Here is a 227410-nt window from a genome sequence, read left to right as displayed (position 1 = left end):
CGGTCATTCTCGTGACTCTCCTGTCCCAGCTTGCATTCGGGCGGGGACGCTGGGTGGTCGACAATCTCAAGGCGAAGGGGCAGCGTATCAATCCCCTGTCCGGCCTGAAACGCATGTTCGGCCCGCAAGGTCTCATCGAAATGGGCAAGGGCCTGCTCAAGATCGCTCTTCTTGGGAGCATCGCCGCCTGGTGGTGGTGGACCAGCATGGAGACGGTCGTCGGTCTGGGGCGAGGCAACTTATCCGCGCAATTGTCCGCGGCCTGGCATGCCATCATCTCGCTGATCTTCGCGCTGGCTGCCGGGCTCGTGGTAATCGCGTTCGTCGATCTTCCGATCCAGTGGATGCGCCAGCAAAAGCGCCTCAAGATGAGCCATCAGGAAATGCGGGACGAAAACAAGGAATCCGAAGGCTCGCCCGAAATGAAGGCCGCCCGGCGCCAGCGTCAGCGTGACATCGCGACCGGCTCCGTAGCTGGCGCGATGCGAGAAGCGCAGTTCGTCATCACCAATCCGACCCATTTCGCCGTTGCCATGACATACGATCCGCTAAAGGCATCCGCACCGATCGTTCTGGCCAAGGGGCGCGGCGACAAGGCGATGGCGATGAAAGAACTGGCTCGCGAGCTTGATCTCCCGACACTCGAGATCCCGCAGCTTGCGCGTTCGGTCTATTATACGACCCGCGAACGGCAGATCATTTGCGAAGATCTGTACGGCGCGGTCGCATCGGTCCTTGCATATGTGTTCTCTTTGAAACGCGGCGAAACGCCGCCGCTGCCTGCCGTCGACGTGCCTGCAGCCTTGTGTTTTGACGCGGATGGTCGTTTGACGGTTAATCCGCAAGCCGAAGCGTCGTTATCATAGCGATGAGTATCTCAGCTTCCTCTATCGCCTCCTCTCTCGGGATCGGCAGCGGCGTCGACATGACCGGCCTGGCGGTGCAGCTGGCTGAAGCGCAGTTCGCAGGTCGCAACCAGCGGCTGACAACCCAGTCCGAGACGCTCGAACGGCGCATCTCGCTCGCCGGTTCCATCCGCAGCAGTTTCTCGACCTTCGCTACGGCATTGGGAGAGCGTTTGCGCACTGGCGACCTTGCACCTTTGCCGACCATCTCGAACCCCGCCGTTGCAGCAGTGTCGAGCCCGCTGGGCTCGATCGGGAAGGGTAGCTATTCGCTTGAAGTCACGAAACTTGCCAGTGGGCAGGTTCTGACCGGAGGCTCGTACGCGAGCGCGCAGGATACTGTCGGTGCCGGTACGCTGACGATCCGTTTCGGCGAAACGAACTCCGCCTCGTTCGCCGAGAATGCCGGCAAAGCTCCGCTTACGCTGGACATCGCTGCCGGTGCGACTTTGGCCGATGTCGCGCAATCCATAAACGGCAAGAATGCCGGTCTCAGCGCCTATGTCGCCCAGACAGCTACGGGTGCGCAACTTGTCATAAAGGGTGCTGACGGGGCGAAGAACGGTTTCGTCATCGAAGCGACGGAGGATGCTGCCAGCCCCGGCTTATCGGCAATGGCATGGCAGCCTGGGAGCGATCCTGCACGATTGGTAAAGACTTCGGCCGATGCCGAGTTCACACTCGATGGGATCGCGCGCACGAGCTCGTCCAATAAGATAGACGGTATTGCGCCCGGTTTGTCGCTGGCGCTGACAGGTACCAATGTTGGTGCGCCAGCGGTCATCAACTTCAACAACCCCTCCAGCGCGCTGTCGTCTGTGATGCAAGACATCACCGGTGCTCTCAACGAAATTTCCGGTGAACTTCGCAGCGCCACCGATCCGAAGACGGGCGAACTTGCGCGGGATACCGGCGCGCGAGCGCTGAGGACCCAGCTGGCCGCGCTCGGGTCCACGGTGATCATGCCCAACGCCCCCGAAGGATCGCCACGGACCCTAGCCGAGCTTGGCCTTGCAATTCAGCGAGACGGTAGCTTCACATTCGACAGTTCCAAACTGACTGCTGCCATGGCCCGCGACCCCGCAGGCGTGGCCGCGATGTTCACCACTGGCCTAAATGGCGTTTATTCGACCATCGATCGGATGGCCCGGTCAAACAGCGTTTCCAGCAACCCGGGGACACTGGCGGGATCCGTCGCGCGCTATCAATCGCAGTCGCAACAGATCAACCGTGATCTGGAAAAGCTCGCCGACCAGCAGGAAGCCTTACGAGCCAACATGGTCGCGCGCTTCGCAAAGGCGGACAGCCGCATCGCCGCATCGAATTCGACGCTTACCTTCCTTCAGTCGCAAATCGACGTATGGAACTCTCAGCGGGATTGAGATGCTTAGCCGGTCCAAACCCAATGAAGCCTATCGTCAGGCGAGTTTCGATGCCCGTCTTCTTGGCAGCTCGAAAGAGGATCTCGTCATCTTCTGCCTCGAAGATTTCATCGAGAACCTCGGGCGGCTCGAAATGGCGGATAGCCGCTTCGATGCAGCCGGGCGAAGCCAGGCCATTACCCGCTGTGTCACTGCTTTGACCGCTCTGGAACTCGGCATCGACCGAACGGCCGAACTGGGAGCCAGCCTCGCGCATCTTTACGGATCTGCCAAAGGCGTCTTGCTCAATTCGATCCGGCAGACCGATGTCCCTGCCATCACGGCCATCAAGGACGATTTCAACGAAATCGCTGCTGCGTTTCGCGGCGCAATGCACAGATAGACTGACCTGGGCATAGGTATTTTCACCTATCCGCTTGGCAATCGGGTATGAACCATAATCCAGCAAAAGTACCCCTACACCAATCGGGGGCTGTTATGGATATCGCTGACTTTACCTTTTACGTCATCGACCAAAACCTGCAGAGGCGAAATGCTCTGGCGCGCCTGTTGAGCAAATATGCGCGCGCTGTTCCGCTGGACAATGTCTCGGAAGTTGGTTCTGTGAGCGCCGGTAAACCCTGCTTTCTCGTTTATGACGAGGAAAGGCAGCTGCAGGCGTGTCTGAGCGAAAAGAACGTCCAGGAGGCACTGGCTGCGGTTCTGGCCTATTCCGAAAAGCCCGAGCTCGAGAGAGTATTCGAAATACTTGATCAGGGCGCGGGCGGATATTTCGATTACGATGGCGGGGAGGCAGATCCCACCCAATCGATCACGCGTCTGCTGCGTCGGAACGCAAAGTTCGAAGGTATGCGACGCCGCCGCCAGGCCGCAGCTCAGAGGCTGCAGGCCCTGAGCCAACGTGAACAGGAAGTGCTTCGTGCCGTTTCCGAAGGTCAGTCGAACAAGGCTATCGCACGGCACCTGTCGGTCAGCCCCAGAACGATCGAAGTTCACCGGCGCAATATGATTGCCAAGCTCGACGTACCATGTTCGATTTCGGCGGTCCGGCTCGCTCTCGAAGCCGAACTCTGACCTAATCCGGCCTCGTCATTCAGGCCGGATATTCTCGATCGACGCGCCTCCCAGAAGGAGAAGTGCGCGCGCACAAGCTGCGACGAGCGCGATTGCCGGATCGTCTCCGAAGAAGTTGCCTTCTTCTATTTCTCCGGAAAAAGAAACCAGCGCCGAAGATGGGCCACTGGCCGCACGGGTAACAAGAATTCCGCAATATGGTCCCACGAGTTCCATCGCCGCGCAAACAAACGCGCGCGCATTGCACAGTTCTGCCAGACGTTCTTCAGTGACGGGTTGATCGAATAGCGCCGCGTATTTCGCCGGCGCTATTAAACGCAATTCAGCGAAAGCTTTAAGCGCAGCATGGGGATCATGCAAACGGCCTTCAACGCAATCATCGACAAATTGCTGAACACTAATTTCCCACGGCGACATTCGCCCATAGCTCCACTTTGTCTGGGGGATCATTGAAAATTTCAATAGATCAAATTGAGTGCGCCAACATACGTCAATGCACTTAAGTTCCCCAAGCTTTGGAGCCGGTGTCTACTTATGGCACGGAAATAAAGCTTCTAAATGGATTCGCGCGCCGTCAAACCGATGCGCAGTTTTTCAAGCGCATTTGCCTTGAGTTGATGGACCCGCGGAACACTCACATCGAGGATTGCTGCGATCTCGGTCAGATTGAGTTCTTCGAGGAAGTGCAATTGAATAACCAATTGCAGACGCTCGGGAAGAGCCGCAATCGCGTGGGCCAAAGCGGCCTTGTCGGCAGCTTCCAACAGCACCGCTTCGGCGGTGGGTTCTTCACTGGTGAAGGCAGGATTGCTATCGGAATAACTGCTCTCCAGATCGACTACGCGAGTGGCAATCTGGTTTCGGGCCTTGTGGTACTCCTCGAGTGAAATTCCCATGGCATGAGCCATTTCATCGGCGCTCGGATCGCGGCCAAGCGTACGCCGCAAATCGTCGGCGGTGCCGTCCATTTTGCGCCTGGTGGCCGCCGCGCCGCGCACGTGATGGGATTGCGACCGCAGGAGATCGATCATGGCGCCGCGAACCCGCATTTTAGCGTAGGCCGCAAATCCGTCCTCGCTCGGCCGTTCGTGTCGCTGCGCGCATTCGGTCAGCGCGATCATCCCGGCCTGCAGCAGGTCGTCCACGTCCAGCGACCCGCCGCAGCTGCCTTCGTAGAACCATGCCAGTCTGTGAACCATCGGCAGGAATTTCTCGATCCGTTCGTTTATCTCGCTCGCATAGGCGCGCTGCGCATTGAAATTGGCGTGGTCGTATTTCATGCTGCGAGGGCCTCCATTTCATGGCCAAGTTGTGCAGGTTGGGCCGGTGCTTCATCGCCAATCACGGCGATCACTTCGATCGGCTGCGCGGCGGGGAGTTCGTTGATAGATAGAACGATGCATTGCGGCGCGCGCAGCCGTAGTAGGGCCGAAAGCGCACGGCGCGCACGAGGTTGGACGATCAGTGCGGGACGCGTAGCCGCAGGATCGCGTTGCGAAAGGATCGCCGCAATCCGTTCGCCGATCGACCGGGCAAGATCCGGTTCGATCACGATTTCGCCCGATGCCGGATCCTGCAGTCCGCTTACCACCATATCCTCAAGCGCTGCCGCCAGCGTGAGCACCGGCAGCTTTGCGTCGGGAGGGCAGATTTCGGCTACGATCATGGCGCCCAGATCTGCGCGAACGATATCGATCAAGCGATCATGATCGGCTGTTTGCTGGGCGGCGAGCGAGATGCTGGAGAAAACACGCAGGCCGTGACGCAGCGAGATGCCGTCTGCCAGCAGCGCTTTCAGCAGGCGCGTCACGGCGGCGAGCGACAGTGGCTGCGGCGTAATGGTCTCGATCAGTTGTCCATGCCGCGCACGCAGATGATCGATAAGGTCGCGTACCTGGTCCGGCCCGAGAAGATCCTGCGCGCGTGCGGCAAGCAATTGGTGGATCTGCGTGGCGATCACGCTTTCCGGATCGACCGCGAGGTATCCTTCGGCAACAGCCAGGTCCCGCGCACCAGGGTCGATCCACAGGGCAGGGCAACCGAAACTCGGATCGATTGTGGATTCACCCGAAACGGCCTGCGAATGCATGACTTCTCCCGTGTCGATGGCCAGCATGTGGCCGGGCTTGATCTTGCCACCGCCGATGGTCGCGCCGCCCAGAGTGATGCGATAGCTGTCGGGCTCGACCTCGAAGCTGTCCTCGATCCGGAACTGGGGAACGATGAAGCCGAAATTCTGGCACATCTGCTTGCGCAGGCCTGTGAGCCGCGCGACCAGTGTGGCGCCGCGCTTCTGATCCGTCATGCTGATAAGCCCGTAACCCAGCTGGATGGTGACCAGCGTCTGGTCGGTCACGTCCTCGATCCCGATATGTCCCGGATCGGGCGTGGCGACCGGTTCCGGAATGTTCTGTGCGGCATGCTGGCGCTTGCGCAGAGTATGCCATAAGCCGAACGTGCCAGCAGAAAGTGGCAGTATGATCGATTGCGGCATGGCCGGAATACAGCCGATTGCGAGCAGAATGCAGGCAACCGGTAGCCATATTCTTGGGTCAGCCAACTGGCCGCCGATCTGTCCGGTCAAATCGCGAGCATCTGAAACGCGCGTGACGATAACCGCCGCGGCAATGGAAAGCAGGAGCGCGGGCACCGAAGCTACCAGAGCGTCGCCAACGGCCAGCGTGACATAGAACTCGGCCGCTTCACCAGCCGAGAGCCCATGCGTCGAAATACCCAGCACGAGACCGGCGATGACGTTGATCAGCAGGATCAGCAATGCGGCAACCGCATCGCCCTTCACGAATTTGCTGGCACCGTCCATTGACCCGTAGAAATCGGCTTCGGTGGCGATTTCGCGGCGGCGAGCCTTGGCTTCGTCGGCGGTGAGCAGACCTGCAGCCAGATCGGCGTCGATCGCCATCTGTTTGCCGGGTAGCGCATCGAGGGTGAAGCGTGCCGAAACTTCCGATACGCGGCCCGCGCCCTTGGTGACGACCATCAGGTTGATGATCATCAGGATCAGGAACACGAAGATGCCGACGGCGAAGTTGCCGCCGATAAGGAACGCCCCAAACGCTTCGATTACCTTGCCCGCTGCTGCGCCACCTTCGTGGCCATTCAGCAGCACGATACGGGTAGACGCCACGTTGAGTGCCAGCCGTAGAAGCGTGGCAAACAGCAGGACCGAAGGGAAAGACGAGAAATCGAGCGGCTTTTGCGCGTTCATCGCCGCCATGAGGACCGAAACCGAGAGCGCGATGTTCATGACGAAGAACACGTCGAGGAGCATCGCCGGGATCGGCATGACCATCAGCAGAATGATCGTGAGGATCCCGACGGGCAGAGCCAGGCCGGGATTAAGGAACTGACGCGCGCTCACAGGCCGAATGCCCTGAATTTGCTATATGCGGCTGCTACCTGCTCGGTAGCCCGTCCGCCTCCCGAACTTACATCACCGAATGTCGCGCGGAGGGTATCCGCCATCGATGCTCGCCGCCCGCCGTCGGGAAGGGAGGGGACGGCAAAACCGCTTCGCGATGCACCAGGCTGGCGCATCGGTGACTGGGCGGCAAACCGTGCAAAATCGTAACCGGCCGGCTCTCCGTTGCGGGGAATGGATGTATCGCCATAGGCGCCGGCAACCTTTTCCTGCATGACCGCCATGACCTCTCCTACCGAGCGGGGCGTACCGCCGGAAAAGAAGATCGATTTATTGGCGTGCGCAGCCTGTGGCAGCAGAGCAACCGCCGATTGAGAAGGGTTGCTTCCTAGGGCACCGAGGAACTGTTGCGCGCCGCCAAGGCCCAGAAAGTGAGCAAGATAGAGTTCGGCCGGTTGAGGTTCGCGCCCCAGCGTGGTGCGTAAACCTTCTGCATTTTCGCGCGTGAGCTCGGCCGCCATGAGCGAGGAAGTGTCGGCATCGTAGCGAAGCGAGAGGAGATGATTGCGAGTTGCCGCATCGGTCACACGTCCGCCCGGCCCGATGGCCGCATCCGCCCAGTCCATTCCGTGTTTGGCACCGTGCCGGTCAAGCGTCCGCAGCCAGGTTGAATCGATGAACTGGTACAGACCGGTCGCACTCGAAGTCTGTGCCTTGGCGCTAGGGTCCAGCCCAGATTCAAGCCTCGCCTGCGCCAGGAGGTAATCGAAATCGACCCCCGTACGCGTCGCAGCGCGGGCGATAGCGCCCTGCACTTCGGCGGTCTGGACTGGATTAATGGTAGGCACGCTTCCTCCGGGAACTGGTTCCCCGGAAGTTCAGCAAGATGCGTGCCAAAAAGTCCTGCGTCTGGCTAATGCCCTATCAGGCGAGCGCCATGCTCGTGCCCTTGCGCGGTAAGGCTGCATAGGGAGCATTGTTGCCGGTCAACGCGCCCAGACGGTTCTGCACATTGCTGGCAATGAGGTTACGCAAGCGCCGATTGATCTCGTTCAGGCGCCGAACCGCGTCGAGTACGCCGAGGCATTCTTCGTCCAGGCTGGCCTTCTCGACGGCTTCCAATTTTACGCACAGGTCCATCTTGCCGCTTGTGCATGTAACAATGCGATCGAGGTCGAGAGCGGCAAGAGCCTGCCGCTCACCCTGCAAAAGTGCGAGCATCTGTTGCAGGGTTGCGAGCGTTTCCTGTTTGGCGGTCATTTCCCAATCTTTCCGTACATGCCCGCGGCGATGATTGCGTCGGCGATCTTGGTGGGGATCAGTGGGTAGGTGCCAGTTTCGAGTGCCTTGCGGATCTCTGAAACGCGATCGCTATCGATCGGAGCTTCACCACTTGTGGAGAGGCGCGATGTGGCAACGGCTGCTTCTGCTTCGCGCGAAGAGCCAGCCGTTTTCTGCACGGCGGAGACCTTCGCGGTTGGCTCCACGGCCTTGCTTGGCCGCACCAACGCTCCTGAGAATTCCGGCAATCCGACAATACGCATCGTTTCGCTCCATAAGCTGGTTACCCAACAGAACGGCTCTTGATGCGATGGTTTAACTCCCCGGCAATGAATTTTGCCGATTACGGCAAATCAATGCCGACCTGGCCTGGGCGAAGGACGAGGGCGCGCAGCGTTTCCGTCCGCTGGTCGGAAGCGCGGACCTTGATCCACTGGCCTTCTGCACCGTCCTCAACGGCGGCACCCTGGCGAGTCAGCGTAAAGCCCTTTCCGCGGACCAGAATGCTCACGTTTTCACCGCGTTTGATGATCGCTTCGCCAAATTGCTGCGGCATCCGGTTGGCATTGGAAAAGCCCGCATCCACGGCAACATAGATACGCCATCCCGCACCCGGACACACGACCTGAACAGATCGCTGATCGCGTCCGAACCACTGCATATCAAGGGGGGAGTCGCAGTTCGCCAGCCTGAGGCGCCGGTCCACTGGCAATTTGGCACCGCCCGGTTGACCGACTTCGGCGCCGGTAAAGTCCGCGACGGCACGATCGATGATCGTCAGGTCCATCGGCGATGCTGCTGCTGCGCTTGTCGCCAAAAGCGCGGTCAGGGCGGCTGCGAAGAAGGGTTTACGCATGGTTGTTACTCACTCCGGTTCACGGGGCCGCACGGTTATCGGGCCGTATCACCCTTGGGCGGAGCAAGGTTCGTGCCATTCCTTCATTGTTGTCGGAGATAATCGACTGTAATCACGACATCGTCTGTCGCGTTCGGCGTGGCTATCAAACGTGCAGGAACGCCCGCGCTGTCGGCCTCGGCCAGCAGCCGTTCCGCCTCGGACAAGGCTTCGGCCCGTTTTTCCTGAGTATATCCCACAGAGATCGTCGCCATCTGCCTCTGGTCCGTGGTCGAAGCGATGAGCCATTCTCGAACGGACTCGCCCTGTTCCGGCCGATGCACTGCCAATGCAGACGAGGATGCAGGAGGCTGCCTTTCTTCCTTCGCCTGGCTTTGCGTTGCGGGTTTCTTGCCAACGGCCTGCGCGGTAATCAGAAAGAGGATTAGCGCGAGGTCTGCTATGACGGTTTGCCAACCGGATGCGGCGCGCGCAATCATGCCAATGCCTTGGCATGCTCGGCGAAAGTCACTGCCACCCCGCTTTTACGAATGCCGTGTTCCAGCCACTCCAGAACTTCGTCGCGGTCCAGTTCTTCACGTCGCGATTTGCGTGCAATGGCGTTGCCCAGTGGCGAGAAAAGGAAATTGGCCGCTATCAGCCCATACAGCGTGGTCACTACGGCCATTGAAATTGCGCCGACGATACCGGTCTGTTCTGACGCGAATCCCTGTGCATGGCCTAAAGCGATCAATGTGCCGGCGAGTCCAAGAATAGGGGCCAGTTCCGCCGCGTTGTCGAAGACGCGTATTGCAGTCTGAGCGGTGGCCACCCGTATTTCCTTGAATTTGTGATGTTCGCCATGCAGCGACTGGATCGATCGCTGGCTGATTATAAGATCCGACAGGCTGTCGAATTCGTTGTCTCCGAAATGCTGCGGCTCGGCGCGCAGAAAGCCATCGTCGGCAATTTCGCGTATCTGGACGGAGAGCGCTGCCTTGGCCTGAGTTGCGTTGAACGGCGTTTCGAACAGTCCGCGCAGAGCGCCGATAGCTACACGGCTATCTGCCACCCCGCACCGAAGCAGGGTCGCAATGATCGTGCCGACGAGAACTATGGCGATAGAGGCCGGGTCGAGCCAGGTTTCCAGCATGGGGTAGCTACTCCTTGCAGACAAGAACGGCCTTATTTCGCGCAGATTTACGGGGAGGACGAACTTTGCCGCTCCCCGGCAAAAGCTTGCCGCAATCTGCCGATATGGCCCTGTGTTGCCTCAATTTTGGATTTTGGCACGCCCCTTGCTGAACACCGTCCGTAATCTTTTGCGGAGGCTCGTATGAGCGAAGGACTGTTTGGCATTCATGGAGCGGCGCTGGAAATCCGGTCGCAGCGCATGGGTGTGCTCGGCTCGAATATCGCGAACGCAGCGACGCCCGGCTACAAAGCGCGCGACGTCGATTTCGCTTCTGCGCTTCAGGCGCGCCTCGGCGGTGCCGAAGCTGAGCAGGCGACGGGTCGCTCGATCCAGTATCGCGTCCCGACCATGGCAACGCTCGACGGTAACACGGTCGAAATGGCCACCGAACAGGCCGCGTTTGCTGAAAACGCCGTTGCCTACTCGGCAACCCTCAACTTTCTGCGTGGTCGGGTGGAAACCGTGACCCGCGCTATCAGAGGCGAATAACGATGGCCGGACCGACATCCTTCTTCGAGGTGGGCCACCGTGCCATGTCGGCGCAGCTCGTGCGCATGAACACAGCTGCTTCCAACCTTGCCAATGCCGGCTCGGTCGCAGGTAGCGAAGCAGAAGCGTACCGCCCGATGCGTACCGTGTTCGAACAGGAACTCGATCGCGCAAGCGGCCTGTCCTCTGTCCGTGTGGGCGGAGTGGTGCGCGAAGATGTCGCACCTATTCGTCGCCACGACCCGGGTCACCCGCTGGCCGACGAGAATGGCGATGTCTGGGAAACTCCGGTCGATGAAAACGCCGAAATGGTCGAGATGCTCGAAGCGTCCCGTCAGTACCGCAACATGGTCGAAGCTCTGTCGACCGCCAAGCAGCTCATGCTGGAAACGATGAGGATGAAATGATCAATTCCGTCACCAACACCACGCCCGGGACAAGTTCCGTCGGCCAGGTTCAGGGCCGCGGCATGGACTCGCTCGGGCAGGGGGATTTCCTCAAGCTGCTGACAGTCCAGATGCAGCAGCAGGATCCGTTCGATCCGGTCGATAACAAGGAAATGCTGGCACAGATGGCGCAGTTCTCTTCGCTTGCCGGTGTCGCTGAAACCAATGCCTCTCTCGAGCGGATCGCGGACAAGCTCGACCTGCTCATCAAGTCCAACCAGTCGCCGTCCGACGCCTGATCCAGGAGATAATCCATGTCCTTCTATACTTCGCTCAACGGCATGAAAAATGCGCAGACCTCGCTCGGGGTCATCGCGCACAATATTTCGAACTCGGAAACCTATGGTTTCAAACGTAGCCGTACGGAATTCTCCGAAATCGTCGCTGGTTCGGCGCTGACCAATCCGCGCATGATCCAGGGTATCGGCGCGTCGGTGAAATCGATCACGCAGAACTTCGCGCTTGGTCCGGTGGAACAGACCGGCTCGGCTCTCGATCTCGCGATCACGGGCGACGGCTTCTTCACGACCCGTTCGGCTACCGAAGGATCGACGCTGTACACGCGAGCCGGATCGTTCACGCTCAATGGAAACGGCAACATCGTGAGCAACAGCGGCAACCGCCTCCAGCTGTTCCCGGTCGATGCCAACGGCCAGGTCACTGGCAATACGCTGGCCGATGCCAATCTCCCCCCACAGAACGCCGCCGGTTCGGAATTCGTCGGGGTTACGATCGACGATGTCGGCGTGGTGTCGGCATCTTATGCTGACGGTTCGGTCGAACCAGTCGGTGCCGTCGCACTTGCCACTTTTATCGCTCCCACTGGACTGAAAAAGGTCGGTGACGCGAACTGGGAAGGCACAGGCCTTTCCGGTCAGGCTGCCTACGGGTCGCCGGGAACCGGAGCGTATGGCTCGCTCTTGTCGGGCGCTCTTGAACGCTCGAACGTCGATATCGCGGAAGAACTTGTCGGGCTGATTACCGCCCAGCGCAATTTCCAGGCGAACGCCAAGGCAATCGATACTGCCACCCAGATCTCGCAGACCGTCATCAACCTGCGGACCTGATCGCCATGGACCGCCTTATCCACACCGCGCTTTCGGGCATGCGGGCATCGATGGACAGCCAGCGCGTCATCGCGAGCAACATGGCCAATGCCAATACGCTCGGTTTCCGTGCGGAACTGCTCGATCAGCGCGCCGTCACGATCGAAGGCCAGCCCCTCGAAGCCCGCGCGATGCAGGTCGCACGGGTGCGCGGTGCGGATATGGTCGCTGGCGAAATCATCGAAACTGGCCGCGATCTCGATATTGCGATGGCGACCGATGCCCTCATGGCAGTGCAGGCTGAGGATGGCACCGAAGCCTACACCCGCCGCGGTGACATGTCGATTTCGGCCACCGGCCTACTGGTCAATGGCGAAGGCCGTCCGGTGCTTGGCGATAACGGGCCGATCACCATTCCGCCGGTCGGAATTCCGGGCATTGCACCGGATGGTACGGTAACCATCGCGGATCCGGCAACGCCCGATCAGCCGCCGGCCGAAGTCGGCCGGATCAAGCTGGCAGCGTGGCAAGGCTCGCCGATCAGCAAGGGGCTCGACGGGCTTTTTCGTGTCGAAGGCGGCGGAATACTGCCGACCGACGAAGCGGCGACCGTTCAGGTCGGGGCGCTCGAACAATCCAACGTTAAAACCACCGAAGTGCTGGTGGAAATGATCGATGCGCAACGGCTTTTCGCCATGCGCAGCAAGGTCATCGCGACGGCACGTGAAATCGACGAAAGCGGCGCGCAGCTCATGCGCCTCGGCTAACCAGACAAGAGGATAGTCAATCATGCCCACTTCAGCTCTGCAGGTCGCCCGCACCGGGCTCGAGGCTCAGGATGCGCGCATGCGCGTCATTTCGAACAACCTCGCCAACGTCGGGACCACCGGCTTTAAGCGCGACCGTGCCAACTTTGCTACCCTCGCCTATCAGGATGCCCGCGTTGCCGGCCAGCGTTCGTCGGGCGAAACGGCTTATGCAACCGGACTCAACCTCGGTACCGGCGTGGCGGTCCAGTCCACCAGCCAGATCATGACGCAGGGTGCCCTTAATACGACAGGCAATGCTTTCGACCTTGCTCTCGATGGCGATGGTTATTTCCAGATCGAAATGCCCGGCGGCCGCATCAGCTATACCCGAGCCGGGAATTTCACGCTTTCCGCCGAAGGGCAGCTGGTGACCCAGCAGGGGTATGCGGTCCAGCCAGCCATTACGGTGCCCGAGGGCGCTACTGCGATCGCAGTTTCACCTGACGGTATCGTCTCCGCGACGTTGCCGGGAGAAGCCGAGCCGGCCGAACTGGGCCAGATCCAGGTTGCCCGCTTCACCAATCCTTCGGGCCTTCAGGCCATCGGCGACAACTTCCTGGTCGAAACCGCAGCCAGCGGAGCCGCCGAACTGGCGCCGGGCGGTGAGAACGGCCGCGGCAACGTCCGACAGGGCATGCTGGAATCTTCGAATGTCAACATCGTCGAGGAACTCGTCGAGATGATCGAATGTCAGCGTGCCTACGAGATCAGCTCGAAAATGGTGTCCGCCGTGGACGAAATGCTCCGCAACGCCAATCAGACCCTTTGAGTATCTTCACCATGAAATCCGCACTCTGTCTCGTTCCACTCACTCTCGCCCTTGCTGGTTGCGGTGGCGGTTCTGCCCGGCCCGAAGGCTTTGCAGTCGCACTGCCGCCAGCGCCGCAGGTCGAGCATGATCGCCACCGGGATGGCGCCATTTATCAAGCCAGTCATGGCTATGCGCCTCTGTACTATGGCAATCGCGCGGCGCGGGTGGGCGACATCGTCACCATTGCATTGGTCGAACGGACGCAGACGTCGAAATCCACCAGCGGGTCGACCAAGCGCGACGGCAGCCTCGGACTTTCGCTCCCCAGCTGGACCGGAATCGATAGCAGCGACCTTAATGCTTCGGGTGGCGGGTCGTTCAAAGGGGCAGGCGATGCTTCTCAGGCGAGTTCGATCCGGGCCGATCTTACCGTTTCGATCGTGGAAGTACGCCCGAACGGGACGGCACTGGTACGTGGGGAAAAGGTCATGCAACTCAGCCAGGGCGAAGAGTGGGTCCAGCTTTCGGGCATCATCCGGCTGGCTGATATCGATCAGGATAACCGCATTCCATCGATCCGCGTGGCAGATGCCCGCATTTCCTATTCGGGTGCCGGATCCGTGCAGCGCGCTAGCCGCGAAGGCTGGCTGTCGCGGTTCTTCGGCGTGATCTCGCCCTTCTGAGGATGTCGAACATGATCCGCCCCCTTATCCTTCTGTTCGCGGCTCTGGTTTCCGCGCTCCCGGTTCCGGCTATGGCCGAACGCGTGCGCGACCTTGGGCAATTCCAGTCGGTGCGCTCCAACCAACTGACCGGTTACGGCATAGTTGTTGGCCTGGACGGTTCGGGCGATGACAATTTCGCCTACGCGACGCAGGCCATGCGCGGCGTGTCGGGTCGTCTCGGGCTGCAATTGCCGCCCGGCGTCAATCCAGCTCTCAAAAATGCGGCCGCCGTCATCATAACCGCTGATCTGCCTGCGTTTGCAAAACCTGGTCAGCGCATCGACGTCACCGTTTCGACCATGGGTAGGGCCAAGTCTCTGCGCGGTGGTGCGCTGGTGATGACGCCGCTTTATGGTGCGGATGGCCAGATATATGCTATGGCACAGGGCAATCTTGCCGTTGGCGGCCTGGGCGTTTCCGGCAAGGACGGCTCGAAGCTGACCGTCAACGTACCCACTGTCGGCCGCATTGCCGACGGCGCGACTGTCGAACAGGCAGTGGCCAGCAACTTCGACTTTTCCGAAGTGCTGCGCTGGAACCTCTACAATGCCGACTTCCTGACCATCTCGCGCGTTCGCGATGCGATCAACGGCGCTTACCCCGGCATGGCGCAGGTCGAAGACGGCGTGACGCTGGCTCTGATGTTGCCGCCGGGCGCAAATACTCGTGCGGAAATCATGGCGCAGATCGAAATGCTCGATGTGGACCCGGCCGAACGCGCTGCGAAAGTCGTAATCAACAGTCGCACTGGCACGATCGTGATCTCCAGCGCCGTACGGTTGGCCCCGGCCGCGATCAGCCACGGAAGCCTGGTGGTCCGGATCGACGAGGATCCTGTGGTGGTCCAGCCCGCACCGTTCTCGCGCGGTCAGACCGCCCTTGAACCCAGCAGCACCATCACGGCGAGCCAGAAAGAGAGCGTCGTCTCGCGCGTCGGCCCGGGTGCATCACTGGCCGAGGTCGTGGATGCACTCAACGCTTTGGGTGCGAGCCCCGCCGATCTGGTCGCGATCCTGGAAGGTCTCAAGCAGGCGGGTTCGCTGACAGCAGAACTGGTGATCATATGACGAGCTTTCCGATAAATGTGGCCGGCGCCAGACCGCTTTCCGAGCGCGAGGCGGCCCCGCTGAACAAGGAGTTGCGGGACGCTGCACAGCAGTTCGAGGCAATCCTGCTTCGCCAGATGCTTTCGAGCGCGCGCAGCACCGATTTCGGGGGCAACGATCTGTTCGGCGGCGAGGGCGAAGGCACATTCCGTGAAATGCGCGATGCGCGCTTTGCCGAGCTGACCGCGCAGACCGGCCAGCTTGGCTTTGCCAGTGCCATCGAGAAGCAGCTTGCCCGCTTTCTTCCGAAAGGTGAAAACTGATGGCTTCTGACCTTCTTTCGATCGCCGTCAGCGGTGCCCGTGCAGCGCGCGGCGCACTCGACGTCACTGCGCAGAACATCGCCAATGCTTCGAGCGATGGCTATGTTCGCCGCAGTTTGCGGATTGAGGAGGTCTCTGCATCCGGTGGAGCAGGCCGGATTGGCGACATTTCGCTGTCAGGTTCGCGCATTGCGGAAATTCGCCGCAATGCGGATTCCTTTTTGCAGGGCGAAGTTCGCCGCACATCCGGTGATCTGCAACGCGCGAACACCGAACTGAAGGGTTTGCGCAATATGGAAAGCGCGCTCGAACAGTCGGGCGTCTTTTCCTCCATCGTAGAATTCGAAGCAGCGTTGCAGCAGCTTGCAGGCGATCCGGTCGACCCATCGCGGCGAGCTGCGGTCATCGGCGAAGCGACGACGCTCGCAAGCAAGTTCAACATCACGGCGTCCAGTTTCGACGCAGTGGGCGAGGGCCTGCGGTTCGAAGCCGACGCGCAGGTATCCGAAGCCAACGTCATCGGCGGCGAACTGGCTCGCGTGAACCTGCGCCTGACGCGCGCGGGTGCGGGCAGCAGCGATCGGGCAGCCTTGCTCGACCAGCGCGATCAGTTGCTGGAACGGCTGTCGGGCTTCACTTCCATTACCACGAACTTCGAAAGCGACGGGACAGTTGCCGTCGCGCTCGGAGCCAATCCGACCCAAAGCTTTGTCCAAGGAGGCACGTCGCAGACCCTGTCGTCTGCAGTGGCTGCCGATGGAACGCTCAGCTTCGCTGTCAACGGCCAGCCGGTCAGTCCGGGGTCGGGAAGTCTTGCTGGCGCCTCGCTCGCGCTGACCGAACTGGCATCGGTCCGCGGCCGTCTCGACACGATCGCGGCCAGCCTCGCGGATACGGTGAACAATGCCCAGGCGGCTGGTGTGGCGCTCGACGGTACGCAAGGTCAGCCAATCTTCTCCGGCACGACGGCAGGCACGCTGACGGTCGTCATGACGCAAGGTCAGGGCCTCGCGACCGCACCGACCGGTGCTGGCGCGGGAAGCCGCGACGATTCCAATCTCAATGCCCTTCGCCAATCGCTGGCAAGCCTGAACCCTGCACAGCAACTCAACGGGCTCCTTTTCGATGTGTCCAGCAAGGTGGCTGGTCGCACGGTCACGCAGGGCGCGCTGGATACAATTGCGTCCTCTGCGCGCATCTCGCTCGAGCAGCAATCAGGTGTGGACCTCGATACCGAGGCCGCCAATCTGATCCGTTTCCAGCAGGCATTCCAGGCTTCGGGACGCGCGATGCAGGCGGCGAGCGACATATTCGACACTCTACTGGGGATCGGCCGATGATCAATCTCAGCACCGGCGCGTTTTACGAACGTAGTAGTCGTCAGATCGGCGGCTTGCGGGCTCGCGCGGAAACGCTTCAGCAGCAGATCGGTACGGGGGAGCGGCTCGAACGCTCGTCGGACGATCCCGTGGCTGCAGCGCGGCTGCGCATGCTGAGCCGTACGGAGCGCATCGCCAATGTCGATACGCGCAACTCGCAGCTCGCCGAAGCAGACCTCTCGCTTGCGGATCAAACGCTTGATTCGGTCGTCGATATAGTTGTTCGGGTCCGCGAACTGGCCGTTCGGGCCAATTCCAGCACGCTGAACGACGAGCAACGCTCGGCGATCTCCACCGAAGTTGCCAGCCTGCGCGAAAATCTCGTCGTGCTCGCCAACAGCCGGAATATTTCCGGCCATGCCCTCTTCGGCGGCCAGACTGCCGGTAACGCCTATGTCGATAACGGCACCGGCGTCCAGTTTGTTGGTACGCCCGACATTACCCCGCTCGAGATCGGCGAGGGGCAGTCGGTCGAACCCGGCCTTGCCGGACCTGAAATATTCGAGTTCACGACGGCGAATGGCCCGACCGATCTGTTTGCGGTGCTGGGCAATCTGGCCGCGGCTCTCGCGACCGGCGGGCAGACGGCCATGGATGCCAGCTCTGCGGCGCTGGAAGAATTGGACATCGGGCTTGAAAAGGTAACGACCGCGCAGACCGTCGTCGGCTCACGGCTCAACTGGATCGACCTGATGTCGGATCGGCGCGAAAACAACGCAGAGCGTATTGCCGAAGAACGCGCGGACGTGGGCGGCGCGGATATCGCGGTAACCATGACGCGGCTCCAGGAAACCCTGACCATTCTGGAAGCGAGCCAGGCGAGTTTCGTTCGCCTCGCCAACCTATCCCTATTCTCGATGCTGCGCTGATCGCGGCCCTATCTGACAGGAATTCAAAGTGTTTGCGGCAATCGGCATAGTCATCCTGCTGGTCATGGTCTTCGGCGGCTTCGCGCTGACGGGCGGTGCGCTGGGTCCCGTCATGGAAGCCGTGCCTCACGAAATGCTGATCATCGGCGGCGCCGCGATCGGCGCGCTGGTCGCCGGCAATTCCATGGACGGGCTGAAGGCCATCGGCAGGTCCATGAAGGTCATCTTCAAGGGGCCGCAGCATACCAAGCAGGACCATATCGATGCCATCGCGCTGACCGCGCAGTGCATGAAGCTGCTCAAGAACGAAGGCCCCGTGGCGCTGGAAAGCCATGTCGAAAACCCGCAAGATTCGACGATCTTCAGCGCCTATCCGAACCTGCTCAAGAACGAGCCGCTGATCGGACTGATCTGCGACACGCTCACCCTGCTGGTCGTATCGTCCGGCACGCTGGAAACCCATGCGGTGGAAGAAGTCATGGACAATGCCATGAAGACGCATTTCCACGAGCTTCACGAACCCCAGCACACGCTGCAGTCGCTGGCCGACGCACTTCCTGCACTCGGGATCGTTGCCGCCGTCCTGGGCGTGGTGAAAACCATGGGTTCGATCGACAAGCCACCGGAAATCCTGGGCGGCATGATCGGATCGGCTCTCGTGGGTACGTTCCTCGGGGTTCTCCTGGCCTATGGCATCGTCGGCCCACTCGCTGGACGCCTGAAGCAGGTGCTGGAGCAGGACGAACAGATTTTCCACGCGGTCAAGCAGGTGATCATCGCCTCGCTCTACGGCCATCCGCAGCCGCTGGTGGTGGAAAGCGCCCGTTCGGGCCTGGGCCATACGGTCCGGCCGGGGCTGACCGAACTGCTCGACGCGCTGCGGGGCCGGTAAGATGGCCAGCACCCCGGCGGGTCGCAACGACCCGGTCCCCATTATCGTCAAGAAGGTAACCGTGGTCGCCGCCGGCCATCACGGCGGCGCCTGGAAAGTCGCCTATGCCGACTTCGTTACCGCGATGATGGCCTTCTTCCTGCTGCTTTGGCTGTTGGGTGCAACGACAGAGGATCAGCGCAAGGGACTGGCAGATTATTTCACGCCCACTCTCGTCAAGACCAAGGAACAGAGCGCAGGCGCCGATGGCGTGCTGGGCGGATCGTCGCTGGTCGATGTGGATAACTATCCGCATGCTGCGGGTCAGACCGGCACCAAGACGCTCACCGTCCCGCGCGATGCGACGGGCGGCCCGAAAGAAGGCGCTGCGACGATCAAGCGCATTCGCGAACGGGTTTCGGAAGCGATCGCCGAGGAAGAGCGGCTGAAAAGACTGATGCGGCAGGTACGCATGATCGATACCACAACCGGGATCAGGATCGATTTGGTCGACGACGCCAATTTCTCGATGTTTTCGCTCGGCACGACTGTCCTGACCTCAGATGCGCGCGCTTTGCTGGATGTGGTGGCCGAGGCAATCTCGCCCGAAGGTGGCAAGATAACCGTGCGCGGCCATACCGACGCACTGCGCTATCGCGACCCGAGCCGGGTGAACAACTGGTCGCTGTCCGCCGGACGGGCCGAAGCCACGCGGCAGACGCTGATCCGCGAAGGAATAGCGTTCAACAGGTTCCGCCGGATCGAAGGCGTCGCCGATACCGAACCGCTGATCGCAGACGACCCCGCGGATCCAAGAAATCGCCGGATCTCGATCTCTCTCGAGAGGTGAGATCCGGCAGAGGGACTGGCTTTATCGGCAATCGGCGGGTTGTCGCAAAACTTGCCCCCCGTCCCGTTCAGACTTCCGACCAGTCCGGTGTTTCATCCTCGCGCTTCCATTCGAAAGACGCGTCGATCCCCGCCTCGAAAGTTTTTTCCGTGACAGTGGAGACCGTTCGATAGTCCACTCGCGCCGAACCCGGACGCAGGGTGAGCAAGGTATATCCCTTTGCATCCTGATTGCAGTAGATCGTGTCCGGATTAGCCTGCTCGATATACCGCCCGATGCCCGGCAAGATGGATCCGTAAGAGGGACTGGTGATCGCGGTGCAGCCGGTTTCCAGGCCAACTATCTCACCGTCAGCGCCGCGCAGGCGGTTCGCCCAACCCGCGTGGCTGTCGCCTGCGAGGACAATCGGCCTGGAGCCTGCATCCCGAAACGTCGCATAGAGCCGCTCGCGTGCGGCAGGGTAGCCATCCCAGCTGTCGAGATTGAACGGCACGCCCTTGCGATAGCCCACCTGCGCCGCCGCGATGCGATCGTTAAGTCCGCTCGGCAGGCTGGCAATCAGGTCGGCATATTGATCGGGGCCCATTTCTGCCTCCAGATCGGGACCGGCGACGCGGCCCATCACCACCTGGTTTCCGACCACCTGCCATGGCTTGCCTGCCGCGACCGAAGTGGACAGAATATTCCGTAGCCAGTCGCGCTGCTCGTCCCCGATCAGTTGACGCGTCTCGTCCGCCAGCGTCTCGGCGAAGGCGGCATAAGCGTTTGCATCATCCGGATCGCCTGCGAATTCGAGTTGCTCGCTGCGAACCAGCAGGCGTGTTTCCAGCATGGCGAGCGTTGCCAGATCGCCGAATTCGAAGCTGCGATAGATCGCTTCCTTCGCCCGCGCTGCCGAAGGATCGCGGATCGGCATCCATTCGAAATAGGCCTGCATCGCTACCGCCTTGCGGCCAGCCCAGTCGCCTTCGGTTTCAGGCTGGTGGTTCTGCGCGCCGTGCAACCAGCCATCATTGGTGATTTCGTGATCGTCCCAAACACAGATGAAAGCCGCACGCGCGTGCGCGGCCTGCATGTCCGGGTCGGACTTCGCCTGCGCATGGCGCAAGCGATAGTCTGCCAGCGTCACGATTTCATGCGGCGGATCGGGAAGCCGATTTAGGCGTCGGCCAATATCGGCGCCGTAACCGGCATCGCCATATTCGTATATATAGTCGCCAAGATGAATGACCGCGTCGAGCCGCTCGGCACGAGCCATGTCGGCAAAGGCGTTGAAATAGCCGCCGGGGTACAACTGGCAGGAAGCGACCGCAAAGACGAGTTGGTCCACCGGACCCACAGGCAGGGTGCGGAAGCGACCGGAGGGTGACTGCGCGCCGTCGGCGGCATGGAAGGCATACCGGTATTCCCGGCCCGGTTCGAGACCGTCGACCTCCACCTTGGCCGTACGATCGGCAACCAAGCGTGCAATCGTCTCGCCTTCGCGGACGACCGGCCCGCCTTCGGTTTCACGGACTTTCCAGCGCAAGGGAACATCGCCTGGGCCATCGACACTGGCGCGGGTCCAGATCACTGCCCCGTCCGCAGCGGGGTCGCCGCTGGCGACCCCGTGATCGAAACGAACAGGCCCGGTTGCCTGAGCCGATACGCCGACGGGTAGCGCGGCGGCTCCCGACGCGCCGAGCAGACCGAGAACCGTGCGCCGGTCGAGCCCCCCGCTCACCGCCCGATCCGCGCAGTCAGCTGAACACCGTAGAAGCGCGGCTCGGCAGGAATGAAGGTCGGCCGCCCGAAGGCCCCGCCGGTATTGCCGGCATCGAGCAGATAGCGCTCGTTCGTGGCATTGCGGATGAAGCCAGCGACTTCGAACCTATCATCGGCAAAGGAGACACCGGCGCGCGCATTCAGGAGAGTGACGGCTTCCTGCGAGATACGCAGGCTGTTCGGCACTTCGAAGAAAATGCGGCTACGGTGCGTAACCGACGGCGTTGCGAAGATCCGTACACCGGGCGCGACGGGGTAATCGACGGTGAAACCGCCGGCAGCCTGCCATTCGGGCTGGAGGCGGAAACGATCGCCCGCGACCGTTCCGTTGATCGGATCGTCGTCGATCCCGCCATCGATGTAGCCGACATTGGCGAAGACGCTCAGCCAGCTGGTGGGCCGTATGTTGATCTCCGCCTCGACACCAAGGTTGCTGGCCGAGCCGACGCTTTCCGTGACCGTGGTGCCGAGCGGCAGGCCAGAAGGATCGTTCGGGTCCGAGATCGTGCGCGTGGTCTGGAAATTGCTGTAATCCTGATAATAAACACCCAGCGAGCCAGAGACGGCGCGCGAACCGAACTTGATCCCACCTTCGTAGTTCCACACCACTTCCTGCGGGATGACATTGATGTTGGGCAGAACTTCGGTCCCGGCACGGCGTGCGCCAAGCGATACGACCGGGGAGCGGCGGCCCTTCGAAACCGTTGCGAAGACATTGAGGTCGGGCGTTATCCGGTAGAGCGCATTGAACCGCGGCAGCACGGTGGAAAAACTGTCTTCGGCTTCGAACGTGCGGCCACCGGTATCGATCTGGCCAGGGATGAGCGGCGCGCCCGTCAGTACCGAATTGGGCACGGACGTAACGAAGCCCGAACGGCGCTGCTCGATCAGCAGGCGGGCGCCTGCGGTCAGTTCGAGCGAGGTGGTGGGAATGAAGGTCGCATCGGCGAAGAGTGAATAGCTCTGATTGTTGCCCTGGTTTTCGAACACGGAACTGTAGGGGATTGCGGTGGCGGCACCGCCGGTAGCGAGCTGGGTAACCTGTGCGGCGGCCACACTGCCGTCGGCGGCGACGCAGGGGATACCCGGAATGACCGGAGCCAGTCCCAGCGACGTGGTGAGGCACTGCAGGAAAGTGCCCTCCTCGGTCGAGAATGGCACGCGCTGGAGATTGTCCTCGGTGAAGAAATTCCAGCCGAAGGCTGCGCGCCATCGCGGATCGACATAGGTGAAGCGGCCTTCATGGCTGACCTGATGCCCCTTTGCGATCTCCGCAAATTCCAGGAACGGTGCCGGGCCGCCATCGGCGTCGAACACCTCATGGCTGTCGAATTCGCGATAGCCGTTGACGGTGGTGAAGGTCAGGCTGTCACCGATGAGGTATTCCGCCGTCAGATTCGCATCGTAGACTTCACGGTCGAGGCCGAGCTGGCTGTCACCCAGGGCGGCTTCCGAATAGGGGGACCCGCCCAGGAAGGCGCGACCGAACGGATCCGCGGGCCCGTCGGGAGTGGCAAAAGTATCCGAGATAAACGGCGTGCCTCCGTGCCTTTGCCGGTCGAATGTGCCGATGAGGTCGACCGTCAAACGGTCGTTGGGCGTGAAGCGGAGCGAACCGCGCGCACCGAACTGGTCTTGCGCGTAAAGATCCTCTTCCTGCGAGCGGGCCAGGATTTCGACATAGCCATCGCGGGTGCGCCATTCGAAGGCGATGCGGCCTGCGACGACATCGGATCCGGCATTTACGAAGCCCGAAACCAGCGTCTGGTCGAAATTGCCGTAACCGCCGGTCAGTTCGGCCGAGTAGCCGGCGCGAGGCCGTGCGGAAACGAGGCTGATCGCGCCCACGGCAGATGCGGTGCCGAACAGCGTCGCCTGCGGGCCCTTGATCACTTCTACACGATCGAGATCGTAGATCGCCTGATAGGAACCACGCGAGCGCGAGATATCGACCCCGTTGTAATATAGCGTGACGCGGGGTCCCTGCTGGGCGGATCCGCTGTCGGATGTGATCCCGCGGATCACGATGCCCGGATTATTGGCGCTCTGTTCCTGAATGTTGAGCCCGGGAATATAGTTCGACAGTTCGTCGAGATCGGTGACGCCGAGTTGCGCGATCGCATCGCCGGTGAGCGCGGAAATGGTAATCGGCACGTCGAGTGCGCGCTGTTCGATAAGCTGTGCCGTAACGATGATCTGGTTATCGGCGGGCGCGACATCCTCGTCGTCCGGTTGCGCCGGTGCCTGGGCCTGAAGGGCCTGAAAGGGAATGGCCGATGCTGCGCAAAACAGTGCGGCGTGGGAAAGCGATTTGATGTTCATGTAGCCCCTCGTTCTCGGTGTGAGGGGCCTTTCCCAGAGCTAGGTGAAAAGCTCGCGACGGTTTTCTTTCAAACCGGAGACTGCGACGCGATTGGGGCGAAATACCTGCTTTTGTGGAGGGTGGGCACGGGTGGGGGCTGGCCCGATCCGATTGCGCAGGAACATGCATCGGCGAATTTCCGCCACGAACCGATGCGTCGGCAACGGTTCGGAAATTACCGCCCGGGAATTCTCCGCATAGAAAGGGCCGGGATAGGCAATGACGCTTTTCCCGGCCCTTTTTGAGGCGACTTCATTGCTGTCGCATGCCCTGGCTGTGTTGAGCTCAGGTCATCAAACGTCCAGATTTGCCACGTTGAGGGCATTGTTCTGGATGAATTCGCGGCGCGGTTCGACGACGTCGCCCATCAGGCGGGTGAAGATTTCATCGGTTACGTCGGCATCCTCGACCTTCACCTGCAGTAGCGCACGGTTGTCGGGGTCGAGGGTGGTTTCCCACAATTGCTCGGCATTCATCTCGCCAAGACCCTTGTAGCGCTGGATCTTCTGCCCCTTGCGCCCGGCGACCATCACCGCGTCGAGCAGCTGGGTCGGCAGGGTGATCGCGTCGTCGGTCAGGATCGGCGCATCGTCATCCGCCTCGTTCGCTTCGCCATCGTCGGGCTCTGTTTCCGCGCTGCTGCGCACGAGACGCAAGGGCGACGCGTAAACATCGGCGAAATCCTGCGCGATCTTGTGCAGTTTGCGTGCCTCGGCACTTTCGAGAAATGCCGGGTCGATTTCGTGCACGTCCGTCACACCGCGCCAGACGCGGCTGAGGCGGACCTTGCCGTCTTCGCCCGTCTCGGCCTTCCAGCGAGCATCGGGATCGCCCATCTGGAGGTGGGCGGCAGCATGATCGAGAGCAGCAGATCGATCTCCGGTAGGGTCGAGCGCGCCGGCCAGAGCCATCGCCTCGATCAGCTCCGAATTGTATTTGCGAGGCACGAAACCGAGCATGTTGCGCATGCGCAGACCGTGGTCGACCAGCGCCTGCAATTCGCCGCCGCCGCGAACCGGCCCGCCCTGCGCTTCAAGCACCCGCCCGTCGAGCCCCTGTGCGATCAGGTAACGGTCGTAGGCCGGCTGATCCTTCAGATAGACTTCGCTCTTGCCTCGCGACACCTTGTACAGCGGAGGCTGAGCGATGAAGAGGTGCCCGGCCTTGACGATCTCGGGCATCTGGCGATGGAAGAAGGTCAGCAGGAGCGTGCGGATATGGGCGCCGTCGACGTCGGCGTCGGTCATGATCACGATCTTGTGATAGCGCAGCTTTTCGAGATTGAATTCGTCGCGCAGGCCGGTGCCCATCGCCTGGATCAGCGTGCCGACTTCCTTGGACGAGATGATCCGGTCGAAGCGGGCACGTTCCACATTGAGGATCTTGCCCTTGAGCGGAAGGATGGCCTGCGTCTTGCGGTCGCGACCCTGCTTGGCCGACCCGCCTGCCGAATCGCCCTCGACCAGAAAGAGTTCGCAGTTTTCGGGATTGCGGTCCTGACAATCGGCGAGTTTGCCGGGCAGCGAAGCGATGCTCATGGCGCCCTTGCGGCTCATCTCGCGTGCCCTGCGGGCAGCTTCACGCGCAGCGGCCGCGTCGATGACCTTCTGGATGATCTGCTTGGCGTCGTTCGGGTTCTCTTCGAGCCACTCCGTCATCTTTTCGCCCATGAGCGATTCGAGTGGCTGGCGAACTTCCGAAGACACCAGCTTGTCCTTGGTCTGGGACCCGAACTTGGGGTCCGGCAGCTTGACCGATACGATTGCGGTCAGCCCTTCGCGCATGTCTTCGCCGGACAGGCTGACCTTTTCCTTCTTCATCAACCCGCTGGCGGTGGCGTAATTGTTGAGCGTGCGCGTCAGCGCGGTGCGGAAGGCCGCAAGGTGGGTCCCCCCGTCACGTTGCGGAATGTTATTGGTGAAGCACAGGACGTTTTCGTAATAGCTGTCGTTCCATTCCAGCGCGACATCGATGCCGATACCGTCTTTCTCAGCGCTTACCGAAATGGGTTCGGCGACCAGCGCCTGCTTGTTGCGGTCGAGATATTTGACGAATGCCGCAATGCCGCCTTCGTAGAACAGATTGTGTTCGAGCGGTTCTTCGTGCCGCTTGTCGCGCAGGAGAATTCGCACGCCCGAATTGAGAAAGGCGAGCTCGCGATAGCGGTGCTCCAGCTTTTCGAAATCGAATTCGATGACGTTCTTGAAGGTGTCTTCCGACGCCTTGAAGGTTACGCGGGTGCCCTTCTTGAAGCCGTCTTCGTCGGGATTCTGTTCGACCTTGGGAGCATCGCCCACGACACGCAGGCTTTCGACCGCGTCACCATGTTCGAAACGCATCCAGTGTTCCTTGCCGTCGCGCCAGATGGTGAGTTCGAGCCATTCGGACAGCGCATTGACGACCGACACGCCGACACCGTGAAGCCCGCCCGAAACCTTGTAGGCGTTGTCGTCACTGGTGTTTTCGAACTTTCCGCCGGCATGCAGCTGAGTCATGATGACCTCTGCCGCTGACACGCCTTCTTCCTTGTGCATGTCCACCGGAATGCCGCGACCGTTATCTTCTACCGACACGCTGCCATCGGCGTTGAGTTCGATCAGGACGAGGTCGCAATGCCCGGCAAGCGCCTCGTCGATCGCATTGTCCGACACTTCGAACACCATGTGGTGGAGGCCCGACCCATCGTCGGTGTCGCCGATGTACATGCCAGGCCGTTTGCGCACTGCATCGAGGCCTTTGAGGACCTTGATCGAATCTGCGCCGTAACCGTTTTTCTTCGGCGCTTCGGCGCCCGTGTATTCAGGGGTATCGTCCATATCGATCATATAGGCTTTCGAGGCCGAAATTCCAAAGTTTCAGCGTCGATTTTACCCACAGATTGCCGTCTGTCCGGCAGGAGCGGCAACTGGTTGATTTCAGGCGGTCGAAGGCGCATCTCGCCAGCCATGCTTTCAGTGCTCGATATCTTCCGAATTGGGATTGGTCCTTCGTCCTCGCATACGGTGGGTCCGATGCGGATCGCCCGCACCTTCGCGAGGGCGCTGGCAAAATCGGACAAGCTCCAGCGGACGGCCCGTGTCACGATCGAACTGCAGGGTTCTCTGGCGCTTACGGGCGTTGGGCACGGGACGGTCGATGCCAGCATTCTGGGTCTGATGGGGTTCGCACCCGACAAGACATGTCCTGACGAGGCGGCTGCGGCGCTTGCAAAGGTTCGCGCCAGCAAACGGCTCGATCTCGGCGGGGGGCGTGAAATCGCCTTCGACCCCGCGGGGGACATCGATCTGGCCGGGCACATCATTCCCGACCTGCACCCCAACGGAATGAAGCTTACCGCCTTCGATGCCGATGGCGGGAAGCTGTCCGAGCGGACATATTACTCGACCGGCGGAGGTTTCGTCGCATCCGAAGCTCAGCTAAAGCGCAAGCCCAAGGGCGACCGCATCAATACCGGCACCCAGGTTCCGCACGATTTCGGTTCGGCAGCAGAGCTTCTGGCGGCGTGCGACACGGCGGACGTCTCGATCGCGGATCTGATCCTCACCAACGAAGACGCTTTCCGACCGCGTGATAAAACGCTCGAGGGTATCGACCGGATTGCAAAGGCCATGGATCAGTGCATCGACCGTGGCCTCACCCAGCGCGGGATCTTGCCGGGTGGCCTGAAGGTCGAACGGCGTGCGCCGGACCTGTGGGACAAGCTTTCCGCGAACCCCCAGTCGAACGAGCGTGAACAATTGTTCGACTGGCTCAATTGTTATGCCATGGCCGTAAACGAGGAAAACGCCGCGGGCGGGCGCGTGGTCACCGCGCCGACCAATGGCGCGGCGGGCATCATTCCTGCTGTGATCCGGTTCTATTGCGTCGCAAACGACGAACAGCCGTGCACGGATAGTCGGCGCATTTTCCTCCTTACGGCAGGGGCAATCGGCCTGCTTTACAAGCAGCGCGCGAGTATTTCCGGTGCCGAGATGGGCTGTCAGGGCGAAGTTGGCGTCGCCTGTTCCATGGCGGCGGGCGGACTCGCGGCCCTGTGGGGCGCATCGCCGGTGCAGGTGGCCTCGGCAGCAGAGATCGGCATGGAGCATAACCTCGGCCTGACCTGCGACCCTGTCGGCGGGCTGGTGCAGGTGCCGTGTATCGAGCGTAATGCCATTGGCGCAGTGAAGGCGGTCAACGCCGCGCGACTGGCCCTTCATCGAACGGGGGCGGAAAGCCTCGTGTCGCTGGATCAGGTAATTGAAACCATGAGGCAGACCGGGCTCGACATGAGTAATAAATACAAGGAGACGAGCCAGGGCGGGCTTGCGGTCAACGTGATCGAATGCTGATGCTTTTTGCCGTGGTGCTGGTGGTGTCGGGCGCTCTTGTCGTCGGCGCTGCATGGGGCATCTACGGCAAGCTGCCCGAACGCCTCGAAGGCTTTCTCGTGGCGCTGGCCGGGGGCGCGCTGCTGCTTTCGGTGACGACCGAACTCATCCAGCCCTCGATCGAGAAGTCCAGCGTATTTCACGCCATGCTCGGCGTTGGCGCCGGCGCAGTCGTCTTCGCCATCTGCGATTATCTGATCGACGAAAAATGGGGTTCCAACGGAGGAGGAGGGTTGCTGGCGGCCATTACCCTCGACGGTATTCCGGAAAACCTTGCCTTGGGCGTCGCGCTCATCGGTGCGGGGGGACTGGAGATTGCCGCCCTGGCCGGATCGATCCTGCTGTCGAACTTGCCCGAGGCGGCAGGCGGCGCACGCTCGATGGCGCAGGACGGGCGGTCGAAGGGTAAGATCATGTTGCTGTGGGCAGGCACTGCCGTCCTGCTGTCTCTTGCCGCGATAGTCGGCAATCTGGCGCTGACCGGCGTGGGAGAAGGTGCACTGGCGCTTATACGCTGCTTTGCTGCCGGTGCAGTGGTCGCCAGCCTTGCCACCGAAGTTTTCCCGCAGGCCTTTCGGGAGGACCGGCACTGGGCCGGCATCGCTACTGCACTGGGGGTGATCCTGGCATTTTCGCTCGGCAGTCTATCGGGCGGCTAGACAGACGCGCGGTCAGCGATAAGGGTGCGGGTATGGGAGATACACAGATCGCCGCCAAGCTTGCCGAACCATTTGGCAGCTATTCGCAAATCATCGCCGACAATGCTGCTGAGTTGGGCGAAAAAATCGCCATTCGGGACGATGATGCCGAGATCACCTGGGCGCAGCTCGGCGAGAAGGTAGAGCGGATCGCTGCACGGCTGTTGGAAGAAGGGCTGGAGCGCGGGCAATCGGTAGCGATCCTTGGGTATTCGTCCATACCCTACGCGCTCGTATTTTTTGCGGCTGTGCGGGCGGGCGGAGTGGCGGCTCCACTGACTACCAGCGCCAGTCCCGATCAGCTGGCCGGAATGGCGAAGGATTCCGGCGCTACCCATATCTTCATGGATCGCGCGAAGCTGAACGAGTTGGGCGACGGCTGCTTTGCGGACATGACGCGTATCGTGCTGGACGAGGACCTCGACACGTGGATGGCACCCGAAGGCGCCAAGGCCGCTTCGTTCGATCCTGAACCTGCCGATGCCTTCAACATTATCTATTCGAGCGGGACCACCGGCGTTCCCAAGGGTATCGTCCATTCTCACCAGATGCGGTGGCGCCAATTCGCTTCAACGGCATCGAGCTGGCTGGAAAACGGAATGCGGGTGTGCACCTTCGCATCCACGCCGCTCTATTCGAACACTACGATGGTTGCGTTTCTGCCACCCCTGCTCGCTGGCGGCACCGTACGGGTAACGCGCAAGTTCGACGCGCTGCGATGGCTTCAGCTCGCAGAGCAAGACGGCACGACTGCCACCATGCTGGTGCCGGTACAGTACCGCCGCCTGATGCAGGAGCCACGCTTCGACGAATTCGACCTCTCTTCGCTACAGCTCAAATACTGCACCTCTGCGCCGTTCCCGGCCGAACTGAAGCGGGAAGTGCTCGATCGGATGCCGGGAGCGTTGGTGGAAATCTATTCTATGACCGAAGGCGGCGTCGTGTGTCTTCTGGAAGCCCACAAATTTCCCGACAAGCTTCATACTGTCGGTCGCCCCGCTCCGGGCAGCGAACTCAAGGTGCTCGACGATGAGGATAAGCCCGTAGCACCTGGCGAGGCGGGAAATCTCATCGGCAGAAGCCAGACGATGATGACGGGATACAAAAACCAGCCCGCGAAAACACAGGAAGGGTACTGGACCGACCCTGAGACTGGCGAACTGTGGCAGCGCATGGGCGATATCGGGCGGATGGATGCCGAAGGTTTTGTTGAATTGGTGGGCCGCGCAAAGGACATGATCATTTCCGGCGGGTTCAATATCTTTCCCGTCGACCTGGAGGATGAACTGGCCAAGGAGGCCGATGTCGTCGAAGCGGCCGTCATCGGCGTACCCAGCGAACGCTGGGGCGAGACGCCGGTTGGCTTCATCACGCTGAAGGAAAGCGCCCGCGACTGCGACACGATTCGCGATGCGGTCAATTCCCGGTTGGGAAAAACGCAGCGGCTGGCTCAGCTCCATGTTATCGATGAAATGCCGCGCAGCCACATCGGGAAACTTCTCAAGACGGAACTTCGTGAGGAAGCAGTGCGGCGCGGTTTGCCCGCGTGACGCTCGCGGTGGCTGCGGCTTTCGAGACGCGGCGCCAACTTCTTGGGGGGAGGGAGAGGAATGTCGGCGGCCGCGTCTCTACTCGCTGCCATATCGCCTCGCAGACCCGGCAGGCATGGTGCCGACCGCTCTTGGCGAGGAAGGCCAGAAACGCGGCTGCTTGGACTGCCGTCGTATCTGTAATTCGTCCGAAACGGCTCCTCATGGGTCACCGTCTGGCTGTGAGGGTTGTAATAATCTTTCACGTCTTTGAACTAAAGTGTGAAAACTTGGATTGGTGTTGCGTTTTGCGCAACCCATCTCGGCCACGTCCCATGATTATTTCTGGGGGCGCCGAAGACGTGAGAAACCAATAAGTTGCATGGAAGTGCACATTTGCCGGGGGATCGCCGCAGCAGGGTGATCAACGGCGTCTGTCCCCGACCAGCCTCTTGTTGGCCATGGGGACAATTTCCCGAGCGTAAGAGCCAATGCTGGACAGCGGGCGTGCCCTGCCTTTAACGGACCGCATGCAGCCAGAGCACCTCCCCGATTCCATACTCATTGTCGATTTCGGCAGCCAGGTCACCCAGCTTATCGCACGCCGCGTGCGCGAGGCGGGGGTCTATTCCGAGATCGCGCCGTTCACGCAGGCCGAGGAAGCCTTTCATCGCCTGCAACCCAAGGGGATCATCCTTTCCGGTTCGCCTGCGAGCGTGTGCGACGAAGACAGCCCGCGCGCACCGCAGATCCTGTTCGATAGCGGACTGCCGATTCTTGGCATCTGCTACGGCCAGCAGGTGATGAGCCAGCAACTTGGCGGCGAAGTGCGTCCCGGCCACGAAACCGGCGATGGTGGCGAGTTCGGCCGAGCCTATCTGACCGTTACCGAGGAGTGCGCGCTTTTCGACGGGCTATGGAAGAACGGCGAACGTCATCAGGTCTGGATGAGCCATGGTGACAAGGTCACGCGTTTTGCACCCGGTTTCAAAATCGTCGCGACAAGCGATGGGGCACCGTTTGCGGTCATCGCCGACGAAGAGCGCAAATATTACGGCACGCAGTTCCACCCCGAGGTGGTGCATACCCCTGACGGCGGGAAGCTATTGGCCAATTTCGTGCGCCATGTCTGCGGCCTCGCCGGCGACTGGACGATGGCCGAATTCCGCAAGACCAAGATCGAAGAAATTCGCGCGCAGGTTGGTGATGGCAAGGTTATCTGCGGCTTGTCTGGCGGCGTCGATTCCGCGGTTGCCGCAGTGCTCATTCATGAGGCGATTGGCGATCAACTGACCTGCGTCTTCGTCGACCACGGGCTGATGCGCATGAACGAGGCCGAGCAGGTCGTGACCCTGTTCCGCGACCATTACAATATCCCGCTCGTCCATGTGAATGCCGAAGAGATGTTCCTGGGTGGGCTGGAAGGCCAGACCGACCCGGAAAAGAAGCGCAAGTTCATCGGCGGGGCCTTCATCGATCTGTTCGAAGCCGAAGCGAAGAAGATCGGCGGAGCGGATTTCCTTGCGCAGGGAACGCTCTATCCAGACGTGATCGAAAGCGTCAGCTTCACCGGCGGGCCGAGTGTCACGATCAAAAGCCATCACAATGTCGGCGGCTTGCCCGAACGCATGAACATGAAGCTGGTCGAACCCTTGCGCGAACTGTTCAAGGACGAAGTGCGGGAACTGGGCCGCGAGCTGGGGCTGCCGGAGATTTTCGTCGGCCGCCATCCGTTCCCCGGGCCCGGCCTCGCCATCCGCATTCCCGGTGAAGTCACCAAGGAACGCTGCGACATTCTACGCAAAGCGGATGCGATCTACCTTGAAGAAATCCGCAACGCCGGGCTTTACGACGCGATCTGGCAAGCCTTTGCGGTGCTGCTGCCCGTCAAGACCGTAGGCGTAATGGGGGACGGCCGCACCTATGACAGTGTGTGCGGCTTGCGCGCCGTAACCAGCACCGACGGGATGACGGCCGACATCTATCCCTTCGATGCCAGCTTCCTCAGCCGCGTTGCAACGCGCATCATCAACGAGGTGCAGGGCATCAACCGAGTGGTCTACGACTATACCAGCAAGCCGCCGGGTACGATCGAATGGGAGTGAATTGGAACTCCCGCTAGGGTCCGATCCCCGCACGGACGTCATACGGCGGCTTCAGGCGCTGCTTGTCCAACGGTTCGGACGTATCGAACGCGCGGCCGCCGCGTGGCGGCAACCGGAATGGGTACTGGTCCAGGGTGTGATCGGTGCGCAGACGAAATCGGAGATTTCGAACGCTGCCACTGATCGCCTGTTAAAGCGGTTCAAGAGCTGGGAAAAGGTTGCGACCGCTGCGCTGGACGAGTTGCAAGCCGAACTCACGAAGCAGACTTATCCCGGCGTCGCAGCCGAACGGCTGAAGGCCAGCCTGTCGGCGATTGTAGCCTCGCGCGGCAAGGTCGATCTTTCGCATCTTGGTGAAATGAAAACTCACGAAGCCATGAACTGGCTGGAGCAGCTACCCGGTGTGGGGCGCAAGATCGCTGCCGGGGTCATGAATGCATCCACACTTGACCGGCGCGCCATCGTTCTCGACGGTCATCACAAGCGTATCCTTCAGCGAATGGGCCTTGTCCCGCCGAAAGCAAACACGGAACGCGCCTTCGACGCGATCATGCCTGTAATGCCGGAAGAATGGTCCGGCGCTGACTATGATGAACACCACTTGCTGATGAAGAAGCTGGGCCAGTCATGGTGCCGACCGTCGATGCCGGATTGCGCCACCTGTCCGGCTCTGGCCCTGTGCAAGACCGGCCTGGCAAACACATGATTGCTGCATTGTCCCGCTTGCTGCAGAAAGGCAGTCGATGAAGCGCCTGGCCTCGATCCTGTTATGGTCCGCGATTGCGGCAGCGTTCATCGGACCGGGCACGGTCACGGCTGCCGCCAGCGCCGGTGCCGATGCCGGTACGGCGCTGCTATGGGCAGTGGTGTTCTCCGGCATTGCCACATTTACTCTTCAGGAATTCGCTGGCCGGCTGAGCGTAGCTACGGGCGATGATCTGGCGACTATCCTGCGGCGTCGGTACCCCACCGGTTTTGCACGCATCGCCACCCTTATCCTGATTGGTGGTGCAATCCTGCTGGGGTGCGCTGCCTATGAAGCTGGCAATATACTGGGCGGGGCAGCGGGCGCGATGCTGGCGTTACCTTGGTCCAAGGAAGCTGTTACGCTCATCCTGGCCGCGATCGCTGCGGCCCTCCTGCTTTCGGGATCGCCGCAAGGCGTGGCCCGGACGATGGCGATTTTCGTCGCGCTCATGGGCGCGGGATTTCTCGCCGTGGCGATCTCGCTGGCTCCCCCGCTTGCGTCGCTCTTTGTCGGACTTGTGCCCACACCGGGCTTCGGCGACGACAGTGTCGCATTGCTTGGGGTACTTGCCTTGGTCGGCACCACGGTGGTGCCGTACAATCTCTTTCTCGGCGCTGCTTTGGCCCGGGGGCAGGGGTTGAACGAAATGCGCTTCGGACTGGGCGTGGCCGTCGGCCTCGGCCTGCTGATTACCGCTGGCATTCTCGTGGTGGGGACGTCGCTCACCGGCGAATTTTCTTTCGATGCACTGGGCGACGTTCTGGCAGTTGAACTTGGCGGTTGGGCGCGGACCGGTTTCGGGATCGGCCTGCTCGCTGCTGGCGTCTCGTCGGCAGTGACTGCACCGCTGGCCGCCGCGCTGACGGCGCGGGGCCTGTTCGGCGCGCCAGACGACGCCCGGTGGCAGGCATCCGGATGGCGTTTTCGTTCAGTGTGGCTGGTCATCCTGATCATCGGCGTGGGGTTCGGGCTGGCCGACATCCGGCCGACACCCGCAATCCTAGCCGCGCAGGCGTTCAACGGCGTGTTGCTACCGCTGGTCGCTCTATTCCTGCTTGCAGCGATGAACGATGGGGCTTTGTTAGGCGAGAACGCCAACGGACCTGTGGCCAATGCGTTCGGCCTGCTTGTCGTCGGGGTTGCCACTATGCTGGGACTGACCGCGCTTGTGCGCGCAGCCGGTACCGCCTTCGGCTTCGAATTGCCCGAGCCGGGCCTGATGCTCCCGGCCTTTGCTGTGGTCGGCGTATTCGTAGCGAGGGCGGTTATCCGGGCGGCGGGCCAAAAAGCGTTACGCGAGGCCTGACCGGGCGATCAACCTTCGGTGTCGACCTTTTTGTAAGGGACGAACTCGTCGAGCAGCAGGATTCCTGACAGAAAGCCATTGACCCGATCGACCAGCTTCACCTGATCGGTACGGCACAGGCTCGATCCGCTGAACCGGTCGATGACCATGATGTCGCGATCATCGATACTGTCGGGATTGCGCGTATAATTGACCCATACGGTGTCGCCATCGCGATAGGTCAGGGCCGTGCCGTCGATCTGGCTGAGATTGCGACTGCCCAAGGTGCGGATACAGCTTTGCGGCTCGCCTGCAACGCGACCGTCAAGCAGCTTGGCCAGCTTCTCTTCGCCGCGTGTCATCTGGGCGTTTTCATCCGCCAGAACGGGCGAGGAGAGCATTCCGAAAGCGGCAGTGGCTAAGGCGATGTGCTTGAACATGTCGAATCTCCTGAAGGATGTTCGGATACTAGACCCTCGTGACTGAACCTTCGATGAGTCGAACGCCTGGCGGGGTCAGGCCGTTCCGCCCACGGTAATGCCATCGATAAGCAGGGTGGGTTGCCCAACGCCGGCGGGCACGCTCTGGCCTCCCTTGCCGCAGACGCCGATGCCTTCATCGAGAGCCATATCGTTGCCGATACCGCGCACCTTGGTCAGCACAGTCGGCCCGTCACCGATCAGGGTGGCACCCTTTATCGGGGCAATCACTTTGCCCTTTTCGACCTTATAGGCTTCCGTACAGGCGAAGACGAACTTGCCGGATACAATATCGACCTGTCCGCCGCCGAAGCTGGTTGCGTAAATTCCGTCGTCCATACGGCTCAGAAGTTCTTCTGGATTGTCCGTTCCGCTTTGCATGAAGGTATTGGTCATACGCGGCATGGGCGCGTGTTCGTAGGACTGGCGGCGCCCATTACCGGTCGCCTCCACGCCCATCAGCCGTGCGTTGAGCCGGTCCTGCATGTAGCCTTTGAGAATGCCATCCTCGATCAGGACGGTTTCGCGTGTGGGGGTTCCTTCATCATCGATGCTGAGTGAACCCCGGCGGTTTGCGATGCTGCCATCGTCGATGACGGTGACGCCGGGCGCCGCCACGCGTTCGCCGATGCGGCCGGAAAAGGCGCTCGTGCCCTTGCGGTTGAAATCTCCTTCGAGGCCATGTCCAACAGCTTCATGCAGCAGCACACCCGGCCAGCCGGGGCCGAGCAATACAGTCTTCTCGCCCGCAGGGGCCTCGATGCTCTCCAGATTTACCAGCGCTTGGCGCACAGCTTCATCGACCGCGTTCATCCACCGGCCTTCATCGAACAGCGTATCGTAGAGATAACGTCCGCCGAAGCCGAAACTGCCGGTTTCGCGGCGCCCGTTCGCTTCGGCAACGATGCTGACGTTTAGTCGCACGAGGGGGCGAATATCGCGCGCCGTGAAACCATCGGCGCGGATGATGTCGATCGCGCTCCAGCTGGCCGACATGCCCGCAGTAACTTGCGCTACGCGCGGATCCTCAGCCCGTGCAACAGCGTCGATCTTCTCGAGCAAGGCCACCTTCTCGGCGAACGGCACCAGATCCAGCGGGCTGGCATCGGTGTAAAGATGGCGATTGGTTCGTTCCGGCGGGGCGGAATGCGGAGATTTGGTCGCGTCCAGCAATTGCAGCGTCTCGCCTGCGCGGGCGATCGCTGCGGCGCTGATTTCGTTCGCATGGGCAAAGCCGGTTGTCTCGCCGGAAACGCCGCGCAGGCCGAACCCCGAATCTCGACTGTAATCAGCGGTCTTCAGCCGACCATCGTCGAAGGCGAAGCTCTCGGTCGCCATGAACTGGAGATAAAGCTCACCATCGTCGCAAGGCGCCAGCAGCCGTGCTGTCAGTGCCTTGGCTTCCTCGGGGTCGAGCTGGTTGTAAAGAAGGGCGTGGGGATCGTTCGCTGGCGTCATACCATCCTATGTAGGGATGGCTGCAGCCAAAGGCGAGGGGCCACTGCCAGCCTCACGGGTGCCCGGGATCGGCGCCTTCGGATATGTCCATCAACTGCGACTGATCGACGCCGTCTGCTGGTCCGCCGATCAGCACGAAGCGCCGGTCGCAATAGCCGCAATCGACATAACCATGCTCGTCGATCTCGAGATAGACTTTCGGGTGACCGAGTGCGGCGGGCTTGTAATTCACGCCGGTACGGATGTCGGTTGCGCCATCGCACCACACGCGCCGCGTGGTGACCTTGGACAATTCGGGAGGAGGCAGGCTCATGAACAATGCCGATAATATGTGCATCGCGCCTACGCAAGCATTCGCCGCTTGTCGCATTGGCGCGCTGCACCTAGGTCGGCTGCATGACTACTCCCCCAGCGATACGCATCGACGACCTCGTCAAGGAATATGCACCTGCCGGCCCGGGCGAAAAGCCCAAACTTGCGCTGAAGGGGGTAAGCTTCGATGTCCCGCAAGGCGGCATTTTCGGATTGCTGGGTCCTAATGGCGCAGGCAAATCCACCCTTATCAATATTCTCGCAGGTTTGGTCAGGAAGACCCGCGGCAGCGCCGAAATCTGGGGCTTCGATATCGGCGATAACCCGCGCAATGCGAAGCGATCCATCGGGATCGTTCCGCAGGAGATCGTCTTCGATCCCTTTTTCACGCCTTTCGAAGTGCTGGAAAACCAGGGGGGCTTTTACGGTATTCCCAAATCGGAGCGGCGCAGCGAGGAACTGCTGAAAGCGGTGCATCTTTGGGACAAGCGCGATGCCTATGCACGCACGCTATCTGGCGGGATGAAGCGCAGGCTTCTGATCGCAAAGGCGATGGTTCATTCGCCTCCGATCCTCGTGCTCGACGAACCGACTGCGGGAGTCGACGTCGAATTGCGCCGCCAGCTCTGGGAATTGGTGACCGATCTCAACCGGCAAGGTGTGACGGTCGTTCTGACTACGCACTATCTCGAAGAAGCTGAGCAGCTTTGCGATCGCATCGCGATCATCAACCATGGTGAACTGATCGCCGAAAAACCGACGAGAGAACTGGTGGGAATGGCGCGGGAAAAAGTCGTGTCAATCACGGTGGACAAGGATTTGGGCGGTCCGATCATGGAAGAGGCTTTCACCAAAGCCGAAGTAATCGAACCGCGCAGGCTGGAAATCACTTACGATCGCGACAAGGCGAGCGCTGGGCAGGTGCTGGCCCTGGTCCAGTCGCATGGCTACGCAATCGAAGATGTCACCACGCGCGAGGCAGATCTGGAAGACGTCTTTGTCCAGTTGACCGGCGCGGGGTGATAACAACCGCTACATAAAGGCGCGGGGCCCCAGGCCAGCATCCTTTACCCGCTGAAGTTCCCAGTGATGTGGCTCGATCTCTTCCATCGGTGCCTTGCAATTACGGCAGCGCCCTACCTGCTGGCCTGCTGCGCGCTTTACATTCGTGCGATCTACGCTGTGCTTTCCGACAGCGCAGGCAATACGTCCCAGTCCCATTTGCGACCCTCTGCGTCCCTTGTGATATTCCCCTATCGATTCGTGCCTTAAGGCGGCCGTGACGCTGCGTTAACCGTGCTGCGCCGAATCGTGGCTGGCATGCTGCGAGTTTGAAATATCCGCGGCGAATTGAGCAGTTTCACTGTATTTCGCCGAAGTCTGTTTTTCTTGCCGCCCGCATTCTGGCCAGCCATGACGTTGTGATGACAGCAATTCCTCATGACGTCCTGGTGATCGGTTCAGGCGCTGCCGGCCTGACTGCGGCACTGGCCCTGGCCGAAACGAAAAAGGTGCTCGTTCTGGCGAAGGGGCGGCTCGACAGCGGTTCGACTGCTTGGGCGCAAGGGGGGATCGCCGCCGTTCTCGATGCGGGCGATACGTTCGAAAACCACGTTCGCGATACTATGATCGCTGGCGCGGGCCTCAATAATCGCGAAACGGTGGAATTTGTGATCGAGCGGGCACCCGCCTCGATCGACCGGTTGAGCGAACTGGGTGTTCCTTTCAATCGCGAAGCGGGCGATCTTCATCTTACTCGGGAAGGCGGGCACTCGCATCGCCGCATCGTCCACGTAAACGACGCGACGGGGTGGGCCGTGCAGGCGGCATTGCTCAAGGCGGCGGAGGAAAATCCGAACATTACCCTGCTGCCCGGCCAAAGCTGCGTGGACCTGATTACAGGACGCAATCAGGTCGACTATTCCGGTTCGGGTCGGGTGTGGGGTGCCTATGCGCTCGATGAGGAAACCGGCGAGGTCGTGTCACATGTCGCCCGCGCAACGGTGCTGGCGGCAGGCGGCGCAGGGCGCGTCTATCTGTTCAGTACGGCTCCACGGGGCGCGACTGGCGATGGTATCGCCATGGCCTGGCGGGCAGGCGCGCGCGTTTCCAACATGGAGATGATGCAGTTCCACCCGACGTGCCTCTACAATCTCGACGTCAAGAATTTCCTGATTACCGAAGCCGTGCGCGGTGAAGGCGGGCGCTTGCTGAACCCGATCACGGGCGAGCGGTACATGAAGAAATATGACCCTGAGCGGATGGAGCTTGCCCCGCGCGATATCGTGGCGCGGGCCAACGACGATCAGATCAAACGTCACGGCCTCGATTACGTCCATCTCGACATCAGCCACGAGCCGCCCGAGTTCGTGATGGAGCATTTCCCCACCATCCACGAAAAGCTGCTCGGGCTGGGGATCGACATGACCAAGGGACCGATCCCCGTCGTCCCGGCTCAGCATTATACCTGCGGCGGCGTTAAGATCGGGCTCGATGCCAAGACCGATCTGCCGGGTTTGTGGGCGGCTGGCGAATGCACGGAAAGCGGGCTGCACGGCGCCAATCGGCTTGCGTCGAATTCGCTGCTCGAATGTTTCGTGTTCGGCGAGGCGGCGGCCAAGGACATTCTCGAATGCTGGGACAAGCTCGACGACCCGCCGGAAATCCTCTCCTGGGATGAAAGCCGGGTAACCGATTCCGACGAGGAAGTGGTGATCAAGCAGAACTGGACGGAAATTCGCCGGTTCATGTGGAACTACGTCGGCATCGTACGTACCACCAAGCGGCTCGAGCGCGCCGCGCACCGCATTCGCCTCCTGCGCGACGAGGTCGAAGATTATTACGGACATTTCCGTGTGACGACCGATCTCATCGAACTGAGAAATCTGCTCGAATGCGCGGACCTCATCGTGAGCAGCGCATTGAAGCGGCACGAAAGCCGCGGGCTTCACTTTATTCTCGATTATCCCGAAACCAACCCGATCGGGCGCGACACGGTACTGGTCCCATAGGGCGATGCCCTAGTCGGCAAGGCCCCGGTCTGGGCGCATGGGAGGAAACCCCCGTCCGAATTGGTCGACGGGTATCTCGTCCCGCGCATGCTGCAACGTGCCGAGCATGAAATATTTTACCGTGGCCTCGCCGATCGGGCGGGCAAACCCGATCCCGATTTCTTCGCCTTCCGCCCACCTGACTTCGCCTTCAACCGCCACCCCTTCGAGCAGGGTAACCGTCACGGCTTCGCCGACCTCCGCATTGACGCGGGTTCCGGTGATCTTGCAGCCTTCGCGTGAAAGGTTGAGCATTCTGCCGCGCGCAGCAACGCCGTTGATGGAAACCATCACGTCGTCGTCGGTCTTGGAGCGATTGCCCCTACGCTTTTCCATCCCGGTGCCCCCGCGGATTGAGATCCCGCATTAGCAGAGCCAGACAGTTCGCGCCTTGTATTGTAGGAAGGCGACATAAGCGAAATAAAGGTGTCATTCTACCGTGACCCAAGCGCCGTATCATGCGGCTTATGGCATGCGCTCATTATTCTTATGTCGCACACTTCCGATGGACAACGCGTTGCTTTTCAGTTGAACCTGCGATTCTGTGAACCACGGGAGAGGCGCGTGCCAAAGGCGACAGCGAACGGGATCGAAATTCACTACGAGGAAACCGGCAATCCGGCCGATCCAGCGATGCTGCTGATCATGGGGTTCGGCGCGCAGCTCACCCTGTGGCCCGACGAACTGGTGGAAAGACTCGCCAGTCACGGCTTCCGGGTAATCCGATATGACAATCGCGACATCGGCCTCAGCCAGAAATTCGATGGGGTAAAGGCACCCGGCCTGATCAAGCTGACCTTGATGTCCAAGATCGGCCTCACGCCCAAGGTTCCCTATACCCTGGCAGACATGGCTGACGATGGCGCCGGTCTGCTGGACGCGCTCGGAATCGACAAGGCGCATATCGTCGGTGCGAGCATGGGCGGAATGATCGCGCAGCATCTTGTGCATCGCCATGCGGACAGGTGTCTTTCACTGACATCCGTTTTTTCGACCAGCGGCAATCCCAAACTGCCGCCCGCCAGGCCGGAGGCGATGAAGGCGCTGGTGACCCGTCCCGACAGCACGGACGAAGACGTGCTTGTCGATCACGGGGTGATGCTGGCGCGAACCATCGGATCGCCCGGCTACCCGACGGCGGAAGACCGCCTGCGCGATCGCACGCGCGCCAGCATTCGCCGCAGCTTCTACCCTGAAGGGCCTATGCGCCATCTCTCGGCCATCGTGGCGGATGGGGACCGGCGGCCTATGCTGAGGGATATCGCCGTGCCCACCCTCGTGCTACATGGCGAAGACGATCCGCTTGTGCCGTGCGAAGGCGGCAGGGACACCGCAGCCTGCATTCCGGGCGCGAAGCTGAAGACCATTCGCGGATGGGGCCATGACCTGCCTCTGGAACTGGTCGATGAGGTGGCCGATGCCATCGCCGGCCACGCCAAATCTGCGACAGGCTGACACACTTCCTCGCAAGCAAGCGCAGGTGATGGTCCTAAGGAACCTCACAGCGAGCGGGACAGCGTTGGGTTGAAAAATTGCGCGCCGGGATTCGAATGATTCTCAACCCGGCACGATGATTTTTGCCCGCAAAATTTTTTTCCCGGATTCATTTTCGGGCTTGCGTGCTCGCCAAGTCCAGCTTGATCCACGCGTCGCGGCGTTGCACCTGGATAAAGCACTTCGCCAACAGGCCGCCGACCTTCTTAAAAGTTCATTTACGGTCTTGCACACGAGTCCCGTCTGATTCAGTATCTAGTAGTCGGGATACCGGGGGTACCCACAAGACCTAGCTATCGGCGGTTTGCTCCCCATATAGGGAGAAGCCGCTTTCAAGCCGGGGCTGTGGGGAAAAGCGGGATAAGTTTTTACCCTCGAACCGCACAAAATTGCTAGGTGGGAAGACAGTCCCGCCGACTCGAACACAAGCGGAACATGCGCAGCCCGGTCATGGGCGGGCGGTACACTCAAACGGCGGGGCAGACGATGGATTTCAAGAGCGGGAACGACACGGCGATGGCACTGGATCTGGATACGCACGACACTGTCGACGAGCCCACCACCAAGAAGAAGGCGGTCGCCATGGACAAGTCCGACAACGGTAGCGAGCAGCTGGTTCAGGAAGCCGCGGGCGAAGCTCTTGCCGGCGCGGTTGCGGCCGTTGCTGCGCAGGCGACCAAGGAAGACAGCAAGAAGGTTCTCGATCGCCGTTTCGACGTGCAGATCGATGAAAGCCGCGATGCGCTGCTGACCGAATTCGGCAAGGAAACCCTGACCGACCGCTATCTGCTTCCGGGTGAGAAATATCAGGATCTGTTCGCCCGTGTCGCGGACTATTTCGCCGACGATGGCGATCATGCGCAGCGGCTCTACAACTACATTTCGAACCTGTGGTTCATGCCCGCAACGCCCGTGCTGTCGAATGGCGGCACCACGCGCGGCCTGCCGATCAGCTGCTACCTCAATTCGGTGTCAGACAGCCTCGACGGTATCGTCAACACATGGAACGAAAACGTCTGGCTCGCCTCTAAAGGCGGCGGCATCGGCACTTACTGGGGGAATGTTCGCGGTATCGGCGAACCTGTCGGCCTCAACGGCAAGACCAGCGGCATCATTCCCTTCGTGCGTGTAATGGATTCGCTGACTCTCGCGATCAGCCAGGGTAGCCTGCGCCGCGGTTCGGCCGCTTGCTACATCGATGTCACTCACCCCGAGATCGAGGAATTCCTCGAAATCCGCAAACCCAGCGGGGACTTCAACCGCAAGGCGCTGAACCTGCATCACGGTGTGCTCGTAACCGATGCCTTCATGGAAGCGGTGCGCAATGGTGAGGAATTCGACCTCGTATCTCCGCGCGACGGATCGGTCCGCAAGACCGTGGATGCCCGCAGCCTGTTCCAGAAGCTGGTCGAAACCCGTCTCGCCACGGGCGAACCCTATATCGTCTTCTCCGACACGGTGAACCGGATGATGCCCAAGCATCACCGCGAACTGGGCCTCAAGGTTTCGACGTCGAACCTGTGTGCCGAAATCACCCTGCCGACCGGCATCGACCATCTCGGCAATGATCGTACTGCGGTGTGCTGCCTGTCCTCGCTCAACCTCGAAAAGTGGGACGAGTGGAACGGTGACAAGCAGTTCATCGAAGACGTCATGCGTTTCCTCGACAACGTCCTGCAGGACTATATCGATCGCGCACCGGACGAGATGGCCCGCGCCAAATATTCCGCCATGCGCGAACGCAGCGTCGGCATGGGCGTGATGGGCTTCCACTCTTTCCTGCAGAGCAAGGGCATCGGTTTCGAAAGCCCGATGGCGAAGGTCTGGAACCTCAAGATGTTCAAACACATCAGCGCCAAGGCGGAAGAAGCCTCGCTGGTGCTCGCCCAGGAACGCGGACCGTGCCCGGATGCGGCCGAAACCGGTGCGATGGAACGCTTCAGCTGCAAGATGGCGATTGCGCCGACCGCGTCGATTTCCATCATTTGCGGCGGCACCAGCGCCTGCATCGAACCGATCCCGGCCAACATCTACACGCACAAGACGCTGTCCGGCTCTTTCATCGTCAAGAATCCCTATCTGGAAAAGATTCTCGACAAGAAGAGCAAGAACTCGACCAATATCTGGAACTCGATCCTGGAACGTGGCGGCAGTGTCCAGCACCTCGATTTCCTGACGGCGGAGGAAAAGGCCGCGTTCAAGACCAGCTTCGAAATCGATCAGCGCTGGCTGCTCGAATTCGCGGCCGATCGCGCACCCTATATCGATCAGGCGCAATCGCTGAACCTGTTCATCCCCGCCGATGTCGACAAGTGGGACCTGATGATGCTGCACTTCCAGGCATGGGAAAAGGGCATCAAATCGCTCTATTACCTGCGGTCTAAGAGCGTGCAGCGCGCCGGCTTTGCTGGCGGCGTGGAAGCCGACAACACGGCCGATGCCGCCAAGTACGAACTGGCTGCCGGCGGCGAACAGACCGATTACGAGGAATGCCTCGCCTGCCAGTAAGGTGATGGACTGACCAGATCTGCGGCCCTGCGAGTGTTCGGCACTTGCGGGGCCGTTTCTTCTTCGGAACCTATTCGCGCGCTCAAGCGCTCCTTTCAGGGTTCGAGGAGATTTCGATGGCAGCGCGCGCATATTGGCAGGGACAGATCAGGCTGGCGCTGGTTTCGATACCGGTCGAAATCTATTCCGCCACCAAGTCGGGTGCGCGCATCAGCTTCAATCAGATCCACGAGCCCAGCGGCAAACGTATTTCCTATGAGAAGGTGGTGCCCGGCATCGGCCCGGTCGATCGCGATGAAATCATCAAGGGCTACGAAGTTTCCAAGGGTAATTACGTCCTCTTGGACGATGAAGAGATCGAAGCGGTCAAGATAGAAAGCAAGCGCACGCTTGAACTCGTCCAGTTCGTCGATGCGTGCGAGATCGACCCGCTCTATTTCGAGAAACCTTATTATGTCGTCCCGAATGATGAACTCGCCGAAGAAGCCTTCATCGTCCTGCGCGAAGCCTTGCGAAAATCGAAGAAGGTGGCACTGGGTCAGCTATCCGTGCGCGGCAGCGAAAAACTGGTCGCTATCAAGCCATGCGGCAAGGGTCTGCTTCTCGAAACGCTCCGCTATGCCAACGAAGTCCGGCAGGGACAGTCCTTCTTCGATGACATCGGCAATGCGAAGCCGAAGAAGGAACTGCTCGACCTCGCCAATACGCTGATCGAACAGAAAAGCGCGCCTTTCGATGCAGGCGAATTCGAAGATCACTACGTCGAGGCGCTCCGCAAGCTGATCGACAAGAAGGCAAAATCGAAAAGCAAAAAGGCCATCATCGAAGATGTCGACGAGCCCGAAGCCGCCGATGGCTCCAATGTGATCGACCTGATGGCGGCACTCAAGAAGTCTGTCGGGAAGGAACAGCCCAAGAAGACGACGCGCCGCAAGAAGTCGGCCTGATCGATGGCCGCGCGCACGAATCCGCTGGCGGAATATAATGCCAGGCGCGATTTCAAGGCGACGCCCGAACCGGCCGGCCAGCGGAAGGGCGGAAAAGGGGGCAACCTCTTCATCGTTCAAAAGCACGACGCGACACGGCTTCACTGGGATTTTCGGCTCGAAGTCGATGGAGTCCTGAAAAGCTGGGCAGTTACCAAGGGGCCATCGCCAGACCCCGATGTCAAACGGCTGGCCGTCAGGACCGAAGATCATCCCATGTCCTACGCCGAGTTTGAAGGCGTGATCCCCAAAGGCGAATATGGCGGCGGAACCGTCATGCTGTGGGATCGGGGTCAATGGCAGCCTGTCGAGGGCAAGACTGCTAAGGATCTCGACAAGGGGCACCTTCACTTCACCCTCGACGGCGAGCGTATGAAGGGCGAATGGCTGTTGATTAGGCTGAAGAAAAAGCCCGGCGAGAAGCGCGAGAACTGGTTATTGCGCAAATTGCAGGACGATCAAACCGAAGATGGTGACGCGCTCGTCCAGCGCGAACTGACCAGCGTTCTGACCGGGCGTGCAATGGCGGAAATTGCGGCAGACAAGAACGGCGAATATCCGCTGGCGGGCAAGAAGGACGATGCCTTCCTGGCGCAGATGGAAAAAGCGTCTTCGCATAATGCGCGAAAGGCCAATCCGAAGAAGGGCAAGTCGGCGCCGATACCGAAATATCGCAAGCCACAGCTTGCAACGCTCGTCGATGATGTCCCGGCCGGAAATGGCTGGATGCACGAAATCAAGTTCGACGGCTATCGCGCGTTGATTGCTGCAAAGGGCAAGACTGTTCGCGTTTACACGCGCAACGGGAAGGACTGGACCGACAAGTTCGGCCCTCTGGTTGACACTATCGCCGCACTCGATTTGCCGGCCTGCCTTATCGACGGCGAAATCGTCGCCCATGATGCCAAGGGCAATCCCGATTTTTCCAGCCTGCAGAAAGTGCTGAAGCGCGGCAAGGGAGCGCAGACCGCAGCGGACAGTCTCGCTCTCTATGCCTTCGATCTGCTTTCTCTGGACGGCGAGGATCTGACCGGCCTGCCCAACATAGAGCGCAAGGAACGGCTCGAAGCGCTGCTCGATACGGCGGAACCGCCGATCCATGTCGCGCAGCATGTCCTGGGGGCAGGTGAAAAGCTCTACCGGACCATGTGCAATGCCGGGCAGGAAGGCATCATTTCAAAGACCGTCGAAGGCTCCTATTCCGGGCGTCGCAGCAAGTCCTGGGTCAAAGTGAAATGCACGCGGCGGCAGGAATTCGTCGTGGTCGGGTGGAAGAAGTCTTCGGCCAAGGGGCGCCCCTTCGCCTCGCTGCTGCTCGCTCAGAGCGAGGGTGGCGAACTCGTTTACAAGGGAAATGTCGGTACGGGCTTTTCCGCAGACGATCTCGATGATCTGGCCGCGAAACTGAAACGGATCGAACGCAAGACCAGCCCCGTCGAAACAGACAAGGCGAGCGCGCGCGGCGTTACCTGGGTCACGCCCAAGCTGGTCGCCGAGATCGCCTTTGCCGAATTCACTGCGGACGGGAATGTCCGGCACGGCAGCTTTCTTGGCCTGCGCAGCGACAAGAATGCCGCCAGCGTCGAACCCGAACAGGCGAAAGCCTCTCCCGCGCCTGCCGCGAAGGTGGAAATTTCCAGCCGCGATCGGGTCGTCTTTCCGGATAGCGGCCAGACCAAGGGGCAATTGGCCGATTACTATGCGACAGTTGCATCGATCATGCTGCCCTTCGCTGCCAATCGGCCCATCAGCCTCGTGCGATGTCCGCAGGGCCGCGCCAAGAAATGCTTCTTCCAGAAACACGATAGCGGCAGTTTCGGCGATGGAGTGCATCACGTTGCCATCCGCGAAAAGGACGGCGGCCACGAAGACTATCTCTACATCGACGATCCCCAGGGGCTGCTCCAGTGCGTGCAGATGGGGACCATCGAATTCCACGGCTGGGCCGCACGGTCGGGCGATGTGGAGGCTCCAGACCGGATGATCTTCGACCTCGATCCGGACGAGGGTCTCGGTTTCGACGAGGTCAAGCAGGCCGCACGCGACATTCGCGACCGGCTGGCCGATCTGGGGCTAACCAGTTTCGCCATGCTGTCGGGCGGGAAAGGCGTGCATGTGGTGGTTCCGCTGACCACCGGGCACGACTGGGATCAGCACAAGGATTTCGCGCGCCGCTTTGCAGAAGCGCTCAGCCTTGCAGAGCCCGATCGCTTCATCGCCACGATGAGCAAGGCGAAGCGCAAGGGGAAGATATTCATCGACTGGCTGCGCAACCAGCGCGGATCGACCGCGATCCTGCCCTATTCCGCCCGCGCCCGGTCCGGTGCACCGGTGGCCATCCCGCTCGCTTGGAACGAGCTCAAGGGGATGAAGGACGCCCACCCCTATTCCATCGACGATGCGAAGAAACTGCTCGATCGTGCCCAGTCGAAATCGCTGCATGGCTGGGGCTTTGCCGACCAGCGCCTGCCGGACGTCTGACCCTGCAGCGAACGCCTATGTTTCGACCATCGTGCGGTTCCGCCCGTCCGCCTTGGCGCGGTAGAGAGCTGCATCCGCCGCGGACAGCATGCGGGCCAGATTGGGCGCCTCGGGCCCCTGATGCAGCGCGATCCCGATGCTGGAAGTGCAGGTGGCGGTCGACGTTGCGCCATGGTCTTCGATCTCGATCCGTTCGATCGCGACGCGCAGTTCTTCGGCAATGGCCTGGGCCCGGCCCGCGTCGTCGGCGCGCAGCAGGAAGATGAATTCTTCCCCGCCGAAGCGCGCGGCGAGCCCGCCGTGGCGGCTGGCGGCGTGGCGCAGCACTTCTGCCACCGCCCGCAGGCACGCATCCCCGGCCTGATGGCCCCACCGGTCGTTGAACGCCTTGAAATGATCGAGGTCGAGCATGAATAGCGCCGGGCCCGCCTGTCCCGCCGTGGCGGGCATGGAGTAATGTTCGGCAAAGGCCTGCTCCGCCCGGCGGCGATTGGCGAGGCCGGTCAGCGGGTCTTCCATCGACAGTTCGGTCAGCCGGGCGTTGCTCCCTTCCAGCGTCGCCGCGCGGCTGCCCGCCTCCAGCGTCAGCAGCAGATTGCGCCGCTCGAGCCAGTGGACGCGGTGGGCGATGATCGTCGCGGTTGCGGCGGTGACGATGGTGATCGCCGCGAAGGCGCTCGTCTTCACGATGTCGTGCTGGCTCATGTAGAGAAAGCCGCCGACCGCCAGCACGTAAAGCAGGATGAAGGCGACCAGCGCCGGCCCGCGGAACGGCAGCACCGGCAGCGCCAGCGCGAGCAGGGTCACCACACCCAGCGCCAGCAGCGCATCGCCGGGCGAGGGGACGAACAGGCTGGCGAACGCCATGCTCAGCCCGAATGCGATCAGCGCCAGCGCGATCATCACCTTCTGCAGCCCCACCAGCCGCCGCGGCAGAAGCAGGGCGATCCCGCTCAAGGGAAGGACCAGGCCGAGCCGCACGGCCGCCACCTGTCCCAGGTTCTGCGGCGCCACCAGCAGGTCCGTCGCCAGCGACAGCACGGCCACCACCATGATCACCACCAGCAGGAACCGCCCTTCGCGGTAATGCGTGTCGGCCAGGGCGTCCTTCAACGCGGCGCGCAGGCGATCGTCCCACGCAGACGGTGGGTTGTCGCCGGCAAGCGCGGCATGCGCTGCCTTGCCAAGGTTGAAATCGTGCGCCCGGTTCATTGTTGATTACGTACTTACCCGAATACCGCCTGCGCGCAATGATTTGGCTCGATTTTGGACCCGTCCCATAAGAAAGCCCCGCTCCGGCAAAAACCGGGCGGGGCTTCATCCGATCCGCTGACGGGATCGCTATGTCGCGGGATCAGGCGCGTTCTGCGGCCTTGGTCCCCAGACCTGCGGGAATGCGTGCGCTTTCCTTCAGGTAGATGCGGTTGTCGTCGATCTTCTCGACATCGTCCATCGACAGGAAGTGGTGGATGTCATCGCTGCTGTCCGACTTGGTCAGCTTGATGGCATCGCCTTCGACTTCATCGACCGTGCCGACATGGATGCCCTTACAATCGGCGACCTCCATGTGTTCCTTGATGCGTAGCTTCTCAAACATTGAAAACCCTTTTATTTTGTGTGACTTACACTAAACCAACGGGTGGCAGCGCATAAAAGGTCCACGGTCCGTCCGGCGTGAGGCACGCTCTGTTGGATCGCCTGTCCAGACCGCCCGTTTCTGAACGATCGGCGCCGCGATGCATTGGGAAGGGGAAGCATCAAGGAGACATTTCGATGAACGACGACCGGCTATGGGAATTCGAACGCACGCTATGGACCGGCGGGGCCGACGCTTATGAAACGCAGGTGGCAGAGGATGTGGTGATGTCGCTCCCGGCTGCCCCTTTCCTTTACGATCGCCGCGCCGCGGTGGAGGCGGTGAAGAACACTCCGCGCTGGGACGAGGTCGAATTTGCCGACACTCGGGTGGAACGCCATCAGGAAGGGCTGATCGTGATCGCCTATCGCGCCAGGGCGAAGGGCGGCGAACGCACTTACGATGCGCTATGCACCAGCACTTTGCTGCGCCTCGATCATGAAGAATGGGTGGTCATCCAGCACCAGCAGACCCCGCTGGGCGTCGAAGTGGCCGATCCCAACGGCTGAGCCCGCACCGCGCTGTCCGCAGTCCCTGAATACCCCCCAAAAAATTGGCGCCCCACCCCTCGCAGGAAGGGCAGGGCGCCGGGGGCTGCGGACATCGCCCGCAAAAGGGGAAAACCGAACGATGTCGCTATCCCCGTGATTGTCCTGCCGACCGGTGGCTCCGGAGACAGGACCGTCTGATTATCTAACCGGCCTCAAGCCCGCAGGTTCCTGCGATTCGTCACACCTGCAAGAGAATTCATGGCCAGCTTATCCCCGCCGAATCGACAAGGCTTGCCTTCGAATCCGCTCTCTGATTCACTATATGAGTCGTTCACGCGAATACGGAGACCCACAAGATGTCGTTGCTCGAAGCCCGCAAGACCTACAAGCCCTTCGAGTACCCCTGGGCCTACGAGTTCTGGAAACGCCAGCAGCAGGTGCACTGGCTGCCCGAAGAAGTGCCCCTGGGCGAGGATTGCCGCGACTGGGCGCAGAAGCTTTCCGATCACGAACGCAACCTGCTCACGCAGATTTTCCGCTTCTTCACGCAGGCCGATGTCGAAGTGCAGGATTGCTATCACGACAAATACGGTCGCGTGTTCAAGCCCACCGAAATCAAGATGATGCTGACCGCCTTCTCCAACATGGAAACGGTCCACATCGCCGCCTATTCGCACCTGCTCGACACCATCGGCATGCCTGAAAGCGAATACGGCATGTTCCTCGAATACGAGGAAATGAAGGACAAGCACGACTACCTTCAGGAATTCGGCGTCGACACGGATGAAGATATCGCCCGCACGCTCGCCATGTTCGGCGGCTTTACCGAAGGGCTGCAGCTCTTCGCCAGCTTCGCGATGCTGATGAACTTCCCGCGCTTCAACAAGATGAAGGGCATGGGCCAGATCGTCAGCTGGTCGGTCCGCGATGAAAGCCTGCACTGCGAAGGCATCACCCGCCTGTTCCACGAATTCGTGCGCGAGCGGGACTGCCTGACCAAGGCGGTCAAGGAAGACATCATGGACATGTGCCAGAAGACGGTGCGCCTGGAGGACAACTTCATCGATCTCGCCTTTGAAGACGGCCCCGTGCCCGGCATGACGGCGAAGGAAATCAAACGCTACATCCGCTACATTGCGGACTGGCGCCTCAGCCAGCTCAACCTCCAGCCGATCTACATGATCGAAGATCACCCGCTGCCCTGGCTCGCCCCGCTGCTGAACGGCGTGGAACACGCCAACTTCTTCGAAACCCGCGCAACGGAATATTCGAAGGGCGCGACCAAGGGCGATTGGAACACGGTGTGGTCCAGCTTCGACAAGCGCAAGAAAGCCAAGGCTGCGAACGAACAGGAAGCCGAAGCCGACGACGGCCCGGGCCTGTTCGGCGAAGACGCCGGGGTGCAGGCAGCGGAGTGATGTAAGTTGGATGACGTAGAACCGGGGGCGTTTGATCCAAACAAATTCGCGGCAGAAGTCGTGATCCAAGCTGTTGATGCGGCGGTGGGGAAGGTCGGTGGCTCTTCCGCCGTCAAAAAGCTGCGGCGGTTGTATCAGCAGGTTTCGGATGCATACGCGCCGTATTTGGAGAAAACATATCGGCGAGTAAGCACGATCAGGACTTTCCTGAAGCCTTCAGAGTCAATCGATCTCTTAAGCGCCTATGTTCCCGTAGATCTCGAATGCGATCCAGAGCAAGTAGCTGCTTCAGAACTTTTGGACCGTGTCCATCACGGAAAGTCTTTCGTTATCAATGGATTGGCTGGTCGAGGCAAAAGCGTCCTAATGCGCTTTCTCGCGGTATCCATGTATCATTCGCCCCGCGGTAAACTGCCACTATTCCTCGAACTCCGGAACCTAAACAGCCTTACTACAAAAGACCTGCTCCAATACATTCATGCGCAGTACAAAAGCGATAGCGACCTTCGTTTTGATGACTTCGTTCACGCTCTCCATCAAGGTTACTTCGTCTTGCTTCTCGACGGATTCGACGAGATTTCACCAAATGATCGTGATTCAATTGAGCGCCAAATTCTGGAATTGGTCGACGAACACCCGGAATGCTCCATCGTAGTTTCAGGAAGATATGACGATCGCTTTTATTCATGGGAGAGATTTTCTTCTTTCAAATTGTTACCGATGACACGCCAACAGACACGGGATCTGATCGAAAAGGCTGAATACGACGAACGCGTAAAGCGAAATTTCTTAAAGCGGTTGACTGAGGAGTTTTTCGAGAAGCACGAAAGCTTTCTAAACACTCCTCTTCTTGCAATAATGCTTATGCGCACTTTCGAAGAATATGCAGAGATCCCGCATAGTCTTCACGAATTTTACCGAAACGCTTTTGACACTTTAGTACGTCGGCATGATGCGATGAAAAGTCAGTTTCTCAGAAAAACTCATTCTGGCTGTACCGCTGAAGAATTTAAGCGCATTTTTTCAAGCTTCTGCGTATTAACTTACTCAAAATCCGCGTTTTCGTTCTATCGCGGGGATGCGATTGAATATTTGAGTTCGGCGATAAGGCAACAAGAAATAAATGCTGAGCCTGAGAAGGTTCTCGACGACCTTATTGAGTCGGTGTGCTTATTGCACGAAGAGGGCTTTGAGATATCTTTTGTTCACCGGTCATTTCAAGAATATTTCTGTGCTTTATTTGTTGCCTCGGCGCCAAGCGGTTTCGTTGAGAGATACTTAGAAACCGCGAATGTCAGAGTTCACGACGACGTTCTTCCAATGCTGATTGGGATTAATCAGGATCGAGTAGAGGATGAATGGGCGAATGAATTTGTTTCCGATGTGTTGAGGAAATATCCGAAACGGGACGTGAGCAGGCACTGCAGATTCGTTGCAGATCGACTGCCGAAATGGGGCGTGGAGATCATGGGAAACTCTACCTTCGTAACGATCTTAGAGCATTCCAAACTTGATCGTTGTGCGCTCATAATAAGGCAATTCTATCCCGCTGTTTTTTCTAAACATCAAAATGTTCGTGCACGTACGAGGCAAGATTTTGATGATCTTGAAAAGGCTTACCTAAAAGAGCTCGTTCGATTAGAAGAAAGCGGAGTTGAGGCCTTAAAAGGACTTAGTGTTGTACTTGCGGATCACAACACCAAAGAAGGGCCGGAGCTTTTCGCTTTTGAAGTTGATGATCGATTCTGCGACTTTTTTGACATAGTCTATGATGGCAATCTGGAAAGCTGGCTCAGAAGCTTTGAGGCTATCCAAAAAAACCAGGCAAGCCGGAAGCGTAGCGGAGAAGCGTTCATAGACGATTTGTTCGCGTAATTTGCCACGCCTGAGGTGCCGCTCGATTACGTGCGGCTCGCTCGACAGGAAGGCAGGAGGTGGCAGCACGCTGGGCAGGGCAAAGATATAGGCGGAGGTCGCCAGCGCGATCGGCAGGATCAGCGGGCCCATCGAAAACCACGTTGCATGTCAGCCCGGTCGCCGTTTGCCAAACCGCGCTGGGCGAACGGCGGGCCTGCGCCGCGTGCGGTCGAAGCGGACGTTCCGGGACATGCCGTTTGGTAGCCCAGCCCCGGATATTGGCGCCAGCACGCAGATTTCCCAAGGCCTGGCCGAAATGTCCTAGTAAAACGGTAATTTGGCTCAATCCGGCCCCCTACTGTCGCAAGCGCTGAAACCGCACTCCCGCCCATTGCTTGATTGGGTGCAGCTCGGATTTACCGCGCTGCATTTTCCAAAGGAATTTTCCATGGACAATAACGAAAAGAAACCCGGCCAACCCCAGCAGGGCGGCAAGGGTTCGAACGACGACAGCAAGCAGCCGCAGCAGCAGGGCGACAAGTCCAGGCAGGCCGGCGGCGACAAGTCGGACGATAAGTCGCGCCAGAACAAATAGGCGCACTCACAGCGCTACTGACCCGGCGCAATGCAGCGGCCGCTCCTCACGGGGCGGCCGCTGTCGTTTGGGGTGGGCCCAACCAGTCCCCCTCCCGCTCGCGGGGAGCCTGAGGCGTTCCCCAGGAACAGCGGTTGGGAGTGGGCACGCAGCCACGACAACCCAAGCCCCCCACACATCCATTTTCCTACACGCGCGAAATCTGCTCCATCACGCCGGATGAAAACATATCCTCCCAAGCAGCCCCGCGCCCTTCCGCCCCGGCGGCGGCGCATTCCCGCCTTTCATCCGGTGCCGCTCAGCCCGCGCAGCGATGGCTGGACGCATGAACGCCAGGCGCAGTTCATCGGCGTCCTGGCCGAAACCCGCTCCGTCCTTGCCGCCTGTCGCCGTATCTGCATGGGCCGCGAAAGCGCCTATCGCCTGCGCAAGCGGCCCGGCGCGGCGGGCTTTGCCGCGGCGTGGGATGCGGCGCTGGGCAAGCCGCACGAGCCCGTGGATCTCTCGTCTGCCAAGTCCACAGGGCTCGATGCGGGAACGCGTTTTCAGTCGGGCCGCCTGCAGGTGGTCATGGACGCCGGCAAATTCGTGGGAATCCGCCGCAAACCGGACCATTCGGCCCATCTCCAGCATCTCGCACGGCTCGACCGCGCCTGTGCCCACATCGACTGGAAGTGAGGAAAGTCACACTTTCTAAAACCCAAATGGGCGGTCCACGAAAGGCCACACTCGCGCGGCCCGCCGCCGGTTTGCCCGGCTATCTACCAGCCCCAGGCAGGCGGGGGCGGGCTTACCGGATCGCTGGCGTCGAATTCCACGCGGAACAGGCGGGTCGGGTCGTTGGCGCGGGTGAGCTGATAGGCGAAAGCCGCATCGCTCGCGCTCGCCGGGTCCACCTCGACGCGCCAGACATTGGTCAGCGACACGTCCAGCCCCTCGCGGGTGAACAGCGCGATGCTTTCGGCGTCCACGGGGAAGTCCTGCGCCCCCGCGCTGCCCGCCGCGTCGCTGGCGCCGCCATAGAACGTCACCGCATCCGCCGCGCCATCGGCATGGCGGTGAGCGTGCTTGAGGGTGAAGCGCGTGTCGGCGCCCGAGCCTGTGCGGGTGAGGATCCAGGTGCGGCTGCGGTTCCATCCGCCGTGGGCATCCTCGTCCGCCACGTGGAAGGCGATGGCGATCCTCTCGTCGCTGCAGTCGGCCCAATGCGCGATCATGGGCTTGCCCGCCCAGTCGGCATCGCGCGCATCCTGTGTGGCGAGGCTGCCCGCATAGGCCTTGCCGCAATGGCTCGACAGGGCATTCCAATAGGCCTCCTGCGGGCTGGCGGGCGCATCGGGCACGCTCGCACAGGCGGCGAGCAGGGAGGGAAGGGCGAGCGCGGCTGTCGCGGACAAGGGGATCTGCATGGCCGCGACCCTAGCCGCGGATGGCGCGCATGCAAAAGGGGCGGCGGGATAATCCCACCGCCCCCGTGCGGCCGGCTCTCGGAACTAGGAGGGGTTTGTCCGATGCGGCCTGAAAGGTTGCGAAGCTTAGGCTTCCGGTTCGTCCACCTCGGCATCGGCCGCAACGTCGGCTTCGGTGTCGGTCACCGGCGTATCGGCTTCGACGCTGGCGTCCGCATCGACATCGGCTTCGGTGTCGAGAGTGTCATCGACCGTGTCGGTGGTCGTGTCGACGGTATCGGTGGTCGTGTCCATGGTGTGGTCCATCGTATGGTCCATGGTGTCCGTGGTCGAATCGACCGTGCTGTCCATGCTGTCGATGGCTTCTTCGGTGGTCTGGACCGGCGGCGTCGTCTGGACGGTGGCGCTGGTGGTCGCATCGACATCGCCCGTTGCGGGCGAAACGATCTGGGCGCTGGCGGCGGTGGCGCCGGTCGTGGCGAGAAGGGCGGCTGCAAGAACTGTAAGCTTGGTCATAAATCTGGTCCCGTGGATTAGGATAGGAACCTCAATTACGGTTGCCGCAGACCCCGGCTCCCGCGGTTGCGCCGAAATGTGGCGGAATCTTGGCAGGGCGAGCCGGTTCATCTGCCGTTTAGCCCGCGTTCCCCTTTCGCCCCCGTTTTACAGGGCCGCTATTCCTTTGCCTCCGCCGCCTCGCGCCGCTAATCGCCACGCGATGACCCAGACACCCGACATCCACGCCAAGGCCGAAACCCTGATCGAGGCGCTGCCTTATTTCCAGCGCTATGCGGGCCGCAGCTTCGTCGTGAAATATGGCGGCAATGCCATGGGCGACGAACGCGCCGCGCGCGAATTCGCCGAAGACGTGGTGCTGCTCAAGGCAGTCGGTATCAATCCCGTCGTCGTCCACGGCGGCGGACCGCAGATCGGTGCCATGCTGGAAAAGCTGGGCGTGGAAACACGCTTCGTGGATGGACTGCGCGTCACCGACAAGCAGACCGCGGACGTTGCCGAAATGGTTCTGTCCGGCGCGATCAACAAGGCCATCGTGGGCTCCATCGCCCGCGCCGGCGGCAAGGCGATCGGCATTTCGGGCAAGGATGGCGGCCTCGTCACTGCCACCAAGCTGCAACGGACACACCGCGATCCTGACAGCAATATCGAAAAAGTGCTCGACCTCGGCTTCGTCGGCGAACCGTCGCGGGTCGATACCACGATCATCGAAACCGCAAACGGGGCGGGCATGATCCCGGTCGTCGCGCCGATCGGTGTCGGCGAAGATGGGCATACCTACAACATCAATGCCGATACCATGGCGGGCGCACTGGCTGCTGCCCTCGGCGCGGCAAGGCTGCTGTTGCTGACCGATGTTTCCGGGGTTCTCGACAAGCAGGGCAATCTGCTCACCGATCTTACCCCCGCCGACATCGCGGATCTGCGCGCCGACGGGACCATATCGGGTGGCATGATCCCGAAGCTGGAGACCTGCGTCCAGGCCGTCGAATCCGGCTGCGAGGCGGCAGTTGTGCTGGATGGCCGCGTGCCGCACGCCATGCTGCTCGAATTCTTCACCGCCCGCGGCGCCGGTACACTGGTCGCGAAAGGTCGGTAACCCGCTCGTCGGGGGTGGCGCGCTCCGTATTGCTCTTGTAGGACGCGCAACACGGCACAATTCCACGGGAACGCTCGACGAAATGCAGGCACTCAGCACCGTTTACCAGATCATCGCGATGCTCACCAACATCCTGGTGATGCTGATCATCATCCAGTTCATCATCGGGCTCTTGTTCGCCTTCAACGTGGTGAACCGATCGAACGATTTCCTCGCCAGCTTCTACATGGCGATCAACCGGTTCCTCGAACCGGTCTTGCGGCCGATCCGGAACATTCTTCCCAATACCGGCGCGATCGACTTCTCGCCGCTCGTCCTGATCATCCTGCTGAACGTCGTCCTGATCGTTCTCGGAAATGTGATCCACGGCTGATGACTGCAGAGGTTATCGACGGGAAAGCCTTCGCCGCGCAATTGCGCGAACGTGTCGGCGTCCAGGCTGCTAAGTTCGAAGAGCAGGCGGGCCGCAAGGCGGGGCTCGCCGTGGTGTTGGTGGGGGAAGACCCGGCAAGCCAGGTCTATGTGCGCAGCAAGCACAAGGCGACCGTTGCGGCCAACATGGAAAGCTTCGAACATCGTCTGCCCGCGGACACATCCGACGCCGACCTGCTCGCACTGGTCGAGCGGCTGAATACCGATCCAGCGGTCGACGGGATACTCGTCCAACTGCCCTTGCCCGGCCATCTCGATGAACAGGCAGTCATTGCCGCTATCAGCCCGGACAAGGACGTCGACGGGTTTCATGTCATCAATGCCGGCCGGCTGGCTGTTGGGCAGACCGGGTTCGTGCCCTGTACACCACTGGGCTGCATGATGCTGCTTGCCGATCGGCTGGGCGACCTGTCCGGCCTCGAAGCAGTGGTGATCGGGCGCTCGAACATCGTCGGCAAGCCCATGGCGCAATTGCTGCTCGATGCGAATGCTACCGTGACCATCGCCCATAGCCGGACCAAGGATCTGCCCGGCGTGGTTCGCCGCGCGGACATCGTTGTCGCTGCCGTCGGTAGACCCGAGATGGTCAAGGGCGACTGGCTCAAGGACGGGGCGACAATTATCGATGTCGGCATCAATCGACTTCCGCCAGAGCCCGGATCTGATAAAGGCCGGCTGGTGGGCGATGTCGATTATGCGGCGGCACGGAATGTCGCATCCGCAATTACCCCCGTCCCGGGAGGAGTGGGGCCGATGACCATTGCAGTGCTGCTGCGCAACACGCTGGTTGCCGCTCATCGCAATGAAGGGCTGGACCTCCCGGAAGGCGCATTGTGAGAATTGCCGCGGTCCTGCTTGCTCTGGGTGTTGCCGGCTGCGCCGGAGGTTCCGGAGATTACTATTCGCGGTTGTTGAAGCCGGTCGCCAATCCCTCAAGGGTTGTCGCCGCCGAACTCGCTTTTGCAAGAGCGGCGCAGGACAAGGGGCAGTGGACCGCGTTTCGCGATTATGCACATGACGAAGCCGTCATGTTCGTGCCGGAACCCGTTATTGCTCGTGACTGGCTTAAGGGGCGTGATAACCCCGCACAGGCGGTGAAGTGGCAGCCTCACCACGTATGGTCGAGTTGTGATGGATCACTGGCAGTGACACGCGGCGCGTGGCAACGCGCCGATGGTACCACCGGCTATTTCACGACTGTCTGGCAACGCCGTGCCGACGGTGAATATCGCTGGAAACTGGATCAGGGCGATACGCTCGAAACGCCGCTGGAAGCGCCCGAATTCGTGCGCACGGATATCGCCGATTGTCCCGACAGGGGCATGGCGGCGGAACTGCGCAATCAGGCCGAGCAGTCACGCCCGGCAGGAGGCGGCACCTATTTCGATCAGGTAAGTGGCGACAGCAGCCTGTTTCTTACCTTCGTCGTATCGCCCGATCTGTCACGCCACTGGAAGCTGATGTTGTACAAGGACGGTTCGATGATCGATGCCATGGCCGGTAGCGTCAGCGCGCCGCGGGACGAATGACATGACAGCATTGTTCTTCTCTGCCTTCATCACGCTCTTCGTCGTGATCGATCCTCCGGGCTGCGCCCCGATCTATGCCGGATTGACCAAGGGCGCGACCGCTGCCGAGCGCCGGAATATGGCCATCCGCGCGAGTGGTATCGCCTTGGTGATTCTGCTGGTCTTTGCGCTCTTCGGCGAAGATCTCCTCGGGGCTCTGCATATCGAGCTCGACAGCTTTCGTATTGCAGGTGGACTGATGCTGTTCTGGATCGCCTTCGAGATGGTCTTTGAAAAACGCACGCAGCGGCGCGAGGATCGGGCTCAGAAAGTTGCCGCGACGCCCGAAGTAGAAGACGTTTCGGTCTTTCCCATGGCGATACCCATGCTGGCCGGACCAGGCGCCATTGCCGCCATCATGCTGTTGATGAACGAAGCGCGCGGCTTGCAGCAGGATCTGGTCGTACTGGCTGCGCTTGCCGCAGTTCTGGCCATTACCATGATCGCGCTGATGGCCGCCGGACCGATCATGCGGTTGTTCGGTGACAAGGTGGAGGCGGCGATTACCCGCGTGCTGGGCGTGCTGCTATCGGCCCTGGCAGCGCAATATGTCATTGACGGCTTGCGCAACAGCTTCAGCATCTGAAGCGCTATTGCAAGGTGACGATTTCGTCTCCGTCATCGCGCAGGGCGAAGAACTGCATGAGCTGGATCATCAACTCGCAGCGCTGAGCGAGGTTGGGAGCTTCGAGAAGCGCCTGTTTGCTGGCCGCGTCGAACGGTGCGATCTGGGCTACGCCGTTGATCAATGTTTCGTCGTCGAGCCGCTCGACCGAATCCCAGTCCACCGAATAACCCTGCATGTCCGCAAAACGCCGAGCTTCGAATTCGAAACCGGCCCGTTCGACGCTGGACAGGACTTCGTCCTCGGCATCGTCGATTATTTCCGCCTCGATCTGACGGAAGCTGGTCCGAACATCCAGTTCGCGCACAAGGCGAAACCGCGTCTCACCATCGAGAACGATGTTATAACGACCGTCCTCCAGCGCTTCGACATCGCCGATCCGCCCCAGACAGCCGATATCGTAAAGCGGGGCGCCATCTTTCGACTGCTGCGGCTGGATCATCCCGATCAGGCGATCTTTAGCAAGCGCACTCCCGACAAGATCGCGATAGCGCGGCTCGAAGATGTGAAGCGGCAATTGCAGGCCGGGAAACAGGATAGCGCCTGGCAGCGGAAAAATGGGGATGCGGATGATCGACCCCCTATCCAAAAAGGATCTTGGAAAGGCGGCGCCGGGTGGCGACTACCCAGGGATCCTCCAGCCCGACCGCTTCAAAAATCTGCAGCAGCTTTGTTCTGGAAGCGCCATCGTTCCATTCCCGGTCGGCTTCGAACATGGCAAGCAGCTCATCAGCCGCCGCATCGCGATGGCCTGCTGCAAAGGCTGCCTCTGCGTAATCAAAGCGGGCTTGCATGTCCCCGCCTGCCGCGGCTTCCTTCAGGGCTGTAAGTTCACCTTCGTCAACTCTGTTGCCCGCCAGTTCCAGCGCGCTCCTGGCCTGCTCGATCTGCGGATCGGTAGCGATCGCAGGATTGGTCTCGGCCGCCGATAACGCCGCCTGAGCCTGTTCCACATGTCCTGCCTGGACCAGCGAACGAACGAGGCCCGCATGGGCTGCCGCATTGTCGGGAGCCATCTGCAGAACCTGGTCGAAAATACCGGCTGCCCGCTCGGCATCTCCATCGGCCAGGATCTGTTCGGCCATCGTGACGAATTGGGAAACGTCCTGCTCCGGCTTGGCGTCCTGCGCGGCACCCGCTTCTATCGGCAATTGCGACAGGATCTGATCCAGCGTCTGCTTCATCTGCGTTTCGCTACGTGCATTGGTCAGGTCGGCGACCGGCTGCCCCTGAAACAGCGCGTACACGGTCGGTATGGACTGCACCTGGAACTGGGCGGCGATGAACTTTTCTTCATCGACATCGATTTTCTTCAGCACCACGCCCTTGTCGGCATACTCACCGGCAACCTTTTCGAGCATCGGAGCCAAGGCCTTGCATGGCCCACACCATTCAGCGTGAAAATCGAGGATCACGAGCTTGGTCATCGACGGTTCGACGACTTCGGTCTTGAAGCGTTCGACCGCCTTCTGCTCATCCATGCTCAGGCCCATGCTCGCCACGTAAGTCCACCTTTCAACTGAAAACCTATCCGCCCCATGTGGGCATTGCGGAGCAAATGTGAAGAAGGAGATGCCACCCTGCAAGCTGCGTAAAAAATCTGCAAATTTCGGCTTGCGGGACTCGTGGACCGCTGCTAGTTGGCCGCCTCCCCACCGGGCCATACGGTTTCGGTAGCGCCAGTGAGCGGGCGTAGCTCAGGGGTAGAGCACAACCTTGCCAAGGTTGGGGTCGGGCGTTCGAATCGCCTCGCCCGCTCCATTTTCTCCGGATATTCGAGACATAACTCATGCGCGTGCGCGTTTGATGCAGTGCTATGCCGGCGGTGGTGAGCCGCCGACGTTACGTTCGCGCACTTCAATCTGGATCAGGCTGGACGTGTGGGACGATCATCGTGGACTACGGTGGTCGTAGCCTCGGCCTTTCCTTCTGCTCGCGCCGCTTTGATTTCGGCATCATGAGCACGGTCCCGTTCTCGCCATACGCCGACCTGGCCACGAACCTGACCATAAGCAAAAACCATGAGCAACCCGCCGATCACGGCCAGGTTCTTAAGTGCCATTGCCGCCTGTGCCTGATCGGTTACCCGTTCGTGGAAGAACAAAGTGGCCAGTGCCGTGAAAACAATCAATGCGACGCTGGCGATACGGGTCATGAAGCCGCTTGCCAGAACCAGGCCGGCAACGATCTCGAACACGCCGACGGCGAGCGCCAAGCTGCCGGGGAAGGGCGATTCCGCTTCCATGTAGGCTGCCGTGCCTGCCGGATCCATAACCTTGCCGAGCCCGGCGAAGACGAACAGTGCGCCGAGCAGTATGCGCCCGATGAGCGCCGCGATGGTAGCCATTGATGCTTCTCCCCTTGGATATGGTTTGAAAGCACCTGAGGGTATGTGGTTCCCTACTCTTCTACCGCAAAGGTTAGTGCGGCGTGCTCCCGCAGGCGTTCGACCAGTGCTTCGCCCAGGAATGCCCCCGGCGTGCCCACACCCCCTTTGGCGTCGCTCGTAAGCAGTGCGATCCCGGTTTCGGCGAGCATGCGGCTGGTTGAACCATAGCCGGGATCGTATCGGCCTTTCACGCCATAGTGCAGGCGCTGGCCATCCGGCCATTCGCCGATGAACACGATGTCGTAATGACCGTTTTCGCGTTCTTCCTTGCTCGGTCCCTCACCGGGTTTGGGTGGCTTGGCGCCGAACGGGTTCTTGAGCATGTCTACCACAGCATTGGCAGCGGCCTTGCCCGCTTCGCCAGGACTGGTGAGCATCATTTCGTCGTAACGAAAATCTTTGCCATAGGGGTGGCCGAGTAGGAAGTTGGTGCGGTGGACGTTCTTGGTATTGATCGTCGCCATGATGAAGGGAGCGGCCCATTTGCCCAGATCGTCTTCGTAATGAGGGATCATTCCGCCGGGCTGGTCAGGGCCATCGAAGTCCGGCGTCAGGCCGAAGGGATTATTGAGTACCTTGATGATGCCCGGGTTTCTTGCGGCGGCCTTCATTGTCGCAGTCAGGCTGGCTGCGGTTCCGCCGGAAAAGGTGCCTTGCATGCTGCGTACGCGGCCGCGAACGCGCGGCGCAGGCGAGCCATGGCGGGAGATACCTTCCTTTTGTAGCATGAGAACACCCAGGTCGAAGGGTATGGAATCGAAGCCGGACGAGAAGGTAATCCTCGAACCGGATTTCCCGGCCGCTACATGATGAAGGTCGATCTGCTCCCGCATCCAGGCCGGTTCGCCGCAGAGATCGGCGTAATCCGTGCCCGTTGCCACACAGGCTGCCACCAGTGCGTCGCCATATAACTGATAAGGGCCAACGGTCGTCAGGATGACCTTGGCCCTTTTGCACATCGCTTCGAGACTGGTTCTGTCATCGGCGTCGGCAACGACCAGCGGGATGGTTTCAGGTGCCCCGATCTCGTCGCGGACAGCCTCCAGCTTGCTCAAGCTGCGGCCGGCCATCGCCCATTTGGGGCCATCGACGGTCGAGCCGTATTCGCGCAAGAAATGCTCTGCAACCAGGCGTCCCGTATAGCCCGTGGCGCCATAGACGATGATGTCGAATTCACGATCTGCCATAACACTTCTCTCCTCGGCCGGCATGATTGCGCGTGCCCGAAGGGAGAGTCAAAGACGCAGCGTCAGGGCCGCTTTGCCTAAAGCCGAGGCAGCGTCACCCCGCGCTGGCCCATGTATTTGCCGGCACGATCCTTATAGCTCGTTTCGCAGCGTTCATTCCCTTTAAGGAACAGGAATTGGCACGCCCCTTCGTTCGCGTAGATTTTTGCTGGCAGGGGCGTGGTGTTCGAGAACTCCAGGGTCACATGGCCTTCCCAGCCCGGTTCCAGCGGTGTCACGTTCACGATGATCCCGCACCGGGCATAGGTGCTCTTGCCGAGACAGATGACGAGAACATCCTCCGGTACGCGGAAATATTCGACCGTCCGGGCGAGCGCGAAACTGTTGGGCGGGATCACGCAGATGTCGGTTTCGCGATCGACGAAGCTGTTGCTCGCGAAATCCTTGGGATCGACCACCGCAGAATCGACGTTGGTGAAAATCTTGAATTCGGGAGCAACGCGCGCATCGTAGCCGTAGCTCGAGAGGCCGTAACTGATCACGCCTTCGCGACGCTGCGCTTCGACGAAAGGCTCGATCATGCCTTCGTTCTGCGCTTTGTCTCGGATCCACTTATCGGAAAGAATCGCCATACGGGGACGATTCCCCAGCCGCCGCCATTGGGCAAGCGGCCGGGGCGATTTATCCGCCTTTAGCTGGCAAGAAGGGTAGCGTTTCCGCCCGCCGCCGTCGTGTCAACGCACACCACGCGTTCCGTCGCGAAGCGCTGGACGTAATGCGGGCCACCGGCCTTCGGACCCGTACCGGACAGTCCTTCGCCGCCGAAGGGCTGACTTTCGACGACCGCGCCGATCTGGTTGCGGTTCACATAGAAATTGCCGACCTTGACCCGCGCTTCGACAAAGGCACGGGTCTCGTCGTTGCGGCTGTGAAGACCCATAGTTAGGCCGAAACCGGTGGAATTGATGTCTTCGATCACCCGCTCGAGATCGGCCGCACGGTATCGAACGACGTGGAGAATCGGACCGAAATTTTCTCGCTTGAGGTCGAGGATCGAATCCATCTCGATGATCGTGGGGGCCACGAAGCAGCCGGCGTTGGCACCGCGATGCAGGCGGCGACGCCACACCGGGCGGCCACCCTTCTTGCGGCGAGCGATATGACGTTCGAGCGAAGACTTCGCATCCGGATCGATTACTGGGCCGACATCGGTCGCCAGATGTTCCGGATTGCCGATCGTCAGAGCTTCGAAACCGCCGCGGATCATACGCAGCATTTCGTCGTACACATCGTCTTGAATGTACAGAACACGCAGTGCCGAACAGCGCTGTCCAGCGCTTTGGAAGGCCGATGCGACGACATCGCGCGTGACCTGTTCGGGCAAGGCCGTGGAATCGACGATCATGGCATTCTGACCGCCAGTTTCGGCAATCAACGTCGCGATAGGCCCATCACGCGACGCGAGGCTGCGATTGATGGCCTGTGCCGTCTGGGTCGAGCCGGTAAAGGCAACGCCCGCAATGCGTGCATCCGACGTTATCATCTCGCCGACCTCGCCCGCTCCGGGGAGCAGCTGGAACGCTTCCTCAGGGATGCCGGCCTCGTGACAAAGGCGCACGGCCAGTGCGGCAATCAAGGGGGTCTGTTCGGCAGGCTTGGCGACGACAGTGTTGCCTGCTGCCAGCGCAGCCGCAGGTGTGCCGATGAAGATGGCGAGCGGGAAGTTCCATGGACTGATGCAGGAAAAAACGCCGCGACCATGCAGGCTCAGCCGGTTTTCTTCGCCGGTGGGTCCGGGAAGAATAATGGGGCGAGTGAACTGACGCCGCGCTTCGTTGGCGTAAAACCGCAGGAAGTCGACTGCTTCGCGCAGTTCCAGAACGGCATCCATCAGTGTCTTGCCGGCTTCACGCTGACACAGGCTGAGGAAATCGTCGGTGTGCTCTTCGAACAGGTCTGCTGCAGCTTCGAGCAGGACGGCGCGCTTTTCGCCGCCGAGCCGGTCCCACCCCGGCTGGATCGCCTGGGCACGCGTGATTGCCTCTTCCACTTCGAAGTCGAGCGTGTCGCGCCGTGTGCCGACTTCCGCAGTCAGATCGTGCGGCTTGTTGATAGGCGCGATTTCCGCTTCGGAACCCGACTTGAACGTGGGCTCGGCAACCCAGTGCTTGTTTTCGAGTTCGGCCAACCGTTCCTGCAAAGGCTCGAGTACGAGAGGATCGGACAGGTCGATCCCTGCCGAATTGCGACGGTCCGCGAAGATGTCGGCTGGCAGGGGGATGGTCGGATTACGGTATGGTTCGAGTGCCGCCATGTCGGCTACGGGATCGGTGGCCAAGTCGCTTGCCGGCACTTCTGCATCCGCCATACGGTTGACGAACGAGCTGTTGGCGCCGTTTTCGAGCAATCGCCGTACGAGATAGGCGAGCAGGTCCTTGTGCGTGCCGGTAGGCGCGTAAATACGTACGCTCGTGCGCTTGTTGCCTTCCATCTGCGCCAATGCACCGTACACATCCTCGCCCATGCCATGCAGGCGCTGGAATTCGAGGGGCTTTTCGCCTGCAAGCGCCTTGATTGCGCCGATGGTGTAGGCGTTATGCGTTGCAAACGCCGGATACATTGCATCGTCGGCCGCGAGCATTTTTTCCGCACAGGCAAGGTAGCTGACATCCGTGCCCAGTTTGCGGGTAAACACCGGAAAATCCTTGAAGCCGCCAACATGGCTAAGCTTGATCTCAGTGTCCCAATAAGCCCCCTTCACGAGCCGGACGAAGAACTTGCGGTCATGCTTTCGAGCGAGGCGGGCAACCCAGTCGACCATCGGAACGCCGCGTTTCTGATAGGCTTGAATGGCGAGGCCGAAACCTTCCCAACGGCTGCCGTCCGGCCGGGTGAAGAGACTGTCATCACGTGCCAAGGCTTCGATGAGATCCATCGAAAGTTCGAGCCGGTCGGCTTCTTCTGCGTCGATCGTGAAATGGATGTTCGCATCGCGTGCGGCCGTGGCGAGATCGCGTACGATCGGCAGCAAATCGGCAATCGCGAGATCTGCGTGGAGGAAGGTGTACTTCGGGTGCAGTGCCGAAAGCTTGACCGATATACCAGGCGAAGTGCGGACATCTCCTGTCGCTTCGCGGACCAGCCGGTCGATCGCCTTGTGGTAATTGACGCGATAGCGTTCGGCATCGTCGTAGGTCATCGCCGCTTCACCAAGCATGTCGAAGCTGTGCGTCAGGCCCTTTGCACGTTCTGGCTTGGCACGCTTGAGCGCTTCGTCGATCGTGCGACCATAGACAAACTGCCCGCCCAGAATGCGCATGGCTTGCAAGGTGGCCGTGCGGATCACGGGTTCGCCAAGCCGATTGACCGCACGCTTGAGCGTCTTGCCCATCCCCTTCTGCGCTTCTTCGGGGCGCTCGAGAACCTCTCCCGTCAGCATCAGCGAGAATGTAGCTGCGTTAACGAAGGTGGACGAACTTTCGCCCATATGCTCCGCCCAATCGATGTGACCTATCTTGTCCCGGATCAATGCATCGGCCGTCGCCGCATCCGGCACACGCAGCAGAGCTTCGGCGAGGCACATCAGCGCTACGCCTTCTTCCGTCGCCAGACCATATTGCTGCAGGAATGCATCGATCCCACTGGCTTTGCGCTTGCGCGCGTCCTCGATCAGCCGGATGGCTATCTGCGCTGCTTCCGCGTGTTTGGCGCTTGCGCCGGATGCCTGTGCCATGCGTTCCGCGACACAGGTATTTTCTTCCGCTCGGTAAGCTTCGCGAACGGACTGGCGGGAGATGGGGGACAGGCGGACAGGATCGTGCAGGGCCATACGACTCCGAAAGGAAAGGAGGATTAAAGCAAGCCCCTTGGACCTGCCGTGTTTCCCTTACAAGCTTTGTGAAACGTCCTTGTTCCGTAGCGGCTTATGAGGTTTGGGCCGCAAACCAGTCTGCAACCGCCTGCTGGGCGGCAACGGGCAGATGGAGACCGAGTTTGCTGCGTCTCCACAATACGTCTTGCGCCGTACGAGCGTATTCGGCGTCCACAAGGTATTGCAATTCGGCCTCATAGAGATTTCCGCCCATGTGCGCTCCAAGCTCCCCAAGTGAGCCGGCCGAGCCGATGACGGCTTCAATCCGCGTACCGTAGGCGCGTGCAAGGCGAAGGAGCATTTCCGGCGGTAGCCATTCATAGCGTTCGCTAATGCGCCACAGGAAGGCTGCAAAATCGCCATCCGGCATGTCTCCGCCTGGTAGCGGGGCGTCAGCGGTCCAGGCTTTTCCGGGCAGGGCCAGCACTCTCCCAAGCTTTTCCAGCGCATGTTCTGCAAGCTTGCGGTACGTTGTGATCTTGCCGCCGTATACCGAGAGGATCGGTGCGCCGCCTTCGTTATCGAGTTCGAAGACATAATCACGGGTTACAGTGGAGTTGCTGGCGGCATGATCTTCGTAGAGCGGACGTACGCCAGAGTAGGACGACACAATCTCGTCTTCCGTAATCGCACTGGAAAAATATCGCGAAGCCGCCTCGATTAGATACGCGATTTCCTTTGGAGAAATGGCCACGTCATCGAGATCGCCTTCGTACAGGAGATCGGTGGTGCCGATCAGTGTGAAATCCCGTTCATATGGTATGGCGAAGACGATCCGCCCGTCCGGTTGCTGGAAGATATAGGCATGATCTCCGGCAAACCGACGCGAAAGGATTATGTGGCTGCCCTTCACCAGTCGCAAGTGCGCTGGCGTTCCTTGCCCGAGCGCGGTCACGGCGACCCGGTCGACAAAGGGGCCGGCCGCATTGACGACAGCCTGCGCAGTTATGCTGCGTACCCCCGACCCGCATCGCAGATGCGCAGTCCAGTTGCTCGCATTACGTTCCAGACCGGTGCATTCGGTACGAACCCAGATTTCGGCGCCTCGCTCCTCCGCATCCTTCGCCGTCAGCACGACCAGGCGAGAATCTTCCACCCAGCAATCCGAATATTCGAAACCGGACTTCAGCCGCCCCTGGAGGGTATTGCGGTGGGGAGCGACGCGCAAATCGACGCTCCTGCTCTTCGGCAGGCTCGTTCGGCCGCCGATCCGATCGTAAAGGGCAAGACCCAGGCGCAGCATCCATTTCGGGCGCATGCTGGGCTCGTGCGGCATCACGAAACGCAAGGGCCAGATGATATGCGGCGCATTGCGAAGCAGCACTTCGCGTTCGCGCAGGGATTCTGCGACCAGTCGGAATTCGTAGTGCTCGAGATAGCGCAAGCCGCCATGCACCAGCTTGGTGCTGGCGGAAGATGTATGCGATGCCAGATCGTCCTTCTCGACAAGTACGACCTTCAGGCCGCGCCCTGCAGCATCCCGCGCGATGCCGGCGCCGTTGATCCCGCCGCCGATGACGAGGAGGTCGTAGCTATCGGTCATCCCTGCCGAAACAACCGCCCTGCAACTGCGTCGAGCTTGGCAAGTACAGCCTTGTCATGTCTTTCGGGCGCGGTGATGACAGCGTCGGTCAGGGCATGATCGATGGGGGACGGGCTGCGTTTCTTCGGCAGGCCTTTGCAAAAAGCTTCGATCGCTTTCCTTGCCAGTTTCGCGTTGCCGCGCATCTGCTCGACCACCTGTGCAACGTCCACCGTCGCGGCATCGTCCTTCCAGCTGTCGTAGTCGGTAACCATGGCCAGAAGGGCATAGGGCAGTTCCGCTTCGCGAGCGAGCCGGGCTTCGGGCATGGCCGTCATTCCGATCACTTCGGCACCCCAATGCCGATACAGGCGGCTTTCGGCACGAGTTGAAAACTGCGGGCCCTCGATAGCGACATAAGTCGCGCCCTGCGCACATTCACCGCCAGCGGTGGCAACGGCCTTTGCAGCGTGTTTCGACAGCCGTGGGCACACCGGGTCGGCCATCGACACATGGGCAACGAATCCATCTCCGAAGAAGCTCGATGGGCGCCCGCGGGTGTTGTCGATGAACTGATCGATGGTGACGAACCGGCCCGGAGAAAGTTCTTCCGAAAGTGATCCGACTGCGCTCACGGCAAGGATGTCGGTGCAGCCTGCGCGTTTCAGCGCATCGATGTTCGCATGCGCATTGACGGTAGAAGGGGCCAGACGGTGCCCGCGTCCGTGCCGCGGCAGAAAGCGGACGCGGACATGCCCGATCTTGCCGCACAGGATTTCATCGGAGGGCTCGCCCCAAGGCGATTGAACTGGAATCCATTGCGCATCTTCAAGGGCATCCATGGCATAGAGCCCCGATCCCCCGATGATGCCGATCGTCCAATCGCTCATGAGTTTTCTTCGTCTCGCATAATCCCGACCATCGCTAACGGGTGGGCCTTGCGACCTTTTGTGTCCAGCCCTTTAGCGGTTGATGACGTCCCTGCTCATCGGTGCCAGCTTGGACAGGAAACGGTTCTGGGCAGCGAACGGCACATCCTGTTCCCGCATCGCCTGCTGGAGGTTCTCGACTATTGCATTGAGATCAGCCTTGCGCGAGCCAAGCCCTTCGTGAGAGCTTTTCATATCGCGTCCGGTATAGTCGCAGCCAGCGTTCAGGATGTAACAGAACTGTTCGAAAATCGTGCGCCGCAATCGGACTTCGTCGTGGCCGGCGAATATGCCCTGAATGCGCGGATCGGCGAAATTGATCTCGACGAACCTTTCGGCGATCTGGCGGATTCCGTCACGGCCACCGAACGTGTCAGCCATGTCAGTGCCTGTGAATGGATTGGCGCCGGCGTTTTCGTTCTTCTGTTCGTAAGGTTCGACGGGAATTTCCCCGGTTGCAGGATCGCGTTCGACCTCTTCGACGCCGAATTCGGCATCCCAGTCGACATTTTCTGCAGGAGCTTGCTGCATGAGCAAAAGCGAGAGGGTGGCAGTGAGCAACATGGGCATAACTCCTAGAATGCGACCTGCGCCTGCAGAAATGCGCCGCGCTGACCCGTGAATGTCGCGATCGAGCCAAGATCGGCATATGCTGCGGCCACGGTCAGATTGTCGCTGGGCGCATAGGCGGCAAAGACATCGAACCAGTCGCCTTCGCCAAGGCCGAGATTGTCCGGCTTGGTGCGGAACTCGGTCCCCAGAACGAAGCGACGGGAAAACTGATAAGCGACAGCGCCCTCGAACTGGACCGCGTAACTGTCGTCTGAAACGCTGCCGAACCCCAGCAAGCCGTTCTGATTGGCCTTTGTCAGCCGCGCCGTCGTATTGACCAGCACGCTGTGGCTGAGAAAAAGCTTGGTCGCGCTCAACGTAACATCGACACCTTCGTCATGCGCTGCCCCCACTGCGCTCGCGACGGCGCCGTCGAGACTGCGTTTATACTGTGCGCCCACAGCGACCTGAGGGACCATTGTATTGCCGTAGACGACGTCACCGAACAGTCTGACCTTGGCGCCGAATACATCCTGATTGAGCATATAGCCCTGTCCAATGCCGAGCGCGGCACCGACATCCTGCGTGTCGAAATTCTGTCGTGCGTAGCTCAGTTCGATCCTGTCGGCGATTCCCAGCGCCACCCCATGCGACTGATAGAAGAAGTCCGGCAGAAGCACTGCCGTCACATGAGCCTGAACGCCCACGCCGCGTGTTTCCTGCCGTCCTGCGATGGTCGCCCAGTTCGAAATGCCGCCACCACTCGCACCATCGACAGCGCTGACCGCGTTGGTCAGCAGCAGTTTGGCATTGTATTCCGGGAAGGTTCCGGCCTGGTCGACAGTTTGCGTATCCGAAGGCACTTCCTGAGCGCAGAGCGACATCGGCAGCAGAGCGAGAGGCGCCACCATCAAGCAGGCGGCAAAGCGATTGAAAACAGGGGTCATGCGCAATTGATGGCAGGATGTGGTGCAAAAGTTATTAACCGTATGCGGACACTTTCTTAACTCCTGACCCCGTACGATACCGGGCATGTGGACGCGTTTTGCCTTTCTCGCAGCCCTTGTGGCGATACCGGCTTCCATTGCATGGGCGGCTTCTGTCGGCCCGGTCCGGGTCCAGGTGGTCGATGAACGCGGTTTGCCCGTGCGCGATGCCGTGGTCGAACTGGACGCTGCAGGCGGACGCGCAGGGCGCATTACCTTCCCCTGGCGGATGGCGATGGCGCAGCGGAACGAGCAATTCGCGCCCGGCACACTGGTGGTCGCACGTGGCAGCACCGTGGCCTTTCCCAACCTCGATAAGGTGCGCCATTCGATCTACAGCTTTTCGAAGCCTGCGCGCTTCGAGATCGACCTGTATGGCCGGGACCAGACCAGAACCCATACCTTTCCCATTGCCGGCGCCGTGGCGCTCGGGTGCAATATTCACGATGAGATGCGCGGTTATATCCGCGTGGTCGATACGCCCTTTGCAGGCAAAACCGATGCCAACGGCTACGTGACCTTGGCCAATGTGCCGTCGGGATCGGCCAAGCTGACCGTCTGGCATCCCCGACTGCGCGGTCCGGGCGGTGAAATGTCGAAGCAGATTTCCGCATCGGGTAATCACAAGGTGGCGGTGCGTCTGCGGTGATGGCCATGCTCACGAAAATCAAGTTGCCGCGCTTCGCGTCGCTGAAGCTGCGGATTGCCATACTTTATGCAGGCCTTTTCGCGGCAGTGCTGGCGGTGGTGCTGGCGCTGGTCAACGTCAGTATCGAGCGTTTCGGGGAGAACAGCGCGAGCCGCGATCTCGCCGCCAGTGCGCGCGTTTTCGACGAGATTATCGAACTGCGCGCGCGGCAGATGCGCGGTGCGACAGATGTTTTGGCGCGCGATTATGGGTTTCGCGAAGCCCTGGCGACGGAGGATGAGGCGACGCTCGCCAGCGCCTTGCGTAATGTACGTGACCGGACGAATGCCAGTTCCGCATTCGTCGTTGGGCTCGACGGGGACATAATTGGTGATGGCTCGGGCGCACTTCCTCCGGCAGAACCGATCTGGTTCGCTCTGGACTCGGGCGAAAACAAAGGGGTGATCCAGCTCGGCAACACGCTTGCGCTTGCCGCTGCGTCGCCGATCGAGGTGCCGGATCTGATGGGCTGGCTGGTCCTGGCATCGCCGCTCGACAAGGCGGAAATGGCACGGCTGGGCGAATTGGCGGCGGTCGATTTCCACTCGGAAGTCCTGCTCCACGATGACTTGCCGGAAATAGCAGCCTCACAGCCGCCGGGGACCGTGATTGAAGCTCACGACGAAGCCCGAAATCTCTTCCGCGTCAGCGTTCTTCCAAGCCTGCAGGATGGGCTGGATCCTCGCCTCGTTCTGCGCCACTCGCTGGCATCGGCAATGGCGGAATATGCCGTGCTGAAATATCTGATCGTGCTGGTCGGTACATTGGGACTGGCGCTGGTCGTGGCACTTGGGTGGCGGATCGCGCGCGGCATTACCAAACCGCTGTCCGCGCTTGACGATGCCGTCCGGCAGTTCGGCCGCGGCGAAGAAGCCGTATTGCAGGCCGAAACCGACGACGAGGTCGGCCGGCTTGCGACAAGTTTCAATTCCATGGTCGAGGCAATTGCGGAACGCGAACGCGAGATCATTCATATCGGCTTGCACGACGGGCTCACGAACCTGCCCAACCGCAAGCTGTTCGTCGAACAGCTGGGTCAGGCTTTGGCGCGGCGAAAGGATGGCGAACGCGTCCTTGTCGCATATTGCGATCTCGACGATTTCAAGGTGGTCAACGATACGCTGGGCCATCCAGCAGGCGATACCCTGCTTCGGCAGATTGCCGCGCGTCTCAACTCGGAACTCGGCAATGCGCGGATTGCGCGCCTGGGCGGGGACGAGTTCGCCGTTCTTACGGTGGTCGAGAACGAGAACGAAAGTCTGCTCCCCATTGCTCAGCATATCCAGAACTGCTTTGCCCAACAGGTAGAGATCGGCGGCCATACGGTTGATTGTTCGGCCAGCGTGGGCGTCGCGGTCGCGCCCATAGACGGCGAAACCGGCGTCGACCTTCTGAAGCATGCTGACCTTGCGCTCTACCGGGCCAAGCGTGGGGGCAAATCGGACTTCCATTTCTTCGAGCCGTCGCTCGATGAACAAGCCCGTGTCCGCCGGGAGATGGAACTTGATCTTCGCCTGGCCATAAAAGACGGCGGCTTCGAGCTCTATTTCCAGCCGCTTTACAGTCTCGCGCGGGAAGAGCTGGAAGGGTTCGAGGCTCTGATCCGCTGGAACCACCCCAAGCGCGGCATGATCAGTCCTGCAGAGTTTATTCCACTGGCCGAAGAGACCGGCTTGATACTGCAAATAGGCGAATGGGTCGTGCGCGAAGCATGCCGATCGGCGCGCGAATGGCCGGAGCATCTGTCGGTCTCCGTCAATGTTTCGGCGAAACAGTTCTCGACACCCGGTCTCACGACGACGATCTTGCAGGCGCTCACCCAATCGGGCCTCAGACCGAACCGGTTGGAGCTGGAAATTACCGAGAGCATATTCATTGCCGATGTCGAAAAGACATTGAGTACGCTTCACAAATTGCGGGATCTCGGGGTCCGCATCGCCTTGGATGATTTCGGCACCGGGTATTCCTCACTCAGCTATCTGCGCAGTTTCCCGTTCGACAAGGTCAAGATCGACCAGAGCTTCGTGCGCGATCTGAACGTGGAGGGGAACAATGCCCACGCGGTCATTCGGGCGATCACCACGCTTGCATCAGCGCTGGGCATGCGCACGCTGGCTGAGGGCGTCGAGTATGCCGAGCAACGTGAAATTCTGAGGCGAGAAGGGTGCGAATATATCCAGGGCTTCCTTCTCAGCAGGCCGGTGCCTGCGAGCGATGTTGCTGCGCTCATCAACTGCCGGGATGTCGGGGGATTGCTCCGCGCGGTCGGATAAAGTCACCTGCATCCGTATTCATGCTGCCCACGAAGCTCGTTTCTTGACACAAAGGCCGCCTTGCCGCGGAACTCGCACCCGGATCCAGGGGTAGAGTAGAGCAATGGCAGAAACGACAATCGAACCGACCCTCGCAAGTCTGAGCGATCGCCTCAGGGTGCTCCATCGCCAAACTCGCGAGACTCCGCTCTTCAATCCGGTTTTCCAGCTTTCGCTCGATATCTCGCGTAAGCTCGAGAATGGCGAACTGGATATCGGACAGCTTGCCGGGTTGGTCGATGAACTCGAAGCGCAGTCGCTCGATGCTCGCGCGTCACGATTGAAGAAGCTCCTTCGACCTGATCGCGCAGGTGAAAGGCTTTCGCAGCTCTCGGCCCCGAATGGAAATTTTGAAGCATTCAGAGCGTTCTGGGAACGTCCGCACATGCATGCGGTCTTCACTGCTCACCCGACCTTCCTGTTATCGCCGCAGCAGAGCGAAGCGGTTGCTGCCGCGGTCGGCAATGGCGGCAAGGCGACGGTGCGAGACGGTGAAAGGCCGGAAATTACCCTGCGGTACGAGCATGGGCGCGCGATGTCAGCGATGGCCCATGCGCAGGACGCGCGTGACAAGTTAGTCGCCACAGTATTACGTCGGGCGGGGGAGGCATTCCCCGACCGGTGGACCGAACTGCAACCGCTGCCGTTCCGGTTCGCCACCTGGGTCGGCTACGACATGGACGGGCGTACCGACATCAAATGGTACACTTCCATCGCTTTCCGCCTCGCTGAAAAGGCCGAGCGGCTGGGGCGTTACGCTGCCAGTCTGGAAGCGATCGATCCCTCGCACGAACTGATCGCCACATTGCGCTCGGCGCAGGAGCGGGCGCAGGCCAGCGCGGACGAATTCGCGGGCGACCTTTCCGCTCCCGAAGACATGTCGGCCGCGGCCAATCGCCTCACTCAGGACCATCCCGACAAATTGCTTTCTCTGGATCCGCTTATCGAGCGCCTGGAAGGCGAGGCGGACGATCAAGGTGTCGATACAGCGGTGGCGCTCCGCACGCTTGCGGCTGCCATGCGGGCCGATGGCTTGGGGATGGGGTGGATCCATTTCCGGGTGAATGCCAAGCAATTGCACAATGCCATCCGTACACGGCTTGGCGATGCGGCGGATATCGACCTTTCCAGCCGCGGGGCAGTTGCGGCGCTGCGAGAATTGCTCGCCGATGTCGAGCCGCAAAGCGCCAATTTCGCCAGCCTTGCCGTAGAAAGCTCAACTGCGATCAGGCAATTTCTCGTCATGACGCAGATATTGAAGCATGTCGATGCGGATGCGCCGATCCGCATGCTCGTGGCAGAATGCGAACAGCCGTCGACCGTGCTCGCCGCACTGTATTTTGCCAGGCTCTTCGGCATCGCGGACAGGGTCGATGTCTCGCCGCTGTTCGAGACCGAAACCGCGCTGGAACATGGGGGGCGTTTTCTTGACCTGCTGCTATCCGAACCTGACTATCAGGCCTATGCGAAAGCGCGTGGGCGGATTGCCATCCAGACCGGTTTTTCGGATGCGGGTCGGTTCGTTGGCCAGATCCCTGCAAGCCTCGCGATCGAGCGGCTGCAGGGTCGGCTGGCGGAAGCGATGGCGGCGAACGATCTCACCGACGTGGCCGCTCTGATCTTCGACACACATGGCGAAGGTATGGGCCGCGGGGCGCATCCTTCGAGCTTCGAAGATCGCATCGAATGGGCACTAAGCCCTTGGGCGCAAAGGCGTTTCGCGCGCGCCGGGATCGCGCTCGAACCCGAAGCCAGCTTTCAGGGCGGGGACGGTTATCTGCTTTTCGCGACCCCCGACATCGCGCTGGCGACGCTTACGCAGGTGGTTGCGCATAGTCCGGCGCATACGGATCCGGATGTGCCGACGGACCCGTTCTATCGCCGGACCGATCTCAGCCTGGATTTCTATCGGGCGATCAAGGAGCACCAGCGCGACCATCTGGAAAGCCGGACCTACAGCCGCGCGATCACCGCGTTCGGGCTGGGCCTCCTGAACGAGACGGGCAGCAGAAAATCACGCCGCCAGAGCGACTTATCCGCCGATCGCGAGATGAGCCTGCGGCAGATCCGCGCCATCCCGCACAACGCCATTCTGCAGCAGCTGGGCTATCCGGTGAACATCATAGCCGGGGTCGGTAGCGCGGCCGAAAGCCAGATCGAGGAGATGGGCGCCCTGCTTGCCGACAGCCCGAGAGGCATGCAGATCATACGTTTGATCCGGGCATCGAACGCCCTTGCAAGCATCAAGACAGTGGCGGCGTTCGGCGAATTGTTCAATTCGGCCTATTGGGCGAGCCGCCCCTATCGCGGGACCGAGCCGCATCTGGCGGAAGCCTGCGAAGCGCTGGCCGAATATCTCATCAAGGACGATCGCAACGGCGTGTTCCGCCGCCTGTCGTCCCGCCTGCGCGTCGATGCACTCAAGCTGCACCGGCTGCTGGACCTTGTGCCGGACGACGATCCGCATCCCGAACGGGAAAGCGTGCGCCGCGCGATCGGCGTCTTGCAGGCCGTGCGGCTGGCGCTGCTGCAGCACATGTTTTTAAAGGTGGTGTCGGTGCCGGCCTTCAGCCGGGCCAACGACATCAGCCGCACCGATGTGCTGGAAATGGTATTCACGCTGCGGATCGACGATGCGCTGGCACAGCTGCGCCGCGCGTTCCCGACCAGTTTTCCGCGCAAGGACGACTTCGCGCTGGAGGAGCCCGGGCAGTATCCGATCGGCGCGGGCGAAGGCTATGCGGCGATCCGCGAGAAGTACATCGATCCGATCGAGCAGGCCTATGCACTGTGCCTGCGCATCTCGACTGCCATCGCCAATGAGTTCGGCGCGCACGGGTAATTACGGGGTTTCTTTGCGCACTACGATTCTTCGCGGAACGTCCATCGGCAGCGCCGGTTCTGGAAGGGTACGCAAACGCGAAGGATTCCAGCCATGGCCGATACCCCCAAATGCCCATTCACCACGACCGACGCCGGCATTCCGGTTCAGAGCGACGAACATTCGCTGACGGTCGGGCGCGACGGCCCCATCGTCCTCAACGATCATTACCTGATCGAGCAGATGGCGAACTTCAACCGGGAGCGCATTCCGGAGCGCCAGCCCCACGCGAAAGGCTCGGGCGCATTCGGTACGTATGAAACCACGGCGGACGTGTCGAAATACACCAAAGCGAAGATTTTCCAGAAGGGCGCGAAGGCCGAAGCGGCAGCGCGCTTCAGCACGGTTGCCGGTGAGCGCGGCAGCCCGGACACCTGGCGCGATCCGCGCGGCTTTTCGGTCAAGATCTATACCGAGGACGGCAATTTCGACATGGTCGGCAACAACACGCCGATCTTCTTCATTCGCGATCCGCTGAAATTCCAGCATTTCATCCGCAGCCAGAAGCGCCGGGCCGACAATGGCCTGCGCGATCATGACATGCAGTGGGATTTCTGGACCCTGAGCCCCGAAAGCGCGCATCAGGTCACTTACCTGATGGGCGACCGCGGCATTCCGAAGAACTGGCGCGAGATGAACGGCTATTCCAGCCACACCTACATGCTGGTCAATGAGGAAGGCGAGAAATTCTGGGTCAAGTTTCACTGGCACAGCGATCAGGGCGACGGGAATGCGCATCTGACGCAGGATGAAGCCGACAAGATGGCCGGGCAGGATGGCGATTATCACCGCCGCGACCTGTTCGATGCCATCGCGAAGGGCGATCATCCCAGCTGGACCCTGAAATGGCAAATCATGCCGTTCGAGGATGCCAAGACCTACCGCATCAATCCGTTCGACCTGACCAAGGTCTGGCCGCACAAGGATTACCCGCTGATGGAAGTCGGCAAGCTGACGCTGACCGAAAATCCGGTCGACTGGGACACCCAGATCGAACAGCTCGCCTTCGAGCCCAACAACATGGTCCCCGGTATCGGCCTGTCGCCCGACAAGATGTTGCTGGCCCGCGGATTTTCCTATGCCGATGCGCACCGCGCTCGGCTGGGGGTCAATTACAAGCAGATCCCGGTCAACCAGGCGAAGAATGCCGAGGTTCACAGCTATTCCCGCGCGGGACAGGGGCGCACGGTCAATGCCGTCGACCCGGTCTATGCACCCAATTCCTATGGCGGCGCCGGCGCGCAGCCGCAGGTTGGCGGCGAAGCGACCTGGATGTCCGATGGCGATATGGTCCGCCAGGCATATACGCTGCGCGAGGACGACGACGACTGGAGCCAGGCCGGTGCGCTGGTGCGCGAAGTCATGGACGACGCGCAGCGCGACCGGTTCGTCGACAATGTTGCCGGGCACCTTGCCGATGGAGTCAGCGAGCCGATCCTCGTGCGTGCGTTCGATTACTGGCGCAATGTGGACAAGGACATCGGCGATCGCATCGAAAAGGCAACGCGCGATCTGGTTGGCGGCAAGTCCAAGGCCCCCGGCATGGCAAGCGCAGAGTCCATCAAGGGCTATGCCGGCGTGCCGGCGACGTCGGATCTCGCCAAGGGCGAGGGCGACAAGAACGCAGCGAAGAACCTGCGCGAGCCGGCTCCTGCCAAGTAACGACATATAACCCGTCGAAATCGACGCGGTGGCAGATCGCCAGGTCCGGCAATGCCCGGGTCTGGCGATCATCGTATCGGAACAAGATAGATGCCTGAGCGGATTAGGGCTTTTGCTATGTGTCCGCATTGGTTACGCCACGCGGCATGGGTTCCATAATTCGACCGCTCGGCCTTCTGGGCGGGATACTTCTTGCAGGCTGTTCGCCAGAGGGCGCAGAACGTACGGAAGAGGCGATCCCGGTAGTGGCCGAAACGGTTCGCCTGTTGCCGGAGCAGACCCGGATCGAGGCAATCGGCACTGCGCGGGCTGTTACATCCGCCCAGCTTTTTCCCGAAACGGCAGGCCGCGTAACCCGCGTGATGTTTTCCGCCGGCGACTATGTGCAATCGGGCCAGCCGCTGCTGGAACTGGATGCGCGGCAGGAACGGCTCGCCGTGGATGCCGCGCGCGTTCAGGTGCGCGAAGCGGAGCAATTGCTTGGCCGATACCGGCGGATCGAAGATACGGGCGCAATATCCGAAAGCCAGATCGAAGCGGGAGAGACCGCACTTGATTCTGCGCGAGTGGCATTGCAGCAGGCACAGGTCGCGCTGGCGGACCGGACCATCCGGGCGCCGTTTTCGGGCCATATCGGGCTGACCGATGTCGATCCGGGCGACCGGGTGAGCGACGCGACCGCCATTGCCCAGCTCGACCAGCGTAGCCGCCTCTATATTGACTTCCCGGCACCCGAAGAGGTGTTCGCCTCGCTCCGCGAAGGGCAAGTGGTCGAGGCAGTGGCATTTTCCGAACCCGGAACCACGCGCGATGCACGCATCATCTCGACCGACAGCAGCATCACGAACGACAGCCGCAATTTCACCGCGCGGGCAGAAATTTCGAATTCGGACGATCGCCTGCGCCCGGGAATGAGTTTTCGCGTGACCTTCACGCGCAACAACACCAGCCGCCCTTCCGTCCCCGAAGAAGCCATAGTCTGGGGCGGCGAGGGATCGCATATCTTCGTGGTCCGCGACGGCAAGGCCGTACGCGTTCCGGTCACCATAACCTCGCGCCGCGACGGTCAGGTGCTGGTCGACGGCAAGGTCAATGCCAGGGACCGGGTAATCGTGAAGGGTGTGCAGAAGGTCCGCGACGGGCAGGCCATCCGCCTGGTGCGGCCGACCCGTGTGCCGGCCGAAGACGTCGAACTGCGGCCCAGCGGCCAGTACGAAGCCGGTAACGATGGCGGATAGATCCGACCTGCCGATGCTGGCGGTCAAGCGGCCGCTGCTGGTGGGCGTCCTCAATCTGCTTATCGTCATTGCCGGGCTTGCCGCCTTCGCCGGGATCGAAGTGCGCGAATTGCCCAATGTCGACCGGCCCATCGTGTCGGTTTCCGCGACCTTTCCCGGCGCCGCCCCCGAAACGATGGACCGGGAGGTGACGAGCATCCTCGAAGACGCGATCGCGCGCGTAACGGGGGTGAGGCAGATCCGCTCTTCCAGCGAGGAAAACAACAGCCGCATTCGCGCCGAATTCAATCCCGGGGTGGATCTGGACACGGCCGCATCCGATGTTCGCGAGGCGGTCAGCCGCGTGACGCGCGATCTTCCCGACAGGGTGGAACAGGTCAATATCGTCAAGGCGGATGCCGATGCGCAGCCGATCATGACGCTGGCCGTGTCGAGCGAACGTTATGGCGAGGCTGAGCTCACCCAGCTGGTCGAAAACGATGTCGTGCCGGAACTGCTTACCGCCGACGGCGTGGCGAGCATCGACGAGTTCGGCACCCGCGCCCTGCAGATGCGCGTTTCGGTAGACCCCGCGCGGCTCAACCGCTTCGGCCTGACCATGAGCGACGTTTCCACGGCGCTGGAAGGCGCGCCCTACGACGTGCCGGTAGGATCTTTCCGGTCCAACGCGCAGGAGCTGGTCGTGCGCGCCGATGCCAGTGCGACCGATCCCGGCCTTGTCCGCGACGTCATCGTGGCGGGCAACACGCGCATCGGCGATGTTGCGGACGTAACGCTGGCCCCTGCCGATGCGACCAATTTCGTGCGGCTGGACGGGCGCCCTATCGTGGGACTTGGCGTGGTGCGGCAGGCCAGTTCGAACACGATCCAGATTTCCGATTCCATCCGCGCGTCGGTCGACCGGATCAATGCGCGTTACGAGGACATAACCATCAGCATCGTGTCCGACGATGCCGATTTCATCAAGATTTCGGTGCGCGAGGTGCTGATCACGCTGAGTTTCACCGTGCTGGTCGTCGTGGGCACGATGCTGCTGTTCTTCCGCGCATGGCGGCCGACCGTGATACCGAGCACGACCATCCCCGTGGCACTGATCGGCGTGCTGGCGGGTATCTGGGCGCTGGGATTTTCGGTCAATCTGGTGACGCTGCTGGCGCTGGTGCTGGCAACGGGGCTGATCGTCGACGATGCCATCGTGGTGCTGGAGAATACCCAGCGCCTGCAGGACAAGGGACTGGGACGGCGAGCGGCCGCGGTTGTCGGGACCCGGCAGGTCTTCTTTGCCGTCGTGGCCACGACGGCGGTACTGGTATCGGTATTCCTGCCCATCAGTTTCCTGCCATCGGAAGCGGGCCGGCTGTTCCGCGAATTCGGTTTCGTGCTGTCTTTCGCGGTGATCATTTCATCCTTCGTCGCCCTGTCGCTGGTACCCGCGCTGGCGGCCAAGTTCGACCTGCGCACGAGCAGCGATCGATCCGACCGCCTGTCGCGCTGGGGATCGCGAATGCGCGACCGCTACATCGCCGCGCTCACCTGGTGCCTCGACCGCGGGAAAGCGGTGGTGGGCGGCGCGGTGCTGGTCACGGGCCTGACCGCGCTGCTGTTCACGCAGCTCGACAACGAACTGGTCCCCGATGAAGATCGCGGTGTGATCGAGGTCGATGCGACCGGCCCCGACGGCGTGGGACTGGACTTCATGGATCGCGAACTCGACGAGATCGAAATGGTCCTCCAGCCCTATCTGGACAGCGGCGAAATCGAGAGCACCTTTTCCATCGTGGGCAGGTACGATCCCAACCGGGTGCGCGTGACCGCGCAGCTTGCCGATTGGGGCGAGCGCGATCGCGGCCAGTCGGACATCGTCGAGGAGCTGAACGGACCGCTGCGTGAAATTCCCGGATCGCGGACCAATGCGCGCGGGCGCGGCACACTGAGTTTCGGCGGCGGAGGTGGCGGAAACATCGAAGTCGCCCTGACCGGCGCGGAATATGACCAGATCTATGCCTCCGCCCTGAAGCTGAGCGAGGCGATCGATACGCAATCCACCATATTGTCGAACCCCGACATTTCCTATCAGCCGACCCAGCCGCAGCTTTCGATCCGCATCGATCGCCAGCGGGCGTCGGATCTGGGCGTGGACCTGGACGATGTCGCCCAGACGTTGCGCGCGATGGTCGGCGGGGACGAGATCGTCGATCTGAACGTCGGCGATCAGGCCGTGCCGATCTTCCTGACATCGCAGGCGACGACGATCACCAATCCGTCCGATCTGCGCAACCTCTATGTCCGAACCGAAGGGGATGCGCTGGTGCCGATGTCGAGCATCACGCAGATCGTGGAACAGGGGGTCGCTGCCGAACTGAACCGCACCGCGCAGCGCCGCGCGATCGAGGTGGAAGCGGATATTGCCGAGGGAACACCCCTGCAGGACGCCATCGACGAGATCGAACGGCTGGCGGCAGAAACGGTCGCGGACGATACCGACATGATCCTGCAGGGCGATGCGGAAAGCCTCGAGGAAACGTCGAACGACGTCCTGCTGACCTATATGTTCGCGCTGGTGATCGTGTTTCTGGTGCTGGTCGCACAGTTCGAAAGTCTGACGAGCGCGCTCGTCGTGCTGCTGACCGTTCCCTTCGCGCTCGTCGCGGCGATCCTGGCGCTGTTCCTGTCGGGCATCTCGCTCAACATCTATTCGCAGATCGGGCTGGTGATGCTGATCGGCCTGATGGCGAAGAACGGCATCCTGATCGTGGAATTCGCCGACCAGTTGCGCCATCAGGGCCGCACTATCCGCGAGGCCGTGGAAGAGGCGGCGGCCATTCGCCTGCGGCCGATCGCGATGACGCTGATTTCGACCGTGGTCGGAGCAGTTCCGCTGATCCTCGCGTCAGGCGCCGGTGCCGAGGCGCGCCAGTCGATCGGCTGGGTGATCTTCGGCGGGCTGGGCATTGCCGGGGTCTTCACCCTGTTCCTGACGCCGGTGATCTATCTGGGCGTGGCGCGCTTCGGCAAGCCGCGCAGTGTCGACCTCGCCAAACTGCAGGAAGAGATCGACGACATCGACGAAGACATGACGATGGCACCTGCATGATCGCTGCGCGTTTCCATCTGTGCGCGCTCGCGCTTCTGCTTGGCGGATGTGCGGCGGTTCCTACCGACTTGCCCGAGGCGCAGATCGCTCCGCCGGAAAGCTACCGGGCGGACTTGCCGCCTGCCGGCATGGACGGCGTGTGGTGGCGCGCCTTTTTCGATCCGGTGCTGGATGCGCTGGTCGATCGCGGCCTTGCGGCGAACCTCGACATTGCGGCGGCGGAGGGACGACTGGCAGCCGCCGAAGCCCTGCTGCGGGCAGAGCGCGCGGACCGGCTTCCCACGATCGACGGATCGGCCGAAGCGAGCGTCGATGTGGGCGAGGGGACTTCGCGAACGGGTGCAAGTGCCGGGCTGTTCGGCACGTTCGACCCCGATTTCTCCGGGCGGCTGCGCGCGGAAGTGCGCGCGGCGGCGGCGCGCTATGCCGAGGCGGGATATATTCGTGCCGACCAGCGCCGCCTGATCGCCGCTGCCATCGCCGCGCAATATGTCGAATACCGCCGGACGGGGGCGCAGCTGGAATTGCTGGCGGAATCGACCGACCTCCAGCGGCAGACGCTGCGGATCGTTACCTTGCGCTTCGAAGCCGGGCTGTCGGCCAATCTCGACGTGCGCCGCGCTGCAGCCGATCTGGCGCAGACGGAAGCGCGGCTGGGCCTGATCGAGATCGCCCGGGCGCAGGCAGTCCATGCGCTCGCGATACTGGTCGGCGAGGCACCGGGGACGCTGGTGATTGCGGAGCCCGAAAGCGAGACGACGATACCCAATTACGGCGATGGACCACCGCTGGGCGGGCCCGCCAATCTGCTGCGGCGGCGCGGCGATGTGCTGGCGGCCGAGGCGAGGCTGGCTGCCGCGGCGGCGCAGGTCGGGATCGAGCAGTCCGATCTCAGGCCTTCGCTCGTCGTGCCGGGTTCGATCATCATCGGCGACGGCTCGATCGATGGCCTGTTCTCGGAATTTCTCGCAACGCTCGGCGCAGCGCTGGACCTTCCGCTGTTCGACGGTGGGCGGCGGCGGGCCGAAGTTGCGGCGGCGCGGGCGGAACTGGATGCGAGCCTGGCCGAATATCGCCAGGCCTTCCTGGAGGCGCTGGGCGAGGCCGAAACGGCGCTGGTCGCAATCACCGCCTACCGCGCCCGTGCCGGATCGCTATCCGAGGCGATCGAGCAGAGCGAGACCGCGCTCGGCCAGTCCAACGCCTTGTACCGCGAAGGGCTCGCCTCGCTGTTCGATGTGCTCGATGCGCAGCGCCAGCTGATCTCGAGCCGGGAATCGCTGCTCGACAACGAGGCAGCGCTCGCGAATGCGTTCATCGCACTCCACTCGGCAGCGGCCAGCCCGGATGGCGAAGCCGTGGCGGCTAGCGCTGGCGGCGCCCCTCCTCCGCAATGACGGCTGCCACTTCGGCATAGAGATCCGAAAAGGCTGCACTCGCGCGCCATGCAGCGGCAATGCTGCGATGCTGTTCCCACCCCGCCGGTTCGGCGATGCGCACTACATCGAGGCCGCCCGCTTCCGAGCGGATGTAGAAATGCGGGAGGATGGCCAGACCCAGACCTGACCCGACCATCTGTTGCAGGGCATCGAGGCTGGTGCCTTCGTAATCGGCCAGAATGGTGGCGCCTAGGTTCTTGCAGATGTCTTCGAGCTGGCGGTGGTAATGATGGCGATGATCGAGCGAGAGGAACATGCGACCAGCGAAATCTTCCTTCCGAAGTTCCGGCAGGGCCACCAGCGGATCGTCGGGCGGAGCGATGATCCGCAAACGTTCGCGGAACAGCGGTTCCACCCTGAGGCCCTTGCCTTCGATCGGCATGGGCGAAAGCAGCATGTCCAGTTGCCCCGCGGCCAGATCCGCCTGCTGCTTCGACGGAATGCCTTCGCGGATGAAGAGGCGAAGATCGGGATAGCGTTCGTGGAGGATCTTGATGACGCGCGGCATGAGATAGGGGCCGAGCGTAGGGCTGACGCCAAATCGTATCGTGCCGGCGGGGCGAGCGGCAATGTGATCCGCCGCATCGGTGAAGTCGCGCGTACTGGCAATGACCGTGCGGGCCTGCGCAAGCAGTTTGCGCCCGCTGGGTGTGAGTTGCATGCCCTTGGGCACGCGTTCGAACAACTGCAGGTCGAGCTTTCTTTCGAGCGCCCGCAACTGCTGGCTGAGAGCGGGCTGGGTCATGCCGAGCGCGGTGGCGGCTTCGCCCATATTGCCGATGTCGGCGAGCCTTACGAAGATATCGATCTGTTTGAGCGTCACCATGGCCAAAGTCATTAGTAAAACTTATCGATACATGGCAAGTTTTCGAATTGGATTATCGCCCGCGAAGCACGCATATGTACCCTAGCAAACGAAGGAGAGCGCGATGAGCAAGACGCCCGACGAGAAGATCATGATCCCGTATCTGCGCAAGCTGGTGCGCGAGCATCGCGCCCTCAACCGACTGATCGACACGACCAAGGCGATCGGCGCGCGCGACGATTTGAAATCGCTGAAGCGCCTGCGCCTGCGCCTCAAGGACAAGATCGTCGCACTACAGCGCCATTATTACGGTCGCAGCTTCGCTTAGCTGCGGCATAGGGCGGCGGTCCGTTCCCTCCCCCCCACACTTGACGGACCGTCGCCCGCTTTGATCATATGACCAGACAGACCCCCACGCAGCGCCTTCGCGCTTTCATCGCCAGCGAGAGTGCAGGCGGCATCGTGTTGATCGTTGCCGCCGCAATTGCGCTTGTCATCGCCAATTCAGCGCTGCTTGCCGGCTATCAGAGCCTGCTTGCCACGCCGGTGAATTTCACGGCGGGCGAACTCGTTTCCATCGACAAGCCATTGCTGCTGTGGATCAACGACGGCTTGATGGCGCTCTTCTTCTTCCTGATCGGCTTGGAAGTGAAGCGCGAGATCGTGACCGGTCAGCTGCAAAGCTGGAAGCAGGCATCCCTTCCGGTTTTTGCCGCGGTTGGCGGTATGGTCATTCCTGCGCTGGTATTCGTAGCCATCAACGCCGGTTCGCCGGACAATATTCGCGGCTGGGCCATTCCCGCCGCAACCGACATTGCCTTTGCGCTGGGTCTCCTCGCTCTGCTGGGCAGCAGGGTACCGGTCGCGCTGAAGGCGCTGCTGCTGGCCATCGCCATTATCGACGACATCGGTGCGATCGCGATCATCGCGCTGTTCTATACCGAAAACATGAACGTGGGCGCACTGGCGCTTGCACTGGTTCCGGCTGCGGGCATGCTGTTGCTCAACCGGGCCGGAGTGGCGCGAACCATTCCCTACTTCCTCCTCGGCGCCTTTCTTTGGGTCTGCGTGCTGAAGTCCGGCGTGCATGCTACTCTGGCGGGTGTCGTGACGGCCATGTTCGTCCCCATCGCGACAGGTGACGAACAGCCGCTCGAACGGCTGGAACACGCACTGCATCCCTGGGTCGCCTTCATGATCCTGCCGATCTTCGCCTTTGCCAATGCCGGCGTGTCGTTCGCCGGCGCCGGGCTGGAGGCGCTGTTTGCGCCGCTTTCGCTCGGCATTGCGGCAGGCCTTGTAGTCGGCAAGCAGATCGGCGTGTTCGGCGCATGCTGGCTGGCAGCGAAAACCAAGCTTGCATCCATGCCGCCCGAAGTGACCTGGCGCCATATCTATGGCCTGTCCTGTCTGGCCGGTATCGGCTTTACCATGAGCCTGTTCATCGGCGGCCTGGCCTTCATCGACCCGGACCAGATCGATGCGGTGAAAATGGGTGTGCTGGTCGGTTCCCTGATTTCGGCGGTGATCGGCATGACAGTGCTCGCCACCGCTCCGCGCGCCGCGACCAGACCTCTAAACGAGGTGCCGAGTGCCTGATTTCCTGCTGGCGTCATGGCTTGGCACCCCGGTCTGGTTCTGGGGCGCCTTTCTTGCAATCGTCGTCGTACTGACGGCCTTCGATCTCGGGTTCCTGCATAAGGAAGACCGGGAACTGGGCATTGCAGAAAGCCTGAAGCTGTCGGTCTTCTACATCACCGTGGCGCTGCTGTTCGGCGTGTGGGTGTGGTTCGAGCGCGGCGAGACCGCGGGTATGCAATATTTCACAGGCTTCTTCATCGAGAAGGCACTGTCGATCGACAACGTCTTCGTGATCAGCCTGATCTTCACCTATTTCGCCATCCCGGCGAAGTATCAGTACCGGGCGCTATTGTGGGGCATCATCGCGGTCATCATCCTGCGCGGCCTGATGATCGCCGGGGGCGCGGCCCTGCTGGCCGAAGCCTATTGGGTGCTGTACCTTTTCGCCGCCTTCCTGGTGTTCACCGGGATCAAGATGTTCTTCGCCGGCGACGAGCCGATGGATGTTGGAAGCAACCCCGTCGTCCTCTGGATCAGCCGTCACATGCGCGTGACGCCGGATCTGCACGGGCAGAAGTTCCTGGTGAAGGTGCAGGACGAGAAGACGGGCAAGATGGTCCGCGCGGCCACACCGCTGCTGCTGGCGCTGGTCGTCATCAATCTAGCCGATCTGGTGTTTGCCGTGGACAGCGTGCCGGCGATCTTCGCGATCACGACCGACACGTTTATCGTCTATACCAGCAACATCTTCGCCATTCTGGGGCTGCGGGCGCTCTATTTCGCGCTCGCCGCCATGATCCACCGCTTCCACTATCTGAAGTATGCGCTGGCAGCGATCCTGGTGTTCATCGGCAGCAAGATCTTCGTCACGGACTTCCTGATGGATGGCGAGAAATTCCCGGCCTGGATCAGCCTCGGCGTGACGTTCGTGCTCATCGCAGCGGGCGTGCTCTATTCGCTATGGAAGACGCGCGGGCACGAAGAGGCGGACTGGCCAGCAGAACCGGAAGACGAACCGCTCGCCTAGGTCGGGTGGCAGGCGTCAGGAGCGTTGGCCGTTCAGACCATCGCGTTGATCGCAAGACAAGTCGCCAGTCCTACCACGACATTCATGGGCGCACCGATCTTCAAGAAGTCGGCGAAGCGGTAATTGCCGGCGGCATAGACGATGGTGTTGGTCTGATAGCCCACGGGCGTTGCGAAGCTGGCCGATGCAGCGAACATTACCGCGAAGAGCAGCGGGCGCGGTTCGACCCCGAGATCGGTGGCGAGCGCCAGCACGATCGGGGTCATGATGACCGCGACAGCATTGTTGGTAACCGTTTCGGTCAGCACGGAGGTCAGCAGGTAGATCGCAAGCAACAGGTAAAGCGGCGACAGATTTGCGAGTAGCGGAAGGGCGGCATCGACGATCAGGTCGACGGTCCCTGCGCTTTCCAGACCCAGACCGACGGCAAGCATGCCAAAGATCAGCACGATGACATTGCCATCGATGCTGCGCCAGGCTTCTTCCGGATCGATGCAACGCGAGAGCAGCACGATAGCCACGCCCGTTATGGCCAGAAGTTCGATCGTCCATACGCCAAGGGCGGCGAGCACGATGATGCCCATCATCGTCACAACCGCGATCGGTGCGCGCAGGCGCCGGAACGGGCGCGTGTCCGGCGTGGAAATGTTGATCAGATTGATATTGTTTTCGATCGCGGCGATGCTGGCGGGACTGCCTTCGATCAGCAGATGATCGGCTGCGCGGATCCGCGCATCGGACAGGGTGGGGCCGGGGAAGTGCCGCGCGCGCGACAGGCCGAGAATGCGGGCTCCCGTCTTGGTGAGGAAGGGTACTTCCGAAAGCTTGCGGCCGAGGGTCGGATGGCTGGGCGAAATCGCGGCTTCGACGATACGGTTTTCATCCGATGCGGGTGCGGCACGCGCAGAAAGGCCGAGTTCTGACCCGCGCCCGGCGGCTAGCGACAGCATTTCGGCCTGATCGGCGGCGATCTGCATGATGTCGCCTTCCTCCACGATCAGCTCGTCGAGGTCGCTGCGCAGGATGGCGCCGCCGCGTTCCAGACCGACGAGGCGCAGCCCGGAGCGACCGAACTGGGAAAGATCGCCATAGGCCTTGCCGATATCCTTATCGTCTTGCGTCACGCGCAACTGGGTAAGGTAGCGCTCCTCCAGCGGTCGTCCGCTGTCGCGATCCGCGGCATCTGGCCGGTTGGGCAGAAGAAACCGCCCGCTGACGAGAAGAAAGAGGGTGCCGGTCAGTGCCGCGACCAGGCCCACGCCGGTCAGCTCGAATATGCCGAAGGGCGGTTGGCCGGAGCGTTGCGCCACGCCATCGACCAGAAGGTTCGTCGACGTGCCGATAAGCGTGAGCGTACCGCCGAGGATCGAGAGATAGGATAGCGGGATGAGGAGGCGGCTGGCCGTACTGCCCGCCAGTCCTGCGATCTTGCGAATGACCGGAACCAGGATGATCACGACCGGCGTATTGTTGACCAGCGAAGAGGCGAGGAAAGTACCGCCGAAGAGTTCCGTAATCGACCGGCGCGGATGACGTTCGGTCCGGCGTTCGGCGATGCTGGCCAGCGCCTCGACAACGCCGGTACGGATTAAAGCACCCGAGAGGATGAACATGGCCGCGATGGTGATAGGGGCGGGATTGGCGAAAACCTGTTCCATCTCGCTGCGCGGAAGATAGCCCAGCACCAGCATGACGGCCGCGCCGCCCACGGCGACGGTCACCGGCGGAAACCGTTCCGTGGCGAACAGAATGAACAGCCCGACCAACAGGCCGAGGCCGATCCAGGCCGAATAATCGGTAAGGAACGTTCCTAGCATCGGCGCCCCCTAGCAGGTCTTTGTCAGGGAGCCGAGTTGGAAAAGTCCCGGATTATGAAGGCGTTTCCACGGCCAGACCGCCGCCCAGCGCCACGAACAGCGACGTGCCGTTCTGCAGAAATGCGCGCTGGGTGGTGAGTAATTGCTGCTGCGCGGTGAAGAGGTTGCGTTCGGCATCCAGCACTTCGAGATAATCCGCTACACCTTCGCGGTAGCGCAGGCGTGCAAGCCGCGTAATGCGTTCCTGCGCGGCGACACCCTGCGTCAGCGCAGCCACCTGTTCGGCCAGCCAGCGGCGCCCGGCAAGAGCGTCGGATACTTCTCGGAAAGCTTCCTGCACGGTCTTTTCATAAACGGCGACCTGTTCCACTTCGCGCGCCTTGGCCAGATCCAGATCGGCTTCGCGGGCCCCCCAGTCGAAAATCGGCAGGGAGATCGATGGGCCGAACGACCAGGACAGCCCGTCGGAAGAAAAGAGGTTGTCGAGATCGTTGGACGAGAAACCGGCATTGCCAGTCAGGGAAATGGTCGGGAAGAAGGCTGCGCGCGTCGCGCCGATATTGGCGCGGGCTGCGCGAAGCTGCTCTTCCGCGGCGACGATATCCGGACGGACCAGCAGAAGGTCGGATGGCGTGCCGGGATCGAGCTCCATGCCGTTTTCCTGACCGCTCATCGGAAGGGCAACGGGGAGGTTCTCCGGCGTGGTTCCGCCGACGAGCACCGAGAGCTGGTTGCGCTGCTGGGCCTGCGACAGGCGCTGTGCGGCAAGTTGCTGTTCGGCCGTCGTCAGCAGCGTTTCGGACTGCCGGAAGGGCAGCGCGGAGGTGACGCCCGCATCGAGCCGGAGCCGGGCGATCCGGAGGCCTTCCTGGCGGCTTTCGAGGGTGGCCTGCGCCAGATCGATCTGCGCTTCGCTTTCGAGCAGGGCGAAATAGGTCGTCGCGACATCGGCGATGAGCGAGAGGTAGAACGCGCGCTGGTTAGCCTCGGCAGCCAGATACTGGGCGCGGGCAGCCTCCGACAGATTGGCGATGCGGCCCCAGAAATCGAGTTCGAAGGACGAAACGCCGACGCCCACGTCGTACCGATTGATGGTTACCGAACCGGGCGTACCGGGCGCGATCGAGCCAAGCGGGATGCGGCTGCGCGTTGCCGCGGCATCCGCCACGGCGGTGGGCAGGCGGCGGCTGTCCTGAATGCGGTACTGCGCCCGGGCCTGCTCGATCCGCGCAGTGGCGGCGACGAGATCGCGATTGTTCGCCACTGCGGTATCGATGAGCGAGACGAGCCGCGGGTCGTTGAACCATTCCCGATAGGACAGGGTCGAGGCGACCACCGTGCCATCCGGACGGAATTCCGGATCATAGGCGGGCGCGCTGGCGAGGGCGGGCCGTTCGTGATCGGGGGCAAGGTTCACACACCCAGCCAGTGCGAGCGCCATCAGGCTGGCAGATATCTTGCGGATCATGCGCCATCTCCTTCGAGTGTGCCGGCCGGCTTGGGCTGTCTTCCGCCGATCCGCGTGCGGATGAGCATGTAGAGGAGCGGGATGACGAAGATGCCGATCGCGGTCGCGGCGATCATTCCGCCCATCACGCCCGTGCCGACGGCGATGCGGCTGGCAGCGCCCGCGCCGGTGGAGATCACCAGCGGGACCATGCCGAGAATGAAGGCGAGCGAGGTCATGATGATCGGGCGCAGGCGCAATCTGGCAGCTGCCTTTACCGCTTCCATCGGGCTCTTGCCTTCGGCCTCTTCCTCGATCGCGAACTCGACGATCAGGATGGCGTTCTTCGCGGCAAGCCCGATGATCGTGATCAGCCCGACGTTGAAGTAAATGTCTGCCGACAGCCCCCGCAGCATGGTGAAGAGGACTGCGCCGAGAACACCCATCGGCACGATCAGCAGCACCGCAAAGGGGACCGCCCAGCTTTCATAGAGCGCCGCCAGGACGAGGAAGACGATGATGACCGACAGGCCGAGCAGCAGGCCGATCTGGCCGCCGGCCTGTTTTTCCTCGTAACTGATGCCGGTCCATTCGAACCCGATGCCTTCCGGCAACTGGCTGGCAAGCTGTTCCATCTCGGCCAGCGCGGCGCCCGACGATTCGCCCGGCGCGGCGGTTCCGGAAATGGTCATGGCCGGATAGCCGTTGTAGCGCGCAAGGCTGGGCGGGCCGGCCGTCCACTCGGCCATGGCGAAGGAACTGAACGGTACCAGTTCGCCCTGGGCATTCGGAATGCGCAGCGAAAGCACGTCTTCAGGTGTCATGCGGTGTTCGGCATCTGCCTGCACCAGCACCTGCAGCACGCGCCCGTCCCGGTTGAAATCGTTGGCGTAGGCCGAACCGAAATTGATCGACAGGGCATTGTTCACGTCGGTCATCGACAGGCCCATGGCACGGGCCTGAACCCGGTCCACTTCCACATGCAATTGCGGCGCGGGCGGCTGGTCTTCGGGGCGAAGATCGGCAAGCAGGCTGCTTTGCATCGCCATGCCAAGCATCTGATCGCGCGCTGCCGTCAGGGCTTCACGCCCTACACCGGCGCGGTCCTGCAGCTTCATGGTGAAGCCGCTGGCCTGTCCGAGCGACTGGATCGCGGGCGGCTGGATGGAGAAGACCATCGCATTGTCGATGCCCATGAAGGTGCCCATCGCACGGCCGACCAGCGCCTCCGCCGAACTTTCCGAGCCGCTGCGTTCGCTCCAATCCTTGAACGGGGTGAACATGATGGCATTGTTCTGACCCTGACCGAAGAAGCTGAAGCCGCGCACCACGACGACCCGTTCGACTTCTTCCTGCGAAGACCAGAAGCCTTCGACCGGGGCGATGGCTTCATCGAGCCGTTCCCGCGTGGACCCTGTAGGGGACTGCACAATCGTAATGGCAAAGCCCTGGTCTTCGGTCGGCAGGAAGCCGCCCGGCAAGCGGAAGAACAGCAATGCCGTGACAAGTGCCAGCATGAGGAAGACAGCCAGGCCGCGCATGGGCCGACCGAGAATGCGTTCATTGGTCCGCCCGTATTTTTCGGTCATGCGCCCGAACCAGCGGTTGAACTTTCCGAAGAAGCCACTGCTGCGCCGCCGCAATTGTTCGACACGGCCGCGCCATCCTTCTGGAATCGGTTCCTGCTCGGCGTGTTCGTCGATCTCGTGGGCGTCGTGGGCTTGGATGTCCTTGGTGCGCAGGAATGTGGCGCAGAGCGCCGGCGTCAGCGACAGAGCGAGGACGGCGGAGAAGAAGATGGAGATGGCCAGCGTGACCGAGAACTGGCGGTAAATGCCGCCTGTCGATCCGGGGAAGAAGGCCATCGGCACGAAGACTGCAACCAGCACCAGCGTGATCCCGATGATCGCACCGGTGATCTGATCCATCGCCTTGCGGGTCGCCTCGACAGGGCCGAGACCCTCCTCGCGCATGATGCGTTCGACGTTCTCGATCACGACGATGGCATCGTCGACCAGAATACCGATCGCCAGCACCATGCCGAACAGGGACAGCACGTTGATGGAAAAGCCGAACAGCCACAGGCCCAGACAGGCGCCTGCAAGCGCAATTGGCACTACCAATGTCGGTATCAGCGTAGCGCGCCAGTTCTGCAGGAACAGGAACATGACCAGGAAGACGAGGACCATGGCCTCGACCAGCGTCTTGACGACCTCTTCGACCGAGATCTGGACGAAGGGCGTGGTGTCGTAGGGAATCGACCAAGAGATGTCCTGCGGCAGGCCGTTGCCCAGTTCTTCCATCCGCTCCTTCACGCCTTCGGCGGTGGCCAGGGCATTGGCGCCGGTAGCGAGCTGGACGGCCATGCCCGCCATGGGCTGGCCGTCGAGAGTGGTGGAGGTGGCGTAGCTCTGCGCGCCGATTTCCACGCGTGCGACATCGCCCAGGCGAACGCTGGCACCCCCGCTATCCGCCCGCAGGATAATGCTGCGGAACTGTTCTTCGGTCTGGAAGCGGCTTTCCGTGGTAATCGTCGCCGTGATCTGCTGCCCTTCCTGCAATGGCAGGTCGCCGATCGCACCACCGGCCGTCTGGGCGTTCTGTTCGCGAATTGCCGACACGACTGCGCTGGGCGAGAGATTGTAGGAAGCCAGCTTTTCCGGATCGAGCCAGATACGCATCGCGTAGGCAGAGCCAAACAGCGTGACATCCCCGACGCCGGCGACGCGGCGCAGTTCATCGATCACCTGATTGGAGGCGATATTGCCCAGATCGGTCGTGTCCAGAGCGCCGGATTTGGACGTCAGCGCGACAATCATCAAGAAGCCGGAGTTCGCCTGACGGACGGTAATGCCCTGTCGCCGGACCTCCTCGGGCAAACGCGCCTCTACTGTGCTCAGGCGGTTCTGAACTTCGGTCTGGGCGATGTCGATATCAGTGCCGGCTTCGAAGGTTAGCGTGATCGAAGCCGTGCCGTTGGAGAGGCTGGACGAGGCCATGTAAAGGAAGCCTTCGACCCCGTTGAGCTGCTGCTCGATGACCTGGGTGACGTTCTGTTCAAGTGTGGATGCGTCGGCGCCCGGGTATACGACGTTGATCGCCAGAGACGGCGGCGCGACCTCGGGATATTGTTCGATCGGCAAGGCCCGCAGGGCGATGAATCCCGACAGGAGAATGGCGAGTGAGATGACCCACGCAAAGATGGGTCTGTCGATGAAATAGCGTGCCACGATCAGTCAGCCTTGGCCGTTGCTTTCGGGGCAGCCGCTGCGGGTTTGCGGCCGGTCGCGGCATTGGCGATCTGAACCGGCATGCCGGGCTGCAGTTTTTGCAGATTGGATACGATAACCCGATCGCCGGGCTTGAGCCCGCTTTTGATGACCCATTTTTCACCCACGAGTTCACCCAGTTTGACCGGGCGGACGGCAGCCTTGCCATCCTTGTCCACGATCATGACGGTGCCGCCATCGTCGGCCACGGTCACGGCGAGCTGGGGGATCGCGATGATGTTGGTCAACTTGCCTGCGAAGATACGCGCCTTCACGAACTCGCCCGACAGCAGCAATCCTTCAGGATTGGGGAATTCGGCGCGCAGCTGGACCGTGCCGGTGGCTTCGTCCACCGAGAAGTCGAGAAATTCGATCAGGCCCGGCGTGCCGTATTCGCTGCCGTCGGGAAGGGTCAGGCGCACTTCTACCGCATCGCCCGGCTGCAGGTCGAGCTCGCCGCTGGTTATGGCGCGCCTGATCTGGAGAACTTCCATGGCCGATTGCGAGAAGGAGACATAGATGGGGGAAATCTGTTCGACCCGCGTCATCAGAGTGCCTTCGGGCTGCGAAACCAGTGCGCCCTCCGTCACCACGGCGCGGCCGGCACGGCCCGCAATAGGGGCACGCACGGTCGTGTACCCCAACTGGAGCGATGCAGCGCGAAGCTGAGCCTGGATCTGCGCGACATTGGCATTGGCTTCACGTGCAGCAGCCTGGGCCGCGTCGAATTCCTGCCCGCTGATGGCGTTTTCCGCCACAAGGGGCCGGTATCGCGTAACGACGGCGTTGGCGTTCGCGGCCGTGGCGCGTGCCCGGTCGAGGCTAGCCTTGATCTGCGCGTAACTGGCCCTGAGTTCGGCCGGATCGATGCGGAACAGGGCCTGGCCCTCGCTGACATCCGTTCCTTCCTCATAGGTTCTTTGTTGCACGATGCCGGTGACACGGGCGCGCACTTCGGCAACCCGGACGGGCTGAACACGGCCGGGAAGTTCGATCACATTGTCGATATTCGTGGCGGATACCGTGATGGTCCGCACCGGAACGGCCTGTCCCTGCTGCGCAGTTTCCTGCGATCCGCAAGCGGCAGTCACGAGCCCTAGCACGAGCAGGAGCAGTGTCCGGTAAAACGACATGGAGTTCCCTCATTAAACGAATCACCGCCCCACCGACGGCTCGACAATTGCGCGCTTTGACATTTTCTATACAAATGTAAATTGACAATTTTGCATCATATGTCCATCTGCCTGCATGGAAGAGAGAGCATGCAAGATCGCTGCCGCTGGTTATGCGGTCATCAGCCAGTACGGCGTACGGCGGGCGACCATGAACGATATAGCCGAAGCGGCAGGCGTATCGCGGCAGACCGTCTATAACATATTTCCCAACCGCGAGGCCCTGTTGACCGGGGTCGTGCGATTTCATTTCAACTCGAAATGGGACGCCATCCTTACGCGTTGCTCCGCCGACCAGGACCGCAAGACCCGCTTTTCTATACTGCTCGACGAGATCGTGATCGAATCGTGGAAATCCATGCAGACGATGCCGCATGCTGACGAGCTCGAGCTGGAACTCGCCACCACCATCAAGGAAGAACTCGCCGACATCCATGTCGAGGCCCGTCGTAATCTGTGCGAATTTCTCCTGCCGTACGAAGCCGCGCTCGAAAGTCGCGGCATCACGGCCAAGGGGATGGGCGAAATGCTCCATCATTCGATCATGGGGCTGAAGCTGAGCACGACGACGTCGGAAGAAATCGAATCCGCGACGGCCACTATGCTGGCGTGCCTAATGGCTGTTACGGACGCACCGGCAACGGTCCAGTAAGCCTCACGCCACCAAATGCGAATCGCCATATACGATCTCGACAATACGTTGACGCGGCGGGCGACCTTTACGCCTTTCCTGATCTTTGCGGCCCGGCGCATCGCGCTATGGAGGCTGGCGCTGCTTCCGGTCTGGGTCGCAATGATGATCGCCTATCGCGCCGGGCTTTACGATCGAACGACACTCAAGACCGGCGGGATGAAGCTGATGGTCGGCAAGGTCGGGATTGCGACGTTGCAGGATGTCGGACGAGAGTTCGCCGATCGGCGCGTTGCCGATGATGGCTTGATGCCGGCGACACTCGCTCTGCTGGAGGAAGACCGCCGGCAGGGCGCGCGCATCGCCATTGCGACAGCAGCGTTCGAATTTTACGCGGCGGCCTTCGCCAAGCATCTCGATATCGACACCGTGATCGGCACGCGCTGGGATGGCCGCTCCATCGTGGGCGGCAATTGTTATGGCGAGACCAAGCTGGCGCGGGTCCGGGCATGGGCGGCGGAGCAAAATCACCAGCTGGAAGACGCAGAGTTCCGCTTTGTGAGCGACAGTTTCGCCGATGCGCCGCTGCTCGATCTGGCCTATGAGCCGATCTTCATCAGCGCAAGTTCTCGCAAGAGGGAAAAGGCCAAAGCGCGGGGCTGGCGGATAATCAGCGCCGACTGACCATGCCATCGAGGCGGCGAACGATCTCGGCCGCGTTCAACTCGAACCTCTCCTGCGAAAATCTGTTCAGCACCCGTTCGCGCGCCGCGCTTCCCATTGGGGCGAGGCTATGCGGAGTATTCAGCAATTCGCCCAGCGCCGCGGCCAGCGATTGCGCATCGGCAACCTCCACCACTCGCCCGATAGTGGGCGTGTCGACCGTAAGCGGCATTTCGCCGGTTTTCGAAACGATCACGGGCAGGCCCGCCTGCATGGCTTCATGCGCGGCGATACAGAAGCCTTCGCGGCGCGAGGGTTGAACATAGAGGTGCAACCCCGCCAGGAAATCGGCGCTCGTGTCGGAAAATCCCGCGAAGTCGAGCTGATCCACACCCCGGTCCGCCGCAAGGCTGCGCAGGCTAGCTTCGTCAGCCCCTTCCCCCGCGATCGCGACGCGGTAGGGCGGCATCGCTGGCGTGGCCGCCGCGTTCACCATGGCGAGGGCCTCGATCAGAATGTCGTAGCCCTTGTTGGGGTGAAGCCTGCCGAGGCTCCCGATCCGCAACGTTTCGCCGGCCTGCCACGGCCTGGCCTGGGGCGCATCGGGATCGGCGGCGAAGATCGGCCAGGTGACCAGCTTTTCTGCAGCTACTCCGAGACGGTCGAGAGTGAGGGTCGCCACCTGCGCGCTGTCCGCCACCCACAGATCGGCCGCATCCGCACGCCAGCGCAGGAGCCGCTCGTTCCAGGGCTTGAGAAAGGCGTTATGCTGCCAGCTCACCACCGGAATCCCCAGCCGTCTGCCCGCGATCTGGCCCAGCAGCGTCGCCCGCGTCAGCGAGGTCCAGATCGCATCCGCCCCCCATTCGCGGGCCTGTTCGCAGATCCAGCGATAGGCAGCGATCTGGTCGCTTTCGCCACCTTCGCGCACGAGCGGATCGATGCCAGCGGCTTGCAACCGTTCGATCGCGTGCCCGTTTCGCCGCGTGAGCGCGAGGACACGCACGCTTGCTCCCGCCTTTGCTAGTGCGGCGACGATCTTCGGCAGCGGGGTCTGCGCGCCGCCGCCCTCCATCGAATTGATGACGTAGGCTATCCGCATCATAAAGCGCCATTTCGCCGCGCAATGGCGGCGGCGATGGCATCGGCAGCGCGCTGGGATGCGGGCACTTCGGACAGCGCGAAAGTGTGTGCGATCAGTCGCTCCTGCTCGGCACGGTAACGCGACCCGATCTCGTCCCATCCGCCGATCGCCGATCCCAGATCGTTTACGCTCTCCACCCTTGGCCCGGTGCGCAGGAAGGGCAGCACCTCCTCGCCCTGCGACCCGAGAGCGGCGTTCGGATCCAGCAGGAATACCGGCCTTGGCCGCATGAGGAACTCGTAGATCTGGCTCGATGCATCGCCGATATAACCGTCCGCTGCGAGCATGTAGGACATGTCGAACAGGCGCGGGCCATCGGTGTCGATCAGAATATTGGGCGCCGCCAGCGCCTCGTCGGGGATGTCCGGGCGGACCCTGCCTACCTTGTATTCAGGGGAGATGTGGACCGACTTGCGGAACAGCATCACATGCGGTGCGAAGATCAGATTATAGGCCTGCCCCGCCTCGCTAACGAACCAGCGCAGCACGTCGGGCCCGGCATCGTACCAGCTCGACAGATGCGGATCGAAATGGGGGTTGTAGACGAAGGTGGGGCGACCGTTGCCGAAGAAATCGGGCTGCGCATCGAAATCGATGCCCTCGAACTTGGAATAACCGGTGACCTCGATTTTCGCCGCATCGACGCCATTGGCGACGAGCTGTTCCTTCAACTTCGGACCGGCAACGAGGCTGAGATCGAACTGGCGATGGTCGGGATGGAATGTGACGCTGCGATCCCCCGTCCCGTGGGGCACCCTGATGAACAGCGGTGCGTTGCCGGGGCGCAGCCGGCGTTTCACCCTCAGGCAGGTCCGCTCGGTCGAAACGACCGCGTCGCTCGCCTTGAACAGCGGCTGGTGCAGGCGAAGACGGGCGAGCCGCGTCACCGGGGCGATCTTGTCCAGCACACCGGTCGCGGCTGCGATGGGGCGGGGCAGGGCGAGTTCGTGCCAGTCCATGCGCGCGGCATCTTCTGGTCGGACAAGTCGTTCGATCTGCGCACGGACGGTCTGGCTGGCATAGGCGACCGTCGTCTCGACTTCGGGGTGATGCCGCGCCATAGCGCCGGCGATCGGCGCGAGGTGAGACACCTGATGCGCCGCATCGTGATTGAACAGGAAAACTGCCCGGGCCATAGGCGGCGCGGATAGGGCAACCGCCCGCCGATGCAAAGTGAATAGCCAGCGCCCGGCATTTGCGTAGAATGATCGCAGCCGCTACCGCATCGCCGACTATCGGCGCGCATGCCGCATTAGGATTGAGAATGACACTTGCGGCAATGGAGGAAGATCGAACCGGTCGGCACCGGCGCGGCGGTCTGCTCAACATCTTCAAGAATGTCGCCTGGCTGATGGGGGGCAAGGGCTTTGGGGCGATCTGCTCCATCGCCTATCTCGCCATTCTGTCGCGCTCGCTCGGTCTCAAGGACTTCGGTCACTTCTCGCTCATATTCGCGACCGGCCTTGCGCTTGTCGCCGTGGCGAGCTTCCAGACCTGGCAGACCGTCGTGAAGTTCGGCGCCGAACCGTCGCGCCTCAAGGACTGGCGCAGTTTCGGGCGGATCGTGTGGCTGTGCGGCGCCATCGATGTGTCCGGCGCGATGCTCGGCACGATGGTCGCCTTCGTCGTCTATTACGGCTTCGGGGAAGCGCTCTCGCTCAATCCCGAATTCATCGACATGGCTTTCTGGTTCAACGTCGCCCTGCTGTGGTCGCGGATGACGACGCCCAATGGCATCGTTCGCGTGCTCGACCGGTTCGATCTGGGCACCTATGTCGAAGCCGTGGTTCCTGCGGGCCGATTGATCGCTTCGCTGATCATCATTCTGGTCGGGCCGACCGTGGGGCGCTTTCTGTTCGCCTGGGCCTTCTTCGATCTGCTCACGGGATTGCTATACTGGGTGGTCGCCTGGCGCCTGGTGCCCAAGGCGCTCAATCGCGAAAACTTCGGCCATTTCCGCGAAACCGTGGCCACGCACCCCGATCTGCCCAAATTCTTCGGCATAACCTACGGAAGTTCGACGCTCGATGCGATCTACAAGCAGGGGCCGGTGCTCGCCGTCGGCTTGCTCTTGGGTACGAGCGCGGCCGGTCTCTACCGCCTCGCCGACCAGCTGGGTCAGGGCATCGGCAAGCTGTCGGGCATACTGACGCGCGCGATCTTTCCCGAATTCGCAGTCGCACGCACCACGCAGGCCATCGACATGTTCCGCAAGCTGGTGCGCCAGGTGTCACTTATTGCAGCGTTGAGCGGGGTCTGTGTCACTCTGGTCGCCATTTTCCTGGGCGAACCGCTGCTGATGCTGATCGGCGGCGATGCCTATATAGCCGGTGCGGCAGTGCTCATCCCTCTGGCCGTCGCGGCGTCGTTCGAACTCGCATCGGTCGCCTATGAGCCGATGCTCTATTCGACAGGACATGCCCAATATCCGCTGATGATCCGGCTGGCGGCCGTCGCCGTTCTGGGGGCAGGGATCATGCTGCTGTCACCGATGGGACCGATCGGCGTCGGTATCGCGGTAGCTTTCGGCATGGCCGTATTGTGGGTGCTGATGAGCGCGACCGTGTGGCATGTGATGCGCAGTCTGGTGAAGGCGGAGCAGGCCAAGTGACATCGGCACTGGTGCTGGCCGGCACGCGCGCCGGCGGCGATCCGCTTGCCGGACTGGAAGGCAAACCGCACAAGGCGCTCATAGAGATAGAGGGCAGGCCGCTGCTCGAGCGGGTCGTGGCGGCGCTGCGACTGGCCGGGATGGAGCGCATCGGTGTGTCATGCGACGAAGGACCTGTCGCAGACCTCGCCCGATTGCTGGAATGCGAGGTTGTGCCCACAGGGGCGGGGCCGAGTGAAAGTGCCGCAATCGGCTTTGCCCGGTTTGGCGCACCGCTCGTCCTGACTACTGCCGATCATGCCCTGCTGCGTCCGGAATGGGTACGCGAACTGGTGAATGGGACCCCAGACGATGCCGATCTCGGCGTCGCGCTGGCGAAACGGGATGACATCGAACGCGCTTTGCCGGGCAGCCGGCGAACCTATCTGCGGTTTGCCGACGGGGAATGGTCGGGCTGCAATCTGTTCTACCTGCGAACCTCCCGGGCCCAGCATGCCCTTGCGACGTGGAACAATGTCGAAAAAGATCGCAAGCGGCCATGGCGGATAGTCGGCAAGCTTGGGGTGTCCACGCTTGTCTCATATGCCTTGGGCCGTCTCGGTCTGGGCAATGGCATTGCGCAACTGGGGCGGCGGATCGGTATCGAGGCGCGGTTGGTTAGGGCTTCCGATGGGCTCGCTGCCGTCGATGTCGACAAGCTCCAGGACCTGGAAGATATCCGCGGCTTGCTGGCGCGATCCTCGGCCTAGTCGGATGGGGCGGGTCTGCCTGACCGCAGGCTACTGGATGCCCAGGATCAGGAAGGCGATCAGGATAAACCCGATCCCGATGAGCGCCACCGACAGCGTACGCCAGCGGCCCATGCCCTGCCACATGCCTTTAAAGCCCCGCCGGATCGCTACCCGGTCACCTCGCTCGCGTGCGATCCGCAGCGAATAGATGGCTGCCCCCGAAACGGACAGCGCCGTCATCGCCAGGCCGAACAGGAACCACACCAGCTTGGTCCAGTAGCCGCCGAAAGATCCGAAATGCAGCGGGTCTGCCATTTCTCCGATACGCTGGTGAAGGCTGAGATCGCGTCCATCGGTCGTCAGCAGCACCTCGTTCGTACTGGTGTCGATATAGACCGCGTTCGATCGGGGGCGGACCAGCACCGCTTCGAAATCGCCGTTGATCTGAAGTACCGCATTGTCGGTGGGCAAGGCTACCGCCTCCACGCGAAGGCCCGGATAGGCTGCGAGCGCGGCATCGATTGAAGTGCGCAAGTTTCCGCTGCCGGTCCGCTCGCTGGCGACGGCTTCGCGTTCTACCTTCGGTTGGGGCGGAGCCTGGCCGCCCAGGCTTTCAATGAAATACCAAACGCCGGTCAACGAAATCAGCGCGACGAACCACAGCGACCACACCCCTGCCAGGCGGTGAAAGTCGCCCCACCATGTACGGGCGTCGCGTTTGCGCAGCGGCTTGGCAAAGCCCCTCCACCACTTCTTGTACACGAAGAAGGACGTGACCAGGGTGATCAGCAACAGGAAGGCGAGCGATGTAACGATCGGCACGCCAAGCCACGTGGGCAAGTTGAGATGGCGGTGCATGTTCCTGAGCACACGCTGCGCGCCTGCCCAGGGGCCGGTTCCCTGAATTTCGCCGGTCGTGGGATGCGCGTGCAGGAAGAACAGCTCGCCATTCCTGTTCTCGACCGTGACCTTCGCTGCAAAGGCCGAAGCGGTTGGCGCGTTGATATATGTGACCTTGGAAACGCCGGGATATTCGGACGCATTCTCGGCGATGTCCGCCCAGGCGACCGGGCCTTCGACAGTGGATGGCGCAACCCGCAGGCTCGGCTGGAGGACCCAGTCGATTTCCGCACTCAATACCGCCAGCGTCCCGGTAAAGAGAATGAAGGTCATGAACAGGCTGAGCTTCAGCCCCGTCCACTGATGCACGACCCACCATATGCGCGCAGCCTTGGGCCTGGGCTTGGCCTTTTCGAGCGGGCGTACCCCGCTATCGAGCGTGCGCGCCATTTCCATCAGAAGCGGTAGCCGATTTCGAGAAAGGCCGAACGCGGCTCGCCGGGGAAGTGGCCGGTGCGCGAGATGAAACCCGACGCGGCGTAAGTCTTGTCGAACAGGTTGTCGACGCGCACCATCGCCCTGATCGGGCCGGTCTCGTAGATGAGCGAGGCGTCGAACACCATGTACGCATTGACCGGCTGGCCATCGATGCTCACGCGGCTCGATACGTAATCGCCGCCGACTGCCGCCGCCAGACCGAGCATGGGAAACTGGTATCGAGTCCAGAAGCCGAGCTGATGTTCCGGTGCGTTGGCGAAACGGTCACCTACAGCGTTCGAAAAGCCGCCACCGCCGTTGTCCGCCGTGATGCGGGTGTCGTTATAGCCATAGGCAACCGTGACTACCCAATCGGGCGTGATGTCCGCCGCCAGGTCGAACTCGATCCCTTTGCTGGTGATTTCGCCAATCGACACGAGATCGTCGACCCCGTCATCGCCGATATCGCCCCGCGGATCGGTCTGCAGGATATTCGTGCGCCGAATGCGATAGGCGGAAAGGGACGATTGTATGCGGCCGCCCATCAGCGCGGTCTTCAGTCCACCCTCGTAGATGTCGCCCTCGGTCGGTGCGAACGGGCCGCCGGCCAGCGGGTTCTGCGAACTCGCGCTCTGCGGCTCGAAACTGGTGGCATATTGCCCGAAGGCGGAAATATCGTCTGTGATGCGATAGACTGCACCTGCGCGATAGGTCGTTTCCTTGTCTTCGAACACCGTTCCGTCGGCATCGTCGCGGAAGCTGTCGCGGCGAATACCCCCGGTAAGTATGAGCCTGCCGATCGTGAGTTCGTTCAACAGGTAATAACCGGTGCGCGTCCCTTCGGTCAGCGTCACATTGAACGGCCCCTGCTCGTAGGTTGCAGGGTCGGACAGGCCGTATTGCGGATCGAACAGGCTGATGGGGTTGGGGAGGCCGGGTGTGGCCTGCGTTGTCCCGCGCAGCGAGCGGCCCTGGAAATACTGGTCCGAAATGAAATGGTCGAACCCGGCAAGCACACGGTTTCCGATCGTGTCGGATAGCTGCGTTGCCCAGACCGCATTGCCTCCGAACGACCAGGTTTCCTGCGTGCGCATCTGGTCGCGAAATTCGCGGATCGATGCATCGATCACGCCGTCCCCATCGGAATCGAACAGGCCGCGCGGCTCGTGATAGTTCTGCACCTCGACCGCATTGTTGTAGCGTGCCGTCGCATCGAGCGAGAGGCCATCGAACGGTTCGGCTTCGATGCGCATCTGGAACACATCGGATTCCAGATTCAGGAAATCGCCCGGCTCGTTGTGATTCCACCGCCGATCGGTGAGGAACTTGCCGTTATCGTCCACCGGCACACCGCGAATGCGGTTAGCGTCGAGCTCTTGGTCGTAGCGGGTCGCCTGGATGTCCACACGGATCGGACCGGGATCGAACGACACCCCGCCATCGGCAATCAGCGTGCGCGAAGCGGCATTGAACCGGAAGGTGCCGCGATCTTCGTAGAACAGGCCGCCACGTGCCGCAAAGCCTCGACCAAGCGGCACGTTGAGTTCGGCCGAACCGCCCCAGCGATCTTCGGTGCCGGCGATCGCCTTGACCTGACCTTCGAACCTGTCGGCCTGCGCTTTCTTGGTGATGTAGTTGAACAGGCCGCCCGGTGCGCCGGGGCCATAGAGCATTCCGCTCGGTCCCTTCAGGAATTCGACCCGCTGCACGTTGAACAGCTGCGGGACGGAAAATCCGGCATAGGGGTCGCCGCGCAGCCCGTCATAGAAGATTTCCTCCTGCCGGAAGCCGCGCGCCGTCACTCCGGCGTAGGAGAAGAAACTCACACCGGAGATGTTCCGATAGAGATCCTGTGCATCGCGTGCGCCCTGATCTTCGATCAACTGCTCCGTGATCGTCGTGATGACGAGGCTGGATTCGAGGGGCGGGGTGTCGAGCTTTCCCGAGCTGGTCTCTTCCACCCGGTACAGCTTCTGCGCGCGCCCGGTGACGACGATGGCATCCGCGTCGTCATGGGAAATGGCGCTCGCACCGTTCTGTGAGCCTGGGGCCGTTTGATGCTGTTCGACCGGCTCCGCTGCAGCCGGCGCATTACGCAGGGCTGCACCTGCCGCGCCGATCTGCGGGCCTTGACCTGCATCACGCTGTTTGACCTGTCCCGCTGCAGCTGGCGCATGAAGCGAAGCCACAGATGTCGCACGGTTGTGCGAGCTTAGGTTCGCTCCCGCCTGTTCGACCGGCTCTGCTGAAGCTGGCGCATGGAGCAAACCCGAAGCGGTCGCATCGATCTGCGGGCTTCGGTCCGCCTCACCCTGTTCGACCAGCTTCGCTGCAGCCGGCGCATGAAGCAAAGCCACAGCCGCCGCACCGATCGATAGATAACCCCTCACGAACACCCTCCTGCGAATCGTTCGCAAGCCGCCTAGGTGGATCGCATGGTGCCGTCAATGATAATGGCTCTCAATAGCAGGGATGCGCGCTCGCTATGACTGAGTTTGGATAGGATCGCCGGCCTGCCAGCACCCCGATTGAAGCCGGCCGCACGCAATCGAGCGGCGCATCCGCTGTCGACGCGGCGACGCGATCAACGCCATCCGATGGCTCCGCCGTCGGAGCCGATTGTCAGGGGGGATGGACTGTTTGGTGCGGTCGAGAAGACTCGAACTTCCACGGCCTTGCGGCCACAACGACCTCAACGTTGCGCGTCTACCAGTTCCGCCACGACCGCACACAGTCTGCTCGGGAGCGAATCCGCTTGGCGTCGCCCCCGTCGGTAGGAGCGCGCCACTAGCAGCGGTGCATCGCCCCGGCAAGCATCTTTATTGCGTGAAATGGAAACCTAGCGCGAAGCCCAGCCCACATCGGCGAAAACCGCCGATTTGGGCACGTCGGTTACCGCTTCATTGATCGTCAGATCCTCGCCTGGCGCAAGGCTCGACTGCGGCGGCTGGACGACCCAGCTGTAGACCTGCCGTTCGCGCTGATCGCGCAGCACGATCAGGATCGGCGGAATGGGCCGGGTTTCGCGCGCCGTGTTCTTGACGATGATCCGCGCTCCGAAAAATTCGGTGCCGTTGGGAAGCGTGCGTCGTTCCTGCTGCTCGACGGGGAACGACAGTTCGAGATCGGGTTGGGCAGCGCCGAACAGTGGACGCGTGACCGGCACCCATTCGGGCACGCCGACGTAATTGACCGCCACCACGGTCCCGAGGGCGATCACCGCAAAGATCGCTGCCGCCCAGGTCCACAGGCGATTGATGTTGAGCCGCCGCCTGAAGGGCGGGGCATGATCGAAACGCGAGGGACCACGTTCGTCTTCCGGCCTGGGGGGAGGAGGCAGATCGTCCTGCACATCGCCATAGGGCGGGGCAGTCTCGTCGAAATCGGGTCCATCCCGCGGTGGCATCTCCTCTGCTGCGGGAGCCCGATTTCCGCGATCCGCCACTGCGGGATCGGTATAGACCGCTGCGCTGGTACGGGGCGGCGAAGCCTTGGCCGGCGCGGGCGGCGGAGGGGGCGGTGCGGGTGAGGGCGCAGGAATATCCTGAACTGCCGCGAGCCGATCCGCATCGGGTCCATCCTGGAACCAGCTGTGCTTGCATTTCGCACAGCGCACGGTCCGCCCTTCGATACCGATAGCGCTGTCGGGAACGACGTAGCGCGTGGCACAGGCAGGACAGGCAATGATCATGATGACCCAAGCCTTAAGGTGCCATGCGAATCACGACAAGCGACAGGCCTGTTCGCAAAGCGCAAGAACCGCTTTTTTCCACATGCAAGCGTGGTTATAGGCTGTTTGCGACGATGGCGGGTGCTCCTTTTCTCTTTATCCCACTGGCCGGGCAGTGAGCATGGCCGAAGATGAGATCGTGCAATTCGACAATGTCGGCTTGCGTTACGGTACCGATCGCGAAGTGCTGTCCAACGTATCGTTCACTCTGTTTCCAGGCCGTTTCTATTTTCTCACAGGAGCCAGCGGGGCCGGCAAGACGTCTTTGCTCAAGCTGCTCTATCTCGCCCAGCGTCCCTCGCGCGGGGCGATCCGGATGTTCGGCACCGATGTGATCACGCTGCCGCGCGATCGTTTGCCCGCCTATCGCAGGCGCATGGGCGTGGTGTTCCAGGACTTCCGCCTGGTCGACCATCTGTCCGCCTTCGACAATGTCGCCCTGCCCCTGCGCGTTGCCGGCGTACGCGAAGCGGATTTGCAGGCGCCGGTTGCCGACATGCTGGAATGGGTCGGGCTCGCGCAGCGGGTCGATGCGCGGCCCGCCACTCTTTCGGGCGGCGAGCAGCAGCGTGTCGCGATTGCTCGCGCGGTAATCGGACGGCCCGACATGCTGGTGGCTGACGAGCCGACCGGAAACGTCGATCCCGAAATGGCGCTGAAGCTCATCCGCCTGTTCGAAGCGCTCAACCGGCTGGGCACCACCGTGGTGGTCGCGACCCACGATGTGCATTTGCTGCGCAAGGTTCCCGATTCGCTGATCATGCGGCTCGACAAGGGAATGCTGGCCGATCCGACCGGTGCCCTTCGCTATCCCCCGCGCCGGGTCGGGGCCGGTACATGACCAAGCCGCCGGCGCTCACCCGGGCTGTGGAACGCGGGCTCGCGCCCTTCCGTGGGCGCCGCGCCGCTCATCTGCTGCCCCGTGCACGGCTGGGCGGACCGATGCCCTGGGTCATCGCGATCATGGTGGCGCTGACCGTGCTTGCCGCGGGCGGTGGGCTGGCGCTGGACAATCTATCCGATCGGGCACGGGGCGATCTGGCGGGCAGTGCAACAGTGCAGATCGTCGAAGCCGATCCGCGCCAGCGCGACCGACAAGCGCAGGAGGCCGCCGCCATTTTGTCACAGGACGGCGCTGTCGAAGACCTCGAGATCGTGCCTCAGGCAACCGTCGAACAATTGCTCGAACCCTGGCTGGGTACCGACAACCCCCAGGATACCGTCCCTATCCCGGCATTGATCGATCTGCGGCTGGCCGACGACGCTGACGAGGCGACACTCGAACGGCTGCGCGACCTGCTGGCCGAGCGTGCGCCCGCCGCGCGTATCGATGCACAGGCGCAATGGCTTGCGCCGGTTCTGTCTGCATTGTCGGCACTGGGCTGGGCGGCATTGGGGCTGATCGGCATGCTGGCCTTCACCGGGGCAGCCGCGGTCTGGCTGGCAGCGCGCAATACGCTCGGCACCAATCGCGACACGATCGAGATCGTTCACTTGCTCGGCGGTAACGACGACCAAATCGCGCGGATCTTCCAGCGATCCATCCTTGCCGATGCGGCGGTCGGCGGAACGCTCGGCTTCGTGATCGGCGCTGCAGCGGTCTGGCTGATGGGCCTGCAGTTCTCGGCGCTCAATTCCGGCCTGGTTGCAGGGGGCGGGCTGCAAATGTCGGACTGGCTGGTCTTGGCACTTGTCCCCGTGGGGGCGGTTGTTCTAGCGGTGCTGACGGCGCGGTTCACCGTGCTTGCCACGCTCAGGAAAATTCTGTGATCCTCCGTTTCTTTGCCGCCGCTTTGCTGGTTTACGCATTCGGCTTCCTCGGTTTTGCCGTTTCGCTGCCAAAGCCCCTCGCGGGCGAGCCGACCGATGCCGTCATCGTACTGACCGGAGGTCCAGGCCGGATTGCGCGCGGCCTGTCGGTGGTGGATCAGGGGCTGGCGAAGGAAATGTTCGTGTCCGGTGTCGATCCCGAGGTTCGTCCCGCCGAATTTGCAGCTGAATTCGACGTGTCGCGCGGCACGATGGAATGCTGCGTAAAGCTCGGCTACCTTGCCGTGGACACGCGCACCAATGCGGGTGAAGCTGCCCAGTGGCTACGCGAAAACAAGTTTACCTCCGTCCGTCTGGTGACGACCGATTGGCACATGGCCCGCGCCAGCTCGGAATTCGAAGAAACGCTGCCACCCGACATCCGCGTAGTAGAGGATGCCGTCACGTCCCACCCCAGCCTGGCGACGCTGTTTCTGGAATATAACAAGCTGCTCGCCGCAGTGGTGTCGCAAGGCTTGCCGAGCTGATCCGTGATGCGCCTCATCCGCAATATCGCCTTTTACTTCGCTTTCTACATCGGCAGCCTGCTGATCACCTCCGCATCGCTTATCGCCCTGGCCTTCAGCGTCGAGGCCTTCCGTCGGCGCGTGCGCAATTGGGCACAGTGGCAGCGCTGGTGTCTGATCAATCTGCTCGGTTGCGAACTGGTATTGGAAGGCGCCCCGCTCGAAGAACCGGTGCTCTATGCGATCAAGCACGAGAGCTTCTTCGAGGCGATCGATGCGCCTGCCCTGTTCGACACGCCAAGCGTGTTCGCCAAGCAGGAACTCTTCAACATCCCGCTATGGGGCCGTGCCGCTGCGTCTTTCGGCCTAGTGCCTGTGGCCCGCGAGGCTGGCGCCAAAGCGCTAATGCAGATGATCCGATCGGCCAAGGCACTGGTTGCGGACGGACGCCCGCTGGTGATCTTCCCCGAAGGCACCCGCGTACCCCATGGTGAGGTACGCCCGCTGCAATCGGGCTTTGCCGGACTTTACAAGATGCTCGGCCTGCCAGTGGTCCCCGTCGCGGTGAATAGCGGGCCGGTCTACCACAAACGGCTGAAAAGGCCGGGCCGGATCATCTACCGCTTCGGTGAGCCGATCCCGCCGGGGCTGCCCCGTCCCGAGATCGAGAAACGCGTCCTCGCGGCAATTAACGCGCTCAATGAAGAGGGGCTCTGATATCGCGCCTTGATTGTGATCTGCTGAGGCAGGGATCAGGATTCGCGATCGAGAGTAGTTGCAAGCTCCAGTAACCGGGTGCCTTCCAGCTCGCCAACCAAGGCGAGCGCTGCCTCGCCATCTTCCCAGTACGCAACCGGAACGCCGTTGTTCAGTTCCATGGATGGGCTGTCGCCAATGGACGTGTCTTCTTCTGCTGCAAACAGGGATACTCGCTCGTCATCTGCCGTGACCATGGTCAGCACGACCGAATTTCCCAGATCGGAAGGGTAGAGCTGGGCATCGGTCACGACCCAGTCGACGGGAATTTCGGGCAGATCGACACCGGTGGCATCGAAAATCTCGCCTCTGTCGACGGCGCTGGTCTCTATTTGCGAAACCATTTTCGCGCGCACGCTGCTCGCGACATAGGCTTCCTGTGCTTCACTGATAAGCGATGCCGCGCTCGCGGGCGGTGCGAAATTCGCATCGAGCTCGTTGGCGATCCAACCGCTGGCGAACAAGGCGACTGCTGCGGCCAGCCGCATGAGTCGCTCGCGGCGATGGTTGTCGTTGCTCGCACGCAATTCGGTGTTCTGCGCCAGTCCAATACTGGCGATGGTAGGTGCCTGGATCTGTCCTGTGGTGGGAGCAAGCTCCTTCCCGGAGAGCGCCACCTTCTCTTTGCTGTAATAACAGGCAAAGAACGGATGGAGGTGCCGGTCTATGTAGGCATCGACATAGGCGATGTCTTCATTGGAAAGATAATCGACATAGCCCCCCACTTTCCCTCGGCGTACCTTGAAGCTTTCCGGATTATGCGGATCTGCCGGGCGTAGGCGTTCATGGCGGAAGCTGTCATGCAGCTCGGCCTTGCGCATGTTTCGGAACGATGCCTTTTCGACGATTTCCCGAAGCAGGGTTTCGTCCGGATCGGGAAGACCGAGAAATTCCGCCGTGCTGCGGATGACCTGCCGAGGATCTGCATGCATTTCCTCGTAAGAAACCCAGAGGAAATCACGCGGCACATAACGCGCATCGGCCCAGACATTATAGAACGCTACGATTGCGTCGATGCTGCCCTTTTCTTCGTGAATGAAGGTCGAGATGTCGCAATCGATCACCTTCATTCTGTTCTTGGCGTCGAAATAGTAGGATACCAGAACGTCACGCGGGTCGCGCGTGAGTAGCAGAACCCGCTTATTGCGATAGCGGGACTTGTCTTCTTCTACCTCGTGCCCGAACTTGAGGTTGGGGCTGTCGTCATGAGTGAAGCCGATATTCGGAATGTGTGACGAAAGTTTCCAGAAGTGCTGAAGCTCCATCGGGTTTTCGACCTTGAGCCCATATTGAGCGCACACCATGCTGCCGAGCATCGTTCGAAGCCAGGTTCTGCCGGACTTTGGATAGGACAGGACATAACCGTCTCTCGCCCACGCACTCGCTAGGCGCCTCATCGCGAGCAGCGCGCCTTTGTTCCGGATCGATTTGGGTAGAAGCAACTCGCCTGCCGAAAACGCGAAATCCCGGAAAAACATGCGAATCGCCATCAGACATGGCTCCGAGGTTGTTGATGTGCAAGCGAGCTCAATCAGTCGACAATAAAACGTCCCAGCTTACTTACCAGACCCGCAAATGGGGGTATCATTATGGTTAATGGGTGCGCCGAGACGGTACGATTCCCCTGGCGATGCAGCGCTTCAATGATCTCCGCGCCCGAAATCGGGTCTGGCATCGTCCTGGCCTTCCTCGATGATCGAGCGGCGGATGGTGCGGGTTTTGTCGAACAGGTCGAACAGCGTGTCGCCATCGCCATTGCGGATGGCGCGCTGAAGGCGGCTGAGGTCTTCGGTGAAACGGCCCAGTACTTCCAGCACGGCGTCGCGATTGGACAGGAAGACATCGCGCCACATGGTGGGATTGCTGGCGGCGATACGCGTGAAATCGCGGAACCCGCCGGCCGAATACTTGATCACCTCGCCCCGCGTCACATCCTCCAGATCGCTGGCTGTGCCTACGATCGTATAGGCGATGAGGTGCGGAATATGGCTGGTCACCGCGAGCACGAGGTCGTGATGTTCGGCATCCATGATCTCGACCGTCGCCCCCAATCCTTCCCAGAACCGGGTGAGCGCGTCCACAGCGTCCGGCGGTGTATTCTTGCCGGGCGTGACGATGCACCAGCGATGCCGGAAGAGCTCGGGAAATCCGGCGTCCGGCCCGCTATTCTCCGTCCCCGCGACGGGGTGCGCGGGAATGACGATGGCATCCGGAAGGGCGACCGCAAGGGCATCGCCAACGCTGCGCTTGGACGATCCGACGTCGCTGACGATCGTGCCGGGTTCGAGATGCGGTGCGATCGCTTCGGCAGCATAGCCCATCGCTCCGACGGGTACGCAAAGGATCACCAGATCCGCCCCGCGGACCGCCTCGGCAACCGTGTCGCAGACTTCGCCCACAAGCCGGCGCCCGGCTGCGCGCTGGCGCACATCGGCATCGGCATCCCATCCCGTCGTCGTCATGCCGGGTAGCATCTGCTGCACCGCCAGCCCGACCGATCCGCCGATCAGCCCGAGCCCGACGATGGCGACGCGTTCGATAGTCATGCCTGCGCTCCGCATAGACCGCGCAGCACGGCAGCGATCTCGTCCATCTGGGCCGATGTGCCGATGGTGATCCGCAGCGCCTGCGGCAGGCCCTGGCCGGGCAGGTGGCGCACGGCGTAGCCGGCCGCGGCGATGGCCTGCAGTGCAGTTTCTGCCGCAAGCGCGCCTTCGAATACTACCAGCACGAAATTCGCCTTGCTCGGCAGCGCGCGAAGGCCATGGTTCCCCAGCGCTTCGATCTGTTCGACGAAGCGTTTGCGTGCCGCAATGTTCGCATCCCGCGATGCGGCGACGAAGCTCTGGTCGGACAGCGCCGCCAGCGCCGCACGTTGCCCGCTCGCCGTGATATTGAACGCCCCGCGCAGCCGGTTCAGCGCATCGATCAGATGCGGCGCGCCGGTCGCCCAGCCCACGCGCTCGCCCGCGATGCCATAGGCCTTGGCGAACGTGCGGGTGACGAGCACATTGTCGTTGTTTGCGGCCAGTTCCATACCCCCATCGTCCTCGCCTTCGTCGAGGAATTCGGCATAGGCCTGGTCGATCACCAGCAGCACATTCGTCGGCAGCCCGGCATGCAGTCTGGCGACTTCCTTACGCGGCAGCCATGTGCCGACCGGGTTGTTGGGATTGTCGAGCAGGACGACCCGTGTGCGCTCCGTCACCGCGGCGAGCAGCTTGTCCACGTCAGGCGCATAGTCCGTGTCTTCAGCCAGCACGACCGTCGCGCCGACCTTGTGCGCAAGCAGGGGGTAGAGCGAAAAGGAATAGCGCGGGAACAGCACCTCGTCGCCGGGGCCCGCAAATGCCTGTACCGCGCCATTGAGGCATTCGCCAGAACCGGTGCCGCACACGATCCGCGCCGCATCGATGCCGTGAAGTGCGCCGATCGCTTCGCGCAGCGCCGTGGCGTCGGGATCGGGGTAGAGGCTGGGTTCATGCCCCTGCGCCAGAGCGGCGAGCACAGCCGGGCTGCACCCCATCGGGTTCTCGTTGGCCGACAGCTTGATCAGCTTGCGCCCGTCCTCACCCCTGGACTTGCCCGGAACATAGGGATGGATGCCCTCGATCCAGGGTTTCATGTGGGGCCGGTCCATTTTTTCGCTCGCTGCCATGTCAGTTTCTTCGCATGAAAGAATATCGGCCCTTCGACAAGCGCAAGGCTAGGCGATAGAGACAGGGTTTGATTGTTTCATCCCAAGGTCCGATTTGAACGCCCACTCGCAAACACTGACGCTCCCCGGCTCGCTGCCGCTCGATGGCGGCGGCGAACTGACGCGCGTGGAACTGGCGTTCGAAACCTATGGCGAACTGAATGCGGACCGGTCGAACGCGATCCTTCTGTGCCACGCGCTCACGGGGGATCAGTATGTCGCCTCGCCGCATCCGATAACGGGCAAGCCCGGTTGGTGGGAACGGATGGTCGGGCCGGGCAAGCCGATCGATACGGACCGTTTTCATATCATCTGTGCCAATGTCATCGGCAGTTGCATGGGTTCTACGGGCCCGGCGAGCGAGGCGAGCGATGGCCATCCTTACGCCATGCGCTTTCCCGTCATCACCATCCGCGACATGGTCCGGGCGCATATCGGGTTGCTGGATATGCTCGATATAGAAACGCTCCACGCCGTGGTCGGCGGTTCGATGGGCGGCATGCAGGCCCTCAGCCTGGCGGCGAACTGGCCCGATCGGGCACGCCGCGTGCTGGTGATCGCATCGACCAGCCGGCACTCGGCGCAGAATATCGCCTTTCACGAACTGGGCCGTCAGGCCATCATGGCCGATCCACGCTGGCAGGACGGGAGTTATTACGGCGGCGATGGGCCGGACAACGGCCTGGCCGTTGCGCGCATGGCAGCGCATATCACCTATCTTTCCGAAGAGGCGCTGACGGGCAAGTTCGGCCGCAACCTTCAGGACCGTGAGGCCAAGAGCTTTGGTTTCGATGCCGATTTCCAGGTCGAAAGCTATCTGCGCTATCAGGGCAGCGGATTTACCCGCCGCTTCGATGCCAACAGCTATCTCTATATCACGCGGGCGATGGATTATTTCGATCTGGCCGAAGAACATGGCGGCAAACTGGCCGATGCTTTCACCGGCACGGACGCGCGTTTCTGCCTCGTCAGCTTCGATAGCGACTGGCTCTATCCAACCAGCGAAAGTCGCCATGTGGTGCATGCGCTCAATGCTGCAGGGGCTGCGGTCAGCTTCGTCGAACTGTCTGCACCGCATGGGCATGACAGTTTCCTGCTTGATGTGCCGGCGCTTGACCGGGTGATCGGGGGGTTCCTGGGATGAGCGTGGCGGCAATCGATCAACGTCCCGATCTGGCAGCTATTGCCAGCCGGATCACGCCCGAAAGCAGGGTGTTGGATATCGGTTGCGGGGACGGCGTGCTGATGATGGCCCTGCGCAACAAGGGCTGCGACGTGCGCGGGATCGAAATCGACGGCGCCTGTGTCGAGCGCTGCGTATCGCAGGGCCTTTCGGTGGTGCAGGGCGATGCGGACAGCGACCTCGGCGATTATCCCGACAAGGGCTTCGATTATGCCGTCCTCAGCCAGACGCTGCAGACCGCCTCGCGGCCCGACCGGATGCTCGACGAATTGCTTAGAGTGGGCACGCGGGCCTTCGTCAGCTTTCCCAATTTCGCCCACTGGCGCACGCGCGCGGCGCTGATGTTCGGCGGGCGGATGCCGGTGACGCGGAGCATTCCGGTAAGCTGGTATGAAACGCAGAACATCCACCACGTCACGGTCCACGATTTTCGCGAACTGGCTCGCGAAAAAGGCGCCACGATCGTGCGGGACTGGTATTTTGCCGGCAAGCGGCCGGTATCGCGTGCGGGCGCCAATATGCGCGCCGAATTCGCTGTCTTCGAACTTTCGCGCTGATCCTTCAGGCCGGCTTCTTCGGTACGGCCGCCACCACCGGGTCGTGACCCCAGTGCCGCACCAGCGCGAGCACGTCGGCGCCAGCAAGGCCCAATGTCCCGGTATTGCGCAAGGGGTGGACGTTCATCCGGTCGCTTGTGGCGAGTTCCTCGTCGATTACCACGGTGATGCTGCCCGGCTGCGCCTCGATCATTGCCAATGGCGTCACAGATCCGGGCGCTACGCCCAGCAGGCGCTCCATATCATCGGCCTTGCCGAAACTGACGCGTTTGCAGCCGATGGCATGGGGAAGGGCTTTCAGATCGACCCGGGCCTTTGCGGGAACAGTAACCAGCCAGAAAGCCCCGCCTGCATCCTTCAGGAACAGGTTCTTGGTGTGAGCGCCGGGAATATCCGCGTCGATCGACCGGCTTTCCTCGACGGTGAAAACCGCGGCATGCTCATGCGCGGCAAACGGGATCGCAAGCGTCGCCAGGTCGGCCAGCAATCCCGCTTCGCCTCTTTGCACGTGGTTTTACGATCCGATGCGGTGAAGGGCACACAGCTTGTTGCCATCGGGATCGCGCAAATAGGCGAGATACATGCCCGAACCGGGGCGTTCGCCCGGCGGGTCTTCGATCGCGGTGCCGCCGTTCGCCACGCCAGCGGCGTGCCATGCATCCGCCTGCTCCGGCGTCATCGCAAATCCTACGGTGCTGCCGTTGCCGGGGGTGGCATCCTTGCCGTCTATCGGTTTGGTGACCAGGAAAGCCCCGCCGTTATGAAGATACATAAGGCGCCCTTTTTCATCGACGATGGCTTCCTTTCCGCCGATCGCCTTGAAGGTCGCGTCGTAGAATGTTTTCGACCGATCGATGTCGTTCGAACCCACCATCATGTGACTGTACATCCGGTACTCTCTCCTTTGAGTTTCGATTCGCCACCTTAAGCGCTCGCCATAGGCTGGCAAGCCGCGATTGGCGCTGGTCGCTTGCGGTTCAGACTGGCAGGTCTAGAAGCGCGTCATGCTGACCTTTCTCGCCCCCCTCGCCCTGACGCTAGCCCAAACGACGACCGGCGCGCTGCCGCTGCCGAAACTTACGCTCGAACAATCGAGTGCGCTGCGCTGTTCGGTCGCCTTCGGCATCGTTCATCGCCAGCAGGCTGAGGGGGACGCTGCGGCAGCGCAGTATCCCGCCATGGCGCCCCGCGGGCAGGAATTCTTCGTCCGCGCAACTGCACGGCTGATGGACGATCTGGGCGCGGATCGCGAAACCATCATGGCGCTCGTGAAAAGTGAGAGCGCGGATCTGCTCGATACGCCCGAACGGATCGACGAGGTAATGCCCGCCTGTCTGATGATGCTGGACGCATCGGGGCTGTGAAGCTGCGTTCAGACAAAAGTCACCGCGCGCGGCCTAAATCGCTCACCGAATCGCAGATTTCGCCGGGGTCTTTCATGCGCAAACTCGTACTTCCCGTCATGCTCGGTGCGCTAACGCTGCCCGCACCTGCCGTTGCGCAGGCTAATGTGGATGATGCAGTGGCGGCATTTGGCGATCTGAGCCACCAGTTGCGCGACCCAGAGCGCCAGCGCGAAATGAAGCTGATGATGCAGGCAGTGACCGAAGTGCTGCTCGACATGCCGATCGCCCCGCTGGCGCAGGCTGCCGCCGATATGGCGGGTGAGAAAGCGCAGGATATCGATCCCGCTCTCACATTGCGGAAGATGGCACCCGAAGCAGGCCGTGTCGGCGGTGACATGATGCGCAGCCTGCTACGCGCTGTGGAAGCTAACGAAGAACGTCGCGAAGGCGGGAAATAAGCCCCTTCTTTTCGGGTTCGCGCAGCAAATCGACCAGAATGGCGGCATCGTAAGGCTTTTCCAGAACGCAGCCGAGCGCGGCGATATCTTCGGGAATGTCCTGCGGCGCACCGGTCGAAAAGATGATGCGCGGGCTGTCCGGCCCAAGGGTGCGGACCAGTTCGGCAATCGCCCAGCCGTCGTCTCGGTCGGCCAGATGAACGTCCAGCACGATCGCATCGGGGCGTTCGTCACGAAGATGTTCCATCGCCTCTTCGGTAGACGTCGACAAGGCAACCTGCTTCACGCCGGCATCCAGCAGCGCATTCTCTATCGTGAGGCCGAGCACCGCGTCATCTTCGACCACCAGCACAAAGGCAGGCAGCTTCTTACGCGCGGTCGTAACGGATTGCTGCTTCATCGGGTCTCTTGAAATTGGCGAGTGCCGCGCTTCATCCAACAACGGGATGGTGGCCGCCGGGGTTCCCGGCAGTTGCATTTCAGTTCCACGCCGTGGCGCAAATACGACAGCCGATAACTCTCAGGAGTTCAGCGACTTTTCGAAAATGGCATATTCGCGATTGATGGTGCTCTGTATCGCATCGGCAATCGCCATCATCCCCTGATTGTCGTCGAGGATCCAACCAATTTCCGCCCGGCGGGTCTCGTATTTGTCTACCGCTACGTCACGGATCTGGCTGATCATCATGAAGGCCAACTGGCTGGCGAGCCGCGAATTGTGCAGCTCTCGAAGCACGCCCATGAGTGGTACACGCATGCCCATCCGCCGCGGCTTGCGTAACCAGCGAAGGATATGGAACCAGCCGAACGGAAACAGCTTGCCATCCACCTTGCGCAGCACGTCGTTCATATCTGGGAACGTCAGCATGAACGCGACCGGCTTGCCGTCCAGTTCGGCGATCAGATTGAGATCGGGGTGGATGATCGGCTTCAGTTTTTTGCCGGCATAGGCGATCTCGGCATTGGTGAAGGGCACGAAGCCCCAGTTGTTGGACCACGCATCGTTCAGGATGGCGAGGATGGTTTCCACTTCCTCGTCCCACCGGCTGACATCGACGGGACGCAGGGTGATGCGATCGTTACGCTGCCCCGACTGCACGATGCGGCGGATCAGCGGCGGAAAGTCGCTGGTTACGTCTAGATCGTATGTCAGCAACGTCTTCGTACGCGAGTAGCCTGCACTTTCGATCCATTCGCGGTAGATGGCAGGGTGGTGCCCCATCATGATCATCGGATCGTGATCCTGCCCTTTGACCAGCAGACCCGGTTCTTCCCAGATCGACATCGATATCGGCCCGATGGCACGGTTCATGCCTTGGCTGGCGAGCCATTCTTCGGCGCGTTTCAGCAGAGCATGGGCGACGGTTTCGTCCTCGGCGTCGAAATAGCCGAACATGCCGGCGCCCGGGCCAAATCCCTGCTCGCGCGGCAGTTCGAGCGCCAGGCGGTCGATATGCGCGGAAATGCGTCCTACCGGCTTGCCGCCGCGACGGGCCAGGAAAAGCTGGTGTGCGGCATGGCCGAAAAACGGGTTCTTTTCCGGATTGACCAGTTCCAGCTGTTCGGAGCGCAGTTGCGGGACCCAGTGTGGTTCACGCGCCGCAAAGTCGCGACCGGTATCGACGAAGGCCGCCCGCCCCGCCTTGCCCTCGACCAGTTCAATCACCACATTTGCATCGGACATTCGCGCAATACCTTCGTTCAGATTGCGTTAGCCCTGAGTGCGCTAGCTGATCTTTGTCAAGGAAACGCGGATGCGCGATCACTATGATCGACAGCGGGTGCTGTATCGCTCGCGTTATTTCGGCTAAGGCCTCCCGGGAAGCTTAATAATGAACGTGCAACAGACACAGATTTCGGCCGCCGATATCGTCTCGCGTCGTGACGCGGGATCGGGCTGGCACGCGCAAATTCCGGATGACAAGGCGATGCTCCGGGCCGCGCGCGATCTGACCAAGGACATCTCCGACCATCGGGCGGACATCTACTGGCCCGATATGATCGGATCGGCGCTGGTTGGCTATGTCTTGCTGGCAGGCGCGATTCTTGTCGAAAGCGTGCCTCTCGCCATTGGACTGGGCGTTCTGGCGGTGCTCGCGCTTTATCGCGCGCTGTTGTTCATCCACGAAATTTCGCATTTCAGGAACGGTGCCTTGCCGGGTTTCCGCACCGCATGGAATGCGCTTGTCGGTGTTCCGATGCTGACGCCTTCCTTCATGTACGAACAGGTGCACACGCTGCACCACAAGCGCACGCAATACGGGACCACCGCGGATCCCGAATATCTGCCGCTGGCGCTGATGAAGCCACTCAGCCTGCCAACCTTCGTGCTCGTCGCGCTTCTTGCGCCTGCTGCGCTGCTGTTCCGCTTCGCCGTGTTGGTGCCGCTGGGCGCGCTCTTTCCGCCCGTGCGCCAGCTGACGTGGCAGCGTTTCAGCGCGCTGGCGATCAATCCCGAATTCCGCCGCCGCCCGCCCGAAGGCGATCTGCCGCGGCGGGTGTTCTGGCTCGAGCTCGGCGGCATGCTGTGGAGCTGGGTGCTGATCGGCAGCATCTTTGCTTTCGGCTGGAAGCCATTGCTGGTGGCCCTGGCGATCTTCTCCGTGGTTGCCGTGCTCAACCAGCTGCGCACGCTGGTCGCGCATCTGTGGGAGAACGAAGGCGACGCGATGACTGTGACCGCGCAGTTCCTCGACAGCGTCAACGTGCCGCCGCCCGGGCGTATCGCCGAACTTTGGGCCCCCGTGGGCCTGCGCTATCATGCGCTGCACCACCTCATGCCCTCAATGCCCTACCACTCCCTTCCCGAAGCGCATCGCCGGCTGGTGGCGGAGCTGGAGAATACCTCGAGCTATCATGGTGCGAACCATGCCGGGATGGGCGTGCTGGTCGCACGGATCGCGCGCAACACCATGCGCCCGCGCGGCTGACGGCGCGCTGCGCAGCAAAAAGGCCGCTCCCCTCGGTGGGTGGGAACGGCCTTCGCATTTCACCCTGCCATCGACAGGGTAAACCAAACTTTTCCCGGCCTATTCTTCCGTGCGGATAAGCACGGTTTCCCCGATCAGCAGGAACAGCAGGAACGGCGACCAGGCTGCAAGGAAGGGCGGATAGCCGCCAAAACTGCCCATGGCCAGCGCTGCGTTGTCGACCACGAAATAGGCAAAGCCCAGCGCCATCCCGATCACCGCGCGCACGAACAGCTGGCCCGACCGCGCCAGCCCGAAAGCGGCGACGGCGCCCAGCAGCGGCATGAGGAAAGCCGAGAGCGGCCCCGAAATCTTGTGCCACCATTTCGCGCGCAGTTCGGATGTGCGGCGGCCGGCGCGTTCGAATTCCGCGATCGAGCTTCCCAGCGTCCAGAAGGGTTCGCCATCGGGGTCGATCTTCGCCAGGTCGATCTGTTCGGGCAGCAGGCCTTCGCCCACCACGACACTGGCCGGATCGTCGGTCACGGCATTCTGGACGTTGAAGCGGGTCAGTCCCCCATCGAGCCGCCATCCCGGCCCGGCATAGCGTGCCCGGTCCGCATCGATCTGTTCCACGATCATCCCGTCGGGATTGCGCCGGTACCAGGTCACCTTGCGCATGGCGATCGCCTCGCCCGATCCGGCGACATAGGCGGCGGTCAGGATATTGTCGCCATCGGTCAGATAGACGTTGGTCTTCACCCCGCTTTCCGTCGGGATCGGCCCGTATTCGACCGCCTCCCACGCCTTTAGCGTCTGGGTCGATTTCGTCACGACCTGTTCGTTGAAGACGAAGGTCGCCACCGACACGATGCCTGCCGTCAGCAATAGCGGCGCGAGCACCTGATGCGCCGACAGGCCGGCCGCCTTCATCGCGATCACCTCGCTGTTCTGGTTCAGCGTCACCAGTGTGATCAGCGTCGCCAGCAGCACGGAATAGGGCAGGAAGCGCGAAATAAGCTGCGGCACGCGCAATCCCGCATAGGTCAGCAATTCGCCTTGCCCGTTACCCGGTACGGCGAGGATTTCGCCGCTCTTCGACAGCAGGTCCAGCATCAGCAGCACCAGCACCAACACGAACAGCATCGCCGCGATGCGTACGGTGAAGAGCTTTGCCAGATAGACGGTCAGCGTGCGCGAGGGGAAGAAGTCGAGTTGCATCGGATCCCGTTATTCGGCCGCAGCCAGATCGATCTTGACCGAACGGCGACGGAACAGCCTGCCGATCCGCTTGGTCATCTTCTCGAACCAGATTTCCAGCGCACCGATGGCCTGCCCGCCGGGTACATGCGCCACCCGCCAGTACATCCATATGATCAGTGCCGCGAACAGGAAGAATGGCCCCCACAATGCCAGGATCGGATCGACCCGGCCCAGCGCGGCGACATCTTCGCCGTACTGGTTCACCTTGTGATAGGCGACCACCATCACGATGGACAGGAACACGCCCAGCGCGCTGGTCGATCGCTTGGGCGGTACGCCCAGCGCCACGGCCAATAGCGGCATCAGCGCCATCATCACCACTTCCACCAGCCGGAAGTTGAAGCTTGCCTGGCTGGCGTCGCGCTGCCCTTCCGGCAGCGATGAATTCCACCCGATCCGCAGCAGTTCGGGCAGGATATATTCGCGTTCGGCATCGCCGCGGGCGCGGAACTGGTCGACCGTGGGCAGGTCGATCGGCAGATCGTGCCGGGTAAAGGTAAGGACGCGCGGCGTCTGGCTGCCGGTTTCCTGCACGATCGTGCCATTGGTCAGGCGCAGGATGATCGTGTCGGGATTGTCGGACGTTGCCAGGAATGCGCCTTCCTTGGCGGAAATCGACAGCACCTGGTTCTTGTCGTTCGCCACGCGGGCGAAAATGCCCTGCAGCCGGCGGCCATCGTCTTCGCTGCCGTCGATCCGCAGCGCCATCCGGTCGGCCAGCGTGGTGAATTCGCCCACCTTGATCGATGCGCCCAGCGCACCCGATCGCAGTTCGTATTCCATCTGCTCGTAATAATAACGGCTGACCGGCTGGATGAAGAACACCAGCGCCACATTGACGATCATCAGCACGGCCGTGATTGCAAACGGCACGCGCAGCAATCGCCCATAGCCGAGGCCGACGGCGCGAAACACGTCGAGTTCGCTGCTGGTCGCCAGCTTGCGGAAGGCGAGCAATACGCCCAGCAGCAGTCCCAGCGGAATGGCAAGGCTGGCATATTCGGGCACCAGCGCGATCAGCATTTTGAACACGACGCCGACAGGGCCGCCTTCGACCGCGACGAAATCGAACAGCCGCAGCATCTTGTCGAGCACCAGCAGCGATGCCGCGATGGCGAAGACCGACAGCATCGGCACGATGACGAGCCTGAAGATGTAACGGTCGATGCTGGGCAGGAACTTGAGCAAGATTTCGCCGGATCAGTTGTCTTGGACCACGGCCCTAGCGCGCTTTTGAGCGCAGGTCATGCCCTTCGTGGGCGTGGCCGGGAATTCAGGCCTTTTCGAGCGTGCATTGCAGCGGGTGCTGGTTCTGCCGCGCGAAATCCATCACCTGATGGACCTTGGTCTCGGCCACCTCGTACGGAAAGATCCCGCATACGCCCACGCCCTTCTGGTGAACATGCAGCATCACCCGGGTCGCTTCTTCCATGTCCATCTTGAAGAACCGCTTCAGCACGATGACGACGAATTCCATCGGCGTGTAATCGTCGTTCAGCAGCAAAACCTTGTACTGGCTCGGCTTCTTGGGCTTGGCCCGGGTCTTGGTGGCAATACCCAGCTGGCCTTCGCCGTCACGCGATTCGTCGTCGTTTCCGGCGGCGCGGACGGGCAGGCGGGGCGGGGAATAAAACATTACGTGACCCATTATCGTATCGGTTTGCCAAATCGCAAGGCGTCAGCGGCCAGCAAAGCCATTTGCAGGACAAGAAAGCACGGCTGCGCGGCGTAAACGACAAAAAATGGGCCGGATGGTTCGAAACCATCCGGCCCACGGTGTCCAATTCGCCGGGCTTTGGGAGAGAGGAGAGAGGGCCCGGCGGAATTGAATTCGGTCGAACGCGCTCAGGCGGCCTTCGAAACCTTGTCGACGGCCAGGCTCATGCGGTTCGAAACCGGTGCGAAGGCTTCGTTGGCCAGCTTCAGCATGGCTTCCGTGTTCTTCGAAGTGGTCGAAACCATGGCGTCGAAATTGCGGCGGGCGATTTCGCCCTGCAGCTGGAACAGTTCGGTCGGCGATTTGATCGCGGCGAACTTCTTGACGTCGCCCTGGACGGTTTCGGCAGCCGACTTGGCTTCGTCCATATAGGTGCGGCCCATGTCCTGCATGCCGGCAGCCAGGATCTTGCCCGATTCGACCAGCGCTTCGATGTTGCCCTTCTGGAACTCGACGGCGTCCTTGGTCATTTCGGTGCCCTTTTCATAAGCGGCCTTGGCGCGGGTCTGCATGTCGGCAGCCATTTCTTTCGCCTTGGCGGTATATTCGATATTGGTGGTCTTGTTGGCAGTGGCCATGATCGTATCCTTCAACTGGGAAATCGAACTGCGCTTGGCGGGTGTCGCCTCGGCAGGAGCGCCCTTGGTCGAGGACGCCGGTGTAGTCTTGGCAGCAGCGGTTTTCGGTGCGGCCTTCTTCTTCTTTGCAAGTGCCTTCTTCGGCTTGGTCTTTCCTGCAGATGCCTTCGCCTTGGGGGCGGGCTCGGCAGCAACGGCCTTGGCGACGGCATCGGCCTTGACCGGAGCGGAAGCTCCAGCATCGACAGCCTTTTCGACTGCCTTGGCGTCTACCGGCTGCTTGGCCGAATCCGCGGTCTTTTTCTCGGCGGCGTCGGCAAATGCCCTTTCAGCGGCCGCATCGATTTTACTCTGGCTATCAGCCATGGGAGACCTCGCTTTGTTGCACTGCACAAAATAGGCATTGCACCCGCGAAGTCAAGGATTTTTTGTGCAGTGCACAATAATCCGGAAAGTCTATTCGCGTCCGCTACTTAGCGTGTCGAAACATACCGTCCCGGCGCATCTTCGATGACCGTGTCGCCTTTGCCACCGGGCTTGCGCTTGCCCTTTGCGGGTACGGTCGCATCGTCCTGCTGGCGCAGCCAGTCGATCCAGTCGGGCCACCAGCTTCCGGGATGTTCTTCGGCGCCCTCGCGGAACTCTGCCAGCGTGCGGGGCGATCCGTCATTGGTCCAGTACTGGTATTTCTTCGCATCGGGCGGATTGACCACGCCCGCGATATGGCCCGAACCTGCCAGGACGAACTTCAGCGGCCCGCTGAAATGATCGTTGATCCGCCAGACGCTCTCGGCAGGGGCGATATGGTCTTCCTTGCCGGCCTGGACATAGGTCGGTGTTTTCACCAGCCCGATATCGACCGGCGTGCCGTCCACGCTCAGCGCGTCCGCCTCGACCAGCTTGTTGTCGCGGTAAAGGTCGGTCAGATATTGCTGATGCCATTTGGCGGGCAGATTGGTCACATCGCCGTTCCAGTGCAGCAGGTCGAAGGCGGGATAATCCTCGCCCAGCAGGTAATTGCTGACCACGTAATTCCAGATTAGATCGGTGCCGCGCAGCATGTTGAAGGTCGCCGCCATATAACGACCGTCCAGATAACCATCGGCGCTCATCGCCTTGACCATGCCCAGCTGGTTGTCGTCGACGAAATTCAGCAGTTCGCCCGCCTTTTCGAAATCGACCTGTGCGGTGAAGAACGTCGCGCTCTTCACCTTGTCCTGCTCGCCGCGGCGATGCAGCAATGCCAGCGTCGCCGCCAGCGTGGTGCCGGATACGCAATATCCGATGGCATGCACATGCTTCACGTCCAGCCGCTCGCGGATGTGGTCGATGGCGTCCATCTGGGCGCGTACGTAATCGTCCCAGATCACGTTCTTCATGCTGGCGTCGGCCGATTTCCAGCTGACCATGAACACCGTGATGCCCTGTTCCACCGCCCAGCGCACGAAGCTCTTCTTGGCGTTGAGGTCCAGGATATAGAAACGGTTGATCCAGGGCGGGAAGATCACCAGCGGCACGTCCAGCACCGTTTCGGTCGTCGGGGAATACTGGATCAACTGGTACATCGGCGTTTCGTGAACGACCTTGCCGGGCGTCACGGCGATATTCTCGCCCAGCTTGAAGGCGCTGGCATCGGTATGGGACAATTGCCCGCGGCGCAGATCGGCCAGCAGATGTTCCATGCCTTTCACCAGATTCTCGCCGCGTGTCTCCAGCGTGCGCTCCATCACTACCGGGTTCAGCAACGGAAAGTTCGCCGGGCTCGCCGCTTCGGTGATCGTGCGGGTGGTGAAGCGCAGCTGTTCGCGCTTGTCGTCCGACAGGCCCTCCATCTTGTCGACCATGTCGGCCACGCGTTCGGCCAGGAACAGATAGGTCTGGTGGATCAACGCATAGGCGGGATGGGCACGCCAGCGCGGATCGGCAAAGCGCCGGTCCGTGCGCGGCAGGTCTGGCTCGCCCTTCGCTTCGGGCTGGCCATCCGGACCAAGGCCGTACTGTCCCAGCACCTGCTGCCACATCGCCATGCCTTCCTGCATCAGCGCCTGTTGCTGCGCAGGGTTGGCGATCGGCATCTGGCGGTACCAGTCCTGCGCCAGCTTCATCCAGCGGGTCGGGTCCATATAGGCGGCCAGCGCCTGCGGGTTGGTCAGCTGCTCGGTCTGGTATTCCAGCCACATCCCCTGCAGCTTCGCGCCGACGGCGGTCCACTCGCGCATGTCCTCCGCGCTCAGCGGCGTTCCGGAACTCGCCTCGGCGAAGGGCGCGAACATCGTGCGCGCGAATTTCGCGGGTGCTTCGAACATGTTGGTGAAGGGATCGGGGCCGTCGTCGGTCATTCTCGCTCCTCTGGCGTTTCAAGCGCCTGTTTGGGCAGCAATAGGATATTACGCGTCTGCTTGCACCTGCGGCGTTTGCACCTGCATGGTGAATAGGTAATCAGTGTGACTCAACCAACGCCCGAAAGAGCTCGAATGTCCGACGAATTCTACCGCATCAAGCGCCTGCCACCTTATGTCATCGCCGAAGTGAACGCGATGCGGCATGCGGCGCGGCGCTCGGGCAAGGATATTATCGATCTCGGCATGGGCAATCCGGACCGCCCGCCGCCCCAGCATGTGATCGACAAATTGTGTGAAGTCGCGGCCAAGCCCAGCGCGCACGGCTACTCCCAGTCGAAAGGCATACCGGGCCTGCGCAAGGCTCAGGCGAATTATTACGGCCGCCGTTTCAATGTGGATCTCGATCCCGAACGCGAAGTCGTGGTGACGATGGGATCGAAGGAAGGCCTGTCGTCCATGGCGACTGCCATCACCGCGCCGGGCGATGTGGTGCTGGCGCCAAGCCCCAGCTATCCGATCCATACCTTCGGCTTCATCATTGCCGGCGCCACCATCCGCAGCGTGCCGACCACGCCGGACGAACATTACTGGAAGGCGCTCGACAACGCGATGGCCTATACCGTCCCGCGCCCGACGGTGCTGGTGGTGAACTATCCCAGCAATCCCACGGCGGAAACGGTCGATCTCGCCTTTTACGAACGGCTGGTCGCCTGGGCGAAAGAGAACAAGGTCTGGGTCCTCTCGGACCTCGCCTATTCCGAACTCTATTACGACGGAAAGCCCACCCGCTCGATCCTCGAGGTGCCCGGCGCCAAGGACGTGGCGGTCGAATTCACCTCCATGTCCAAGACCTATTCCATGGCCGGCTGGCGGATGGGTTTCGCGGTCGGCAATCAGGAACTGATCTCGGCGCTGACACGGGTGAAAAGCTATCTCGATTATGGGGCCTTCACTCCGATCCAGGCGGCCGCCTGCGCCGCGCTCAACGGGCCGCAGGACGTGGTGGAAGAAAACCGGGCGCGCTATCAGCATCGCCGCGATGTGATGGTCGAAAGCTTCGGCCGCGCCGGATGGGACATTCCCTCGCCGCCCGCCAGCATGTTCGCCTGGGCACCGATCCCGGAAGCCTTCCATAATGTCGGCAGCCTGGAATTCTCCAAGCAGTTGCTCGAACATGCCGGCGTCGCGGTCGCGGCAGGTGTGGGTTATGGCGAAGAAGGCGAAGGCTTCGTACGCATCGCCATGGTCGAAAACGAACAGCGCATCAGACAGGCCGCCCGAAACGTGAAGCGTTTTCTCGCCGAACACGGCTGATCAAACGTATGATTGACATGTAGGCGGCGAACCGTCGGCGCCGGGAGAGAGGATTTAGGCATGAATTTCCAGGATCGCGTTTCGATCGATCTCGCCGATAATGGCGTGGCACAGGTCCGCTTCACGCGCGGCGACAAGATGAATGCGCTTGATGGCGCGCAGTTCGAAGCCGTGCTGGAAGCGGGCCAGGCCCTGCGCGAAATGAAGGGTTTGCGGGTGGCAGTCCTATCGGGCGAAGGCCGCGCCTTCTGCGCCGGGCTCGATCTGTCCAGCATGGCGGCCGGCGGCTCGAACCCGCAGGCCAGGCTCGTCGACCGCACGCACGGCAATGCCAACCGCGCGCAGGAAGCCGCCATGACCTGGCGCAAATGCCCCGTCCCCGTCATCGCCGCCGTCCACGGCGTCTGCTTCGGCGGCGGCCTCCAGATCGCCAGCGGCGCCGACATCCGCGTGGTCCATCCGGCAACGCGCATGGCGGTTATGGAAATGAAGTGGGGCCTCGTCCCCGACATGGGCGGCTATGCCCTGTGGCGCAGCCTGGTGCGTGACGACATCCTTCGCGAGCTGACCTATACCAACCGCGAATTCTCTGGCGAAGAGGCTCTCGGCCTGGGCTTCGCCACCATGATCGACGACGATCCTCTGGCCAGGGCCACCGCGCTGGCAGAAACCATCGCCAACAAGAACCCCGACGCCATCCGCGGCTCCAAGCGCCTGTTCAAGGTCATGCAGGAAGAAGGCGAAGATGCCATCCTTCTGGCAGAAAGCCGCGAACAGGATAGCATCATGCGCACGCCCAATCAGGTCGAGGCGGTCATGGCGGAAATGGAAAAGCGCCCGCCCCGCTTCGCCGACTGAGGCGCTGGCCGCTTGCACTTTGCGACATCCGTCGCCAAATTGCGAGCGCGGCCCGGTATGGCCGAACTGACAGGAGCAAGGCATCGATGAACATCTGAGCGAAAATTCGTCCTTTCCGACAATTCTCTGCTCCGGTGATCCATGCCCAATCTCGTTCTCGATTCCGTTTCCGTCGCGACTCCCGACGGTACTCCGCTTTTCCCGGCCCTATCGCTGACCGTCGGTCGCGAAGCCGTCGGTCTGTTCGGTAGGAATGGATCGGGCAAGACCACGTTGCTGCGCGCGATCGCGGGTGACGGTTCGTACTCCGGCTCCATCCTATGCAATGGCGCCGTCGGCTTCCTGCGGCAGGAAAGCATTGCAGGGGATCGTATGGTCGCAGATGTGCTGGGTGCTGCGGAAGACCTGGCACGGCTGCGGCGGATAGAGGAGGGAAGGCCGCGCGACGACGATCTCGATCGTGCCGACTGGACCCTGTCGGCACGACTGGAGGCGGCGCTGGCGCAGGTCGATCTCCCCACAGTCGACTGGACCCGCCCCTATGCGGGTTTCAGCGGCGGAGAGCGGATGCGATTGAAGCTGGCCGCGCTGCTGCTTCCCGAACCCACTATCCTACTGCTCGACGAACCGACCAACAATCTCGACCGCGACGGGCGCAATGCCATTATCCGGCTGTTGACGGAGTGGCAGGGGGCGATCCTGTGCGCCAGCCACGACCGCGAACTGCTGGAAAGCGTCGACCGCATCGTCGATCTGTCCACGACCGGGGCCAGGGTGTTCGGCGGTGCCTGGTCGGCATTTCGCGATTTCCGCGATGCGGAGCGCGCTCGTACGATCGACGCGCTCGAGACGGCAAAGGCGGATCACAAGGCGGCGCAGCGCACCCAGCAGCATGAACTGGAAAAGCAGGCTCGCCGCGACAAGCGCGGCCGCGCCGTCGCCGCGCGCAAGGCGGAACCCAAAATGCATCTCCATGCCCAGCAGCAGCGGGCGGAGAAGACTGGCGCCCGCACGCTGGCTGTCGGGGAGGATTTGGCCCGCACAACGCAGGAGGCGCTGCGCGATGCGCAATCGCGGGTCGAGCGCGTGGTGCCCGTGCATATCGAGCTTGGCTCCTGCGGGCTGTCCTCGCGCCATGTGCTCGTCGATTCTTCGGGTGTGGCATGCGATTTCGGCCCGCGCCGCCTGTTCGGCCCGCTCGACATCCATATCCGCGGCCCCGAGCGTATCGCGCTCGTCGGGGCGAACGGATCCGGAAAGACCAGCCTCATCCGCCTGCTGACCGGTGCAGCCGAACCCGCCACCGGGCAGATCGAAGCGGACCGGGATCGTATCGCCGTGCTCGACCAGCACCTGGCATTGCTGGGTGATGATGAAACGCTGATCGCCGCGATGCGACGGCACAATCCGGCGCTCGATCGGCAGGAGGCGCATGCTGCGCTGGCCCGGTTCGGCTTTCGGGGCCACTGGGCCGACCGACTGGCAGGTGCGCTGTCCGGCGGGGAGAAGGTGCGGCTGGCTCTGGCCTGTCTGTTCGCGCGGCCGGATCCGCCGCAATTGCTGATCCTCGACGAACCGACCACCCACCTTGATATCGACGCGATCGAACTGCTCGAAAAGGCCTTACGCGATTATGACGGAGCCATTCTGTGCGTCAGCCATGACGAGGCATTCTGCAGGGCTATCGTGCTGGAGCGGGAAATCTGTCTCTAGCCGGAACGGAGAGGGCTCGGCGCCCGCTCGGTCTCCTGCACCTAGCCGAAGATCGCGGCGCTCTGCATACCGTCCAGCACTTGATGGCCGTCGGCATTCCAGAGGCGAAGCCGCTCGGAAGAATAGCCGTGATCGGCGTGCTGGCTGGCATTTTCCGACAGGAACCAGCCATCCCGTGTGGTCGGTTCGGTGTCGAGCAGGTTGAATGACCAGTTGATCGAACTGAGCGGACCTTGTCGTTTCATGACTCGCATCGCGCCTGGCGGAAGCACATCGCCCATCAGAATGAGCTGCGATATCGGATCGAGCGCGTCGCGATCGGTCAGGCGCGCCCACCGCCGCACGATCGGCGCGCCCGGGCCCCTCACATCCTGCGCGCGGCGAATCTCGAAATTATTGGTGATGAAGGCCGGCCCCTTGCCATTCATGGCATCCTCCGCATCTTCGGGCGGCCCGGGCCATTCCTCGATCGGTGCAGCGGGGTGGACTGCATTCGCCTCGCGCAGGGTGCCAAACAGCCAGAAAGCGCTGAGCGCACACTGGCCTTCGCACCACAGTTCGCTGCGCACCTGCGTCACATTGCGCCCCTGCCGCACGATTTCGCGTCTGACCTCGATATCTGATCCGGTCGGCGCCACGAAGGCGACCTGTGCGGCGCGAAGGGGTGGCAGATCGGGAAAGGCGCGGGTGGCTGCAGTATAGGCGACAAGCGCCGATGCACCGCCGTAAAGCGTCCGGCCCTGCATCCACTGGTCGAGACCGGAAAAGCATGTTTGCCCGCCTTGGGCCGTGATCGGATCGAGAAGATTGGCAATGCTCATGGTCGATCACATTGCCGCTAACCGGCCACGCGTAAAGACTGACGTTACGTAAGGTGTCATGTGGTGATTGCCTTTGGGTGCGAGAATCGCTAGTGCGCCGCTTCCCGTGCCGAGAGGCCGGGCGAGGCCCGATGGCGGAGTGGTTACGCAGAGGACTGCAAATCCTTGCACGCCGGTTCGATTCCGGCTCGGGCCTCCACTTCTCGCAGCAGTGCGAAAGTGCCGCTTTAGCTCAGTTGGTAGAGCACATCATTCGTAATGATGGGGTCAGGTGTTCGAGTCACCTAAGCGGCACCATTTCAGGTCAAAACTGGGCACCACGGGCATTCCTGGCTTTTCTCCGTGAATGAGGGCTGCTTCGAGAGCGCGTTTTGTGCCCGAAATGACGATTTCGTCATTTGAAACCGTGACCCGATCCACGAAGAGTCTGACCCAAGCCCGGCGAAGGGCTGCATCACCATTGCGCATGCGATCCGCTAGCGTTCGGCCGAATCGTTCAACTACTTCTTTGCGCTCTTCGCTTGCCAGTGCGGGAGAGGCAGCATCCTCGATGCCTGCTGGTCCGCTTTATCAGCCGGGCGTGCCGATCTACGAAACCTATGCCAGCGTCCTGCAAAGCCTCAACCGCGTATCGACACTCGAAGAACGCGTCGGCGATCGCTCCTGGATGAACGGCGAGGGCAGGGCCGATGGATTGTGGGGCCGGACCACCGGACGCTACGGCACATACGATCCGGTCCGTTCGACCGGTGGTGCAACCTTCGACACCACGACCTGGGAAGCGGAAATCGGCGTAGATTTTTCGGTCAGCGAGAGTGAGAACGGCGCGCTGGTGGGCAGCGTGACCGGACGCTATGTCGATGCAGACAGCGATGTTCAGTCGGTCTACGGCAATGGCGATATCGATGTCGACGGGTTCGGTGTGGGTGCTGCACTGACCTGGTATGGCAACGAAGGGACCTATGTCGATCTGCAGGCTCGCTCGACGATCTACGACGCCGACCTTGCCTCTGCCTTGATCGACGAGCCGCTCAAGGATGGTAGCACTGGCCTGGGCTATGCCTTCAGCATGGAGGCGGGCAAGAAGTTGGGTCTCGGCGGTCCATGGTCGCTGAGCCCGCAAGCCCAGTTCAACTATTCCAGGATCGAATACTCCGCCTTCGCCGATCCCTTCGGGGCTGACGTCTCCTATGATGGCAAGGCTGCGATGATCGACCGTCTCGGCCTTGGCATCGACTATGACAGCGCGAGCGAAGCTGCCGATCCGGCAAAGGATCGCCTGCATCTCTTCGGGATTGTGAATGTCTATCATAATTTCCGCGATAGTCAGCGCACACTGGTGAGCGGCACCCGCCTGACGCAGGAGCTGGGACGTACCTGGGCCGGCGTCGGATTGGGCGGGACCTACAACATCGATGGAGGCCGAGTGGCCATCTTCGGACAGATCAATGCCAATACCGGCCTGGATGAATTCGGCGACAGCTACGAACTCGACGGCCGTGTCGGGATGAGGGTTAAGTTTTGAACCTGGCAAAGGGCCGCGCAGGTTTGCTGCGTGGTCCGTTGCTTTAGTTAGGACTGCTTCGAATTTCTAGAACGAGGCCGGTTGCTACCGTTTTCATCCTTCTTGTGCATCAAGCCGTTGGCAGCTTCCCAATCCCGGCACCCCCCATTCCGGTTTCCACCCAAAACCAGGCGTTTTCGACGCTCAAAATGTGATCGCCACAAGTATCAGATTTTGGTCAGGGCCTGCTCCGGTGGCCGACAGTCTGCTCTGGGCGATCGAAGCTAGAAAAAACGCTATTCTCGTCACGACTCAAAGGCGGACATTTCAGAATGGTCCACTTCTCCCCATTTCGGAGGTTCGAGCTGTCGCTCTTTCGATCATAGTATCGATGGCAGCTATGCGCCCCATAATCTGTCATTCGAGAGTTCTGCGAATTCAGCCGAAAGCTGCCGTTTGTTCAGGGCCGCAGGGCCTGCGTCACGGGGATGCGCGGCCTCGTTTCCCGGAAGCGATGGTCGATGTCCAATCCTGAACGGAATCAGCTGCCCTGCCCTCCGTGCTGTGAGGAAATTCCCGAGAGACCCATCGCCACCATCGCTTCGATACGGGACACCGCGTTGTCCGGTTTCATATCCCCTGCGGTCAGTTGCACCATCAGGCCCTGGCACAGGCTCAACCAGTAGGGCACGCCTTGCAGTTCCGCCTCGGGCCGCGCCTGACCTGACCGGACCGCTGCGGAAATGTCCGCGGACACGCCCCGGTTGAGCGGATGATTTTCGGAAGGCATTCCGTCGCCCATCCGCAAAAGCATCTGCGTGCGCTGCCTGTTCGAAAGCGCGAAGTTGCCAGCCACCCGCATCCCGTTGGCCAGCCTGTCCATCGGGTCGGTGACGTCGCGATTTGTCGTCGCGACCAGATCTTCGATCTCCAGCCGGATTTCGCTGGCGATCGCGCCAGCAAATGCGTGCTTGTCCGCGAAATGGTTGAAGAACGTTCCTTTGGCTACGCCCGCGACAGTCACGATTTCGTCGATCGGCACAGCGTCGACCGGCCGTTCTGCGAATAGCGTGAGGCCGGCCTGCAACAGAGCCGCCCTGCTCTTGCCTGGGCGGGAACGAGGCAAACTCGGCTCGGCGACGCTGCGTTTCGAATCCATATTGACCGTATAGTCAAAACCGGTAGTATGACCAAATAGTCAAAAAGGTCTGAGGGAGAGATCCGGTGGCAATCATCAAGATCGAGGATATCGCTCACGTGCGCTTCTCTGCGCCCGATCTTGCTGAGATGGCCCGGTTTCTCGACGATTTCGGCCTCGCCACGCGGGTCGAGGGCGGCAAGCTGTTCGGCCGTGCGGGCGATGGCCGGCCGTTTGTTCACGTGACCGAACAGGGTGAGCCCGCTTTTCTCGGGCTGGGTTTGCTGGCGGCGTCGATCGACGACTTGCAAAAGCTGGCGGATGCCGAAGGCGTCGCCGTCGAGGCCTTCGACGAAATCGGTGACGGACACGTCGTTCGCCTGATCGACCCGGACGGTTATCGGGTCGAAGTCGTTGCCGGACAGCGGACGCTACCGGCGGAGCGGTCCCCCGCCGATCCGTTGATAAACACCGCCGCGCAGAAGCAGCGACTGCGGCAGTTCGTGCGGGCCGAACACGGTCCCGCCCATGTGCGCCGCATCGGTCATTGCGTGCTCGGCGTCTCAGATTTCCGCAGATCGGAGAAATGGTACAAAGATCGCTTCGGCTTTCTGACCTCGGACGAGGTCGAAGCGGCCAAGGATCTGCCGCTCGGCGCCTTCATGCGCTGCGACCGGGGCGACATACCGAGCGATCACCACACCCTTTTCCTGGCCCAGCTTCCCGGCAAGCCCGGCTTCATGCACGCCGCGTTCGAAGTGGCGAACTTCGAAGACCTGATGGTTGGCCACGCGCATCTCAGGGCGAAAGGCCGGACCCAGGCGTGGGGCGTGGGGCGGCACATCATGGGCAGCCAGATCTTCGATTACTGGAAGGATCCTTGGGGCCACGAGCTGGAGCACTGGACCGATGGCGATCTGCTGACCGCCAGCGATCCGCCCCAGAAGATGCCGATGTCGAGCCTGCTCGCCGTGCAGTGGGGTGCGCCGCATCCGATGTTCGCCGGTAAGCGCCCGCCTCCGCAGGGCGTCGTGCGGTTCGTCACCGCTTTGAACATTCGCCTCAGGCGCATGGTGCGTCGTCAAGCGAGGAAGGAAGTCGCATGAAGCTCGCCACCTATCTCGGGGACGGAAAGCCGCGCATAGGGATCGTGACGGAGGGCAGGCTGGTTGACGCCGGGTTCGACGGCAGCATGATCGACGTGATCGCGGCCTGGGAAGACCTGAAGCCGCGCTTCAAACAGCGTGTGACGGGTGCCGGGATTCCGCTGAGCGATGTCCAGTTGTGCGCGCCCGTGGAACGGCCCGGCAAAGTCTGGGCCATCGGGCTGAATTATGCCGATCACATCGCGGAATCGAACATGGAAACGCCGGTCAGGCAGGTCTGGTTCACGAAGGCACAGACGAGTATAAACGGACCCTATGATCCGATCCTGATCGCGCGCAACGCGCCCTTCGTCGATTACGAGGCGGAGTTGGTCGCAGTGGTCGGCCGGAGGTGCAAGCACGTTGCCGCGGCCGACGCCGCCGATGCGATATTCGGCTATTGTGTCGGCAACGACGTTACCGAGCGCATGTGGCAGCACGCCGGACCGCAGTGGTCGCTTGGCAAGTCGTTCGATACCCACGCGCCAATCGGTCCGTGGATCACGACGGCGGACCAGATTAGCGATCCGCATGCGTTGGCGATCACCTGTTCCGTGAATGGCGAGGTGCGGCAAAGTTCGAATACCGAGCACCTCGTGTTCGACCTCTGGCAACAGATCGAACACCTGTCGGCGGCGATGACGCTTGAGCCGGGCGATCTGATTTTCACCGGGACTCCGGGCGGTATCGGGGCCGCGATGGAGCCGCGCCGCTTCCTTGCCGCCGACGATGTCGTCCGCTGCGAGATCGAGGAGCTCGGCTACATCGAAGGCACGATGAAGGCGGAGGCCTGATCGATGGGTGCGTTCGACTGCGATGTGCTGGTTGTCGGCGGAGGGCCGACCGGCCTGACTCTGGCACTGCAAGTTGCACAGGCAGGTGCGAGCGTGATTGTCTGCGACAAGGAAGCGGACGTCTTCCCGCTGCCCCGGGCAGCCCATATCGATCACGAAACCCTGCGGATATTCCAGTCCATCGGAGTCGCAGAAGATATCGCCGCGACCTGCCGCACGACGGAGCGCTACGACTTCCTCAACGCCGCGGGGAAGGTGCTGCTGAGCTTCCCCGGTGCCGACCGGATCGCCCCCGGGGGGTGGCCTGCGGCGAACATGATCCACCAACCCTCTATCGAGCGCCTCCTGCGCCGACGCATGGAAGAGCAGAATGGCGCCGAACTGCGCACGCGATGGACCTACCTCGGCCATGACGAGATGGCGGACGGGGTGACTGCCCAATTCGCAACCGACCGGGGCGAGGCGCAACTGCGCGCGAAATACCTCGTCGGCGCGGATGGAGCCCGAAGCCCGGTGCGAAGCGCTGCCGGGTTCGGGCTGGCCGATCTGGGCTTCGACGAGCCATGGCTGGTGATCGACGTCGTCGTTCATGACCAAGACCGCCTGCCAAAGTCCAACCTGCAGATTTGTAACCCCGCCCGCCCGACGACGTGCGTGCTGATGGGCGAGGGACGCCATCGCTGGGAGTTCATGCTGCTCCCCGGCGAAACCGCGGAAGAAATCAGCAGCGAAGCCTCGGTCGCCCGGTTGCTGGAGCCATGGAACGTATCGGGGGCAGTGACGATCGAGCGCACCGCGGTCTATCGCTTCAACGCGCGCATGACGAAGGAATGGCGCAAGGGCCGCGTCCTGATCGCCGGTGATGCGGCGCATCAGATGCCGCCTTTTGCCGGCCAGGGGATGTGCTCTGGCATCCGCGACGCTGCCAATCTCGGCTGGAAGCTGGGCGAAGTAGTCGCCGAACGCGCCTCCGATCAGTTGCTCGACAGCTACCAGGCCGAGCGTGAGCCGCACGTGCGCGCGACGATAGCCTCGGCAATCATGATGGGCCGGTTGGTCTGCACCACCAGCCGATGGTCCGCTCTGGTCCGCGACCTCAAATTCGCTCTCGGCCGCGCACTGGGCAAGATCCCCGGCGGCCCGGCCACATTTGCAGCGATGTCCAGTCGGGCGATCCTTTCCGGCAGTCCGATGGCCGGTCACTATTTTCCGCAGCCGGTTGCAGCCGATGGCGCCCTGTTCGACGACGATGTGCCGGCGGGAGCATGGCTTGTCGGTCGCGATCTGCCGCCGCTGCCGGGGTCTCTTGCCGCCGTCGACATCGCCGATCGAACGATCGAGCCATTTGCCGATGCGATCGCAGCCTGGCTCGCATCCTACGATATCGAAGCAGCGCTGATCCGCCCGGACCGGTACATTTTCGGTAGCGGTTCGCCGACGGATCTCATCGCGGCGTGGGAAAGAAGCCTTCGCGGCGATGCAGGCATCCGTAGCGAGAGTGTCGGCAATCAGCCGACGTGGGACGCGGCATTACCCGATCGACCCATCTCGATGGCCGGTTGAAGCGATCTGGAAAGGGAAACCCAAACCGTGGACAAGACATCGCAACGCAGGGCGCCGGATGGGTTTCTTTGGGGCTCGGCAATCTCGGCCCATCAGACCGAAGGGAATAACGTCAATTCCGACGTGTGGCTGCTCGAGAACAGTGTCCCGACTGTTTTCGAGGAGCCATCGGGTGATGCATGCGACAGCTATCATCGCTACCTCGAGGACTTCGACCTAGCCGCCGGGCTTGGCTTCAATTGCCATCGGATCGGCATCGAATGGGCGCGGATCGAGCCCGCACAAGGTCAGTTCTCTTCAGCGGCGCTCGACCATTACCGCCGCGCGCTTGAAGCACTGCACGCGCGCGGGTTGCAACCGATCGTGACTTTCAACCATTTTACCACCCCACGTTGGTTCGCGATGCGCGGAGGTTTCGAAGTGGCCGATGCGGCAGACTTGTTCGCTCGCTTCTGTGCGAGAGTCATGGCTTCGATGGGCGATCTTGTTACCTACGCGCTCCCATTCAACGAAGCCAATATTCAGCGCCTGTTTGCGCTCGCTCGACATTTTGCGACCAGTGGCGAGGAAGTCGACCAGATGTTGGCAGCCGCCCGGCGCGCGACCGGATCGCCCGCGTTCTCTTCGATCATGTTCGCACCGGTCGACCTCTGCGAACCGGTCATGGTCCGTGCCCAGCGTGAAAGCTACGCGGCGATCAAGGCGGAGCGAACGGATGTTCCGGTCGGCCTCTCGCTCACGATGCAGGACATCCAGGGCATTGGGGACAATAATCCCGCGGAACTCGTCATCGCGTCGCTTTACGGACCGTGGCTGGAGGTTGGGCGCGAAATGGATTTCACCGGCGTGCAGACCTATACGCGCGTCCTCGTGTCGGCCAGCGGACTGCAACGGCCGCCCGCCGGCAGCGAGATGACCGGCGCAGGATACGAGTTTTGCCCCGAGGCGCTGAAAGGCACCATCCGGCTTGCCCATGAGCGGATCGGCAAGCCGGTCTTCGTCACTGAAAGCGGGATTTGCACGGACGACGACAGCAGGCGGATCGCGTTTATCGACAGAGCGCTTGCCGCCGTGCGCGAGTGCCTGGACGATGGGATCGACGTCCGCAGCTATATCTGCTGGTCGCTTCTCGACAATTTCGAATGGACGCGGGGCTATGGCGAGCGCTTCGGGCTGGTCGACGTCGACTACCAGACGTTCGCCCGCACCACGAAGCCGAGCGCGATCCACCTTGCCGAAACCGTCCGCTCGGGCATGATCTGATGTCGCGCGTGAAGGTATCGGCAAGACCGGAGGATGTCGGCCTGTCGAGCGCCGGAATGGAAGAGCTGGGCGCATATCTCAGGTCGGAAGTCGATGCGGGGACCATCCCGGGGGCCGTGATCGTCGTCGCACGAAAGGGCCGGGTCTGCCACGCAGCTGCGATCGGATTTCACACGATCGCGACGGACAGGCCGCTTTGCCTCGACGATGGTTTCCGCATCTTCTCGATGACCAAGCCCGTTACTGCTGCAGGGCTCATGATGCTCTGGGACGAAGGCCGCTGGCAGTTCGACGATCCGGTCGCGCTTCATCTGCCTGAGCTGGACGGATTGCAGGTATATGACAGGCGCAACGCCGATGGCAGTGTCCGTGTCGTGACTGCCGAGCACCAGCCTACGATGCGCGAACTCGTCACCCATACTGCCGGGTTCGGCTACGCACTCGCTATGCCCGATCCCAATGATCCAATCGACGAGGCATACCGGCACGCAGGCGTATGGGACGCCGACGATTTGCCCGATATGATGCAGCGGATCGCGCGCTGTCCGTTAGCTTACCAGCCGGGTAGGTCATGGCGCTATTCGATCGGGATGGACATCCAGGGCGCGATCATCGAGCGTCTGACCGGTACGAGCCTGAGCGATTTCCTATCTGATCGGCTGTTCGCACCTCTGGGCATGGATGATACGCACTTCCATATCGCACCTAACCAGAAGGACAAGCTGGCAACACTCTATCTGCGCTTCGGCAATGCCAATCTGACGCCCATCCATAATCTGCTTCAGCCCGACTACGAAGCGCCCCACGCACGCCCCCTGGGGGGTAGCGGCCTCTTTTCGACCGCGGGCGATTACACGCGCTTCGCCCAATTCCTGCTCGACGGCGGTTCGCATTCGAGCGTGGAATTGTTGTCTCGCGAAGCAATCCACCAGATCATGAGCGATCAGATGCCGGACGCTATACGGGCAAACTCGTTTACTGCCGGACATCAATCGATCGGCCCAGGAGTTGCAATGGGCGTCAACGGTGTGGTGTTCACCGATCCCGCACTGGCAGGCGCTCCGGTTGGGCGAGGCACCTATCAGTGGGATGGAGCAGCAGGCACCTGGTTCTGGGTCGATCCGGAAAACGATTTGCTATGTGTAGGAATGACCCAGGTTCTTTCACCTGACGGCCCCAATCTGCAGCGCAACACGCAACAGATCATATATCGCTCGATAAGCGCATGACGTCGCCTCCAATTCATGTGTCTGACAACCATTATAGGCTTTCGAACACCGTTAGCTGACCGTCCGCTTACGGCCCAGAAAACGGCGATCCAGCACATTGCTCAACAGGATGCGCGACGGATTAGAAAACGCGCATCGCTTCCAAGAAAGCCTTGAAAGCGGCAGTGGGCTGACGTTTGCTGGGATAGTAAATGTGGCATGGAGGGAGGGTTGGAGCCCATCCGGGCATTATTTCCACCAATTCACCGGACCGGAGATGCGATGCGGCCTGATCCATAAGCAAGCTGCAAATCCCGAGACCCTTCAGCGCGGCATCGCGCATTATGTCGATGTCGTTGGTAACGAAGGTGGTCGGGACAGATTCGTCCCTGCGCTCACCGTCAGATTCGAATTCCCAGCGGTGGATCGCGCCAGATGTGGCATGTCGATAGCTGATGCATCGATGGCTGCGGAGATCCTCTGGGTTTGCCGGGCGTCCATGCAGATCGAGGTAGGCAGGCGAAGCGACGAACACGAGTTCAAGCGGAGCGCTGATCCGAACGGAAATCATGTCAGCCTGCAATGCCTTGTCGTGCCGCACTCCACAATCGAAACGCTCGGCGACGATATCGACCAGTCCATCGTCCACGATTAGGTCAATCGATACGTCCGGATGCTCGCGCGAGAACATGGGAAGCCGGGGCAGGATCAGATAGGCGGCGGCGGGTTTGTGGGCGTTGACACGGATGCGCCCGATTGGGCGGCTGCGAGCGCTGTCCAGTTCACCGATCACATCCTCGACAGAATCTATCGCTGGGCGCAATCGTGCGAGCAGAGCCTGACCAGCATCGGTCGGCGCCAGCGAACGAGTAGTCCGGTTGAGCAGACGGATGTCGAGACGTGCCTCGAGACTTCGCATTGCATGGCTCAAGGCGGAAGAGGATATGCCCAGTCGTTTGGCGGCTCTTGCGAAGCTTCCCGCGTCGACGATTTCTGCGAACACCGCGAGCCCTGACCATACGTCACGGTCCATTCGTGAATATCCTTCAGCAACCTATTCTGGTTCTATGCCCTAATCAATCCATGTCCCGCGCTCCACATCTTTCCCAAGACATTTCCGGAGACATTGAATGAACCTCGCTACACTTCGCCCACTCGGATCATCCGGCCTGCTTGTTAGCCCCCTCGCACTCGGGACCATGACTTTTGGCACACCTCGCTGGGGCATGGACGAGGCGGCCAGCAGGGCGGTTTTCGATCGCTATGTCGAACTCGGTGGGAATTTCGTTGATACGGCCGATGTCTACTCCGGTGGCGCTTCGGAGGAGATGGTCGGCAAATTCGTGGCGGATGCAGCGCTGCGCGAGCGAATGGTCTTGGCAACAAAATCAGGATTCAATACCGGCAACGGCCCCCATGAAGGTGGGCAGGGCAGGCGTCATATCGAAAACGCGGTGAACCGCTCGCTCGAGCGGATGCAGACCGATTACATCGATCTCTACTGGATTCACATCTGGGATGGCATCACGCCGGCTCTCGAACTGCTGCAGACAATGAGCGGCCTCGTCGCGAAGGGCAAGATCCGGTATTGGGGCCTGTCGAACAGCCCAGCCTGGTTCGTGGCGCAGCTTGCGACCCTGGCGCGTGTGCACGGATTGCCATCGCCAATTGGGCTGCAATATTTCTATTCGCTAGTCGAGCGCGGGGTCGAGGACGAGCACGTGCCCTTGGCAGGGGAGTTCGGGATGGGCCTCGTGCCATGGAGCCCGCTTGCTTACGGTCTGCTCACCGGCAAATATGATCGTGCGACGGTCGAGGCAGGGCCATCTCGGTCCGGAGGTGTGCCGAACAGCGGAGGAGATGTCGGAGCCAGGCCTGATAACGACAAGCGCCTCGATGGCGACAATCCTTTTGGCGACCAACTGTTCACCGATCGCAACTGGCGCATCGTGGACGCCTTGAAAAAGGTAGCAGCGGACATGGGCGAGACCCCAGCCCGTGTGGCACTCGCGTGGGTGGCCGGACGTCCCGGCGTCGCATCTACATTGATGGGAGTAAGCCGCGCGGATCAGGTGACCGACAATGTTGGTGCGCTTGGCTTGACCTTGCCTTCGGAAGCGAAGGCAACTCTCGAGGCCGAAAGCGGTGAAGGTGGCAAGTTTCTCTACGGGCTGTTCCAACCCTCGGCGCGAAATCAGATAGTGTTCGGGGGGGCCGACGTGATTGCCCAGCGTTGCGGAATAGGAGCATAACAGTACTAAGAAGCGGCAGCCGATAGTCCGCTTGGATGTCTTGATCACCACAAACGGATTGTCTTTTACGGGCCCAAATTCCCGCCATTCATGGGGATTGAGCCTATGCGGCAGCTTTTGGGCCGTTTGCTGACGGGCAGCTTTAGAGCCGTGCTACGGCGTTTGCGGACTTCCGAGAGGGAGGCCACTGGCGCCATTCCGGTACATGCATAGGAGAGCGATTTGAAAGTTTTTCCAGCGCAGGACGGAGCCACCTCCATCGCTCCGATCAAGACAAGTCAGCCGCCGCGAAGAATCCCGAGGAAAGGGTAGACAGCGAGTTGCCTCACAACGTCCATCGCCTCGTTCCGGAAGTGGTGCGGATCAGGCGCTGGCGACCGCATTCCCCGTCAGCGGCACTTGGGATGCTGGCCGATGTCGCGCACATCGTAGAGCTTCCCGTCGGCGATCGTCACCTGAACGCACTGGCGCGATTGCGGCTGCCACTGGATCGAATAGCGCGTGTTGCCGGTGGCGAAATTGTCGACCTGGCGGAAACCGCGCCGTTCCAGTTCGCTCATCCCGCCAGCCGCGCGCGCGCCGTTGAGGTCGTTGATCTGGGCATAGGACCGATACCCGCCCCGCCCGCTGTGGTGCGACAAATTGGCGTTGCGTTCGCTCACACCGGCCGTGTAGCCGTTCGAGTACGCGTCGGACCTGTCGTAGTTGTGATAGGATGCGTTGTGCATTCCGTCGGTATAACCACGCTCGTACTGCTGCTCGGCCTGCGCGTCCTCGAGATGCCTGTCGTTCTCGTGGTGGTGCGACTTGTGGCTCAGCAGCGCGCCCAGGATCGCCGCGCCGGCCACGACAGCTACCGCCGCCGCCGCGTCACCGCCGCCGCTGCTGTGGCCGCAATCGCCGGCCGTCGCGTCGTTAATCGTCATCACGCGGCCATCGTAGATCTCGACGTTCACGCAATCCTTCGACTGGGCCTTCCACCAGTAGCTGTTGATGAAACCGGAATCGCTCTTGTGCGTGGAAATGTGCGTAAATCCGCGCGATTGCAGCGCGCTTTCTGCGTCGCGCCCCAGCGAGCCGCTGATGCTGGATAGCTGGTTCGCCTTTTCTGCCAGAGCGGGCGTGGCAACCAGCGCAGCAAGCGCAGCAGTCGAAACAATCTTGTTGAAACCGGCCATCTCGAATCTCCCCGAATCGAATGAACGGCATTCATAGTCTCATAACTACCGGTGAATTCAAAATATCGCAGCCAGACCACGTCACGGCGTACCCGCGATCACCAGTCAGGCTTTCTCGACGCGAACATTGCGCTGCGGGTAGGGAATGGAGATTCCGGCTTCGTTGAACCTCGCAAAGATTTCCAAGTGCAGCTCGCCCCGCACCCTGTTGCTCCGTGCGACGTCCCGAATATACGCGAAGACCTGCAGGTTGAGCGCACTTTCGCCGAACTCGGTGACCGTCACGCTGGGGGCCGGATCTCTCACCACGTCGGGGTGACTGGTCACCGCCGCCATCGCTTCCTGCAGCGCGAGCGCAACATCGCTTTCGTAGGCGATCCCGACGTAGATCTCGACCCGACCGAGCGTGTCGACGAGGGTCCTGTTGCGCACGATGCCCGAGATGAGTTCGGAATTGGGGACGATCACGTCGTCGCGGTCGAACGCCTTGATATGGGTCGCCCGGACCGCCACCTTTTCGACGATACCTTCCGCATCGCCGACCTTGATCCAGTCCCCCTTCTTGATCGGTCGTTCGATCAGCAGGATGATCCCGCTGATGAAATTGGCCACCACATTCTGCAACCCGAAGCCGATTCCGACCGACAGCGCGCCGAACACGATCGCGAGGCTCGACAGGTCGAGACCGGCGGAAGTGATAGCGATCAGGGCCGACAGCAATAGTCCGAAGTAACCTATCGCGGTGAGGAGAGCGCTCTTGCTTCCGCCATCGAGAGACAGTCTCGGCAGTACGGTCACCTCCACGATCCGCTGGATCCAGCGCGTCAGAACGTAACCTATTGCGAACACGAGCGAGAAGGTGACGACGTCGCCGAACGAAATGCGGACGTCGCCGAAAGAGACACCCGTCCTGAGCACCGAAATGAAGTCGCCGATCTGCGCGGGCCGAAGTCCCCAGGCCAGCAGGATCAACGGGATGGAAACGGCGATGAGCAGGATGCCGAGGGCAACCGGCGCGAGTTCGCTCATATGTTCATGCGAACGGGCGAAATTGCCGCCGATGACCTTGGCAATGGCCATCGTGCGACGAAAACTCAGGATGGCCAGTGCGACGATAGCCATCGTTTCCAATGTCGCTGACAGGAACATCCGGGCGAGCGCATCATAACCCAGTGCCGAAAGCAGCAGAGTGGCGATTGCCACGACCTTCATCGCGCGCGCACCGATGCCGATGAAGTCGATGCGCCGGCCCGAATGACCTGCATGCAAGGCCGCGCCGACTTCGGGATTCTCGATTGCGTCGTTCTTCCGACCGACCACCAGTGTCGCCAGGCGGAACAGCAGAAAACCTGTTGCACCGATCAGGATGAAGGGGACGACGCCCGTCGCTGCGGCGGAGAAGGGGAAGTGCCTTTCGAACCCTTCGTAAATCGCCTCGAGTGCGAGGACGCCGCTCAGCCCGATGACCGTCAGGTAACTGGCCCGGGCGCGTTTGTCCGACATCATGATGAAGCGCTGGCTGGGGATCTCGGGCGAAAGCAGGCTCTGTCCCAGCCATATCCCGAAGACCAGGACCACGCCTGCAAGACCGACCGTCAGGAACACCAGCGACAAGACCGGGGCAGAAGCATCAAGCAAGGTGCCGAACACCAGGATCACAATCAGCAATCCGATAGGCAGGAGCAGGACGACCAGATCACGAAGAATGGTGAGAATGATAGCTGCCGCTGCATTCGATTGCTGCAGGACACGGCGATCCAGTTTTCTGACGATCGCGCGCTGGGAGGCAAGCAGACCGCCCAGAAAGGCCAGCAGGACTGCACCGAAGATCATGACCGTGCCGGAAGTGATTTCCCCGAGGTCTCCCAGATTGCTGGGCACGGTAGCGCCTTCACTCGCCTGGATCTTCTTCGTGCCCAGATCGCGAAAAAGCGCCGCCCAGCTCGACGGCAGCAGAGGCGATGGTACCTGCTTGAAGACCAGGCCGCGCTGGCTCGAATTGATAACGCGGTCGATCTCCTTGATGAGAACGATCGCACGAGCGTGCGCATCGTCGGCTGCCATCGACGGCCCGCGCGCGAGGGTGAGCCGTTCCTCGAGTTCCTCCCGCCGGCTGGCGGTTTGTGCATCCTCGGTGGCGTCGGCTTCGGGCGGCGGGCCGAGTGCTTCGAGCTGGGCGCGGGCGATCTTCTCGGGAAGGGTACCCTGAAGACTGACGGCCAGTGCCTCGTCGCGCTGCTCGGCCAGCTTCGCGCGAAGCTCTTCCCACTTCGCCAGATCGCTGGGCGAGAGATCGCGCGCGCCCTTTTCCAGGAGCTTTATCGCCTCTGCCGCGGTCTTGTCCCACCGTTCCTGCCGTCGCTGGGCGTCGGTGAGTGCGATTGCGGCCGCCCGGACCTCGCCTTGCCTGACCTCGACCGACGCCGACGGCATCGCAGTCGGCATCGGGGCGATGTCGGGTTCGACCTGGGACGGCGCGGGTTCGCCCGAAGCGTCGGCCTGCGGAGCGGACTGCGCGGTCAAGGTTACCGCAAAAACGACTGCTCCCAGCAGTTTCATGAGTTGCCTGGCAAATCCGTTCAAGTGCGTCCCCTTCCCCGGCCTTCTGCTCGATCGGTACGTCTAGATTTCGGGTGCAACGGCATCGACCACGGTCAGGCGTTCGCCGACCGAGGCACCGACACGCGAGTTGGTCACGAGGATTGTCGAGCCCGGGACAAGAAGGGACCTCAACTTGTCGTAGAACGCCCTCGGCATCCGCACGCGATTGAGAATGGCCTCGTCCACTTCCTTGCCCTCGTCTTCGTCGTGGCCTGTCATGCCGACGTACAGCCAGGTTGGCTTGCCCTGCCGCGTCGTGAGAGTGATGACATGCGAACCGTTGTCGGGATCGTTGATAATTGCAACGCTGCGTCCGATCTCGACGCCATTGCGCAATACCACGATGCGCTGGTCGAGCTTCGAGATGACGATCGACAAGGGGCCGTCCGGCGCAAGCTGGGGCGTCCAGCGGAATTGCTCCCCGCTGCGCAAGGTGAGCCGTCCGACGGCCCTGCCCGTCTCGTCCACGGGCACCAGCAAGCTGTTCTCACTCGTCGCGACGTGATGTTCCGCATCGCCCTGCACGACCACCGTGACACCCAGTTTCGTGATGGCGAAGAGTTCGCGCGCGAATTCGTACGGCAAGTGAACACAGCCGTGGCTTTCCGGATAACCGGGCAGGCCACCGGCATGCAGGGCAACGCCGTCCCAGGTCAGCCGCTGCTGAAACGGCATCGGCGCGTTATTGTAGGTGCTCGACCGGTGCTTGGCATCCTTCTGCAGGATCGTGAACACGCCGGTCGGCGTGGAATGGCCCGGCTTGCCCGTCGACACCGTCGTGGCGGCGATGCGAATGCCGTTTCGATAAACCATGGCTATCTGTTTCGACAGGTCGACGTAGACCAGCACCGGCCCTTCGGGCGCGACCTCGGGCGCCCACACCCATTCACCGGGCTTGAGGTCATCGATTTTGCGCGCGAACTCGGGCGGTGAACTGGCCTTGGCACCTTGTGCAAAAGCCGCGCTTTCGATGCCGAGCAACGCCAGGCCGACCAGCATCATTCGCAACCACATGGCAATCCCTCCATCGACATGGCCGCCGCCGGCGACCGGGGAAACCGGTTTCGTCAGGCAGACGAGCCGAACACGGACGCCAGCACCGCCAGCCCGAACGTCATCCAGTCGTTGATGACATGCGCACCGAACGAAACCCACAGGTTCTTGGTTTTCATATAGGCGAGCGTAAGCACCAGCCGGGCACCTCCGATCGCGATGAGGCACTGGATGATATTGTAGTTATATGTCGGAAGGTGGATCGCGGCGAACCAGACCGCCGTGACGATCCATGCAGTAATGACGGCTGCGGTGCGCGAAAAGCCCAGCTTCTGGGTCAGGAAATACAGAATGGCCAGGAACGGCAGGATCGAGACGAGTTCCTCGCCCATGAGCTGGGGAAGCGACGCGAGGAAGAACAGGGTCCGGTCGAAATTGGTTGCCGTAGTCAGACCGTCGACGCCCGGATTGACCTGAGCTTCGACGAGACTGACGAGCAGAAAGCCGAGCGGGATGGCGATAACGGCATTCAGCGCGGCGAATGCGAACATCCAGCCGATGTCCTTCCACCCGATTTTTCTGAAAAGCGCCGTCCAGTGGCGGGGCGCTACCAGGATCAGGCCCAGCAGGGGCAGAACCGTCATCAATACGCTGGTCCCGTACCCCATGTAGCCCTGGGAGAAGATGGCGAAATGACCCAGGAGCACCCAGACCGCGAGGCCTATCCCGACCATGACGACGAGCCACTGCATGCCGGTGAGAGTGACAGGGTCGCCGCGATAAAAAGGGTAGTCCCTCTCGATCACATCCTCGGTCATATTCCCCCCTTTCGATCGCGATTCCGACCAGGCGAGCCGGCGCGCCGAGGGCAAGAACTATCACGAATTCGCGCGGTTGACGAGAAGATGAGGCAGCGATCAGCACAAAGCCGGCTGGTAAACGGCGACCAACCTCGTATGATTTCACGCTGAAAACAAGGTAAGGCAACCAAGGATTCCGGTGCACGCAGCCCCGGACGAAGGTGCGGCATTTGAGAAGGGTGAGTGCAGTTTCGAAGGAAGACTTCCATGCGAACGCCAGGGCCGCGATCCGGAAACTGGGGGACGAGGCCGCCTTTATCGTCCCGCTGGGTGTGCTCGGGCCGTTTTCCCAATGGCTCGAATTTCCCGACTGGCTTCTCGACGGCACGACCCTGCAAAAGCACGGGGGGCTTCCGCAACGTATCTCAATGGCGAACGACATCACCGTAACCGCCAATTTTCTCGATCGCGGATTTGGCCCCTTCCTCATCAGAAAAACGCTGGAGACCAGCAGGCTTATCACCGGTCCCACGGCGTCGATGATCATTCGCAACGCACCCACGCTGGAAGATGCCCTCGTCAACCTGGCCGCGCTGATCAATGCGACCAACATGAACGTATCGCTCGCTTTCCAAAGGGACGACGACAGGGCGGGCGTCACGATTGAGCCAAAGCTTCCGATAGGAGCGATGCTGCATTTTGTTGCCGCCATCAGGCTGGTGCTGGCAATCCGCACACTGGAGCGTTTTCTGCTGAGGGACCTGGAGGCGGTTCACCTTCGTCTCAGCCTTCCGTTCGATGCCGAAATACACGAGCTTCTTGGCACGCTTGCCACTGATGTCGAGATGGGCGCACAGTCGAACGGCGTGAGTTTCCCGGTCGATTGGCTGGGGATCGCGAACCCGGATTACGACGCCTCTTTCTGGCATATCGCATGCCAGCGCCTTCGCTCGGTCGAGGGCGCGACGGATGATCGGAACCTGGCGATACGCTTGAAACGCGAGGTTTCCCGCACTCTTTCGGCGGAAAAACGCGTACCCCGGTTGAAGGAAGTGGCGGTCACCGAAGGCGAGACAGTGCGGACGCTGGGCAGAAAGCTGGCTTCGACCGGCATAAAGTTCCAGGACATCGTGGACCGGGAACGCCGCCAGCTGATCGAGGAACTGCTGTCCGATCCCGCGATTGGGCTGGCAGAGATCGCCAGGGCGACGGGGTATGCGACCACGTCCAGCTTCGGACGGGCATTCCTGCACTGGTACGGCACAACACCGGGCAGATTCCGTGCAAGCCTGATCGAGCCGTCGTCCGGCCGTTAACCATTCTCTGCCAGCCAGGAATGTCCTGATTTGGATATCGATTGTCCGGAAATGGGCATTGCCTGAAAGCCCTCGGCGGCTCCTAATGCCGCCAAAGGCCCCTGGCCCCGATCGGAGCGACGCAAGAGCCGCCCCGAAACCGGTCTGAGTGGCTCGATAATCGCTAACAAGGGTTCGCTTGTCTTGATGCAATAGAGGAGGTGGCGTGACATGGCGGGGACGAGACTCAAATTTTGCGGCATCATGGCTGCGATCATCGGAGTTTCCGCTCCGGCAACTCCGGTGCTTTCGCAGGATCACGACCGCGGATACTATGGCGGCGTCGATCTGCACCTCGTCTGTTACGGGGAAGGCGCGAAACCCAACGTACAAACCGTGCCGACATTTCACTGGAGCCGGCGGCATCACGAACTCGAAACGGATTACGCGACGATCATGTCGCGCCGCGAGTTCGACAGCGTCGTGCAAATCGACATCCACGGGGACGACGGCCACATCTGGCTTCCCAAGAAGCTGATCCCGCCGCTGCACTCCGGTGGCCAGGACGGTTGGTGGGAACTCAGCGACCTGAACGTGGGCTATTCCGAGATCGACGCCAGATACCGCCTCAACGGCCTCAACAAACCCAAGATCAAGATCGACCGCCAAAGCGGCCACATCAGCATCAACGGTATCGAGGATTTCCGCGGCACCTGCGAAGAACACTATGCCGGGGAGCAGCGGCGCTTCTAGTCACCATACCGTACGAACAAGGAGTATTTCGGGATGCCAAGGACCCTCTTCGCGATAACGAGCCTCTCCTTCGCTTTGGCTGCGGCCCCCGCACTGGCGCAGGAAGCGCCGCGCATCTTTGCCGGATCGAATGGCGAGATCGAAGCGACGTTCTCATCGAACAGTTGCGTGGTCTATTACGACGCACGCGGACAACGCAAAAGCGCCAACGAGAATTGCAGCCGCACGCAGATCGAGCGGGCCGAATCCGGGGTCGCGTCCTATCGGCGCGAACAGGGAATGGACGGCTACGCGGGCAGCGAAGCCCCCCCGGGCGGCTTCGGGCGCCCCGAGACCCACCACGGACCGCCTGAAGTCGTGATGGACAATCACGGCAGGGGGCATGTGCTCGTCGGCGGCCAGTGCATCGTCTATTACGGCCGCGACGGGAAACAGTCCGACACTAACAGTCACTGCAACAGTTCCGACCGCAGGATGGCCGACCGGGCGATGGAATCATATCGTCGGGAACAGGGGCTGAGCGAAAAGCACAGTTCGGGATATACCTGGGGCATTCCGGTTCTCCGCCTGAGAAACGGCAACTATCAGGCGACTGTCTCGGGCACCTGCACCGTCTATTTCAATGACCGCGGCGGTCTGATGACCTCCCTGCCGGATTGTACGATTGCAGAGAAAGCCAACGCGGCGATCGCCGTGCTGCAGTACCGGCGCAATAACTGAGCAAACCGGAAAGAGAAGACATCGAAATGCGAATTTCCAACCGACTTGCAGGGGTCGCAATGGCGGGCCTGATTACGCTCGCTGGCTGTTCATCGCAAAGCACCGGGGATGCAGGCCTCGACGGGGACGACGTAGCGACCGCGGGCACTGACGGGCAGATGACGGACGCTGGCGAGGCGACCGATGCGTTTGCCTGGCCCGGCAGCCTGCGCGTGATGGGCGATGGATATCCCAAATCGGGCGATCCATGCCGACGGCTGGGGGAGACAGCGGCAACGTCGAACTACCTCGATCACACTGCGGTCCTGGTCGGTTGTCCGGGCGATGCGACTTCTGCGGCGGCCACGTCCATCACCGGAAACGGTTCTGCGCGCGTCGTGGGTGCGGCCGACGGCGTAACCTTCATTTCGGTGCCCGAAACCTCGTCTGCGGCGAGCCGGACAAGCGGTCCAACCAGTTTCGCAGGCGATATCACCGGCAATGCCATCGCCACGCATCGTTTCGCGGCTTCGGAAGGCGACACGGTCAATGTCACGCTCGATGGGCCGGGATCGATGTATTTTAACGTGCTGCCGCCCGGCGGCAGTCCCGGTGACGCAATCTTTGTGGGGTCGAGGGCGGTCGATGACGCCGATACCTGGTCGGCGGTTGCGCCTGCCACCGGTGAATACTCGATCATCGTCTACATGATGGGGAACGACAAGGATTCAGGAGCGACGCGATCATATGAATTGGAGGTCGCCAAGAACTGACGAGAAGCTTCAGGGACCGAGACTGCAACCAGTGACTGGATGAGGCGCCTGTGGAGCTGCTCGACTGACAGAGGGAGTTCGGTGATGCCTATTTCGCAAAGGGTTCTTTCCTGCCTGGCCGCCGGCGGGCTTTCAGTTGCAGCCCTGACGATCGGCAGCTTCGCCTCCGCACAGCAAAGCATGGATGGCGACGGCTACGGCGAATGGGGCGTAGATCTGACTGCCATGGATCGCAGCGTCGATCCGGGCGACGATTTCTATCGCTACGTGTCCGGTAAATGGCTCGCGCGTTCCACCATACCCGATGGTTATCCGAACTGGACTGCCTTCACCAAGGTTGGCCGCAAGACGGATCAGCAGGTCGACGCGATGATTGCCGACCTGCTGGCTTCGCCCCAGGAGACGGGAACGAGCGAGCAGCAACTTGCCGACTTCTATCGCAGCTACGTGGATGTCGAACGACGCAACAGGGTCGGGATTGAGCCGTTGCGCGACCTGATCGATGGTTTCATGATGATCGACGACCGCGCCGATCTCATGAAGAAGATGGGGCTCGCCGAAGCCACTCGCCCTGTCAATTTCGGCGTCGTGGCGGACCCCGGCAATCCCGAAAAGCCGATGCTGGTGGCCGTCCAGGGCGGACTGACCATGCCCGACCCGATCTACTACCTTGGCGAAGGCGAGCAATTCGATGCCGCTCGCGCCGCGTTCCTCGATTATGCGGAGACCCTGTTCCGGCAGGCAGGCTTCGCCGATGCGCGCGAGCGTGCGGACATGATGCTCGAACTCGAAAAGGAGATCGCGCGCAGGAGCTGGTCGGCACAACAGCGCCGCGACCAGGTCAAGATGTACCACCCGATGACCATCGCCGAACTCCAGTCCTATGCCCCGGGGATCGACTGGCCCGTACTGCTCGATGCGGCGGGCGCCGGCGCTGCTACCGAAATCAACGTGAACACCGATACCGCCGTGCGCGATCTTGCGGCGCTGGTGGCGCAAACCCCGATCGAGACCTGGCGCACCTATCTCGTGTTCCACCTGCTCAACGATTATGCGCCCTTGCTGAGCACCCCGTTGGCCGATGCCAGTTTCGCCTTCACGGAAACGGCCCTTTCGGGGGTCGAGACCCAGCGCCCCCTGAAAGAACAGGCGATCGGCATGCTGGGCGAATTGCTCGGCGAACCGATCGGAAAGCTCTATGCCGAGCGGTATTTCCCGCCCGAGTACGAGGAAACGATCGACACGATGATCGGCTATCTCAGGGACGAGTACCGCGACCGTTTCGTAAACAACGACTGGATGGATGACCGGACCCGCGCCGAGGCTCTGGCCAAGCTCGATCAGGTCACCTCCTACATCGGCTCTCCCGAGCGCTATCACGACCTCACTTCGATCCGCATCGCGCCCGACGATCTCGTCGGAAATGTCAGGCGCATCTCTGAATGGCACCGGGCGGACAACATGAGCACGCTGGGGCATCCAACCCGCGACTGGGAATGGCCATTTGCCGTTCAGGAGATCAACGCAGGCTATGTGCCGGCGCGCAATTCGGTCACGTTTCCCGCCGGAATTCTCCAGCCGCCCTTCTTCCATCCGGATGGCGATATCGCGGTGAATTTCGGATCGATCGGTGCCGTCATCGGCCACGAGCTTGGTCACGCCTTCGACGATCAGGGAAAAAGCTATGACGGGACCGGCAAAATCCGCAACTGGTGGACGCCGCAATCGGAGGCGGCTTTTCGCAAGCGTGCGGACCGCCTTGTCGCGCAGTTCAACGAATATGCCCCGATCGAAGGCGAGCACGTGAACGGAGCTCTGACTCTGGGCGAAAACATCGGCGACCTTGGCGGGCTGACCGTCGGCTATGCCGCCTATCGCCGGTATGTGAATGACAAGCAGGGCGGCAAGGCCTCGGTGATCGACGGCTTCACCGGCGATCAGCGCTATTTCCTCGGCTGGGGCCAATTGTGGCGCATGCTTTCGACCGATGCCGAGACGCGCCGCCGCCTGGCTGCCGATGTCCATAGTCCCGGAGAATTCCGCGCCAACGGCGCAGTCCGGAATGTCGACGGCTGGTATGAAGCATTCGACGTCGAGCCGGGCGATGCGCTCTACCTTCCACCGGAACAACGTGTGCATATCTGGTAGATCTCCGAGAACGGATTGATCGGCGCACGATCTATCCGCATCGCCTCAATCGTCTCAATCGTCTCGCCAGTTGCGTGCCACGGTCCTGTCCTGAGCACCGTAGCCAATCCGACAATTCAGCTTCAGCGTTGTCGCTATCATTTTGCGAATTGACGACGAGGGTGTCCGGTATGGGGCTCTAGTAAGCCACGATGACGTCCGCTTTCACGTGATCTAAAAGAAGCAGAACAACGACCGGTATGAGAGCGCGAAGCTGCCATGGGAGCGCACAGTTCGTCGGAAAGTTCACAACAGTCATGAGTGGGGTGGCCCAAAAATGGCGGTTTTCTGGGGTTTACAAAAAGTGGTGCCTCACAGACGACAAAAGTGGCCACTCAAATTACTGGCAAATTTTAGTCGATCGTCCCGACTAGCGTCAGCTTTGCGCCCTCATTACGGTCATTGGCCTGACGGCCTCTGGCTTCTGAAAGCTGTCATAGTGGCCTGATCCGGTTGTGTCAGGCTCGAAGGTCTTCTTGCGATCCGTCAAGGTCGCAACATGGGGAAATTTTACAAAATTCAACTTTGCCAGATTATCGAAAGTGCGAATTGCATTCAGAAGGAATTGAATGGTGTGTGAGGGTCGACACTGATCTGAACACCACTTCGCTTTCAAGCACAGTAATAGAGCGTCATCGAGCCGGACCAGCCATAATCCAAGTGGGAGGATGCACGAGGTAGCGAGCCGCGCTTCTCCTCACCTGGTCGGCATTGGCCTGTCCGATCGTGAAGCCACCGCCATCAAGAAAGCTATGCGCTAGCGCCAAGGCTGCTCGATCTCCTGTCTGCCAATTTGCTTCACGCTGAGCGGAAAGGCTGGCATTGGCGATACGCAATTCGTGATCCTCGATGGGTTCTTGGGCAATGCGCTGCAACTCGCGTTCCACGATTGCTCGAGCTTCGCCGGCGTTTTCTTCGGAGACCGGTACTTCTATCGTCAGTAGCCGCTCGGCCGTGCGATGGCTGACGGTGGTCCTGATGCCGTAGGTCAAACCCCGTTCTACCCGCAAGATCCGATCAAGCCGGCCGGTCGTGTTTTCAGTCAGGACAGAAAGCGCGGCTTCCAGCCCCTCTGAATCGGGTGCGCCGACGGGTGGGAGAGGCAACGCCGCTAGTATCAAGGCCTGACTTCCAGGCATGCCGACCGCAATCCCCTCGCTACCTTCCAACTTAGGATATTCGACCGAGCAATTGCTTGGGTGTCCGGCACCATGGCTCTCCAGATCGGCACGCAGTGGCGCAGTCATGTCCGCAGGATCAGGCCCCACATAGATCGCGTGCAGTCCCGGCCCGCGCCAGCATGCTGACATTTCTTGCAGATCGGTGCTTTCGACATTGGCCAAGGTTTCGCTGCTTGCGGCTTGGCGGCCGTAGAGTTCGGGGACGAGATGGCTCGGTAGGCTAAGCACGTTGGCTTGCTGCTCCGATACCTTGCCACGTACGCCTGCCAGCGATGCAGCAAAAGTCTCCGGACCGACGCCGCCCAGATCGATCGCCCGAATGAGGATCGGCGCCGCTGCCAGAAACGCGTCCGAAGGCGCCTGCAAAAGCGCGACCACGGCCTCTGGATGCTCCTCCAGCGTGAGCGTCGCACCTAGCGCATTGAGCGCTTCGCGAACCGATGCGCCCTCTGCCGATCGCTGATCGAGCAGCGCGGCCAGCGCCACCTCGCGAACGCCGGCGCGGATATCGCCACGCTCCGCTCCGGGCAGGATCAGGGCCAGTCGCGCGAGGTCCCCGCTTCGCTCGACGATCGAGAGAATGGCCCCTCCCGCCAATTTCGTTGTCACCGGGTCGGGAGGAACGAAACTGGCCGTTTCGCCGATCGGCGGCGGCGCAACAGGCCGGGTGATCGCCTGGTTCGACAGTGATACCGATGGCTCGAAAACCAGAGTATAATGATTGGCGCCGACCCAATTGCGCGCGGCAGCACGCACGGCGTCAGCCTCGGGCTCGGCATAGCGGGCAAGCCGAAAGCGCCAAGCCGTGGGATCGCCATTGAACCCTTCGCTGGAGGCGATCGTGTCGGCGCGACCGCCGAACCCGCCCAGCCTCTCCATCCGCGCAAGCAGGTTTGCCCTCCGTTTTGCGGCCGCAGCGACGATCCGTGCGTCACTCATATGGGCAATGGCGAGTTCGGTCTGCCGGGATATCCATGCTTCGACATCGTTCGACTGCGTGCCCTCCGCCGAAGTCGCATCGATAACAATCTGGCTGCTCAGCCCCTGCTCGATGACGTAAGCGCTGGCCGTAGTCACCAACGCGCTATCTCCCGCCGCTGCTTCCAGTCGCTGCCGCAGGACATTGCCGAAGAGGCCGAGATCGATTGCTTCGGGAGAGCCATAGCCGGGCAGGTTCCAGACCCGGAATATGCGCGGGCTCGGCACGGCATCGGCTACTACGTCGCGCCGCGCGCCGGAAAGAGGAGCGGGCCACTCGACCGCACCGGCAACACGCTCGCCGCTGGGGATAGAACCGAAATGTCGTTCGACAAGCTCGCGGGCACGTGCCGGGGCAACGTCGCCAGCCAGCACGAGGATGGCATTGGCCGGGGTGTAGTAGCGGCGATGAAAGGCCCGGACCTCCTCCAGACCAGCCTCCGCGAGTTCCTCGATCTCACCGAGCGTGTCGCGAGCGTAGGGATGATCCGGATAGGTCGCGGCGGAGATACGGGTCCATACCGATCCCGCCGGTCCAGAGCGGTTCTGACGCAATTCGTTCTCAACCACCGCCCTTTCCGAGTTCAAGGTCTTTTGCGTGACCGTGGGGGTAAGCGCGGCCATTCGGTCAGCCTCACGCCAAAGAACGTATTCGAGCGCGCCGGTGGGCACGGTCTGAAAATAGGTGGTGCGATCGGGTGCCGTCCCCGCATTGGTGTCGGTCGCGCCGATCCTGCGCATGTCGGCCCAATAGTCATCCGGTGCGTTCTCGCTTCCGCGGAACATCAGATGTTCGAACAGGTGAGCAAAGCCCGATCGCCCCAGCGGATCCTCGACCGAACCCACCCGATACCAGAGATGGACAGCGACGCGAGGCGCAGACCGGTCCTCGGCGACGATTAGAGTAAGACCGTTATCCAGAACCTCGCGGTGGATATTCTCGACAGATCGCTGCGCTCCAGCCTGGCAGGGGATCAGGATCGAGAGAAGTAAGAGAAGCCAGCGCATTGTGACAGACCTAACCAAAAGACGGTTCATCGCAATACGACTCTGCTACAATTTTCGCCTTTGAACATGAGAACTAAACGTCTGCATCATCGGATCCGACGCTGTAAGCAGTCAGTCTGCTGTCGGCCCAAAAGCAGCCCGTGAATTTCAATGCAGGAGCGGTATCAGGGTCTTCGCAGAGAAATTTCCCAATGATTTGAGTGCCCATTTTTGTCGTCTATGGGGCACCACTTTCATCGTTGACTGAAATCCTGCCATGTCCCTGGCGGCCCCATTCATGACCGCCGAGAACATTTGAGCGATAGCGGCAGGTGTTTGCTTGACCCAGCATTACACTGTCGCACCCATCCGCAATTGCTGTATCGGCAAGGCAGTGCCAACCCTCCTCACCTTGTTCGTAAATGCCTTGCCTCCCGGCGCCCGGCGGATGTTGGTACGTGCCGATCCCGGGCTGCTGCGGACTGCCCGCGGTGCGCGTGCCATGTTCGCCTTTGTGCTGACGATGGCGGTGACCGTTTTGGCCGGTGGGGCGTTTGGAGCACCCGTCACGGCGTTTCTCATTGCCTTTCCCGTCACGGTTTTCAGCTGCGCGGCGATAAGCGACGACGAGACGCGGGCGCGGATTGGCAAGATACTCGCCTTGTCCGCATCGGCAGGTGCGATGTTTACGCTTTCGGCTCTGCTACATACGAGTTGGATAAATCATTTCGTTTTCGTGCTGCTGATTGGAGCAGTGGCATATGCACGTCAATTTGGCGGCCCCTGGATCCCGGTCGGGCTTGCCGCGAATGTCAGCTATTTCTTCGGTGCGTTTCTCAAACCCGACACGCAGATGCTCCACTGGCAGTGGGTCGGAGTGGTAATCGGCGCAGTTTGCGCATTGATCGTACACCAACTGGTCGTGCCGCACAGGCCCTGGCGGCGTATGCGTTGGGCAGTCAGCTCGATACGGATGCGCATGGGGGGTATGCTGGAAGTGGCTGCACGCTTCGGTGAAACGCAGAAAGCTCCTCGTTTGAAGCGGGAATTGGCCCGGGTTGCCAATGCGGTGAACATTGCCGAAAACGAGTTGGACAATCTTCCGGGCGGGCGGCTTGCTCACCGGCCGCTTGCCGAAGCCCTTCTATCCATCCTGGCTCTGGCAGAGCGTTTTGCATTACAGCTTCAGGACCAACTGGAACGGGGCGGCATGCCGAATGCCGATAAGCGCGAACTGGAGAACCTTTCGAAGGCGCTGATCGATTACACGCCGCTCTCGCACAACGGCGATCTTGGCATGATTGGCTCTGGGATAGACAGGCTCGAGCAAGCGCTGCTGCTACCGCCTGACCTCGACGCTGCGAGGTCGCGAAAAGTGCCACCGGCCGCGCCAGTCCGAGCGCAATTTCGTTCCGCTATTCAATCGGCGGCGGCTGCAGCGCTCGCTATCCTGGGCGGGGTGATGCTCTCGCCCGAACGCTGGTATTGGGCGGTCATAACCGTGTTCGTTATGTTCACAGGCACATTTTCGCGCGGCCAAGCGCTGGCCAAGTCCTTGCAACGCACATTCGGAACCTTGGCAGGCATTCTGGTGGCAATGGGCGTTGTCTGGGCCCTGCAGGGTAACATTCATGTCGCTCTGGCGCTGATGCCGCTCGCGATTTTCTGCGTTTTTTACGCCTTCACTCAATCGTATACCTGGATGGCTTTCTGGATCACGGTGACCGTTGCCTTGCTGTTTCTGGCGACGGGGCGCTTCACCGACGCATTGATGGTGCTGAGGCTTGAAGAAACGGCGATCGGTGCAACTGCCGGGATCATCGTCGCAGCGTTCGTGCTGCCGAAGAGCACAGATGCCTATGCCCGTGAGCAATTGAACGATCTTCTAGATACGACCCGTGGTGTGCTGAAAACATCACTACCGGATGGCCCGATTGATCGGCTGCAGCTGACTGCCGCACTGCATGATTTCGAGGCGAAGGTTTCAAACATGCGGGACGTGATCGAGCCCTTGCGTATTTTTCCCGGGGCACGTGCCAGCGGCCAGCGGGACGGGATAACGCGCCAGCTCGTCCTTACCAGCTATTGGGTTCATGAAATCGCGCTTGCGGTGCGCGAACTGGATAGCGCCGGCGTGAAGCGATCGCCAGCTCGCGCTTTGGAAGCTTCGGCAAAGTTGGAATCCGTGATAGAACGCCTTCGTGTCCCCGGACATGATGAAACTGCGGTGGAGACTGCTGATGCGCCGCCACCGTTGGCCCGTGAGACGGGCGGCGACCCGATGCAAGTGATCGCTACTGCATGCCACGGTGCCGCCGTCTCTCTGACAAGCGTAGCGCGCCTCGTCACCGATCGAAGCATGCATAGTCGCGCGTTTCGGTTCTGAAGCTCTACGTTGTAGCGAGCAAGGTGCTCGTTGCACAAATTCGCCGGGCGACTGCTCCGCTGCTGGCGAAGTCAAAAGCACCCACGTCGGCATCCAAGCAGTCACGGCATGGTCGCAAATCAGCATTTTGGTATCGGGAGCTTTGCTGCCATAGTGATGGCAAGGCAGGAAAACAGGAGGCGCCCATGGCTCAGGACGGATTTCTCAAGGTCTCTCGCAGGGGCGTTCTGGCAGGGGGAGTGGCTTCGGCAGCGGCCAGCCGAGCGTCGATCGCATTTGCGCAGGAAAATTCCGGGGCTTCTGCCGTTGAGGCTACCGCGCCCCTCAAATTTACCGTGAACGGCGAAGATCGCCAGCTCGACCTCGATACGCGGACAACGCTTCTGGACGCCTTGCGTGAGCATTTGCAGCTGACCGGCACGAAGAAGGGCTGCGATCATGGCCAATGCGGCGCTTGCACGGTGATGGTGAATGGCGAGCGGATCAATTCGTGTCTCAGCCTGGCGGTACAGCACGAGGGTGACGAGGTAACGACGATCGAAGGACTCGGCTCTGCCGACAAGCTCCACCCGATGCAGGCCGCATTCGTGAAGCATGATGGCTATCAGTGCGGCTATTGCACCCCGGGGCAGATCTGTTCGGCGGTCGCCGTACTGGATGAGATTCGCAAAGGCATACCGAGCCATGTCACCGAAAATCTCGATGGGGCAATGCAGCCGAGTAATGTGGAGATGCGCGAACGGATGAGCGGCAATATCTGTCGCTGCGGCGCCTATTCCAACATCGCCGAGGCGATGGCCGAAGTGGCGGGGGCCTGATCATGCGCAGCTTTACTTACGAACGGGCGAAAACGGCGGCAGACGCGGCCAAAACGGTTGCGGAAACGCAGGGCGCCAAATTCATCGCCGGCGGCACCAATCTGCTGGATCTGATGAAGATCGAGGTGGAGACGCCCACTCATCTCGTCGATGTACAGGACCTGGGCTTCGATGCGATCGAGGAAACGCGCGAAGGCGGGTTGCGGATCGGCGCGCTTGTTTCCAATACTGCCCTGTCTGCCCATCCTGCCGTGCGGCGGGATTACGCCGTGCTGACGCGGGCGATCCAGGCAGGCGCGTCGGGACAGTTGCGCAACAAGGCCACCACTGGCGGAAACCTGTTGCAGCGGACCCGCTGTGCATATTTCTACGACACCAACATGCCCTGCAACAAGCGCAAGCCGGGCGATGGCTGCGCAGCGCTAGGCGGGTTTTCGCGGCAGTTGGGTGTCATCGGCATTTCTGATGCCTGCATTGCCACTTATCCCGGAGACATGGCCGTGGCGCTGCGGGTGCTCGACGCAGTGGTCGAGACCGTGAAACCAGACGGGACGGCGCGGGCGATACCGATTGCCGATTTCCACCGCCTCTGGGGCGACACCCCTCAGACCGAAACGGTGCTTGAGCCCGGTGAACTCATCACGGCCGTGGTTCTGCCGGAGCCGCTGGGCGGACAGCATTTCTACCAGAAAGTCCGCGATCGTCGGTCATACGCCTTTGCGCTGGTGTCTGTGGCGGCGGTCATACAGGCTGACGGCACGGGACGCGTTGCCTTCGGCGGTGTAGCGCCCAAGCCGTGGCGTGTGGAGGCGGCTGACGCGCTGCTTCAGCAAGGGGCATCGGCTGTGGTGGCCAAGGCCTTTGCCGATGCCCGTCCGACCGAACAGAACAAGTTCAAGATCCCGCTCGCCGAACGGGCACTTGCGGGTATCCTTGCAGACGCGAGAGGCTGATCAGATGGAATTTAACGCTCCTGCGACTGAGAACCTGTTCGACCGCGCCAAGCTGGTCGGCAAGTCCACTCCGCGTATCGACGGGCCGCTCAAGGTGTCGGGCGCCGCGCCCTATGCGGCCGAGCGGCACGACGTCATCGCTGGTCAGGCCTATGGCTGGATCGTCGGCGCGGCGATTGCCAAGGGCCGGATCCGGTCGATGGAGCTGGGCGATGCCCGCCGGGCGCCCGGGGTCATCGCGATCGTTGCGGCGACCGAACATGAGCCGGTTGGGACCAGCCCCTACAATCACGCGCCGCTCTTCGGCGGCCGCGACATCGCCCACTACCATCAGGCGATCGCCGTCGTGGTGGCCGAAACGTTCGAGCAAGCCAGGGCCGCCGCCAGCCTGATCCGTACGCAATACGATGCCGCCGATGGTGTGCACGATCTTGCCCGCGTCAAAGGCGCGGCCAAAATCGGCACCGGCTTCAGCGGCGAATCGATGAAGGACACCCTGGGCGATTTCGATGGGGCTTTCGGCGGTGCGGCCGTGAAGATCGATGCCACCTACACCACGCCTGACGAAGCGCATGCGATGATGGAACCGTTTGCCACCATAGCTGCCTGGGAAGGCGACAAGCTGACGGTGTGGACGTCGAACCAGATGATCAACTGGGGCAAAAGGGCGCTGGCATCGATCCTTGGTATCGAGGCGGACAATGTGCGGGTGGATTCGCCCTATATCGGCGGCGGTTTCGGCGGAAAACTGTTCATCCGCGCCGATGCGGTAATGGCCGCGCTGGGTGCCAAGGCGGCAAAGCGCCCGGTCAAGATCGCGATGCAGCGCCCGCTGATGTTCAACAATTCGACCCATCGCCCGGCCACCATCCAGCGCGTGCGCCTGGGGGCGGGATCGGATGGCAGGATCACCGCCATCGCGCATGAGTGTTGGTCGGCAAATATCACCGGCGAGGATGGCGAGCATGGCACGTTGCAAACGCCCAAACTCTATACCGGAGCCAACCGGCTGACCGCTTCCTATGTCTCGCAGATCGATCTTCCCGAAGGCAATGCCATGCGCGCCCCGGGCGAAGCGCCGGGTCATATGGCGCTCGAGGTCGCGATGGACGAACTGGCTGAACAGGCGGGCATCGATCCAGTGGAGCTGCGTATCCTCAACGATGCACACGGTGTCGTTCCGGGCGACCCCGAAACCAAGATATCGGATCGCCATCTCGCCCGCTGTCTGAAGGAAGGGGCCGACCGCTTCGGTTGGTCCGAACGCAAGGCCCAGCCAGGCCAGGCGCGCAACGGTCGCTGGCTGACCGGCATGGGCGTGGCTGCCGGATACCGTGCGGGTCCGACGGCCAAATCGGCTGCGCGTGTCAGCCTGTCCGCGGACGGCACGCTCAAGGTCGAAACCGACATGACCGATATTGGCACCGGCTCCTACACCATCATTGCGCAGACCGCCGCCGAAATCATGGGTCTCCCGCTCGATAGCGTAACGGTTGAACTGGGGGATTCGAACTTCCCCGTCTCGTCCGGCTCCGGCGGGCAATGGGGCGCGGCAAGCTCGACCGCGGGCGTTTACGCAGCCTGCGTCAATCTGCGCCGGATGATTGGCGAAAAGCTCGGCTTCGATGGCGATGCGGCGGATTTCCAAGGAGGCCGCGCGACGCTGGATGGACAGGGCTGGCAGATCACCGAAGCCGGGGCACTCAGTGCCGATGGCGAAATGACCTATGGCGATTTCAAATCGGATTACGACGTGGGCACCTATGCCGCCCATTTCGCCGAAGTGCGCGTCGATGCCTTTACCGGCGAAGTGCACATCACGCGCATGCTGGCCGTGTGCGATGCCGGGCGCATCCTGAACCCGCTGTCTGCGCGCAGTCAGGTGATCGGCGGAATGGTCATGGCAGCTGGCGCGACACTGATGGAAGACCTGCATGTCGACAAAAGGTTCGGCTTTTTCGCCAATCATGACCTGGCCGGTTACGAAGTGCCGGTTCATGCGGACATTCCTCATCAGGAATGCATATTCCTCGACACGCTGGATCCCATCGTTTCCCCGATGAAGGCGAAGGGTGTGGGCGAACTTGGTATTTGCGGTCCCAATGCGGCGGTTGCCAATGCCGTCTACAACGCCACCGGCGTGCGGGTGCGCGAATACCCGATTACGGTCGATAAATATCTCGACCGGTTACCGGCGCTTGCGTGATCGCAGCAAACGGGGTGTGAATCGCAAGCATGGCTGAAAACTCTGCCTGGCTGATGAGCGGGCTCGAAGACGATGTCCGGCCGCGTATGTTCGAGGTGGCAGATCGGGGCGATGCCTTTGCCCTGGCCACCATCGTGAAGGCCGATGGCGGCCCGCGGCCAGTTGGTGCACAGATGGTCGTCACCGCGCGAGAAAGCTGGGGCTTTCTGTCGGGTGGCTGCATCGAAGACGACGTGGCGCTGAATGCGCGCGAGGTAATCGATGACGGGCAACCCCGCACTATCGTCTATGGAACCGGAAGTCCGCTGATTGACATCCGCCTGCCGTGTGGCGGCAGTATCGAAGTGATCATCGAGCGGGTGTCGCCGACCGATGCGGCGCTCGCCGATCTGCGATCGCTTACAACTGCGCGCCGACCCGCTGTCTGGATCAGCGATGGACGGCTGCGAAAATGCATTGCGCAGGAAGACGGCGATGACACCGCGCCAGCCCTGATCGTCCGTCATTACTTTCCGTGTCAGAGGCTGGTGGTCATCGGCTCCGATCCCTTTGCACTTGCGATTGCGGGGCTCGGCCAGACAGTCGGCTGGGACGTATCCATTCTCGCTCCCTTCGGACCGCAAGCCCATCCGCCCATTGGCGTATCCTATGATCGGCGGACCCTTGCAGAGGCCATGAACGATCCGGCGCCCGACCGCTGGACGGCCGTCGCCGTGGCGACTCACGATCTCGAACAGGATGAAAGCGCTTTGATCCCAGCCCTGCAATCGCCTGCAGGCTATGTCGGAGTGCTCGGCTCGCGTCGTAAGCTGGACCAACGCCTCGCCGGCCTGCGGTCTGCCGGGTTGGATCAGCCAGCGATCGCACGGCTTTCGGCTCCCATTGGTCTGAACATCGGGGCGTCGTCTCCCTGGGAGGTGGCACTGTCGGTCGTCGCCGAAATAGTGGACGCCTGCCGCGGGGACACACGCCGTGTCGTTGCTCCCTCGCGCAAACCGCATGTCGCTGCCTGAAGCGACCGGGTGCCATGCCATCGTCCTTGCAGCGGGGGCGGGTAGCCGGTTCGGAGGGGGGAAACTGCTTGCCCCTTTTCGCGGACGCCCGCTCATCTACTGGTCCGTCGCAGCAGCCCTTTCATCCCGTGTAACCAGCGTAACGGCTGTTCTTGGAGCGCAGGCCGATGACGTCGCGGCAGCCTTGGCACCGTTCGCCGATCGCCGTCTTTCTCTGGTTCGCTGCAGGCAGTGGGAAGAAGGGTTGTCGGCGTCGCTGACATTCGGGCTGCGAACGCTGCCACAGGACACGCGCGCGGTAGCGATCTTTCTGGGCGACATGCCCGATCTAGATCCCGGACTGGCCGATCGTGTGCTCACAGAGGTAGTTGGAGGCGCCCCGGCAGCTTATCCCGAGTGCGAAGGTCTCCCGGGGCATCCGGTGGCTTTGTCCAGCGAGCTTTTTCCTCTGATAGAAAGTCTTAAGGGCGATCAGGGCGCTCGCGCCGTCCTTGCCGGCCAAAGCGGTGTTATCCGTGTTCCAACCGACGATCCCGGCTCCATCGCCGATATCGACACAAGGCACGATCTGAAGCGGCTGGGACCTTAGCCCGTTCGTATCGACTAGATCGTGAAATCCAGCCGATATCCGGGAGTATAGTGCAACGCCATGGTCGTGACAGAGCGTTCGCCGAGCCACGTCGTTCGGCGCATGGTGAAAAGCGCCTCTCCGCGCCCGATACTCAGCATTTGCGCTGTTCTCGCTTCAGCCGATATCGCCGACAGTTCTACCTCGCCGCGCGTGAAGGGGACTTTGCGAACCAGCCATTCGTTTGCGCTCAGCGTGCCGAAGTCGGCGGTTTCGAAATCGGGTACGGTAGCAAGGTTTACCCAGCGCGTTTCGAAGGCGAAAGGCTGCCCATCCGCAAGATGCAGGGTCTCCAGATAGGCTGCCGATCTGTCTTCCGGGATCTGAAGGCCAAGCGAAGTTGGGACGGGTGGCCGCGTCGTCCGGCGCTTTACGATCTCGCAACTGTAGGCTCGTCCCATGTCTTCAACCTGTTCGCGCACCAGCGGAATGCGGAGCTGCGCCTGGGGGAGGGGCAGTGGGCGTACGCGGGTGCCGCCCTTGCGCTTGCGTTCCACGATGCCTTCTTCGGCCAAGGCCTGAAGAGCGCGATTCACCGTGGTCCGCGAACAGCCATACTGCTCGGCGAAGTCGACCTCGCCCGGGATCAGTTCACCCAGTTTCCATTCGCCCGCCACGATGCGGGCGCGAATAGCTTCGCGAATGCCGCGGTGGGTTTGTGCATTCACAGGGCGGCGCCCAGTTCCCGGATAGTGCGGGCGAAGCGCGCACGGATGTCGGCAGCGCGAATATGCTCACCGCCTTGCACGATATGGCGGCCCGCGGACCACAGGTCGCTAACGGCGTGTGCTTCCACGCCGAAAATCCACGCATCGAGCCGCTGGTCCGGTTGCGGCCAGTCGAGGAAGGGCAGATCATCGCGCAGGCCGACGATATCGGCTCGCATCCCGATTTCGATAGTGCCTGCTTTCCGCCCGATTGCCTGCGCACCGCCGCGTGCCGCCCGCTCGTAAAGATAGCGCCCGTTGGAGCGGGTCGCGTCATCGGTCAGCACCGCGCGCTGGCGGTGCTTCAGTCGCTGCGAAACTTCGAGCATGCGCAGTTCTTCTGCGACCGAAAGGCGAATGTTGGAATCCGAACCGATGCCGTAGCGCCCGCCAGCCGCAAAATAGTCACGGGCTGCGAAAGTCCCGTCGCCAAGGTTTGCCTCGGTGGTCGGGCAAAGGCCCGCCACCGCGCCTGACGCGGCAAGGGCCTTAACCTCCTCTGCATCGAGATGAGTGGCATGGATCAGGCACCAGCGCTCATCCACCGGCATATTGTCGATCAGCCAGCGAACAGGGCGCGCGCCCAGATGGCCCTCTACCTCTTCAACTTCCCTGATTTGTTCAGCAGCATGAATATGGATGGGCCCTTCAGGGCAGAGCGCCAGGCATGCCTCGATCCCGTCCCGATCGACCGCACGGAGCGAATGCGGGGCAACGCCAAGGCAAAAGTCTTCCGGCAGACCGCGGCTGTTGTCGGCGATCCGCGCATACAGCGCCTCGAACTGATCTACGCTATTGCCGAACCGCAACTGACCACCATTCAGCGAACGCCTGTCCAGCCCGCCATAAGTATAGAGTACCGGCAGATGGGTGAGGCCGATGCCACTGGTCTGGCTCGCCGCAAAGATGGCGTTGGACAATTCGGCGCTGTCGTCGAACTTCTCGCCGCCGACCCGGTGGTGTACGTAATGGAATTCGGCCGATGCGGAATAGCCCGCCTGTGCCATTTCCATCTGCACCAGTGCGGCGATGGATTCGATGTGGTCCGGCGTCAGTATATCCAGAAACCGGTACATCACTTTCCGCCAGGTCCAGAAATCGTCCGCCCCCTGCGGGCCCCGCGCTTCGGCTAGCCCCGCCATGGCGCGCTGAAAGCTGTGCGTGTGGACATTGGCGAGGCCGGGCAGGGCAGTTCCGACAGCAGTGGCGGGATCGAAACCGCGCGGGGATATCTCCACGATAGTGCCAAGTTCGTCGAGGTGAATGGCGTGGTCGGCAAGCCATCCAGAGGGCGTTAGAACCTGCCGTGCGGAGATGATGCCAGCCATTTACCGTTGCGCCTTTCTGGTAATATGTGCATACATAATCACACGGTAAGGAGATGCGCAAGAGTATGGCAGGCCGAGTCTTCACCCACTGCAAAGCCGCGACGCTGGTCGCAGGGGCGACAGGCTATGGTCTGGTCGAAGACGCTGCGATTGCAGTCCACGAGGGGCGGATTTCCTGGGTCGGGGATGCAAGCGATCTGCCGCAGGATTACGCCGACTGGGAGAAGGTCGGACTGGAGGGGGCACTCGTCACGCCCGCGCTGCTCGATTGCCACACACATCTCGTTTTTGGCGGCGATCGCAGCCGCGAATTTGCACTTCGTCTCCAAGGCGCGAGCTATGAAGAGATCGCGAAGGCCGGTGGCGGCATCCGTTCGACTGTTTCTGCGACGCGGGAAGCAACGGATGAGGACCTGCTTGCCAGCGCCGTGCGCCGCGTCGACGATTTGCTCGCAGACGGTGTCGCGGTGATCGAAGTGAAATCGGGCTATGGCCTGACCATCGAACAGGAAATGCGCATGCTGCGCGTGGCGCGCGCGATCGAGGGGCACCGCCCCGTCCGCATTCGCACTAGCTGGCTAGCGGCCCACGCATTGCCCCCCGAATTCGAGGGCGAGGCCGACCGCTACATCGACGAAATCGTGATCCCGGGCCTTGAAGCCGCCGTCGCCGAAGGTCTGGTCGATGCGGTCGATGGGTTTTGCGAAGGTATCGGCTTTTCGCCCGCGCAGATCCGCAAGGTATTCGACAAGGCACGCGAACTGGGTGTGCGTGTCAAGCTGCATGCCGAGCAACTGAGCGACCTCAAGGGCTCGGTAATGGCCGCCGATTTCGGCGCGCTGTCCGCCGATCATCTCGAATGGCTCGCTCCCGAAGATGCTGCCATCCTGGCGGAAAAAGGCGTGGTCGCGGTCCTCCTGCCGGGGGCATTCTATGCCCTGCGCGAAACGCGCCTTCCGCCGCTGGACGCGCTACGCGAGAACGGTGTGGCGATGGCGCTCGCCACCGATTGCAATCCGGGCAGCTCGCCCATGTCCTCGCTGCGCCTCGCCATGAACATGGGGTGCACCCTCTTTCACATGACTCCCGAAGAAGCGCTCGCCGGGGCGACCCGCCATGCCGCGAAGGCGCTGGCGCTGGAGGAGGACCACGGCACGATCGAGGCGGGCAAGCGCGCCGACCTGGCAGTGTGGGACGTCTCCCACCCCGATTATCTCAGCTACTGGATCGGCGGGCACTTGCTGCGCGGCCGGATCACTGCAGGATCATATCACGATGCTTGAATTGTCGCCCGGTTCGCTGGGGTTGGCGCAGATCGAGGAACTGTACCGTTCGGCCGGCTCCTTCCGGATCGACCAGCCGGCGATGGATGCCGTAGCCCGGTCGGCCGACCGCCTCGGCGCGGCGCTCGGCTCGGGCGATGCGATCTACGGCGTCAACACCGGCTTCGGCAAGCTTGCCAGCGTCCGCATCGGCGAAACCGATCTCGGCACGCTCCAGCGCAATCTGGTGCTTTCGCACAGCGCGGGCTTCGGCCCGCCGCTCGATCCGCAGATCGTGCGCTTCATCATCGCGCTCAAGTGCCTTTCGCTGGGGCGCGGGGCATCCGGGGTCCGGCCCGTGGTCGTCGAACGGTTGCAGCAACTGGTCGAGGCTGGCGTGACCCCCGTAGTTCCGGAAAAGGGATCGGTCGGCGCATCGGGCGATCTGGCCCCTTTGGCCCATGTCGCTGCTACGCTGCTCGGGGAAGGCGACGCCTTCTACGGGGGAGAACGCATGGCGGCGGGCGCGGCGCTGCAGCGCGCAGGTCTCGAACCGGTCGAGCTCGAGGCCAAGGAAGGGCTCGCGCTGCTTAACGGAACGCAGGTGTCCACCGCTCTGGCGCTTGCCGCGCTGTTCGACAGCTGGCGGCTGGCGATCAATTCGCTCGTCACCACGGCGCTGTCGCTCGATGCGGCGATGGGTTCGACCGCGCCGTTTCATGACGAGATCCACCGGCTGCGCGGCCATCGCGGCCAGATCGTGGCGGCGCAGATCATCCGCGACCTGCTGGACGGATCGCAAATCCGCGAAAGCCACCGCGAAGACGATCTGCGTGTGCAGGACCCCTATTGCCTGCGCTGCGCACCTCAGGTGATCGGCGCCTGTCTCGACCAGCTGGCGCATGCCGGCGAAGTCCTGCGGATTGAGGCCAATGCCGCGACCGACAACCCGCTGGTGCTGAGCGACGGCTCCATCGTGTCGGGCGGCAATTTCCACGCGGAACCCGTCGGCATGGCGGCCGACGGTATCGCCATCGCCGTTTCGGAAATAGGTGCCATCGCCCAGCGGCGCATCGCGCTGCTGGTCGATCCGGCCTTGAGCTTCGGGCTGCCCGCCTTCCTGGCGCCATCGCCGGGCCTGCAGTCGGGGCTGATGATCGCCGAGGTCACCAGCGCCGCGCTGATGAGCGAGAACAAGGCGCTGGCCAATCCGCGCGTGGTCGATTCCACCCCGACGTCCGCCAATCAGGAAGACCATGTGTCCATGGCCTGCCACGGCGCGCGCCGTCTAATCGAGATGAACGGCAATCTGGCCGCTATCGTCGGGATCGAGGCGATGACGGCAGCACAGGGCGTCGAGTTTCGCGCGCCTCTCGCCACCAGCGACACACTGGGCGCGGTCATCGCGCGTATCCGCGACGCCTCGCCCACGCTTACCGAAGACCGGCTGATGGAACCCGATATCGCGGCCATGGCGCAATTGCTGGGCTCCCGGCTCCTGAGCGAAGGCGTTGCCTGTTCCTCGATCGCGGATTTCGCCGGGTGAACCCGGTCACGGTCACCCTGGGCGATGGCCCGATCGTGCTGGCCCAGCCGCATTCGGGCACTTTCGTGCCGCAGGACATCGCGGCGAACCTGACCGCGCGGGGTCGCAAGCTCGCCGATACGGACTGGCACATTCCGCAGCTCTACGACGGCCTGGTACCCGATGCCACGATCGTGCGGGGCGAATTCAATCGTTATGTCATCGATGCCAACCGCCCGCCCGATGGCGCGACGCTTTATCCCGGGCAGAACACCACCGGGCTGGTCCCGATGGTCGATTTCGAAAACCACCCCCTGTGGCTCGAAGAACCGGGCGGCGCCGAAATCGCGCGCCGTCGCGAAGCGTTCCACCACCCTTACCACGCCGCCCTGCAGGCCGAACTGGACCGGGTGCGCGGCCTCCACGGTTTCGCCGTGCTCTACGATTGCCATTCGATCCAGTCGCGCCTGCCGTTCCTGTTCGAAGGCCGGCTGCCCGATCTCAATATCGGCACCGACAATGGCGCTACTTGCCATCCCGCGATCGAGGCGGCGGTCGCGAACGCCTGCGCCGACGGGCCCTACAGCCATGTCGTCAACGGGCGGTTTCGCGGCGGCTGGACCACGCGGCATTACGGCCGGCCCGACTGCAAGATCCACGCGATCCAGATGGAAATCGCGCAATCGACCTATCTCGAAGCGGAAGAACCGCCCTTCGCCTATTCCCCCGACAAGGCCGCCAGCCTGCGCGATACGCTCGCCGCGGTGTTCGGCGGCATCCAGAGCACATTCGGAGACCTTGCATGAGTATCGACCGCCGCAACGCCCGCGACATCAAGGCGCCGACGGGCCCGGAACTCACCTGCGGCAGCTGGCAGACCGAGGCGCCGTTCCGCATGATCCAGAACAATCTCGATCGCGAGGTGGCGGAAAACCCTGACGAGCTGGTGGTCTATGGCGGCATCGGCCGCGCGGCGCGCAGCTGGAGCGATTTCGAAGCGATCCTTTCGAGCCTCAAGACCCTGGCGGACGATGAGACGCTGCTGGTGCAGTCGGGCAAGCCCGTCGGCGTGTTCCGCACGCACGCCGATGCCCCGCGCGTGCTGATCGCCAATTCGAACATCGTGCCGCACTGGGCGAACTGGGACCATTTCAGCGAGCTCGATAGGAAGGGCCTGATGATGTACGGCCAAATGACGGCCGGTTCGTGGATCTACATCGGCACGCAGGGCATCGTTCAGGGCACCTACGAGACCTTCGTCGAGGCGGGCCGCCAGCATTATGGCGGCGATCTGACGGGCAAGTGGATCCTGACCGGCGGGCTTGGCGGCATGGGCGGGGCGCAGCCGCTCGCCGCGGCGATGGCCGGGGCCTGCTGCCTGGCGGTCGAATGCAATCCCGAGAGCATCGATTTCCGCCTGCGCACGCGCTATCTCGACGAGAAGGCCGAAAGCCTGGACGAAGCGCTCGCCCTGATCGAGCGCTGGACCGCCGCGGGCGAGGCGAAGTCGGTCGGCCTGCTGGGCAACGCCGCCGAAATCTTCCCCGAACTGGTGAAGCGCGGGGTGCGGCCCGACATCGTTACCGACCAGACCAGCGCGCATGATCCGGTCAACGGCTACCTGCCCGAAGGCTGGACCATGGGCGAATGGCGCGCCAAACGCGAAAGCGATCCCAAGGCGGTGGAGAAGGCCGCGCGCGCATCCATGCGCAAACAGGTCGAAGCCATGATCGCCTTCTGGGAAGCGGGCGTGCCGACGCTCGATTACGGCAACAATATCCGGCAGGTCGCGCTGGAGGAAGGGCTGGAAAATGCCTTCGCCTTCCCCGGCTTCGTACCTGCCTATATCCGCCCGCTGTTCTGCCGCGGGATCGGCCCGTTCCGCTGGGCCGCGCTGTCGGGCGATCCGGAAGACATCTACAAGACCGACGCCAAGGTGAAGGAACTGCTGCCCGACAACCATGCCTTGCACAACTGGCTCGACATGGCGCGCGAACGGATCGCCTTCCAGGGCCTGCCGGCACGGATCTGCTGGGTCGGGCTGGGCGACCGCCACCGCCTGGGCATGGCGTTCAACGAGATGGTCGCCAGCGGCGAGCTGAAAGCACCGGTGGTGATCGGTCGCGACCATCTCGACAGCGGATCCGTCGCCAGCCCCAACCGCGAAACCGAAGCGATGAAGGACGGCTCGGATGCGGTCAGCGACTGGCCGCTGCTCAACGCGCTGCTCAACACGGCAAGCGGGGCGACCTGGGTCAGCCTGCATCACGGGGGCGGGGTCGGCATGGGCTTTTCGCAGCATGCGGGCATGGTCATCGTGGCCGACGGGACCGAAGACGCCGCGCGCCGGCTCGAACGCGTGCTGTGGAACGACCCGGCCAGCGGCGTGATGCGACACGCCGATGCGGGCTACGAGGATGCGCTCGATTGCGCGCGGGAAAAGGGCCTGCAGCTTCCCGGCATTCTGGGCGCATAGGTCCACGTATTTCGCGGACCCTTGCCGACCGTTGGTCGAGAGGGCTTTGCTACCGGAGCGAGTGCAGCTAGCCTCCCGGCGCATATCTGGGGAGCTACATCAATGAGCCGTAATTTCAGCCGCCTCGCATCGGCGATCGCCATCGCTTGCGCCACCGTGTCCGTGCCTGCCTTCGCACAGGATCATTCGGGGCACCATGCCGGCATGTCTGCCAGCGAACACGATGCTGCCAAACTGCATGCACTTTTCGAGCGCAGCGAAGCCGAAGCGCTCGATCGCAATCCCATTACCGCCTTCTTTCGCGGGGACTTTTCCGATGCGGACAAGCTGGGAGATTTCTCTCCCGCCAGCTACGCCGAAGAGCGCGCCGCTGCGGAGGCGAATCTGGCCGAACTGGCGACCGTGGACCGCGATGCACTGAGCGAAACCGATCGCATCGCCTATGATGTCTTCGAATACACCCAACAGCGGACGCTGGCGATGACCTCGCCCGAGATACTGCCCACCGTGCTTGCGCTGCCGATCGATCATTTCCGCGGGATGCATGTGTTCTACCCGCGTTTTTCCGCGCCCGGCGCGCTGATGCCGTACGACACGGTCGAGGACTACGAAAACAATTTCAGCCGTCACCGTGAAATGGCGAAGATCGTCGATCAGGCGATCGCGCGCTTCAAGACTGGCGCAGCATCGGGCATCACTTTGCCGCGCATGTCGGTAGAATTGATGATCGAACAACTCGATCTTCAGCTCGATGCGCCGATCGAAGAAAGCCCCTACTGGTCTCCGGTTGCAAATTTCCCCGACAGCATTTCGCAGGCCGAACAGGAACGGCTGACGAAGGAGCATCGCGAGGTACTTACCGGCACGTTGATGCCTGCGTTCAAGAAGCTGCGGAATTATCTGGCCAACGAATATCTGCCGCAAGCGCGCACAAGCATTGCTGCTACCGACAATCCCGGCGGCGAAGCTTACTATGCCTATCGGATCGAGGATAACACGACCCTCCCGCTGACCGCGCAGCAGGTCCACGACACCGGTCTCGCCGAAGTCGCGCGCATCAACGCTGCGATCGAGGAAGCGAAGGCGGAGGCCGCAGGGCGTACGGGTGAAACCTATACCAGCAAGGCGGATTTGCAGGCCGCGTGGTATGACGTCGCCGAACGGGTCGATCCGTTGATGAACCAACTGTTCCTGCGCATTCCAAAGACCGAACTGCGGATCGAACCTTACGAACCCTACCGTGAAAAGTTCAACCTTGCCGCCAGCTATATGGCTGGCAAAGCCGACGGATCGCGGCCAGGCACCTTCTATTTCAGCGGCTACAATGTCGCAGAGCGCAAGCTGGGCACGTCGATCGCGCTGTACATGCACGAGGGCAATCCCGGCCATCACTTCCAGTCTATGTTCGCTATCGAGAATGAGGAATTGCCCGAATTCATGCGCTACGGCGGGTTCACCGCTTTCAGCGAAGGCTGGGGCCTGTATGCCGAAAGCCTGGGTTACGAACTTGGCCTGTATGACGATCCGGTTGATCGCCTTGCCGCCCTTCAGGGCGGTGAATTGCTGCGCGCCGTGCGGCTGGTTGTCGATACCGGTATGCACGCCCTCGGCTGGAGCCGCGATCAGGCGATCGAATATATGGTTGCCAACGGGCAACCCCGCGATTTCGCCGAGAGCGAGACGGCGCGCTACATCGTGATGCCCGCGCAAGCGCTCGCCTACAAAACGGGTGAACTGAAGATCAAGGAACTGCGCGCCAAGGCGCAGGCCGCATTGGGCGAAAATTTCGACGTGCGCAGGTTCCATGAGCAGGTGCTCAATACAGGCGACATGCCGCTGCCGGTGCTGGAATCCAAAATAGACGCGTGGATTGCCGGGGGTGGTCAGTGAGCGCAGCGAAAGGGACCCGAACGGCCATGAACCGCATCGCTCTGACAGCCGCTTCCGCGTTTGCCATCGCTGTTACTGCGGTGGCGGCTCCGGCTGCGCTTGCCCAGCCTGGCACGGCTCCAACCGCTCAGCACAGCGAAGGACAGAAGCTGCGCGATCTTCTCGCCCGAAGCGAAGCCGCTGCACTCGACCGATCGCCCATATCCGCATTTTACAGGGGCGATTTTTCGGATGCGGACAAGCTCGGCGATTTTTCGCCGGCAAGCTTTGCGGCTGACCGCGTAGCAACCGAAACAGAGTTGGCCGAACTGGCAACGATCGATCGATCCACGCTGGGCGCACAGGACCAGATCGCCTACGACACGTTCCGTTATGCCGGTGAGCGTACGCTCGCCGGATTGCAGCCGGAAATCCTGAAAATCCGCTTGGCGCTGCCGCTGGATCACTTCACCGGCATTCAGGGCGATTATCCGGGGTTTTCCGCCCCCGATGGTGTGATGCCTTTCAAGACGCCGGGCGATTACGCCGCCAATATCGCTCGGCACGAGGCTTACGGGCAAATGGTGGAAGACGTCATCGCGCGGTTCGATAACGGGCTGGAACAGGGCATCACCCTGCCGCGACTGACGGTCGAGATGATGATTGAACAGCTCGACACACAGCTTTCGACGCCTGCCGAAGAGAACGCCTATTATGCGCCTCTGCGGGCACTGCCTGAAAGTTTCACCGACGGTCAGAAAGAGCAGGCTCGTGCAGATTTGACAGCGTCGATCGATGAAACGCTCTATCCGGCGATCCGTCGTCTGCGCGCTTATCTGGCAGATACCTATCTGCCCAAGGCACGCGATGCGGTTGGTCTTTCTGCCATGCCGGGCGGCGACGCTTTTTATGATTATCGCATCGCCGAAATGACTACTCTGCCGCTAACCGCGCAGGAGGTTCACGATCTCGGCCTGTCTGAAGTCGCGCGGATCAGCAAGGCGCGCGAGCAGACGATTGCGGAGCGGGGTGAACGTCGCCCGCAAATCTACAAAACGAAGGACACCCTGCAGGCAGCCTGGTACGAAACCGCCAAGGAAGTCGACAGCAAGATCGGACCGATGTTCCTCAGCGGACCCGAAACACCGCTGCGGATCGAACCGTACGAACCCTATCGCGAACAGTTCTTCCTCGCGGCGTCCTATCAGCCGGGCGACCCCGAGCGGGATCGCCCGGGCACCTTCTACTTCAGCGGCTGGAACGCTGCCGAACGCGAACTGAGCCCCTCGGTCCGGCTATACATGCACGAGGGCAACCCCGGCCATCACTACCAGATCATGTTCGCCATCGAAGACGAGAACCTGCCCGATACGCTAAAGCACGGCTGGTACACCGCGTTCGGCGAAGGATGGGCACTTTACGCCGAAAGCCTCGGGTATGAACTGGGTCTCTACGATGATCCGGTGGAGCGGCTGCAGGCCCTGGAGGATGGCGAGCTGAAACGCGCCGTCCGGCTGGTTGTCGATACCGGAATCCATGCCCTCGGCTGGACCCGCCAGCAGGCGGTCGATTACATGGTCGAGAACGGCAGTGCGCGCGATTACGCGGAAAACGAGGTCGCTCGCTACATCGCCATGCCGGGGCAGGCGCTTGGCTACAAGATAGGCGAATTGAAAATCAAGGAACTGCGTGCTCGCGCCGAAGCGGCGCTAGGCGATGGTTTCGACATTCGCCGGTTCCACGATCAGGTGCTCAACAGCGGCAACGTCCCGCTCGCGGTACTGGAAGCCAAGATCGATGCATGGATCGCAGCCGGCGGCCAATAGCCTGATCGTGCAGTGGTAAAAAAAGGGGGGCCGCGCGATCCAGTGTCGCCCGGCCCCCTTTTTGGTCTCTCAGGCGTCAGTCCGCGCTGGCGGTGCCGGTCGTGCCTGCAGGCAGATCGGGACGGGTGGCAGGTAGTTTCGCCTTCCGGTCGCCCGTCTTCAGATAGGTGTCGAACCAACGCATCATACGTAGGTTATAATCGTACCGGGCGGCGGCCCTGCTATTGCCGTGACCTTCGCCCGGAAACAGGACGAGCCGCACTGGCACGTCGGGCTTGCGCACCTTCATGCTGCGATAAAGCTCGTAGCTCTGGCTGGGGGCAACGCGGGTATCTTCGGCGCCGTGCATGATCAGCAGCGGCGTGTTCGCCTTGTCGACATGGTAGATCGGCGATACCTCCAGCATGGCCTGCCAGTCGTCCCACGGCCATTTGCCCGAATGCACATTGTACATCTCGTATGGGATGTCGGTCGTTCCAAACTTGCTGACCTGGTTGGAAATGCCCACGAACATGACGCCGGCGGCGAACTCGCCGCTCAGTGCTGTTGCGGCCCAGCCGGTGGCATAGCCGCCATACGATCCGCCGGTGATGCCGGTACGGTCCGGATCGGCTATTCCCGCGTCGACTAGGGCGCGCTTGGCATCGACCAGATCGGTGAATTCCGGATCGGTGTAATTGCCGGTGTGCTGCTTGGAAAAAGCCGTGCCGTAGCCGGTGGAGCCGCGATAATTGGGGAGGAACACGGCATAACCCTGTCCAGCGGCAACCTGTCCCGGCTTCGAATAGGCGGTCTGCCAGCCATTGCTGTCATGTGCTTCCGGGCCGCCATGGACGTTAAGGATCAGGGGCGCCCCACCGCGCTTGGCCCCGCCCACGGGTTCGATCAGAACGCCTTCGACTTCCTGACCATCACGCGCGGTATAGGTGAAGGCGCGCTGCTTGCCGAAGTCGATGTCCTTCAGCCAATCGTTATGGGTGGTCCAGCGCTGGAAGCCGTCGTCCTTCCAGACGAAGAGCTCGGTCGGATGCCGCGGGCTGCTCGCTTCGACCGCGATGGTGTTTCCGCCAGCCTGGATGCTCGACAGGATAAGCTCGCCCCCGTCGTGTTCCGCGGCGACCGAACCGTCGGCATTATAGATCCGCAGGGCGCTCTGTGCGCCCTTGTGGATCACTGCCGCCAGCCGCCCGTCGGCAAGCCATTCGGCGTCGACCGCGGCTTCGGGCGCACCGGCGTTGAGCGCGCGGTACTGCCCGGTCGCCATGTCGACCAAGTGCAGCGTCGTCTCAGCAGGATCGTTCATATCGACCCCGGCAATCATCGAAAGCTGCGTCCCGTCCGGAGAAATCTCGATATCGCCCAGTTTGCCTGGCGTTTCGACCACGCGCAGCACCTTGCCGCTTGTCAGGTCGAGGATATGCGCGCGCTTCGAGGTATAGGCATCGTCGATCTGCGGAGTAGGCGCGCTGTCGACCACGGCATGGCGGCCATCGGGCGCAACGCGGAATGCGCTGACATAGCCGGGGATCGTCACGGCTTTCGGATCGGTATCGAGCGTTTCGCCCACGCGGGCCGAGAACAGGCGCGTCAGCTTCGCTTCCTCTTCGTAGACGATCGCATTGAAGCCGGCCTTGGACTGCTTGTCGCGCGCCTTGTCTTCCTCTGCTCCGGCGAGCATCCAGATTGTCGTGCCGTCGGGTGACCAGGCATAGGAACGCACGCCGGCGCCATCCACCGCAGCAAGTTTGCGCTGCCCGCCGCCATCGACCGGGATGCCCCATACGGCAGACTTTTCGTCCTCGTCCGCCCAGACGAAGCTGATCATCCGGCCATCGGGCGAGAAGGAAATGCCCGACACGTCGATGTCTTCGGGCAGGAAGGCGCGCGCATTGTTGGGGCCATAAGCGAGATTGAGGCGCTCCTCGGTGGAACCGTTCTCTTCGCCGTCGGTCACATCGGGCAGGCTCGCGGTGGTATAGGCGATGCGGCTGCCATCGGACGACACGGCAATCGTGCCCACGCTTTCCAACCGGGCGACATCTTCCGGCGTCATTGGCCGGGCCTGTGCCTGCGCGGCGAGCGAGGCGGTGGCGAGCAGAATGCCCGCAGTTAACGGCGCGCGAAAAGTCATGTGTGTGCAATCCTCCTGAAACGTATGGGACCGCTATACCGATCGTGGGCTAGGGGGCAAATTCCGGCACAGCGGGCTTTGCCTTGACGATTGTCGATCTGCGCGATGCCATCAGCGCGATCGCCACCGCCGCCAGCGTCACGATCCAGAATATGGCCACGAAGGGCGCTTCATTGCCCGTCGTCATGCGCGCAGCCAGCGTCGCCAGGATACCCAGCGGCATGCCGATCGTGATCCCCCACCAGCTTGCCCTGATGGACGGGCGCGGGCTGCCCTTCCGGTCCTGCTTGTTCAACCAGATGAAGGTGCCCGTCGACACCACGATGGTGAGCGCGATCCCGAACACGATATAGGCCAGCTTTACCGGCAGGCCGCCGAAATTCCCGAAATGCAGATTATAGATTGACGCCGCGATCTGCTGGCCGAGCGTCCCGTCCGCCAATCCGGCGGTGCCATTGAATGTGCCGTCCGCTCCGAACGCGTAATATTCGCCGAAGATCAGGCGTTGGCCATGTACGCCGACAATCTGCACATGCTGCCCGCGCGTGCCGGGATCGTGCAGGATGGCATAGGAAACGCGGACCTCGGGATAGTTGCGGGCCATATAGTCCAGGGCGGGCGTCACCTTGGGCAGGGGCGCTGCTGCCGCGTCCTCGTCCGGTTCCGTTCCGAAAACAGGCGCAATCGCAGCCTCGCTATCCCCGTCATAGTCCGCTGCTGCCAGGCTGTAGCCCGAGATGTAGAACAGCCCGATCATCGCCCCCGTCAGAGCAATCGCTAGTGCAAAAGGCAGGGTCCACACCGCCAACCTGTTATGCCAGTCGAGCGTGGACACTTCATCGTTACGCCGTGCGCGCAGACGAAACGCATCGCGGAAAATGCGCGGGTGCGCCACGATCCCGCTGACAGCCAGCGCCACGATCATTGCGCCGAACAGTCCCACCAGGCTCATGCCCCAGACGGCCGGCAGGTTGAGCCGGTAATGCAAGGCCAGCAGGAACTCCGCCCAGGCGTTTTCTTCCGGCACGGCAATCGCGCCCTGCGCATCGATATGAAAGGCCTGCGTGTCCGTGGTGATCGTGGTCCGGGGCAGCGCCTCCGTCGGCATGTGTACGTAAAGATGGGTGGTCGGTGTCGCGCCTTCCTCGGCTGCCACGACATTGGCGATACCCGCATCGACCGCTTGCGGTGCGATCCGGTCCATTTCGGGCGCACCCGGCTGTTCAAACCGCTGGATTTCCTCGAACAGCACGATGGCCGTGCCGGTCACGCAGATCAGGTAGAGCAGCGCGCAGCAGACGAGGCCGATGGCGGAATGGGCGGAAACCCCTTTGCGAACGGTTTGCTTGGCGAAGAGTGGTTTCACGAGCGGCCTCCCAGCAGGATAAGCGGAACGAGCGACAGGATGAGCGGGATGGTCAGCATGGCGATCTGCGATGTGCGCTTCGTGCTCATCAGCATCGCGAAGCTAAGCAACGGCCAGACGAGCGGAACAAGGCCGAGTACCATGACATTGCCATCGGCTTCTGCCACCGGCCAGCGCATGGCCAGATCGCGTGCGGCAAGGGCGATGGCGATTGTGACGACTAATGCCGCTGGTCCCGTCAGCGTGAAAGTCGTCAGGCCGCGGCGCCAATCCCCGGCTTCGGCGCTGCTCGCCCCGTTTGCCACAGCCCTTGCTCGCCGCGAAGCCTTGGGCATTTCAAAGGCGCCAGGGGCCAGTGCGATGCAGGCTGCGGCCGTCCCAACCAGCATTATCACGGTCAGACCCCACGCTCCTGCGCCGCTCCATCCGCCAGCGGCACCGACGGCGAGCAAAAACCACCCGGCGGTGTTGTGCGGGACAGATCGACCTGTGCGGCGCCAGGAGTATCGCAATATCGCGATGCCGAGGATGGCAGACCCGGCGCCTGCGAGAATGAGCACGTCCCCCGCCATCAGAAGCGGTAGCTCACGGTGCCCATCACATTGCGTTCGCTGCCGACGAAGCAGTCGCCGCGTGCGAGGCAGGCCGAATAATAGCTTTTGTCGAACAGATTGGTCGCGTTGATGGCCACGCTCCAGTTCGCGAATGCGACTTCGGCCAACGCATCGACCAGGGTGAAAGACGGCGTGACGATGCCGTCCGGAAAAGCCGGTCCGAAGGATCGGTTCTTGCCGACATGGCGCACGCCTGCGCCCAGCAGCAGCGAGACGTCATCCCCCAGCGCAAAACCCTTCGTCGTCCAGAGCGATGCGTTGACCTTGGGCACATTATCGATCTGGCGATCGGTGCCGGCTACTTCGGCCTCGTTATAGCTCGCATTGGCGATGACGGTCAGCTCGCCGGGCAACGACGCGCTGCTTTCGAACTCTATGCCTCTGGAATTAAGCTTGCCGATCTGGATCTGGTCGAAGGGGTCTGGGGTGCTGTCATCCGAAACGGGACGATTGCTTTCCCGGATGTCGTACCCGGTCACCGTGATCAGCACGGCATCGGTCGGGTGGAATTTGATGCCCGCCTCGAACTGGCGCCCTGTCTTGGGAATGAAGGCGCTTCCGTCGCTGGCTGTACCTGCGATGGGCTCGAAGCTTTCGGTATAACTGAAGAAGGGCGAAACGCCCTCGACCACTTCGCCGATTATACCTGCCCGGAACGTCGTTGCAGAATCGCGCCGTGCAGGGCCGCCCATGCTTCTGGCGCTGGTCCAGTCACGCCGCGCGCCAAGTACGATCGACACCCGGTCGGCAAAGCGGATCTGGTCCTGAAGGTAAATGCCCACCTGATCCTGATCGACATCTTCGGCGACATAGGCAGGGCTCGGCAGGCCGCCACCAAAGTCGGACAGGGCACCGTAATCGATATCGTAGATATCGAACACTTCAGTGGCGAAGCCGCCGGTCTTGTAAACCGAATTGGTGCTGTAATCGACGCCCGCCAATACCATGTGCTCGATGCCCGCTCCCGTAGCGAAATCGAACTGCACGTTATTGTCGGTGGAGAAGATTTCCATCCGGGCGAGGGTTCCGTCCGCATACAGTCGCATCGTGCGCTGTTCGGGATCGGGCACGAAGCCGCCTTCGTCGTCGAGTACCGGTTGGCCGGTTGCCGGGTCGAGCAGGACGAAGGGGTTTGCCGGGTTGGTATAGCTATCGGGATAATGCGTGAAATACGTCAGGTCGCTGTCGATATACCTGGCTTTCAGATTGACCTGGACACCATCGCCGAAGCGATGCTCAAGCAGCGCGGTCCCCTGCAGCAGTCGGCCGTCGTACCGGTCCCATCCTGGTTTGCCGACAAACAGGTCGTTGGGAAGCTGCCCGTTGGGATTGGGCAGGATCGTGCCGACCAGCGGCAGGAACTGCGACGTCGAACCGCTGTCGTCTTCCTGGTAAAGGCCGATCAGGGTGAGTTCGGTGTCGGATGTCGGCTGGAAGGTGATGGACGGCGCGAACAGGATCCGGTCATCCGGCACGTAATCGGTCTGCGTATCGGCATCGCGAACCCGCGCGACGATCCGGGCTGCAACCGTATCGCTCACGGGGCCGGTTACATCGACCAGCGCTTCCTTGCGGTCGAACGAACCGTACCGCAGTGAAACCTCTCCCCCGGCTTCAAATTCCGGACGCTTGGATACGAGATTGATGATCCCGCCCAGCGCGCCCTGACCGAACAGGACCGACGCCGGGCCGCGCACCAGTTCGACCTGGTCGAAATTATACGGGTCGGAACGGATGCTGGCGTAATAGCTGAAAATGTCCCGCATACCGTCGCGGAACTGCAGCGCGTTGATCCCGCGCACCAAAGCGCCATCGACACGGCTGTCGGGGCCATACGGATTGGCCGTCACGCCGGAAACATAGTTCAGCGTGTCGCCGATACTTACTGCGCCCTGCGCCAGATACAGTTCGTCATCGATAACCGTTATCGGCTGCGGCGTTTCGATGATCGGCGTGTCCGTCTTCGTGGCAGTCGTACCTTGATCGCGCGCACCGGTCACGATGATGGTGCGCTGTTCGCTCTCTTCGGCAACGTTGGCCAGCGCTGGGACCGGGACAAGCGCCGTTGCGCACAGCACGGCGGACTTCAACATTCGCATTGTAAACCCTCACGTTCGAATATGAGGGCCTGCTACTGCGAATTAATTGCAAGAGTCAAGGCTAATGAGAATCATTCGCAGATAAGTCTTTCGTTTATTCGGAGCATGAGCGTATTCGCTTCAACCCGCATATCGACGAGGGTAATGTGCGATCATTCGATGACCATCCTGTATCGCAGGGTGAAACTGGGATGCGCAGTTCCGTTCGATGCCCGCAGCGTGCCAGAGGGGGAGAAACGGATGCCGGTCACGGCAGGATCGAAGGGTGCTAGCGGGGAATAACCGGTGACGGTCCCGCCGGGCTGGTTGGAATAGGCGACGTTGCTTGCGCCGTTGAACGCAAGTCCGCTTACCGTCGCGCCATCGATAAAGACCGGTGGGAAATCCGTCCGCCACGCCAATGCGGCAGAGGGTATATCGACGAGCCGCAGGGTGGACGCGTCCGTTGGCGCATCGCCCGAATTGGTGACCGTCACCGTATATTCGATCACTGCCCCGGGGATCGCCTTTGGATTGGCGCTGCCGGTGGGGTCGGACACGATGCGCGACGTCTTGTCGACCGAAAGGATCGGCCGTGCCGCGGACCGGGTGTTCGTGATCGTGCACGTGATCACATCCCCAAGTTGCGGGGTCAGCGTTCCCGTCGCGCCTCCCGCGGGCAGCGCCGTCGTCGATGTCGCATTGCGGTTGGTGCATCCCAGCGTCGGAGAATAACGGGCCAGCATGGTCGAACCGTTGGCGGTTTCCGAAAGCTGATAGGAATTACCGGCAATCGCGCCCAGCAGGCCTGTGGCCGCGGGCGTGGCCGTTGTTCCCGTTCCGGTCGTGGTAAAGCTCGCCAGCTCGGTATTTGCCGTCTGATTGCGGATTGCCAAGGTGAACTGATCGGTGCCGAAAATCCGGCCGGGCGCGGCGATCGCCGTGCGCAACTGCAGACGTGGCAGCGGCGTGTTGGTAAAAACGCAATCGACGAAATCGCCGAACTGCAACGTGCCGAAATTGTAACTGTTCGTCCCCACGTCGCGGGGCAGGCTCGTGGTCGAACCACTGTTGATGTTGGTGCAGGTCAAGCTGGCACGATAATCGGCCAGCGCACTGGTGCTGCCCGCCACCATGGCTTCGCGAAGCACGAGCGGCACGCCGGATGTCGAGGAGAAGACCGCGGCCGGAAACGGCCCGAGATCGGTTCCGCTCGTCTGTCCCGACGCATAGGTGGTCGCGCCGTTCTGGGATTCGATCACGAAGCGGAACTGGTCGTTGTCTGCGATCCGCGTCCCGGCGATCGTCTTGCTCAAGGTGATCGAGGCGAACCGGATCGCCAGCATCACGCCCTGCAGACCGGACCCTTGCATCGTGATGGTCACCGAGGTGGGGTTCAGCGAACTGACGATATACGCGCCCACATTTCCTGTCTGGCCTCCACCGGCGGTGCGGAAAGTGGTTGTGTTGATCCCGGTGCTGACCGGATATTGCGTACCGCTGCGCGGTGCCACGCGGTCGAGCAACTGCCAGGCGCCGCCGTTCGTCGTATATTGCTGGTATTCCGAATTGTCGGTCGATTCCGCATCGGCCACTACGAAAGCATACTGGTTGGCCTGCGACACCCCGCCGGGGGGAATGATGGCGATATTGGTCAGCGTCAGCGTCGTTACGGTACCATTCGTCGCTTGATAGAGGATCGGGCGTCCCGGAATGTTCAGGAAGCTGCTGTTGCCCACCGCCGCCCCGGTCCAGCTCGGCGCGGCCGCGCTGACCAGCGCGGTGCCGGTGGCGGTCGGCGTAACGGCGACCTGGAGGCGGAACGTCAGGCGCGATCCATCCGGCAGAACATAGCTCATCGGCTGCCCGGTGGAACGCGCCTGCGCATCGCTGTAATTGCTCATGTTGAGCCAGCAGTAGGTCTGCCACGACGACGGCGCCGCCCCGCGCGCACCGGCTCGCGAACAATCCTGCGCACTGGCGTCCTGCGGGGCCAGCAGCATGACTGCGGCGATCATGACGCAGAGCGCAGCGATCCACTCCCTGGCGCGCCGGGCAAGGGGGCGGGCTACACCCGCAAAAGCGACACGCTGGCAAATCACGACGCCGCGCCAATAACCCGGGCGCGCTTAAACTACGGTAAATAACGTAGAAGCCTTTCCGCGGCACCCGCGCGTGACCGGTCCTATTGCGTGCCGGCGCGCAGGCCCCTACACTCGCGCACATCCCCGGGGAGCCAGTGTTGGCTGAGAGGCAGGTGTCACGCCCTGCGACCCGTTGAACCTGAACCGATTAGCATCGGCGGAGGGAGTGGAGCGGCAACGGAATTCCGCTCTTTCTCCGCCTCGAGGAGAGCAAGCGCATGGCCGACATCAACAGCAAATTCGACATCGGCGTCACCACCGGCCCGATCCGTGGCAGCCGCAAGGTCCATGTCGGCGCGCAAAGCGGCAGCGGCGTGCGAGTCGCCATGCGGGAAATCGACCTCGAAGGCGGCGAACCCAGCATCCGCGTCTACGACACCTCCGGCCCCTATACCGATCCTGCCGCCACCATCGATATTCGCGCAGGGCTCGAACAGAAGCGCCGCGAATGGATCGTGGCCCGCGGCGATGTCGAGGAATACGCCGCCCGCGAAGTGAAGCCGGAAGACAATGGCCAGCTTGGCCCCGACCGCTCCGGCGGCGTCCCGGCCTTCCCCAATGTCGCGAAGAAGGTCCTGCGCGCGAAACCCGGCATGAACGTCAGCCAGATGCACTATGCCCGCCGCGGCATCGTCACACCCGAAATGGAGTATGTGGCGGAACGCGAGAACCTCGGCCGCGCCATGCTGCGCGATGAGGCCGCCCGTCTCGAGGCGCGCAATGACGGCCAGCCCTGGGGCGCCAGCCTGCCCGATTACGTCACGCCGGAATTCGTGCGCGACGAGGTCGCCCGCGGCCGCGCGATCATCCCCAACAACATCAACCACCCCGAAACGGAGCCCATGGCCATCGGGCGCAACTTCCTCGTCAAGATCAACGCCAATATCGGCAACTCCGCCGTCGCGTCGGATGTCGCCAACGAAGTCGACAAGATGGTCTGGTCGATCCGCTGGGGCGCGGACACGGTGATGGACCTCTCGACGGGTCGCAACATTCACGACACGCGCGAATGGATCATCCGCAACTCGCCCGTCCCCATCGGCACCGTGCCGATCTATCAGGCGCTCGAAAAAGTCGGCGGCATTGCCGAGGATCTGACCTGGGAAATCTTCCGCGACACGCTGATCGAGCAGGCCGAACAGGGCGTCGACTATTTCACCATCCACGCCGGCGTGCGCCTGCCCTATGTGCCCATGACTGCCAAGCGCGTCACCGGCATCGTCAGCCGCGGCGGCTCGATCATGGCGAAATGGTGCCTCGCGCATCACAAGGAAAGCTTCCTCTACGAACGCTTCGACGAGATCACCGAGATCATGAAGGCCTATGACATCGCCTATTCGCTGGGCGACGGCCTGCGCCCCGGCTCCATCGCCGACGCCAACGACGAAGCGCAGTTCGCCGAGCTCTACACGCTAGGCGAACTCACCAGGCGCGCCTGGGCGCAAGACGTGCAGGTGATGATCGAAGGCCCCGGCCACGTGCCGATGCACAAGATCAAGGAGAACATGGACAAGCAGCTCGAAGCCTGCGGTGAAGCTCCCTTCTACACATTGGGCCCGCTCGTCACCGATATCGCGCCGGGTTACGACCACATCACCAGCGGCATCGGCGCGGCGCAAATCGGCTGGTACGGCACCGCGATGCTCTGCTACGTCACGCCCAAGGAACACCTCGGTCTGCCCGACCGCGACGATGTGAAGGTGGGCGTGGTGACCTACAAGCTCGCCGCCCACGCCGCGGACCTTGCCAAGGGCCACCCGGCAGCCAAGGTCCGCGACGATGCGCTCTCCAAGGCCCGGTTCGAATTCCGCTGGCGCGACCAGTTCAACCTCAGCCTCGACCCCGACACGGCCGAGCAATATCACGACCAGACCCTCCCCGCAGAAGGCGCCAAGACTGCCCATTTCTGCTCCATGTGCGGCCCCAAGTTCTGCTCGATGAAGATCACGCAGGAAGTGCGGGATTTTGCCGCGAAGCAGAACTCGGAGAGCTATCTGGCGAGCGAGAACATCAAGCGCGAGACCTCACCCGAAGAGGCCGAGGAAGCGCGCGAGGGGATGGAAGAGATGAGCCGCGTGTACGAAGAGACCGGGCGCGAGCTATACATCGGCGTTGGCGGTAGAGAGAGGGATTGATCAACAAGGTGCAAGCGCGAAACGATCCATGTCCCTGTGGAAGCGGGCGGAGGCTAAAGCATTGTCACGGTAGTCTTCAGGCGCCTGACGAGCACGCAGAAATCAGCGACAAAGAGATAAAGCACGTCGTTCACAAGGCTGACGACGAGGGATTACGGCAAGGCGAGGAGCCGAAGCAGCGCGCCTTCAAAAATGTTCTGCGAGCCTTACAGATGTTAAATATCGATGGCGTGGTTCTGGTTGGAGAAAACGCTCCCCCAATTGTGCGGAGAATCCACGCCGCCAACAACTTGCTTTTTCGAAAGGAGGACCAGCGAGATGGCGGAATCCATTTGGGAGCCTTTCTTTTTCGGGACCTTTTTTGTCGGCTCTCAGTGCCAATGATATTCGGCGCCCCGATGATCGATTTCTTCAAGATGATTGATCTATCGGACTATCAGAAGATTTGGTTGGGCGAGTCGCCTGACGACGAGGCACGGCTTGCTGATCAGGCAGTTGACTTGCTGGATTTCGGCTACGGTTATATGGAGTTTGGTCATGGCCGAGCGCTCGATCCACGTGGGCAATCGCTTATCTTTAGATCTCACGTTCAGTTGGAAGCCGCAGCAGCTACAGCGACAGGCGCATACGACTATCGCGGAACAGTCCAGAGCGCCCTGCTTGGGAGTGAGCTTGCCATCAAAGCAGGCCTCGCCGCGCTTGGGCTATCGGATGGCGAACTCAAGGCGCTTGGCCATAATCAAAGAAAAGCAGCGGCGAAACTTGGTTTACTGGAGACAAACTTCGACCTAGACCGCGTGATACGGGTTGTCACACTGTTCCCTGATTACGTTAAGAGCAGATACGCAGGAGTACAGCCAGACCGCACGACCACTGGCCATATCTTGATGGGGGCGCAGTACGTCGCGTCTGAAGTCACACGGCTTTTCTCGGATCGAAACCTACGGGAGAGCAATTCCGATATTGCCCCTCGGACCTACCCGGCCTAGCAACGCAACAATCATATTTCTGCGTGAGAAATAACTGATCGAATGCAGCACATTGCCTTCGCTTTGGGAGTTTCGGTGTAGCCTCGGGGGGTCAATGGGTAGTCTCGTGAACAATGTGCCAATACGCTTCGCGTGGCTCTCCTTGGTTTTAGCCGTAGTTTGTGTCGCTGGAGGCTGGTACACGGCAGGGTTCTACCGTGAACTTCTTATATCGCTTTTTGGGACTTTTGGAGGCCTTGCGGTGGGCCTCTTTGTCATCAATTTTTACATTGATAAAAACTCGCGAAAAATTGCGGCCCTACCCCTTGCACTTTTGATTGAAACGGCAGTCAACCGATTGCACAACGACTACTTCGTCGGAATTGCACACGCCAAGTTCGGTAGCACGAAGTTTGGCTCCATGCTTGATGAGTTCGGTGAAGCCAATCGCGAACCGACGGCATTTTCACCTGAAGATCGGCAGGCTCTTCGCGAGATGATCCTCAAGCACAAGGACCAGATTAAAGCCGCTATTCAGGACCTGGATCAACGGTTTTCCACATTAATTACAGTCCTAGGATGGAGTTTCGATGCACAAGTGGTCGCGGCTGCCCTTGAGGCAAAAAGAAACGCATCCGAGCTAATAGCAGCGCTTGATACCGATGATCCGGATCAAGAGTATCGGTTAATCAAGCATTGGTTCGACGTTGACGCAACGGCTAATTCAACTCGGTCATTTCTGGCAAAAATTCTAGGGTACCAAGATCATTTATGATCGTGAACGGCGGCTAGTCTAATCCACTCGCACCATCCCCACCAGGACCCGGTCGAGCGCCTGCAAGACACGCGACCGGTCCGCCTTGCTGAACAGCGGTGGGCCTCCGCCCATTCCGTCCATCCCGGCGCGCAGGTCTTCCATAATGGTGCGGGTGGCGAGAACGAACGGAACTTCTTCGGAACACCCCGGAATCCCCGCCCGTTGGTCTTTCAAAGGAGGCCAACAATGGCACGCAATACAGGTGACGAACACCGCATCGGCTCGGTCGACGATCGCAGTCAGGTGAAGAACACCGCGACGGGCAAATGGACCAAGCGCAATCGGGAGGACGGCTCGGCCGAGGCGGGGCAGTTCATGGACGTCAAATCGGATGGCGAGCCGTTCAAAGGTGTCGCCAAGGAACGCGACGGGCGGCGCAGCGACGAGGAATGATCGCCGCACGCCCCACTGGCCAGCGCGCACCGATGCGCCCATAGGCACCGGCATGGCCGATCTCTATCTCAAGAATCTCGAATCCGAACGCCGCCAGCTCTGGGCGACCTGTCGCCTCAAGGGGCTGGCCAAGGACACGCCCGAGCGGCAACGGATCGCCGCGATCGACGAAGCGATTGCCGCGCATAAGGCCAAGAAATCGGGCTAAGCCTGTTCAGCCCTTGCGGGCCATCGCGGTCAGCACCTTGTCCAGCGCCTGCAGGAAACGCGAACGGTCGGTCTTGCTGAAGGGCGGCGGGCCGCCCCCGATCCCGTCCATTCCGGCGCGCAGATCCGCCATGATCGCGCGCGTGGCCACCGCACCGCCGATACTGGCGGCATCGAACGGCTTGCCGTTGTGGGCCAGCACCTGCGCCCCTTCTTTCAGGCAGCGCTCGGCCAGCAGTATATCCGCCGTGATCACCACGGTGCTTGGGCTCGCATTGTCGGCAATCCAGTCGTCCGCCGCGTCGAAACCATCGCTCACCACCACGCGCTTTATACGCTCGCTCACCGGCACGCGAAAGATATCGTTGCTCACCACGCGCACATGCGCGCTATGGCGCTCGGCCACGCGATAGATCTCGTCTTTCACCGGGCAGGCGTCGGCATCGATCAGGATGGTTGCCGGCATATCGCCGGTATCGTCGGGGCCGGGTCGATCGGGGGATTGGGGCGCGGGCATCGGTGCCGCCTTAGCACCGCATGCCGCCCGCGCATAATTCGGGCGCTTCAAGGCGTGCCGCAGCCTCAGCTGTTCTTCATATTCTCCAGGCCCTTGATCGCACCCGGCTTCTGCGATGGTTGGGACGCGTTGGTCTTGATCTTTTCCTTCTTCGGCTTGCGCGCTTCTCGGCTCTTCTTTGCTTGGCCTTTGGCCATGATCGTTTCCAGTCGGGGCGGCATGCCCCGCGCGCACCCTACGCTCTTTCCCGCAATCGCCTGCATCAATTCGGCAGGCGCCGGGAAACCGACCCCCTGCCGCGGTTCGGCCCGGCGAATGCAGGGATGGCCTAGCGCCGCCCCATCCGGGCCATCAGCGATACGAAGAATGCCGTCGACCAGCCGAGCAGCAGGATCCCGTTGATCCCCTCGATCGCGGCGACCAGTTGCCACGCCCGCTCCAGCCCCTCGTCGTCATAACCGATCGTGGCATAGGTGATGGTGCTGAAATACACCGATATGTGCAGGTCCGGCAGCGCGCCCGTCAGCCAGTAGAGCAGGGCATACAGCCAGATCTCGACGCCGTGGATCGCGAACAGGCCCATCACCAGCGCAAAGGTGAATATCATGCCCGGCAGGCTCACGGGCGAAAGGTGTTCCTGCCGTTCCTCGCGCTGTTCGATCCGCAGCAGCCGGTTCAGCAGCACCAGGCCGCCCCCATGGATCGCCACCGTTGCCAGCACCATGCCCGTCGCAATCGCAAGTTGCTCGATCATCCCGGCCCCTCCTGCCCCGGCAATAGCATATCCGGGCCGCGCGCACAGTCGCTCCGTCATAACCGGATCGCAGGAAGGGGCACCCCCACACCGAAAAGCCCGCCCCGGATCGCTCCGGGACGGGCCTTCGCAAAAAACGGAAAATTGCGCTGCGCTTACATCGTCGTGTTGTTGACAGCGCTCATGTCGGCGTCGGGCAGGGCCGCCAGATCGGCGGCGGTCATGGATGTCTGGACATCGCCGTCGGTGGCATTGCCGCGCAGGGTCAAGCCGTCCATCGGGATTTCGACCCAGCGGTCGGGATCGGTGTCTTCCAGTTCGATAACCAGCCCGGTCACGGTGCCATTGTCGTCGCGGCGAACCAGCGCGACATCGCCCAGATCGGTACCGTCGGCAGTCACCAGATCGGCGTCCAGCAATTGTGCTTCGGTCATGCCCAGCGCCGCCTCGTCCGTGCCGGCGGCTACCGCGCTACGGTCGGCTTCCATTTCGATCTGGTCGTCCATGGTGTCGGCTTGCTGTTCGGCCGGCGTTTCGCCGCAGGCGGCCGTCAGGGCAGTGGCGCCGACGATGCTCAAAAGGATTGGCTTGGGCAGTTTCATGAACGGTTCCTTTCACTTTTGTCATGTGTCCAATGCTCGTCGCGTCCCCGCGTTCCGCCCGGACGGCGTGGTGCCGGGAACGCAGGCGCGCATACCGGCGTTTGCTGGAAATGAAGATCCTCGCACCCCTCGCCGCCGCACTCGCCATCCCTCTGGCGGCCTGTGCCACCGTGCCCTCCAGCGCCGATGTGGTGACGGTTTCGGGCGAAGCCACCTATCGCGAACGCATCGCCCTGCCGCCGCAGGCGGTGATGTCCGTGCGGATCGAAGATGTCTCGCGCGCCGATGCGCCCGCCACGGTTCTGGCCGAAGAAATCATGCCCACCAATGGGCGTCAGGTGCCGTTGCCCTTCAGCGTGGAGGTGCCGCGCGACGCCTTGCAGGGTGCCGTGCGCACGACCGCCCGCGTGCGGATCGAAGATGGCTCGGGCCAGCTCCTCTGGATCACCGATACCAATACCCCCGTCACGCCAACAGCGGGCAGCGACCGTGTGGATCTCGGCAGCCTGATGCTTGTGCGCACGCCCGGCTGATACGAAAACATTTTCCTACACACCCGGTTTTGTGGCTCATCCTGCCGGATGACCGATGAAACCGACGCGCCACCTTCCTCTCCCGCCCGCCCGAGCAGGCGGGTGCGGCAGTGCAATGCCGATTATCGCTGGACCGTGCCCAAGGTGAAGGCCTTCCTTCTCGCGCTCGAACAATGCGGGCGCGTGGCGGAGGCGGCGCAGGCCGTGGGGATGAGCCGGCAGTCGGCCTATGCGCTGCGCGCCCGGCTCGACGGCCCGAAATTCCGCGAAGCGTTCGAAGGGGCCCGGCGCATGGGGTTGCGGGCCCGCGCGGCTGCCAGCAAGCAGCGTCTGCAGGCTGCTCGCTCGCGCTGGGAAGGGCCGGGCCTTGCCGCGCTCGACTATCTGCGCGCAGCCCCCTCGCAAGCTGACATATCCGGGGCCTATGCCGACATGCTGGCCGCGCAAGCCGACATGCGGGCCGAACAAGCTGACATGATAATGCATGAAGCTGACGCTGCGGACCCATAAGCCGACGCCTGTTCGCACAAGCCGACAAAGTTTTTCTCCCTGGACTGTGTAACACCCGGTCCATGTCTCCTCTCACCGCTGCGCTGAACCCGTCGGAAAGTTGCTCATTCGCGTCGAAAACGCGGACCGGAATGCGCCTGCCGGGCGTTGAATAGACAAGCATGCAAAAGGAGAGACAACGCCATGCAATTCCAGTTCAATTCGGACAGCAGCGTCATGGGCACGGACGACGTAGCCGAGCGAATCGAAGCTCAGGTGCGCGAAAAACTGACGCGGTTCGAAGAACGCCTCACCCGCCTCGAAGTGCACGTCCACAACGAACACCATCACACCCATGGCAATGACGACAAGGGCTGCACCATCGAAGCGCGCCCCCGTGGCGGCAAGCCGATCGGTGTGACCGAGCATGGCTCTTCCGTGGATGCCGCTGCGCGCAAGGCGGCCAGCACCATGGCCCAGCGCCTCACCCGCCTGTTCGGCAAGGAAGCGAAGCACCGGCACGAGGCGCGCCCCGAAAAGGTGATGTAACAGCGCGCGCCCGTGCACCGACAGTGCGAGTGGCCACATGTCATTCGTCGCGTCGGTGCACCGGCTCGCCACATTGTGGCAGCATTTGGGCACATTCAGCCGCAGCGCTCGTTGGATGGAGCGACGATAAGGTCGGCACCGCCGGCCAATACGTTCTCGGAACCAATAGAAAAGGGACCCGGATATGAATAAGCTCGCAATAGCACTCGCCTCGGCCGCATCGCTCGCCATCGCCGCCTGCGCCGAAGAACCTGCCGACAATTCGGCCATGGACACTGATGCCGCCGCTGCGGATCAGATGGCCAACGACACCACCACCGAACCCGGCACCATCGTGGAAGTCGCTCAGGGCAACCCGGATTTCTCCATGCTGGTCTCGGCCGTCACGGCCGCCGATCTTGGTGCAACCCTCTCGGGTGACGGACCCTACACGGTATTCGCACCGACCAATGCTGCGTTTGAAAAGGTGCCCAAGGCGACCCGTGACGAACTGCTCAGCCCGGCTGGCAAGTCGGACCTGACCGGTATTCTCACATACCATGTAGTCGAAGGCGCAACGCCTGCCAGCGAACTGACGCAGGCAATCGAGGGCGCCGGTGAAGACGGCTATGAAATCACCACCGTGAACGGTGCCAAGCTGACGGCGACCATGGAAGGCGGCAATGTTGTTCTTACCGACGCGGCGGGCAACAAGGCCACCGTCACCATGACGGATGTCGAAGCGTCGAATGGCGTTATCCATGCGATCGACACTGTGATGATGCCATCGTAATCGACTGCTGATCTGAAAATGCGAAGGGCGATCCGTTAGGGTCGCCCTTTTCTATGTGGGTGACGGGTTCACGCCGCGGCGCTGATCCACGATCAGCCCCACGACCATCACGATCAGGCACGGTAGGGACCAGAACCCTGCGATGCGCTCGGCTACCATGTGGGGAATAGGCGGAAGCACAACGGCCAATACGGTGAATACGACCGAAGTCATATGAAACGCCGCAAACCAGATGGGCCAGTATCGGCCACTCGACAATGCGTATCGCATCACGACGACCAAAAGCAGCACATCGACGGCTGCGACGAGGGGAAGGGAAATGCGCTCCTGCAAGAACAGGCTCGCGCCAGCCGAAATTATCGCTGCTGCCGCAATCGCAATAATTACCCTGCGGTCATGGCGATTACCCGCCTGCCATCCGAGTGTCAGTGCCGTGAGCAGAAACAGCCAGAAGGCAAGCAGGAAAATCACGTCCATGGTCAGGCAGCCAGATCCACGGCAACATCGTCTGAAAGGCGAGCGCTTGCTTCATGAAGCGGTGGGCATCCGAACGCCACCGTTTCCAGATTGGACGCATTCTGGATCTTGATCAGTTCCCTGGTGGCGCGGCTCAGGTCTTCCCGGCTGCTGATCGCTTTCGTCAGTCCCGTTCCGGCCATTGCAAGGGCGCCCTGCGCCGTACTGATGGGAAGGCGTGACGCTTTGCTCACCTCGACAATGCTGGCGCATAGATGTGCAAGCGACATCACGGCCTGATCGACTGCCTCGACCGATTTCTGCGTATCGCTGGCGACTACCTGGCCCGCTGCTGGTTCGATATCATGCATGGTTATGTCCTTTCTCGCCGTCTCCACGATTGGAGAATGCAGGGGGCATGAAATCATCCGGATACGTGCCTGACCATCTCGGAAAGGCCCAAAATGAACACAACCGCGAGGCAGGTTAGCATCAGGCTGAGGATGCCGATGCGGATTATCCATATGATACGATCTTTGGTCGACGCTGCGTTTACCCCGCCTCCTATCGGAGGGAAAATGGGAAGATAGCCTGATCTCCGGTAAACTTCGCTAGGGCGAGGGAGCGGGCTCAGGTGATGCTGGCGCTTGTCGCGCGACGGTGCTTGAGGAGGTTCGGTGCCTTCCGAGACTTCCACAAGCTCTTGATCGTGAAGGAGGGAAACAGCTTCCAGACGACTGTGAACGCCCAAATTTTCAAGCGCAGCCGAAATGTGCTGGTCTACTGTACGCGGGGAAATGCCCAGTTCACGGGCGATCTGCTTTGAGCTCAGCCCATCCTGAAGCAGCAGCATACATTCTTTCTGGCGCCCAGTTAATGGATCGTCCTGATGCTGCGGTGCTGCTCGCATCTATTCCTTTCCTCCATTGTCGAACGAATTTCCAGGATGCGGAAATGTTCCCACGATTGGGTATGAAATATAAGTATAATATGGTCTAGCCGCGCAGGCATTTCGTAAAATTCCAAAAGCCACGCGGCCGACTCTCGCTCTGATTTGCGATCGTTGGGGAACCAGCGGCCCTGACAGGCGCTAATATCGTCATGAGATATCTAGCCATTCCTCTCGCCGCGGCTCTTTTGTCCGCGTGCTCATCGCAGGACGATAACCCTTCTGCTGCGACGCAATCCGAGGCAGCTACCGAAGCCGTCGCCAGTCCCGCATCCGACAAAACCGCGTCGCCCGGGCCAAAAACACTAACGCTCGAGGGGCTGGGAGGCCTGACAATTGGGCAGCCGGTACCCGCCAGCAGCAGTTTTACTGCGGGCGACGGTCAGATCGGAAATGGGTGCGAAACCCTGTCATCTCCCGAATGGCCGGGGGTTTACGCCATTCGAACGAACGGCGAAGTGCGCCGCATTTCAGTCGCTGATGGCAGCGGCGTGAAGCTCATTGAAGGCATTGGTCCAGGTTCGACCATCGAGGACGTACGTGCTGAATTCCCGAGCTTCCGGGAAGAGCCTCACAAATATACCGGTCCTGAAGGCAAATACCTTACCCAGCCCGGCGATGAGCCCAGACTTCGGTTCGAGATTAACCCGGACGGGAAGGTTTCCATCATCCATGTCGGTGTGATGCCCGAGCTGGGTTATGTTGAAGGCTGTGCCTAAATTATCGCCGTCGCTGTTCTACCAAGCGAGCGCCCACACAGACCAGTTTACTGCGTGACCGCGGGGCGCTGCGAGATGGGAAGAGGTTCTCCAATCTCGGCATCGCTTCTGCGCACATTATCAGAGCCTGGAGGTCGCTCGCGTTTAATCGAGGCATCGGGCACCTGTCTTTTCGCGCGAACAGATTTGATCGCGTTCGCCTCTCTCGTCCCGGTTTCCGCGTTTTCGCTGAATGCGTTCTTTGTCCGATCAGATTGATAGGCGCGATCAAACGCTTCAGTCGCTCGATGGTTTGCGGGGTGCCAGTCCGCCAAACGATCAATCTCGTTATTGTCGAGTTCCCATTCTTGCTTAGTGCCGACCCCGCTTTCGTCGAACGGGCCGCGCCATTCATTTCGTGAATTACGCAAGCGTCCATGCCTGGCCAATTCGGCAACGGGAATAGTCCCGGAGGGTGTCACCAATGGATAGTGATTGGGCAGTTTTCGGCTGTCAGATGGCTGGTAATCCCCAATGGCAGAATTTCCCGACATGTCGGGAAGAACTTTAGTCGGCTTTTTCAGACTAGTTGTTGAGCCGATGGAGGATCCGCCTAACGCCCCCGCGCACACGACGGCAAACACGGCGGGGGCGGCGTACCAGACGAAATGGAGGCGCGTCGACTTCATGTATGCAGTGTTTCATCTGCATACCCGCAAGGCAAGCCATTGGTACGTTCCGTTCTATTGGCCGGTCCTTCGCAGGGGGAAAAGATATGTGCGAATTAAGGGTGATGGAGCTTATAGGGGACCTGGCTTCTCTCCCGGCTGCCGCATTCTTCAAGGCAGACAAACAGTGGGAAGGCGCAAAAACGCATTGGTTATCACAGGAAAAGCGATGAAGTTGCAGATTCTAGTGGCAAGCTCTTTGATCTTGCTGGTTGCTTGTACCGCGGACGATGGGGCGTCGAACAGCGTGAAGGATGGTGGCACATTCGATGCGATCTCGGCTGGTGAGGTCATCCACTATACTGGAACTGAGCCGTTCTGGGGAGGCGCATCCGGAGCGGGCATGGCCACATATTCCACCCCCGAAAATCCTGACGGAAGTGAATTTCCGGTTGAACGTTTTGCTGGCAATAACGGCCTCGGCATCAGCGGCAGCCTGAACGGAGCGAGCTTCGATCTGATGATCACTCCCGGCGAATGCTCCGATGGCATGAGCGACCGCATCTTTCCCTATACTGCCACCCTGCTTGTCGGTGGGGAGCAACGGCAAGGGTGCGCGTGGACGGACAGCCAGCCCTTTAGCGGGCCCGAGGCTCCGTAGTGGGCAACGTTCCCCGGATGCCACGCTGGCTCGGCCTTGCCGGTTTGTTGCCTCAGTTCATCTGTGTCGCTGTCCTCTATTGGGGGCCAGATTATAGCCGTGAACCGGCACAGATCATCAGCGTAGCTTATGCCGCACTGATCCTGGCTTTTCTGGGTGGAACATGGTGGGGAATAGCCTCCATGGCCCCGGCCGCTGAACGCAGGCGGGCTCTTGGCTGGGTTTGGATTGCAGCGGTTTTGCCGGCTCTTGTCGGACTTGCTTGTTTCTTACCCTGGCTTCTGGGTTGGGAATGGCCTGAGCCGTCGCTGATCATGCTCGCCGGCGGGCTTCTTGTCAGCCTCGGTGTCGATGCAAAGCTAAACTCTCTCGCGCCGCCATGGTGGATGGCACTGCGGGTGCCGCTATCTATCGGCTTGGGACTACTGACCCTGGCAGCCGCATTGGCCTAGCTTGAGGTGACACCAGCGGCGTCAAGTTCGCGGCCTAGCCTGCCCGTCAGCCACAACCACCACATCTGGAAGTCGGCCCTGAAGCTCCACAACGGGTAGGTGAACGTCGCGGGCCGGTTCTTCTCATGAGCAAAATGCGCGATCCATGCGAAGAAATAGCCAGCTACCGGCATAGCGAGCAACCACCACCATCTTCCTGTCACCACGGCGCCGATCGCTACCGCCACGACCAAGCTGGTGCCGATATAATGCAACGCGCGTGTGCCGGGGCGGGAGTGTTCGCGTAGATAAAAGGGCCAGAACTCGGCAAAGGTGGTGTAACGCTCTGCCATCACTGCAAGCCTGGTATCTCGATTTGCGCGGAATTGGGCGCGTCGGGCATCATCAATTGGCTCGTATCCGGTGCCGCACTCCTGGCAGTAGTCGAACCGGGTGCCGAACCAATCGCCGTGCAGCTGCGGCCGGCGAGGAAATCGAGCGCGGTAGCGATCGAAGCTTCCCGGGGATCGCCCAACTGTCTTGAGATATCGTCCTCGGCCCGGCATGTCCGCGGCATCACACTGGCGAGGCCGTCATAATAATCCCCGCCGCCGTTGGCATTCACTGTGCGAAATGCGACGACCCGAAAGCGATCGTCGCAGGCTGAACGGTCGCGCGCGATCTGGCCCACCGGCTTGCCGAAGGTATCCGACCCGACAAGTGCGATATTGTTGCCGAGGTAGGGAATAAACGCATTCGGTACCAACTCGCTGGCTGATGCCGTGCCGTCGGTACCGATTACGGCGATCTTGGTCGCTGAGATTGCTTGCGGCTCGGAATTGAACAGGCGCGTTTCGTCGAACTGGCTTTGAGAATCGCGGAATACGGTTTTGCTGAACACCTGACCGACCTTGTCAGACGCCAGCAGATCGCCAAGCAATTCGGCGACCGAAACGAGACCCCCGCCATTATAACGGAAATCGAGGATGATCTGGGTTACGCCCTCGTCTCGGAACACCTGAAATGCTTCCCGTAACTGGCGAGTGGCATCTTCGATAATGAAGGTTCGCAAGTTAACGTAGCCGACCTTGGTACCGCCATTGTCGAAGATCTTGGCACCATATCGATCTGAAATCGGATCGAGCGAGAATTCGGTTTTCGTCACCGATGCTGTCAGTTCGCTGCCGTCGGGCTGACGCACGGTCAGCTCCCGGGTTACGCCTGGATCGCTAGGGCCCAGCGCATTCACCACGGCTTGCGGCCCGCCACTGGCCATAAGCTGGCTGACGCTTTGCCCATTGATCGCGATGATCTCGCTGCCGCGGTCGATCCCTTCGGCCAGTGCCGGAGCGCTCTCGAACGCTTCCACCACGAAAACCTGCTGAGATGCCTGTTGGTAAGACAGCCGGATGCCGAAGCCTGCGCTCGACCCGCTACTGATGAGGGCATTCTCTTCCGCGATCGACGTGATGTAGGTGAAAAACCGGTCGCGCTGCTGGGCGCGGGCTGGCGCAACCAGAGCATCGATATAGCTTTGGACCGTCGAATGGTTTGCACGGTTAACGGTCTGATCGAGCAGGGTGGGGAACAGATAAAATTCGTTCAGCTGCTGAAGCGCCCAGTCCTGCCGACTTGCGAGAGAGCAGGCATCGGCAATGGTGCCACCGCCAGTAGTCCCGCCAGTTCCGGTGTTGCCGCCGCCGCTACTGGAATTACCACCGCCCCCGCATGCGGCCAGTGAGACTGCCAATGTTGCGCTTAGAACGGTGCGACCCAACCCCATAATCTTGCTCCCCTTGCTATCCGCCTTAAATCCCGACGATCGGCCTTCTTCTGACCATGACGGCTTAATTGAGGGTGAGCAATAGCACGAATAAACGCCTGCAAGGCCCATTTCCCCGTAAAATCGGTGCAAATTTCGCCCCATGGGATGGTTTGCACCCCCGAGCTATGCCTTAAGGGCAGGCCGAAAGATGCCCGCAATAGCGGAAAAGAGGAGATTTCATGGCGAGCGGCGTAGCGCCTTGGGTGCTGAATGCGGTTGGCGGGGTTCCCGTCGGCCATACTCTAACACTGGAGAAGGTTGCCGACGAGCGCGTGCTCGGGCGCGGCGGCTTTGCATTGACCAGCGCAGCTTTTCAAAACGGCGGCGAGCTCGACCCATCGTTTACGGCGATCGAGGAGGATGCGGTCGCTCCCCCTTTGGAGTGGACGTCGCCGCCCCCAGGAGCCCAGGAAATTGTTCTCGTGGCCGAGGATGCCGATAAGGGCCATGTCCACTGGACGGTCTGGGGCCTGCCCCCGCAGAAGGGCAAGCTGATGGAGGGCGAAACGCCCCCCCGCACCGGCAAGAACGCGCATGGCAATTCGGAGTGGCTGTTGCCCGATCCTCCGCTGGGCGAGGAACACCGGTATGTCTTTCAGCTTTTCGCGATTGATCTCCCGCTCACACTGATGCCGGGGGCAACGCATGAGGAACTCGTCCGCAATCTGGACGGACACGTGACCGCCGCTGCGGTTCTCACCGCCCGGTTCGAAGGCCATGAGGTCGAGGAACTGGACGTCGAGGATCTCGGCGACGTAGATTGAAGCATAGCCTAGGAAAGGATTAGTCATGGCTGGCAAGAACAACGCACTGCAGAAGCCGGTAAATCTATCGCCGGAACTGGAGAATGTCGTGGGTAAGGGTCCGATGACCCGTGCGCAGGTCACCTCCAAGGTGTGGGATCACATCAAGGCTAACGACCTTCAGGATTCCAAGGACAAGCGCATGATCAACCCCGACGACAAGCTCGGCGCGGTGATCGGCAAGGAACAGATCTCCATGTTCAAGATGACGGGCGCCGTCTCGAAGCACATGAGCTGACAACTGGCTATCGGCGGTGTAACGGCCAGTCCGTTACGCCGCCGGTCCATAGCGCGAGCCAGACCAGGATCGGCTGCGCGATCATCCTCGGTATGTGATAGCCGAGCCCAAATCCGCCATCGGCGCGGGCCATATCCAAAGCGAAATGATGGATATTGGCGGGGAATACGCAAACAGCATAAGCTGCAAGGCCGATCGCTCCGGCCCTCCGCAGTGACAGACTTACCGGTTGCACCAACGCCGCCGCACCCAGCAGTTCGGCAACACCCGTCCAGAATACCACTGCGTGCGGCATGGGCACCCAGCCGGGCATAATCGACAGAAAAGGCTGTGGCTCGGCCAGATGGATGACGCCTGCAAACGCATAGAAGGCTGCCAGTAGCCAACGAAGTCCAGTCCTGATCATGAGCCCCGCTATCAGTATGCGATTGCCGGTTCCAGACAATCGATCATGAAAAGACAGAGATCCCGGCGCCAAAAAGCGGTTCTATACCTCTTGGGGATTAGCCCGTGCTCCGTTCACCCGTCGATAACCTCGACGCCCTTCCAGAAAGCGATGCGGCCCTTTATTTCTTCCGCTGCCTCCTTCGGTTCGGGGTAATACCATGCCGCATCGGGATTGATCTGCCCGCCGGCGCTGATCGAGTAATAATTCGCCGTACCCTTCCACGGGCACTCGCTGGTGGTGTCGCTGGGCACCAGAACACCGCGTGCGACATCGTCTGCCGGGAAGTAATGGTTTCCCTCCACGACGATCGTTTCGTCACTGCGGGCAAGCAGTTCGCCATTCCAATGCGCAGATACGGTCATGGGCGAAGCCTTTTCTTGCTGTTCGTGTTTGCTAGGACAGTCCGCGAAACAACAAGGGGTTCCTGTTCATGCGCCGTTTCCTGCTAGCTTCTGCGGCTGCCGCCATCGCGTGCGGCTCCTCGGCATTCGCTCAAGACAATGCGGAGCGCATCGCTGCAGCCGCTCTCGAAGCGGCTCCGGTATGGGACGGGCATAACGATGTTCCCATCCAGCTGCGTTCGCGGGTTGGCAACGTGATCAACGATTTCGATTTTCGCGATACGCTCAATACGGCCTCTGCAGATCATTCGGCCATGCATTCGGACCTGATCCGCCTAAAGCAGGGGAAGGTCGGGGCGCAGTGGTGGTCCGTTTATGTCAGTGCAAACTTGTCGGAGCCCGAAGCTGTTCAGGCTACGATCGAGCAGATCGACGTCACGAAGCGCCTCATCGCGCGCTATCCCGACGATATGCAGCTCGCGCTGAGCGCGGATGAGGTAGAGGAGGCGATGGCGGCCGGGCGTATTGCCTCGCTCATCGGGATGGAGGGTGGCCACTCGATCGGGTCGAGCCTCGCCGTATTGCGGCAAATGTACGATCTTGGCGCGCGTTACATGACGCTGACGCACGGAAAGACTTTGAGTTGGGTCGACAGTGCCACCGACGCTCCCAGGCATGATGGGCTCAACGCGTTCGGCAAGGATGTCGTGCGCGAAATGAACCGCATCGGGATGCTGGTAGATTTGAGCCATGTCAGCGAAGCATCGATGATGGATGCGCTCGATGTGGCTCAGGCGCCCGTCATTTTCAGTCATTCAGGGGCACGGGCCGTCGCGGGGCATTTGCGCAATGTTCCGGATGGTGTGCTTGCCCGCATGCCTGCAAACGGCGGTATCGTGATGGTCGTTGCATTGCCGTGGTTCATCAAGGAAGACCTTCGGACTCATTCGGCCAATCGAGCAGGCGAAGAAGCCCGTCTGAAAGCCCTTTATCCGGGCCTTCCAGATACAGTCGAAGCCCAGCTTGCCAAATGGGATGCGGAAAATCGCGAACCGGTCGCGACCATTTCGGATATGGCTGACCACATCGATCATATTCGCGCTGTTGCCGGCATCGATCATATCGGCATCGGGGGCGATTACGATGGCATGCCGAGCGGCCCCGTAGGAATGGAAGACGTCACCGGCTACCCCGCCCTGTTTGCGGAACTCGCCAGGCGTGGGTATTCGCAGGATGATCTCGAGAAGATTTCATCCCGCAATATGATGCGGGTCCTGCGTGAAGCGGAAGCGTTCGCCGCCAGCGTTTCCGACCTCCCCCCGATCGAATACCCGGCTGGCGAACCTCGCGACGATAGCGAATGAACGCCAACATGCGATGCCCAGGCGACAATCCGTAAGCTGGCGCTGGAGACGCCGTCAGAGTTTTGCCAGTGTGAGGGGATCGCGCTCACCGTCGTAGAACTGTTCGAGCGCTTCGGAGAAGACTTGCGCGTCTTCATCTCCGCAGGCGAGTTCGAAAAGCGTCATGCAGCTTCGAAACTTCAGTGCATCGACAGGTCCGAGAATATCTTCCGCTGACATTGTGCCGGCCCAGTCCAGCATTGCTTCCGTCGCTTCAAAAAGCCGCGGGCCAAGTTCGTCATGGGTACAATAGGACGTCGCTTCGGACTTGTCGGCAAGCGCAAATCTCCGGGCGTTTGCACTGCTGCCTAGCCCGGCAATCTGGGGAAAGATGAACCACATCCAGTGGCCCACCTTCTTGCCTTCGCGAAGTTCGGCAAGGGCAGCGTCGTAAGCGCCGCCGTCCTGAGCGTTCAGGAAATGGGCGAACTCGCTACGTTCAGTCGTCTTCGTCGACATGGTCGGGGAGCCCGTCGAGCTTAGTCGAGGCATAATCCTCGAGCTCGTCTTCACTCATGCTATCGTACATGTCTTTCGAAGCGCCCTGAAGGTCACCGACCTTTGTCTCGCCTCTCTTGGCGGCCAACGCAGCGCCGGCCGCGCGTTGCTGGGCTTTCGATTGTGCAGGCATCAGTTCTGCGCCTCCAGTTCGGATCCTAATTTCAGGACTTCGTCGCCATCATCCTGCCGGACGAGATAAGCCGGATTGTCTCCGTCGCCATCCTTCGTCACTTCCGCACCCTGCAGGGTGCGGGTGACTTTCCGTTCGAACCGCTCCGAAATCTGGCCCTTGCCTTTGCCGTTACCCCAGCTCCATTCGACATATTGGCCGGACCTGAAACTGTTTGAATTGCTCATGCGACCTCTCCGCAGATGCTCAGTTTTCGACGACTTCCAGTCCGTCTTCGGTGGTGGTGCGGTCTTGTTGCGTTGTCGCCTCGTCATCGCCCAGATCGGTCACGATGCTGTCGGTATCGCTGCTACCGTCTTCCATGGACGAAATCTGACCGCTCACTGTGCCTTCTTCCTCGACATCGCCGGTGGTCATTGCGGGAATAATCCAGGTAATCGACAAAAGGATCACTGCCAGAAGCAAACCTCCGGCCAGCACCCAGCGTACGACGCCCTCTTTCGAGCCACCGCTTGCTTCGGTTTCGTCGATGTGGATCTCTTCGCCTTCTTTGTGCACGCGGTAATACTCCCTCAAAAATGTGCGAACCCGCAGGTATCAGGGAGATTTACGCTTCCGTGCGGGGAATGTTCCTTTGCGCTAATCGCGCAGCAGATCGTTGATCCCGGTTTTCTCTCGCGTCTGGGCGTCCACCGTCTTGACGATCACGGCGCAGGCCAGGCCCGGACCGCCATCCTTGCCCGGCAGGGCTCCGGGTACGACCACCGAGTAAGGGGGTATATGTCCGCGGATGACCTCGCCGGTGTCGCGATAGACGATCTTGGTCGACTGGGTAATGAAAACGCCCATGGCTACGACACAGCCTTCACCGACAATCACGCCTTCGACAATCTCGCTCCGTGCGCCGATGAAGCAATTGTCGCCGATGATGGTGGGATTTGCCTGCATCGGTTCCAGCACGCCGCCAATGCCCGCACCGGCCGATATGTGGCAATTTTCGCCGATCTGCGCGCAGCTGCCGATGCTGGCCCAAGTGTCGACCATCGTGCCCTTGCCGACGTACGCTCCGATATTGACGAAACTGGGCATCAGTACGCAGCCTGGGGCGATGTAGGCACCTTCGCGCGCAATTGCGCCGGGTACAACGCGGAACCCGGCCTGGCGGAAACGGGCATCATCCCAGCCGGCGAACTTGCTGGGAACCTTGTCGAATGCAGGATGGCCGGCGCTCCCGCCTTCCATGACCCGATTGTCGTTGAGGCGGAAGCTGAGCAGGACAGCTTTCTTCAGCCACTGGTTGACGGTCCACCCGCCCTTGCCATCGGGTTCTGCAACGCGACCTTCGCCGCTGTCGAGCAAGGTGAGCGCCGCTCCGACCGCTTGGCGCACGTCACTCGATTGCGGAGTGACATTGGCGCGGTCTTCCCACGCAGCTTCGATGCGGTTTTCGAGGTCGGCGCTCATCTTCATCTCCGGATAATTCGGAGCACGCGTTAGCAGCGTTGCTGCGCTAGTCCATCCCTGCTGCCGTGGCGAATTGGTATGCCCGGTCGACCAGCGGCGCGACACGTTCGGACATCGACTTCGCATGAGCGGAAGAAGCGGTACCATCGATCACGCGTTTCTTAATACCCTGCATAATGCCCGCCAGGCGGAACAGATTATAGGCAAAGTACCAGTCCATGGGCGGTACGGGATAGCCGGTGCGCGCTACATAGCGCTCCACTGCTTCGTCCTGCGACGGGATGCCAAGTTCCTTGAGGTCGAGACCCTCCAGCCCAGCGCGCCCGTCATGGGGATTATGCCAGTTCAGCATCAGATAGCTGAAATCCGCAATCGGATCGCCGAGGGTGGACAGTTCCCAATCGAGCACTGCGAGTACTTCGTTGGAATCTGGTCGGAAGATCATATTGTCGAGCCGGTAATCGCCATGGACCACGCTGCTCTCGTGCTGCGGCGGGATGGTCTCGGGCAGCCATTCGATAAGCCGTTCCATCTGGGGCATGTGCTCGGTTTCGGAGAGCTTGTACTGCTTGGACCAGCGGCTGATCTGACGTGCGCAATAATCGGTCGGCTTGCCGAAATCCCCAAGCCCGATGGCAATCGGATCCTTGGTGTGGAGATCGGCGAAAGTGTCGATCATTGAGTTGTAGATTTCTCTTCGCTCGGCCGGTGTATTGTTGGGCAGGGAGCCGTTCCAGAGACTGCGCCCGTCGGCGAGACCCATGACGAAGAACTTCGAACCGATAACCTCGGGATCTTCGCACAGGCCGTATGTCTTGGGCACGGGGAAGCCGGTGGGCCCGAGGGCATGCATCACCGTGTATTCCCGGTCCACGGCATGCGCACTTGGCAGCAGCTTGCCGAAAGGCTGGCGGCGCAGCACATAGCTGCACGTCGGCGTGTCGATCCGGTAGGTCGGGTTGGACTGGCCGCCCTTGAACTTGGTGTAGCTCAGGGGGCCTTCGAAGCCCTCGACATTGGCCGTAAACCACTCTGACAGCGCGTCGAGGTCCATCCGGTCGGCTTCGGGAACCTCGATTGTGCCGACCATTTCCTTGTCGAAATCGATCGCCTGTTCTTCGGCCATCAGTCGAAGACCACCACGCTGCGTGCGGAGGTTCCCTGCTTCATCTTTTCGAATCCCTCGTTGATCTTCTCCAACGGGATACGCTCGGCGATGATCGTGTCGAGATCGAGGAGGCCGCGCATGTAGAAATCGACGAGGCGGGGGAGGTCTACCGGGAAGTGGTTCATGCCCATGATCGCGCCTTGGAGTTTCTTGCCCGACAGGAGGTCCATGGCGCCGAGGCCGACCTTGCAGTCCAGCGGCATCATGCCGAGGATCGTGGCGGTGCCGCCGCGGCGGAGGATCTTCACGCACAGGTCGGCGGAGGCCTGGCGGCCGACGGCTTCGATTGCGTGATGCACGCCGCCGCGGGAAATCTTCATGACTTCCTCGACCGCGTTATCGGCCATGGCATCGACCGTGTGGGTGGCGCCAAGTACTTGAGCGAGTTCACGTTTTTCGGCGAGGGGATCAATGGCGATGACTTTGCCCGCGCCGGCGATCTTGGCTGCGTTGATCGCCGCGAGACCGACGCCGCCGCAGCCGACCACGGCCACGGTTTCGCCCGGGATGACCTTGCAGGCGTTAAAAATCGTTCCCGCTCCGGTAGTTACGGCACAGCCGATGATGGCCGCACGGTCCAGCGGCATGTCTTTGTCGATGGCGACGCAGGCATTTTCGTGGATCAGCATCTGTTCGCAGAAGGCGGACAGATTGAGCATCTGCCCTACAGGAGTCTTGTCAATCGAACGTATGATCCGGGGTGTTTGGTCGGCCGAACGGCGCGTATCGGCCCCAAGACACAGGGCCATACGGCCGGTGACACAGAATTCGCAGTGTCCGCAGAAGACGGACAGGCACGAAACCACGTGATCGCCCGGCTTCACCGTCTTCACTTCCGATCCGACCGCGCGCACCACGCCCGCCGCTTCGTGACCCGGAATGGCAGGAAGCGGGTGCGGATAGGCACCGTCGATGAAGTGGAGGTCGGAATGGCACAGGCCGCATGCCTTGGTGTCGATCAGGACTTCATGCGGTCCGGGATCGGCGAGTTCCACCTCGCCGATCGTGAGCCCGCCGACCTGTTCAAGAATAGCTGCCTTTGCCATCAGCGTGTCGCCCCCATGTCGCCCGAGCTGTGGTTGTCGTTGCCCGATGTTGGCGCCGCACCTTCGCGCAGGGCATTGGCCGTGGGACCGGCTTGGGGAAGATGCTTGGCAAATTCCATCCGCGCGATCGAGCGTGCGTGCACTTCGTCCGGACCATCGGCAAGGCGCAGCGTGCGCTGGTGGGCATAGGCATTGGCCAGACCGTAATCGTCCGACACGCCGCCGCCGCCATGCGCCTGGATGGCATCGTCGATGATGCGCAGCGCCATATTGGGCGCCTGCACCTTGATCATGGCGATTTCCTGCTTGGCTGCTTTGTTACCGACCTTGTCCATCATGTCTGCGGCCTTGAGGCAGAGCAGACGGGTCATGTCGATGTCGATACGGGCACGCGCCACGCGTTCTTCCCAGACCGAGTGCTTGTAGATGGGCTTGCCGAAAGCTTCGCGTTCCTGGAGACGCTTGCACATCTTGGCGAGCGCTTCTTCGGCAACGCCGATGGTGCGCATGCAGTGGTGGATGCGGCCCGGCCCGAGGCGGCCCTGCGCGATTTCGAAGCCGCGACCTTCGCCCAGCAGCATGTTGTCGACCGGAACGCGCACATCCTTCAGTTCGACTTCCATGTGGCCGTGCGGGGCATCGTCATAACCGAAGACGGGCAGGTGACGCAGGATGTTCACGCCCGGAGCATCCATCGGCATCAGGAGCATCGATTGCGCGGCGTGACGCCCGGCGGAAAAATCGGTCTTGCCCATCACAATGGCAACCTTGCAGCGCGGATCGCCCACGCCCGACGACCACCACTTGCGCCCGTTGATGACATATTCATCGCCGTCGCGTTCGATCCGGGTTTCGATATTGGTCGCGTCGGACGAGGCAGTGAACGGTTCGGTCATCAGGAAGGCCGAGCGGATTTCGCCGTTCATCAGCGGCGTCAGCCACTGGTCTTTCTGCGCGCGCGTTCCGTAACGATGGAAGACTTCCATATTGCCGGTGTCGGGCGCGGAGCAGTTGAACACTTCCGAAGCAAAGCCGATGCGGCCCATTTCTTCCGCGCAGAGGGCATATTCCAGATTGGTAAGGCCCGGGCCTTCGAATTCGAAGCTTTCTTCGACGTGGTGATGGCCGTCGTTGCGGGGCGGCATGAAGAGGTTCCAGATGCCTTCCTTCTTCGCCTTGGCCTTGAGATCTTCGACCACGGGAATGACTTTCCAGCGTTCGCCTTCGGCATCCTGTTTCTTGTAGGTCGAGACGGCCGGGCGAACGTGATCGTCGATGAAATTCTTCACCCGGTCGCGCCAGTATGCTTGCCTCTCAGTGGGTTCGAAATCCATCGTATCTGTCCTCTTCTCTCAATTCGGTTGCGCCATGAAACTGGCATAAGGTTAGTGCCAAGCCAAGCCCGCTTGGCCGGTCAGGGGGTTATCGAATGCGCATCCGGGTCGGCGCGCACGGCATCATCGATCGGGTCGTTTTCTTCGGTTGGCGGGCGCCGCGACAGCCGGTTCGCCACCCGCGCTTCGTGCTGAGCCCGCGTGATCGGGAAGCGCCCCAGCCAGAAGGCTGCGAAGAGCGCCAGCGCGCTGGCCGCGATGACGAACAGCACCACCAGTTGCCGCACGGCATCGGGCGAAACAGCGGCCTGCGGCGTGCCCGGGGCGATATCGACCGATTGCACGATCAGGCTGGTCAGCATGATGCCGCCACCGGTGGCGCATTTCTGCACCAGCCAGTTGCCCGAATAGAACGTGCCTTCCGCCCGCTTGCCGGTGCGTTCTTCGAACGCCTCGACAATTTCAGCGACCATGGAGGTGGCCGAAATGATCGAGATGACGCTGGACGTATTGGCGACGATCAGCAGGGCGAACAGCAGGACGGTGGAAGCGGTCGTTCCCGGAGGCGGCCATGCGCCTGCCAGCAGCAGGAAATAGGGGCCGCAGTAGAATACCAGGCCGACCAGCGCGGAGATGGCGGCGGCTTTCGGCTTGCCCCAGCGGCGATGGATGGGGCTGACGATCAGGAACATGAGCACGACCGACAGGAACAGGACGGCGGGATAGAGCTTGAAGGCCAGATCGCTGAACTGCCACACGTAGAGGTTCACATATTGCGTGATCGAAAAGGTCATGCCCTGAAGGATGTAAGCGGCCAGCCCGCCAAGCGCGAAAATGACGAAGGCCTTTTCGCGGAAGGCATCGAAGATTTCCGAAAAAGCATTGCGGATCGAGAAGGCAGGGGGCCGATGCGGCGGGCGATGCGCCACGACGCGGTGCTGGGCCGCCGCCGAACCGATGACCGAAAGCGCGATCAGGCCCGCCCCGAACATCCCGTAGAGCGCATAGCCTTCAGGCTGGAGCTGGGATTGCGGGGTGGGCAGGAACAGAGTGAAGGTCAGTACCATCATCAGCAGGCCGCCAAGCCAGCCCGACAGGAAGCGATAACGGAACAGCGTGGTGCGTTCATCGTAATCGTCGGTGATTTCGGGCACCAGGCTGACCGACGGCACTTCGCAGGCCGACAGGAGCAGGCGCACGCCGACGGCCAGTGCGACGATATCCCAATAGCCCGGCGCGCCGGTGAAGGGCGGCGACCACAGGAGGGTCCACAGAACGGCCAGCGGGATCGGGGCGAGATACAGCCACGGCAGGCGGCGGCCCCATTTCGTATATGTACGGTCCGACAGATGGCCGAGAAGCGGATCGACCAGCGCATCGATCAGCAGCGCCGTCGCCAGTGCCGCCCCGACCGTGCTGGCGTCCACGCCGAGAACGAGATTGTAGAAGGGCAGCAGAAAGAAGCTGAAGCCCGAATCCTTCACGCCGAAGGCCACGGCCCCGAAGCCGTGGGCCAGCTTCAGACGCTGGGGGAGGGGGCCTTTGACGAAGGGCATCAGGGGGCTTTCTGCGCCTCCCTGGCCTGCGCTTCCATCGCTTCGAGAGAAGCCAGCAGGCCGGGTTCTTCGGGGTCCCAGCTATGGCGCGGACCGACTGTCAGACCGCCGTCCACCAGCAGCGACGTTCCGGTTACGAAGCCGGCTTCCTCGCTGGCGAGGAATGCGACCGCATTGGCGATATCCATCGACTGGCCCCCGCGCGCCACGGGCTGGGCGTTGGCGGACATCTGCGCGATCGCGGCCTTGGCCATCGCTTTCATCTCGCCCGTCAGTTCCAGGCTGGCAATGAAGATATTGGTATTGATGAAGCCGGGCTGGACTGCGTTTACGCGAATGCCGTGCCGGGCAAGGTCGGTCGCCGCGCATTTGGTGAGATGCAGCACGCCCGCCTTGGCCACGGCATAGGCGGTGGGGGAGTAGCCCGGGCCAACGGCCGCCACGCTGGATACGTTGACGATGCTGGCACCCTTGCGCCCCTTCATATGCGGAACGGCATAGCGGATGCCGAAGGCCACGGACCGCAGCAGCAGGTCCATCGTACGGTCCCAGTCATCCGGTTCCATTTCGGAGATGTCGGCGCGGGTGCCACCGGCGCCGGCATTGTTGAAGACGACGTCGATACCGCCCGTTTCATCGCCTGCGCGGTCCATCAGCGCCTTTATGGCAGCAGGATCGCAGACATCGCAGCGGGCGAAGCGCACGTCACCCGGAGTATCGGCGGCCAGTTTCTCGCCCCCGTCGACATCGATATCGGCGGCGAAAACGATGGCACCTTCGCTGGCGAACAGCGCAGTTGCAGCAGCGCCGATTCCCGACGCTGCGCCAGTAACGATTACGGTCTTGCCCGAGAATCGCATGCCTACTCTCTCCCCGAATTTCTCCGTTTCAAGCTTAGGGGAGCGCTGCGCCGCGTCAACGCATTCCGGCTGACGTTACGGCAATGCGGACCATCGCCAGTGGTCTTGCACATGCCATGCGAATCACCCTAACGTAAGCGTCAACATACCGCTGCTTTAGAAGAGAGGATTCGGCACATGTCCGACAGCGATCTGGAAGCCTTCCGCGCGGAAACGCGTGAATGGCTCGAGGCCAACTGCCCACCCGAAATGCGTGAACCCGTCCGTGACGAGGGCGATGTCTATTGGGGCGGCCGCAATGCCAGCTTCAAAAGCGATGCGCAGAAAGCCTGGTTCGAGGCGTGCCGCGACAAGGGCTATACCGTGCCCGAATGGCCCAAGGCCTATGGCGGCGCGGGCCTGACCCCGCCCGAAGGCAAGATCCTGCGGCAGGAAATGGCGCGCATCAACGCCCGCCCGCCCCTGTCCAGCTTCGGCATCTGGATGCTTGGCCCGGCGCTGCTGCATTTCGGCACCGAAGGCCAGAAGCAGAAGTTCCTCAACGAAATCGCGCGCGGCGAAATTCGCTGGTGCCAGGGCTATTCCGAGCCGGGCAGCGGTTCCGACCTGGTTTCGATGCAGACGTTCGGTGAAGACAAGGGCGACCACTGGGTGGTCAACGGCCAGAAGATCTGGACGTCCTATGCCGACGAAGCCGACTGGATTTTCTGCCTCGTCCGCACGGACAAGGAGAACAAGTACCAGGGCATCACCTTCATGCTGTTCGACATGGAGAACGAGGGCGTCAGCACCAAGCCGATCAAGCTGATCAGCGGCAACAGCCCGTTCTGCGAAACCTTCATGGACGATGTCACCGTCCCCAAGAGCTATGGCGAGGACATTCCCGGCTATGTCGGCGAGATCAACCGCGGCTGGGACGTGGCGAAATATCTGCTCGGCCACGAGCGCGAGATGATTTCGGCTACCGGCGGCGGCGACCGTGCCTCTTCGCTGGGTGCCGTGACGTCGCGTGCGGGCCTGCTGGATCCGGTGCTGCGCGCCGAAATGGCCATGTTCGATGTGGATGCCTTGTCCTTCACCGCGATGAGCGAGAAGTTCATGGATGAACTGAAGGCCAGGAAGGGGCATCCCGCCCAGCCCAACATGCTGAAATATGCCGGGACCGAGCTGAACAAGCGCCGCCATGAACTGCTGATGGCAGCGGGCGGCAGTGCGGCGCTGGAATGGGAAAGCGAAGAGAGCAACGGTGGCAAGACCGCCCGCAGCTGGCTGCGCACCAAGGCCAATTCCATCGAAGGCGGTACGAGCGAGGTCATGCTCAACGTCATTTCCAAACGTATTCTCGACCTGCCGGGAGCCTGACGCGATGCCTCTGTATTACGACGACGACCAGACGATGCTGGCCGAAACCGCCAACCAGTTCATGGCGGAAGAAGGGTCGATCAAGAACCAGCTGCGCCACTGGCGCGACCGCAACTGCAAGGACGGTTTCGGCCATGCCCTGTGGAAGCAGTTCGGCGAAATGGGCTTCACCGGCATGCTGGTGGGCGAAGACGACGGCGGGCTCGGCATGGGCCAGGTGGAAGCGAACATCGTGCTTGAGGAAATCGGGCGCAATCTGACGCCGTCGCCTTTCCTGTCTTCTTCCGTGCTGGCTGCGACTGCGCTCAAGCACGGAAGCAACGATGTGAAGGGCCGCTGGCTTCCGGACCTGATTTCGGGCGACAAGGTCTATGCCGTCGCCATCGACGAAGGGCCCAAGCACCGGCCCGAAACGATTGCCTGCAAGGCCGAGAAATCGGGCAATGGCTTCCGCCTGTCGGGCAAGAAGGATTTCGTCGTCTATGGCGCCAGCAGCGAGATGATCGTGGTGGCTGCCCGGACTTCGGGCAGTGACAGCGACGATGAAGGCGTGACCCTGTTCGCCGTGCCGCAGGATGCCGCGGGCATGAGCCACGACAGCGTGCGCCTGGTCGACAGTTCGATGGCCAGCCACATCACCTTCGACGGCGTGGAGCTGGACGGCGATTCCGTGATCGGCGAAGTCGACGGCGGGCGCGAAGTCCTCAACGCCATGTTGATGGCAGGCCGCGTCGGTTCGGCAGCGGAAGGCGTGGGCGTTGCCCGCGGCGCGATGGACATGACGGTGGATTACCTGCGCCAGCGCAAGCAGTTCGGCAAGGTAATCGGCGAATTCCAGGCGCTGCAGCACCGCGCCGCGCATCTCTATTCCGAAGTCGAGATCGCCCGCGCGGTCACGATCAAGGCAGCCCAGCTTGTCGACGGCGGCAGCGAAAAGGCCGATCTGATGGCATCGGTCGCCAAGGCCAAGGTGGCCAAGGTGGCGGGACTGGCCGTGCGCGAAGGCGTGCAGATGCATGGCGGCATCGGCATGACCGACGAATACGACATCGGGCTCTACATGAAGCGCGACCGGGCGCTGCAGGAATTCCTGGGCGACCAGTATTACCACGCCGGCCGCGTTGCCGAGCTGAGCGGTTATTGAGCGGGAGAGACATGATGACGCTTGAAGACCTGTTCAGCCTCAAGGGGCGCGTTGCGCTCGTCACGGGCGGGAGCCGCGGCATCGGCAAGATGATCGTCGAAGGCTTCCTCGCCGCCGGGATCGAGCGCGTTTACATCAGCGCGCGCAAGATCGACGAGATCGAGGAAACCTGCGCCGAGCTGGGCGACAGGGTGATCGGCATCCAGGGCGATCTGTCGACGATCTCGGGCATTGAGGCGCTGGTGGAAGAGCTGTCGAGCCGCGAGAGCAAGCTCGATATCCTCGTCAACAATGCCGGGGCGGCCTGGGGCGTCGACTATCTCGAATTCCCGGAAGCGGGCTGGGACAAGGTCATGGACCTCAATGTGAAGACGCCGTTCTTCCTGACCCAGAAACTGCACACGCTGCTGACCGCCGCCGCCAGTGCGGACAAGCCGGGCAAGGTGATCAACATCACCTCGATCGACGGGCAGCGGGTCAATCCCTGGGAAACCTACAGCTATCAGGCCTCGAAAGCGGCACTTATCCACCTGACCCGCCGGATGGCGGCGCGGCTGGTGAAGGACCACATCTACGTCACCAGCCTCGCTCCCGGCGCCTTCCCCTCCAGCATGAACCGTGCAGCGCGCGACCATGAGGAGAAATCGGCCGCCGGCATCCCGAGCAAGCGCGTGGGCGACAAGCTGGATATGGGCGGCACCGCCGTATACCTCGCCAGCCGGGCCGGGGACTATACCATCGGCGAGACGCTGACGGTCGATGGCGGCATTGTGAATGCTCTGCTTCCGACCCACTTTGCCGATCCGGGATAAGGGTTCGAACCGTTGATCCGATAAGCGCCACTACCCGTTGAAGGAGAGCGGAATTTCCTTGCGGGTGGCGTTGCTGCCAAGCTAACTGGCGCGAATATTTTTCAAGCAGTCAGCCGGCATTCGCCAGCGGTGAGGGGTCGATAAAGTGCGTAGTGTTTCCGTCCGTGCCATCAGTGCAGCACTGTGCTGCGTTCTCGTAACCGCGTGCGGCGGTGACGATTCGCCGACCCCGACCCCCACCGAAAGCCCGACGCCCGGGCCCTCGCCGAGCCCCACGCCGACGCCGACCGAAGTCGATTTCGATTTCTCGACCGATTTCACGTCGAGCATCACCAACTCGGCCTATGCCTTCGCCTATTTCGCGCCGGAAGGCGGCACCGAAGTGTGGAGCGACGGTTCGCGCCGCAACGGCCAGAGCACGATCACATATGAGGTCGCGCCGGAGAACGTCGAATACACTTGGCCCGACACGCTCGAGCTGGAAAGTTTCACGGCAGCAAACCTGCTGAATTCGTCCCCCACGATCAGGACGTATCGCAAGGGAACCACGGACGGGCTCCAGATGGAGCTGCCGTTCGAGCACGTTCTGCGCGTCGCCTATGAAAAGTCGCAGTCATTCATCCGCGACACGGTGCCCGGCACGCTGCGCAGCTTCCGCTATGCGCTGTTCTTCAATCCGGTCACCACGGATACCACTATCACGGCCAACCTTTCCTATACCGGCACGCCGCAGGCGACCGGCGGCGAGGCAGGCGTAACGCCGTCCGGCGCCATCACGTCGCCCGAAACCACTTTGGTCGTCGGTCCTGACGGGAACAACATCAAGATCAACGGCACGATCCGTATTCTGGAAACCGTCAATGGCAATAACGTCGTACGGGCCGTTCTCCCCATTTCCGGGAACGTGGGTACCAACGGATTCTTCAATGGGCTGATCGAGGACGAAGCCAATGGCTTCGCCGGCAATTTCGTCGGATCGCTCGCCGGACCTTCGCGCGAGGAAGTGTTCGTCGTCTTCTATGTCGTCAAGGTGGACGATGAAGGCGAGGAAGACGAAGACGATGTGCGCAAATACATCGGATCGCTGATCGGCAGCTGATCCATAACTGGACGGGCAGGGCGACCGGCCCGCCCGTCCGCTAGTTCATGAGTTCGCGAACGAACGGGATCAGCCCGGTCTGGCGCTGGCGCTTCATGCGTTCGGCATCGAGAATTTCGCGCACTTTCGCAAAACACGCGTTCACATTTTCATTGATGACGACGTAGTCGTAAGCATCCCAGTGGCTGATTTCCGCGCGCGCACGTTCCATGCGGGCGGCGATCACATCATCGGCATCGGTACCCCGGCTGCGCAGCCGCCGTTCCAGTTCGGCGATGCTTGGCGGGAGGATAAACACGCGGACGACGTCCTGCTGATCCTTCTGGTAGAGCTGCTGCGTACCCTGCCAGTCGATGTCAAAAAGAAAGTCCTGGCCTTCCTTGAGCGCGCCGCGGATCCGCCCCTTGGGCGTTCCGTAGCGATGGCCGAACACAGGCGCCCATTCGTAGAAATCGTCTTCCTCGACCATGCGGTCGAACTCGGCGTCATCGACGAAATAATAATGCACCCCGTCGATTTCGCCCGGACGGGGAGGGCGCGTAGTCGCGCTGACCGACAGTTTGATCTCTTCGTCGGCGCCCAGCAGCATACGGCTGATCGTCGTCTTGCCTGCACCGCTGGGCGATGAGAGGATGAAGAGCAGACCCCGCCGGGCCAGTTTGTCGTGCGAAATCGTGGAATCGGTCATGCGCGCTGTTGGCGCATGAGGCACAGGCGAATCAAGTCCTGCCGACGGATAAGTTTCAGTTCTTGTCGTCGCGCCCGGCCTGCCTGCGCAAGGACCGGTCGCCTTCTCTGCGGGCCTTGCGTTTCGACTGACTGCGGTCGAACAGCACTTTCAGGGCAAGGCCGGTGCCCACCACCAGGGCCCCCGGAACAGAACGGGTAGCGACTTTGGTCACGCCGTAAGCCGCCAGCGTTTGCAACATGGAGCGGTTTTCGACCGCTTCCTTGGCAAACTTCGTGCCGTACTGTTTGCCAAGGACGGCTTTCTCAACCGCCATCCGCGACAGGCGCCCGGCACTGCGCAGCGCAATGTCATGAATGATGAGATTGGTGGCGGGGTTCGTGCTGGGCCCGGCGACCACGTGCCGATGCCTCGCGGCGCGATCGGGGGCACTGATGGGTTCACCGACCATGTCAGTGATGTGATCTGGTTTGTCCTGCCTGTTTTTCCGGCGTTTCGCCATGTCCTGCCCCGCTTGCCGGGAAGGCCCGGCGCCTACTTCTTGCGGCCGAAATCGACCGTGACGACATTCGAACCGTCGTCTGCTCCCTTAACGCCTTCCTCTGCGGCCTGTTCCGTACCGTCATTGTCTGGATGTTCGGTTGGAGCGGGGGCCATGTCGTTGACAGTGGCCTGAAACTGGAGCCCGAAGTCCACGGCAGGATCGACGAACTGCGTGATAGCCGCGTAAGGAATGTCCAGTTCTGCCGGCACCTGATTGAACGACAGGCCGACGGCAAAACCGTCTTCCCGGACATTGAGGTTCCAGAATTTGTTCTGGAGCACGATCGTCATTTCGTCAGGGAACCGTTCGCGCAGGCTGGCCGGGATGGATACGCCCGGAGCGTGTGTCTTGAAGGTGATGTAAAAATGATGGGCGCCGGGAAGTTCGCCGCCGCCATCTTCGATTTCACTCAGCACGCGCCCGACGACGGCGCGCAAGGCTTCCTGGACGATGGAATCGTAAGGGATCAGGCTGTCGGGCGTCTCTTCGCTCATGCGCTGCTAGGTGGAGCGAGGCGCGTCATGGGTCAAGCGCTTTAAGCGCGCCTTTACCCTGCCGATATGCGCAATTTCTTGCGCCCCGCCCGCCACCGCTCTAGCGCGGCTCCCATGCGTACAGGCCGTATCGAGCGTAACACTGCGGAAACCAATATTCTTGTGGACGTCAATCTCGACGGCACAGGAAGCTACGACGTCGCAACGGGCATCGGTTTCCTCGACCACATGGTCGAACAATTTGCGAAACATTCGCTGATCGACGTGACCCTGAAGGTCGAAGGCGACCTGCATGTCGACCAGCATCATACGACCGAGGACAGCGCATTGGCGCTCGGCCAGGCACTGTCCGCCGCTCTGGGCGATAAAGGCGGCATCGCGCGTTATGGAAGTGCCTATTCGCCCATGGACGAAACGCTGGCCCGGGTAGCGCTCGACATTTCCGGGCGACCCTACCTCGTGTGGCGCGCAGGCTTCAGCCAGGAAAAGCTGGGCGAGTGGGACACCGAGCTGATCGAGCACTGGTTCCATTCGGTCGCGCAGACCTGCGGCCTGACGCTGCATGTCGAACTGCTATACGGCACCAACAACCACCATATCTGCGAGGCGATCTACAAGGGCTTTGCCCGTGCTATGCGGGCTGCGGTCGAAGTCGATCCGCGCAAGGGCGGCACGATCCCGAGCACGAAGGGGCAGTTGGGTGGCTGAGATAGTCGCCCTCGTTGATTACGGCGCGGGCAATCTGCACTCGGTCGAGAACGCGCTCCGCAAGGTCGGCGCGACGGTAAAGGTTTCGGCCGACCCGGACGTGCTGCGCGCGGCAGACCGTATTGTTCTGCCGGGCGTCGGGTCGTTCCGGGCCTGCGCCGAAGGACTGCGGGCCGAACAGGGCGTGATCGAGGCGATGCACGAACGTGTCTTCGTCGGCGGGGCGCCCTTCCTGGGCATTTGCGTCGGCATGCAGTTGCTCGCCGCGCGGGGGCTGGAACACGGCGAGACGCCAGGTCTTGGCTGGATCGACGGGACCGTTCGTCTGATCGAACCGATCGATACCAGCGTAAAGGTGCCGCATATGGGCTGGAACGATGTGGCACCCCTGCCGCATGCACGAAGGCACGAAGTCGTCGCCGAAGGCGAAGCCTATTTCCTGCATTCCTACCACTTCAAGGCGCGTTACCGCGAAGATGTGCTGGCGATGAGCGATCATGGCGGCGGGCTGGTGGCGGCAGTGGGCCGCGACAATGTGGTCGGCGTGCAGTTCCATCCCGAAAAGAGCCAGGCCTACGGGCTGGACCTGCTGAGCAAGTTTCTGGAGTGGAAGCCGTGATCGTTTTCCCTGCAATCGACCTGAAGGGCGGCGAAGTCGTCCGCCTTGCCGAAGGCGATATGGACCGCGCGACAGTCTATGGCGATGATCCGGCCGCGCAGGCCAGGCTTTTCGACGCGGCCGGGGCAGGCCATCTGCATGTCGTCGATCTGGACGGCTCGTTCGCGGGTTCGGCGCAGAACCGCGAAGCGGTGGAGGCGATCGTCGCGGCATTTCCGGGTTATGTGCAATTGGGCGGCGGCATTCGCACGCCAGCCGATGTCGAAGGCTGGTTCGAGGCGGGCGTTGCGCGCATCGTGATCGGGACCGCGGCGCTGAAAGATCCGCAGTTCGTCAAGGACATGGCCCGCGAATACGAAGGCGGCATAGTCGTAGCGGTCGATGCGCGCGACGGCATGGTCGCGACCGATGGCTGGGCCGAAGTTTCCGATGTGTCGATTGTCGACATGGCGCGCCGGTTCGAAGACGCGGGCGTTGCCAGCCTGCTGTTCACCGACATCGGGCGCGATGGTCTGCTTAAGGGCGTGAACATCGACGCGACCGTCGATCTCGCGAGGCGCGTCGATATCCCGGTCATCGCCAGCGGCGGCGTGAAGGGGCTCGACGACATCCATGTCCTTTCGCTCTACGCCAATGAAGGCATCGAAGGGGTCATCACCGGCCGGGCGCTCTACGACGGGCGCCTGGACCTTGCTGCAGCGCTCGCCATGGCAGCAAGGCAATTAGGGTGAGGGTTTTGCCATGACCGTGAGGGTTCGCGTCATCCCCTGTCTCGATGTGCGCGACGGGCGCGTGGTGAAGGGCGTCAATTTCGTCGATCTCAAGGATGCGGGCGATCCGGTAGAACAGGCCCAGGCCTATGACCGGGCAGGCGCCGACGAACTCTGTTTTCTCGACATTTCTGCCAGTCATGAAGGACGCGGCACGCTGCTCGACATGGTACGCCGCACGGCGGAGGTCTGTTTCATGCCGCTGACCGTCGGAGGCGGCGTGCGCAGCGTCGAGGATGCCCGCGCATTGCTGCTGGCCGGTGCCGACAAGGTCGCCGTCAATTCGGCTGCCGTATCCCGCCCTGAACTGGTGCGGGAGATTGCCGAGAAGTTCGGCAGCCAGTGCGTGGTTGCCAGTGTCGATGCCCGCGCCGCTACGAGCGGTTCGGTGCGCGGCTGGGAGATATTCACCCATGGCGGACGCAAGCCGACCGGTATCGATGCCATCGAACACGCGGTCACGCTCGCGGAACTGGGTGCGGGGGAATTGCTGGTCACATCGATGGACGGCGATGGCACCAAGCAGGGATACGATGTCGAACTGACAAGGGCGATCGCGGATTCGGTTTCCGTGCCGGTGATCGCCAGCGGAGGCGTCGGCACGCTAGAGCATCTGGTGGAAGGCGTGACGCGCGGCCACGCCAGTGCCGTTCTCGCCGCCTCGATCTTTCATTTCGGGGAACATACCATCGCAGAAGCGCATGTTGCCTTGCGCGCGGCTGGGTTGCCAGCGCGCGGTTAGCGGGTTTCGTCCCGTGGCGGGACGACGCGACTTGATTGCAGGCGCCAGGCAAAGAAGGTGGTAAGGGCGCCCCATGACCCTCCAGTTCGTCTCGCTTGCTGCGCAAATTGCGAATATCGGAGGCTCCACTGCCATGCACATGCAAATGGTCGAACCCAGTGCCATGGTACTAGTTCTGATCGGGCTAGCCGGTGTGGTGGTCGGGCGTTTCCTGCTGGGACGTAACCCGGATTGACGCTGTAAGGGCGGTCCGTGCATAGCGCGGGTCATGGAAACGCTATCCCGCCTCGAACAGACGATCGCGCAGCGACGTACGGCCGATCCGTCCCAGAGCTATGTCGCGAGCCTCCATGCCAAGGGCCTGCCGCAGATCGCCCGCAAGCTGGGCGAGGAAGGCGTCGAAGCCGCGGTTGCAGTCCTTTCGGGAAGCGGTGAGGAACTGGTCGGCGAAGCAGCCGATATTCTCTTCCACCTGATTGTCGCCCTGAATGCGCGCGACGTTCCGCTTGCCGATGTTCTGGCCGAACTCGACCGGCGCGAGGGCGTTTCGGGTATCGAGGAAAAAGCCAGCAGGAGCGCGTAATGCCGATCGATCCGACCCAGCCGTATGACGACGACAATATCTTCGCCAAGATCTTGCGGGGCGAGATACCATCGAACAAGGTCTACGAGGACGAGTGGGCTTACGCCTTCGAAGATATCAATGCGCAGGCGCAGGTCCATGTGCTGGTCATTCCCAAGGGGCGATATGTCAGCTGGGACGATTTCAGCGCAAAGGCGGGGCCGGACGAGATCGCCGGTTTCGTCCGCGCTGTCGGCAAGGTCGCCCGCGATCTCGGGCTGGTGGAGCCCGGTTATCGCATGATGGCGAATATCGGCGCGCACGGGGGCCAGGAGGTCCCGCATCTGCATGTCCATCTCTTCGGCGGCGAGCCGCTGGGGCCGATGATTGCGAGGGGACGCGGGGCGGGCAAGTAAGTCGACCCGGTCCTGCGGCGAAGCCGGAAAGAGGTTGACCGAATCCCTGGGGCCGGTTAACGGGCCGCTTGATTTCGGCGCGTCGGAGCACCATCTCCGGCGCGCATTTATTTCACGAGAGACATCATGAAGATCCGCAACAGCCTCAAGTCGCTCAAGAGCCGTCATCGCGATTGCCGCGTGATCCGCCGCCGTGGGCGCACCTATGTTATCAATAAGACCAACCGCCGTTTCAAGGCCCGCCAGGGCTAATTGCGGCTCCGCCCGATAAGGGCGGATGCGTTGTTCGACCGGCCCGGCTCCGACGAGGAGTGCGGGCCGTTCGTGTTTGAGGTGGCGTGATGCAGGTCGAAGCGGTCGTGTTCGATGTGGGGCGAGTGCTCTATCAATGGCGTCTCGCCCAGCTGTTCGAGAAGATCGTCGATGATCCGGTGCGTTTACAGACACTGCTCGATGACGTCGTGACCGAGGAATGGCATTTCCAGCACGATCAGGGGAAACCTCTGTCGGAAATGGTGCCGGAACGGATCGCGCAGTTCCCCGATTTCGAACCGGAAATCCGTGCTTATGCCGCGCGTTTCAACGAGACCATTCCGGGGCCGGTGCCCGGCAGCCATGCGCTGGTGGATCGGCTCGACAGACGCGGTGTGCCGCTATTCGCGATCACCAATTTCGGACATGAATTCTGGGCGGGCTTCAGGCCCACGGCACCCATATTCGATACGTTTCGCGATATCGTGGTGTCTGGTACGGAAAAGCTGGCCAAGCCCGACGCGGCAATCTTCGATCTTGCCGAGACGCGGTTCGGCTATCCGGCAGAAGCGATGCTCTTCATCGACGACAATCACGCCAATATCGAAGGTGCGGCGAACTGCGGCTGGCAGGTGCATCATTTCGTCGATGCGCCTCGACTGGAGGCTGATCTCGAGAGGCGGGGGCTGATATGAAAAAGACCCCGGCCTGAGCCGGGGTCCCGAGTTGCCACCCGATGGAGAGAGGTGGGGATCGACTGGATCATGCGTTGCACTTGGCAAGATTGTCGGCATCCAGCGCTTCATCCTTGGCAGTGAAGGATGTGATCTGGCCATGTTCGCGCTGCAGTTCGCGGCAGACGCGCAGCGGGCGCGAGTTGCTTTTCTGTGCGACACATGTGGTGCCCTTGCAGGCCCAGGCCACGCCGCCGGCGATAGTGGTCGATGTCTTGGTCACCGGTTGTGCCAGTTCGACGGTGTAGAACATGGAGCCGGATTTTGCTTCCGCGCTGGACGGGGCGATGGCGGCACCGAAGGTGAGCGTGGTGTAAGCGAACGCGGCCGCAAGCGCGCCGACATTGGTTGATCGTGAGAGAGTGGCCATGAGAAGTCCCTTTCTAATTGCAAATTTTTCAACGGAGATTGCTGTTGTTGCAACTAGGTTGCAATTCGCAACTTATCCTGAAAGACCGGATAGCGACATAGGTTTCGTAATGCAACCTAAATTTGAAGAATTTGGCAAAATGGTTTTTTGCGCTAGATAGGTTTCTGGAAAAGGACTGAAATTATGGGCGAGATCCGCGAACCGCTGCGTGAACTGACCGAATGTGGCCTGCCACAGGCGTTGGAGGCGATGGGTGAACGATGGTCGTTCATGATCCTTCGCGCGAGCTTCAACGGACTGCACCACTTCGAAGAATTTCTCACTGAACTGGGCATCGCCCGCAATATCCTGTCCAACCGTCTCGCCAAGCTGGTCGAAAACGGAATTCTCAAGCGGGACCCCTGTGCCGACGACAAGCGAAAAATCGAATATCGCCTGACCGAAAAAGGGCTGGACCTGCTCCCGGCCATGGTGGCTCTGCGCCAGTGGGGGCAGAAATACGGCGCAGAGGTGGTCGAAAACCCCGTGCTGGTCGACGAACGCGACCGGTTGCCGATCGGGCCGACGTCGATCCTCAGTCACGATGGCCGCATTCTCGGCCCGGCAGACCTTCACCTCGTCGAACGGAACAATCTCGGAATTCGTGCGGATGGATCAAAAGCCGAGGGCGGCGAGCCGATCGATCGGGGCGACGTCGTACAATTTACCGGCGGGCAGAAAACCAAGAACGCTGCTTGAGCAGTATCTATTCGCACAATCGGGCGAGGTGCCTTTGCCCACAGTGGTCTATCGCGCTGCAGCGCCCCTGATTCCGTAATCGATCCTTATCCGCACCCATTCGCCCACCATGGGGCGACCGCCTTTCTGCGGTGGGCGGACCTTGAATTGCCATGCCGCCGCCTGGACCGCGCGGCCAATGCCCGAGCCCTGAGGCGATTCGCCGACGATGACGCAATCCTCCACGCGGAAGTCGGGCGCGGTCCTGCAGTCTATCAGACCCCAGCCGGGGCCCTGGGCAGTAGAAAGATAACCGGCCAGTTCGTCATCATACGGTCGCCTGTACCAGCGAGCGGCATATAGCGGTTCGCCATTGGGCCCGCTGCCGGCGATACGGGGGGTGTCCCCGGGAGCGGGAGTGTCTGGCGGCCCATAGGCCGGTGCCGGCGGACCCTGCGCCGGGGAAGCGGGCGGCGCCTGTCTCGGCGTCTCTTGGAGCGAGAAATCGTTCCGCAGGATCGGTCTGGGTGCTGGCACTGGCTGCGAAACGGGCGGCTGCGGTGTCGTTTCGTCCTGGGGTGGCTCTTCAGCAGTGCGCTGTTGCGGCGATGGTGCCGGCGCGGCGGCAGAGGGTGCCGGGGCTTCGTCAGGCTGGTCTGCCTCATCGGAGGCGGACGTGAAAGCAACCAGCGTGTCGCGAACCTGGCCTGCCTGTTCTTTCACCGATCCAAGTGAAAGCAGTATAAGAACCAACAGGGCTTCCAGCGCCAGTGCCAGCGCCAGCGCGGGCAACCGCTGGCGCAGTTCGGGACGTAGCTCGTCATAGCGTCGCCGCAGCGAATCGATCGGGGTGGTGCGTTCTGTCACGGATACTGCGGCGTTCTGACGTCTGTGCCTCTGGCCGGCGCAAGCCGACAATTCATGCCTACCCCACGTATTTCCGCATGGGCCAAACGATGCGCAGTTACAAGAAAAGCATAGGGGCGTGTGAATATCACCGCTCAGTGCCACCGTGACGTCATCGTTAAAACGATCTCAACACGTCGCCGTCACAAAATGGCATTTCGCGAATCCAACCCTGCAGCGCGGACGGGCCATTGTGATCGAAATCGAAGTTCAGAATGAAACGCACCAGGACGTGCATCGTATCAAGGCGATGTGTGTCCCGCGCATTGGCGAAGGCATCCGACTGAAAGAGCCGAATGGGCAATGGGCGTCCTACGACATTCTCGATGTCTGGTATCAACAGGCCGAATTCGGCGAAATATGGGTGCCGTACATTCATGTCCGCATGACCCCGGAAGAACTGAAGGCGATCGAAATGTCGCAGGCGAACCCGTTGGTGGATCGCGGTCAGCAGATGCCGATCGAGGATTTCCTCAAGAAATTCGAAGGGGATTACGAACACGAAACGGTCAGGCTCAACCTCGACATGAGCGAGGATTGATCGCCACGAGTCATGGCGCTGCGGCCTAGAGCCATCAGGCTCTGGGCGCCTGTCTGCGATAACTGAGCGCCTCAGCAACATGGATTCGGCCGACTTCCTCTGCACCGGCGAGATCGGCGATGGTACGCGCCACGCGAAGCATGCGCGTATAGCTGCGTGCCGACAGGCGCATGGCTGTTGCCGCCTGCATAAGTAGTTGACGCCCGGCCTCGTCAGGTGTGGCAAAACGTTCCAGCGCGTCCCCTTCGAGATCCGCATTGGTCCGGGCCTTCGTCGCATCGAACCGCGCTGTCTGCCGCTGTCGCGCCTGTGACACGCGCGCGGCAACTTGTGCGCTCCCCTCTGCCGGGGGCGGAAGGGCAAGGTCGGCGGCGCTGACCGGATCGACCTCGACATGCAGATCGATCCTGTCGAGCATGGGGCCGGAAACCTTGCTCTGATAATCGGCGGCACAGCGCGGCGCTCGGCTACAGGCCAGCGCGGCGTCGCCCAGATGGCCGCAGCGACATGGGTTCATGGCCGCGACGAGCTGGACGTTGGCGGGGAAGGACACGTGGGCATTGGCGCGCGCAACATCGACCCTGCCCGTCTCGAGCGGCTGTCGCAGCGAATCGAGCACGGCACGCTGGAATTCCGGCAATTCATCGAGGAACAGGACGCCTAGATGCGCGAGGCTGACCTCGCCTGGCTTGACCCGCAACCCTCCGCCAGTGAGCGCTGCCATGCTCGCCGAATGGTGCGGCGCGCGGAACGGACGGGTGCGGCTGATACGCCCTTCTTCCAGCGTTCCGGCCACGGACTGCACCATGCTGACCTCCAGTGCTTCCGGCGGGGAAAGTGGAGGGAGAATGCCGGGAAGGCAGCTGGCCAAAAGGCTCTTGCCCGCGCCGGGCGGCCCGATCATCAGCAAATTGTGTCCGCCTGCCGCAGCGATTTCCAGCGCGCGCTTTGCAGTTTCCTGCCCTTTGACCTGCTTGAGATCGCTACCGGCCGGTTCGCTTTCGACCACGCCCGGCTCCGGATCGGGCAGGCGCTGGGTTCCCTTCAGATGATTGAGCAGACTGGCGAGATCGGGGGCCGCGCACACCGGGACTTCGCTCGCCCAGCGTGCTTCCGACCCCTGAGCCCGGGGGCAGATAAGTCCGATTTCCTGCTCGCTCGCATGGATGGCCGCGAGCAGGACGCCCGGCGAGGGTACGATTCGCGCGTCGAGCGCCAGTTCCCCTACCGCGATCCAGTCGCCCAACTGTTCCGCATCCGTGACCCCCATTGCGGCAAGCAGGGCGAGTGCAATGGGAAGATCGTAATGCGATCCTTCCTTCGGCAGGTCGGCCGGGGACAGATTTATGGTGATTCGCTTGGGCGGCAGGGCAAGCCCCATGCTCGACAGCGCGGCGCGAACGCGTTCCTTGCTTTCACCGACGGCCTTGTCCGCCAGCCCGACGATATTGAACTTGGGCAAGCCCGGCGCGACGGAGCATTGCACCTCTACGCTGCGCGCTTCCAACCCTAGATAAGCGACCGTTTTTACTAGTGCGACCAGAGTTAACCCCCACCCCGAATTCGCCCGTGTGATGACGGCAAGCCAGACGAATGTCGAGCGGAAAGCGGGTTCAGAACCACGGCGAAGAATCATGCCTAACAACACTTTAGGCATATGCATTGGCAAGCTGGAAACTTGCCTTGCTGCACGCATGCGACATGTTTCGCTTTGCTGCGCTCCTGTTGTCCGCCCTCGGCGCTCTGATCGCATCGCCGATTTCCGCGCAGTCGCTGGCGCTGGTCAATCTGCCAGTGGTGTATGTGTCGATGCCCTCCATCCAAAAGACACATCAGGGGCAGGCGATCGCTTCGACCGGGGCAGCCCGACCGATGGCCCAGCAACATGCAGAACCCCTGCAGTTCGCTGCGATCCGCCCGCAAGCCTATGAGGCTGCGGCCTTGCCCGCCTGGACACCGCCCGCATTCGTCGACCGCCGTTTCCGCAGTTATCGCAACGGCATCGCACAATATGGGCCGTTCCTCGTACTCGACGACAGGCGGGTGGCCATGATCGGTGAAACCGATGCTTCCACGCCCGGCCAGTTTCGCGCGATGTTGAGGGATTTCCCCCGTCTACGCCAGCTCGACCTGGTTGAATGTCCGGGCACCCAGGACGATCGCGCAAATCTCAGCTTGGGGCGCATGATTCGCGCTGCGAGGCTGGTAACGCATGTTCCGGCCATCGGGTCGGTACGGTCGGGCGCGGTCGAGCTTTTCTTCGCCGGCATTCAGCGGGACATAAGCCAGGGGGCCGAATTCGCAGTGCATAGCTGGATGGATCCCTATGGCCGCGAGGCGGGTGATTTTTCGATCGATTCACCGGAAAACCGACAGTATCTCGAATACTATCGCGAGATGGGCATGAGCAGCGATCAGGCCCGTGCCTTTTACGATTTTACCAATTCCGTACCGCATCACGGCGCCTTGTGGCTTGGTGCCGGCGACATGCGCCGCTGGACTGCGCACCCGCAGCCTGCCAAGGTGCGCGCGCAGTCAAAGCCGGTGCAACCGGCCCCGAATCTGGCCTATTCCGACGTTACTTTCTCTTGACGACAAGGCGGGCTTCGCCTAATCGCGCGGCCCTGTAGGCGGTCGCTGGCAGCAGCGGCCCTTTTTCTTGGCGCGATTCGTACGTGCCGAAACTGAACGAAATTCTTTTGTAAGGACGATCCGATGAAGCGGACATTCCAGCCCTCGAACCTCGTGCGTGCACGCCGCCACGGTTTCTTCGCTCGCAAGGCTACTCCGGGTGGCCGCAAGGTTCTCCGCGCTCGCCGCGCCCGCGGCCGCAAGAAGCTCTGCGCGTGATATGAGCCGCTGCGCCTCAGGCGTGGCGACAATCACCGAAATGCTGGCGGGCTCCCATTCGGGGGCCCGTTCGCGTATCTGGCTTCCATGCATCCATCTCTTTCCGTGATCGGCAAGCGCAGCGACTTCCTCGCTGCGAATCGGGGGTTGCGCGTTGCGCGCCCGGGTTTCGTGCTGCTGGCCAATCCCAATGGCGGGAAGGGCATGCGGTACGGCATAACGGTGACCAAGAAGATCGGTAACGCCGTGGTCCGCAACCGGATGAAGCGGCGCTTTCGCGAACTCCTGTGGGCGGCGCTGCCGGAAGGCGGGCTGCCAGACCATGACCACATCCTCATCGGTCGTGATGGAGGTGTGGAGCGTGATTTCGCTGCCCTGCGCACCGAACTGGCCGCGGCCCTGACCCGCGCCGCGGAAGGCAAGGGCGACCGCCCGCGCCCGCCGCGTCACCGCCGGAGCCGCCGGGCATGAAGTATCCGCTCATCTGGATTGCTCGCTTCTGGCAGTTGGGGCCCAGCCTCATTCTGCCTTCCACCTGCCGCTATCAGCCATCCTGCAGCCAGTACGCCATAGAGGCGTTGACGAAATACGGTGCGATCAAGGGTGGATGGTTGGCGACGAAGCGTATAATGCGCTGCCACCCCTGGGGCGGTCATGGCCACGACCCGGTGCCCTAGCACTGTCTTGACAGGCTAAGACACCGCCCCACATTCAGATTTTCGACCGGACATAGACGGGACCGACCTTGGACAACCATCGCAACGTGATCATCGCCATTGCGCTTTCCTTCCTGCTGCTTGTGGGCTGGACTTCGGCGATGGACTTTTTCTATCCGCAGCCCGAACAGGCTCTGGTTCAGGACAAGGCCGATACCCCGGCCGAACAGGCTGCCATTGCCGATGGGCAGGCGCCCGCTGCGACGCGCCACACCCGCACCGGCGGGCTCGTCGATCCGGCGCTGCAGGCGCAGGAAAAAGCCGACCTCAAGACGGCGCTGGCCAGCCCGCAGCGTATCCGCATCGATGCACCGCGCGTTGCGGGCTCGATCAATCTGCGCGGCGGCGTGGTCGACGACGTGGTCCTCAAGGATCACATGGAAGGAACAGGCAACGACAGCGAGCCGGTACGCCTGTTCTCGCCGAACGGGACGCCCGCCCAGCAATTCGCGCAGTTCGGTTATCTCATCAACGGCACGCGCATTGCCGACGATGCCGTCTGGCAGGCCGATGGCCGTGTCCTCACCAGCGAAACGCCGGTGACGCTTACGCACGATCTGGGTGACGGCGTCAGCGCGTCGATCCGCTATTCGATCGACGACGAATACATGTTCACGGTCGAACAGAAAGTTACCAATACCGGGCCGAACCCGGCGGTCGTCCAGCCCTATGGCTACGTCAACCGGACCAGCCGCACCGCGAGCGAGGATCTCTGGATCGCGCATTCCGGACCGATCGGTGTGTTCGCCGACGCGGCCGACTACGGCATCGATTACGACGATGTCGACGAAGCGCAGACCATCACACCGGCCGGTCGGCCGAGCTGGTCGGGCTTTGCCGATATCTACTGGCTGTCGGCCCTGGTGCCGCAGACCGGCAGCGCGCCCACCGCGACATTCCGGGCGCTCGGTAACGAAATCTACCGTGCCGACATGATCTACGATGCGGTGACCCTTCCCGCAGGCCAGGCGCTGACGACCACGTCGCGGCTGTTTGCCGGGGCGAAGGAAAGCGTCGTGCTCGATCGTTACGAAGACGCGGGCCTGCAGAAATTCGGCCTCGCCATCGACTGGGGCTGGTTCCGCTGGTTCGAAAAGCCGATGTTGTGGCTGCTGCGTACGATCTACGAAGCCGTCGGCAATTTCGGCATCGCGATCATCGCGCTGACCTTCATCGTGCGCGGGCTCATGTTCCCGATCGCGCAGAAGGGCTTTGCGAGCATGGCCGAGATGAAGGCCATCCAGCCGAAGATGAAAGCCATCCAGGAAAAGTACAAGGACGACAAACAGAAGCAGCAGCAGGAGATCATGGCCCTGTACAAGCAGGAGAAGGTGAACCCTGTTGCCGGGTGCCTGCCCATGCTGTTGCAGATCCCGGTCTTCTTCGCGCTCTACAAGGTTCTGGTTCTCGGCATCGAGATGCGGCACCGCGAATTCCTCTGGATCAAGGATCTGGCCGCGCCCGATCCGGCAAACCTCGCCAATGCGCTCTCGCTCGTCGGCATTCAGGTGCCGCAGTTCCTGATGATCGTCTTCGGCGTCGGCGTGCTGGCTGTCATGCTGGGCTTCACCATGTGGCTGACGTTCAAGCTCAATCCGAGTGCTATGGATCCGATGCAGCAGCAGATTTTCAACATCATGCCGTGGATCCTGATGTTCGTGATGGCACCCTTCGCAGCCGGGCTGCTGCTGTACTGGGTCACCTCGAACATCCTTACCGTGGCGCAGCAGAAATACCTCTACTCACGGCATCCGCAGCTGCGCGCTGCCATAGACGAGGAAAAGGCAAAGAAGGCTGCCGAAGCCGAAGCGAAGGCCAGGGGATGAGCGACGAACAAGCTGCCGAACGGGCCGAGCTCGAACGGCGCGCGAACAAGCTGTTTTCGGGGCGGGTGGATTTTCTCCTCTCGGCCCCGCAGCTAAAGTTCCTGCCTGAACCGACCGTGCCGGAGATCGCCTTCTGCGGTCGTTCCAATGTGGGCAAGAGCTCGCTCCTCAACGCGCTGACGGGACGCAAGGCTATCGCACGCGCCTCCGTCACGCCCGGGCGGACGCAGGAGCTGAACTTCTTCGAAGTCGGCGACCCGACCGTTTTCCGCCTGGTGGACATGCCCGGCTATGGCTTTGCCAAGGCGCCGGTGAAAGTGGTCGAAAAGTGGAAGGCGCTGGTCCGCACCTATCTGCGCGGCCGGCCCGTCCTCGCGCGCACGCTCGTGCTGGTCGACGGGCGCCATGGCCCCAAGGATGTCGACCGCGAAATGATGAAGATGCTCGACGAGGCGGCAGTGGGTTACCGCGTCGTCCTGACCAAGGCCGACAAGATGAAGGCGAGCGAACTCGCCAAGATCATCGAAGCCACGCAGGCCGAAGCGCGCAAGCATGTCGCTGCCTATCCCGACATCCACGTAACCAGCGCGGAAAAGGGCATGGGCATCGCCGAACTGCGCGCTGCCGTGCTGGGGGATGCGGGGGTCTAGCAGACCGCGGAACCGGTCCTTTGTTCGCGTCCGCGGATGGCCGGAAGCAGTTGTTTCCGCACACACGAAAACATCCGGCGGCGAGCCCGGACTGTAATGCCTACAAAACAAGATCACGCGGCCGGGGCGAACCTTGC

At 61.6% G+C, this 227410-nt stretch carries 222 protein-coding genes, 4 tRNA genes and 1 riboswitch (1 of these 227 cut by a window edge); of the genes, 129 read left to right on the top strand and 97 right to left on the bottom strand.

The genetic code is table 11. From position 1 onward, the window contains the following. From K3177_RS01130 to K3177_RS01115, 4 genes are all read left to right on the top strand, one after another. Positions 1–866, top strand: the 3' portion of a protein-coding gene (locus tag K3177_RS01130) for an EscU/YscU/HrcU family type III secretion system export apparatus switch protein (protein WP_221596466.1). The gene continues 292 nt to the left of window position 1, outside the view; 866 of the gene's 1158 nt are visible here — the last part of the coding sequence; the start codon falls outside the window, past its left edge; it ends in the stop codon at positions 864–866. Between the two features lie 2 nt (positions 867–868). Next, positions 869–2287 carry a flagellar filament capping protein FliD gene (fliD, locus tag K3177_RS01125; protein WP_221596464.1) on the top strand — a complete coding sequence of 473 codons (1419 nt, stop codon included), beginning with the start codon at positions 869–871 and terminating at the stop codon, positions 2285–2287. 1 nt (position 2288) lies between these two features. Next, positions 2289–2669, top strand: a complete 381-nt coding sequence (locus K3177_RS01120) for a flagellar protein FliS (RefSeq protein WP_196847080.1) — start codon at positions 2289–2291, stop codon at positions 2667–2669. 95 nt (positions 2670–2764) lie between these two features. Then, entirely contained in the window at positions 2765–3361 is a 597-nt protein-coding gene (locus K3177_RS01115; protein WP_221596462.1) for a LuxR C-terminal-related transcriptional regulator, read from the top strand. A 15-nt stretch (positions 3362–3376) separates the two neighbouring features. On the opposite strand, the gene K3177_RS01110 is transcribed toward K3177_RS01115, so the two are convergent. The 9 genes from K3177_RS01110 to K3177_RS01070 form a co-directional block, all read right to left on the bottom strand. Continuing rightward, entirely contained in the window at positions 3377–3823 is a 447-nt protein-coding gene (locus K3177_RS01110; protein WP_221596461.1) for a hypothetical protein, read from the bottom strand. A 92-nt stretch (positions 3824–3915) separates the two neighbouring features. Continuing rightward, the gene (locus K3177_RS01105; protein ID WP_221596459.1) at positions 3916–4641 is read right to left on the bottom strand and encodes a sigma-70 family RNA polymerase sigma factor; all 726 of its coding nucleotides are present in this window, start codon (positions 4639–4641) and stop codon (positions 3916–3918) included. Beyond that, entirely contained in the window at positions 4638–6740 is a 2103-nt protein-coding gene (locus K3177_RS01100) for a flagellar biosynthesis protein FlhA (RefSeq protein ID WP_221596457.1), read from the bottom strand. The genes K3177_RS01105 and K3177_RS01100 overlap by 4 nt, the downstream gene beginning before the upstream one ends. Beyond that, positions 6737–7588 (bottom strand): transglycosylase SLT domain-containing protein, encoded by an 852-nt coding sequence (locus K3177_RS01095; RefSeq protein ID WP_345725332.1) that lies wholly within the window; start codon positions 7586–7588, stop codon positions 6737–6739. The genes K3177_RS01100 and K3177_RS01095 overlap by 4 nt, the downstream gene beginning before the upstream one ends. A gap of 76 nt (positions 7589–7664) precedes the next feature. Further along, positions 7665–8000, bottom strand: coding sequence for a hypothetical protein (locus K3177_RS01090; protein WP_103024044.1), 336 nt, complete (start codon positions 7998–8000; stop codon positions 7665–7667). Continuing rightward, positions 7997–8284 carry a flagellar biosynthesis anti-sigma factor FlgM gene (locus K3177_RS01085; protein ID WP_221596455.1) on the bottom strand — a complete coding sequence of 96 codons (288 nt, stop codon included), beginning with the start codon at positions 8282–8284 and terminating at the stop codon, positions 7997–7999. Before K3177_RS01085 ends, K3177_RS01090 begins: the two co-directional genes overlap by 4 nt. An 80-nt stretch (positions 8285–8364) precedes the next feature. After that, a complete protein-coding gene (locus tag K3177_RS01080) occupies positions 8365–8877 on the bottom strand; it encodes a flagella basal body P-ring formation protein FlgA (RefSeq protein WP_221596452.1) in 513 nt (170 codons plus the stop codon). An 83-nt stretch (positions 8878–8960) separates the two neighbouring features. Beyond that, the gene (locus tag K3177_RS01075; protein WP_221596450.1) at positions 8961–9356 is read right to left on the bottom strand and encodes a hypothetical protein; all 396 of its coding nucleotides are present in this window, start codon (positions 9354–9356) and stop codon (positions 8961–8963) included. Next, positions 9353–10009, bottom strand: a complete 657-nt coding sequence (locus K3177_RS01070; RefSeq protein WP_221596448.1) for a MotA/TolQ/ExbB proton channel family protein — start codon at positions 10007–10009, stop codon at positions 9353–9355. Before K3177_RS01070 ends, K3177_RS01075 begins: the two co-directional genes overlap by 4 nt. Positions 10010–10192: 183 nt before the next feature. Here K3177_RS01070 and K3177_RS01065 point away from each other — a divergent pair, with 183 nt between their 5' ends. From K3177_RS01065 to K3177_RS01005, 13 genes are read left to right on the top strand one after another with little or no spacing between them, the layout of a single operon-like run. Further along, entirely contained in the window at positions 10193–10540 is a 348-nt protein-coding gene (locus K3177_RS01065) for a flagellar basal body rod protein FlgB (protein WP_103024049.1), read from the top strand. A gap of 2 nt (positions 10541–10542) precedes the next feature. Further along, on the top strand, positions 10543–10947 hold the full coding sequence (gene flgC / locus K3177_RS01060) for a flagellar basal body rod protein FlgC (RefSeq protein WP_103024050.1): 405 nt from the start codon (positions 10543–10545) through the stop codon (positions 10945–10947). Then, positions 10944–11225 (top strand): flagellar hook assembly protein FlgD, encoded by a 282-nt coding sequence (locus tag K3177_RS01055; protein ID WP_221596446.1) that lies wholly within the window; start codon positions 10944–10946, stop codon positions 11223–11225. Before flgC ends, K3177_RS01055 begins: the two co-directional genes overlap by 4 nt. Before the next feature lie 15 nt (positions 11226–11240). Beyond that, positions 11241–12053 (top strand): flagellar hook-basal body complex protein, encoded by an 813-nt coding sequence (locus tag K3177_RS01050; protein ID WP_221596445.1) that lies wholly within the window; start codon positions 11241–11243, stop codon positions 12051–12053. A gap of 5 nt (positions 12054–12058) precedes the next feature. Beyond that, positions 12059–12799 carry a flagellar basal body rod protein FlgF gene (locus tag K3177_RS01045; protein ID WP_103024053.1) on the top strand — a complete coding sequence of 247 codons (741 nt, stop codon included), beginning with the start codon at positions 12059–12061 and terminating at the stop codon, positions 12797–12799. A 22-nt stretch (positions 12800–12821) separates the two neighbouring features. Beyond that, positions 12822–13610: a flagellar basal-body rod protein FlgG gene (gene flgG, locus K3177_RS01040; protein ID WP_103024054.1), complete on the top strand. Its 789-nt coding sequence runs from the start codon at positions 12822–12824 to the stop codon at positions 13608–13610. Between the two features lie 11 nt (positions 13611–13621). Continuing rightward, positions 13622–14275 (top strand): flagellar basal body L-ring protein FlgH, encoded by a 654-nt coding sequence (locus K3177_RS01035; RefSeq protein WP_221596444.1) that lies wholly within the window; start codon positions 13622–13624, stop codon positions 14273–14275. A gap of 11 nt (positions 14276–14286) precedes the next feature. Further along, entirely contained in the window at positions 14287–15384 is a 1098-nt protein-coding gene (locus K3177_RS01030; protein WP_103024120.1) for a flagellar basal body P-ring protein FlgI, read from the top strand. Next, positions 15381–15686, top strand: coding sequence for a rod-binding protein (locus K3177_RS01025; protein WP_221596442.1), 306 nt, complete (start codon positions 15381–15383; stop codon positions 15684–15686). The genes K3177_RS01030 and K3177_RS01025 overlap by 4 nt, the downstream gene beginning before the upstream one ends. Beyond that, positions 15686–17026 carry a flagellar hook-associated protein FlgK gene (gene flgK / locus K3177_RS01020; RefSeq protein ID WP_221596440.1) on the top strand — a complete coding sequence of 447 codons (1341 nt, stop codon included), beginning with the start codon at positions 15686–15688 and terminating at the stop codon, positions 17024–17026. The genes K3177_RS01025 and flgK overlap by 1 nt, the downstream gene beginning before the upstream one ends. Continuing rightward, a complete protein-coding gene (gene flgL / locus K3177_RS01015; RefSeq protein ID WP_103024057.1) occupies positions 17023–17934 on the top strand; it encodes a flagellar hook-associated protein FlgL in 912 nt (303 codons plus the stop codon). Before flgK ends, flgL begins: the two co-directional genes overlap by 4 nt. A 28-nt stretch (positions 17935–17962) precedes the next feature. Then, entirely contained in the window at positions 17963–18826 is an 864-nt protein-coding gene (gene motA, locus K3177_RS01010; RefSeq protein WP_103024058.1) for a flagellar motor stator protein MotA, read from the top strand. Between the two features lies 1 nt (position 18827). After that, a complete protein-coding gene (locus tag K3177_RS01005) occupies positions 18828–19655 on the top strand; it encodes a flagellar motor protein MotB (protein WP_103024059.1) in 828 nt (275 codons plus the stop codon). Between the two features lie 67 nt (positions 19656–19722). Here K3177_RS01005 and K3177_RS01000 read toward each other — a convergent pair whose 3' ends face one another. The 3 genes from K3177_RS01000 to gyrB all read right to left on the bottom strand — a co-directional run bounded on the left by K3177_RS01000 (position 19723) and on the right by gyrB (position 26597). Continuing rightward, positions 19723–21378 carry an alkaline phosphatase D family protein gene (locus K3177_RS01000; RefSeq protein ID WP_221596438.1) on the bottom strand — a complete coding sequence of 552 codons (1656 nt, stop codon included), beginning with the start codon at positions 21376–21378 and terminating at the stop codon, positions 19723–19725. After that, positions 21375–23741, bottom strand: a complete 2367-nt coding sequence (locus K3177_RS00995) for a TonB-dependent receptor (RefSeq protein ID WP_221596436.1) — start codon at positions 23739–23741, stop codon at positions 21375–21377. Before K3177_RS00995 ends, K3177_RS01000 begins: the two co-directional genes overlap by 4 nt. Before the next feature lie 333 nt (positions 23742–24074). Further along, the gene (gene gyrB / locus K3177_RS00990; protein ID WP_221596434.1) at positions 24075–26597 is read right to left on the bottom strand and encodes a DNA topoisomerase (ATP-hydrolyzing) subunit B; all 2523 of its coding nucleotides are present in this window, start codon (positions 26595–26597) and stop codon (positions 24075–24077) included. A gap of 129 nt (positions 26598–26726) precedes the next feature. Here gyrB and K3177_RS00985 point away from each other — a divergent pair, with 129 nt between their 5' ends. From K3177_RS00985 to K3177_RS00960, 6 genes are all read left to right on the top strand, one after another. Next, entirely contained in the window at positions 26727–28112 is a 1386-nt protein-coding gene (locus K3177_RS00985; protein WP_221596432.1) for an L-serine ammonia-lyase, read from the top strand. Then, a complete protein-coding gene (locus K3177_RS00980) occupies positions 28106–28810 on the top strand; it encodes a ZIP family metal transporter (RefSeq protein WP_221596430.1) in 705 nt (234 codons plus the stop codon). The genes K3177_RS00985 and K3177_RS00980 overlap by 7 nt, the downstream gene beginning before the upstream one ends. 32 nt (positions 28811–28842) lie before the next feature. Beyond that, positions 28843–30399 (top strand): class I adenylate-forming enzyme family protein, encoded by a 1557-nt coding sequence (locus tag K3177_RS00975; RefSeq protein WP_221596428.1) that lies wholly within the window; start codon positions 28843–28845, stop codon positions 30397–30399. A gap of 509 nt (positions 30400–30908) precedes the next feature. After that, a complete protein-coding gene (guaA, locus tag K3177_RS00970; protein ID WP_196847062.1) occupies positions 30909–32483 on the top strand; it encodes a glutamine-hydrolyzing GMP synthase in 1575 nt (524 codons plus the stop codon). Position 32484: 1 nt separating this feature from the next. Beyond that, the gene (locus K3177_RS00965) at positions 32485–33189 is read left to right on the top strand and encodes an endonuclease III domain-containing protein (protein WP_221596426.1); all 705 of its coding nucleotides are present in this window, start codon (positions 32485–32487) and stop codon (positions 33187–33189) included. 37 nt (positions 33190–33226) lie between these two features. Then, on the top strand, positions 33227–34537 hold the full coding sequence (locus K3177_RS00960) for an NRAMP family divalent metal transporter (protein ID WP_221596424.1): 1311 nt from the start codon (positions 33227–33229) through the stop codon (positions 34535–34537). A gap of 8 nt (positions 34538–34545) precedes the next feature. Here the strand turns inward: K3177_RS00960 and K3177_RS00955 are convergent, their stop codons facing one another. The 3 genes from K3177_RS00955 to K3177_RS00945 form a co-directional block, all read right to left on the bottom strand. After that, positions 34546–34956 carry a hypothetical protein gene (locus K3177_RS00955; protein WP_103024067.1) on the bottom strand — a complete coding sequence of 137 codons (411 nt, stop codon included), beginning with the start codon at positions 34954–34956 and terminating at the stop codon, positions 34546–34548. A gap of 75 nt (positions 34957–35031) precedes the next feature. Beyond that, positions 35032–36453 (bottom strand): metalloprotease TldD, encoded by a 1422-nt coding sequence (gene tldD / locus K3177_RS00950; RefSeq protein WP_221596422.1) that lies wholly within the window; start codon positions 36451–36453, stop codon positions 35032–35034. A 52-nt stretch (positions 36454–36505) separates the two neighbouring features. Continuing rightward, positions 36506–36766 (bottom strand): zinc-finger domain-containing protein, encoded by a 261-nt coding sequence (locus K3177_RS00945; protein WP_103024069.1) that lies wholly within the window; start codon positions 36764–36766, stop codon positions 36506–36508. 83 nt (positions 36767–36849) lie between these two features. Between K3177_RS00945 and K3177_RS00940 the strand changes: the two genes are divergently transcribed. After that, positions 36850–37788, top strand: coding sequence for an ABC transporter ATP-binding protein (locus tag K3177_RS00940; RefSeq protein ID WP_196847048.1), 939 nt, complete (start codon positions 36850–36852; stop codon positions 37786–37788). A gap of 401 nt (positions 37789–38189) precedes the next feature. Continuing rightward, on the top strand, positions 38190–39776 hold the full coding sequence (gene nadB / locus K3177_RS00935; protein ID WP_221596420.1) for an L-aspartate oxidase: 1587 nt from the start codon (positions 38190–38192) through the stop codon (positions 39774–39776). A 9-nt stretch (positions 39777–39785) separates the two neighbouring features. Here nadB and K3177_RS00930 read toward each other — a convergent pair whose 3' ends face one another. Next, the gene (locus K3177_RS00930; protein WP_221596418.1) at positions 39786–40151 is read right to left on the bottom strand and encodes a PilZ domain-containing protein; all 366 of its coding nucleotides are present in this window, start codon (positions 40149–40151) and stop codon (positions 39786–39788) included. A 228-nt stretch (positions 40152–40379) separates the two neighbouring features. On the opposite strand from K3177_RS00930, the gene K3177_RS00925 reads away from it, so the two are divergent. The 5 genes from K3177_RS00925 to ligD all read left to right on the top strand — a co-directional run bounded on the left by K3177_RS00925 (position 40380) and on the right by ligD (position 47284). Further along, on the top strand, positions 40380–41270 hold the full coding sequence (locus K3177_RS00925) for an alpha/beta fold hydrolase (protein WP_345725331.1): 891 nt from the start codon (positions 40380–40382) through the stop codon (positions 41268–41270). Positions 41271–41385: 115 nt separating this feature from the next. Then, on the top strand, positions 41386–41556 hold the full coding sequence (locus tag K3177_RS00920) for a hypothetical protein (RefSeq protein WP_221596413.1): 171 nt from the start codon (positions 41386–41388) through the stop codon (positions 41554–41556). A gap of 269 nt (positions 41557–41825) precedes the next feature. Then, positions 41826–43817, top strand: a complete 1992-nt coding sequence (locus K3177_RS00915) for a ribonucleoside-diphosphate reductase subunit alpha (RefSeq protein WP_420493665.1) — start codon at positions 41826–41828, stop codon at positions 43815–43817. 116 nt (positions 43818–43933) lie between these two features. After that, a complete protein-coding gene (gene ku / locus K3177_RS00910; protein WP_221596411.1) occupies positions 43934–44764 on the top strand; it encodes a non-homologous end joining protein Ku in 831 nt (276 codons plus the stop codon). Between the two features lie 3 nt (positions 44765–44767). Beyond that, positions 44768–47284, top strand: a complete 2517-nt coding sequence (ligD, locus tag K3177_RS00905) for a DNA ligase D (RefSeq protein ID WP_221596409.1) — start codon at positions 44768–44770, stop codon at positions 47282–47284. A 15-nt stretch (positions 47285–47299) separates the two neighbouring features. On the opposite strand, the gene K3177_RS00900 is transcribed toward ligD, so the two are convergent. Then, a complete protein-coding gene (locus tag K3177_RS00900) occupies positions 47300–48496 on the bottom strand; it encodes a GGDEF domain-containing protein (protein ID WP_221596407.1) in 1197 nt (398 codons plus the stop codon). Positions 48497–48638: 142 nt separating this feature from the next. Continuing rightward, a complete protein-coding gene (locus K3177_RS00895) occupies positions 48639–48881 on the bottom strand; it encodes a DUF2171 domain-containing protein (protein ID WP_196847038.1) in 243 nt (80 codons plus the stop codon). Positions 48882–49057: 176 nt separating this feature from the next. Between K3177_RS00895 and K3177_RS00890 the strand changes: the two genes are divergently transcribed. From K3177_RS00890 to K3177_RS00870, 5 genes are all read left to right on the top strand, one after another. Then, on the top strand, positions 49058–49429 hold the full coding sequence (locus tag K3177_RS00890; RefSeq protein ID WP_103024080.1) for a DUF4440 domain-containing protein: 372 nt from the start codon (positions 49058–49060) through the stop codon (positions 49427–49429). Positions 49430–49767: 338 nt separating this feature from the next. After that, entirely contained in the window at positions 49768–50829 is a 1062-nt protein-coding gene (locus tag K3177_RS00885; protein ID WP_103024081.1) for a ribonucleotide-diphosphate reductase subunit beta, read from the top strand. 6 nt (positions 50830–50835) lie between these two features. Continuing rightward, positions 50836–52704, top strand: coding sequence for an NACHT domain-containing protein (locus K3177_RS00880; RefSeq protein ID WP_221596405.1), 1869 nt, complete (start codon positions 50836–50838; stop codon positions 52702–52704). A 430-nt stretch (positions 52705–53134) separates the two neighbouring features. Further along, the gene (locus tag K3177_RS00875) at positions 53135–53281 is read left to right on the top strand and encodes a hypothetical protein (RefSeq protein WP_158246638.1); all 147 of its coding nucleotides are present in this window, start codon (positions 53135–53137) and stop codon (positions 53279–53281) included. 219 nt (positions 53282–53500) lie between these two features. Then, entirely contained in the window at positions 53501–53959 is a 459-nt protein-coding gene (locus K3177_RS00870) for a hypothetical protein (RefSeq protein ID WP_221596403.1), read from the top strand. 83 nt (positions 53960–54042) lie between these two features. Here the strand turns inward: K3177_RS00870 and K3177_RS00865 are convergent, their stop codons facing one another. Together K3177_RS00865 and K3177_RS00860 are read right to left on the bottom strand one after the other, a co-directional pair. Next, entirely contained in the window at positions 54043–54690 is a 648-nt protein-coding gene (locus K3177_RS00865; RefSeq protein WP_221596402.1) for a hypothetical protein, read from the bottom strand. A 126-nt stretch (positions 54691–54816) separates the two neighbouring features. Next, the gene (locus K3177_RS00860; protein WP_221596400.1) at positions 54817–55206 is read right to left on the bottom strand and encodes a hypothetical protein; all 390 of its coding nucleotides are present in this window, start codon (positions 55204–55206) and stop codon (positions 54817–54819) included. A 202-nt stretch (positions 55207–55408) separates the two neighbouring features. On the opposite strand from K3177_RS00860, the gene argB reads away from it, so the two are divergent. The 5 genes from argB (at position 55409) to K3177_RS00835 (ending at position 58891) form a co-directional block, all read left to right on the top strand. Further along, a complete protein-coding gene (gene argB / locus K3177_RS00855; protein WP_103024089.1) occupies positions 55409–56305 on the top strand; it encodes an acetylglutamate kinase in 897 nt (298 codons plus the stop codon). Between the two features lie 82 nt (positions 56306–56387). After that, a complete protein-coding gene (locus K3177_RS00850) occupies positions 56388–56678 on the top strand; it encodes a YggT family protein (protein ID WP_103024090.1) in 291 nt (96 codons plus the stop codon). Further along, positions 56678–57574: a bifunctional methylenetetrahydrofolate dehydrogenase/methenyltetrahydrofolate cyclohydrolase FolD gene (folD, locus tag K3177_RS00845; RefSeq protein WP_221596398.1), complete on the top strand. Its 897-nt coding sequence runs from the start codon at positions 56678–56680 to the stop codon at positions 57572–57574. The genes K3177_RS00850 and folD overlap by 1 nt, the downstream gene beginning before the upstream one ends. Further along, the gene (locus K3177_RS00840) at positions 57571–58266 is read left to right on the top strand and encodes a Cif family virulence factor (RefSeq protein ID WP_345725330.1); all 696 of its coding nucleotides are present in this window, start codon (positions 57571–57573) and stop codon (positions 58264–58266) included. Before folD ends, K3177_RS00840 begins: the two co-directional genes overlap by 4 nt. 1 nt (position 58267) lies before the next feature. Further along, positions 58268–58891 (top strand): MarC family protein, encoded by a 624-nt coding sequence (locus tag K3177_RS00835; RefSeq protein WP_103024092.1) that lies wholly within the window; start codon positions 58268–58270, stop codon positions 58889–58891. A gap of 4 nt (positions 58892–58895) precedes the next feature. On the opposite strand, the gene K3177_RS00830 is transcribed toward K3177_RS00835, so the two are convergent. Both K3177_RS00830 and K3177_RS00825 read right to left on the bottom strand, forming a co-directional pair. Beyond that, positions 58896–59504 (bottom strand): LON peptidase substrate-binding domain-containing protein, encoded by a 609-nt coding sequence (locus K3177_RS00830; RefSeq protein WP_173830050.1) that lies wholly within the window; start codon positions 59502–59504, stop codon positions 58896–58898. Between the two features lie 7 nt (positions 59505–59511). After that, positions 59512–60423, bottom strand: coding sequence for a tetratricopeptide repeat protein (locus K3177_RS00825; RefSeq protein ID WP_221597409.1), 912 nt, complete (start codon positions 60421–60423; stop codon positions 59512–59514). A gap of 193 nt (positions 60424–60616) precedes the next feature. Here K3177_RS00825 and K3177_RS00820 point away from each other — a divergent pair. After that, positions 60617–60691 (top strand) — tRNA-Gly (locus K3177_RS00820). Positions 60692–60797: 106 nt separating this feature from the next. On the opposite strand, the gene K3177_RS00815 is transcribed toward K3177_RS00820, so the two are convergent. The 8 genes from K3177_RS00815 to K3177_RS00780 all read right to left on the bottom strand — a co-directional run bounded on the left by K3177_RS00815 (position 60798) and on the right by K3177_RS00780 (position 70327). Further along, positions 60798–61277, bottom strand: a complete 480-nt coding sequence (locus tag K3177_RS00815) for a DoxX family protein (RefSeq protein ID WP_103022207.1) — start codon at positions 61275–61277, stop codon at positions 60798–60800. 53 nt (positions 61278–61330) lie between these two features. Beyond that, a complete protein-coding gene (locus tag K3177_RS00810; protein ID WP_221596396.1) occupies positions 61331–62506 on the bottom strand; it encodes a saccharopine dehydrogenase family protein in 1176 nt (391 codons plus the stop codon). A gap of 77 nt (positions 62507–62583) precedes the next feature. Beyond that, entirely contained in the window at positions 62584–63138 is a 555-nt protein-coding gene (gene dcd / locus K3177_RS00805; RefSeq protein WP_103022209.1) for a dCTP deaminase, read from the bottom strand. Between the two features lie 59 nt (positions 63139–63197). Next, complete coding sequence (putA, locus tag K3177_RS00800) at positions 63198–66335, bottom strand: bifunctional proline dehydrogenase/L-glutamate gamma-semialdehyde dehydrogenase PutA (protein WP_221596394.1); 3138 nt, start codon at positions 66333–66335, stop codon at positions 63198–63200. 94 nt (positions 66336–66429) lie between these two features. After that, positions 66430–67920, bottom strand: coding sequence for a glycerol-3-phosphate dehydrogenase (gene glpD, locus K3177_RS00795; RefSeq protein ID WP_221596392.1), 1491 nt, complete (start codon positions 67918–67920; stop codon positions 66430–66432). Further along, the gene (gene mtnP / locus K3177_RS00790) at positions 67917–68789 is read right to left on the bottom strand and encodes an S-methyl-5'-thioadenosine phosphorylase (RefSeq protein ID WP_221596391.1); all 873 of its coding nucleotides are present in this window, start codon (positions 68787–68789) and stop codon (positions 67917–67919) included. Before mtnP ends, glpD begins: the two co-directional genes overlap by 4 nt. Before the next feature lie 72 nt (positions 68790–68861). Beyond that, a complete protein-coding gene (locus tag K3177_RS00785) occupies positions 68862–69392 on the bottom strand; it encodes a group I truncated hemoglobin (protein ID WP_221596389.1) in 531 nt (176 codons plus the stop codon). An 11-nt stretch (positions 69393–69403) separates the two neighbouring features. After that, positions 69404–70327: a DUF3034 family protein gene (locus tag K3177_RS00780; protein ID WP_247714181.1), complete on the bottom strand. Its 924-nt coding sequence runs from the start codon at positions 70325–70327 to the stop codon at positions 69404–69406. A gap of 85 nt (positions 70328–70412) precedes the next feature. On the opposite strand from K3177_RS00780, the gene K3177_RS00775 reads away from it, so the two are divergent. The 7 genes from K3177_RS00775 (at position 70413) to K3177_RS00745 (ending at position 83638) form a co-directional block, all read left to right on the top strand. Continuing rightward, on the top strand, positions 70413–71015 hold the full coding sequence (locus K3177_RS00775; RefSeq protein ID WP_221596387.1) for a cupredoxin domain-containing protein: 603 nt from the start codon (positions 70413–70415) through the stop codon (positions 71013–71015). A gap of 5 nt (positions 71016–71020) precedes the next feature. Next, positions 71021–73327, top strand: a complete 2307-nt coding sequence (locus K3177_RS00770) for a putative bifunctional diguanylate cyclase/phosphodiesterase (RefSeq protein WP_221596385.1) — start codon at positions 71021–71023, stop codon at positions 73325–73327. A 103-nt stretch (positions 73328–73430) separates the two neighbouring features. After that, positions 73431–76208 (top strand): phosphoenolpyruvate carboxylase, encoded by a 2778-nt coding sequence (locus tag K3177_RS00765; protein ID WP_221596384.1) that lies wholly within the window; start codon positions 73431–73433, stop codon positions 76206–76208. Between the two features lie 93 nt (positions 76209–76301). Next, complete coding sequence (locus tag K3177_RS00760; protein WP_196846995.1) at positions 76302–77909, top strand: catalase; 1608 nt, start codon at positions 76302–76304, stop codon at positions 77907–77909. 146 nt (positions 77910–78055) lie between these two features. Then, positions 78056–79147, top strand: coding sequence for an efflux RND transporter periplasmic adaptor subunit (locus K3177_RS00755; protein ID WP_221596382.1), 1092 nt, complete (start codon positions 78056–78058; stop codon positions 79145–79147). Continuing rightward, entirely contained in the window at positions 79137–82241 is a 3105-nt protein-coding gene (locus K3177_RS00750; protein ID WP_221596380.1) for an efflux RND transporter permease subunit, read from the top strand. Before K3177_RS00755 ends, K3177_RS00750 begins: the two co-directional genes overlap by 11 nt. Then, positions 82238–83638 carry an efflux transporter outer membrane subunit gene (locus tag K3177_RS00745; protein ID WP_221596378.1) on the top strand — a complete coding sequence of 467 codons (1401 nt, stop codon included), beginning with the start codon at positions 82238–82240 and terminating at the stop codon, positions 83636–83638. Before K3177_RS00750 ends, K3177_RS00745 begins: the two co-directional genes overlap by 4 nt. Here K3177_RS00745 and K3177_RS00740 read toward each other — a convergent pair. After that, positions 83607–84506: a hydrogen peroxide-inducible genes activator gene (locus K3177_RS00740; protein ID WP_221596376.1), complete on the bottom strand. Its 900-nt coding sequence runs from the start codon at positions 84504–84506 to the stop codon at positions 83607–83609. The genes K3177_RS00745 and K3177_RS00740 overlap by 32 nt on opposite strands. A 103-nt stretch (positions 84507–84609) precedes the next feature. Here K3177_RS00740 and K3177_RS00735 point away from each other — a divergent pair, with 103 nt between their 5' ends. The 3 genes from K3177_RS00735 to K3177_RS00725 all read left to right on the top strand — a co-directional run bounded on the left by K3177_RS00735 (position 84610) and on the right by K3177_RS00725 (position 87093). After that, positions 84610–84813 (top strand): HP1242/YdcH family protein, encoded by a 204-nt coding sequence (locus K3177_RS00735; RefSeq protein ID WP_103022220.1) that lies wholly within the window; start codon positions 84610–84612, stop codon positions 84811–84813. A 68-nt stretch (positions 84814–84881) separates the two neighbouring features. Then, a complete protein-coding gene (gene nhaA, locus K3177_RS00730; RefSeq protein WP_103022221.1) occupies positions 84882–86084 on the top strand; it encodes a Na+/H+ antiporter NhaA in 1203 nt (400 codons plus the stop codon). Further along, positions 86077–87093: a TerC family protein gene (locus K3177_RS00725; RefSeq protein ID WP_221596374.1), complete on the top strand. Its 1017-nt coding sequence runs from the start codon at positions 86077–86079 to the stop codon at positions 87091–87093. Before nhaA ends, K3177_RS00725 begins: the two co-directional genes overlap by 8 nt. Before the next feature lie 32 nt (positions 87094–87125). Here the strand turns inward: K3177_RS00725 and K3177_RS00720 are convergent, their stop codons facing one another. Genes K3177_RS00720 through K3177_RS00705 form a run of 4 tightly spaced genes read right to left on the bottom strand, consistent with a single transcriptional unit; the run spans position 87126 to position 94759 of the window. Next, on the bottom strand, positions 87126–88910 hold the full coding sequence (locus K3177_RS00720) for an SLC13 family permease (protein WP_221596372.1): 1785 nt from the start codon (positions 88908–88910) through the stop codon (positions 87126–87128). 52 nt (positions 88911–88962) lie between these two features. Further along, the gene (locus tag K3177_RS00715) at positions 88963–90378 is read right to left on the bottom strand and encodes an efflux transporter outer membrane subunit (RefSeq protein WP_221596370.1); all 1416 of its coding nucleotides are present in this window, start codon (positions 90376–90378) and stop codon (positions 88963–88965) included. Beyond that, the gene (locus K3177_RS00710) at positions 90375–93587 is read right to left on the bottom strand and encodes a multidrug efflux RND transporter permease subunit (RefSeq protein WP_221596368.1); all 3213 of its coding nucleotides are present in this window, start codon (positions 93585–93587) and stop codon (positions 90375–90377) included. Before K3177_RS00710 ends, K3177_RS00715 begins: the two co-directional genes overlap by 4 nt. 2 nt (positions 93588–93589) lie before the next feature. Beyond that, positions 93590–94759 (bottom strand): efflux RND transporter periplasmic adaptor subunit, encoded by a 1170-nt coding sequence (locus K3177_RS00705; RefSeq protein ID WP_103022226.1) that lies wholly within the window; start codon positions 94757–94759, stop codon positions 93590–93592. 115 nt (positions 94760–94874) lie between these two features. Here K3177_RS00705 and K3177_RS00700 point away from each other — a divergent pair, with 115 nt between their 5' ends. Both K3177_RS00700 and K3177_RS00695 read left to right on the top strand, forming a co-directional pair. Then, a complete protein-coding gene (locus K3177_RS00700) occupies positions 94875–95450 on the top strand; it encodes a TetR/AcrR family transcriptional regulator (RefSeq protein WP_221596366.1) in 576 nt (191 codons plus the stop codon). A 15-nt stretch (positions 95451–95465) separates the two neighbouring features. Continuing rightward, complete coding sequence (locus K3177_RS00695; protein WP_221596364.1) at positions 95466–96113, top strand: HAD family hydrolase; 648 nt, start codon at positions 95466–95468, stop codon at positions 96111–96113. Here K3177_RS00695 and K3177_RS00690 read toward each other — a convergent pair. Together K3177_RS00690 and K3177_RS00685 are read right to left on the bottom strand one after the other, a co-directional pair. Further along, entirely contained in the window at positions 96100–97197 is a 1098-nt protein-coding gene (locus tag K3177_RS00690) for a glycosyltransferase (protein ID WP_345725329.1), read from the bottom strand. The two genes, K3177_RS00695 and K3177_RS00690, sit on opposite strands and share 14 nt — an antisense overlap. After that, complete coding sequence (locus tag K3177_RS00685) at positions 97194–98372, bottom strand: hypothetical protein (protein ID WP_221596362.1); 1179 nt, start codon at positions 98370–98372, stop codon at positions 97194–97196. The genes K3177_RS00690 and K3177_RS00685 overlap by 4 nt, the downstream gene beginning before the upstream one ends. A gap of 128 nt (positions 98373–98500) precedes the next feature. Here K3177_RS00685 and K3177_RS00680 point away from each other — a divergent pair, with 128 nt between their 5' ends. Beyond that, on the top strand, positions 98501–99847 hold the full coding sequence (locus K3177_RS00680; RefSeq protein ID WP_247714180.1) for a lipopolysaccharide biosynthesis protein: 1347 nt from the start codon (positions 98501–98503) through the stop codon (positions 99845–99847). Continuing rightward, on the top strand, positions 99844–100596 hold the full coding sequence (locus K3177_RS00675) for a nucleotidyltransferase family protein (protein WP_221596360.1): 753 nt from the start codon (positions 99844–99846) through the stop codon (positions 100594–100596). Before K3177_RS00680 ends, K3177_RS00675 begins: the two co-directional genes overlap by 4 nt. A 30-nt stretch (positions 100597–100626) precedes the next feature. Here K3177_RS00675 and K3177_RS00670 read toward each other — a convergent pair whose 3' ends face one another. The 4 genes from K3177_RS00670 to K3177_RS00655 all read right to left on the bottom strand — a co-directional run bounded on the left by K3177_RS00670 (position 100627) and on the right by K3177_RS00655 (position 105586). Further along, a complete protein-coding gene (locus K3177_RS00670; protein ID WP_221596358.1) occupies positions 100627–101868 on the bottom strand; it encodes a PepSY-associated TM helix domain-containing protein in 1242 nt (413 codons plus the stop codon). A 5-nt stretch (positions 101869–101873) separates the two neighbouring features. Further along, positions 101874–104285, bottom strand: coding sequence for a TonB-dependent siderophore receptor (locus tag K3177_RS00665; protein ID WP_221596356.1), 2412 nt, complete (start codon positions 104283–104285; stop codon positions 101874–101876). 251 nt (positions 104286–104536) lie between these two features. Further along, positions 104537–104623, bottom strand: a tRNA-Leu gene (locus K3177_RS00660). Positions 104624–104734: 111 nt separating this feature from the next. Further along, a complete protein-coding gene (locus K3177_RS00655) occupies positions 104735–105586 on the bottom strand; it encodes a zinc-ribbon domain-containing protein (protein WP_221596354.1) in 852 nt (283 codons plus the stop codon). A 160-nt stretch (positions 105587–105746) separates the two neighbouring features. Between K3177_RS00655 and ftsE the strand changes: the two genes are divergently transcribed. The 4 genes from ftsE to K3177_RS00635 are packed head-to-tail and all read left to right on the top strand — an operon-like array spanning position 105747 to position 108618. Then, entirely contained in the window at positions 105747–106466 is a 720-nt protein-coding gene (gene ftsE / locus K3177_RS00650; protein ID WP_247714179.1) for a cell division ATP-binding protein FtsE, read from the top strand. After that, complete coding sequence (locus K3177_RS00645; protein WP_221596350.1) at positions 106463–107395, top strand: cell division protein FtsX; 933 nt, start codon at positions 106463–106465, stop codon at positions 107393–107395. Before ftsE ends, K3177_RS00645 begins: the two co-directional genes overlap by 4 nt. Beyond that, positions 107392–107922: a YdcF family protein gene (locus tag K3177_RS00640; protein ID WP_221596347.1), complete on the top strand. Its 531-nt coding sequence runs from the start codon at positions 107392–107394 to the stop codon at positions 107920–107922. The genes K3177_RS00645 and K3177_RS00640 overlap by 4 nt, the downstream gene beginning before the upstream one ends. A 6-nt stretch (positions 107923–107928) precedes the next feature. Further along, positions 107929–108618 (top strand): lysophospholipid acyltransferase family protein, encoded by a 690-nt coding sequence (locus K3177_RS00635; RefSeq protein ID WP_221596346.1) that lies wholly within the window; start codon positions 107929–107931, stop codon positions 108616–108618. Positions 108619–108653: 35 nt separating this feature from the next. Here the strand turns inward: K3177_RS00635 and K3177_RS00630 are convergent, their stop codons facing one another. From K3177_RS00630 to K3177_RS00620, 3 genes are all read right to left on the bottom strand, one after another. Then, entirely contained in the window at positions 108654–110147 is a 1494-nt protein-coding gene (locus K3177_RS00630) for a sulfotransferase domain-containing protein (protein WP_221596344.1), read from the bottom strand. Positions 110148–110297: 150 nt separating this feature from the next. Then, on the bottom strand, positions 110298–111203 hold the full coding sequence (locus K3177_RS00625) for a prephenate/arogenate dehydrogenase family protein (RefSeq protein ID WP_221596342.1): 906 nt from the start codon (positions 111201–111203) through the stop codon (positions 110298–110300). Further along, the gene (locus tag K3177_RS00620; protein ID WP_247714178.1) at positions 111200–112282 is read right to left on the bottom strand and encodes a pyridoxal phosphate-dependent aminotransferase; all 1083 of its coding nucleotides are present in this window, start codon (positions 112280–112282) and stop codon (positions 111200–111202) included. Before K3177_RS00620 ends, K3177_RS00625 begins: the two co-directional genes overlap by 4 nt. 127 nt (positions 112283–112409) lie before the next feature. On the opposite strand from K3177_RS00620, the gene metX reads away from it, so the two are divergent. Further along, entirely contained in the window at positions 112410–113498 is a 1089-nt protein-coding gene (gene metX / locus K3177_RS00615; protein ID WP_221596338.1) for a homoserine O-acetyltransferase MetX, read from the top strand. Between the two features lie 11 nt (positions 113499–113509). Next, entirely contained in the window at positions 113510–114094 is a 585-nt protein-coding gene (gene metW / locus K3177_RS00610; protein ID WP_420493664.1) for a methionine biosynthesis protein MetW, read from the top strand. 4 nt (positions 114095–114098) lie between these two features. Here metW and K3177_RS00605 read toward each other — a convergent pair whose 3' ends face one another. Together K3177_RS00605 and K3177_RS00600 are read right to left on the bottom strand one after the other, a co-directional pair. Further along, on the bottom strand, positions 114099–114581 hold the full coding sequence (locus tag K3177_RS00605) for a prolyl-tRNA synthetase associated domain-containing protein (protein WP_247714177.1): 483 nt from the start codon (positions 114579–114581) through the stop codon (positions 114099–114101). A gap of 27 nt (positions 114582–114608) precedes the next feature. Next, positions 114609–114983: a VOC family protein gene (locus K3177_RS00600; RefSeq protein ID WP_103022241.1), complete on the bottom strand. Its 375-nt coding sequence runs from the start codon at positions 114981–114983 to the stop codon at positions 114609–114611. A gap of 115 nt (positions 114984–115098) precedes the next feature. Between K3177_RS00600 and K3177_RS00595 the strand changes: the two genes are divergently transcribed. Both K3177_RS00595 and K3177_RS00590 read left to right on the top strand, forming a co-directional pair. Next, positions 115099–115458 (top strand): hypothetical protein, encoded by a 360-nt coding sequence (locus tag K3177_RS00595; protein ID WP_221596332.1) that lies wholly within the window; start codon positions 115099–115101, stop codon positions 115456–115458. Positions 115459–115532: 74 nt separating this feature from the next. Next, positions 115533–115898 carry a hypothetical protein gene (locus K3177_RS00590; protein WP_221596330.1) on the top strand — a complete coding sequence of 122 codons (366 nt, stop codon included), beginning with the start codon at positions 115533–115535 and terminating at the stop codon, positions 115896–115898. On the opposite strand, the gene K3177_RS00585 is transcribed toward K3177_RS00590, so the two are convergent. Further along, a complete protein-coding gene (locus K3177_RS00585) occupies positions 115867–116298 on the bottom strand; it encodes a response regulator (protein ID WP_103022244.1) in 432 nt (143 codons plus the stop codon). The two genes, K3177_RS00590 and K3177_RS00585, sit on opposite strands and share 32 nt — an antisense overlap. A 120-nt stretch (positions 116299–116418) precedes the next feature. Beyond that, a complete protein-coding gene (locus K3177_RS00580; protein WP_221596329.1) occupies positions 116419–117582 on the bottom strand; it encodes an N-acetyltransferase in 1164 nt (387 codons plus the stop codon). Between the two features lie 148 nt (positions 117583–117730). On the opposite strand from K3177_RS00580, the gene K3177_RS00575 reads away from it, so the two are divergent. After that, entirely contained in the window at positions 117731–118828 is a 1098-nt protein-coding gene (locus K3177_RS00575; protein ID WP_221596328.1) for a fatty acid desaturase family protein, read from the top strand. Between the two features lie 99 nt (positions 118829–118927). Here K3177_RS00575 and lptG read toward each other — a convergent pair whose 3' ends face one another. From lptG to K3177_RS00550, 5 genes are all read right to left on the bottom strand, one after another. Further along, positions 118928–120028, bottom strand: coding sequence for an LPS export ABC transporter permease LptG (gene lptG, locus K3177_RS00570; RefSeq protein ID WP_221596327.1), 1101 nt, complete (start codon positions 120026–120028; stop codon positions 118928–118930). 9 nt (positions 120029–120037) lie between these two features. Then, on the bottom strand, positions 120038–121258 hold the full coding sequence (lptF, locus tag K3177_RS00565) for an LPS export ABC transporter permease LptF (protein WP_103022248.1): 1221 nt from the start codon (positions 121256–121258) through the stop codon (positions 120038–120040). An 85-nt stretch (positions 121259–121343) separates the two neighbouring features. Continuing rightward, a complete protein-coding gene (clpS, locus tag K3177_RS00560) occupies positions 121344–121706 on the bottom strand; it encodes an ATP-dependent Clp protease adapter ClpS (RefSeq protein WP_196846962.1) in 363 nt (120 codons plus the stop codon). Between the two features lie 209 nt (positions 121707–121915). Then, a complete protein-coding gene (locus tag K3177_RS00555) occupies positions 121916–122731 on the bottom strand; it encodes a phasin family protein (protein WP_221596325.1) in 816 nt (271 codons plus the stop codon). A gap of 107 nt (positions 122732–122838) precedes the next feature. After that, complete coding sequence (locus K3177_RS00550; protein ID WP_221596324.1) at positions 122839–124704, bottom strand: PHA/PHB synthase family protein; 1866 nt, start codon at positions 124702–124704, stop codon at positions 122839–122841. Positions 124705–124839: 135 nt separating this feature from the next. Between K3177_RS00550 and K3177_RS00545 the strand changes: the two genes are divergently transcribed. From K3177_RS00545 to K3177_RS00535, 3 genes are all read left to right on the top strand, one after another. Further along, the gene (locus K3177_RS00545; protein WP_103022252.1) at positions 124840–126021 is read left to right on the top strand and encodes an LL-diaminopimelate aminotransferase; all 1182 of its coding nucleotides are present in this window, start codon (positions 124840–124842) and stop codon (positions 126019–126021) included. Positions 126022–126081: 60 nt separating this feature from the next. Continuing rightward, complete coding sequence (locus K3177_RS00540) at positions 126082–126879, top strand: crotonase/enoyl-CoA hydratase family protein (protein WP_221596322.1); 798 nt, start codon at positions 126082–126084, stop codon at positions 126877–126879. A gap of 141 nt (positions 126880–127020) precedes the next feature. Then, the gene (locus tag K3177_RS00535) at positions 127021–128592 is read left to right on the top strand and encodes an ABC-F family ATP-binding cassette domain-containing protein (RefSeq protein WP_221596320.1); all 1572 of its coding nucleotides are present in this window, start codon (positions 127021–127023) and stop codon (positions 128590–128592) included. A gap of 41 nt (positions 128593–128633) precedes the next feature. Here K3177_RS00535 and K3177_RS00530 read toward each other — a convergent pair whose 3' ends face one another. Continuing rightward, a complete protein-coding gene (locus K3177_RS00530; RefSeq protein WP_221596318.1) occupies positions 128634–129413 on the bottom strand; it encodes an acyl-CoA thioesterase in 780 nt (259 codons plus the stop codon). A 125-nt stretch (positions 129414–129538) separates the two neighbouring features. Between K3177_RS00530 and K3177_RS00525 the strand changes: the two genes are divergently transcribed. From K3177_RS00525 to K3177_RS00515, 3 genes are all read left to right on the top strand, one after another. After that, positions 129539–129612 (top strand) — tRNA-Cys (locus tag K3177_RS00525). A gap of 22 nt (positions 129613–129634) precedes the next feature. After that, positions 129635–129710, top strand: a tRNA-Thr gene (locus K3177_RS00520). A 253-nt stretch (positions 129711–129963) separates the two neighbouring features. Next, on the top strand, positions 129964–130938 hold the full coding sequence (locus K3177_RS00515) for an autotransporter family protein (RefSeq protein WP_221596316.1): 975 nt from the start codon (positions 129964–129966) through the stop codon (positions 130936–130938). A gap of 520 nt (positions 130939–131458) precedes the next feature. On the opposite strand, the gene K3177_RS00510 is transcribed toward K3177_RS00515, so the two are convergent. Next, positions 131459–132076 (bottom strand): TetR/AcrR family transcriptional regulator, encoded by a 618-nt coding sequence (locus K3177_RS00510; RefSeq protein WP_221596314.1) that lies wholly within the window; start codon positions 132074–132076, stop codon positions 131459–131461. Positions 132077–132141: 65 nt separating this feature from the next. Between K3177_RS00510 and K3177_RS00505 the strand changes: the two genes are divergently transcribed. Genes K3177_RS00505 through K3177_RS00485 form a run of 5 tightly spaced genes read left to right on the top strand, consistent with a single transcriptional unit; the run spans position 132142 to position 138049 of the window. After that, the gene (locus K3177_RS00505; RefSeq protein ID WP_221596312.1) at positions 132142–133161 is read left to right on the top strand and encodes a VOC family protein; all 1020 of its coding nucleotides are present in this window, start codon (positions 132142–132144) and stop codon (positions 133159–133161) included. Continuing rightward, positions 133158–133994, top strand: a complete 837-nt coding sequence (locus tag K3177_RS00500; protein ID WP_221596311.1) for a fumarylacetoacetate hydrolase family protein — start codon at positions 133158–133160, stop codon at positions 133992–133994. The genes K3177_RS00505 and K3177_RS00500 overlap by 4 nt, the downstream gene beginning before the upstream one ends. Positions 133995–133997: 3 nt before the next feature. Continuing rightward, positions 133998–135557 (top strand): bifunctional 3-(3-hydroxy-phenyl)propionate/3-hydroxycinnamic acid hydroxylase MhpA, encoded by a 1560-nt coding sequence (gene mhpA / locus K3177_RS00495; protein WP_221596309.1) that lies wholly within the window; start codon positions 133998–134000, stop codon positions 135555–135557. 27 nt (positions 135558–135584) lie between these two features. After that, a complete protein-coding gene (locus K3177_RS00490) occupies positions 135585–136820 on the top strand; it encodes a glycoside hydrolase family 1 protein (RefSeq protein WP_221596307.1) in 1236 nt (411 codons plus the stop codon). Beyond that, positions 136820–138049, top strand: coding sequence for a serine hydrolase domain-containing protein (locus K3177_RS00485; protein ID WP_221596305.1), 1230 nt, complete (start codon positions 136820–136822; stop codon positions 138047–138049). Before K3177_RS00490 ends, K3177_RS00485 begins: the two co-directional genes overlap by 1 nt. Positions 138050–138170: 121 nt before the next feature. On the opposite strand, the gene K3177_RS00480 is transcribed toward K3177_RS00485, so the two are convergent. Continuing rightward, positions 138171–139061, bottom strand: coding sequence for a LysR family transcriptional regulator (locus K3177_RS00480; RefSeq protein ID WP_221596303.1), 891 nt, complete (start codon positions 139059–139061; stop codon positions 138171–138173). A gap of 97 nt (positions 139062–139158) precedes the next feature. Between K3177_RS00480 and K3177_RS00475 the strand changes: the two genes are divergently transcribed. Next, positions 139159–140280, top strand: coding sequence for an aldo/keto reductase (locus K3177_RS00475; RefSeq protein ID WP_221596301.1), 1122 nt, complete (start codon positions 139159–139161; stop codon positions 140278–140280). Positions 140281–140669: 389 nt separating this feature from the next. On the opposite strand, the gene K3177_RS00470 is transcribed toward K3177_RS00475, so the two are convergent. The 4 genes from K3177_RS00470 to K3177_RS00455 form a co-directional block, all read right to left on the bottom strand. Continuing rightward, positions 140670–141458: a hypothetical protein gene (locus K3177_RS00470; protein WP_221596299.1), complete on the bottom strand. Its 789-nt coding sequence runs from the start codon at positions 141456–141458 to the stop codon at positions 140670–140672. Positions 141459–141563: 105 nt separating this feature from the next. Further along, positions 141564–144017, bottom strand: a complete 2454-nt coding sequence (locus K3177_RS00465) for a mechanosensitive ion channel family protein (RefSeq protein ID WP_221596297.1) — start codon at positions 144015–144017, stop codon at positions 141564–141566. 63 nt (positions 144018–144080) lie between these two features. Next, a complete protein-coding gene (locus tag K3177_RS00460) occupies positions 144081–145058 on the bottom strand; it encodes a L,D-transpeptidase (protein ID WP_221597405.1) in 978 nt (325 codons plus the stop codon). Positions 145059–145126: 68 nt separating this feature from the next. Further along, on the bottom strand, positions 145127–145870 hold the full coding sequence (locus K3177_RS00455) for a CPBP family intramembrane glutamic endopeptidase (RefSeq protein WP_221596295.1): 744 nt from the start codon (positions 145868–145870) through the stop codon (positions 145127–145129). Positions 145871–146091: 221 nt separating this feature from the next. Here K3177_RS00455 and K3177_RS00450 point away from each other — a divergent pair, with 221 nt between their 5' ends. The 5 genes from K3177_RS00450 (at position 146092) to K3177_RS00430 (ending at position 151520) form a co-directional block, all read left to right on the top strand. After that, positions 146092–147168 carry a helix-turn-helix transcriptional regulator gene (locus tag K3177_RS00450; protein WP_221596293.1) on the top strand — a complete coding sequence of 359 codons (1077 nt, stop codon included), beginning with the start codon at positions 146092–146094 and terminating at the stop codon, positions 147166–147168. A 210-nt stretch (positions 147169–147378) separates the two neighbouring features. Then, positions 147379–147900: a hypothetical protein gene (locus K3177_RS00445; protein WP_247714176.1), complete on the top strand. Its 522-nt coding sequence runs from the start codon at positions 147379–147381 to the stop codon at positions 147898–147900. A 33-nt stretch (positions 147901–147933) separates the two neighbouring features. Next, positions 147934–148620, top strand: coding sequence for a hypothetical protein (locus tag K3177_RS00440; RefSeq protein WP_221596291.1), 687 nt, complete (start codon positions 147934–147936; stop codon positions 148618–148620). A 26-nt stretch (positions 148621–148646) separates the two neighbouring features. Beyond that, entirely contained in the window at positions 148647–149372 is a 726-nt protein-coding gene (locus K3177_RS00435) for a hypothetical protein (RefSeq protein WP_221596289.1), read from the top strand. Positions 149373–149456: 84 nt separating this feature from the next. Then, positions 149457–151520, top strand: coding sequence for a M13 family metallopeptidase (locus K3177_RS00430; RefSeq protein WP_221596287.1), 2064 nt, complete (start codon positions 149457–149459; stop codon positions 151518–151520). Positions 151521–152191: 671 nt separating this feature from the next. Here K3177_RS00430 and K3177_RS00425 read toward each other — a convergent pair. Continuing rightward, entirely contained in the window at positions 152192–154726 is a 2535-nt protein-coding gene (locus K3177_RS00425) for a M16 family metallopeptidase (RefSeq protein ID WP_221596285.1), read from the bottom strand. Between the two features lie 319 nt (positions 154727–155045). Between K3177_RS00425 and K3177_RS00420 the strand changes: the two genes are divergently transcribed. From K3177_RS00420 to K3177_RS00395, 6 genes are all read left to right on the top strand, one after another. Beyond that, positions 155046–157091, top strand: a complete 2046-nt coding sequence (locus tag K3177_RS00420) for an FUSC family protein (protein ID WP_221596284.1) — start codon at positions 155046–155048, stop codon at positions 157089–157091. 185 nt (positions 157092–157276) lie between these two features. Then, on the top strand, positions 157277–157909 hold the full coding sequence (gene paoA, locus K3177_RS00415) for an aldehyde dehydrogenase iron-sulfur subunit PaoA (RefSeq protein WP_221596281.1): 633 nt from the start codon (positions 157277–157279) through the stop codon (positions 157907–157909). A 2-nt stretch (positions 157910–157911) separates the two neighbouring features. Then, positions 157912–158862: an FAD binding domain-containing protein gene (locus tag K3177_RS00410; RefSeq protein ID WP_221596279.1), complete on the top strand. Its 951-nt coding sequence runs from the start codon at positions 157912–157914 to the stop codon at positions 158860–158862. 4 nt (positions 158863–158866) lie between these two features. After that, a complete protein-coding gene (gene paoC, locus K3177_RS00405; RefSeq protein WP_221596277.1) occupies positions 158867–161068 on the top strand; it encodes an aldehyde oxidoreductase molybdenum-binding subunit PaoC in 2202 nt (733 codons plus the stop codon). Positions 161069–161097: 29 nt separating this feature from the next. Beyond that, entirely contained in the window at positions 161098–162081 is a 984-nt protein-coding gene (locus K3177_RS00400) for an XdhC family protein (protein WP_221596275.1), read from the top strand. Next, the gene (locus K3177_RS00395; protein ID WP_221596273.1) at positions 162068–162670 is read left to right on the top strand and encodes a nucleotidyltransferase family protein; all 603 of its coding nucleotides are present in this window, start codon (positions 162068–162070) and stop codon (positions 162668–162670) included. Before K3177_RS00400 ends, K3177_RS00395 begins: the two co-directional genes overlap by 14 nt. Positions 162671–162684: 14 nt before the next feature. Here the strand turns inward: K3177_RS00395 and K3177_RS15520 are convergent, their stop codons facing one another. Together K3177_RS15520 and K3177_RS00385 are read right to left on the bottom strand one after the other, a co-directional pair. Next, the gene (locus K3177_RS15520) at positions 162685–163377 is read right to left on the bottom strand and encodes a histidine utilization transcriptional repressor HutC (RefSeq protein ID WP_221596272.1); all 693 of its coding nucleotides are present in this window, start codon (positions 163375–163377) and stop codon (positions 162685–162687) included. After that, on the bottom strand, positions 163374–164744 hold the full coding sequence (locus K3177_RS00385; protein ID WP_221596270.1) for a formimidoylglutamate deiminase: 1371 nt from the start codon (positions 164742–164744) through the stop codon (positions 163374–163376). The genes K3177_RS15520 and K3177_RS00385 overlap by 4 nt, the downstream gene beginning before the upstream one ends. A 65-nt stretch (positions 164745–164809) precedes the next feature. Here K3177_RS00385 and hutI point away from each other — a divergent pair, with 65 nt between their 5' ends. The 6 genes from hutI (at position 164810) to K3177_RS00355 (ending at position 173702) form a co-directional block, all read left to right on the top strand. Further along, positions 164810–166027: an imidazolonepropionase gene (hutI, locus tag K3177_RS00380; RefSeq protein ID WP_221596268.1), complete on the top strand. Its 1218-nt coding sequence runs from the start codon at positions 164810–164812 to the stop codon at positions 166025–166027. Next, on the top strand, positions 166020–167552 hold the full coding sequence (hutH, locus tag K3177_RS00375; RefSeq protein WP_221596266.1) for a histidine ammonia-lyase: 1533 nt from the start codon (positions 166020–166022) through the stop codon (positions 167550–167552). The genes hutI and hutH overlap by 8 nt, the downstream gene beginning before the upstream one ends. Further along, positions 167549–168337 (top strand): N-formylglutamate deformylase, encoded by a 789-nt coding sequence (gene hutG, locus K3177_RS00370; protein ID WP_221596265.1) that lies wholly within the window; start codon positions 167549–167551, stop codon positions 168335–168337. The genes hutH and hutG overlap by 4 nt, the downstream gene beginning before the upstream one ends. Further along, positions 168334–170007, top strand: coding sequence for a urocanate hydratase (hutU, locus tag K3177_RS00365; protein WP_221596264.1), 1674 nt, complete (start codon positions 168334–168336; stop codon positions 170005–170007). The genes hutG and hutU overlap by 4 nt, the downstream gene beginning before the upstream one ends. Before the next feature lie 102 nt (positions 170008–170109). After that, positions 170110–171897 (top strand): DUF885 domain-containing protein, encoded by a 1788-nt coding sequence (locus K3177_RS00360; RefSeq protein WP_221596262.1) that lies wholly within the window; start codon positions 170110–170112, stop codon positions 171895–171897. A gap of 26 nt (positions 171898–171923) precedes the next feature. Next, positions 171924–173702, top strand: a complete 1779-nt coding sequence (locus K3177_RS00355; RefSeq protein ID WP_221596260.1) for a DUF885 domain-containing protein — start codon at positions 171924–171926, stop codon at positions 173700–173702. Positions 173703–173778: 76 nt separating this feature from the next. Here K3177_RS00355 and K3177_RS00350 read toward each other — a convergent pair whose 3' ends face one another. The 5 genes from K3177_RS00350 to K3177_RS00330 all read right to left on the bottom strand — a co-directional run bounded on the left by K3177_RS00350 (position 173779) and on the right by K3177_RS00330 (position 181909). Then, on the bottom strand, positions 173779–175833 hold the full coding sequence (locus K3177_RS00350; protein WP_221596258.1) for a S9 family peptidase: 2055 nt from the start codon (positions 175831–175833) through the stop codon (positions 173779–173781). A gap of 49 nt (positions 175834–175882) precedes the next feature. Beyond that, a complete protein-coding gene (locus K3177_RS00345) occupies positions 175883–177199 on the bottom strand; it encodes a PepSY-associated TM helix domain-containing protein (RefSeq protein ID WP_221596256.1) in 1317 nt (438 codons plus the stop codon). Beyond that, a complete protein-coding gene (locus K3177_RS00340; protein WP_221596254.1) occupies positions 177196–177771 on the bottom strand; it encodes a hypothetical protein in 576 nt (191 codons plus the stop codon). Before K3177_RS00340 ends, K3177_RS00345 begins: the two co-directional genes overlap by 4 nt. After that, the gene (locus tag K3177_RS00335; protein ID WP_221596252.1) at positions 177771–179912 is read right to left on the bottom strand and encodes a TonB-dependent siderophore receptor; all 2142 of its coding nucleotides are present in this window, start codon (positions 179910–179912) and stop codon (positions 177771–177773) included. The genes K3177_RS00340 and K3177_RS00335 overlap by 1 nt, the downstream gene beginning before the upstream one ends. 152 nt (positions 179913–180064) lie before the next feature. Then, a complete protein-coding gene (locus tag K3177_RS00330; RefSeq protein ID WP_221596250.1) occupies positions 180065–181909 on the bottom strand; it encodes a CshA/CshB family fibrillar adhesin-related protein in 1845 nt (614 codons plus the stop codon). Positions 181910–182110: 201 nt separating this feature from the next. Further along, a riboswitch (TPP riboswitch) is annotated at positions 182111–182219 on the top strand. Positions 182220–182253: 34 nt separating this feature from the next. Here K3177_RS00330 and thiC point away from each other — a divergent pair. The 3 genes from thiC (at position 182254) to K3177_RS00315 (ending at position 185913) form a co-directional block, all read left to right on the top strand. Further along, positions 182254–184170 carry a phosphomethylpyrimidine synthase ThiC gene (gene thiC, locus K3177_RS00325; RefSeq protein ID WP_221596248.1) on the top strand — a complete coding sequence of 639 codons (1917 nt, stop codon included), beginning with the start codon at positions 182254–182256 and terminating at the stop codon, positions 184168–184170. Next, on the top strand, positions 184167–185159 hold the full coding sequence (locus K3177_RS00320) for an SEC-C domain-containing protein (RefSeq protein WP_221596246.1): 993 nt from the start codon (positions 184167–184169) through the stop codon (positions 185157–185159). The genes thiC and K3177_RS00320 overlap by 4 nt, the downstream gene beginning before the upstream one ends. 94 nt (positions 185160–185253) lie before the next feature. Then, positions 185254–185913, top strand: a complete 660-nt coding sequence (locus K3177_RS00315) for a hypothetical protein (protein WP_221596244.1) — start codon at positions 185254–185256, stop codon at positions 185911–185913. Between the two features lie 18 nt (positions 185914–185931). Here K3177_RS00315 and K3177_RS00310 read toward each other — a convergent pair whose 3' ends face one another. After that, positions 185932–186129, bottom strand: coding sequence for a DUF188 domain-containing protein (locus tag K3177_RS00310; RefSeq protein WP_282099627.1), 198 nt, complete (start codon positions 186127–186129; stop codon positions 185932–185934). A gap of 12 nt (positions 186130–186141) precedes the next feature. Here K3177_RS00310 and K3177_RS00305 point away from each other — a divergent pair, with 12 nt between their 5' ends. After that, positions 186142–186348, top strand: a complete 207-nt coding sequence (locus K3177_RS00305) for a hypothetical protein (protein WP_196846933.1) — start codon at positions 186142–186144, stop codon at positions 186346–186348. 52 nt (positions 186349–186400) lie between these two features. Continuing rightward, positions 186401–186556, top strand: coding sequence for a hypothetical protein (locus tag K3177_RS00300; RefSeq protein WP_173829928.1), 156 nt, complete (start codon positions 186401–186403; stop codon positions 186554–186556). Positions 186557–186562: 6 nt separating this feature from the next. Here K3177_RS00300 and K3177_RS00295 read toward each other — a convergent pair whose 3' ends face one another. The 4 genes from K3177_RS00295 to K3177_RS00280 form a co-directional block, all read right to left on the bottom strand. Next, positions 186563–187021: a YaiI/YqxD family protein gene (locus K3177_RS00295; protein WP_221597403.1), complete on the bottom strand. Its 459-nt coding sequence runs from the start codon at positions 187019–187021 to the stop codon at positions 186563–186565. Positions 187022–187137: 116 nt separating this feature from the next. Beyond that, entirely contained in the window at positions 187138–187293 is a 156-nt protein-coding gene (locus K3177_RS00290; protein ID WP_221597471.1) for a hypothetical protein, read from the bottom strand. 107 nt (positions 187294–187400) lie between these two features. Then, a complete protein-coding gene (locus K3177_RS00285; protein ID WP_103022292.1) occupies positions 187401–187826 on the bottom strand; it encodes an ion channel in 426 nt (141 codons plus the stop codon). Between the two features lie 155 nt (positions 187827–187981). Continuing rightward, positions 187982–188428 carry a hypothetical protein gene (locus K3177_RS00280; protein WP_103022293.1) on the bottom strand — a complete coding sequence of 149 codons (447 nt, stop codon included), beginning with the start codon at positions 188426–188428 and terminating at the stop codon, positions 187982–187984. A gap of 110 nt (positions 188429–188538) precedes the next feature. Here K3177_RS00280 and K3177_RS00275 point away from each other — a divergent pair, with 110 nt between their 5' ends. The 4 genes from K3177_RS00275 to K3177_RS00260 all read left to right on the top strand — a co-directional run bounded on the left by K3177_RS00275 (position 188539) and on the right by K3177_RS00260 (position 190771). Next, positions 188539–188961, top strand: coding sequence for a YbaY family lipoprotein (locus K3177_RS00275; protein ID WP_196846931.1), 423 nt, complete (start codon positions 188539–188541; stop codon positions 188959–188961). A 48-nt stretch (positions 188962–189009) separates the two neighbouring features. Beyond that, positions 189010–189471 carry a hypothetical protein gene (locus K3177_RS00270; protein WP_221596242.1) on the top strand — a complete coding sequence of 154 codons (462 nt, stop codon included), beginning with the start codon at positions 189010–189012 and terminating at the stop codon, positions 189469–189471. Between the two features lie 183 nt (positions 189472–189654). Next, a complete protein-coding gene (locus tag K3177_RS00265; protein WP_103022295.1) occupies positions 189655–189999 on the top strand; it encodes an HPF/RaiA family ribosome-associated protein in 345 nt (114 codons plus the stop codon). Between the two features lie 184 nt (positions 190000–190183). Next, a complete protein-coding gene (locus tag K3177_RS00260; protein WP_196846929.1) occupies positions 190184–190771 on the top strand; it encodes a fasciclin domain-containing protein in 588 nt (195 codons plus the stop codon). A gap of 51 nt (positions 190772–190822) precedes the next feature. Here the strand turns inward: K3177_RS00260 and K3177_RS00255 are convergent, their stop codons facing one another. From K3177_RS00255 to K3177_RS00245, 3 genes are read right to left on the bottom strand one after another with little or no spacing between them, the layout of a single operon-like run. Beyond that, positions 190823–191248: a hypothetical protein gene (locus K3177_RS00255; protein WP_221596240.1), complete on the bottom strand. Its 426-nt coding sequence runs from the start codon at positions 191246–191248 to the stop codon at positions 190823–190825. A gap of 2 nt (positions 191249–191250) precedes the next feature. Further along, complete coding sequence (locus K3177_RS00250) at positions 191251–191598, bottom strand: hypothetical protein (RefSeq protein WP_221596238.1); 348 nt, start codon at positions 191596–191598, stop codon at positions 191251–191253. A 53-nt stretch (positions 191599–191651) separates the two neighbouring features. Then, on the bottom strand, positions 191652–192137 hold the full coding sequence (locus K3177_RS00245) for a helix-turn-helix domain-containing protein (protein ID WP_196846927.1): 486 nt from the start codon (positions 192135–192137) through the stop codon (positions 191652–191654). A gap of 191 nt (positions 192138–192328) precedes the next feature. Between K3177_RS00245 and K3177_RS00240 the strand changes: the two genes are divergently transcribed. Beyond that, positions 192329–192895 carry a hypothetical protein gene (locus tag K3177_RS00240; RefSeq protein ID WP_221596236.1) on the top strand — a complete coding sequence of 189 codons (567 nt, stop codon included), beginning with the start codon at positions 192329–192331 and terminating at the stop codon, positions 192893–192895. Between the two features lie 47 nt (positions 192896–192942). Here K3177_RS00240 and K3177_RS00235 read toward each other — a convergent pair whose 3' ends face one another. Beyond that, positions 192943–193563 carry a hypothetical protein gene (locus K3177_RS00235; RefSeq protein ID WP_221596234.1) on the bottom strand — a complete coding sequence of 207 codons (621 nt, stop codon included), beginning with the start codon at positions 193561–193563 and terminating at the stop codon, positions 192943–192945. A gap of 208 nt (positions 193564–193771) precedes the next feature. Between K3177_RS00235 and K3177_RS00230 the strand changes: the two genes are divergently transcribed. Both K3177_RS00230 and K3177_RS00225 read left to right on the top strand, forming a co-directional pair. Continuing rightward, entirely contained in the window at positions 193772–194203 is a 432-nt protein-coding gene (locus tag K3177_RS00230) for a COG3650 family protein (protein WP_247714175.1), read from the top strand. Between the two features lie 17 nt (positions 194204–194220). Continuing rightward, positions 194221–194655: a DUF3429 domain-containing protein gene (locus K3177_RS00225; protein ID WP_221596232.1), complete on the top strand. Its 435-nt coding sequence runs from the start codon at positions 194221–194223 to the stop codon at positions 194653–194655. On the opposite strand, the gene K3177_RS00220 is transcribed toward K3177_RS00225, so the two are convergent. Together K3177_RS00220 and K3177_RS00215 are read right to left on the bottom strand one after the other, a co-directional pair. Beyond that, complete coding sequence (locus K3177_RS00220; RefSeq protein ID WP_103022304.1) at positions 194652–194987, bottom strand: Mpo1-like protein; 336 nt, start codon at positions 194985–194987, stop codon at positions 194652–194654. The genes K3177_RS00225 and K3177_RS00220 overlap by 4 nt on opposite strands. Then, positions 194987–196384: a S41 family peptidase gene (locus K3177_RS00215; RefSeq protein ID WP_345725328.1), complete on the bottom strand. Its 1398-nt coding sequence runs from the start codon at positions 196382–196384 to the stop codon at positions 194987–194989. Before K3177_RS00215 ends, K3177_RS00220 begins: the two co-directional genes overlap by 1 nt. A 254-nt stretch (positions 196385–196638) precedes the next feature. Between K3177_RS00215 and K3177_RS00210 the strand changes: the two genes are divergently transcribed. Continuing rightward, the gene (locus K3177_RS00210) at positions 196639–197223 is read left to right on the top strand and encodes a YbhB/YbcL family Raf kinase inhibitor-like protein (RefSeq protein WP_103022306.1); all 585 of its coding nucleotides are present in this window, start codon (positions 196639–196641) and stop codon (positions 197221–197223) included. A 25-nt stretch (positions 197224–197248) separates the two neighbouring features. Continuing rightward, the gene (locus K3177_RS00205; protein WP_067463687.1) at positions 197249–197500 is read left to right on the top strand and encodes an SWIB/MDM2 domain-containing protein; all 252 of its coding nucleotides are present in this window, start codon (positions 197249–197251) and stop codon (positions 197498–197500) included. 7 nt (positions 197501–197507) lie between these two features. On the opposite strand, the gene K3177_RS00200 is transcribed toward K3177_RS00205, so the two are convergent. After that, positions 197508–197906, bottom strand: a complete 399-nt coding sequence (locus tag K3177_RS00200) for a DoxX family protein (RefSeq protein ID WP_221596229.1) — start codon at positions 197904–197906, stop codon at positions 197508–197510. Between the two features lie 113 nt (positions 197907–198019). After that, positions 198020–198310, bottom strand: coding sequence for a DUF427 domain-containing protein (locus K3177_RS00195; protein WP_221596227.1), 291 nt, complete (start codon positions 198308–198310; stop codon positions 198020–198022). A 68-nt stretch (positions 198311–198378) separates the two neighbouring features. Here K3177_RS00195 and K3177_RS00190 point away from each other — a divergent pair, with 68 nt between their 5' ends. Next, positions 198379–199653 carry a dipeptidase gene (locus K3177_RS00190; protein WP_221596225.1) on the top strand — a complete coding sequence of 425 codons (1275 nt, stop codon included), beginning with the start codon at positions 198379–198381 and terminating at the stop codon, positions 199651–199653. A gap of 54 nt (positions 199654–199707) precedes the next feature. Here K3177_RS00190 and K3177_RS00185 read toward each other — a convergent pair whose 3' ends face one another. The 10 genes from K3177_RS00185 to K3177_RS00140 all read right to left on the bottom strand — a co-directional run bounded on the left by K3177_RS00185 (position 199708) and on the right by K3177_RS00140 (position 207751). Then, positions 199708–200151, bottom strand: coding sequence for a DUF1810 domain-containing protein (locus tag K3177_RS00185; RefSeq protein ID WP_221596223.1), 444 nt, complete (start codon positions 200149–200151; stop codon positions 199708–199710). Next, the gene (locus K3177_RS00180; protein WP_103022311.1) at positions 200132–200323 is read right to left on the bottom strand and encodes a DUF3008 family protein; all 192 of its coding nucleotides are present in this window, start codon (positions 200321–200323) and stop codon (positions 200132–200134) included. Before K3177_RS00180 ends, K3177_RS00185 begins: the two co-directional genes overlap by 20 nt. Next, positions 200323–200550: a hypervirulence associated TUDOR domain-containing protein gene (locus tag K3177_RS00175; RefSeq protein WP_103022312.1), complete on the bottom strand. Its 228-nt coding sequence runs from the start codon at positions 200548–200550 to the stop codon at positions 200323–200325. Before K3177_RS00175 ends, K3177_RS00180 begins: the two co-directional genes overlap by 1 nt. A gap of 19 nt (positions 200551–200569) precedes the next feature. Then, positions 200570–200881, bottom strand: a complete 312-nt coding sequence (locus K3177_RS00170) for a hypothetical protein (RefSeq protein WP_199797710.1) — start codon at positions 200879–200881, stop codon at positions 200570–200572. A gap of 81 nt (positions 200882–200962) precedes the next feature. Then, on the bottom strand, positions 200963–201787 hold the full coding sequence (gene dapD, locus K3177_RS00165; RefSeq protein WP_221596221.1) for a 2,3,4,5-tetrahydropyridine-2,6-dicarboxylate N-succinyltransferase: 825 nt from the start codon (positions 201785–201787) through the stop codon (positions 200963–200965). 46 nt (positions 201788–201833) lie between these two features. Next, a complete protein-coding gene (locus K3177_RS00160) occupies positions 201834–202913 on the bottom strand; it encodes a phosphotransferase family protein (protein WP_221596218.1) in 1080 nt (359 codons plus the stop codon). Beyond that, positions 202913–204001, bottom strand: a complete 1089-nt coding sequence (locus tag K3177_RS00155; RefSeq protein ID WP_221596216.1) for a Zn-dependent alcohol dehydrogenase — start codon at positions 203999–204001, stop codon at positions 202913–202915. The genes K3177_RS00160 and K3177_RS00155 overlap by 1 nt, the downstream gene beginning before the upstream one ends. Further along, on the bottom strand, positions 204001–205335 hold the full coding sequence (locus tag K3177_RS00150; RefSeq protein ID WP_103022315.1) for an acyl-CoA dehydrogenase family protein: 1335 nt from the start codon (positions 205333–205335) through the stop codon (positions 204001–204003). Before K3177_RS00150 ends, K3177_RS00155 begins: the two co-directional genes overlap by 1 nt. Before the next feature lie 80 nt (positions 205336–205415). Beyond that, complete coding sequence (locus K3177_RS00145) at positions 205416–206891, bottom strand: MFS transporter (RefSeq protein WP_221596214.1); 1476 nt, start codon at positions 206889–206891, stop codon at positions 205416–205418. Then, the gene (locus K3177_RS00140; protein WP_221596212.1) at positions 206891–207751 is read right to left on the bottom strand and encodes an SDR family NAD(P)-dependent oxidoreductase; all 861 of its coding nucleotides are present in this window, start codon (positions 207749–207751) and stop codon (positions 206891–206893) included. The genes K3177_RS00145 and K3177_RS00140 overlap by 1 nt, the downstream gene beginning before the upstream one ends. A 177-nt stretch (positions 207752–207928) precedes the next feature. On the opposite strand from K3177_RS00140, the gene K3177_RS00135 reads away from it, so the two are divergent. The 4 genes from K3177_RS00135 (at position 207929) to K3177_RS00120 (ending at position 212168) form a co-directional block, all read left to right on the top strand. Beyond that, complete coding sequence (locus K3177_RS00135) at positions 207929–209113, top strand: acyl-CoA dehydrogenase family protein (RefSeq protein WP_103022318.1); 1185 nt, start codon at positions 207929–207931, stop codon at positions 209111–209113. 4 nt (positions 209114–209117) lie between these two features. Next, the gene (locus K3177_RS00130; RefSeq protein WP_221596210.1) at positions 209118–210257 is read left to right on the top strand and encodes an acyl-CoA dehydrogenase family protein; all 1140 of its coding nucleotides are present in this window, start codon (positions 209118–209120) and stop codon (positions 210255–210257) included. Positions 210258–210271: 14 nt separating this feature from the next. Next, complete coding sequence (locus tag K3177_RS00125; RefSeq protein ID WP_196847947.1) at positions 210272–211069, top strand: SDR family NAD(P)-dependent oxidoreductase; 798 nt, start codon at positions 210272–210274, stop codon at positions 211067–211069. Between the two features lie 145 nt (positions 211070–211214). Further along, the gene (locus K3177_RS00120) at positions 211215–212168 is read left to right on the top strand and encodes a hypothetical protein (protein ID WP_221596208.1); all 954 of its coding nucleotides are present in this window, start codon (positions 211215–211217) and stop codon (positions 212166–212168) included. Between the two features lie 40 nt (positions 212169–212208). On the opposite strand, the gene gmk is transcribed toward K3177_RS00120, so the two are convergent. The 3 genes from gmk to K3177_RS00105 are packed head-to-tail and all read right to left on the bottom strand — an operon-like array spanning position 212209 to position 213894. After that, positions 212209–212856 (bottom strand): guanylate kinase, encoded by a 648-nt coding sequence (gmk, locus tag K3177_RS00115; RefSeq protein ID WP_103022321.1) that lies wholly within the window; start codon positions 212854–212856, stop codon positions 212209–212211. Between the two features lie 55 nt (positions 212857–212911). Then, positions 212912–213358 carry a hypothetical protein gene (locus tag K3177_RS00110; protein WP_103022322.1) on the bottom strand — a complete coding sequence of 149 codons (447 nt, stop codon included), beginning with the start codon at positions 213356–213358 and terminating at the stop codon, positions 212912–212914. A 32-nt stretch (positions 213359–213390) separates the two neighbouring features. Further along, complete coding sequence (locus K3177_RS00105; protein WP_103022323.1) at positions 213391–213894, bottom strand: SspB family protein; 504 nt, start codon at positions 213892–213894, stop codon at positions 213391–213393. A 114-nt stretch (positions 213895–214008) separates the two neighbouring features. On the opposite strand from K3177_RS00105, the gene hisB reads away from it, so the two are divergent. From hisB to K3177_RS00060, 9 genes are all read left to right on the top strand, one after another. Then, complete coding sequence (gene hisB / locus K3177_RS00100) at positions 214009–214602, top strand: imidazoleglycerol-phosphate dehydratase HisB (RefSeq protein WP_103022688.1); 594 nt, start codon at positions 214009–214011, stop codon at positions 214600–214602. Then, positions 214595–215221 (top strand): imidazole glycerol phosphate synthase subunit HisH, encoded by a 627-nt coding sequence (gene hisH, locus K3177_RS00095; protein WP_221596206.1) that lies wholly within the window; start codon positions 214595–214597, stop codon positions 215219–215221. Before hisB ends, hisH begins: the two co-directional genes overlap by 8 nt. Next, complete coding sequence (gene hisA, locus K3177_RS00090) at positions 215218–215952, top strand: 1-(5-phosphoribosyl)-5-[(5-phosphoribosylamino)methylideneamino]imidazole-4-carboxamide isomerase (protein WP_221596204.1); 735 nt, start codon at positions 215218–215220, stop codon at positions 215950–215952. The genes hisH and hisA overlap by 4 nt, the downstream gene beginning before the upstream one ends. A 10-nt stretch (positions 215953–215962) precedes the next feature. Beyond that, entirely contained in the window at positions 215963–216733 is a 771-nt protein-coding gene (hisF, locus tag K3177_RS00085; protein WP_221596202.1) for an imidazole glycerol phosphate synthase subunit HisF, read from the top strand. Positions 216734–216806: 73 nt separating this feature from the next. Further along, the gene (locus K3177_RS00080) at positions 216807–216968 is read left to right on the top strand and encodes a hypothetical protein (RefSeq protein ID WP_158246551.1); all 162 of its coding nucleotides are present in this window, start codon (positions 216807–216809) and stop codon (positions 216966–216968) included. A gap of 33 nt (positions 216969–217001) precedes the next feature. Next, positions 217002–217316: a phosphoribosyl-ATP diphosphatase gene (locus K3177_RS00075; RefSeq protein WP_221596200.1), complete on the top strand. Its 315-nt coding sequence runs from the start codon at positions 217002–217004 to the stop codon at positions 217314–217316. Beyond that, positions 217316–217711: a histidine triad nucleotide-binding protein gene (locus tag K3177_RS00070; protein ID WP_221596198.1), complete on the top strand. Its 396-nt coding sequence runs from the start codon at positions 217316–217318 to the stop codon at positions 217709–217711. Before K3177_RS00075 ends, K3177_RS00070 begins: the two co-directional genes overlap by 1 nt. Positions 217712–217837: 126 nt before the next feature. Then, complete coding sequence (ykgO, locus tag K3177_RS00065) at positions 217838–217963, top strand: type B 50S ribosomal protein L36 (RefSeq protein WP_006833921.1); 126 nt, start codon at positions 217838–217840, stop codon at positions 217961–217963. Positions 217964–218052: 89 nt separating this feature from the next. Further along, complete coding sequence (locus K3177_RS00060) at positions 218053–218658, top strand: HAD family hydrolase (protein WP_221596196.1); 606 nt, start codon at positions 218053–218055, stop codon at positions 218656–218658. 67 nt (positions 218659–218725) lie between these two features. Here the strand turns inward: K3177_RS00060 and K3177_RS00055 are convergent, their stop codons facing one another. Beyond that, complete coding sequence (locus K3177_RS00055; protein ID WP_221596194.1) at positions 218726–219067, bottom strand: DUF8200 family protein; 342 nt, start codon at positions 219065–219067, stop codon at positions 218726–218728. A 183-nt stretch (positions 219068–219250) separates the two neighbouring features. On the opposite strand from K3177_RS00055, the gene K3177_RS00050 reads away from it, so the two are divergent. Further along, positions 219251–219805, top strand: coding sequence for a winged helix-turn-helix transcriptional regulator (locus K3177_RS00050; protein ID WP_221596192.1), 555 nt, complete (start codon positions 219251–219253; stop codon positions 219803–219805). A 48-nt stretch (positions 219806–219853) separates the two neighbouring features. Here K3177_RS00050 and K3177_RS00045 read toward each other — a convergent pair whose 3' ends face one another. Next, complete coding sequence (locus K3177_RS00045) at positions 219854–220651, bottom strand: hypothetical protein (protein WP_345725327.1); 798 nt, start codon at positions 220649–220651, stop codon at positions 219854–219856. Between the two features lie 232 nt (positions 220652–220883). On the opposite strand from K3177_RS00045, the gene K3177_RS00040 reads away from it, so the two are divergent. Next, positions 220884–221231: a hypothetical protein gene (locus K3177_RS00040; RefSeq protein WP_221596190.1), complete on the top strand. Its 348-nt coding sequence runs from the start codon at positions 220884–220886 to the stop codon at positions 221229–221231. Positions 221232–221265: 34 nt separating this feature from the next. On the opposite strand, the gene K3177_RS00035 is transcribed toward K3177_RS00040, so the two are convergent. Next, positions 221266–222774, bottom strand: coding sequence for a YifB family Mg chelatase-like AAA ATPase (locus K3177_RS00035; RefSeq protein ID WP_221597400.1), 1509 nt, complete (start codon positions 222772–222774; stop codon positions 221266–221268). 158 nt (positions 222775–222932) lie between these two features. Here K3177_RS00035 and K3177_RS00030 point away from each other — a divergent pair, with 158 nt between their 5' ends. From K3177_RS00030 to yihA, 6 genes are all read left to right on the top strand, one after another. After that, positions 222933–223823, top strand: coding sequence for an alpha/beta hydrolase (locus tag K3177_RS00030; RefSeq protein WP_221596188.1), 891 nt, complete (start codon positions 222933–222935; stop codon positions 223821–223823). Positions 223824–223946: 123 nt separating this feature from the next. Beyond that, on the top strand, positions 223947–224081 hold the full coding sequence (gene rpmH / locus K3177_RS00025; protein WP_057884309.1) for a 50S ribosomal protein L34: 135 nt from the start codon (positions 223947–223949) through the stop codon (positions 224079–224081). An 87-nt stretch (positions 224082–224168) separates the two neighbouring features. Further along, a complete protein-coding gene (gene rnpA, locus K3177_RS00020; RefSeq protein WP_221596186.1) occupies positions 224169–224552 on the top strand; it encodes a ribonuclease P protein component in 384 nt (127 codons plus the stop codon). After that, the gene (gene yidD / locus K3177_RS00015; RefSeq protein ID WP_103022332.1) at positions 224549–224758 is read left to right on the top strand and encodes a membrane protein insertion efficiency factor YidD; all 210 of its coding nucleotides are present in this window, start codon (positions 224549–224551) and stop codon (positions 224756–224758) included. The genes rnpA and yidD overlap by 4 nt, the downstream gene beginning before the upstream one ends. A 68-nt stretch (positions 224759–224826) precedes the next feature. Further along, positions 224827–226623 carry a membrane protein insertase YidC gene (gene yidC / locus K3177_RS00010; RefSeq protein WP_221596184.1) on the top strand — a complete coding sequence of 599 codons (1797 nt, stop codon included), beginning with the start codon at positions 224827–224829 and terminating at the stop codon, positions 226621–226623. After that, entirely contained in the window at positions 226620–227273 is a 654-nt protein-coding gene (yihA, locus tag K3177_RS00005) for a ribosome biogenesis GTP-binding protein YihA/YsxC (RefSeq protein WP_103022334.1), read from the top strand. Before yidC ends, yihA begins: the two co-directional genes overlap by 4 nt. Positions 227274–227410: the final 137 nt, after the last annotated feature.

The sequence above is a fragment of the Qipengyuania pacifica genome, from assembly GCF_019711555.1.
Taxonomy (GTDB): domain Bacteria; phylum Pseudomonadota; class Alphaproteobacteria; order Sphingomonadales; family Sphingomonadaceae; genus Qipengyuania; species Qipengyuania pacifica.
The sequence above is the reverse complement of the archived record's forward strand: the minus strand, read 5'-3'. Positions and strand labels throughout refer to the sequence as shown.

What these genes read in the sequence shown, in the direction of transcription:
- fliD (WP_221596464.1), top strand. Translation starts at nt 869, where the DNA reads ATGAGTATCTCAGCTTCCTCTATCGCCTCCTCTCTCGGGATCGGCAGC.
- K3177_RS01120 (WP_196847080.1), top strand. Translation starts at nt 2,289, where the DNA reads ATGCTTAGCCGGTCCAAACCCAATGAAGCCTATCGTCAGGCGAGTTTC.
- K3177_RS01115 (WP_221596462.1), top strand. Translation starts at nt 2,765, where the DNA reads ATGGATATCGCTGACTTTACCTTTTACGTCATCGACCAAAACCTGCAG.
- K3177_RS01105 (WP_221596459.1), bottom strand. Translation starts at nt 4,641, where the DNA reads ATGAAATACGACCACGCCAATTTCAATGCGCAGCGCGCCTATGCGAGC.
- K3177_RS01090 (WP_103024044.1), bottom strand. Translation starts at nt 8,000, where the DNA reads ATGACCGCCAAACAGGAAACGCTCGCAACCCTGCAACAGATGCTCGCA.
- K3177_RS01085 (WP_221596455.1), bottom strand. Translation starts at nt 8,284, where the DNA reads ATGCGTATTGTCGGATTGCCGGAATTCTCAGGAGCGTTGGTGCGGCCA.
- K3177_RS01080 (WP_221596452.1), bottom strand. Translation starts at nt 8,877, where the DNA reads ATGCGTAAACCCTTCTTCGCAGCCGCCCTGACCGCGCTTTTGGCGACA.
- K3177_RS01075 (WP_221596450.1), bottom strand. Translation starts at nt 9,356, where the DNA reads ATGATTGCGCGCGCCGCATCCGGTTGGCAAACCGTCATAGCAGACCTC.
- K3177_RS01070 (WP_221596448.1), bottom strand. Translation starts at nt 10,009, where the DNA reads ATGCTGGAAACCTGGCTCGACCCGGCCTCTATCGCCATAGTTCTCGTC.
- K3177_RS01065 (WP_103024049.1), top strand. Translation starts at nt 10,193, where the DNA reads ATGAGCGAAGGACTGTTTGGCATTCATGGAGCGGCGCTGGAAATCCGG.
- flgC (WP_103024050.1), top strand. Translation starts at nt 10,543, where the DNA reads ATGGCCGGACCGACATCCTTCTTCGAGGTGGGCCACCGTGCCATGTCG.
- K3177_RS01055 (WP_221596446.1), top strand. Translation starts at nt 10,944, where the DNA reads ATGATCAATTCCGTCACCAACACCACGCCCGGGACAAGTTCCGTCGGC.
- K3177_RS01050 (WP_221596445.1), top strand. Translation starts at nt 11,241, where the DNA reads ATGTCCTTCTATACTTCGCTCAACGGCATGAAAAATGCGCAGACCTCG.
- K3177_RS01045 (WP_103024053.1), top strand. Translation starts at nt 12,059, where the DNA reads ATGGACCGCCTTATCCACACCGCGCTTTCGGGCATGCGGGCATCGATG.
- flgG (WP_103024054.1), top strand. Translation starts at nt 12,822, where the DNA reads ATGCCCACTTCAGCTCTGCAGGTCGCCCGCACCGGGCTCGAGGCTCAG.
- K3177_RS01035 (WP_221596444.1), top strand. Translation starts at nt 13,622, where the DNA reads ATGAAATCCGCACTCTGTCTCGTTCCACTCACTCTCGCCCTTGCTGGT.
- K3177_RS01030 (WP_103024120.1), top strand. Translation starts at nt 14,287, where the DNA reads ATGATCCGCCCCCTTATCCTTCTGTTCGCGGCTCTGGTTTCCGCGCTC.
- K3177_RS01025 (WP_221596442.1), top strand. Translation starts at nt 15,381, where the DNA reads ATGACGAGCTTTCCGATAAATGTGGCCGGCGCCAGACCGCTTTCCGAG.
- flgK (WP_221596440.1), top strand. Translation starts at nt 15,686, where the DNA reads ATGGCTTCTGACCTTCTTTCGATCGCCGTCAGCGGTGCCCGTGCAGCG.
- flgL (WP_103024057.1), top strand. Translation starts at nt 17,023, where the DNA reads ATGATCAATCTCAGCACCGGCGCGTTTTACGAACGTAGTAGTCGTCAG.
- K3177_RS01005 (WP_103024059.1), top strand. Translation starts at nt 18,828, where the DNA reads ATGGCCAGCACCCCGGCGGGTCGCAACGACCCGGTCCCCATTATCGTC.
- K3177_RS00995 (WP_221596436.1), bottom strand. Translation starts at nt 23,741, where the DNA reads ATGAACATCAAATCGCTTTCCCACGCCGCACTGTTTTGCGCAGCATCG.
- gyrB (WP_221596434.1), bottom strand. Translation starts at nt 26,597, where the DNA reads ATGGACGATACCCCTGAATACACGGGCGCCGAAGCGCCGAAGAAAAAC.
- K3177_RS00985 (WP_221596432.1), top strand. Translation starts at nt 26,727, where the DNA reads ATGCTTTCAGTGCTCGATATCTTCCGAATTGGGATTGGTCCTTCGTCC.
- K3177_RS00980 (WP_221596430.1), top strand. Translation starts at nt 28,106, where the DNA reads ATGCTGATGCTTTTTGCCGTGGTGCTGGTGGTGTCGGGCGCTCTTGTC.
- K3177_RS00975 (WP_221596428.1), top strand. Translation starts at nt 28,843, where the DNA reads ATGGGAGATACACAGATCGCCGCCAAGCTTGCCGAACCATTTGGCAGC.
- guaA (WP_196847062.1), top strand. Translation starts at nt 30,909, where the DNA reads ATGCAGCCAGAGCACCTCCCCGATTCCATACTCATTGTCGATTTCGGC.
- K3177_RS00960 (WP_221596424.1), top strand. Translation starts at nt 33,227, where the DNA reads ATGAAGCGCCTGGCCTCGATCCTGTTATGGTCCGCGATTGCGGCAGCG.
- K3177_RS00955 (WP_103024067.1), bottom strand. Translation starts at nt 34,956, where the DNA reads ATGTTCAAGCACATCGCCTTAGCCACTGCCGCTTTCGGAATGCTCTCC.
- tldD (WP_221596422.1), bottom strand. Translation starts at nt 36,453, where the DNA reads ATGACGCCAGCGAACGATCCCCACGCCCTTCTTTACAACCAGCTCGAC.
- K3177_RS00945 (WP_103024069.1), bottom strand. Translation starts at nt 36,766, where the DNA reads ATGAGCCTGCCTCCTCCCGAATTGTCCAAGGTCACCACGCGGCGCGTG.
- K3177_RS00940 (WP_196847048.1), top strand. Translation starts at nt 36,850, where the DNA reads ATGACTACTCCCCCAGCGATACGCATCGACGACCTCGTCAAGGAATAT.
- nadB (WP_221596420.1), top strand. Translation starts at nt 38,190, where the DNA reads ATGACAGCAATTCCTCATGACGTCCTGGTGATCGGTTCAGGCGCTGCC.
- K3177_RS00930 (WP_221596418.1), bottom strand. Translation starts at nt 40,151, where the DNA reads ATGGAAAAGCGTAGGGGCAATCGCTCCAAGACCGACGACGACGTGATG.
- K3177_RS00920 (WP_221596413.1), top strand. Translation starts at nt 41,386, where the DNA reads ATGATTTTTGCCCGCAAAATTTTTTTCCCGGATTCATTTTCGGGCTTG.
- K3177_RS00915 (WP_420493665.1), top strand. Translation starts at nt 41,826, where the DNA reads ATGGCACTGGATCTGGATACGCACGACACTGTCGACGAGCCCACCACC.
- ku (WP_221596411.1), top strand. Translation starts at nt 43,934, where the DNA reads ATGGCAGCGCGCGCATATTGGCAGGGACAGATCAGGCTGGCGCTGGTT.
- ligD (WP_221596409.1), top strand. Translation starts at nt 44,768, where the DNA reads ATGGCCGCGCGCACGAATCCGCTGGCGGAATATAATGCCAGGCGCGAT.
- K3177_RS00900 (WP_221596407.1), bottom strand. Translation starts at nt 48,496, where the DNA reads ATGAACCGGGCGCACGATTTCAACCTTGGCAAGGCAGCGCATGCCGCG.
- K3177_RS00895 (WP_196847038.1), bottom strand. Translation starts at nt 48,881, where the DNA reads ATGTTTGAGAAGCTACGCATCAAGGAACACATGGAGGTCGCCGATTGT.
- K3177_RS00890 (WP_103024080.1), top strand. Translation starts at nt 49,058, where the DNA reads ATGAACGACGACCGGCTATGGGAATTCGAACGCACGCTATGGACCGGC.
- K3177_RS00885 (WP_103024081.1), top strand. Translation starts at nt 49,768, where the DNA reads ATGTCGTTGCTCGAAGCCCGCAAGACCTACAAGCCCTTCGAGTACCCC.
- K3177_RS00875 (WP_158246638.1), top strand. Translation starts at nt 53,135, where the DNA reads ATGGACAATAACGAAAAGAAACCCGGCCAACCCCAGCAGGGCGGCAAG.
- K3177_RS00870 (WP_221596403.1), top strand. Translation starts at nt 53,501, where the DNA reads ATGAAAACATATCCTCCCAAGCAGCCCCGCGCCCTTCCGCCCCGGCGG.
- K3177_RS00865 (WP_221596402.1), bottom strand. Translation starts at nt 54,690, where the DNA reads ATGCAGATCCCCTTGTCCGCGACAGCCGCGCTCGCCCTTCCCTCCCTG.
- K3177_RS00860 (WP_221596400.1), bottom strand. Translation starts at nt 55,206, where the DNA reads ATGACCAAGCTTACAGTTCTTGCAGCCGCCCTTCTCGCCACGACCGGC.
- argB (WP_103024089.1), top strand. Translation starts at nt 55,409, where the DNA reads ATGACCCAGACACCCGACATCCACGCCAAGGCCGAAACCCTGATCGAG.
- K3177_RS00850 (WP_103024090.1), top strand. Translation starts at nt 56,388, where the DNA reads ATGCAGGCACTCAGCACCGTTTACCAGATCATCGCGATGCTCACCAAC.
- folD (WP_221596398.1), top strand. Translation starts at nt 56,678, where the DNA reads ATGACTGCAGAGGTTATCGACGGGAAAGCCTTCGCCGCGCAATTGCGC.
- K3177_RS00835 (WP_103024092.1), top strand. Translation starts at nt 58,268, where the DNA reads ATGACAGCATTGTTCTTCTCTGCCTTCATCACGCTCTTCGTCGTGATC.
- K3177_RS00825 (WP_221597409.1), bottom strand. Translation starts at nt 60,423, where the DNA reads ATGGGCCTGAGCATGGATGAGCAGAAGGCGGTCGAACGCTTCAAGACC.
- K3177_RS00815 (WP_103022207.1), bottom strand. Translation starts at nt 61,277, where the DNA reads ATGGCTACCATCGCGGCGCTCATCGGGCGCATACTGCTCGGCGCACTG.
- K3177_RS00810 (WP_221596396.1), bottom strand. Translation starts at nt 62,506, where the DNA reads ATGGCAGATCGTGAATTCGACATCATCGTCTATGGCGCCACGGGCTAT.
- dcd (WP_103022209.1), bottom strand. Translation starts at nt 63,138, where the DNA reads ATGGCGATTCTTTCCGATAAGTGGATCCGAGACAAAGCGCAGAACGAA.
- putA (WP_221596394.1), bottom strand. Translation starts at nt 66,335, where the DNA reads ATGGCCCTGCACGATCCTGTCCGCCTGTCCCCCATCTCCCGCCAGTCC.
- glpD (WP_221596392.1), bottom strand. Translation starts at nt 67,920, where the DNA reads ATGACCGATAGCTACGACCTCCTCGTCATCGGCGGCGGGATCAACGGC.
- mtnP (WP_221596391.1), bottom strand. Translation starts at nt 68,789, where the DNA reads ATGAGCGATTGGACGATCGGCATCATCGGGGGATCGGGGCTCTATGCC.
- K3177_RS00785 (WP_221596389.1), bottom strand. Translation starts at nt 69,392, where the DNA reads ATGTTGCTCACTGCCACCCTCTCGCTTTTGCTCATGCAGCAAGCTCCT.
- K3177_RS00780 (WP_247714181.1), bottom strand. Translation starts at nt 70,327, where the DNA reads ATGACCCCTGTTTTCAATCGCTTTGCCGCCTGCTTGATGGTGGCGCCT.
- K3177_RS00775 (WP_221596387.1), top strand. Translation starts at nt 70,413, where the DNA reads ATGTGGACGCGTTTTGCCTTTCTCGCAGCCCTTGTGGCGATACCGGCT.
- K3177_RS00770 (WP_221596385.1), top strand. Translation starts at nt 71,021, where the DNA reads ATGCTCACGAAAATCAAGTTGCCGCGCTTCGCGTCGCTGAAGCTGCGG.
- K3177_RS00765 (WP_221596384.1), top strand. Translation starts at nt 73,431, where the DNA reads ATGGCAGAAACGACAATCGAACCGACCCTCGCAAGTCTGAGCGATCGC.
- K3177_RS00760 (WP_196846995.1), top strand. Translation starts at nt 76,302, where the DNA reads ATGGCCGATACCCCCAAATGCCCATTCACCACGACCGACGCCGGCATT.
- K3177_RS00755 (WP_221596382.1), top strand. Translation starts at nt 78,056, where the DNA reads ATGGGTTCCATAATTCGACCGCTCGGCCTTCTGGGCGGGATACTTCTT.
- K3177_RS00750 (WP_221596380.1), top strand. Translation starts at nt 79,137, where the DNA reads ATGGCGGATAGATCCGACCTGCCGATGCTGGCGGTCAAGCGGCCGCTG.
- K3177_RS00745 (WP_221596378.1), top strand. Translation starts at nt 82,238, where the DNA reads ATGATCGCTGCGCGTTTCCATCTGTGCGCGCTCGCGCTTCTGCTTGGC.
- K3177_RS00740 (WP_221596376.1), bottom strand. Translation starts at nt 84,506, where the DNA reads ATGGTGACGCTCAAACAGATCGATATCTTCGTAAGGCTCGCCGACATC.
- K3177_RS00735 (WP_103022220.1), top strand. Translation starts at nt 84,610, where the DNA reads ATGAGCAAGACGCCCGACGAGAAGATCATGATCCCGTATCTGCGCAAG.
- nhaA (WP_103022221.1), top strand. Translation starts at nt 84,882, where the DNA reads ATGACCAGACAGACCCCCACGCAGCGCCTTCGCGCTTTCATCGCCAGC.
- K3177_RS00720 (WP_221596372.1), bottom strand. Translation starts at nt 88,910, where the DNA reads ATGCTAGGAACGTTCCTTACCGATTATTCGGCCTGGATCGGCCTCGGC.
- K3177_RS00715 (WP_221596370.1), bottom strand. Translation starts at nt 90,378, where the DNA reads ATGATCCGCAAGATATCTGCCAGCCTGATGGCGCTCGCACTGGCTGGG.
- K3177_RS00705 (WP_103022226.1), bottom strand. Translation starts at nt 94,759, where the DNA reads ATGTCGTTTTACCGGACACTGCTCCTGCTCGTGCTAGGGCTCGTGACT.
- K3177_RS00700 (WP_221596366.1), top strand. Translation starts at nt 94,875, where the DNA reads ATGGAAGAGAGAGCATGCAAGATCGCTGCCGCTGGTTATGCGGTCATC.
- K3177_RS00695 (WP_221596364.1), top strand. Translation starts at nt 95,466, where the DNA reads ATGCGAATCGCCATATACGATCTCGACAATACGTTGACGCGGCGGGCG.
- K3177_RS00690 (WP_345725329.1), bottom strand. Translation starts at nt 97,197, where the DNA reads ATGATGCGGATAGCCTACGTCATCAATTCGATGGAGGGCGGCGGCGCG.
- K3177_RS00685 (WP_221596362.1), bottom strand. Translation starts at nt 98,372, where the DNA reads ATGGCCCGGGCAGTTTTCCTGTTCAATCACGATGCGGCGCATCAGGTG.
- K3177_RS00680 (WP_247714180.1), top strand. Translation starts at nt 98,501, where the DNA reads ATGACACTTGCGGCAATGGAGGAAGATCGAACCGGTCGGCACCGGCGC.
- K3177_RS00670 (WP_221596358.1), bottom strand. Translation starts at nt 101,868, where the DNA reads ATGGCGCGCACGCTCGATAGCGGGGTACGCCCGCTCGAAAAGGCCAAG.
- K3177_RS00655 (WP_221596354.1), bottom strand. Translation starts at nt 105,586, where the DNA reads ATGATCATTGCCTGTCCTGCCTGTGCCACGCGCTACGTCGTTCCCGAC.
- ftsE (WP_247714179.1), top strand. Translation starts at nt 105,747, where the DNA reads ATGGCCGAAGATGAGATCGTGCAATTCGACAATGTCGGCTTGCGTTAC.
- K3177_RS00645 (WP_221596350.1), top strand. Translation starts at nt 106,463, where the DNA reads ATGACCAAGCCGCCGGCGCTCACCCGGGCTGTGGAACGCGGGCTCGCG.
- K3177_RS00635 (WP_221596346.1), top strand. Translation starts at nt 107,929, where the DNA reads ATGCGCCTCATCCGCAATATCGCCTTTTACTTCGCTTTCTACATCGGC.
- K3177_RS00630 (WP_221596344.1), bottom strand. Translation starts at nt 110,147, where the DNA reads ATGGCGATTCGCATGTTTTTCCGGGATTTCGCGTTTTCGGCAGGCGAG.
- K3177_RS00625 (WP_221596342.1), bottom strand. Translation starts at nt 111,203, where the DNA reads ATGACTATCGAACGCGTCGCCATCGTCGGGCTCGGGCTGATCGGCGGA.
- K3177_RS00620 (WP_247714178.1), bottom strand. Translation starts at nt 112,282, where the DNA reads ATGAAACCCTGGATCGAGGGCATCCATCCCTATGTTCCGGGCAAGTCC.
- K3177_RS00600 (WP_103022241.1), bottom strand. Translation starts at nt 114,983, where the DNA reads ATGTACAGTCACATGATGGTGGGTTCGAACGACATCGATCGGTCGAAA.
- K3177_RS00595 (WP_221596332.1), top strand. Translation starts at nt 115,099, where the DNA reads ATGCTGACCTTTCTCGCCCCCCTCGCCCTGACGCTAGCCCAAACGACG.
- K3177_RS00590 (WP_221596330.1), top strand. Translation starts at nt 115,533, where the DNA reads ATGCGCAAACTCGTACTTCCCGTCATGCTCGGTGCGCTAACGCTGCCC.
- K3177_RS00585 (WP_103022244.1), bottom strand. Translation starts at nt 116,298, where the DNA reads ATGAAGCAGCAATCCGTTACGACCGCGCGTAAGAAGCTGCCTGCCTTT.
- K3177_RS00580 (WP_221596329.1), bottom strand. Translation starts at nt 117,582, where the DNA reads ATGTCCGATGCAAATGTGGTGATTGAACTGGTCGAGGGCAAGGCGGGG.
- K3177_RS00575 (WP_221596328.1), top strand. Translation starts at nt 117,731, where the DNA reads ATGAACGTGCAACAGACACAGATTTCGGCCGCCGATATCGTCTCGCGT.
- lptG (WP_221596327.1), bottom strand. Translation starts at nt 120,028, where the DNA reads ATGCAACTCGACTTCTTCCCCTCGCGCACGCTGACCGTCTATCTGGCA.
- clpS (WP_196846962.1), bottom strand. Translation starts at nt 121,706, where the DNA reads ATGTTTTATTCCCCGCCCCGCCTGCCCGTCCGCGCCGCCGGAAACGAC.
- K3177_RS00555 (WP_221596325.1), bottom strand. Translation starts at nt 122,731, where the DNA reads ATGGCTGATAGCCAGAGTAAAATCGATGCGGCCGCTGAAAGGGCATTT.
- K3177_RS00550 (WP_221596324.1), bottom strand. Translation starts at nt 124,704, where the DNA reads ATGACCGACGACGGCCCCGATCCCTTCACCAACATGTTCGAAGCACCC.
- K3177_RS00545 (WP_103022252.1), top strand. Translation starts at nt 124,840, where the DNA reads ATGTCCGACGAATTCTACCGCATCAAGCGCCTGCCACCTTATGTCATC.
- K3177_RS00540 (WP_221596322.1), top strand. Translation starts at nt 126,082, where the DNA reads ATGAATTTCCAGGATCGCGTTTCGATCGATCTCGCCGATAATGGCGTG.
- K3177_RS00535 (WP_221596320.1), top strand. Translation starts at nt 127,021, where the DNA reads ATGCCCAATCTCGTTCTCGATTCCGTTTCCGTCGCGACTCCCGACGGT.
- K3177_RS00530 (WP_221596318.1), bottom strand. Translation starts at nt 129,413, where the DNA reads ATGAGCATTGCCAATCTTCTCGATCCGATCACGGCCCAAGGCGGGCAA.
- K3177_RS00515 (WP_221596316.1), top strand. Translation starts at nt 129,964, where the DNA reads ATGCCTGCTGGTCCGCTTTATCAGCCGGGCGTGCCGATCTACGAAACC.
- K3177_RS00510 (WP_221596314.1), bottom strand. Translation starts at nt 132,076, where the DNA reads ATGGATTCGAAACGCAGCGTCGCCGAGCCGAGTTTGCCTCGTTCCCGC.
- K3177_RS00500 (WP_221596311.1), top strand. Translation starts at nt 133,158, where the DNA reads ATGAAGCTCGCCACCTATCTCGGGGACGGAAAGCCGCGCATAGGGATC.
- mhpA (WP_221596309.1), top strand. Translation starts at nt 133,998, where the DNA reads ATGGGTGCGTTCGACTGCGATGTGCTGGTTGTCGGCGGAGGGCCGACC.
- K3177_RS00485 (WP_221596305.1), top strand. Translation starts at nt 136,820, where the DNA reads ATGTCGCGCGTGAAGGTATCGGCAAGACCGGAGGATGTCGGCCTGTCG.
- K3177_RS00480 (WP_221596303.1), bottom strand. Translation starts at nt 139,061, where the DNA reads ATGGACCGTGACGTATGGTCAGGGCTCGCGGTGTTCGCAGAAATCGTC.
- K3177_RS00475 (WP_221596301.1), top strand. Translation starts at nt 139,159, where the DNA reads ATGAACCTCGCTACACTTCGCCCACTCGGATCATCCGGCCTGCTTGTT.
- K3177_RS00470 (WP_221596299.1), bottom strand. Translation starts at nt 141,458, where the DNA reads ATGGCCGGTTTCAACAAGATTGTTTCGACTGCTGCGCTTGCTGCGCTG.
- K3177_RS00465 (WP_221596297.1), bottom strand. Translation starts at nt 144,017, where the DNA reads ATGAAACTGCTGGGAGCAGTCGTTTTTGCGGTAACCTTGACCGCGCAG.
- K3177_RS00460 (WP_221597405.1), bottom strand. Translation starts at nt 145,058, where the DNA reads ATGCTGGTCGGCCTGGCGTTGCTCGGCATCGAAAGCGCGGCTTTTGCA.
- K3177_RS00455 (WP_221596295.1), bottom strand. Translation starts at nt 145,870, where the DNA reads ATGACCGAGGATGTGATCGAGAGGGACTACCCTTTTTATCGCGGCGAC.
- K3177_RS00445 (WP_247714176.1), top strand. Translation starts at nt 147,379, where the DNA reads ATGGCGGGGACGAGACTCAAATTTTGCGGCATCATGGCTGCGATCATC.
- K3177_RS00440 (WP_221596291.1), top strand. Translation starts at nt 147,934, where the DNA reads ATGCCAAGGACCCTCTTCGCGATAACGAGCCTCTCCTTCGCTTTGGCT.
- K3177_RS00435 (WP_221596289.1), top strand. Translation starts at nt 148,647, where the DNA reads ATGCGAATTTCCAACCGACTTGCAGGGGTCGCAATGGCGGGCCTGATT.
- K3177_RS00430 (WP_221596287.1), top strand. Translation starts at nt 149,457, where the DNA reads ATGCCTATTTCGCAAAGGGTTCTTTCCTGCCTGGCCGCCGGCGGGCTT.
- K3177_RS00425 (WP_221596285.1), bottom strand. Translation starts at nt 154,726, where the DNA reads ATGCGCTGGCTTCTCTTACTTCTCTCGATCCTGATCCCCTGCCAGGCT.
- paoA (WP_221596281.1), top strand. Translation starts at nt 157,277, where the DNA reads ATGGCTCAGGACGGATTTCTCAAGGTCTCTCGCAGGGGCGTTCTGGCA.
- K3177_RS00410 (WP_221596279.1), top strand. Translation starts at nt 157,912, where the DNA reads ATGCGCAGCTTTACTTACGAACGGGCGAAAACGGCGGCAGACGCGGCC.
- paoC (WP_221596277.1), top strand. Translation starts at nt 158,867, where the DNA reads ATGGAATTTAACGCTCCTGCGACTGAGAACCTGTTCGACCGCGCCAAG.
- K3177_RS00400 (WP_221596275.1), top strand. Translation starts at nt 161,098, where the DNA reads ATGGCTGAAAACTCTGCCTGGCTGATGAGCGGGCTCGAAGACGATGTC.
- K3177_RS00395 (WP_221596273.1), top strand. Translation starts at nt 162,068, where the DNA reads ATGTCGCTGCCTGAAGCGACCGGGTGCCATGCCATCGTCCTTGCAGCG.
- K3177_RS00385 (WP_221596270.1), bottom strand. Translation starts at nt 164,744, where the DNA reads ATGGCTGGCATCATCTCCGCACGGCAGGTTCTAACGCCCTCTGGATGG.
- hutI (WP_221596268.1), top strand. Translation starts at nt 164,810, where the DNA reads ATGGCAGGCCGAGTCTTCACCCACTGCAAAGCCGCGACGCTGGTCGCA.
- hutH (WP_221596266.1), top strand. Translation starts at nt 166,020, where the DNA reads ATGCTTGAATTGTCGCCCGGTTCGCTGGGGTTGGCGCAGATCGAGGAA.
- hutU (WP_221596264.1), top strand. Translation starts at nt 168,334, where the DNA reads ATGAGTATCGACCGCCGCAACGCCCGCGACATCAAGGCGCCGACGGGC.
- K3177_RS00360 (WP_221596262.1), top strand. Translation starts at nt 170,110, where the DNA reads ATGAGCCGTAATTTCAGCCGCCTCGCATCGGCGATCGCCATCGCTTGC.
- K3177_RS00355 (WP_221596260.1), top strand. Translation starts at nt 171,924, where the DNA reads ATGAACCGCATCGCTCTGACAGCCGCTTCCGCGTTTGCCATCGCTGTT.
- K3177_RS00350 (WP_221596258.1), bottom strand. Translation starts at nt 175,833, where the DNA reads ATGACTTTTCGCGCGCCGTTAACTGCGGGCATTCTGCTCGCCACCGCC.
- K3177_RS00340 (WP_221596254.1), bottom strand. Translation starts at nt 177,771, where the DNA reads ATGGCGGGGGACGTGCTCATTCTCGCAGGCGCCGGGTCTGCCATCCTC.
- K3177_RS00335 (WP_221596252.1), bottom strand. Translation starts at nt 179,912, where the DNA reads ATGCGAATGTTGAAGTCCGCCGTGCTGTGCGCAACGGCGCTTGTCCCG.
- K3177_RS00330 (WP_221596250.1), bottom strand. Translation starts at nt 181,909, where the DNA reads ATGATCGCCGCAGTCATGCTGCTGGCCCCGCAGGACGCCAGTGCGCAG.
- thiC (WP_221596248.1), top strand. Translation starts at nt 182,254, where the DNA reads ATGGCCGACATCAACAGCAAATTCGACATCGGCGTCACCACCGGCCCG.
- K3177_RS00315 (WP_221596244.1), top strand. Translation starts at nt 185,254, where the DNA reads ATGGGTAGTCTCGTGAACAATGTGCCAATACGCTTCGCGTGGCTCTCC.
- K3177_RS00305 (WP_196846933.1), top strand. Translation starts at nt 186,142, where the DNA reads ATGGCACGCAATACAGGTGACGAACACCGCATCGGCTCGGTCGACGAT.
- K3177_RS00300 (WP_173829928.1), top strand. Translation starts at nt 186,401, where the DNA reads ATGGCCGATCTCTATCTCAAGAATCTCGAATCCGAACGCCGCCAGCTC.
- K3177_RS00295 (WP_221597403.1), bottom strand. Translation starts at nt 187,021, where the DNA reads ATGCCGGCAACCATCCTGATCGATGCCGACGCCTGCCCGGTGAAAGAC.
- K3177_RS00290 (WP_221597471.1), bottom strand. Translation starts at nt 187,293, where the DNA reads ATGCCGCCCCGACTGGAAACGATCATGGCCAAAGGCCAAGCAAAGAAG.
- K3177_RS00285 (WP_103022292.1), bottom strand. Translation starts at nt 187,826, where the DNA reads ATGATCGAGCAACTTGCGATTGCGACGGGCATGGTGCTGGCAACGGTG.
- K3177_RS00280 (WP_103022293.1), bottom strand. Translation starts at nt 188,428, where the DNA reads ATGAAACTGCCCAAGCCAATCCTTTTGAGCATCGTCGGCGCCACTGCC.
- K3177_RS00275 (WP_196846931.1), top strand. Translation starts at nt 188,539, where the DNA reads ATGAAGATCCTCGCACCCCTCGCCGCCGCACTCGCCATCCCTCTGGCG.
- K3177_RS00270 (WP_221596242.1), top strand. Translation starts at nt 189,010, where the DNA reads ATGACCGATGAAACCGACGCGCCACCTTCCTCTCCCGCCCGCCCGAGC.
- K3177_RS00265 (WP_103022295.1), top strand. Translation starts at nt 189,655, where the DNA reads ATGCAATTCCAGTTCAATTCGGACAGCAGCGTCATGGGCACGGACGAC.
- K3177_RS00260 (WP_196846929.1), top strand. Translation starts at nt 190,184, where the DNA reads ATGAATAAGCTCGCAATAGCACTCGCCTCGGCCGCATCGCTCGCCATC.
- K3177_RS00255 (WP_221596240.1), bottom strand. Translation starts at nt 191,248, where the DNA reads ATGGACGTGATTTTCCTGCTTGCCTTCTGGCTGTTTCTGCTCACGGCA.
- K3177_RS00250 (WP_221596238.1), bottom strand. Translation starts at nt 191,598, where the DNA reads ATGCATGATATCGAACCAGCAGCGGGCCAGGTAGTCGCCAGCGATACG.
- K3177_RS00245 (WP_196846927.1), bottom strand. Translation starts at nt 192,137, where the DNA reads ATGCGAGCAGCACCGCAGCATCAGGACGATCCATTAACTGGGCGCCAG.
- K3177_RS00240 (WP_221596236.1), top strand. Translation starts at nt 192,329, where the DNA reads ATGAGATATCTAGCCATTCCTCTCGCCGCGGCTCTTTTGTCCGCGTGC.
- K3177_RS00235 (WP_221596234.1), bottom strand. Translation starts at nt 193,563, where the DNA reads ATGAAGTCGACGCGCCTCCATTTCGTCTGGTACGCCGCCCCCGCCGTG.
- K3177_RS00230 (WP_247714175.1), top strand. Translation starts at nt 193,772, where the DNA reads ATGAAGTTGCAGATTCTAGTGGCAAGCTCTTTGATCTTGCTGGTTGCT.
- K3177_RS00225 (WP_221596232.1), top strand. Translation starts at nt 194,221, where the DNA reads ATGCCACGCTGGCTCGGCCTTGCCGGTTTGTTGCCTCAGTTCATCTGT.
- K3177_RS00220 (WP_103022304.1), bottom strand. Translation starts at nt 194,987, where the DNA reads ATGGCAGAGCGTTACACCACCTTTGCCGAGTTCTGGCCCTTTTATCTA.
- K3177_RS00210 (WP_103022306.1), top strand. Translation starts at nt 196,639, where the DNA reads ATGGCGAGCGGCGTAGCGCCTTGGGTGCTGAATGCGGTTGGCGGGGTT.
- K3177_RS00205 (WP_067463687.1), top strand. Translation starts at nt 197,249, where the DNA reads ATGGCTGGCAAGAACAACGCACTGCAGAAGCCGGTAAATCTATCGCCG.
- K3177_RS00200 (WP_221596229.1), bottom strand. Translation starts at nt 197,906, where the DNA reads ATGATCAGGACTGGACTTCGTTGGCTACTGGCAGCCTTCTATGCGTTT.
- K3177_RS00195 (WP_221596227.1), bottom strand. Translation starts at nt 198,310, where the DNA reads ATGACCGTATCTGCGCATTGGAATGGCGAACTGCTTGCCCGCAGTGAC.
- K3177_RS00190 (WP_221596225.1), top strand. Translation starts at nt 198,379, where the DNA reads ATGCGCCGTTTCCTGCTAGCTTCTGCGGCTGCCGCCATCGCGTGCGGC.
- K3177_RS00185 (WP_221596223.1), bottom strand. Translation starts at nt 200,151, where the DNA reads ATGTCGACGAAGACGACTGAACGTAGCGAGTTCGCCCATTTCCTGAAC.
- K3177_RS00180 (WP_103022311.1), bottom strand. Translation starts at nt 200,323, where the DNA reads ATGCCTGCACAATCGAAAGCCCAGCAACGCGCGGCCGGCGCTGCGTTG.
- K3177_RS00175 (WP_103022312.1), bottom strand. Translation starts at nt 200,550, where the DNA reads ATGAGCAATTCAAACAGTTTCAGGTCCGGCCAATATGTCGAATGGAGC.
- dapD (WP_221596221.1), bottom strand. Translation starts at nt 201,787, where the DNA reads ATGAGCGCCGACCTCGAAAACCGCATCGAAGCTGCGTGGGAAGACCGC.
- K3177_RS00160 (WP_221596218.1), bottom strand. Translation starts at nt 202,913, where the DNA reads ATGGCCGAAGAACAGGCGATCGATTTCGACAAGGAAATGGTCGGCACA.
- K3177_RS00155 (WP_221596216.1), bottom strand. Translation starts at nt 204,001, where the DNA reads ATGGCAAAGGCAGCTATTCTTGAACAGGTCGGCGGGCTCACGATCGGC.
- K3177_RS00150 (WP_103022315.1), bottom strand. Translation starts at nt 205,335, where the DNA reads ATGGATTTCGAACCCACTGAGAGGCAAGCATACTGGCGCGACCGGGTG.
- K3177_RS00145 (WP_221596214.1), bottom strand. Translation starts at nt 206,891, where the DNA reads ATGCCCTTCGTCAAAGGCCCCCTCCCCCAGCGTCTGAAGCTGGCCCAC.
- K3177_RS00140 (WP_221596212.1), bottom strand. Translation starts at nt 207,751, where the DNA reads ATGCGATTCTCGGGCAAGACCGTAATCGTTACTGGCGCAGCGTCGGGA.
- K3177_RS00135 (WP_103022318.1), top strand. Translation starts at nt 207,929, where the DNA reads ATGTCCGACAGCGATCTGGAAGCCTTCCGCGCGGAAACGCGTGAATGG.
- K3177_RS00130 (WP_221596210.1), top strand. Translation starts at nt 209,118, where the DNA reads ATGCCTCTGTATTACGACGACGACCAGACGATGCTGGCCGAAACCGCC.
- K3177_RS00125 (WP_196847947.1), top strand. Translation starts at nt 210,272, where the DNA reads ATGACGCTTGAAGACCTGTTCAGCCTCAAGGGGCGCGTTGCGCTCGTC.
- gmk (WP_103022321.1), bottom strand. Translation starts at nt 212,856, where the DNA reads ATGACCGATTCCACGATTTCGCACGACAAACTGGCCCGGCGGGGTCTG.
- K3177_RS00110 (WP_103022322.1), bottom strand. Translation starts at nt 213,358, where the DNA reads ATGGCGAAACGCCGGAAAAACAGGCAGGACAAACCAGATCACATCACT.
- K3177_RS00105 (WP_103022323.1), bottom strand. Translation starts at nt 213,894, where the DNA reads ATGAGCGAAGAGACGCCCGACAGCCTGATCCCTTACGATTCCATCGTC.
- hisB (WP_103022688.1), top strand. Translation starts at nt 214,009, where the DNA reads ATGCGTACAGGCCGTATCGAGCGTAACACTGCGGAAACCAATATTCTT.
- hisF (WP_221596202.1), top strand. Translation starts at nt 215,963, where the DNA reads ATGACCGTGAGGGTTCGCGTCATCCCCTGTCTCGATGTGCGCGACGGG.
- K3177_RS00080 (WP_158246551.1), top strand. Translation starts at nt 216,807, where the DNA reads ATGACCCTCCAGTTCGTCTCGCTTGCTGCGCAAATTGCGAATATCGGA.
- K3177_RS00075 (WP_221596200.1), top strand. Translation starts at nt 217,002, where the DNA reads ATGGAAACGCTATCCCGCCTCGAACAGACGATCGCGCAGCGACGTACG.
- K3177_RS00070 (WP_221596198.1), top strand. Translation starts at nt 217,316, where the DNA reads ATGCCGATCGATCCGACCCAGCCGTATGACGACGACAATATCTTCGCC.
- ykgO (WP_006833921.1), top strand. Translation starts at nt 217,838, where the DNA reads ATGAAGATCCGCAACAGCCTCAAGTCGCTCAAGAGCCGTCATCGCGAT.
- K3177_RS00060 (WP_221596196.1), top strand. Translation starts at nt 218,053, where the DNA reads ATGCAGGTCGAAGCGGTCGTGTTCGATGTGGGGCGAGTGCTCTATCAA.
- K3177_RS00055 (WP_221596194.1), bottom strand. Translation starts at nt 219,067, where the DNA reads ATGGCCACTCTCTCACGATCAACCAATGTCGGCGCGCTTGCGGCCGCG.
- K3177_RS00050 (WP_221596192.1), top strand. Translation starts at nt 219,251, where the DNA reads ATGGGCGAGATCCGCGAACCGCTGCGTGAACTGACCGAATGTGGCCTG.
- K3177_RS00030 (WP_221596188.1), top strand. Translation starts at nt 222,933, where the DNA reads ATGTTTCGCTTTGCTGCGCTCCTGTTGTCCGCCCTCGGCGCTCTGATC.
- rpmH (WP_057884309.1), top strand. Translation starts at nt 223,947, where the DNA reads ATGAAGCGGACATTCCAGCCCTCGAACCTCGTGCGTGCACGCCGCCAC.
- rnpA (WP_221596186.1), top strand. Translation starts at nt 224,169, where the DNA reads ATGCATCCATCTCTTTCCGTGATCGGCAAGCGCAGCGACTTCCTCGCT.
- yidD (WP_103022332.1), top strand. Translation starts at nt 224,549, where the DNA reads ATGAAGTATCCGCTCATCTGGATTGCTCGCTTCTGGCAGTTGGGGCCC.
- yihA (WP_103022334.1), top strand. Translation starts at nt 226,620, where the DNA reads ATGAGCGACGAACAAGCTGCCGAACGGGCCGAGCTCGAACGGCGCGCG.